The 217836-nt window shown below is 73.4% G+C and carries 217 protein-coding genes, 1 tRNA gene, 1 other RNA gene and 1 pseudogene (1 of these 220 cut by a window edge); 143 read left to right on the top strand and 77 right to left on the bottom strand.

Translation table 11 applies throughout. The features are described 5' to 3' along the window. Both ACYVID_RS01405 and msrA read right to left on the bottom strand, forming a co-directional pair. The coding region (locus ACYVID_RS01405) for a hypothetical protein (protein ID WP_460733707.1) at positions 1-464 on the bottom strand (464 nt) is incomplete at its 3' end. Positions 465-743: 279 nt separating this feature from the next. Beyond that, the gene (gene msrA / locus ACYVID_RS01400) at positions 744-1391 is read right to left on the bottom strand and encodes a peptide-methionine (S)-S-oxide reductase MsrA (RefSeq protein WP_460733705.1); all 648 of its coding nucleotides are present in this window, start codon (positions 1389-1391) and stop codon (positions 744-746) included. Positions 1392-1529: 138 nt separating this feature from the next. Between msrA and ACYVID_RS01395 the strand changes: the two genes are divergently transcribed. From ACYVID_RS01395 to ilvA, 4 genes are read left to right on the top strand one after another with little or no spacing between them, the layout of a single operon-like run. Continuing rightward, positions 1530-2450, top strand: a complete 921-nt coding sequence (locus ACYVID_RS01395) for a hypothetical protein (protein ID WP_460733703.1) — start codon at positions 1530-1532, stop codon at positions 2448-2450. A 12-nt stretch (positions 2451-2462) separates the two neighbouring features. After that, the gene (locus ACYVID_RS01390; protein ID WP_300640616.1) at positions 2463-3653 is read left to right on the top strand and encodes a cystathionine gamma-synthase; all 1191 of its coding nucleotides are present in this window, start codon (positions 2463-2465) and stop codon (positions 3651-3653) included. A 30-nt stretch (positions 3654-3683) separates the two neighbouring features. Continuing rightward, positions 3684-5078: an AI-2E family transporter gene (locus ACYVID_RS01385; RefSeq protein ID WP_460733700.1), complete on the top strand. Its 1395-nt coding sequence runs from the start codon at positions 3684-3686 to the stop codon at positions 5076-5078. After that, on the top strand, positions 5075-6277 hold the full coding sequence (ilvA, locus tag ACYVID_RS01380) for a threonine ammonia-lyase (protein ID WP_460733698.1): 1203 nt from the start codon (positions 5075-5077) through the stop codon (positions 6275-6277). Before ACYVID_RS01385 ends, ilvA begins: the two co-directional genes overlap by 4 nt. Before the next feature lie 250 nt (positions 6278-6527). Here the strand turns inward: ilvA and greA are convergent, their stop codons facing one another. Both greA and ACYVID_RS01370 read right to left on the bottom strand, forming a co-directional pair. Beyond that, the gene (gene greA / locus ACYVID_RS01375; protein WP_460733696.1) at positions 6528-7031 is read right to left on the bottom strand and encodes a transcription elongation factor GreA; all 504 of its coding nucleotides are present in this window, start codon (positions 7029-7031) and stop codon (positions 6528-6530) included. Positions 7032-7299: 268 nt separating this feature from the next. Continuing rightward, positions 7300-7701: a DUF4307 domain-containing protein gene (locus ACYVID_RS01370; protein ID WP_460733694.1), complete on the bottom strand. Its 402-nt coding sequence runs from the start codon at positions 7699-7701 to the stop codon at positions 7300-7302. Between the two features lie 142 nt (positions 7702-7843). Here ACYVID_RS01370 and mca point away from each other — a divergent pair, with 142 nt between their 5' ends. Beyond that, complete coding sequence (gene mca / locus ACYVID_RS01365; RefSeq protein WP_460734023.1) at positions 7844-8737, top strand: mycothiol conjugate amidase Mca; 894 nt, start codon at positions 7844-7846, stop codon at positions 8735-8737. Between the two features lie 2 nt (positions 8738-8739). After that, on the top strand, positions 8740-9021 hold the full coding sequence (locus tag ACYVID_RS01360) for a hypothetical protein (RefSeq protein ID WP_460733693.1): 282 nt from the start codon (positions 8740-8742) through the stop codon (positions 9019-9021). 39 nt (positions 9022-9060) lie between these two features. On the opposite strand, the gene ACYVID_RS01355 is transcribed toward ACYVID_RS01360, so the two are convergent. From ACYVID_RS01355 to ACYVID_RS01335, 5 genes are all read right to left on the bottom strand, one after another. Then, complete coding sequence (locus ACYVID_RS01355) at positions 9061-9420, bottom strand: thioredoxin family protein (RefSeq protein ID WP_460733691.1); 360 nt, start codon at positions 9418-9420, stop codon at positions 9061-9063. A 133-nt stretch (positions 9421-9553) separates the two neighbouring features. Continuing rightward, on the bottom strand, positions 9554-11056 hold the full coding sequence (locus ACYVID_RS01350) for a serine/threonine-protein kinase (protein ID WP_460733689.1): 1503 nt from the start codon (positions 11054-11056) through the stop codon (positions 9554-9556). A 106-nt stretch (positions 11057-11162) separates the two neighbouring features. Next, the gene (locus ACYVID_RS01345; RefSeq protein WP_460733687.1) at positions 11163-11555 is read right to left on the bottom strand and encodes an ATP-binding protein; all 393 of its coding nucleotides are present in this window, start codon (positions 11553-11555) and stop codon (positions 11163-11165) included. A 251-nt stretch (positions 11556-11806) separates the two neighbouring features. Next, complete coding sequence (locus ACYVID_RS01340; RefSeq protein WP_460733685.1) at positions 11807-12220, bottom strand: response regulator transcription factor; 414 nt, start codon at positions 12218-12220, stop codon at positions 11807-11809. A gap of 113 nt (positions 12221-12333) precedes the next feature. After that, positions 12334-12759 (bottom strand): response regulator transcription factor, encoded by a 426-nt coding sequence (locus ACYVID_RS01335; protein WP_460733683.1) that lies wholly within the window; start codon positions 12757-12759, stop codon positions 12334-12336. A 125-nt stretch (positions 12760-12884) separates the two neighbouring features. On the opposite strand from ACYVID_RS01335, the gene ACYVID_RS01330 reads away from it, so the two are divergent. From ACYVID_RS01330 to ACYVID_RS01315, 4 genes are all read left to right on the top strand, one after another. Next, complete coding sequence (locus tag ACYVID_RS01330; protein ID WP_460733681.1) at positions 12885-14492, top strand: cation:proton antiporter domain-containing protein; 1608 nt, start codon at positions 12885-12887, stop codon at positions 14490-14492. A gap of 209 nt (positions 14493-14701) precedes the next feature. After that, the gene (locus ACYVID_RS01325; protein WP_460733679.1) at positions 14702-16090 is read left to right on the top strand and encodes an ABC transporter substrate-binding protein; all 1389 of its coding nucleotides are present in this window, start codon (positions 14702-14704) and stop codon (positions 16088-16090) included. Between the two features lie 183 nt (positions 16091-16273). Continuing rightward, positions 16274-17251: a carbohydrate ABC transporter permease gene (locus tag ACYVID_RS01320; RefSeq protein WP_300640584.1), complete on the top strand. Its 978-nt coding sequence runs from the start codon at positions 16274-16276 to the stop codon at positions 17249-17251. Then, complete coding sequence (locus tag ACYVID_RS01315; protein ID WP_460733677.1) at positions 17248-18207, top strand: carbohydrate ABC transporter permease; 960 nt, start codon at positions 17248-17250, stop codon at positions 18205-18207. Before ACYVID_RS01320 ends, ACYVID_RS01315 begins: the two co-directional genes overlap by 4 nt. 13 nt (positions 18208-18220) lie before the next feature. Here ACYVID_RS01315 and ACYVID_RS01310 read toward each other — a convergent pair whose 3' ends face one another. After that, positions 18221-19651, bottom strand: coding sequence for a GH1 family beta-glucosidase (locus tag ACYVID_RS01310; protein ID WP_460733675.1), 1431 nt, complete (start codon positions 19649-19651; stop codon positions 18221-18223). Between the two features lie 71 nt (positions 19652-19722). On the opposite strand from ACYVID_RS01310, the gene ACYVID_RS01305 reads away from it, so the two are divergent. Both ACYVID_RS01305 and ACYVID_RS01300 read left to right on the top strand, forming a co-directional pair. Then, positions 19723-20799 carry a LacI family DNA-binding transcriptional regulator gene (locus tag ACYVID_RS01305; protein WP_460733673.1) on the top strand — a complete coding sequence of 359 codons (1077 nt, stop codon included), beginning with the start codon at positions 19723-19725 and terminating at the stop codon, positions 20797-20799. Between the two features lie 110 nt (positions 20800-20909). Then, positions 20910-21800 carry a DUF1353 domain-containing protein gene (locus tag ACYVID_RS01300; RefSeq protein WP_460733671.1) on the top strand — a complete coding sequence of 297 codons (891 nt, stop codon included), beginning with the start codon at positions 20910-20912 and terminating at the stop codon, positions 21798-21800. A 17-nt stretch (positions 21801-21817) separates the two neighbouring features. Here the strand turns inward: ACYVID_RS01300 and trhA are convergent, their stop codons facing one another. Next, complete coding sequence (trhA, locus tag ACYVID_RS01295; RefSeq protein WP_460733669.1) at positions 21818-22558, bottom strand: PAQR family membrane homeostasis protein TrhA; 741 nt, start codon at positions 22556-22558, stop codon at positions 21818-21820. A 338-nt stretch (positions 22559-22896) separates the two neighbouring features. Here trhA and ACYVID_RS01290 point away from each other — a divergent pair, with 338 nt between their 5' ends. From ACYVID_RS01290 to ACYVID_RS01280, 3 genes are all read left to right on the top strand, one after another. Further along, a complete protein-coding gene (locus tag ACYVID_RS01290; RefSeq protein WP_460733667.1) occupies positions 22897-23670 on the top strand; it encodes an isoprenyl transferase in 774 nt (257 codons plus the stop codon). Between the two features lie 376 nt (positions 23671-24046). Beyond that, the gene (locus ACYVID_RS01285; RefSeq protein ID WP_460734021.1) at positions 24047-25390 is read left to right on the top strand and encodes a PhoH family protein; all 1344 of its coding nucleotides are present in this window, start codon (positions 24047-24049) and stop codon (positions 25388-25390) included. A 182-nt stretch (positions 25391-25572) separates the two neighbouring features. Further along, positions 25573-26217: an aggregation-promoting factor C-terminal-like domain-containing protein gene (locus ACYVID_RS01280; protein ID WP_460733665.1), complete on the top strand. Its 645-nt coding sequence runs from the start codon at positions 25573-25575 to the stop codon at positions 26215-26217. A 9-nt stretch (positions 26218-26226) separates the two neighbouring features. Here ACYVID_RS01280 and ACYVID_RS01275 read toward each other — a convergent pair whose 3' ends face one another. Beyond that, positions 26227-26604 (bottom strand): hypothetical protein, encoded by a 378-nt coding sequence (locus ACYVID_RS01275; protein ID WP_460733663.1) that lies wholly within the window; start codon positions 26602-26604, stop codon positions 26227-26229. Between the two features lie 50 nt (positions 26605-26654). On the opposite strand from ACYVID_RS01275, the gene ACYVID_RS01270 reads away from it, so the two are divergent. After that, entirely contained in the window at positions 26655-27116 is a 462-nt protein-coding gene (locus tag ACYVID_RS01270; RefSeq protein ID WP_460733661.1) for an acyl-CoA thioesterase, read from the top strand. Positions 27117-27137: 21 nt separating this feature from the next. Here ACYVID_RS01270 and ACYVID_RS01265 read toward each other — a convergent pair whose 3' ends face one another. Further along, positions 27138-28538 (bottom strand): class II fumarate hydratase, encoded by a 1401-nt coding sequence (locus ACYVID_RS01265; RefSeq protein ID WP_460733659.1) that lies wholly within the window; start codon positions 28536-28538, stop codon positions 27138-27140. Between the two features lie 93 nt (positions 28539-28631). On the opposite strand from ACYVID_RS01265, the gene ACYVID_RS01260 reads away from it, so the two are divergent. The 3 genes from ACYVID_RS01260 to ACYVID_RS01250 all read left to right on the top strand — a co-directional run bounded on the left by ACYVID_RS01260 (position 28632) and on the right by ACYVID_RS01250 (position 30964). Next, positions 28632-30035, top strand: coding sequence for an O-antigen ligase family protein (locus tag ACYVID_RS01260; protein WP_460733657.1), 1404 nt, complete (start codon positions 28632-28634; stop codon positions 30033-30035). 24 nt (positions 30036-30059) lie between these two features. Beyond that, positions 30060-30620, top strand: coding sequence for a hypothetical protein (locus ACYVID_RS01255; RefSeq protein WP_460733655.1), 561 nt, complete (start codon positions 30060-30062; stop codon positions 30618-30620). Between the two features lie 83 nt (positions 30621-30703). Further along, positions 30704-30964, top strand: coding sequence for a hypothetical protein (locus ACYVID_RS01250; RefSeq protein WP_460733653.1), 261 nt, complete (start codon positions 30704-30706; stop codon positions 30962-30964). 87 nt (positions 30965-31051) lie between these two features. Here the strand turns inward: ACYVID_RS01250 and ACYVID_RS01245 are convergent, their stop codons facing one another. Beyond that, positions 31052-32740: a fumarate hydratase gene (locus tag ACYVID_RS01245; RefSeq protein ID WP_460733651.1), complete on the bottom strand. Its 1689-nt coding sequence runs from the start codon at positions 32738-32740 to the stop codon at positions 31052-31054. A gap of 180 nt (positions 32741-32920) precedes the next feature. On the opposite strand from ACYVID_RS01245, the gene ACYVID_RS01240 reads away from it, so the two are divergent. From ACYVID_RS01240 to ACYVID_RS01205, 8 genes are read left to right on the top strand one after another with little or no spacing between them, the layout of a single operon-like run. Then, complete coding sequence (locus ACYVID_RS01240; protein ID WP_460733649.1) at positions 32921-33523, top strand: thiamine phosphate synthase; 603 nt, start codon at positions 32921-32923, stop codon at positions 33521-33523. Positions 33524-33531: 8 nt separating this feature from the next. Then, entirely contained in the window at positions 33532-34533 is a 1002-nt protein-coding gene (locus ACYVID_RS01235) for an FAD-dependent oxidoreductase (protein WP_460733647.1), read from the top strand. Further along, positions 34530-34721, top strand: coding sequence for a sulfur carrier protein ThiS (thiS, locus tag ACYVID_RS01230; RefSeq protein WP_300642260.1), 192 nt, complete (start codon positions 34530-34532; stop codon positions 34719-34721). The genes ACYVID_RS01235 and thiS overlap by 4 nt, the downstream gene beginning before the upstream one ends. Continuing rightward, positions 34718-35491 (top strand): thiazole synthase, encoded by a 774-nt coding sequence (locus ACYVID_RS01225; protein ID WP_460733645.1) that lies wholly within the window; start codon positions 34718-34720, stop codon positions 35489-35491. The genes thiS and ACYVID_RS01225 overlap by 4 nt, the downstream gene beginning before the upstream one ends. Continuing rightward, complete coding sequence (locus ACYVID_RS01220) at positions 35488-36048, top strand: thiamine phosphate synthase (RefSeq protein WP_460733643.1); 561 nt, start codon at positions 35488-35490, stop codon at positions 36046-36048. Before ACYVID_RS01225 ends, ACYVID_RS01220 begins: the two co-directional genes overlap by 4 nt. Next, on the top strand, positions 36045-36878 hold the full coding sequence (gene thiD / locus ACYVID_RS01215) for a bifunctional hydroxymethylpyrimidine kinase/phosphomethylpyrimidine kinase (protein ID WP_460733641.1): 834 nt from the start codon (positions 36045-36047) through the stop codon (positions 36876-36878). The genes ACYVID_RS01220 and thiD overlap by 4 nt, the downstream gene beginning before the upstream one ends. Next, complete coding sequence (thiC, locus tag ACYVID_RS01210; protein WP_460733639.1) at positions 36875-38488, top strand: phosphomethylpyrimidine synthase ThiC; 1614 nt, start codon at positions 36875-36877, stop codon at positions 38486-38488. The genes thiD and thiC overlap by 4 nt, the downstream gene beginning before the upstream one ends. A gap of 60 nt (positions 38489-38548) precedes the next feature. Further along, positions 38549-39628, top strand: a complete 1080-nt coding sequence (locus ACYVID_RS01205; protein ID WP_460733637.1) for an ABC transporter ATP-binding protein — start codon at positions 38549-38551, stop codon at positions 39626-39628. Between the two features lie 162 nt (positions 39629-39790). Here ACYVID_RS01205 and ACYVID_RS01200 read toward each other — a convergent pair whose 3' ends face one another. From ACYVID_RS01200 to ACYVID_RS01180, 5 genes are all read right to left on the bottom strand, one after another. Then, on the bottom strand, positions 39791-41017 hold the full coding sequence (locus ACYVID_RS01200) for an ABC transporter ATP-binding protein (protein WP_460733635.1): 1227 nt from the start codon (positions 41015-41017) through the stop codon (positions 39791-39793). A 4-nt stretch (positions 41018-41021) separates the two neighbouring features. Next, on the bottom strand, positions 41022-41855 hold the full coding sequence (locus ACYVID_RS01195; RefSeq protein WP_460733633.1) for a carbohydrate ABC transporter permease: 834 nt from the start codon (positions 41853-41855) through the stop codon (positions 41022-41024). 7 nt (positions 41856-41862) lie between these two features. Beyond that, entirely contained in the window at positions 41863-42819 is a 957-nt protein-coding gene (locus ACYVID_RS01190; protein WP_460733631.1) for a carbohydrate ABC transporter permease, read from the bottom strand. Beyond that, the gene (locus tag ACYVID_RS01185) at positions 42816-44069 is read right to left on the bottom strand and encodes an extracellular solute-binding protein (protein ID WP_460733629.1); all 1254 of its coding nucleotides are present in this window, start codon (positions 44067-44069) and stop codon (positions 42816-42818) included. The genes ACYVID_RS01190 and ACYVID_RS01185 overlap by 4 nt, the downstream gene beginning before the upstream one ends. A 151-nt stretch (positions 44070-44220) precedes the next feature. After that, the gene (locus ACYVID_RS01180; RefSeq protein ID WP_460733627.1) at positions 44221-45129 is read right to left on the bottom strand and encodes an alpha/beta fold hydrolase; all 909 of its coding nucleotides are present in this window, start codon (positions 45127-45129) and stop codon (positions 44221-44223) included. A 98-nt stretch (positions 45130-45227) separates the two neighbouring features. Here ACYVID_RS01180 and ACYVID_RS01175 point away from each other — a divergent pair, with 98 nt between their 5' ends. Next, positions 45228-46064, top strand: a complete 837-nt coding sequence (locus tag ACYVID_RS01175) for an esterase/lipase family protein (RefSeq protein WP_460733625.1) — start codon at positions 45228-45230, stop codon at positions 46062-46064. Between the two features lie 182 nt (positions 46065-46246). Here the strand turns inward: ACYVID_RS01175 and glpX are convergent, their stop codons facing one another. Continuing rightward, positions 46247-47263, bottom strand: a complete 1017-nt coding sequence (glpX, locus tag ACYVID_RS01170; protein ID WP_300642295.1) for a class II fructose-bisphosphatase — start codon at positions 47261-47263, stop codon at positions 46247-46249. A gap of 116 nt (positions 47264-47379) precedes the next feature. Between glpX and ACYVID_RS01165 the strand changes: the two genes are divergently transcribed. Then, the gene (locus tag ACYVID_RS01165) at positions 47380-48060 is read left to right on the top strand and encodes a DUF4245 family protein (protein ID WP_460733622.1); all 681 of its coding nucleotides are present in this window, start codon (positions 47380-47382) and stop codon (positions 48058-48060) included. A 100-nt stretch (positions 48061-48160) separates the two neighbouring features. On the opposite strand, the gene ACYVID_RS01160 is transcribed toward ACYVID_RS01165, so the two are convergent. Then, positions 48161-48409 carry an exodeoxyribonuclease VII small subunit gene (locus ACYVID_RS01160; RefSeq protein ID WP_460733620.1) on the bottom strand — a complete coding sequence of 83 codons (249 nt, stop codon included), beginning with the start codon at positions 48407-48409 and terminating at the stop codon, positions 48161-48163. After that, positions 48393-49676 (bottom strand): exodeoxyribonuclease VII large subunit, encoded by a 1284-nt coding sequence (gene xseA / locus ACYVID_RS01155; RefSeq protein WP_460733618.1) that lies wholly within the window; start codon positions 49674-49676, stop codon positions 48393-48395. Before xseA ends, ACYVID_RS01160 begins: the two co-directional genes overlap by 17 nt. 45 nt (positions 49677-49721) lie before the next feature. On the opposite strand from xseA, the gene ACYVID_RS01150 reads away from it, so the two are divergent. Further along, positions 49722-50729, top strand: a complete 1008-nt coding sequence (locus tag ACYVID_RS01150) for a 4-hydroxy-3-methylbut-2-enyl diphosphate reductase (RefSeq protein WP_300645284.1) — start codon at positions 49722-49724, stop codon at positions 50727-50729. A gap of 51 nt (positions 50730-50780) precedes the next feature. Here ACYVID_RS01150 and ACYVID_RS01145 read toward each other — a convergent pair whose 3' ends face one another. Further along, positions 50781-52673, bottom strand: coding sequence for a cellulose biosynthesis cyclic di-GMP-binding regulatory protein BcsB (locus tag ACYVID_RS01145; RefSeq protein ID WP_460733615.1), 1893 nt, complete (start codon positions 52671-52673; stop codon positions 50781-50783). Positions 52674-52869: 196 nt separating this feature from the next. Between ACYVID_RS01145 and ACYVID_RS01140 the strand changes: the two genes are divergently transcribed. The 3 genes from ACYVID_RS01140 to ACYVID_RS01130 are packed head-to-tail and all read left to right on the top strand — an operon-like array spanning position 52870 to position 54670. Continuing rightward, positions 52870-53493 (top strand): L-threonylcarbamoyladenylate synthase, encoded by a 624-nt coding sequence (locus ACYVID_RS01140; protein ID WP_460733613.1) that lies wholly within the window; start codon positions 52870-52872, stop codon positions 53491-53493. Positions 53494-53518: 25 nt separating this feature from the next. Then, complete coding sequence (locus ACYVID_RS01135) at positions 53519-54427, top strand: hypothetical protein (RefSeq protein WP_460733611.1); 909 nt, start codon at positions 53519-53521, stop codon at positions 54425-54427. Between the two features lie 9 nt (positions 54428-54436). Further along, positions 54437-54670 (top strand): hypothetical protein, encoded by a 234-nt coding sequence (locus ACYVID_RS01130; RefSeq protein ID WP_460733609.1) that lies wholly within the window; start codon positions 54437-54439, stop codon positions 54668-54670. A gap of 6 nt (positions 54671-54676) precedes the next feature. Here ACYVID_RS01130 and ACYVID_RS01125 read toward each other — a convergent pair whose 3' ends face one another. Together ACYVID_RS01125 and ACYVID_RS01120 are read right to left on the bottom strand one after the other, a co-directional pair. Continuing rightward, complete coding sequence (locus ACYVID_RS01125) at positions 54677-55741, bottom strand: DNA recombination protein RmuC (protein WP_460733607.1); 1065 nt, start codon at positions 55739-55741, stop codon at positions 54677-54679. An 85-nt stretch (positions 55742-55826) separates the two neighbouring features. Further along, positions 55827-56609, bottom strand: coding sequence for an exodeoxyribonuclease III (locus tag ACYVID_RS01120; protein ID WP_460733605.1), 783 nt, complete (start codon positions 56607-56609; stop codon positions 55827-55829). A 107-nt stretch (positions 56610-56716) separates the two neighbouring features. Between ACYVID_RS01120 and ACYVID_RS01115 the strand changes: the two genes are divergently transcribed. Both ACYVID_RS01115 and ychF read left to right on the top strand, forming a co-directional pair. Next, entirely contained in the window at positions 56717-57544 is an 828-nt protein-coding gene (locus ACYVID_RS01115) for a M57 family metalloprotease (protein WP_460733603.1), read from the top strand. A gap of 87 nt (positions 57545-57631) precedes the next feature. Continuing rightward, on the top strand, positions 57632-58705 hold the full coding sequence (ychF, locus tag ACYVID_RS01110) for a redox-regulated ATPase YchF (protein WP_460733601.1): 1074 nt from the start codon (positions 57632-57634) through the stop codon (positions 58703-58705). Between the two features lie 56 nt (positions 58706-58761). On the opposite strand, the gene ACYVID_RS01105 is transcribed toward ychF, so the two are convergent. Together ACYVID_RS01105 and ACYVID_RS01100 are read right to left on the bottom strand one after the other, a co-directional pair. Then, entirely contained in the window at positions 58762-58995 is a 234-nt protein-coding gene (locus ACYVID_RS01105; protein ID WP_460733599.1) for a hypothetical protein, read from the bottom strand. A gap of 53 nt (positions 58996-59048) precedes the next feature. Further along, on the bottom strand, positions 59049-61586 hold the full coding sequence (locus ACYVID_RS01100) for a hybrid sensor histidine kinase/response regulator (RefSeq protein WP_460733597.1): 2538 nt from the start codon (positions 61584-61586) through the stop codon (positions 59049-59051). A gap of 177 nt (positions 61587-61763) precedes the next feature. On the opposite strand from ACYVID_RS01100, the gene ACYVID_RS01095 reads away from it, so the two are divergent. The 3 genes from ACYVID_RS01095 to ACYVID_RS01085 all read left to right on the top strand — a co-directional run bounded on the left by ACYVID_RS01095 (position 61764) and on the right by ACYVID_RS01085 (position 64064). Beyond that, a complete protein-coding gene (locus tag ACYVID_RS01095; RefSeq protein WP_460733595.1) occupies positions 61764-62024 on the top strand; it encodes a metal-sensitive transcriptional regulator in 261 nt (86 codons plus the stop codon). 95 nt (positions 62025-62119) lie between these two features. Beyond that, on the top strand, positions 62120-63142 hold the full coding sequence (locus tag ACYVID_RS01090) for an SGNH/GDSL hydrolase family protein (protein WP_460733593.1): 1023 nt from the start codon (positions 62120-62122) through the stop codon (positions 63140-63142). Between the two features lie 187 nt (positions 63143-63329). After that, positions 63330-64064, top strand: a complete 735-nt coding sequence (locus tag ACYVID_RS01085; protein WP_460733591.1) for a DUF1275 family protein — start codon at positions 63330-63332, stop codon at positions 64062-64064. 87 nt (positions 64065-64151) lie between these two features. Here the strand turns inward: ACYVID_RS01085 and ACYVID_RS01080 are convergent, their stop codons facing one another. Together ACYVID_RS01080 and ACYVID_RS01075 are read right to left on the bottom strand one after the other, a co-directional pair. Beyond that, positions 64152-65654 (bottom strand): AtzH-like domain-containing protein, encoded by a 1503-nt coding sequence (locus ACYVID_RS01080; RefSeq protein WP_460733589.1) that lies wholly within the window; start codon positions 65652-65654, stop codon positions 64152-64154. A 49-nt stretch (positions 65655-65703) separates the two neighbouring features. After that, the gene (locus ACYVID_RS01075) at positions 65704-66033 is read right to left on the bottom strand and encodes a hypothetical protein (RefSeq protein ID WP_460733587.1); all 330 of its coding nucleotides are present in this window, start codon (positions 66031-66033) and stop codon (positions 65704-65706) included. A gap of 500 nt (positions 66034-66533) precedes the next feature. Between ACYVID_RS01075 and ACYVID_RS01070 the strand changes: the two genes are divergently transcribed. Then, positions 66534-67346: an acyl-CoA thioesterase gene (locus ACYVID_RS01070; protein WP_460733585.1), complete on the top strand. Its 813-nt coding sequence runs from the start codon at positions 66534-66536 to the stop codon at positions 67344-67346. A gap of 26 nt (positions 67347-67372) precedes the next feature. Here the strand turns inward: ACYVID_RS01070 and ACYVID_RS01065 are convergent, their stop codons facing one another. Both ACYVID_RS01065 and ACYVID_RS01060 read right to left on the bottom strand, forming a co-directional pair. Then, entirely contained in the window at positions 67373-68368 is a 996-nt protein-coding gene (locus ACYVID_RS01065) for a hypothetical protein (RefSeq protein ID WP_460733583.1), read from the bottom strand. Then, on the bottom strand, positions 68365-69231 hold the full coding sequence (locus ACYVID_RS01060) for a DMT family transporter (protein WP_460733581.1): 867 nt from the start codon (positions 69229-69231) through the stop codon (positions 68365-68367). The genes ACYVID_RS01065 and ACYVID_RS01060 overlap by 4 nt, the downstream gene beginning before the upstream one ends. A gap of 342 nt (positions 69232-69573) precedes the next feature. Between ACYVID_RS01060 and ACYVID_RS01055 the strand changes: the two genes are divergently transcribed. The 6 genes from ACYVID_RS01055 to ACYVID_RS01030 all read left to right on the top strand — a co-directional run bounded on the left by ACYVID_RS01055 (position 69574) and on the right by ACYVID_RS01030 (position 75381). Then, positions 69574-70557 carry a hypothetical protein gene (locus tag ACYVID_RS01055; RefSeq protein WP_460733579.1) on the top strand — a complete coding sequence of 328 codons (984 nt, stop codon included), beginning with the start codon at positions 69574-69576 and terminating at the stop codon, positions 70555-70557. A 107-nt stretch (positions 70558-70664) separates the two neighbouring features. Continuing rightward, entirely contained in the window at positions 70665-71357 is a 693-nt protein-coding gene (locus ACYVID_RS01050; RefSeq protein ID WP_460733577.1) for a (deoxy)nucleoside triphosphate pyrophosphohydrolase, read from the top strand. After that, the gene (gene mshB, locus ACYVID_RS01045; RefSeq protein ID WP_460733575.1) at positions 71354-72268 is read left to right on the top strand and encodes an N-acetyl-1-D-myo-inositol-2-amino-2-deoxy-alpha-D-glucopyranoside deacetylase; all 915 of its coding nucleotides are present in this window, start codon (positions 71354-71356) and stop codon (positions 72266-72268) included. The genes ACYVID_RS01050 and mshB overlap by 4 nt, the downstream gene beginning before the upstream one ends. Positions 72269-72275: 7 nt before the next feature. Next, a complete protein-coding gene (locus ACYVID_RS01040; RefSeq protein WP_460733573.1) occupies positions 72276-72632 on the top strand; it encodes a hypothetical protein in 357 nt (118 codons plus the stop codon). A gap of 9 nt (positions 72633-72641) precedes the next feature. Further along, entirely contained in the window at positions 72642-74399 is a 1758-nt protein-coding gene (locus ACYVID_RS01035; RefSeq protein ID WP_460733571.1) for a VanW family protein, read from the top strand. 10 nt (positions 74400-74409) lie between these two features. Then, complete coding sequence (locus tag ACYVID_RS01030; protein ID WP_460733569.1) at positions 74410-75381, top strand: DUF389 domain-containing protein; 972 nt, start codon at positions 74410-74412, stop codon at positions 75379-75381. A gap of 64 nt (positions 75382-75445) precedes the next feature. On the opposite strand, the gene ACYVID_RS01025 is transcribed toward ACYVID_RS01030, so the two are convergent. Next, entirely contained in the window at positions 75446-76489 is a 1044-nt protein-coding gene (locus tag ACYVID_RS01025) for a GNAT family N-acetyltransferase (RefSeq protein WP_460733567.1), read from the bottom strand. An 88-nt stretch (positions 76490-76577) separates the two neighbouring features. On the opposite strand from ACYVID_RS01025, the gene fdxA reads away from it, so the two are divergent. Both fdxA and dapC read left to right on the top strand, forming a co-directional pair. Then, the gene (fdxA, locus tag ACYVID_RS01020) at positions 76578-76904 is read left to right on the top strand and encodes a ferredoxin (protein WP_300645355.1); all 327 of its coding nucleotides are present in this window, start codon (positions 76578-76580) and stop codon (positions 76902-76904) included. Positions 76905-76924: 20 nt separating this feature from the next. Beyond that, the gene (dapC, locus tag ACYVID_RS01015) at positions 76925-78052 is read left to right on the top strand and encodes a succinyldiaminopimelate transaminase (protein ID WP_460733565.1); all 1128 of its coding nucleotides are present in this window, start codon (positions 76925-76927) and stop codon (positions 78050-78052) included. An 89-nt stretch (positions 78053-78141) separates the two neighbouring features. Here the strand turns inward: dapC and ACYVID_RS01010 are convergent, their stop codons facing one another. From ACYVID_RS01010 to dapD, 3 genes are all read right to left on the bottom strand, one after another. Then, positions 78142-81084: a hypothetical protein gene (locus ACYVID_RS01010; protein ID WP_460733563.1), complete on the bottom strand. Its 2943-nt coding sequence runs from the start codon at positions 81082-81084 to the stop codon at positions 78142-78144. Positions 81085-81254: 170 nt separating this feature from the next. Then, positions 81255-82217 carry a hypothetical protein gene (locus ACYVID_RS01005; RefSeq protein WP_460733561.1) on the bottom strand — a complete coding sequence of 321 codons (963 nt, stop codon included), beginning with the start codon at positions 82215-82217 and terminating at the stop codon, positions 81255-81257. Between the two features lie 190 nt (positions 82218-82407). Then, positions 82408-83376, bottom strand: coding sequence for a 2,3,4,5-tetrahydropyridine-2,6-dicarboxylate N-succinyltransferase (gene dapD, locus ACYVID_RS01000; RefSeq protein ID WP_460733559.1), 969 nt, complete (start codon positions 83374-83376; stop codon positions 82408-82410). Positions 83377-83525: 149 nt separating this feature from the next. Between dapD and ACYVID_RS00995 the strand changes: the two genes are divergently transcribed. From ACYVID_RS00995 to ACYVID_RS00985, 3 genes are all read left to right on the top strand, one after another. Next, entirely contained in the window at positions 83526-84143 is a 618-nt protein-coding gene (locus ACYVID_RS00995; protein ID WP_460733557.1) for an AAA family ATPase, read from the top strand. A 419-nt stretch (positions 84144-84562) separates the two neighbouring features. Next, complete coding sequence (ileS, locus tag ACYVID_RS00990; protein WP_460733555.1) at positions 84563-87946, top strand: isoleucine--tRNA ligase; 3384 nt, start codon at positions 84563-84565, stop codon at positions 87944-87946. A 10-nt stretch (positions 87947-87956) separates the two neighbouring features. After that, positions 87957-88763 (top strand): hypothetical protein, encoded by an 807-nt coding sequence (locus ACYVID_RS00985; protein ID WP_460733553.1) that lies wholly within the window; start codon positions 87957-87959, stop codon positions 88761-88763. A 5-nt stretch (positions 88764-88768) separates the two neighbouring features. On the opposite strand, the gene ACYVID_RS00980 is transcribed toward ACYVID_RS00985, so the two are convergent. The 3 genes from ACYVID_RS00980 to ACYVID_RS00970 all read right to left on the bottom strand — a co-directional run bounded on the left by ACYVID_RS00980 (position 88769) and on the right by ACYVID_RS00970 (position 90412). Next, positions 88769-89200, bottom strand: coding sequence for a TA system VapC family ribonuclease toxin (locus tag ACYVID_RS00980; protein ID WP_460733551.1), 432 nt, complete (start codon positions 89198-89200; stop codon positions 88769-88771). Continuing rightward, positions 89187-89441, bottom strand: coding sequence for a type II toxin-antitoxin system VapB family antitoxin (locus ACYVID_RS00975; RefSeq protein WP_460733549.1), 255 nt, complete (start codon positions 89439-89441; stop codon positions 89187-89189). Before ACYVID_RS00975 ends, ACYVID_RS00980 begins: the two co-directional genes overlap by 14 nt. Before the next feature lie 107 nt (positions 89442-89548). Beyond that, positions 89549-90412 carry an LLM class F420-dependent oxidoreductase gene (locus ACYVID_RS00970; RefSeq protein WP_460733547.1) on the bottom strand — a complete coding sequence of 288 codons (864 nt, stop codon included), beginning with the start codon at positions 90410-90412 and terminating at the stop codon, positions 89549-89551. 109 nt (positions 90413-90521) lie between these two features. Between ACYVID_RS00970 and dapE the strand changes: the two genes are divergently transcribed. The 5 genes from dapE to ACYVID_RS00945 are packed head-to-tail and all read left to right on the top strand — an operon-like array spanning position 90522 to position 94021. Then, complete coding sequence (dapE, locus tag ACYVID_RS00965) at positions 90522-91619, top strand: succinyl-diaminopimelate desuccinylase (protein ID WP_460733545.1); 1098 nt, start codon at positions 90522-90524, stop codon at positions 91617-91619. Continuing rightward, positions 91609-92403 (top strand): LOG family protein, encoded by a 795-nt coding sequence (locus tag ACYVID_RS00960; protein ID WP_460733543.1) that lies wholly within the window; start codon positions 91609-91611, stop codon positions 92401-92403. The genes dapE and ACYVID_RS00960 overlap by 11 nt, the downstream gene beginning before the upstream one ends. Further along, the gene (locus ACYVID_RS00955; RefSeq protein WP_460733541.1) at positions 92400-92663 is read left to right on the top strand and encodes a DivIVA domain-containing protein; all 264 of its coding nucleotides are present in this window, start codon (positions 92400-92402) and stop codon (positions 92661-92663) included. The genes ACYVID_RS00960 and ACYVID_RS00955 overlap by 4 nt, the downstream gene beginning before the upstream one ends. A 15-nt stretch (positions 92664-92678) precedes the next feature. Continuing rightward, entirely contained in the window at positions 92679-93107 is a 429-nt protein-coding gene (locus ACYVID_RS00950) for a hypothetical protein (protein WP_460733539.1), read from the top strand. Next, entirely contained in the window at positions 93107-94021 is a 915-nt protein-coding gene (locus tag ACYVID_RS00945; protein ID WP_460733537.1) for a M14 family zinc carboxypeptidase, read from the top strand. The genes ACYVID_RS00950 and ACYVID_RS00945 overlap by 1 nt, the downstream gene beginning before the upstream one ends. A gap of 134 nt (positions 94022-94155) precedes the next feature. Here the strand turns inward: ACYVID_RS00945 and ACYVID_RS00940 are convergent, their stop codons facing one another. Further along, complete coding sequence (locus tag ACYVID_RS00940; RefSeq protein ID WP_460733535.1) at positions 94156-94962, bottom strand: enoyl-CoA hydratase/isomerase family protein; 807 nt, start codon at positions 94960-94962, stop codon at positions 94156-94158. 169 nt (positions 94963-95131) lie between these two features. On the opposite strand from ACYVID_RS00940, the gene ACYVID_RS00935 reads away from it, so the two are divergent. From ACYVID_RS00935 to ACYVID_RS00925, 3 genes are read left to right on the top strand one after another with little or no spacing between them, the layout of a single operon-like run. Then, positions 95132-95299: a DUF3117 domain-containing protein gene (locus ACYVID_RS00935; protein WP_166191440.1), complete on the top strand. Its 168-nt coding sequence runs from the start codon at positions 95132-95134 to the stop codon at positions 95297-95299. A 10-nt stretch (positions 95300-95309) separates the two neighbouring features. Next, positions 95310-96878: a leucyl aminopeptidase gene (locus ACYVID_RS00930; RefSeq protein WP_460733533.1), complete on the top strand. Its 1569-nt coding sequence runs from the start codon at positions 95310-95312 to the stop codon at positions 96876-96878. A gap of 4 nt (positions 96879-96882) precedes the next feature. Then, entirely contained in the window at positions 96883-97227 is a 345-nt protein-coding gene (locus ACYVID_RS00925) for a hypothetical protein (RefSeq protein ID WP_460733531.1), read from the top strand. Positions 97228-97346: 119 nt separating this feature from the next. On the opposite strand, the gene ACYVID_RS00920 is transcribed toward ACYVID_RS00925, so the two are convergent. Next, the gene (locus tag ACYVID_RS00920) at positions 97347-98033 is read right to left on the bottom strand and encodes an O-methyltransferase (RefSeq protein WP_460733529.1); all 687 of its coding nucleotides are present in this window, start codon (positions 98031-98033) and stop codon (positions 97347-97349) included. A gap of 225 nt (positions 98034-98258) precedes the next feature. On the opposite strand from ACYVID_RS00920, the gene sigE reads away from it, so the two are divergent. The 3 genes from sigE to ACYVID_RS00905 all read left to right on the top strand — a co-directional run bounded on the left by sigE (position 98259) and on the right by ACYVID_RS00905 (position 100949). Then, positions 98259-98846, top strand: a complete 588-nt coding sequence (gene sigE / locus ACYVID_RS00915) for an RNA polymerase sigma factor SigE (RefSeq protein WP_460733527.1) — start codon at positions 98259-98261, stop codon at positions 98844-98846. Continuing rightward, entirely contained in the window at positions 98843-99370 is a 528-nt protein-coding gene (locus tag ACYVID_RS00910) for an anti-sigma factor (RefSeq protein WP_460733525.1), read from the top strand. Before sigE ends, ACYVID_RS00910 begins: the two co-directional genes overlap by 4 nt. A gap of 124 nt (positions 99371-99494) precedes the next feature. Continuing rightward, complete coding sequence (locus ACYVID_RS00905; RefSeq protein WP_460733523.1) at positions 99495-100949, top strand: S1C family serine protease; 1455 nt, start codon at positions 99495-99497, stop codon at positions 100947-100949. 190 nt (positions 100950-101139) lie between these two features. Here the strand turns inward: ACYVID_RS00905 and ACYVID_RS00900 are convergent, their stop codons facing one another. Continuing rightward, on the bottom strand, positions 101140-101388 hold the full coding sequence (locus ACYVID_RS00900; RefSeq protein WP_300641218.1) for a helix-turn-helix domain-containing protein: 249 nt from the start codon (positions 101386-101388) through the stop codon (positions 101140-101142). A gap of 100 nt (positions 101389-101488) precedes the next feature. Between ACYVID_RS00900 and ACYVID_RS00895 the strand changes: the two genes are divergently transcribed. Both ACYVID_RS00895 and ACYVID_RS00890 read left to right on the top strand, forming a co-directional pair. Next, the gene (locus tag ACYVID_RS00895; protein ID WP_460733521.1) at positions 101489-102184 is read left to right on the top strand and encodes a CpaB family protein; all 696 of its coding nucleotides are present in this window, start codon (positions 101489-101491) and stop codon (positions 102182-102184) included. After that, a complete protein-coding gene (locus ACYVID_RS00890) occupies positions 102181-103527 on the top strand; it encodes an AAA family ATPase (protein ID WP_460733519.1) in 1347 nt (448 codons plus the stop codon). Before ACYVID_RS00895 ends, ACYVID_RS00890 begins: the two co-directional genes overlap by 4 nt. Here the strand turns inward: ACYVID_RS00890 and ACYVID_RS00885 are convergent. Then, positions 103490-104890 carry a hypothetical protein gene (locus ACYVID_RS00885; RefSeq protein ID WP_460733517.1) on the bottom strand — a complete coding sequence of 467 codons (1401 nt, stop codon included), beginning with the start codon at positions 104888-104890 and terminating at the stop codon, positions 103490-103492. The two genes, ACYVID_RS00890 and ACYVID_RS00885, sit on opposite strands and share 38 nt — an antisense overlap. A 2-nt stretch (positions 104891-104892) precedes the next feature. Further along, the gene (locus ACYVID_RS00880) at positions 104893-105348 is read right to left on the bottom strand and encodes a hypothetical protein (protein ID WP_460733515.1); all 456 of its coding nucleotides are present in this window, start codon (positions 105346-105348) and stop codon (positions 104893-104895) included. Between the two features lie 76 nt (positions 105349-105424). On the opposite strand from ACYVID_RS00880, the gene ACYVID_RS00875 reads away from it, so the two are divergent. From ACYVID_RS00875 to ACYVID_RS00855, 5 genes are all read left to right on the top strand, one after another. Continuing rightward, entirely contained in the window at positions 105425-106990 is a 1566-nt protein-coding gene (locus tag ACYVID_RS00875) for a WS/DGAT/MGAT family O-acyltransferase (protein ID WP_460733513.1), read from the top strand. Next, positions 106987-107313 (top strand): DUF6912 family protein, encoded by a 327-nt coding sequence (locus ACYVID_RS00870; RefSeq protein ID WP_460733511.1) that lies wholly within the window; start codon positions 106987-106989, stop codon positions 107311-107313. The genes ACYVID_RS00875 and ACYVID_RS00870 overlap by 4 nt, the downstream gene beginning before the upstream one ends. Positions 107314-107397: 84 nt before the next feature. After that, on the top strand, positions 107398-109794 hold the full coding sequence (locus ACYVID_RS00865) for a zinc ribbon domain-containing protein (RefSeq protein WP_460733509.1): 2397 nt from the start codon (positions 107398-107400) through the stop codon (positions 109792-109794). Between the two features lie 110 nt (positions 109795-109904). After that, entirely contained in the window at positions 109905-111533 is a 1629-nt protein-coding gene (pruA, locus tag ACYVID_RS00860) for an L-glutamate gamma-semialdehyde dehydrogenase (protein ID WP_460733507.1), read from the top strand. A 131-nt stretch (positions 111534-111664) separates the two neighbouring features. Further along, positions 111665-111895 carry a hypothetical protein gene (locus ACYVID_RS00855; protein ID WP_460733506.1) on the top strand — a complete coding sequence of 77 codons (231 nt, stop codon included), beginning with the start codon at positions 111665-111667 and terminating at the stop codon, positions 111893-111895. A gap of 54 nt (positions 111896-111949) precedes the next feature. On the opposite strand, the gene ACYVID_RS00850 is transcribed toward ACYVID_RS00855, so the two are convergent. The 3 genes from ACYVID_RS00850 to ACYVID_RS00840 all read right to left on the bottom strand — a co-directional run bounded on the left by ACYVID_RS00850 (position 111950) and on the right by ACYVID_RS00840 (position 113261). Further along, positions 111950-112234 carry a hypothetical protein gene (locus ACYVID_RS00850; protein WP_460733504.1) on the bottom strand — a complete coding sequence of 95 codons (285 nt, stop codon included), beginning with the start codon at positions 112232-112234 and terminating at the stop codon, positions 111950-111952. Positions 112235-112296: 62 nt separating this feature from the next. Continuing rightward, complete coding sequence (locus tag ACYVID_RS00845; protein ID WP_460733502.1) at positions 112297-112776, bottom strand: DUF2505 domain-containing protein; 480 nt, start codon at positions 112774-112776, stop codon at positions 112297-112299. After that, the gene (locus ACYVID_RS00840; protein ID WP_460733500.1) at positions 112773-113261 is read right to left on the bottom strand and encodes a DUF2505 domain-containing protein; all 489 of its coding nucleotides are present in this window, start codon (positions 113259-113261) and stop codon (positions 112773-112775) included. The genes ACYVID_RS00845 and ACYVID_RS00840 overlap by 4 nt, the downstream gene beginning before the upstream one ends. Positions 113262-113303: 42 nt before the next feature. On the opposite strand from ACYVID_RS00840, the gene ACYVID_RS00835 reads away from it, so the two are divergent. The 4 genes from ACYVID_RS00835 (at position 113304) to ACYVID_RS00820 (ending at position 123146) form a co-directional block, all read left to right on the top strand. Further along, complete coding sequence (locus ACYVID_RS00835; RefSeq protein ID WP_460733498.1) at positions 113304-114164, top strand: tryptophan 2,3-dioxygenase family protein; 861 nt, start codon at positions 113304-113306, stop codon at positions 114162-114164. 331 nt (positions 114165-114495) lie between these two features. After that, positions 114496-119370 carry an NAD-glutamate dehydrogenase gene (locus ACYVID_RS00830; protein WP_460733496.1) on the top strand — a complete coding sequence of 1625 codons (4875 nt, stop codon included), beginning with the start codon at positions 114496-114498 and terminating at the stop codon, positions 119368-119370. Positions 119371-119451: 81 nt separating this feature from the next. Then, a complete protein-coding gene (locus ACYVID_RS00825) occupies positions 119452-121263 on the top strand; it encodes an ABC transporter ATP-binding protein (protein ID WP_460733495.1) in 1812 nt (603 codons plus the stop codon). Further along, positions 121260-123146, top strand: a complete 1887-nt coding sequence (locus tag ACYVID_RS00820) for an ABC transporter ATP-binding protein (protein WP_460733494.1) — start codon at positions 121260-121262, stop codon at positions 123144-123146. The genes ACYVID_RS00825 and ACYVID_RS00820 overlap by 4 nt, the downstream gene beginning before the upstream one ends. 244 nt (positions 123147-123390) lie before the next feature. Here the strand turns inward: ACYVID_RS00820 and ACYVID_RS00815 are convergent, their stop codons facing one another. Beyond that, complete coding sequence (locus tag ACYVID_RS00815; protein ID WP_460733493.1) at positions 123391-124866, bottom strand: HNH endonuclease signature motif containing protein; 1476 nt, start codon at positions 124864-124866, stop codon at positions 123391-123393. Positions 124867-125224: 358 nt separating this feature from the next. Here ACYVID_RS00815 and ACYVID_RS00810 point away from each other — a divergent pair, with 358 nt between their 5' ends. The 8 genes and pseudogenes from ACYVID_RS00810 (at position 125225) to ACYVID_RS00775 (ending at position 134039) form a co-directional block, all read left to right on the top strand. Then, positions 125225-126616 carry an amidase gene (locus tag ACYVID_RS00810; RefSeq protein ID WP_460733492.1) on the top strand — a complete coding sequence of 464 codons (1392 nt, stop codon included), beginning with the start codon at positions 125225-125227 and terminating at the stop codon, positions 126614-126616. A gap of 32 nt (positions 126617-126648) precedes the next feature. Next, a pseudogene (locus ACYVID_RS00805) lies at positions 126649-127064 on the top strand (ATP-binding cassette domain-containing protein); the annotation flags it as partial. Positions 127065-127082: 18 nt separating this feature from the next. Next, positions 127083-127547, top strand: a complete 465-nt coding sequence (locus ACYVID_RS00800; protein ID WP_460734019.1) for an AAA family ATPase — start codon at positions 127083-127085, stop codon at positions 127545-127547. Continuing rightward, the gene (locus ACYVID_RS00795) at positions 127544-128617 is read left to right on the top strand and encodes an ABC transporter permease (RefSeq protein ID WP_460733490.1); all 1074 of its coding nucleotides are present in this window, start codon (positions 127544-127546) and stop codon (positions 128615-128617) included. Before ACYVID_RS00800 ends, ACYVID_RS00795 begins: the two co-directional genes overlap by 4 nt. A gap of 131 nt (positions 128618-128748) precedes the next feature. Continuing rightward, entirely contained in the window at positions 128749-129405 is a 657-nt protein-coding gene (idi, locus tag ACYVID_RS00790) for an isopentenyl-diphosphate Delta-isomerase (protein ID WP_460733488.1), read from the top strand. After that, positions 129402-130595 (top strand): polyprenyl synthetase family protein, encoded by a 1194-nt coding sequence (locus tag ACYVID_RS00785; RefSeq protein ID WP_460733486.1) that lies wholly within the window; start codon positions 129402-129404, stop codon positions 130593-130595. The genes idi and ACYVID_RS00785 overlap by 4 nt, the downstream gene beginning before the upstream one ends. Next, positions 130592-132121, top strand: coding sequence for a phytoene desaturase family protein (locus ACYVID_RS00780; RefSeq protein ID WP_460733484.1), 1530 nt, complete (start codon positions 130592-130594; stop codon positions 132119-132121). The genes ACYVID_RS00785 and ACYVID_RS00780 overlap by 4 nt, the downstream gene beginning before the upstream one ends. Position 132122: 1 nt before the next feature. Further along, on the top strand, positions 132123-134039 hold the full coding sequence (locus ACYVID_RS00775) for a DUF5914 domain-containing protein (protein WP_460733482.1): 1917 nt from the start codon (positions 132123-132125) through the stop codon (positions 134037-134039). Between the two features lie 143 nt (positions 134040-134182). Here the strand turns inward: ACYVID_RS00775 and ACYVID_RS00770 are convergent, their stop codons facing one another. Genes ACYVID_RS00770 through ACYVID_RS00755 form a run of 4 tightly spaced genes read right to left on the bottom strand, consistent with a single transcriptional unit; the run spans position 134183 to position 137293 of the window. After that, positions 134183-135787, bottom strand: a complete 1605-nt coding sequence (locus tag ACYVID_RS00770) for an FAD-dependent oxidoreductase (RefSeq protein ID WP_460733480.1) — start codon at positions 135785-135787, stop codon at positions 134183-134185. Then, positions 135784-136515, bottom strand: a complete 732-nt coding sequence (locus ACYVID_RS00765) for a class I SAM-dependent methyltransferase (RefSeq protein ID WP_460733478.1) — start codon at positions 136513-136515, stop codon at positions 135784-135786. The genes ACYVID_RS00770 and ACYVID_RS00765 overlap by 4 nt, the downstream gene beginning before the upstream one ends. Continuing rightward, the gene (locus ACYVID_RS00760; RefSeq protein ID WP_460733476.1) at positions 136512-136874 is read right to left on the bottom strand and encodes a lycopene cyclase domain-containing protein; all 363 of its coding nucleotides are present in this window, start codon (positions 136872-136874) and stop codon (positions 136512-136514) included. Before ACYVID_RS00760 ends, ACYVID_RS00765 begins: the two co-directional genes overlap by 4 nt. Then, positions 136874-137293 (bottom strand): lycopene cyclase domain-containing protein, encoded by a 420-nt coding sequence (locus ACYVID_RS00755; RefSeq protein ID WP_460733474.1) that lies wholly within the window; start codon positions 137291-137293, stop codon positions 136874-136876. The genes ACYVID_RS00760 and ACYVID_RS00755 overlap by 1 nt, the downstream gene beginning before the upstream one ends. 181 nt (positions 137294-137474) lie before the next feature. Here ACYVID_RS00755 and ACYVID_RS00750 point away from each other — a divergent pair, with 181 nt between their 5' ends. Then, the gene (locus ACYVID_RS00750) at positions 137475-138344 is read left to right on the top strand and encodes an SDR family NAD(P)-dependent oxidoreductase (RefSeq protein ID WP_460733472.1); all 870 of its coding nucleotides are present in this window, start codon (positions 137475-137477) and stop codon (positions 138342-138344) included. A 10-nt stretch (positions 138345-138354) separates the two neighbouring features. Here the strand turns inward: ACYVID_RS00750 and ku are convergent, their stop codons facing one another. After that, entirely contained in the window at positions 138355-139302 is a 948-nt protein-coding gene (ku, locus tag ACYVID_RS00745) for a non-homologous end joining protein Ku (RefSeq protein ID WP_460733470.1), read from the bottom strand. A 58-nt stretch (positions 139303-139360) separates the two neighbouring features. On the opposite strand from ku, the gene ligD (ACYVID_RS00740) reads away from it, so the two are divergent. The 4 genes from ligD (ACYVID_RS00740) to ACYVID_RS00725 all read left to right on the top strand — a co-directional run bounded on the left by ligD (ACYVID_RS00740) (position 139361) and on the right by ACYVID_RS00725 (position 142662). After that, positions 139361-140317, top strand: a complete 957-nt coding sequence (ligD, locus tag ACYVID_RS00740; protein WP_460733468.1) for a non-homologous end-joining DNA ligase — start codon at positions 139361-139363, stop codon at positions 140315-140317. Further along, positions 140314-141219: a non-homologous end-joining DNA ligase gene (gene ligD, locus ACYVID_RS00735; RefSeq protein WP_460733466.1), complete on the top strand. Its 906-nt coding sequence runs from the start codon at positions 140314-140316 to the stop codon at positions 141217-141219. The genes ligD (ACYVID_RS00740) and ligD (ACYVID_RS00735) overlap by 4 nt, the downstream gene beginning before the upstream one ends. Before the next feature lie 138 nt (positions 141220-141357). Beyond that, a complete protein-coding gene (locus ACYVID_RS00730; protein WP_460733464.1) occupies positions 141358-141846 on the top strand; it encodes a hypothetical protein in 489 nt (162 codons plus the stop codon). A 126-nt stretch (positions 141847-141972) separates the two neighbouring features. Next, positions 141973-142662, top strand: coding sequence for a response regulator transcription factor (locus tag ACYVID_RS00725; protein WP_460733462.1), 690 nt, complete (start codon positions 141973-141975; stop codon positions 142660-142662). Here ACYVID_RS00725 and ACYVID_RS00720 read toward each other — a convergent pair. Next, on the bottom strand, positions 142637-143272 hold the full coding sequence (locus ACYVID_RS00720; RefSeq protein WP_460733460.1) for a TetR/AcrR family transcriptional regulator: 636 nt from the start codon (positions 143270-143272) through the stop codon (positions 142637-142639). The two genes, ACYVID_RS00725 and ACYVID_RS00720, sit on opposite strands and share 26 nt — an antisense overlap. A gap of 45 nt (positions 143273-143317) precedes the next feature. On the opposite strand from ACYVID_RS00720, the gene ACYVID_RS00715 reads away from it, so the two are divergent. The 8 genes from ACYVID_RS00715 to ACYVID_RS00680 all read left to right on the top strand — a co-directional run bounded on the left by ACYVID_RS00715 (position 143318) and on the right by ACYVID_RS00680 (position 151542). After that, the gene (locus ACYVID_RS00715) at positions 143318-144259 is read left to right on the top strand and encodes an oxygenase MpaB family protein (RefSeq protein WP_460733458.1); all 942 of its coding nucleotides are present in this window, start codon (positions 143318-143320) and stop codon (positions 144257-144259) included. Between the two features lie 237 nt (positions 144260-144496). Beyond that, on the top strand, positions 144497-145537 hold the full coding sequence (locus ACYVID_RS00710; RefSeq protein WP_460733456.1) for an SDR family NAD(P)-dependent oxidoreductase: 1041 nt from the start codon (positions 144497-144499) through the stop codon (positions 145535-145537). Further along, the gene (locus ACYVID_RS00705) at positions 145534-146718 is read left to right on the top strand and encodes a zinc-dependent alcohol dehydrogenase (RefSeq protein ID WP_460733454.1); all 1185 of its coding nucleotides are present in this window, start codon (positions 145534-145536) and stop codon (positions 146716-146718) included. Before ACYVID_RS00710 ends, ACYVID_RS00705 begins: the two co-directional genes overlap by 4 nt. Then, complete coding sequence (locus ACYVID_RS00700; protein ID WP_460733452.1) at positions 146715-148343, top strand: phytoene desaturase family protein; 1629 nt, start codon at positions 146715-146717, stop codon at positions 148341-148343. The genes ACYVID_RS00705 and ACYVID_RS00700 overlap by 4 nt, the downstream gene beginning before the upstream one ends. A gap of 266 nt (positions 148344-148609) precedes the next feature. Beyond that, entirely contained in the window at positions 148610-148930 is a 321-nt protein-coding gene (locus tag ACYVID_RS00695) for a hypothetical protein (protein WP_460733450.1), read from the top strand. Then, entirely contained in the window at positions 148927-149976 is a 1050-nt protein-coding gene (locus ACYVID_RS00690; RefSeq protein WP_460733448.1) for a hypothetical protein, read from the top strand. Before ACYVID_RS00695 ends, ACYVID_RS00690 begins: the two co-directional genes overlap by 4 nt. Further along, a complete protein-coding gene (locus ACYVID_RS00685) occupies positions 149973-150497 on the top strand; it encodes a DUF4919 domain-containing protein (RefSeq protein ID WP_460733446.1) in 525 nt (174 codons plus the stop codon). The genes ACYVID_RS00690 and ACYVID_RS00685 overlap by 4 nt, the downstream gene beginning before the upstream one ends. A 154-nt stretch (positions 150498-150651) precedes the next feature. Next, positions 150652-151542, top strand: coding sequence for a WD40 repeat domain-containing protein (locus ACYVID_RS00680; protein ID WP_460733444.1), 891 nt, complete (start codon positions 150652-150654; stop codon positions 151540-151542). Positions 151543-151759: 217 nt separating this feature from the next. Here the strand turns inward: ACYVID_RS00680 and ACYVID_RS00675 are convergent, their stop codons facing one another. From ACYVID_RS00675 to ACYVID_RS00640, 8 genes are all read right to left on the bottom strand, one after another. Then, positions 151760-152176 (bottom strand): pilus assembly protein TadG-related protein, encoded by a 417-nt coding sequence (locus tag ACYVID_RS00675; RefSeq protein ID WP_460733442.1) that lies wholly within the window; start codon positions 152174-152176, stop codon positions 151760-151762. A gap of 203 nt (positions 152177-152379) precedes the next feature. Next, positions 152380-152982, bottom strand: coding sequence for a hypothetical protein (locus tag ACYVID_RS00670; protein WP_460733440.1), 603 nt, complete (start codon positions 152980-152982; stop codon positions 152380-152382). Further along, positions 152979-153377, bottom strand: coding sequence for a TadE/TadG family type IV pilus assembly protein (locus tag ACYVID_RS00665; protein WP_460733438.1), 399 nt, complete (start codon positions 153375-153377; stop codon positions 152979-152981). Before ACYVID_RS00665 ends, ACYVID_RS00670 begins: the two co-directional genes overlap by 4 nt. Next, a complete protein-coding gene (locus ACYVID_RS00660) occupies positions 153377-153586 on the bottom strand; it encodes a hypothetical protein (RefSeq protein WP_460733436.1) in 210 nt (69 codons plus the stop codon). The genes ACYVID_RS00665 and ACYVID_RS00660 overlap by 1 nt, the downstream gene beginning before the upstream one ends. Positions 153587-153636: 50 nt before the next feature. Then, on the bottom strand, positions 153637-154584 hold the full coding sequence (locus tag ACYVID_RS00655) for a type II secretion system F family protein (protein ID WP_460733434.1): 948 nt from the start codon (positions 154582-154584) through the stop codon (positions 153637-153639). Then, entirely contained in the window at positions 154581-155444 is an 864-nt protein-coding gene (locus ACYVID_RS00650; RefSeq protein ID WP_460733432.1) for a type II secretion system F family protein, read from the bottom strand. The genes ACYVID_RS00655 and ACYVID_RS00650 overlap by 4 nt, the downstream gene beginning before the upstream one ends. Beyond that, positions 155444-156769, bottom strand: coding sequence for a CpaF family protein (locus tag ACYVID_RS00645; protein WP_460733430.1), 1326 nt, complete (start codon positions 156767-156769; stop codon positions 155444-155446). The genes ACYVID_RS00650 and ACYVID_RS00645 overlap by 1 nt, the downstream gene beginning before the upstream one ends. Positions 156770-156946: 177 nt before the next feature. Continuing rightward, positions 156947-158041: an LLM class flavin-dependent oxidoreductase gene (locus ACYVID_RS00640; protein WP_460733428.1), complete on the bottom strand. Its 1095-nt coding sequence runs from the start codon at positions 158039-158041 to the stop codon at positions 156947-156949. A gap of 122 nt (positions 158042-158163) precedes the next feature. Between ACYVID_RS00640 and ACYVID_RS00635 the strand changes: the two genes are divergently transcribed. The 8 genes from ACYVID_RS00635 (at position 158164) to prfB (ending at position 165441) form a co-directional block, all read left to right on the top strand. Continuing rightward, positions 158164-159075 carry a DUF4394 domain-containing protein gene (locus tag ACYVID_RS00635; RefSeq protein WP_460733426.1) on the top strand — a complete coding sequence of 304 codons (912 nt, stop codon included), beginning with the start codon at positions 158164-158166 and terminating at the stop codon, positions 159073-159075. A 31-nt stretch (positions 159076-159106) separates the two neighbouring features. Next, a complete protein-coding gene (locus tag ACYVID_RS00630) occupies positions 159107-159613 on the top strand; it encodes a sigma-70 family RNA polymerase sigma factor (RefSeq protein WP_460733424.1) in 507 nt (168 codons plus the stop codon). Beyond that, positions 159610-160284, top strand: a complete 675-nt coding sequence (locus ACYVID_RS00625) for a zf-HC2 domain-containing protein (RefSeq protein WP_460733422.1) — start codon at positions 159610-159612, stop codon at positions 160282-160284. Before ACYVID_RS00630 ends, ACYVID_RS00625 begins: the two co-directional genes overlap by 4 nt. A gap of 229 nt (positions 160285-160513) precedes the next feature. Then, the gene (locus tag ACYVID_RS00620; protein WP_460733420.1) at positions 160514-161818 is read left to right on the top strand and encodes a cation:proton antiporter; all 1305 of its coding nucleotides are present in this window, start codon (positions 160514-160516) and stop codon (positions 161816-161818) included. Positions 161819-162023: 205 nt separating this feature from the next. Beyond that, positions 162024-163142: a hypothetical protein gene (locus tag ACYVID_RS00615; RefSeq protein ID WP_460733418.1), complete on the top strand. Its 1119-nt coding sequence runs from the start codon at positions 162024-162026 to the stop codon at positions 163140-163142. Between the two features lie 23 nt (positions 163143-163165). Beyond that, positions 163166-163756, top strand: a complete 591-nt coding sequence (locus ACYVID_RS00610) for a class F sortase (protein WP_460733416.1) — start codon at positions 163166-163168, stop codon at positions 163754-163756. Positions 163757-163844: 88 nt separating this feature from the next. Next, complete coding sequence (locus ACYVID_RS00605) at positions 163845-164285, top strand: CAP domain-containing protein (RefSeq protein WP_460733414.1); 441 nt, start codon at positions 163845-163847, stop codon at positions 164283-164285. A 34-nt stretch (positions 164286-164319) separates the two neighbouring features. Beyond that, positions 164320-165441: a peptide chain release factor 2 gene (gene prfB, locus ACYVID_RS00600; RefSeq protein ID WP_460733412.1), complete on the top strand. Its 1122-nt coding sequence runs from the start codon at positions 164320-164322 to the stop codon at positions 165439-165441. 137 nt (positions 165442-165578) lie between these two features. On the opposite strand, the gene ACYVID_RS00595 is transcribed toward prfB, so the two are convergent. Together ACYVID_RS00595 and ACYVID_RS00590 are read right to left on the bottom strand one after the other, a co-directional pair. Continuing rightward, positions 165579-167249 carry a fibronectin type III domain-containing protein gene (locus ACYVID_RS00595; RefSeq protein ID WP_460733410.1) on the bottom strand — a complete coding sequence of 557 codons (1671 nt, stop codon included), beginning with the start codon at positions 167247-167249 and terminating at the stop codon, positions 165579-165581. Positions 167250-167335: 86 nt separating this feature from the next. Beyond that, on the bottom strand, positions 167336-168010 hold the full coding sequence (locus ACYVID_RS00590; RefSeq protein ID WP_460733408.1) for a hypothetical protein: 675 nt from the start codon (positions 168008-168010) through the stop codon (positions 167336-167338). 142 nt (positions 168011-168152) lie between these two features. On the opposite strand from ACYVID_RS00590, the gene ftsE reads away from it, so the two are divergent. From ftsE to chrA, 8 genes are all read left to right on the top strand, one after another. Beyond that, positions 168153-168842, top strand: a complete 690-nt coding sequence (ftsE, locus tag ACYVID_RS00585) for a cell division ATP-binding protein FtsE (RefSeq protein ID WP_460733406.1) — start codon at positions 168153-168155, stop codon at positions 168840-168842. 54 nt (positions 168843-168896) lie between these two features. Then, positions 168897-169808, top strand: coding sequence for a permease-like cell division protein FtsX (gene ftsX, locus ACYVID_RS00580; protein WP_300643793.1), 912 nt, complete (start codon positions 168897-168899; stop codon positions 169806-169808). Positions 169809-169844: 36 nt separating this feature from the next. Next, positions 169845-171128 carry a peptidoglycan DD-metalloendopeptidase family protein gene (locus ACYVID_RS00575; protein WP_460733403.1) on the top strand — a complete coding sequence of 428 codons (1284 nt, stop codon included), beginning with the start codon at positions 169845-169847 and terminating at the stop codon, positions 171126-171128. 54 nt (positions 171129-171182) lie between these two features. Further along, the gene (smpB, locus tag ACYVID_RS00570) at positions 171183-171662 is read left to right on the top strand and encodes an SsrA-binding protein SmpB (RefSeq protein WP_460733401.1); all 480 of its coding nucleotides are present in this window, start codon (positions 171183-171185) and stop codon (positions 171660-171662) included. Beyond that, on the top strand, positions 171655-172602 hold the full coding sequence (locus tag ACYVID_RS00565; protein ID WP_460733399.1) for an amidohydrolase family protein: 948 nt from the start codon (positions 171655-171657) through the stop codon (positions 172600-172602). Before smpB ends, ACYVID_RS00565 begins: the two co-directional genes overlap by 8 nt. Before the next feature lie 20 nt (positions 172603-172622). Continuing rightward, positions 172623-172993: a transfer-messenger RNA gene (gene ssrA, locus ACYVID_RS00560) on the top strand. Between the two features lie 81 nt (positions 172994-173074). Beyond that, positions 173075-174247, top strand: coding sequence for an ArsO family NAD(P)H-dependent flavin-containing monooxygenase (locus tag ACYVID_RS00555; RefSeq protein WP_460733397.1), 1173 nt, complete (start codon positions 173075-173077; stop codon positions 174245-174247). Positions 174248-174292: 45 nt separating this feature from the next. Continuing rightward, positions 174293-175660: a chromate efflux transporter gene (chrA, locus tag ACYVID_RS00550; RefSeq protein WP_460733395.1), complete on the top strand. Its 1368-nt coding sequence runs from the start codon at positions 174293-174295 to the stop codon at positions 175658-175660. Between the two features lie 38 nt (positions 175661-175698). Here chrA and ACYVID_RS00545 read toward each other — a convergent pair whose 3' ends face one another. Continuing rightward, a complete protein-coding gene (locus ACYVID_RS00545) occupies positions 175699-176277 on the bottom strand; it encodes a dienelactone hydrolase family protein (RefSeq protein WP_460733393.1) in 579 nt (192 codons plus the stop codon). A 61-nt stretch (positions 176278-176338) separates the two neighbouring features. Here ACYVID_RS00545 and ACYVID_RS00540 point away from each other — a divergent pair, with 61 nt between their 5' ends. From ACYVID_RS00540 to ACYVID_RS00500, 9 genes are all read left to right on the top strand, one after another. Continuing rightward, complete coding sequence (locus ACYVID_RS00540) at positions 176339-177685, top strand: TrkH family potassium uptake protein (RefSeq protein WP_460733391.1); 1347 nt, start codon at positions 176339-176341, stop codon at positions 177683-177685. Continuing rightward, positions 177678-178355 carry a potassium channel family protein gene (locus ACYVID_RS00535; RefSeq protein WP_300643779.1) on the top strand — a complete coding sequence of 226 codons (678 nt, stop codon included), beginning with the start codon at positions 177678-177680 and terminating at the stop codon, positions 178353-178355. The genes ACYVID_RS00540 and ACYVID_RS00535 overlap by 8 nt, the downstream gene beginning before the upstream one ends. Positions 178356-178451: 96 nt before the next feature. Further along, complete coding sequence (locus ACYVID_RS00530; RefSeq protein WP_300643777.1) at positions 178452-179597, top strand: glycerophosphodiester phosphodiesterase; 1146 nt, start codon at positions 178452-178454, stop codon at positions 179595-179597. A gap of 89 nt (positions 179598-179686) precedes the next feature. Beyond that, positions 179687-181171: a M15 family metallopeptidase gene (locus ACYVID_RS00525; RefSeq protein WP_460733388.1), complete on the top strand. Its 1485-nt coding sequence runs from the start codon at positions 179687-179689 to the stop codon at positions 181169-181171. Between the two features lie 226 nt (positions 181172-181397). Continuing rightward, positions 181398-182231: a zinc metalloprotease gene (locus ACYVID_RS00520; protein WP_460733386.1), complete on the top strand. Its 834-nt coding sequence runs from the start codon at positions 181398-181400 to the stop codon at positions 182229-182231. A 25-nt stretch (positions 182232-182256) separates the two neighbouring features. Further along, positions 182257-182679 (top strand): HIT family protein, encoded by a 423-nt coding sequence (locus ACYVID_RS00515; protein ID WP_460733384.1) that lies wholly within the window; start codon positions 182257-182259, stop codon positions 182677-182679. A 213-nt stretch (positions 182680-182892) separates the two neighbouring features. After that, on the top strand, positions 182893-183660 hold the full coding sequence (locus tag ACYVID_RS00510) for an SDR family NAD(P)-dependent oxidoreductase (RefSeq protein WP_460733382.1): 768 nt from the start codon (positions 182893-182895) through the stop codon (positions 183658-183660). Positions 183661-183726: 66 nt separating this feature from the next. Beyond that, a complete protein-coding gene (locus ACYVID_RS00505; protein ID WP_460733380.1) occupies positions 183727-184752 on the top strand; it encodes a DUF3048 domain-containing protein in 1026 nt (341 codons plus the stop codon). Between the two features lies 1 nt (position 184753). Next, positions 184754-186784: a M64 family metallopeptidase gene (locus ACYVID_RS00500; RefSeq protein WP_460733378.1), complete on the top strand. Its 2031-nt coding sequence runs from the start codon at positions 184754-184756 to the stop codon at positions 186782-186784. Between the two features lie 67 nt (positions 186785-186851). On the opposite strand, the gene ACYVID_RS00495 is transcribed toward ACYVID_RS00500, so the two are convergent. Beyond that, on the bottom strand, positions 186852-187571 hold the full coding sequence (locus ACYVID_RS00495; protein ID WP_460733376.1) for a TetR/AcrR family transcriptional regulator: 720 nt from the start codon (positions 187569-187571) through the stop codon (positions 186852-186854). Positions 187572-187792: 221 nt separating this feature from the next. Between ACYVID_RS00495 and ACYVID_RS00490 the strand changes: the two genes are divergently transcribed. The 5 genes from ACYVID_RS00490 (at position 187793) to ACYVID_RS00470 (ending at position 191973) form a co-directional block, all read left to right on the top strand. Continuing rightward, on the top strand, positions 187793-188317 hold the full coding sequence (locus tag ACYVID_RS00490; protein ID WP_460733374.1) for a hypothetical protein: 525 nt from the start codon (positions 187793-187795) through the stop codon (positions 188315-188317). Positions 188318-188473: 156 nt separating this feature from the next. Further along, positions 188474-189067 carry a YqgE/AlgH family protein gene (locus tag ACYVID_RS00485; protein ID WP_460733372.1) on the top strand — a complete coding sequence of 198 codons (594 nt, stop codon included), beginning with the start codon at positions 188474-188476 and terminating at the stop codon, positions 189065-189067. An 85-nt stretch (positions 189068-189152) separates the two neighbouring features. Further along, positions 189153-189446 (top strand): DUF3039 domain-containing protein, encoded by a 294-nt coding sequence (locus tag ACYVID_RS00480; RefSeq protein ID WP_460733370.1) that lies wholly within the window; start codon positions 189153-189155, stop codon positions 189444-189446. Continuing rightward, a complete protein-coding gene (locus ACYVID_RS00475; protein WP_460733368.1) occupies positions 189443-191275 on the top strand; it encodes a DEAD/DEAH box helicase in 1833 nt (610 codons plus the stop codon). Before ACYVID_RS00480 ends, ACYVID_RS00475 begins: the two co-directional genes overlap by 4 nt. A gap of 35 nt (positions 191276-191310) precedes the next feature. Continuing rightward, positions 191311-191973: an IclR family transcriptional regulator gene (locus ACYVID_RS00470; RefSeq protein WP_460733366.1), complete on the top strand. Its 663-nt coding sequence runs from the start codon at positions 191311-191313 to the stop codon at positions 191971-191973. A gap of 36 nt (positions 191974-192009) precedes the next feature. Here ACYVID_RS00470 and ACYVID_RS00465 read toward each other — a convergent pair whose 3' ends face one another. After that, positions 192010-192564 carry an Lrp/AsnC family transcriptional regulator gene (locus ACYVID_RS00465; RefSeq protein WP_460733364.1) on the bottom strand — a complete coding sequence of 185 codons (555 nt, stop codon included), beginning with the start codon at positions 192562-192564 and terminating at the stop codon, positions 192010-192012. 82 nt (positions 192565-192646) lie between these two features. On the opposite strand from ACYVID_RS00465, the gene hppD reads away from it, so the two are divergent. From hppD to ACYVID_RS00450, 3 genes are all read left to right on the top strand, one after another. Further along, positions 192647-193840, top strand: a complete 1194-nt coding sequence (gene hppD, locus ACYVID_RS00460; RefSeq protein WP_460733362.1) for a 4-hydroxyphenylpyruvate dioxygenase — start codon at positions 192647-192649, stop codon at positions 193838-193840. Between the two features lie 78 nt (positions 193841-193918). Next, the gene (locus tag ACYVID_RS00455; protein ID WP_460733360.1) at positions 193919-194608 is read left to right on the top strand and encodes an RDD family protein; all 690 of its coding nucleotides are present in this window, start codon (positions 193919-193921) and stop codon (positions 194606-194608) included. A gap of 85 nt (positions 194609-194693) precedes the next feature. Further along, complete coding sequence (locus ACYVID_RS00450; protein ID WP_460733358.1) at positions 194694-195224, top strand: DUF1697 domain-containing protein; 531 nt, start codon at positions 194694-194696, stop codon at positions 195222-195224. Between the two features lie 27 nt (positions 195225-195251). Here the strand turns inward: ACYVID_RS00450 and ACYVID_RS00445 are convergent, their stop codons facing one another. From ACYVID_RS00445 to ACYVID_RS00435, 3 genes are all read right to left on the bottom strand, one after another. Beyond that, positions 195252-196502, bottom strand: a complete 1251-nt coding sequence (locus ACYVID_RS00445) for an MFS transporter (RefSeq protein ID WP_460733356.1) — start codon at positions 196500-196502, stop codon at positions 195252-195254. Continuing rightward, entirely contained in the window at positions 196499-197101 is a 603-nt protein-coding gene (locus ACYVID_RS00440; RefSeq protein ID WP_460733354.1) for an ArsR/SmtB family transcription factor, read from the bottom strand. Before ACYVID_RS00440 ends, ACYVID_RS00445 begins: the two co-directional genes overlap by 4 nt. A 96-nt stretch (positions 197102-197197) precedes the next feature. Beyond that, positions 197198-198001: an enoyl-CoA hydratase gene (locus ACYVID_RS00435; protein ID WP_460733352.1), complete on the bottom strand. Its 804-nt coding sequence runs from the start codon at positions 197999-198001 to the stop codon at positions 197198-197200. Between the two features lie 110 nt (positions 198002-198111). Here ACYVID_RS00435 and clpS point away from each other — a divergent pair, with 110 nt between their 5' ends. The 7 genes from clpS (at position 198112) to ACYVID_RS00400 (ending at position 204546) form a co-directional block, all read left to right on the top strand. Continuing rightward, positions 198112-198435 carry an ATP-dependent Clp protease adapter ClpS gene (gene clpS, locus ACYVID_RS00430; RefSeq protein WP_460733350.1) on the top strand — a complete coding sequence of 108 codons (324 nt, stop codon included), beginning with the start codon at positions 198112-198114 and terminating at the stop codon, positions 198433-198435. Positions 198436-198469: 34 nt separating this feature from the next. Further along, entirely contained in the window at positions 198470-199051 is a 582-nt protein-coding gene (locus ACYVID_RS00425; RefSeq protein WP_460733348.1) for a DUF2017 domain-containing protein, read from the top strand. Positions 199052-199132: 81 nt separating this feature from the next. After that, the gene (locus ACYVID_RS00420) at positions 199133-199576 is read left to right on the top strand and encodes a M67 family metallopeptidase (RefSeq protein ID WP_460733346.1); all 444 of its coding nucleotides are present in this window, start codon (positions 199133-199135) and stop codon (positions 199574-199576) included. A 50-nt stretch (positions 199577-199626) separates the two neighbouring features. Continuing rightward, the gene (locus ACYVID_RS00415) at positions 199627-199917 is read left to right on the top strand and encodes a MoaD/ThiS family protein (protein ID WP_460733344.1); all 291 of its coding nucleotides are present in this window, start codon (positions 199627-199629) and stop codon (positions 199915-199917) included. A 13-nt stretch (positions 199918-199930) separates the two neighbouring features. Further along, complete coding sequence (locus ACYVID_RS00410) at positions 199931-200878, top strand: PLP-dependent cysteine synthase family protein (RefSeq protein WP_460733342.1); 948 nt, start codon at positions 199931-199933, stop codon at positions 200876-200878. A 14-nt stretch (positions 200879-200892) separates the two neighbouring features. Further along, a complete protein-coding gene (locus tag ACYVID_RS00405; protein WP_460733340.1) occupies positions 200893-202005 on the top strand; it encodes a DUF3152 domain-containing protein in 1113 nt (370 codons plus the stop codon). Positions 202006-202068: 63 nt separating this feature from the next. Beyond that, a complete protein-coding gene (locus ACYVID_RS00400) occupies positions 202069-204546 on the top strand; it encodes a penicillin acylase family protein (protein WP_460733338.1) in 2478 nt (825 codons plus the stop codon). A 118-nt stretch (positions 204547-204664) separates the two neighbouring features. Here ACYVID_RS00400 and ACYVID_RS00395 read toward each other — a convergent pair whose 3' ends face one another. Together ACYVID_RS00395 and ACYVID_RS00390 are read right to left on the bottom strand one after the other, a co-directional pair. Next, complete coding sequence (locus tag ACYVID_RS00395) at positions 204665-205393, bottom strand: PAS domain-containing protein (RefSeq protein WP_460733336.1); 729 nt, start codon at positions 205391-205393, stop codon at positions 204665-204667. 91 nt (positions 205394-205484) lie between these two features. Continuing rightward, a complete protein-coding gene (locus tag ACYVID_RS00390; RefSeq protein WP_460733334.1) occupies positions 205485-206615 on the bottom strand; it encodes an alkaline phosphatase family protein in 1131 nt (376 codons plus the stop codon). Between the two features lie 43 nt (positions 206616-206658). On the opposite strand from ACYVID_RS00390, the gene murI reads away from it, so the two are divergent. Continuing rightward, a complete protein-coding gene (gene murI, locus ACYVID_RS00385) occupies positions 206659-207489 on the top strand; it encodes a glutamate racemase (protein WP_460733332.1) in 831 nt (276 codons plus the stop codon). After that, entirely contained in the window at positions 207486-208256 is a 771-nt protein-coding gene (locus ACYVID_RS00380; RefSeq protein ID WP_460733330.1) for an MBL fold metallo-hydrolase, read from the top strand. Before murI ends, ACYVID_RS00380 begins: the two co-directional genes overlap by 4 nt. A 45-nt stretch (positions 208257-208301) precedes the next feature. Here ACYVID_RS00380 and ACYVID_RS00375 read toward each other — a convergent pair whose 3' ends face one another. Then, a complete protein-coding gene (locus tag ACYVID_RS00375) occupies positions 208302-208955 on the bottom strand; it encodes a response regulator (RefSeq protein ID WP_460733328.1) in 654 nt (217 codons plus the stop codon). Further along, positions 208952-210124, bottom strand: a complete 1173-nt coding sequence (locus ACYVID_RS00370; RefSeq protein WP_460733326.1) for a sensor histidine kinase — start codon at positions 210122-210124, stop codon at positions 208952-208954. Before ACYVID_RS00370 ends, ACYVID_RS00375 begins: the two co-directional genes overlap by 4 nt. 133 nt (positions 210125-210257) lie before the next feature. Between ACYVID_RS00370 and ACYVID_RS00365 the strand changes: the two genes are divergently transcribed. The 5 genes from ACYVID_RS00365 (at position 210258) to ACYVID_RS00345 (ending at position 214039) form a co-directional block, all read left to right on the top strand. Continuing rightward, on the top strand, positions 210258-211202 hold the full coding sequence (locus ACYVID_RS00365; RefSeq protein ID WP_460733324.1) for an ABC transporter ATP-binding protein: 945 nt from the start codon (positions 210258-210260) through the stop codon (positions 211200-211202). After that, positions 211199-212011, top strand: a complete 813-nt coding sequence (locus ACYVID_RS00360) for an ABC transporter permease (protein WP_460733322.1) — start codon at positions 211199-211201, stop codon at positions 212009-212011. Before ACYVID_RS00365 ends, ACYVID_RS00360 begins: the two co-directional genes overlap by 4 nt. Before the next feature lie 87 nt (positions 212012-212098). Further along, complete coding sequence (rph, locus tag ACYVID_RS00355) at positions 212099-212815, top strand: ribonuclease PH (RefSeq protein ID WP_460733320.1); 717 nt, start codon at positions 212099-212101, stop codon at positions 212813-212815. Next, positions 212808-213461 carry an RdgB/HAM1 family non-canonical purine NTP pyrophosphatase gene (rdgB, locus tag ACYVID_RS00350; RefSeq protein WP_460733318.1) on the top strand — a complete coding sequence of 218 codons (654 nt, stop codon included), beginning with the start codon at positions 212808-212810 and terminating at the stop codon, positions 213459-213461. The genes rph and rdgB overlap by 8 nt, the downstream gene beginning before the upstream one ends. Beyond that, positions 213458-214039 carry a 1-acyl-sn-glycerol-3-phosphate acyltransferase gene (locus tag ACYVID_RS00345; RefSeq protein ID WP_460733316.1) on the top strand — a complete coding sequence of 194 codons (582 nt, stop codon included), beginning with the start codon at positions 213458-213460 and terminating at the stop codon, positions 214037-214039. Before rdgB ends, ACYVID_RS00345 begins: the two co-directional genes overlap by 4 nt. A 13-nt stretch (positions 214040-214052) precedes the next feature. Here the strand turns inward: ACYVID_RS00345 and ACYVID_RS00340 are convergent. Both ACYVID_RS00340 and ACYVID_RS00335 read right to left on the bottom strand, forming a co-directional pair. Then, positions 214053-214135: transfer RNA gene (locus ACYVID_RS00340), tRNA-Leu, on the bottom strand. Between the two features lie 93 nt (positions 214136-214228). Beyond that, entirely contained in the window at positions 214229-215203 is a 975-nt protein-coding gene (locus tag ACYVID_RS00335; protein WP_460733314.1) for a lipase family alpha/beta hydrolase, read from the bottom strand. A gap of 65 nt (positions 215204-215268) precedes the next feature. Between ACYVID_RS00335 and ACYVID_RS00330 the strand changes: the two genes are divergently transcribed. Beyond that, a complete protein-coding gene (locus tag ACYVID_RS00330; protein ID WP_460733312.1) occupies positions 215269-215817 on the top strand; it encodes a GNAT family N-acetyltransferase in 549 nt (182 codons plus the stop codon). A gap of 38 nt (positions 215818-215855) precedes the next feature. On the opposite strand, the gene ACYVID_RS00325 is transcribed toward ACYVID_RS00330, so the two are convergent. Beyond that, entirely contained in the window at positions 215856-216773 is a 918-nt protein-coding gene (locus ACYVID_RS00325; RefSeq protein ID WP_460733310.1) for a hypothetical protein, read from the bottom strand. Between the two features lie 41 nt (positions 216774-216814). Continuing rightward, the gene (bcp, locus tag ACYVID_RS00320) at positions 216815-217294 is read right to left on the bottom strand and encodes a thioredoxin-dependent thiol peroxidase (protein WP_460733308.1); all 480 of its coding nucleotides are present in this window, start codon (positions 217292-217294) and stop codon (positions 216815-216817) included. A 63-nt stretch (positions 217295-217357) separates the two neighbouring features. Here bcp and ACYVID_RS00315 point away from each other — a divergent pair, with 63 nt between their 5' ends. Both ACYVID_RS00315 and ACYVID_RS00310 read left to right on the top strand, forming a co-directional pair. Then, positions 217358-217606, top strand: a complete 249-nt coding sequence (locus ACYVID_RS00315) for a DUF3618 domain-containing protein (RefSeq protein WP_460733306.1) — start codon at positions 217358-217360, stop codon at positions 217604-217606. Between the two features lie 37 nt (positions 217607-217643). Next, a protein-coding gene (locus ACYVID_RS00310) for a GroES family chaperonin (protein ID WP_300644986.1) crosses the window boundary here: on the top strand, positions 217644-217836 show its 5' portion. Its footprint extends 107 nt past the window's final position; the window shows 193 of its 300 coding nt (coding positions 1-193); its start codon is at positions 217644-217646; the stop codon falls past the right edge of the window.

Here is a 217836-nt window from a genome sequence, read left to right as displayed (position 1 = left end):
AAGGGTGCCTCGGCTCCGGTGGCGTCGGTGAGGCGGACGCTGACGGTGATCTGTTGTTCGCCGGTGCTGACGTCGATGGTCTTGGGTGTGAAGTCGAAGTTGCTCACCACCGGCGGCGCTGAGTCGGCGGCACCGTTGGTGACGGTGAGCTTGGTGGGGTGGTCGCGGAAGGTGGAGTCGCTGTTCCCGAGGGTGTCCTCGGTGGGGTAGAGCGTGACGTCCCAGGTGCCGGGTGCGGCGGTGGTGGGGATGGTGACGGTGCGGGTGTAGGTGCCGTCGGTGGCGTTGCCGGAGGTCTGGGTCATGCGTCCGAAGCCGGCGCTCTGGGTGGTCGAGTTGCTGGAGACCACGATGAAGGGTGCCTCGGCTCCGGTGGCGTCGGTGAGGCGGACGCTGACGGTGATCTGTTGTTCGCCGGTGCTGACGTCGATGGTCTTGGGTGTGAAGTCGAAGTTGCTCACCACCGGCGGCGCGGTGTCGGCCTCGCGTGCAGATGCGATGTGAGAGGGCGCCACGACGATGGACAGGACGATAAGCGCGCACGATAGAGCGCGCGCGAAGTTGCGCTTCATTCTTCCCCCACGAGAGTTCTGCCGGACTCAGATGCCGTCAGTTGAGGAAAGGGTAGGGAAGCGGACGCTGTCGCGCTGCATCTTCGACGATCCGAGTCGTACGCCGGATGCGATCGCGCCGAGGGCTGGGCCTCTACCGCGCGGCCGTTAGCCGAGCGCGCAGCCTGCCGCTCAGGCGGGGAACGGCACCCCGGTGTTGGCGTGGCAGCGGTATCCGTAGGGGTTCTTGTGCAGGTACTGCTGGTGCATGTCCTCGGCGTAGTAGTACGGCGTCTCGGAGGCGGGCCGGATCTCGGTGGTGATCGCGCCCAGTCCGCGCCGGGCCAGCTCGGCGCCGTAGACCTCCGTCAGCTCGCGGGCGACCTGCTCCTGCTCAGGGGTCGTCCAGTAGATCGCGGAGCGGTACTGCGTGCCCACGTCGTTGCCCTGTCGCATGCCCTGCGTGGGGTCGTGCACCTCGAAGAAGCGCTTCACCAGGTCGGCGTACGACACGACGCTGGGGTCGAAGACGACGCGCACGGCCTCGGTGTGGTTGGTGCGACCCGAGCACACCTCCTCGTACGACGGGTTGGGGGTCGTGCCACCGGCGTACCCGACCGAGGTCGACCAGACGCCGGGGAGCTGCCAGTAGATCTCCTCCGCGCCCCAGAAGCAGCCGAGACCGAAGATCGCGACCTCGTGGCCGGCCGGGGCGGTGTCGGTGACGAGCGGCGTGCCCAGCACCAGGTGCTTCTCGGAGAGGTGCCACGGGCGCTCGCTGCGGCCGGGGAGGGTCTGCTCGGGCTCGATGAGGGCGGTCTGCTTGCGGCCGAAGAGCACGGTCGGGCTCCTTCTGCTTGCGGTGGTGACGGGTAGCGGGCGACGCCTGGTGTGACGCCCGTCCATGTTTGCAACAACCCCAAGCCGAGCATGTTCCCGAGCAGTAGCTGACGGTGCACGAGAGGCTCGACCATGGGGATGTCAGGACGTCGAGGCGGGTCCCCGGGTGACGCCGACCTCCCCCTCTCGCCGCTGCAGGTACGCCGTCTGCACCAGCTGGTGGCGGCGGAACTCGCCCGTGCCGGCATCCAGGTGCGCCCGGTCGGCGAGGAGCTCGTCACCGACGGCGGCGCGGTCTTCCCCCTGCGTGACCTGGCCGCGGAGTGCACCACGCAGCCGACCGACCACTGGCCGCAGCTGGTGGACCGCCACGTCCAGGACGTGCTCATGCCGGGCCCGGCCTCCCTCGACGAGCTGCCCGACCACACGCTGCTCGAGGCCGCAGCGCTGCAGCTGGTCCCCACCGACTCGCTCCCGGACGGCTGGGACCCCGAGGCGCCTGCGCTCACCGACGACCTGACCTCCGTGGTCACCCTCGACCTCGGCGACGAGGCGCTCACGCCCCGCGCCGAGGCGCTGGTCGCCCGGGCGCCGCACGTGCCGTGGCGCGACCGGGCGGAGGCCAACCTGCGCGACAAGGCGCGCGAGATGCCGTTGCAGCACGAGCGCGTCGAGCCGGTCGACGACCCCGACGCCGGCTTCGAGGTCGTCCTGGGGGAGTCGGGCCTGGTGGCCAGCACCTCGCTCGTGCTCGACGACGTGCTGGACCGGGTCGAGGAGGAGGACGCGGGGCGTGGGGTGCTGGTCGGCGTCCCCTTCCGCCACCAGCTCGTCCTGCGCGTCGTCGAGGGCCCCGGTCTCGGCCGCAGCCTCGCGGCCATGGCCGACTACGTCAGCACCACGCACGCGCTGGCTCCCGGGCCGATCAGCCCGCTCGTGCACTGGGTCCACCACGACGACTGGCTGCCCGTCACCCGCGCGGGTGACGACGGTGGGGCGGCGGAGCGCCGGCTCGCCGAGGCCCTCGACCCCGAGGTCGCCCAGGCGCTCGACATCTGAGACTCTCGGCAGGTGAGCGAGCACACCTCAGACCACAGCGACACCCCTCCCGACTGGTCCGAGGCCGGCTTCGAGACCCGCGCCATCCATGCGGGCTACGAGCCGGACCCGACGACCGGTGCCGTGATCCCCCCGATCTACGCCACCTCGACCTACAAGCAGGACGGGGTCGGCGGGCTGCGCGGCGGCTACGAGTACTCCCGGTCCGCCAACCCCACCCGCACCGCACTCGAGGGCGCGCTCGCGGCGGTCGAGGGCGGCACCCACGGACTGGCTTTCGCCAGCGGCCTGGCCGCCGAGGACACCCTGCTCCGGTCGCTCTGCGCACCGGGCCAGCACGCGGTCATCCCCGACGACGCCTACGGCGGCACCTTCCGGCTCTTCGACAAGGTCGAGAAGGTCTGGGGCCTGCAGCACAGCCCCGCCCCGGTCTCCGACGTCGACGCCGTGCGCGCGGCCATCCGCCCCGGCGAGACCCGCCTGGTGTGGGTCGAGACCCCGACCAACCCGCTGCTCACGATCGGTGACGTGGAGGCGCTCGCGGCCGTCGCCCACGACGCGGGCGCGCTGCTGGTCGTCGACAACACCTTCGCCTCGCCGTACCTCCAGCAGCCCCTCACCCTCGGCGCCGACGTCGTCGTTCACTCCACGACCAAGTACGTCGGCGGCCACTCCGACGTCGTCGGCGGCGCCCTGGTGGTGCGCGACGACGAGCTCGCGGAGCGGCTGCGCTTCCACCAGAACGCGATGGGAGCGGTCGCCGGCCCCTTCGACGCCTGGCTCACCCTGCGCGGCCTCAAGACCCTCGCGGTGCGGATGGACCGCCACTGCGACAACGCCGAGCGGGTCGTCGAGCACCTGCTCGGCCACGCCGCCGTCGAGCAGGTCATCTACCCCGGGCTCGCCGACCACCCCGGCCACGAGGTCGCGACCAAGCAGATGAAGCGGTACGGCGGCATGGTGTCCTTCCGCGTCAAGGGCGGCGAGCAGGCGGCACTGGCGCTCTGCGAGCGCACCCACGTCTTCACGCTGGGGGAGTCCCTCGGCGGCGTCGAGTCGCTCATCGAGCACCCCGGCCGGATGACCCACGCGAGCGTCGCCGGCACCGACCTGGAGGTGCCCGCTGACCTGGTCCGGCTCAGCGTCGGCATCGAGTCGGTCGACGACCTGCTCGCCGACCTCGACCGCGCGCTGGCGGGCTGACGTGCCCGGCGCCGGCGCGAGGGCGTGGCGATGAGCGAGCAGCCCGACAGGCCCCTGCCGCCGGTCGCCGAGGACCTCGCCGACGGGCTCGTCGCCGCAGTCGGGACCCACCCCGACGACGGTGAGCCCGACCCCCGCGGCGGGCGGCACGAGCGACGCCGACTGCGTCGTGATCGCCCCCAGTCCGAGGCCGAGGGTCTCGCCCAGCGGCTCTTCGCCCAGTGGTCGGCCCTGCGCGACGAGCGTGAGCGCCAGCTCGCGCCTCCGCAGGTACGCCGTGAGGAGCTCGCCCGCTCCTCGGTCCCGCCGGGGCTGGACCTTGCCGCCGCCTGGTCGTGGCGGTTCCTGGTCATCGTGGCCGCCGTCGCGGTCATCGGCTGGGTGCTGGACTTCCTCATCGTCCTGGTCGTGCCGGTGGTGATCTCGCTGCTCGTCGCGGCGCTGGTGGTCCCGATCGTCGACCGGCTCGACCGCTGGTTGCCCCGGGGCCTCGCCGCCCTGCTGACCCTCGTGGCCGGCATCGCGGTCGTGGGGGCGCTGCTGACCTTCGTGGGCCGTGAGGTCGCCGGGGGCGCCAGCGACCTGGCCGACTCCACGGTCCAGGGGCTGGAGGAGATCCGCACCTGGCTGCGCGACGGCCCGCTCGACGCCACCGACTCCCAGATCGACGGCTACATCGACCAGGTGCAGCAGGCCATCACCGACCGCTCCCAGGACGGCGAGATGCTGACCCGGCTCACCGAGCTCGGCGTGACGCTCGGCCACGTCTTCGCCGGCTTCTTCATCGTGCTCTTCGCCACCTACTTCTTCATGGCCGACGGCGCCCGCATCTGGTCCTGGGTCGTCCGGCTCTCCCCGCGCACGGCGCGCGCCCGGGTCGACTCCTCGGGTCGGGTCGCGTGGATCTCGCTGCGGCAGTTCGTCCGCGCGACCGTCGTGGTGGCGCTGGTCGACGCGGTCGGGATCGCCTTGTGGGCGGCCGTCCTCGGGCTGCCCTTCGTCGCGGCCATCGGGGTCCTGGTGTTCCTCGGTGCCTTCGTGCCCATGGTCGGTGCCACGGTCGCGGGCTCGGTCGCCGTCCTCGTGGCGCTGGTCGACCAGGGCCCGTGGACGGCACTGCTCATGCTCATCGGGGTCATCGTGGTCCAGCAGGTCGAGGGCCACGTGCTGCAGCCCTTCCTCATGGGGCGCTGGGTCTCGGTCCACCCGCTCGGGGTCATCGTCGCCATCGCCACGGGCGTGCTGGTCGCGGGCATCGTGGGCGCGCTGGTCGCGGTCCCGCTCGTCGCGGCCCTCAACGCGGTCGGCCAGCACCTGGCGGCGTACACCGATCCCGGCGACGACCCCCTCGAGGAGCTCGAGGAGGACTACGCCGAGGACGCGGGTCCACCGCCGCCCGACCCGGAGCGGGAGGTCGAGGCGTGAGCGTCACGCTCGCCGACATCGAGGCCGCCCGGGTGTTGCTGGACGGCGTCGCCGTGCGCACGCCGATGGAGGAGTCGCGCTGGCTGTCGGCGGTCGCCGGCGGCGAGGTGCGGATCAAGGCCGAGAACCTCCAGCGCACGGGCTCCTTCAAGGCCCGCGGCGCGTACGTCCGGCTCTCCCGGCTCAGCGAGGAGGAGCGGGCCCGTGGGGTGGTGGCGGCAAGCGCGGGCAACCACGCCCAGGGCGTGGCCCTGGCCGCGCAGCTCGTCGGCACCCGCGCCACGGTCTTCATGCCCGAGGGCGCCCCGATCCCGAAGGAGCGCGCCACCCGCGGGTACGGCGCCGAGGTGGTCTTCACAGGCACCTACCTCGAGGACGCGCTGGTCGCCGCGCGCGAGTTCAGCGAGCGCACGGGAGCGGTGCTGATCCACCCCTTCGACCACGAGGACATCATCGCCGGGCAGGGGACCGTCGGGCTCGAGGTGCTCGAGCAGCTCCCCGAGGCCGCCTGCATCGTCGTGCCCACCGGCGGGGGCGGGCTGCTCGCCGGGGTCGCGCTGGCCGTGAAGGCGCTGCGCCCCGACGTACGCGTCGTCGGGGTGCAGGCCAAGGACGCCGCCGCCTACCCCGGCTCGCTCGAGGCCGGTCGCCCCACGCCGCTGGAGCAGATGCGCACCATGGCCGACGGCATCGCGGTCGGGCGCCCCGGCGACCTCACCTTCGCTGCCGTGCGCGACCACGTCGACGACGTCGTGACCGTCTCCGAGGACTCCCTGGCCCGGGCGGTGCTGGCGCTGGCGGAGCGGGCCAAGCTCGTCTCCGAGCCGGCCGGCGCGGCCGCGGTGGCGGCGCTCCTCGACGACCCGTCGCGCTTCCCGACGCCGTGCGTCGCGGTGGTCTCCGGCGGCAACATCGACCCGCTGCTGCTGGGGAAGGTGATCCGGCACGGCATGGCCGCGGCGGGTCGCTACCTCAACCTCACCATCACCATCCCCGACGTCCCGGGCGGCCTGGCCCGGCTGCTCGCCGTCGTCGGCGGCTCGGGGGCCAACGTCCTCGAGGTCGCCCACGAGCGGATCTCCCCGACCCTCTCGGTCGACGAGGTCGACGTGATGCTGCAGCTGGAGACCCGCGGGGCCGAGCACTCCGGAGCGGTCCTCGCCCAGCTGCGGGCGCAGGGGTACCGCGTCCTGGAGTGACTGGTGGGGCTTGTGGGGCGGGACCGGGGTGTGAGGCTCAGCGGGGGGCCGCTGCACCTGACGGTGCGCCGCTGCACCTTCATCGGGGCGGCGTGAGGTTCAGCGGGGCGCCGATGAACCTCACGGTGGGCCGATGAACCTCACGTCGCAGGACGAACGCGACACCCCCACCACGAAGACGCCCCGACGGCGGACCGTCGGGGCGTCGTGAGGTGGTGACAGCGCGGGCGCGCCGTACGTCGGGGGCTGCTCAGCCGGTGTAGGGCTCGGCGTCGAGGATGACGACCTCGAGCGTCTTGCCGTTGGGTGCGGTGTAGGAGACCGTGTCGCCCTTCGAGGCACCGTTGATCGCGGCACCCAGCGGGGACTGGGGCGAGTAGACCGTGAGGCCCTCGGGCTCGATCTCGCGGGCACCGAGGAGGAAGGTCTCGGCCTCGTCGTCGTCGTCACCGACGAACTTGTAGGTGACCTTCATGCCGGGCTCGACGACGCCGTCGTCGGGAGGGGTCTCGCCGACCTCGGCGCGGCGGAGCATGTCCTCGAGCTGGAGGATGCGGCCCTCGATCCGGCCCTGCTCCTCGCGGGCCGCGTGGTAGCCGCCGTTCTCCTTGAGGTCGCCCTCGTCCCGGGCAGCGCTGATCCTCTCGATGACCTCCTGGCGCACGGGGCCCTTGAGGTTCTCGAGCTCGGCGACGAGCTTGTCGTACGCCGACTGGGTCAGCCAGATCTTGTCCTGCTGGGGGGACTGCGTCATGGGGTACTCCTGCCGTGGAGCCGCGGGGTGCTCCGCACCGGCGCTGCGGTGCGGCCCCACGACCCGTCTCGTTGCTTCGGGTGCGGAACTGCTGCGAATCGTCGGACCACCTCCGGCGGCCACGATGTGGCCGTACGACGGAGGTCGCTGGGCCAAGCGCGATCAGCCCTGCGGGACGGTCGGTCTGGCCACTGTAGCAACGTCCACGCCTGGCCGCAGGTGCTTGCGGCCACCCCGAGGGGTGGCGGGGCCGGCCGTGCGGCTCGGGTCAGCGCGGGCGCTGCTGGCCCTCGGCGGTGCAGCCGACCTTCTCCACGGCCGTCGCCTCGCGCTCGGTGCGGATCGGCACCGACATCCGACCGGAGCCGCCGGGGGTGAAGACCGCCTCACCGACGGTGACCTTGTCCTCGGCCAGCGCCCGCAGCACGCACTGCACGTCGCTGGCCTCGTCGCTGAGCTCGACCTGGACGTCCGCGACGACCTCGTGCTGGTCGGTCACGGTGAAGCCCACCAGCTCCGACTGCGCGGCCGGGGTCGCGTGGCTCCACGCGGCCCACGCGAGGAACAGCCCGCCCACCAGCGCCAGCGCGACCGCCGTCGCGATGCCGGCGGTGCGCCGCCACGGCCGCGGTGCGCCGTAGCGCTGCGTCATCAGGTCCTGCGAGCTCACACCTCGATGGTGCCACCCACCACCCACCGGGCCCACCTCGCGGTCCGCGGCCCCTCCTACGATGGGACCCATGTCGCAGCACGCGCACGCCGACGGGGCGCCGCCCCAGGTCGAGCACCGCCCGTACGCCGGTCTCCGCCTCATGCACGTCCACGCCCACCCCGACGACGAGTCGTCGAAGGGCGCGGCGTCGACGGCCAGGTACGTCGCCGAGGGCGCCCAGGTCCACGTCGTCACCTGCACCGGCGGCGAGCGCGGCTCGATCCTCAACCCCAAGATGGACCGCCCCGACATCCTCGAGAACATCACCGAGGTGCGTCGCCAGGAGATGGAGCGCGCCCGCGACATCCTCGGCATCACCCAGCACTGGCTGGGTTTCGTCGACTCCGGCTGGCCCGACGGCGACCCCAAGCCGCCGCTGCCGGAGGGCTGCTTCGGCCTCGTCGACCTCGAGGAGGCGACCGAGGCGCTGGTGCGGATCGTGCGGGAGGTCCGCCCGCACGTCATGACGACGTACGACGAGCGCGGGGGCTACCCCCACCCCGACCACATCCGCTGCCACGAGGTGTCGGTGGCGGCGTTCGCGGCGGCCGGCGACCCCGAGCGGTTCCCCGACGCGGGGGAGCCGTGGCAGCCGCTGAAGCTCTACTACCACCACTCCTTCAACCGCCCGCGCATGCAGGCGCTGCACGACGCGATGCTCCAGCACGGGCTGGAGTCGCCGTGGGAGGAGCGGCTGCGCGACTGGAAGCCGGAGCCGGAGTGGGACGCCCGGATCACCACGCGGGTGCGCTGCGACCGGTGGTTCGGCGTGCGCGACCAGGCACTGCTGGCGCACGCCACCCAGATCGACCCCGACGGCTTCTGGTTCGCCATCCCGCGCGAGCTGCAGGCCGAGGTGTGGCCCCACGAGGACTTCGAGCTGGTCACCAGCCACCTCCCCGACCACCCCGACGCCACTGTCGGCCAGGTCACCGAGGACGACCTCTTCGCCGGCCTCCTGGACCACCCCGACCGCACCGGTGGCAGGATCTGAGCATGCTCGTCGACGCGTTCCTCTCCGTGCTGCCCGCGCTGCTGCCGGGGAACCTCGACCCCGCCCCCGAGCCCGAGGACGTCAAGGCGGGCTGGACCGCCTTCGGGCTCTTCCTCGGTGGCGTGGCCACCGTCGCCCTGCTGGGCTGGAGCCTGGTCCGGCAGCTGCGCAAGGTCGAGGACGCCCGCCAGCGCGGGGTCTACGGCGAGCCGGAGGAGCAGGAGCAGGCTGACGCTGCTGACGCCCCCGCGGCCGACAGCACCGAGGACACCCCCCAGGCCTGAGCGCCGGCGGCTCTGCGGCGCCCGGCCCCGTGAGCGGGCTCAGCCCTGCTGGGCGACCTGCGCGCGCACCTCGTCCATGTCCAGGCCCTTGACCGCGGTGATGACCTGGTCGAGGCCGGCCGGCGGCAGCGCGCCCGGCTGGGCGAAGACCAGGATGCCGTCGCGGAAGGCCATCAGGGTCGGGATCGAGGAGATGCCGGCCGCGGCCGAGAGCTCCTGCTGCTCCTCGGTGTTGACCGAGCCGAAGGTGATGTCGGGGTGGGCCTCGCTGGCCGCCTCGTAGGTCGGCGCGAACTGCCGGCACGGGCCGCACCAGCTGGCCCAGAAGTCGACGAACAGGATGTCGTCGCTCTTCACGTGCGACTCGAAGTTCTCGGCGGTCAGGTCGATGGTGGCCATGGCCCCCACCGTACGACGCCTCCGGATAGCGGCCACCCCCGCCGGTGGCCCGGGGTCGAGGTGCAGGGACGCGCTGCTGCGCGTCACCGGGCCTCGACCCGGGCCTCGACCCGGGCCTCGACCCCTCAGCCCCTCAGCCCTTCTTGGGCCCCTTCTCCTTCGGGCCCTTGTCCTTCTTCTTCTCCTGGCCGGGCGGTCCGCCGGCAGGGCCGCGGTCCTCGCTGCTCGCGGGGCCGTCGTCCTCGACCAGCTCCTCCACCGGAGACGGTTCGGGCGCGTCGGTGGGGTCGTCCGGTTCCTGAGTGCTCGACGAGGGGCTCGCACCCGGACGGACGGGGTCGCGCGAGTCGGAGGGGTCCTCGCTCCCGCTGGTGGCACCGCCGGCCGCGATCGCGGTGACGAGGATCAGCAGCACCAGTGCGGCCAGGGCGCCGGCCAGACCCCGCTGGTGCGGCTCGAGCCCGCGACAGCGGGCCGCGAGGGCGCCGGGGACGCGGGCGAGCGCGTCGCCGGCCCGGTCCAGCGCGGGCACCGCGGGACGTACGCCGAGCGGCCCGACCTCGGGGTGGGAGGCCGCTGCGGGTCCGGCCGGGTCCGCGGCCTGGGCGGACGGTGCGGCGGCAGCGGCAGCAGGGCCAGCAGGGCCGGCAGGGTCGGGAGAGCCGGCAGATCCAGGAGCGGCTGCGGAGGCAGCGGCCGCGGTCGGGACGACGGCGGTCGTCGCGACGGGTGCGGTGAGCACCGCGGTCGGTGCCGGGTCGTCACCGGCGTCCGGGCCGGGAGCGGGACCGATGCCCGGGAGCGACCCGAGCCGAGGGAGCTCGCCACCGGCGGCGGCTCCTGCGCCGCAGACCCGCACGACCTCGGCGGTCGTCGGCCGGTCGGCCGGGTCGGCCGCGGTCATGGCGCGCAGGAGGCCGGGCCACCCGGTGGGCAGGTCGTCGGGGACGTCGGGGTCGCGGTGCAGGCGGGCCAGCGCGGCCTCGGTGGCGCTGCCCGGGAAGGCGCGGGTGCCGGTGAGGGCCTCGAGCAGGACCAGGCCGAGGGCGTAGACGTCGGCGCAACCCGTGACGTCCTCGCCCCGCACCTGCTCCGGTGCGAGGTAGGCGGCGGTGCCGATGGCCGTGCCGGTGCGGGTGTGGCGCACGGTGTCGCCGATCAGCCGCGCGATGCCGAAGTCGGCGAGCTTGACCCGGCCGTCGTCGCTGAGCAGCACGTTGCCCGGCTTCACGTCGCGGTGCACGACGCCCCGCTCGTGGGCGAAGGCCAGGCCGGCGGCCACCTCGGCCCCGATCCGAGCCACCTCGCGCGCCGGGAGCGGACCCTCGCGCAGCGCGTCGGACAGGGCCCGCCCCTCGACGAGCTCCATGACCAGGAACGGTCGGTCGTCCTCGTCGCCGATGCCCGCGTCGAGGACCATCACCAGGTTGCGGTGCGACAGCGAGGCGAGCGTGCGGGCTTCTGCCACGAACCGGGCCCGGTCGGAGGCGTCGCCGGCGACGTCGCGCAGCAGCTTGACCGCTACGGGCCGCTGCAGCGTGGTGTCGGTGGCCCGGTGGACGTCGGCGGTCCCGCCGGACCCGAGTCGGGCCTCGAGGCGGTAGCGCTCGCGCAGGACGGGGGGCACCGCGGGCACCGGGGGACTCCTCGGGGGTGGGGGACGGGGTCCGGCTCACCCTTCCCCCGGGACCCGCCCTTCACTCCCGCCCCGGGTGTGAGCAGAGCGACCCGCCACGCGACGATCAGGCGACGGCGAGCTGCATCTCGGCGACGACACAGGTGAGGTCGTCGCGCTGGTCGACCCGCCAGGACCGGCAGACCTGGTCGACGATCACGAGGCCGCGACCGCGGTCCGCGTCGAGGTCCTCCGGACGGGCTGCGGGCACGGTCGAGTCACCGTGGTCGGTGACCTCGAGGACCAGCCGGTCGTGCTCGAGGGTCCAGCAGACCTCCAGACGACCGTCGCGGTCGGGCTGACCGTGCTGGACGGCGTTGGAGACCAGCTCGCTGAGGACCAGCGTGGCGTCGTACACGACGGACTCGCCGACGCCCTCACGCTCGAGCGCGGCCCGCAGCCGGTGGCGTGCGACGCCGACGCTGACCGCCTCGTGGGCCAGGTGGTGTGTCTCGTGCATGTGGTCACCCCTCTCCGCGGACTGGTATACCCGTTCTCGACGGGCGGACACGTCGCGCAGGGGGGTGAGTGGCACTCGCCACGTCCAACGAGGGTGCGGGTCGTGACGTCCTCGAGAGCGGACCGAAGCCGACCGCCGCCGGCCCGGGGTCGAGGTCGCCGGCGGCGTGACGACCCGGCCGGGTGGAGACCGTCGCCTGGGATCGCGCGGGACGCGGGCGAGGCGCCGGGGCGCGCGACGGCGCCCTCGGGTCAGAAGCCGCCGGCCGCGCCGGGCGGGGTCATCGCGAACTGCATCGCCCGCTCGTCGAGCAGCAGGTGGATGCGCTCGACCAGCTCCTCGCGGGAGAAGGGCTTGGCCAGGAAGTCGTCGGCGCCCGCGACGTAACCGTTGCGGATGTCCTGGCGCGTGGCCAGCGCCGAGAGCATGAGCATGACCGGGCGGGCGGTGCCGGTGATGTCCTTGCACGCGCGCAGGACCTCGAGGCCGGTCATCCCCGGCATCATGTTGTCGAGCACGACCAGGTCGTAGCCGCCGCGGGTGATGGCGCGCAGGGCGGCGACGCCGTCACCGACACCCTCGACCTCGTGCCCGGCGCGCTGGACCACCAGGCGCAGGAGCAGTCGGAGGTCCTCGTCGTCCTCGGCGATCAGGATGCGTGCCATGAGCACATCATCGACCCCGGGGGTGGGTTCCTGAGCCGATTGGCCAGATCCCTCGCTCGTCGTGACGGGCCGGACGGCGCCTCCAGGGGGCGTCCCGGGGGAGCAGGTGCCTTTCAGCCGGCGGCCGCGGTGCCCCCGTGGCTGTCGTGGTGACCCGGTCGGCGGGTCAACGTGCGCTCGTCCAGCAGCATCCGGACCCGGTCCACCAGCTCCTCGGTGGCGAACGGCTTGGCCAGGAAGTCGTCCGCGCCGCGCACGTAGTAGGAGCGGATGTCGGCTCGGGTGGCCAGGGCGGAGATCACCACCATGAGCGGGCGCTCGGTACGCCGCAGCAGCGCCACCGACTCCAGGACCTCGACGCCGGTCATCCGCGGCATCATGTTGTCGAGCAGGACGACGTCGAAGGCCTCCCGCGACATCGCCTCGAGCGCCTCGACCCCGTCGCGCGCCTCGCTCACCCGGTAGCCGGCGCGGTGCAGCACCAGTCGCAGGAGGAGCCGGAGGTCGGCGTCGTCCTCGGCGATCAGGATGCGGGTCACCTGCTGCCGATCGGCGGCCGCGGGCCCGACCTGAGCAGCGGCGCACGGCGGAGCGCGGCGGCGCGCGGCGGCGCACGGTGGCGCCGTGACGTCGTACGACGGCGGCCGGGCGCCACAATGCGTGCGTGGACGACCCGACCGCCATCCTGCTCGGCGCCCTGGTCGGCGGGCTGGCGGCCGGCGCGCTGCGGCTGCCGCCCCTGCTCGGCTTCCTCGCGGCGGGCTTCGTGCTGCACGTGCTCGGGGTCGCTCCGGTCCCCGCGCTCGACACCGCCGCCGACCTGGGCGTGACCGTGCTGCTCTTCGGGGTCGGGCTCAAGCTCGACGTGCGCACCCTGGTGCGCCGCGAGGTCTGGGTGACGGCCACGGTGCACCTGGTCGCCTCCACCGTGCTGGTCGCTGGCCTGCTGGTGCTCCTGGGTGCGGTCGTGGCTGCCGTCGGGCTCGGGCTCGGGGCCGGTCCGCTGGCCGGGTCCGACGCGCATGCCCTGCTGCTGGTGGGCCTCGCGCTGTCGTTCTCGAGCACGGTCTTCGTGGTCAAGCTGCTCGAGGAGCGCAGCGCCACCCGGTCCCTGGGCGGCCGCACCGCCATCGGGGTCCTGGTCGTCCAGGACCTCGCTGCGGTGGTGTTCCTGGCCGTGGCCGATGCCGAGGGCCCCAGCCCCTGGGCGCTGTTGCTGGTGCTCCTCCTTCCCGGCGCCTGGCTGCTGCGCCGGCTGCTCGGCGCGGTGGGCCACGACGAGCTGCTGCCGCTGCTGGGCGTGGTCCTCGCTCTGGTCCCCGGCTACGCGCTCTTCGACGCGGTCGGGCTCAAGGGCGACCTCGGCGCGCTGGTGCTGGGCATGCTGCTCGCCGGTCACCGCCGCGCACCGGAGCTGAGCAAGAGCCTCTTCACGCTCAAGGACCTGCTGCTCGTGGCGTTCTTCGTCTCCATCGGCCTGCAGGGACTGCCCGGCCCCGGGGAGCTGGGCCTGGCGCTGCTCCTGGTGGCGCTGCTGCCGCTGAAGGCGCTGGGCTTCGCGGTGCTGCTGTGGGCGGCGCGGCTGCGCCGGCGCACGTCGGTGCTGACCGGGGTCGCACTGGCCAACTACTCCGAGTTCGGGCTGATCGTGGTCGCCGGGGCCCCGGCCGGGTGGCTGGGCGAAGAGTGGCTGACCGTGGTGGCGACCGCGGTGGCCGCCGGTTTCGTCCTCGGGTCGCTGCCGGGGCGCCACCCCGAGCGGCTGATGGACCTCGTGCGTCGGGTGCTGCCCGACCGGCCCCGCGAGGAGCTGCACCCCGAGGACCGGCCGCTCGACGTCGGTGACGCCCAGGCGGTGGTCCTGGGCATGGGACGCGTCGGCAGTGCGGCGTACCGGCGGCTGCGGGAGGAGTACGGCCTGCGCGTGGTCGGGCTGGAGAGCTCCCGCGAGCGGTGCGAGCGGCTGCGGGCGAAGGGGGTGGAGGTGGTCGAAGGGGATGCGACCGACCCCGAGCTGTGGCACCACCGGCCGCTGTGCCACGTGCCGATCGTGCTGCTGGCGATGCCCTTCCACGGCAACAACCTCGATGCCCTCCGACAGCTCCAGGGCAACGGCTTCACCGGCACCGTCGCGGTGGTCGCGCAGTACGACGAGGACCTGCGCTCCGCGACCCGGGCCGGGGCCTCGGTGGGCTTCCAGCTGTACGACGGGGCGGGAGCCGAGCTGGCCGACCGGGCCGTGCTCGCGGCAGGACTGGGCGGCCAATCGTAGGGCTGGGGTGGCCGCGGCCCCCCGGGGCGGTCCCCGGGGGCGGATCGGCCGGCGCAGACCGGGGCCGGAGCGTCTCGGACGGGTGTGACCTGCGTTACAGAATCGTGACCCGGAAGCGTTGACGGCACCGATGCGTAAGCGGTTGCATTCGGCGTACGCAAGGAACCGTGGGACGGCGGTGGGCCGGCCCCGAACAAGAGAGGGACCCGATGCGCTCACGCAAGATCCGCCGCGGTGCCGTGGCCGTCCTGGCGGTCGCGTCGCTCGGCCTCGCCGGCTGTGCCAGCGACGACGACGGTGACACCAACGAGCCCCAGTCCGCCGGGGGCACCTGGCCCGGCGAGGGCAACGCCGACTGCGAGGGCCTCGAGCAGCTCTCCGAGTTCGGCGACCTGACCGGCACCACGGTCAGCGTCTACACCTCGATCCTCCCGCCCGAGCAGGAGGCGCACGAGGCGTCGTACGAGCTGTTCACCACCTGCACCGGCGCCGAGGTCGACTACGAGGGCTCGGACCAGTTCGAGACCCAGCTGGTCGTGCGCCTGCAGGCCAACAACGCCCCCGACATCGCCTACATCCCGCAGCCCGGCCTCCTGCGCACCGTCGTGGAGTCCGGCCAGGTCGTCGCGGCCCCCGAGCCCACCGCCGACAACGTCGACGAGTTCTTCGGTGAGGACTGGAAGTCCTACGGCACCGTCGACGACACCTTCTACGCCGCCCCGCTGGGCGCCAGCGTGAAGTCGTTCGTGTGGTACTCCCCGACCATGTTCGAGGAGAACGGCTGGGAGATCCCCGAGACCTGGGACGACATGCTCGCCCTCTCCGACGAGATCGTCGACTCCGGCATGAAGCCGTGGTGCGTGGGCATCGAGTCCGGCGAGGCCACCGGCTGGGTCGCCACCGACTGGCTCGAGGACGCCATGCTCCGCACCGCCGGTGCCGAGGTCTACGACCAGTGGGTCAACCACGAGATCCCCTTCAACGACCCGGCCGTGGTCGAGGCCCTCGACCTCGTCGGCGGCATCATGAAGAACCCCGACTACGTCAACGCGGGCTTCGGCGACGTCAACTCCATCGCCACCACCGCCTTCCAGGACGGCGGCCTGCCGATCCTCGAGGGTGACTGCGCCCTGCACCGCCAGGCGTCCTTCTACGCCGCCCAGTGGCCGGAGGGCACCGACGTGTCCGAGGACGGCGACGTCTTCGCCTTCTACCTGCCCACCACCAACGACGAGAACGGTCGTCCCGTCCTCGGTGGCGGCGAGTTCGTGGCCGCGTTCGACAACCGTCCCGAGGTCCAGGCGTTCCAGACCTACCTCTCGACCGACGTGTGGGCCAACCAGAAGGCGATCAACACCCCGGGTGGCGGCTGGGTCAGCGCCAACACCGGCCTCGACGCCTCCAACCTGACCAGCCCGATCGACCAGCTCTCGGCCGAGACCTTCCAGGACCCCGAGGCGGTCTTCCGCTTCGACGGTTCCGACCAGATGCCCAGCGCCGTGGGTGCCGGGTCCTTCTGGCGGGAGATGACCGCCTGGGTGACCGGTGACGACAGCGAGACCGCGCTGGAGAACATCGAGAACTCCTGGCCGTCCTGACCAGGTGACGGTGGCGGTCGGCACACGCCGGCCGCCACCGTCCTCGCTCCACCCCGGCGCACTCCTCCCGTGGTGTGCTGGACCCGCACGACCCGCACGACCCGCACGACCCGCCCGACCCCCGACCTCCCGGGACCCTCCCTGAGCGGAGGGCGAGCCCGGCCCCGATGAGGGAGTGACGCGTTGACTACCCCCGAGAAGCTCGTCCAGATGGTCATCGCCGTCGCCATCTTCTACGGCGTCGTGGCCCTGATCCTGCTGGCGACCCAACGGCTGCGCTCCCGCTCCGGCGAGCGCGTGCAGGCGGCGGCCTTCCTCGGCCCCTCGCTGCTGCTCATCGGCATCGGCCTGCTCTACCCGGCCGGGGTCACGATCTACGACTCCTTCTTCGGTGGCTCGGTGTTCACCAAGGAGTTCGTCGCCTTCGACAACTACCAGCGGCTCTTCACCGACTCCAACCAGCTCGAGGTCCTGCGCAACACCCTGTTCTGGGTGGTCCTGACCCCGCTGCTCTCCACCGCCATCGGCCTGCTGTACGCCGTGCTGGTGGACCGCGCCTCCTTCGAGAAGTTCGCCAAGGCGCTGCTCTTCCTGCCGATGGCGATCTCGATGGTGGGCGCCTCGATCATCTGGAAGTTCGTCTACGACTTCCGCTCCGGCCAAGGCTCGGAGACCGTGCAGATCGGCCTGCTCAACCAGGTCCTGCAGTGGCTGGGCCTGGAGCCCTACAACTTCCTGCTCAACGGTCCGTGGAACACGCTGTTCCTCATCGTGATCCTGGTCTGGATCCAGGCCGGTTTCGCGATGACCCTGCTCTCGGCCTCCATCAAGGCCATCCCCGAGGACATCGTCGAGGCCGCCCGGCTCGACGGGGTCAGCGGCTGGAAGATGTTCCGCCACATCACGGTGCCGAGCATCCGGCCCACGCTGATCGTGGTCCTCACGACCATCACGATCGCCACGCTCAAGGTCTTCGACATCGTCCAGACCGCGACCGGCGGCAACTTCGGCACCAGCGTCCTGGCCTACGAGTTCTACCGGCAGTACTTCATCGCCGGGAACCAGGGCCTGGCCGCGGCGATCGCCGTCGTGATCTTCGTGCTGGTCATGCCGATCGTCATCTACAACGTCCGTCAGATGCGCAAGCTGGAGGCCCGATGACCACCACGACCCCGCCGGCACCTCCCGCGCAGCCGGAGCCGCCGACCTCCTCGGGCAAGCCGATCCCGGCCTCGACGGCAGCCAAGTCGGCCCTGACCAACCGCTGGGCCTCGGCCGCGGCGCTGCTCATCGCGATCCTGTGGACCATCCCTACCTTCGGCCTGCTGATCTCGTCGTTCCGCCCGGAGAACGAGGTGAAGTCCAACGGCTGGTGGAACTTCTTCAGCAGCCCCTCCTTCACCCTCGACAACTACACCCAGGTGCTGGAGGGCGGCTCCGGCGGCGGCGGGCTGATGACCAACCTCGTGAACTCGGTGGTCATCACGATCCCGTCGGTGCTGATCCCGATCAGCCTGGCGACCATGGCGGCGTACGCCTTCGCCTGGATGGACTTCAAGTTCCGCGACACCCTCTTCGTGGCGGTCTTCGCGCTGCAGATCGTGCCGATCCAGGTGACCCTGGTGCCGCTGCTCTCGCTCTACGTCGACCCGCCGTTCGACCTGCTGCCGCTCGCCGGCCGGGACGCGCCCGGTGGCGGCTTCTACACGATCTGGCTCTCGCACTCGATCTTCGCGATGCCGTTGGCGATCTTCCTGCTGCACAACTTCATGCGCGAGATCCCCGGCGAGCTGATCGAGTCCGCCCGCGTCGACGGCGCCGGGCACGTGCAGATCTTCACCCGCGTGATGCTGCCGCTCATGGCCCCGGCGATCGCCGCCTTCGGCATCTTCCAGTTCCTGTGGGTCTGGAACGACCTGCTCGTCGCACTGGTCTTCAGCTCCCCGGAAGCCGCGCCGATGACCGTGAAGCTGGTCAGCCTGGTCGGTCAGCGGGCCGAGGACTGGCAGCTGCTCGCCTCGGGCGCCTTCGTGTCCCTGATCATCCCGCTGATCGTGTTCCTGGCCCTGCAGCGCTACTTCGTGCGCGGGCTGCTCGCGGGCAGTGTCAAGGGATGAGCTAGGCCCGGGCTCACGACGCGGGGGGCGTCGTCCGCTCCCTCACGGCCTCTGCCAGCCAGTGGTAGGAGGCCTTGGGGGTGCGCGCCTGCGTGGCCGGGTCGATGTGCACGATGCCGAAGGTCTTGGTGTATCCCTCGGCCCACTCGAAGTTGTCCAGCAGGGTCCACACCACGTAGGCCCGCAGGTCGGCGCCGGCGGCGCGGGCCCGCTCGGCGGCGGCCAGGTGGTCGCGCAGGTAGTCGATCCGGTCCGTGTCCTGCACGGTCCCGTCGACGACCTGGGTGTCGGCGCAGGCCGCACCGTTCTCCATCACCAGCACCGGGAGCCCGGTGCGCTCGGCGGTGGTGCGGATCAGCTCGTCGAGGCCGGTGGCGTCGATCTCCCAGCCGATGTCGGTGATCGGCTGGCGCACGACCAGCTCGAAGGGCGCGACGCCGGGGTAGGCGCCGCCCTCGGGGTGGTCGCTGCGTCCCTCGCCGGGCAGGTCCGGGCGCACGGGGGTGTAGTAGTTCAGCCCGACCCAGTCGGCCGAGCCCTGGATGCGCGCGAGGTCGCCCTCGCGGACCAGGTCGGGGTCGGCCAGCTCGGGAGCCACGCGCAGCATGCCCTCGTCGTACGCACCGTCGACCAGGGGGCCCAGCCACACGCGGTTGCGGATCGCATCGACCCCGTCAGCGACGTCCTCGGCCTCGGGACGGGCCGGCCAGATCGGCGCGTTGTTGAGCACGATGCCGACGTCGATCCCGCGACCCGCGGCACCCGCCTGGGCGCGCAGCCGCTCGGCGGCAAGCGCGTGGCCGAGCACGAGGTGGAAGGCGGCGCGGTGCGCCCGGCCGCCCTCGCGGCGTCCCGGGGCGTGCACGCCGGCGGCGTACCCGAGGTAGGCCGCGCACCACGGCTCGTTGTGGGTGGCCCACAGGCCGACGCGGTCACCGAGCCGCGCGGCGACGACCTCGGCGTAGTCGGCGAAGGCCTCGGCGGTCGAGCGCTCGAGCCAGCCGCCCTCGTCCTCCAGCGGCTGGGGCAGGTCCCAGTGGTAGAGCGTGCCGGTGGGCTTGACCCCGCGCTCGAGCAGCGCGTCGACGAGCCGGTCGTAGTAGTCCAGGCCGCGCTGCTCGACCCGGCCACGGCCCTCGGGCACGATGCGCGGCCAAGCGACCGAGAAGCGGTACCAGTCCAGCCCGAGCCCGGCGACCAGGTCGGCGTCCTCGGTGTAGCGGTGGTAGGAGTCGCAGGCCACCGCACCGTCGGAGCCGTCGCGGATCGTGCCCTCGCGCGCGGTGAAGGTGTCCCAGATCGAGGGGCCGCGGCCGTCCTCGTGGATCGCGCCCTCCACCTGGTACGACGCCGTGGCGGTGCCCAGCTCGAGGCGGGAGCCGTCGGGCAGCCGCACCGGCAGGGCGATCGGCGGGCGGGGCGTGGCGTCGGGCGCGGTGCTCATGGGGGCAGCCTAGGCGGAATGGTTTACCGGTCGAAAGAGTGGCCGGCAGGGAGCGGGGGAGGAGGAGCCGGATGACCAGCATCCACGACCTGGCCCGCGAGACCGGGGTGTCGACGGCCACGGTCTCCCGTGCCCTGCGTGGCCTGCCACGGGTCTCGGAGCAGACCCGGGCCAAGGTGATGGAGGCCGCCGTGCGGCTGGGCTACGTGCCGTCGCCGCACGCCGTCGGCCTGGCCAGCGGCGGCCAGACCAGGACCGTGGCCATCGTCGTGCTGTTCGTGACGCGGTGGTTCTTCGCCACGGTCGTGCACGGTGCCGAGCAGGTGCTGCGCGAGCGCGGCTACGACGTGCTGCTCTACAACATCGGTGGCGACCCCGACGCCCGGCGTCGGGTCCTGCTGACCCAGCTGGTCACCAAGCGCGCCGACGCCCTGGTCGTCGTGGGCCTCGGCCCGACGCCGGAGGAGGTGCTGTGGCTCTCCCGCCACGGCATGCCCGTGGTCACGCTCGGCTCGCGGGTGCCCGAGTGGCCCTCGGTGCGGGTGGACGACGACGCCGTGGCCCGCACGGCGGTGCAGCACCTCCTCGACCTCGGGCACCGCCGGATCGCCTACGTCGGCCAGCTGAGCGACGAGGGGCTGGACCTCGCCACCCCGCGCGCGCGGCTCGAGGGCTACCGTGCGACCCTGCGCGCGGCCTGCATCGAGCCCGACCCGCTCCTGGAGCTGGAGGGGCACTTCACGCTGGAGGGCGGGCACGATGCCGGGGTCGAGATGCTGAAGCGACCGTGCCGCCCCACGGCGGTCTTCTGCGCCAGCGACGAGATGGCCTTCGGCGTCATGTACGCCGCCAAGGAGGCCGGCGTGCGGGTGCCCGAGGACCTGTCCGTGGTCGGGGTGGACGACCACGAGATGGCCCACTACGTCGGCCTCACCACCATCCGGCAGCCGGTGCTCCAGCAGGGCCGGGTCGCTGCGCGCCAGATCCTGCAGCTGCTCGAGGGTGAGGACCGCCAAGCGGGCGGCTCCCGCCAGGGCGTCGCGCCCGGCGAGGGCCCCGAGCGCCTGGCCACCCCGGTCGTCGAGCACGTCGAGCTGCCGACCGAGCTGGTCCTGCGCACCTCCACCGCCGCCCCCCGCCCCGACTGATCCCGTTCCGTCCGGGCCGAGCGGGCAGGTCTGGGCGTGCACGCTGCACGGAAGGACCTGCCCGTCCGGCCTCCCCTGGGAGCGGTCGGGGAGGTGGCAGGGTCAGGCGGGTGGAGACGGTCCGGGCCGAGCAGCTGCGCTTCTTCGACGGGGGTACGCCGGAGGAGCCGCCGCGGCGCGACGAGCCGCCCCGGATCGTGCTCGAGCGTCGGGCCCGCGGTGACGAGGAGGTCTTCGCCCTGCTGCGCCGGGTGGGGTACGCCGACCGCCACCTCGGCGAGCTGCTGGTGCCGGCCGACCCGACGCGGTTCACCACCGACCTCACGTCGGTGCCGTCGGTCCTGACCTGGCTGGTCCCGCGCAGCGGCCGGCACCTGCCCGCCGCGCTGGTCCACGACGCACTCGTCGGCGGCCCGGCCGGCCCGGGGGAGTCCGGCGCGGCGTCGTACGTCTCCGAGGGCGGAGTGGTGCTGGACCGGGTCGAGGCGGACCGGGTGTTCCGCGACGCCATGGCCGACACCGGCACCGGGGTGGTGCGGCGGTGGCTGGCCTGGAGCGCGGTCACCCTGGTGACGCTGTGGGTCGCGCCGCCGCGGCCGCGCGGGTGGTACCGCGTCGTCCCCTTCGCCACGCTGCTGCTGGTCGTCTGGCTGGGCTGGTGCGCGACGTGGGACCTGCTGGACGCCCCGGCGCCGCTCGCGCCGGGAGTGCCATGGATCGCCGAGGGCGGCTGGGCGGCCGAGCTGCTGGGCGGGGTCGCCGGCGCCGTGGTCGTCCCGCTCCTGCTCGCGCCGCTGTGGGGACGCTTCGCGCGGGCGGGGGCCGTCCTCGGGGTCGGGCTGGCGGCGCTGCTGCACGTGACCGTCGTCCTGGCGGTCCTGACTGCGGCCTACCAGGTCCTCGAGCGGCTGGTCACCCGCCACCCGACGCTGGCCGCGCGCGCGGGCGCGACGCTCGTGCTGGCCTGCGCCGTGGTCGTCGGGCTCGCGCTGGTGGGCTGAGACGCGGACGCAGGAGGTCAGCGCAGGGCGTACGTCGCCAGCGAGACGCCGACGTAGTGGCTGACGAAGGCCAGGATCGTGAAGGTGTGGAAGACCTCGTGGAAGCCGAACCACTGCGGCGAGGGGTTCGGGCGCTTGAAGCCGTAGACCACGCCGCCGAGGGTGTAGAGCGCACCACCGACCACGATGAGGGTGAAGACCGCGACGCCGGTGCCCATGCCGAGCTCGGTCGCCCCACGGTAGAAGCCCGGGATGAAGAAGACCGCGGCCCAGCCCAGGGCGATGTAGATCGGGGTGTAGAGCCAGCGCGGAGCGTCGGTCCAGAAGACCCGGAAGCCCACGCCGAGCACGGCGCCGGTCCACACGACCGAGAGCAGCACGGTGCGCTGCGTGCCTTCGAGCAGGATCAGCGCGAAGGGCGTGTAGGAGCCGGCGATGAGCAGGAAGATGTTGGAGTGGTCGAAGCGGCGCAGGAACGTCCACGTCCGCGGTGACCAGGTGCCGGTGTGGTAGATCGCCGAGACGCTGAACAGCACCAGCGCGCTGCCGCCGAAGAGGGCCGAGCCGATCTTGGTCTCCGCGGTGGGGGACAGCGCGACGAGCACGATCCCGGCCGCGAGGGTCAGCGGCGCGGTGACCAGGTGCAGCCAGCCGCGGAGCTTGGGCTTGAGCTCGCGCAGCTCCTCGCGCAGGTCCTCCCAGTGCTCGTGGATGGAGTCGACGCGTGCACGGACGGAGTCAGGCACGTGGTGGCTCATGCCCTCCACGGTACCGGGCGGTCACCCTTTCGGGCATTCGTCGCGGAGCGTGACGTGGCTCGCGCGGGCGGCCCGCGGCCACTCGGCTCCGGCGCGGCGGGGAGGGGGCCGTCGGGGGCCGTCGGGGGCCTGCGGGGAGGCTGCCATCGGGGGCCTGCGGGGCTCAGCCTCGGTCCACCGATTCTCGCCTGCTGCGCGACGCCATCCGGGCGCCCTGGCGGCGTTGTCACGCCTCGACGGGCCTGGGGGCCCGCCTTCGGCACTCCGCCTTGCCAGCGCACCCGTCTGGTGCCGCTCGCGACGGCGACAATCGGTAGATCGAGGCTTAACCTGGGTCGGTGGCGGACTGGAAGCGGGGCGTGCGGCGGGTGCTCTACCCGGCGTACGAAGCACGCCTGGTGCGCCGGCTGCCGGAGTCGGTGCCGCGCCACGTCGGGGTGATGCTCGACGGCAACCGGCGGTGGGCCAAGGCCGTGGGACGCGACACCGCGCACGGCCACCGCGCCGGGGCGGCCAACATCGAGCCGCTGCTGGGCTGGTGCGACGAGATCGGTGTCGAGGTGGTCACCCTGTGGCTGCTCTCCACCGACAACCTCAACCGGCCCGCGCACGAGCTCGAGCCGCTGCTCGGCATCATCGCCGACGCGGTGGACTCCCTCGCCGACCAGCGTCGCTGGCGCCTGCACCCCGTCGGCGCCCTCGACCTGCTGCCGGCCGAGACCGCCGAGCGGCTCAAGGCCGCCGCCGAGGCCACCCGTGACGTCGAGGGGACCCTCGTCAACGTCGCCGTCGCATACGGCGGGCGTCGCGAGATCGCCGACGCCGTCCGTTCCCTGCTGTGCGAGGCGGCGGCGGAGGGGCGCTCGATGGAGGACCTCGCCGCCCACGTCGACGTCGACCTGATCGCCGAGCACCTCTACACGAGGGGCCAGCCCGACCCCGACCTGGTCATCCGCACCAGCGGGGAGCAGCGGCTGGGCGGGTTCCTGCTGTGGCAGAGCGCGAAGTCGGAGTTCTACTTCTGCGACGCCTACTGGCCCGACTTCCGCAAGGTCGACTTCCTCCGCGCGGTCCGGGCCTACGCCCAGCGCGAGCGGCGGTTCGGGGCCTGAGTCGCTGAGTCGTGGGTAGTCCGAATCATTTCTGATGCTGAGCGTGCGCTCGGTATCAATCCTGATTCGGAGTACCCCCGCCGCGCCCCCACCCCCGCGCGTCACCCAGCGTTCACACCCCGCACACGGCGTGTCGACCGGGATCGCCCGGGCTGCGGCGTACTTTTCCAAGCACCGGTGAGTGGGGAAGCTCACCGCACCTGGAGGCCCGATCGTGAGCACTCACGACTGCACAGCACAGCAGGCGAACCCCTGCCGTGCGAGCGGAGGCGGGCACTCCCGTCGTCGGGCGTCCCGGTCCCACCGCGTGAGCTAGTGGGGCGGAGCGAGGAGTGCGCGCGCCGGCCCGTGAGGGGTAACCGTGCCGTCCAAGGCCATCGCGTCTCAGCAGTCCGCCTCCCAGGGGAAGAAGTCCCCGCCCCCGCTCGTGCGCACCTACGTGCTCGACACCAGCGTCCTCCTCTCCGACCCCGGCGCGATCCGCCGGTTCGCCGAGCACGAGGTCGTCCTGCCCGTCGTCGTCATCACCGAGCTCGAGGGCAAGCGGCACCACCCGGAGCTGGGCTACTTCGCCCGCACGGCGCTGCGCCACCTCGACGAGCTGCGCGTCCTGCACGGCCGGCTGGACGCACCCGTCCCCATCGGTGACGAGGGCGGCAGCCTGCGCGTGGAGCTCAACCACACCGACCCCGCCGCACTGCCGTCGGGGTTCCGGCTCGGTGACAACGACACGCGCATCCTGGCGGTGGCCAAGAACCTCGCCGACGAGGGCGCCGCGGTCACGCTGGTCTCCAAGGACCTGCCGCTGCGGATCAAGGCCTCCGCGGTCGGCCTGGACGCCGAGGAGTACCGCGGCGAGACCATCTCCGACTCCGACACGGGGTACTCCGGGATGGCGGAGCTGGAGGTGCAGGCCTCCGACCTCGACGAGCTGTACGACGACGGCGTGATCGACCTCGACCAGGCGCGGCAGCTCCCGTGCCACCAGGGGCTGGTGCTGCTCTCCGACCGCGGCACCGCGCTGGCCCGGCTCGGGGCCGACAAGCGGGTGCACCTGGTCCGCGGCGACCGCGAGGCCTTCGGGCTGCACGGTCGCTCCGCGGAGCAGCGGATCGCCCTCGAGCACCTGCTCGACCCGGAGGTCGGCATCGTCTCCCTCGGCGGTCGCGCCGGCACCGGCAAGTCGGCCCTCGCGCTCTGCGCCGGTCTGGAGGCGGTGATGGAGCGCCGCCAGCACAAGAAGGTCGTGGTGTTCCGCCCGCTCTACGCCGTCGGCGGGCAGGAGCTCGGCTACCTCCCCGGCTCGGAGGGGGAGAAGATGTCGCCCTGGGCGCAGGCCGTCTTCGACACCCTCGGTGCCATGACGTCGCGCGACGTCATCGAGGAGGTCCTCGACCGCGGGATGCTCGAGGTGCTCCCGCTGACCCACATCCGCGGCCGGTCGCTGCACGACTCCTTCGTCATCGTCGACGAGGCCCAGAGCCTGGAGCGCAACGTGCTGCTGACCGTGCTCTCGCGCATCGGCGCCAACTCCAAGGTGGTGCTGACCCACGACGTCGCGCAGCGCGACAACCTGCGGGTCGGGCGCCACGACGGCGTCGTCGCGGTGATCGAGAAGCTCAAGGGCCACCCGCTCTTCGCGCACGTGACGCTCACGCGCTCGGAGCGCTCGCCGATCGCAGCCCTGGTCACCGAGATGCTCGAGCACATGGTCGTCTGAGACCCCTCAGGCCTCGGCACGCGCCGGTCCCGCTCCCGCGGGGCCGGCGCGTCGTCGTACGGCGTGGGCCGGCACCGGCCTGTGGACGACGTTTTGCGTCAAACCCACCCGTCAGGCATCGTGACCCTTTCGTGACCTGAGGGTCACGTCATCCCCCGCCGTCGACCCCCTGGTTCCTGCCTGTGTCGAAGCACAAGAAGTACACGCCCAAGCACGCCGCGCCCAAGGCCTCTCGCACCGCTGCCGCGCGCACCGCGGCCCGCACGACGATGGTCGCCTCGGTGGCCGTCACCGCCACCGGTGCGGCCGTCGGCACGGGCATCGTCGTCTCGCCGGTCTCGACCGTCGCCACGCTGGCCGCCGCCGACCCGGCGTCCGAGGCCGGGGTCGTCGTCCCCGCCGCCGCGGGCCGCGAGACCCGCGAGGAGGCGGTCTCCCGCACCGCCGACCGGCGCGGTGCCGCCGACCCCGCCAAGCAGGTCGCCCTGTCCCAGGAGCCCGGCAACGCCGTCACCCGCAGCGAGGACCTCTCCGACGAGGACCCGCGCGACATCGCGCGCGCGCTGCTGCCGACCTACGGCTGGACCGAGCAGTTCTCCTGCCTGGACTCCCTGTGGGTCAGCGAGAGCGACTGGCGCGTCGACGCCGACAACCCGACCTCCTCGGCCTACGGCATCCCCCAGGCCCTGACGGAGCTCCACGACCTGCCGGCCGGCTACATGACCGACGCCGAGGTGCAGATCCGCTGGGGGCTGGACTACATCCAGGACTCCTACGGCAGCCCGTGCAGCGCCTGGTCGTTCAAGCAGGGCAACAACTGGTACTGAGCGGGCGACTCAGCCGCTGACCCGCAGCTTCCGCACGTCCCGGGACTTCGCGCACCCGTCCCTCTCGCCGACCTCGTAGTCCCCGACCACCCGGTACCGGCCGGGTTCGAGGTCCACGCGGAACCGGCGCCGCTCGGCCATCGGCTTGCTCGCGTCGAGCACCTTCTCGCCCGCGGACCGGTCGATCAACCGTAACCGCAGGGTCCCGGAGCACTGCGCGATGTCGCCGGGGACCCTCGTGCGCACCGTGATCACGCCGGTGCCGTCCTCGACCCGGGGCAGCCCGTGGAGGCTGACGTCGGTCTCGGTCGGCGGAGGGATGGCGGCCGCACCCGGTGGAGCGACGAGGCACAGCACGGCCAGCGCCCCGAGGCGCAGGGTTCTCATGCGAGCAGCCTGCCACGCGAGCGCCGCACCGTCCTGGGAACATGTCTCGCGTGAGCGAGGTCTTCGAGTGCGAGATCCAGGCGCGGCTGCGTGACGTCAACCTCGGCGGCCACGTCGACAACGTCGAGGCGATCCGCATCCTCGACGAGGCGCGCATCCTCTTCTTCCGCTACGCCGAGCTGCAGCCTCCGGCCGGGGACCGGCTCGGCCTGCTCGGCGGGCTGCCCGACGGCGTCGTCGAGCTCGTCGGGTCGCAGCGGGTGGACTACCACGCGGAGATGCGCTTCGCGGCGTACACCTCCTTCCGCGTGCGGCTCTGGGTCACCCGCGTCGGCCGCTCCTCCTTCACGGTCGCCTCGCAGCTGCGCGTCGCCGCGGACCACGCGCCGGCAATCGTCGCGGAGACCTCGTGCGTGCTGTGGGACCACCGCACCAACGCCTCGTGGGCGATGACCGAGGAGGTCCGCGCCACGCTGCAGAGGTACGCCGGGGAGCCGGTCGGCCTGCGCTGAGGCCGGCGCTCCCGGGGCCGCTCAGCGGCCGGTCATTGCGTCCACGTCGAGGGCCGCGTCGAGCTCGGCCTCGGTGAGGTCCCCGCGCTCGACGTAGCCCATGGCCAGCACCTGCTCGCGGATGGTGCGGCCCTCGGCGAGCGCGGCCTTGGCGATCTTCGCGGCCTCCTCGTAGCCGAGGTGCTTGTTGAGCGGCGTGACGACCGAGGGCGAGGACTCGGCATAGGTGCGCATGCGCTCGGCGTCGGCGGTGATGCCGTCGATGCAGCGGGTGGCCAGCACACGGGTGGAGGCGGCGAGCAGCCGCACCGACTCCAGGACGTTGCGGGCGATGACGGGCATCGCGACGTTGAGCTCGAAGGAGCCGCTGGCGCCGGCGGCGGTGACGGCCGCGTCGTTGCCGATGACCTGGAAGCAGACCATGAGGGTCGCCTCAGGCAGGACCGGGTTCACCTTGCCCGGCATGATGCTCGAGCCCGGTTGGAGGTCGGGCAGGTGGATCTCGGCCAGGCCGGTCGTCGGGCCGGAGGACATCCAGCGCAGGTCGTTGCAGACCTTGGTCAGCCCGACCGCGATCGTGCGCAGGACGCCGGACAGCTCCACGAGCGAGTCGCGGGTGCCCTGGGCCTCGAGGTGGTTGCGGGCCTCGGTGAAGGGCTGACCGGTGCGCTCGCCGAGCAGCTCGATCGCCCGGGCGGCGAACCCGTCCGGGGCGTTGATGCCGGTGCCGACCGCGGTGCCGCCCAGGGGCAGCTCGCGGACGCGGGGGAGCACGGAGTGCAGCCGCTCGCCGGCGTACCTCACCGTGGCGGCGTACGCCGAGAACTCCTGCCCCAGCGTCACCGGGGTGGCGTCCATGAGGTGCGTGCGTCCGGCCTTGACCAGGTCGGCGAACTCCTCGGCCTTGGCCTCCAGCGAGCCCGCCAGCACGTCCAGGGCAGGGAGCAGGTCGCCCGTGACCGCGAGGGTCGCCGCGACGTGGATCGCGGTGGGGAAGGTGTCGTTGCTGGACTGGCTGGCGTTGACGTGGTCGTTGGGGTGGACCTGCGTCCCCGCGCGGGCCGCGAGGGTGGCGACGACCTCGTTGGCGTTCATGTTGGAGCTGGTGCCCGAGCCCGTCTGGAAGACGTCGACCGGGAAGGCGTCGTCGTGCTCCCCCGCGGCCACGGCGCTCGCCGCCGTCACGATCGCCCCCACCTGCTCCTCGGTGAGCACCCCGAGCTCGCCGTTCGCCAGCGCCGCGGCCGCCTTGACGTGCCCCAGCGCGTGCACGAGCGCGGGCTCGATCGGGGTGCCGCTGATCGGGAAGTTCTCGACCGCGCGCTGGGTCTGGGCCCGCCACAACGCCTGCGCCGGCACCTGCACCTCTCCCATCGAGTCGTGCTCGGTGCGGAACTCCCGGTCCTCACGCTCACTGCTCATGCCGCCGACGCTAGTGCGGTCGTGGCCGGTCGCCGCACGCGCGGAGGGGTGAGGGCGGTCAAGTCGCGGTCCGCGACGTCCGAGACACCGGACGTGACCCTGCTCGACACCGGGACCGACCTGGCACCAGCGCCGCAGCCCCACGCGCCCGCGCGCCGGCACCTCCGCACCGCCCGGCGCCACCTGCCGGACGCGGTCGCGGTGGCCGGGCTCGCCTGGTGGGCGACGTACCTCACCTGGGGGACCGGTGGGCGCGAGCCGCACGTGCTCTCGGTCGGGTGCGCGCTGGCCGCCCTCGGCTGGCTGCTGGTCCGGCCGGACCGGGTGCTGCGCCGACCGGTGATGCTCCTGGGTCACGCGCTCTCGCTCGGTGCCGTCGCGGTCGTGCTCACCGCGCCCACCGGTCTCGCCGGCCGCGACGACGCGGCGGCCTGGGTGCTCACCGCCCAGACCGGGCTCCTGCTGCTGGCCTGGGCTCGCGACGACGTACGCCGCCTCGTGCTGCTCACCGCACTGCTGGGCGCCGGTGGCGCGCAGTTCGCGCAGGGCTGGCTGCCCTGGTGGGGGGCGCAGGACCCCGAGAGGCTGTTCCAGGGGACGTTCTACTGGCACAACCAGGTCGGCATCTTCCTGGCCGCCTCGGCGGTGCTGGCGCTGGCCACCCTCGCCGAGGGCGGCCGGCTCGCGCGGCTCGGCTGGGTCGTGGCGCCGCTGGCCGTCGCCGGGACGCTCTTCACCACCAGCCGGGGCTCGCAGCTGGCGCTGCTCCTCGGCGCCGTCCTGCTGCTCGCCCTCGCCGGCCGCTCGGTCGCCCCGCGGCTGCGCGTGCTGGGTGGCCTGGCCCTGGGGTGGGCGACGAGCTGGGTGCTGACGGGGCCGCCGTTCTTCGACGAGCGGGTGGCCCCGACGGCCGGCACGGCGGCGCGCTCCGAGAGCTTCGTCGACAACGGCGTCACCCGGGTCGAGGACTGGGCTGCGGCCTGGGACGTCTTCGCCCGCTGGCCGCTCACGGGTGGCGGGTTCGACGGCTTCCGGGCCGGCACCGTCGCGGCCGAGGTGGGGGAGCGGGCGGGGGCGACGGCTTACGCGCACAACGGCTACCTCCAGGCGCTCTCCGACGGCGGGCTGCTGCTGGCGCTGCCGCTGCTCGGGGTGCTCGCCACCGTGGCGTGGACGGTGGCGCGCGCGCTGCCCGCCGCCGTACGGCGCGGGGACCTCACGCAGGTCGGCGCGGCGGTGACGCTGCTGGTCCTGGGCCTGCACTCCGGCATGGACTTCGACTGGGCCTACCCGAGCCTGCTGCTCATGGTGCCGCTCGTCGCCGCGCTCGCCCTGCCGCCGGGCACCGGGGCGGTCGACCCGGCGGCCGCCGGCAGCCACCGGCGTGCTCACCGGGGGCGGTCGGTCGTGGTGCCGCTCGCGCCTGCCCTGCTCCTGGTGGCCGCCGCCGTCGCGGCCTGGGGCGGCGGGCTGTCGCACAACGCGCCGCTGGGATGAGCCGCTGCTCCGTACTCTCGGAGCGTGAACGCCTGGCTCGACGGACTCAGCACCCTGGAGGTGCTGCTCCTGGTCCTGACCGTCGTGGTCGGCGGCTCGATCGCCTCGGCGATCGTCGGGGCCCTGCTGGTGCGGATGGGGATGCACCGGCCCTGGGTCGTGCGCCGCGCGAGCCAGCTGGCCTACAAGCTGCTCGGCCTCATCAAGCGCCCGTTGACGATCGTCGTGCTCGACGAGGTGGTCGCGGTGATCCGGACCGGGCACTACACCAAGAACATCTCCGACGCGCTCGTCGAGAACCACGACGAGCTGAAGGCGCTGGCGCTCGAGAAGGTGCGGGCCGACCCCAACCTGCGCCTGGTCAGCCGGTTCCCCGGCTACGACACGCTGGTCTCGGAGGTCTCCGAGACCGTCCTGCGGGTCGTGGTCGACATGCTGGGCGACCCGCGCATGGACGAGCTGGTCTCCGACCTGCTGCGCAACAACCTCGAGCAGATCCGGGTCGCCGTGCGCGAGCGCGAGCACGAGGCCGTGGGGGACCACCCGCCGCCGGACCCGGTGCCCCCCGGCGCGCCTCGCCGCTGACGGCGTACGCCGTCCCTGCTCGTCCCCGGCGCTCGACCGGTCGGGTGAACGGACCGCGACTCCCGCGGACTACGTTCGGGGGCATGAGCGAGCGCGAGGACGACCGGCGGCACGAGCGGCAGCAGGACGGCCGGGAGCAGGCGCAGCGCGAGCCCGCGGAGCAGTCCGACGGCCGCGAGGGCCAGGCGTCCGAGGGCCAGGTCTCGGAGGTGGGCAACCTCGAGCGCGCCGACGAGCCGATCAGCGACGACCAGGCGGTCGCCGGTCAGCCCGACGGCGAGTCCGGCAGGGTCGACGAGGGCCCCACCGGCCCCAACGCCCGGTCCGGCTCGAACAGGAACTGACCCGCACCAGCACGTCCACGCCGACTCGGCGCTGGTTCGAGGCTGACTCGGCGCCGGTTCGGGGTGACCCGGCGCCGGTGCGACCGGCTACTCCGCCGAACGCACCCGGATGCCCGAGATCGGCACCGTCACCGCGCCCGAGGGGTCGGTGAAGAAGTCGTTGCCCTTGTCGTCGACGACGATGAAGGCCGGGAAGTCCTCGACCTCGATCTTCCAGACCGCCTCCATGCCGAGCTCGGGGTACTCCAGCACCTCGACCGACTTGATGCAGTCCTGGGCCAGCCGGGCGGCGGGGCCGCCGATCGAGCCGAGGTAGAACCCGCCGTGCTCGGCGCAGGACTCGGTGACGACCCTGGAGCGGTTGCCCTTGGCCAGCATCACCATCGAGCCGCCCGCCGCCTGGAAGGACTGCACGTAGGAGTCCATCCGGCCCGCCGTCGTGGGACCGAAGGAGCCCGACGCGTAGCCCTCGGGGGTCTTGGCCGGGCCGGCGTAGTAGACCGCGTGGTCCTTCATGTACTGCGGCATGTCCTCGCCCGCGTCGAGCCGCTCCTGGATCTTGGCGTGCGCGATGTCGCGCGCCACCACGAGCGGGCCGGTCAGCGAGAGCCGGGTCTTGACCGGGTGCTGCGACAGCGTGGCCAGGATGTCGGCCATCGGCTGGTTGAGGTCGATGCGCACGACGTCGTCCTCCGACGCCGACAGCGCCTCGTCGGTGGTGTCGGGGAGGTACTTCGCCGGGTCGGTCTCGAGCTGCTCGAGGAAGACACCCTCGGCGGTGATCTTGCCCAGCGCCTGCCGGTCGGCGGAGCAGGAGACGGCGATCGCGACCGGGCACGAGGCGCCGTGGCGCGGCAGCCGGACGACGCGGACGTCGTGGCAGAAGTACTTGCCGCCGAACTGGGCACCGATGCCGAAGGACTGGGTCAGCTTGAAGACCTCCTCCTCCAGCTCGAGGTCGCGGAAGCCGTGGGCGTCCATCGACCCCTCGGTCGGGAGGTTGTCCAGGTAGTGCGCCGAGGCGTACTTCGCGGTCTTCAGCGCGAACTCCGCGCTCGTCCCGCCGATGACGACGGCCAGGTGGTACGGCGGGCACGCGGCCGTCCCGAGCGAGCGGATCTTCTCGTCGAGGAACTCCAGCATCCGCTTGGGGTTGAGGATCGCCTTGGTCTCCTGGAACAGGAACGACTTGTTGGCCGACCCGCCGCCCTTGGCCATGAAGAGGAACTTGTACTCCGGACCCTTCGGGCCCTCGGCGGTGGAGTAGATCTCGATCTGGGCCGGCAGGTTCGTGCCGGTGTTCTTCTCGTCGTACGTCGTCAGCGGGGCGAGCTGGGAGTAGCGCAGGTTCAGCTTGGTGTACGCGTCGTAGACGCCCTTGCTGATCGCCTCGCCGTCCTCGGCCCCGGTCAGGACGCCCTCGGACTTCTTGCCCATGACTATCGCGGTGCCGGTGTCCTGGCACATCGGCAGCACGCCGCCGGCGGAGATGTTGACGTTCTTGAGCAGGTCGGTCGCCACGAAGCGGTCGTTCCCCGACGCCTCGGGGTCGTCGATGATCCTGCGCAGCTGCGCGAGGTGCGCGGGCCGCAGGTAGTGGGAGATGTCGTGCATCGCCTCGGCCGTCAGCCGCCGGATCGCCTCGGGGTCGACCTTGAGGAACGTGCGCCCGTCGACCTCCACGGTCGAGACGCCCTCGGTCGTGATCAGCCGGTAGGGCGTGTCGTCCTGGCCGGTGGGGAGGAGGTCGGAGTACCGGAACTCTGCGTCAGCCACGAGTGCTGAGCCTACGCCGGTGGGTCGCACGACCCCTTGACGGCCCGCACCCCGGGCGCGCTACCGTTCCGATCGTCCACCACGGGAGCTCGCGGCAGCGGGCTGAGAGGGAGCTGGGGCCGCTCCGACCGTCGAACCTGATCCGGGTAAAGCCGGCGAAGGAAGCGTCAGGAGCACCCCTTGCTGCACCGTCCCCTCCCCAGGCTGTTCGTGCTGGTCGGACCCGACCACGACCTGGCCCTGCTGCCCGGTCTCGTCCGCGCCGGCGTCGCCGGCTTCCAGGTGCGGGACAAGACCGGCAGCGACCGCGCCTGCCTCGCCCTGGTCGAGTGCGTCCTGGAGTCCGTACGCCCCCTCGGTGCGCTCGTCGTCGTCGACGACCGCCTCGACGTCGCGCTGGCGAGTGGCGCTGATGGTGTCCACCTGGGTGCCGAGGACCTCCCGGTCACCGTCGCCCGGCGCCTGGCGCCCGACCTCGTCGTCGGGGCCACGTGCCGCGATGCTGCGGCGGTCGCCCGGGCCGGCGCGGACGGCGCCGACTACGCCGGCCTGGGGCCGCTGCACGCCACGACGACCAAGAGCGGCCTGCCCGCGCCCCTCGGGCCGGCAGCGCTGCGGGCAGCCGCCGGGGGGCTGCCCCTCGTCGCGATCGGCGGCCTCGACCCCGACCGCGCCCGCGAGGCCCGGGCTCACGGCGCCCACGGCGCGGCCGTGCTGGCCGCGGTGTGGGCGGCCGCGGACCCGCTGGCCGCTGCCCGGGAGCTGGTCGCCGCGGTCGCCTGAGGGGCGTCGTGTCCACACGACTGCGGGTGCGGGTGCGCGGCGCCGGCATCGTCGGGCTCGCCGTGGCCGCGGAGCTGCTGCGTCGCGGCCACGAGGTCGAGGTCGTCGACCGGGCCCCTGGCTCGGGGGCCTCGGGCGTCGCCGCGGGGATGCTCGCGCCGGCCGCCGAGGCGACCTGGGCGGCGCCGGGCGTCCTCGAGCTGGGCCGGCGCAGCCTCGGGCTCTGGCCGCGCTTCGCAGCCCTCCTCGGGGTCGCCCTGCCGCGCGGCGGCACGCTGCTGGTCGGCCACGACCACGGCGACCTGCTCGACGTACGTCGTCAGGCGACGCTGCTCGACCGGCCCGCCGAGGCCCTGGACCCCGACGCCCTGCGCGACCTGGAGCCCGGCCTCGGCCGGGTCGCCGGCGGCCTGCTGCTGCCCGACGACCACCGGGTCGACCCGCGGGAGGTGCTGGCGGCCCTGGCCGCCCGGGTGCCGGTCGTGCCCTCACCGGGCGGCCGGGCACCCGACGTGACGGTGCTCGCCACGGGGGCCCGCCTGCCCGCGCCGTACTCGGGCCTGGTGCGGCCGGTGCGCGGAGAGGTCCTGCGCCTGTGCGTCGCCGAGCCGCCGGGGCGCACGGTGCGCGGCTGGGTGGCGGGGGAGCCGGTCTACGTGGTCCCGAGGCCCGGTGGCGAGGTGGTCGTCGGCGCCACCGTCGAGGAGCACGACGGACCACCCGTGGTGACCGCGGAGGGAGTGCGTCGGCTGCTGAGCGCCGCCACGACCCTGCTCCCCGGCCTCGACCGGGCCGAGGTCGTCGAGCTCGCCGCTCGCGACCGGCCCGGGACCGTCGACGACCTGCCGCTGGTGGGTCCCACGCTCGACCCGTCGGTCGTCCTGGCCGCCGGCCACTTCCGGCACGGGGTGCTGCTCGCGCCCCTGACCGCGCAGCTGGTCGCCGACCACCTCGAGCACGGGTCCGTGCACCCCCTCACCGATCCCCGACGTCTCCTGGAGGAGCGATGACGCAGATCCACCTCAACGGCGAGCCGGTGCGGCTGCCCGACGACGTGACCGTCCGTGACCTGGTCCCGGACCCGGAAGGGGTTGCCGTCGCCGTGGAGGGGGCCGTGGTGCCCCGTGCCGAGCACGCCGTACGTCGGCTGCGCGACGGCGACCGGGTCGAGGTCGTGACGGCGGTGCAGGGCGGGTGAGCGGTGCGACGTGGGCCCTCGCGGGCGAGCAGCTCGAGTCCCGGCTGCTGCTCGGCACCGGCGGCCTGCCCCACCTGGCGCTGCTCCCGGACCTGCTGGCCGCTGCCCGTCCCGCGGCGGTGACGGTCTCGGTGCGGCGCACGTCGTCGTCCGCGGCCGGCGGCCTGCTCCCGCTGCTGCGCGAGCACGGCGTGCGGGTGCTCCCCAACACCGCCGGCTGCCGCTCGGCCCACGAGGCGGTGCTGACCGCGGGCCTGGCGCGAGAGGCGCTCGGCACCGACTGGGTCAAGCTCGAGGTCATCGGGGACGAGGCCAGCCTGCTGCCCGACGCGGTGGAGCTCCTCACCGCGGCACGCGAGCTCGTCGGCCAGGGCTTCACCGTGCTGCCCTACACCACCGCCGACCCGGTGCTCGCGCGACGACTGGTCGACGTCGGCTGCGCGGCGGTCATGCCGCTCGGCTCGCCGATCGGGTCCGGGCTGGGGGTGCTGGACCCCCTCGCGATCGAGGCGGTGGTCGCCGCCGTCGACGTCCCGGTCGTGCTCGACGCCGGCATCGGCACTGCCAGCGACGCGGCCCTGGCGCTGGAGCTCGGCTGCACCGCGGTGCTGGCGGCCAGCGCCGTCACCCGCGCTGCGGACCCGGTGCGGATGGGCGCCGCGCTGGCAACGGCGGTCGAGGCCGGCCGGCTGGCAGCCGGGGCAGGACGCATCCCGCGTCGCGCCCATGCTCGTGCCTCCAGCCCGCTCGTCGGACGGGTGGGCACGTGACGCGGCTGCTGCTCCTCACCGATCGTGCCCAGCTGCGGCTGGGCCGCGGGCTGGTGCGTACCGTCGCGGAGTGCGTCGCCGAGGGGCTCGGGACCGTCGTGGTGCGCGAGCACGACCTGCCCGAGGCTGCCTGGTCGGCCCTGGTCGAGCGCCTGGGAACGATCCCCGGGCTCGAGGTGCTGACCTCGCGCCGGCGGCACCCGGGGGCCGCGGGCGTGCACCTGGCCGCGCACCAACCGGTGCCCGCCCCGGGGAGTCGCCACGGCCGTTCCTGCCACGGACTCGAGGACCTGCGCGTGGCCGCCGCGCAGGGGGCGCGGTGGGCGACGTTGTCGCCCTGGGCGCCGAGCCCCAGTAAGCCCGGCCACGGCCCGTCGGTGGACCCGGCCTGGTTCGCGCGGGCGCCGCTGCCGACGTACGCGCTCGGGGGGATCGACCACCGCAACGCGGCCGACGCCCTCGCCGCCGGGGCGAGCGGCGTGGCGGTCATGGGGGCGGTCATGCGCGCCGCGGACCCGGCCGCCGAGGTGGCCCGGCTGCTGCAGGTGCTGCGATGACCACCCCGCCCGTCGCGCTCTCGGTCGCCGGCACCGACTCCGGCGGTGCGGCCGGCCTGGCCGCCGACCTCACCACCTTCGCCGCTCTCGGCGTGCACGGCGCCTGCGTCGTCACCGCGGTGACGGCCCAGGACACGACCGGAGTCCGGTCGGTCCTCCGCGTGCCCCTCGCGGAGGTCGCCGCGCAGCTCGACGCGGTCCTCGACGACCTGCCGGTGGCGGCGGCCAAGACCGGGATGCTCGGCGACCCCGCGGTCGTCGAGCTGGTGGCACACCGGCTCGGGGGCGACCGCGCGCGGCCGCTGGTCGTCGACCCGGTGCTCGTCGCCACCAGCGGGGCGGTGCTCGGTGACGCGGCCGTGGCCGCCGCCTACGCACGGGTCCTGCTGCCGGTCGCCGCACTCGCCACCCCCAACCACGACGAGGCGCGCGCCCTGCTCGGCCGCGACCTGCCACCACGCGAGTCGGCCGCCGCGCTGGCCGACACGGGATGCACCGTGCTGCTGACCGGCGGCGACGGTGCCGGCGAGGGTGCCGGGGAGCCGGGCGCCGGGGTGACCGACTGGTGGGCCGAGCCCGGCCTCGCGCCGGTGCCGCTGGCCCACGTGGCGGTGGCCACCCACAACGACCACGGCACCGGGTGCACCCACAGTGCCGCCCTCGCGGCGCTGCTCGCCGGGGGCGGCTCCGCGCGCACCGCCGCCGAGCAGGCGGCCGCCCTGGTCACCGAGCGGCTGCGCGCCGGCCGCGACTGGCGGCTGGGCCGCGGCCGCGGCCCTGTCCCGCACATCGACCTGACCATCCGCCACCCACCCCAGGAGAGAGCATGACCGACACCCACCCCTCCGACCCGAAGCCCGCCGCGCTGCACCCCTCGCACGAACGGGTGCTCGTCGACCACGACGGCGTGCAGGTCCCCGTGACCCGGGTGCACCTGACCAACGGCGAGAGCTTCGACCGCTACACGACCGCCGGTCCCGAGCCCCGGCCCGACGGCACGCTGCCGCCGCTGCGCGAGCCGTGGCTGCGGTCGCGCGGGGGAAGCCTCGTCACGCAGCTGGCACTGGCGCGCGCGGGGGTGGTCAGCGAGGAGATGCGCTACGCCGCCGCCCGCGAGGGCTGCGACGTCGAGCTGGTGCGCAGCGAGGTGGCCGCCGGGCGCGCGATCATCCCTGCCAACGTGCGGCACCCCGAGCTGGAACCGATGGTCATCGGCCGTCGGTTCCTGGTGAAGATCAATGCCAACATCGGCACCAGTGCGGTCACCTCCGACACCGCCGGGGAGGTCGAGAAGCTCGCCTGGGCCGTGCGCTGGGGCGCGGACACGGTCATGGACCTCTCGACCGGGCCCGGCATCCACGCCACCCGCGAGGCGGTGCTGCGGGCGTCACCGGTCCCGATCGGGACGGTCCCGATCTACCAGGCCCTGGAGAAGGTCGGCGGTGACGCGGCCCGGCTGTCGTGGGGGGTCTACCGCGACACGGTGCTGGAGCAGTGCGAGCAGGGCGTGGACTACATGACCGTGCACGCCGGGGTGCTGCTGCGGCACGTCCCGCTGACCGTCGACCGGGTCACGGGGATCGTCTCCCGCGGGGGATCGATCATGGCGGGCTGGTGCCTGGCCCACCACGAGGAGAACTTCCTGTACACGCACTTCGACGAGCTCTGCGAGCTGCTGGCGGCCTACGACGTGTCCTTCTCCCTCGGTGACGGGCTGCGCCCCGGGTGTCTCGCCGACGCCAACGACCCGGCCCAGCTGGCCGAGCTGCGCACACTCGCGGAGCTGACCGAACGGGCCTGGGCCCACGACGTGCAGGTCATGGTGGAAGGGCCCGGCCACGTGCCGCTGGACCTCGTGGAGGAGAACGTCCGGCTCCAGCAGGAGTGGTGCCATGGCGCGCCGTTCTACACCCTCGGCCCGCTGGCCACGGACGTGGCGCCCGGCTACGACCACATCACCTCCGCCATCGGTGCCGCGACCATCGCCGCGCACGGGACGGCGATGCTCTGCTATGTCACCCCCAAGGAGCACCTCGGGCTGCCGGACCGCGACGACGTGCGCACCGGCGTGGTGACCTACAAGCTCGCCGCCCACGCCGCGGACGTCGCCAAGGGCCACCCGCGCGCCCGGGAGTGGGACGACGCGCTCTCGCGTGCGCGCTTCGAGTTCCGCTGGCACGACCAGTTCGCGCTGTCCCTGGACCCGCCGCTGGCCCAGGAGTACCACGACGAGACGCTGCCGGCCGAGGCCGCCAAGACCGCGCACTTCTGCTCGATGTGTGGGCCGAAGTTCTGCTCGATGCGGATCAGCCAGGAGGTGCGCGAGGCCTACCGGGAGCGGTCGGCGCAGTTCGTCGAGCTCGGTTCCAGCGTGTACGTCGATGCCGAGCGACCCGGCAGCGACCGGACTGTGCAAGCGCTTACGCCTGGGCTAGGGTGACCTGCGTCACTTCACGACGGATCGTCCGGCTCGTACCTGCCGGTGAATGGAGACACAGCAATGGCATCGGTGACCTTCGAGAAGGCCCAGCGCTGGTACCCCGGGGCTGACACCCCGGCCGTGCCCGGCATCGACCTGGAGATCAAGGACGGCGAGTTCATGGTGCTCGTCGGCCCGTCCGGGTGCGGCAAGTCCACGACCCTGCGCATGCTCGCGGGCCTGGAGGAGGTGAACTCGGGGACCATCCGGATCGGCGACCGGGACATCACCCACCTCCCGCCCAAGGACCGCGACATCGCCATGGTCTTCCAGAACTACGCGCTCTACCCGCACATGACCGTCGCCGAGAACATGGGCTTCGCGCTCAAGATGGCCAAGATGCCGACCGAGGAGCGCACCAAGCGCGTCGAGGAGGCCGCGCGGATGCTCGGCCTCACCGAGTACCTCGAGCGCAAGCCCAAGGCGCTCTCCGGTGGCCAGCGCCAGCGCGTCGCCATGGGCCGCGCGATCGTGCGCCAGCCGCAGGTCTTCTGCATGGACGAGCCGCTGTCGAACCTCGACGCCAAGATGCGCGTGCAGACCCGCACCGACATCGCCAAGCTGCAGCAGGACCTCGGCATCACCACCGTCTACGTGACCCACGACCAGGTCGAGGCCATGACGATGGGCGACCGGGTCGCCGTCATGAAGCTCGGTGTCCTCCAGCAGGTCGACACCCCGCTCGCGCTCTACGACAAGCCCGCGAACCTCTTCGTCGCCGGCTTCATCGGCTCCCCGCAGATGAACCTCATCGAGGCCGTCGCCAAGGACGGCAAGGCGGTCATCGGCGGCTACGAGGTGCCGGTCGACCCGGTGGCGGCGAAGAAGATGAACGGCCGCATCACCGTCGGCGTGCGCCCGGAGAACTGGCGCATCGTCGGCCCCGGCGAGGGCCTCCCGGTCACCACGACCGTCGTCGAGGAGCTCGGCGCGGACGCCTACGTCTACGGCACCTGCGACGTCGAGGGCACCCCCTCGGCCCTCATCGTGCGTACGTCGGGTCGCAGCCACGGGCGCAAGGGCGAGGTCTTCCACGTCACGACCGACCCGCAGCACGTGCACGTCTTCGACACCGAGACGGGGGAGCGACTCTCCGAGTGACGCTCACTCCGGCGCCGGTTCAACGCTGACTCGGCACCGATTCAAGGCTCACCCGGCGCCAGTTCGACGATCCGTTGAACTGGCGCCGAGTCGCGCTCGCACCAGCGCCGAGTGACGCCCGAACCAGCGCCGAGTGACGCTCGAACCAGCGCCGAGTCGGCCTCAGCCCGCGGCCGCGGGCTGCTCGGCGGCAGCCGCCATGGAGTCCCCGACGATCTGGCCAGCGTGGTCGCGGTCGACGGTGAGGTTCTCGCCGGTGGCGGGGTCGAACAGGTGCATCTTCGAGGCGTCCAGCCAGATCTCGGCCTCGTCGCCCTCGGCGATCCTCGAGGAGCCGTCGAGGGTGACGACCAGCTGGGTGCGCAGGGACTCCCCGTCGAGGTCCTCCTCGAGCTGCTTGAGCTGCTTCTCCACCTCCGGCGGGGCCTCGAAGGGGATGTAGGCGTAGGTCTCGTTGCCGAGCCACTCCACGACCTCGACGCTCGCCTTGAAGCTGGAGGCCGCCACGTCGCCGGACTCCACCAGGGAGGCGTCCTCGAAGTGCTCGGGCCGGATGCCGGCGATGAGCAGGCCGCGGTCGCGTGCCTTGGCCGCCTTCTCCTCCCCGATCTCGACCGTGCCGAAGGGCAGCTTGACGCTGGTCCCCTCCACCTCGGCGGGCAGGAAGTTCATCGGCGGGGAGCCGATGAAGCCGGCGACGAACAGGTTGCCGGGGTTCTCGTAGAGCTCGCGCGGGCTGGCCAGCTGCTGCAGGACCCCGCGCTTGAGCACCGCCACCCGGTCGCCGAGAGTCATCGCCTCGGTCTGGTCGTGGGTGACGTAGACCGTGGTGATGCCCAGCCGCTTCTGCAGTCGGGAGATCTCGGTGCGCATCTGCCCGCGCAGCTTGGCATCGAGGTTGGACAGGGGCTCGTCGAAGAGGAACGCGTCGGCGTCGCGGACGATCGCCCGCCCCATCGCCACGCGCTGGCGCTGGCCACCGGAGAGGTTGCCGGGCTTGCGGTCGAGGTGCTCGTCGAGCTCGAGGGTCTTCGAGGCCGCGCGCACCTTCTCGTCGACCTCGGAGTCCTCGGCGCCGGCCAGCCGCAGCGGGAACGCGATGTTCTCGTAAACCGACAGGTGCGGGTAGAGCGCGTAGTTCTGGAAGACCATCGCCAGGTTGCGGTCGCGCGGGGCCAGGTCATTGACCTTCCGGTCCCCGATGACCAGGTCGCCCGAGGTGATGTCCTCCAGGCCGACGATCATCCGCAGCAGCGTCGACTTCCCGCACCCTGACGGGCCGACCAGGATGACGAACTCCCCGTCGGCGATCTCGATGGAGACGTCGTTGACGGCCGGGAAGCCGTCGCCGTACTTCTTGACGATGTTCTTCAGGCTGATGGCGGCCACGGGGTCATCCCTTCACTGCGCCGGACGTCAGCCCGGCGACGATCTTGCGCTGGAACAGCAGGACGATCACGACGATGGGGATGGTCGCGATGACGGCGGCGGCGGCGAGCAGGCCGGCGGGCCGTTGGAACGGGTCGGGCCCGACGAAGAACGACAGCGCCGCGGGGATGGGGCGGGCGTTCTCGGTGGAGGTGAGCGTGATGCCGAAGACGAAGTCGTTCCAGGCGAAGAAGAACGTCAGGATCGCGGCGGTGAAGACCCCCGGCGCGGCCAGCGGCACGATCACCTTGCGGAAGGCCTGCCAGGACGTCGCCCCGTCGACCTGGGCGGCCTGCTCCATCTCCCACGGGATCTCGCGGAAGAACGCCGACAGCGTCCAGATCGCCAGCGGCAGCGTGAACGACATGTAGGGCAGGATCAGCCCCGGCCAGGTGTCGTAGAGGCCGATGGTGCGCCACAGGTCGAAGAGCGGGCTGACCAGCGAGACCACCGGGAACATCGCGATCGCCAGCGCGGTGGTGAGCACCATCTTCTTGCCCGTGAACTCCAGGCGCGCGATGGCGTACGCCGCCAGCGTGGCGATCATGACCGACAGCAGCGTCGCGATGAGGCTGATGCCGATGGAGTTGATGATCGCCCGGCGGAACTGGTCGTCCTCCCACACCGCGCGGTAGTTGTCCAGGCCGGTGAAGGAGTCCAGCGGCAGGAAGCCCGGGTCGGAGCCGTTGGAGACCGCCGACTGGCTCTTGAAGGACAGGGCGAGGATCCAGGCCACGGGGAGCAGGCACCACGCGAGCACCAGCACCACCCCGACGGCGAGACCGATCTTCTGCTTCACGGGTGCCTCACTCCCCTCGGGCCTGGGCCAGGTCGACGCGGAAGAGCTTCACGATGAGGAAGGCCACCAACAGCACCGAGAGGAACAGCAGCACTGCCAGCGCCGAGCCCATGCCGAGCTGGAACTGCTCGATGCTCTGGCGGTAGGTCAGGAACGAGATCGACTCGGTGCCCTGGGCACCGGCGGTCATGACGAAGATGTTGTCGAAGATGCGGTAGGCGTCCAGCGCCCGGAAGAGCACCGCGACCATGATCGCGGCCCGCATGTTGGGGATGACGACCTTCCACATCCGTTGCCACCACGTGGCGCCGTCGACCTTGGCGGCCTCGACCATGTCCTCGCTGACCTGGGCGAGGCCGGCCAGCAGCAGCAGCGACATGAACGGCGTGGTCTTCCAGATCTCGCTCACCATGATCGCGATCACCGCCGGGACGGTGTCCCCGAACCAGTTGAAGTCGGCGTCGATGAACGGTAGCCAGCCGTTGACGAAGCCGTTCTGGTAGGTGAAGGCGAACTGCCAGGCGAAGCCGGAGACGACGGTGATGATGCCGTACGGGATGAGGATGGAGGTCCGGATCAGCCCCCTCGCGAAGATCACGCGGTGCATGACCAGCGCGAAGGCGAAGCCGATGACCAGCTCGAAGGCCACCGTGACGACCATGTAGAGGACGGTGACCCCGATGTCGCGCCAGAAGAGCTGGTCGGTCAGCGCCGTGACGTAGTTGCTGATCCCGATGAACTCCCGCTCCTCGGGCGCGGTCAGCGAGTAGCTGTAGAAGGAGAGCCACAGCGCCCGCAGGATCGGGAACGCGGTGACCACGAGCATCACGACGACGGCGGGGGCGACCAGCCGCCGACCGAGACTGTTCTCGTGCCGCGCGCGCTCGGTCAGTTCGGGTGGGGTGCGCTTGCCCTTCGGTCCCTTCGTGGCGTCGGTCTCGGGTGTGGCGACGGTGGTGGTCACAGCAGGGCCTTCCCCTCGAGCACGGCCTGGAGGTACTCCTCGGACTCCTCCGGGGTGGACTGCGGGTCCACCTCGGCCGGCGGGTGCCAGGTGGCCTGGATGGCCCCGGACACCGTGGCGTAGAACGCGCTCTTCGGGCGCGGGCCGCCCTCGTCGACGCTGGTGCGGAAGAGCTCCAGCAGGTCGGGCGGGTAGGCATCGGCGAGCTGGGGTGCGTCGTACCCCGACTGGGTGGCCGGCATCAGCCCGTCGGTGACGGCGAGCTCGACCTGGTTCTCGACGCTGGTGATGCAGGCGGCGGCCTCGCGGGCGAAGTCGGGGTACGGCGTGAACGCACCCACCCCGATGTCGATGCCGCCGACCGGCGGCGCGGACTCCTCGCCCTCGACGGTGCGGGGGTAGCGCGCCCAGCCGAGGTCCTTGAACTGCTCCTGGGTGTAGTCGTTGGCGTCCGAGGGTTCGTAGTTCTTGTAGACGAAGGTCCAGTTCGTCATGAACTCACCGGGGGTGTCCGGGCCGTACATGTAGGCCAGCGCCGTGCCCTCGTTGGAGACCGACAGGTCGCCCTGGGCGGCCTCGGAGGAGGCCAGCTTCTCGATGATGCGCGCGGCCTCGGTGGCCGCCTCGGTGTCGAGGGTGACCTCGGCGTCCCGGCCCTCCTGGGGGTTCTCGATGACCTGGCCGCCGGCGCCCTCGATCATCGCGTTGATCCACACGACGTACGCCTCGTACTTGTTGGCCTGCACCCCGACCGTGGCGCCCTCGACCGAGGCGGCGGCCTCGATCACCTGGTCCCAGGTGACCGGCTGGCTCATGTCGAGCCCGGCCTCCTCGGCCAGCGACTTGCGGAACCACAGCACCTGGGTGTTGGCCCACAGGGGTGCCGCGTAGATGCCGTCGTCCCAGCGCACCGTCTCCGCGATCCCCTCGAGGGTGTCGTCGGTGACGGTGTCCTCGGGCAGCTCCAGCAGCCACCCGGCGTTGGCGAACTCCGGCACGAAGACCGGGTCGAGGTTCATCAGGTCGGTCTGGGAGTCCTCGGCGGCGAGGCGCCGCGCCAGCTGCACGCGTTGGTCGGTGGCGCTGGTGGGCAGCAGCCGGGTCTCGATGTCGTAGTCGTCGGTGCTGCACCGCTCGGCGATCGCCGCCAGCGTCTCCTGGCCGTCGGGGTTGAGGTACCACGTCAGCGTCGGCTTGCCCTCGGACCCGCACGCGGCGAGCGTCGAGGCCAGGGCCACCCCCAGTCCCACGGCCAGGGTCGCCCTGGCCCGTCTCCGCGGCCGTGGCCTGCTCCGAGTCGCCGGTCTCATCCCTCTGGTCTAGGCCATGGGAGCAGACCGGCGCCTCACCCCGTGCGTGCCTGGCCCGGGTCAGGCGGCTCGAGGCCGGGTCGGTCGCGGGTCAGTCGCGGGAAGCGGCGCGGTCCGCCGTACGCCGGATGCCGGCCGCGTAGGTCTCGAACAGCGCCGAGGGCAGGTCGTGGCCCATGCCGTCGACGAGCAGCAGCTCCGCGTCGGGGACGGCCGCCGCGGTGGCCCGGCCGCCGGAGACGTGCACCATCTTGTCCGCGGTGCCGTGCACGACCAGGGTCGGCACTCGCAGGCTGCGCAGCCGCGGACCGCGGTCGGGCTGGGTCAGGATGGCCATCACCTGACGCATCGTGCCGTCCTGGCTGACGCCGTGCTCGTAGGTCTCCTCGGCCCGCGCGCGCATCTCGGCCTCCGCCATCGGGTAGCCCGGGGAGCCGATCGCCGACCACAGCCGCACGCTGCGCTCGACGTACGCCGCCTTGTCGGCGCGGCTGCCCGACAGCATCGGCAGCAGCAGCGAGGGGTGCTGCCAGCCGACCGTGCGGCGGCCGGTGCTGGACATGATGCTGGTCAGCGAGCGCACCCGGCGCGGAGCCGCGAGCGCCATCGTCTGGGCGATCATCCCGCCCATCGACACCCCCGCGACGTGCGCGGAGTCGATGCCGAGGTGGTCGAGCAGGCCCAGGCCGTCGGCGGCCATGTCGTCCAGCGAGTAGGGCGCCCGGGCCGGCAGTCCGGCGAAGGCACGCACGAGCGCGCCCTGTCCGACCCGGCCGCGCAGCCGCGAGGAGCGGCCGGCGTCGCGGTTGTCGAAGCGCACCACGTGGAAGCCGTCGGCGGCGAGCATCCGGCACAGCTCCTCGTCCCACCAGGTCAGCGGCCCGCCGAGCCCCATGACGAGCAGCAACGGGTCGCCGTCGGGGTCGCCGAAGGTCTGGTAGCACAGCTCCACGCCCGTGCTGACGGGCGCGCGGAGGAGGTCGGACACCGGAAGGGCCATGCCGCTAGTAGACCGTAGGAGCCATCTTTGGAACCACGTTGGTCCGTTTCGGCGTGGTTCACCTCACAGGGGGTGGTTGGACGCCATAGCGTTGAAACATGAAGAAGAACCCGGTGGCGTCGTTCCTGCTGCCCGACGACTTCCGTCGGCCGCCGCTGGTCCGGATGCTCCACGAGGGCCGGCTGGTGGGGGAGGCCTCCCGCCACGCCGTGCGCGGCGTCACCGACCGCCGCACCCGCACGCCGTACGCCGGCAGCCACCCCGTCCGCGACGCCGACCCGGTTCTGCTGGTCCCCGGGTTCATGGCCGGCGACTACACGCTGGCGCCGCTGGCCCGGACGCTGCGCCGCCAGGGGTTCCGCACCTACCGCGCCGGCATCGTGCTGGCCAACAGGTCCTGCACCCTCGACACCGCCGAGATGCTCGAGGCCCGGCTGGAGGCGATCGTGGCCCGCCGCGAGCAGCGCGTGCAGATCGTCGGCCACAGCCTCGGCGGGATGCTCGCCCGCGGCCTGGCCGCGCGCCGCCCCGACCTGGTCAGCGGCATCATCACCCTGGGCAGCCCGGTGCTGGCCCCCGGCGCCCACCACCGCGCGCTCGGCGTGCTCGTGCTCGGCCTCGTCGGGCTCTCCAAGGTCGGCGTCGGCGGGGTCATGACCGAGACCTGCGTCGGTGGGGACTGTGCGCTGCAGTCCTTCGAGGAGGCGAAGCTCGAGCTGCCCGCGGGGATCGGCTACACCGCGATCTACTCCCGCAACGACGGCATCATCGACTGGCGCGCCTGCCTGGACCCGGCCGCCGAGCACGTCGAGGTCCGCGCCTCGCACGTCGGCATGGCCGTGGACCCCCGCGTCTCCGACCAGGTGCTCACCGCCCTCGCCGCCCACCGCGCCCAGGCCCAGACCCGGGCCGGGCTGCGGATCGCCTCCGCCTGATCCGGGCCGGCTCGGACGTCTCGGCGCTCGGGGCGGGCTGGGCCGGGTTTGTCGGCTCCCCGACAAACCCGGAAGTGCGACGACGAAGCTTTGTCGTGGGGCTTCCGGGTCTCGACCACAACCCCCGGCGGCGCGGGCTGGGTTTGTCGGCTCCCCGACAAATCGTGCCGCGGCGCGACCCCTCAGCGGTCGAAGTCGACGGCGGAGTACGCGCGGAGCTTGGACAGCTGGTGCTCGGAGCGGATGGTGCGGATCGTGCCGCTGCGCGAGCGCATGACCAGCGACTCGGTGGTCACCGAGCTGGAGGAGTAGCGCACGCCCTCGAGCAGCTCGCCGTCGGTGATGCCGGTGGCGACGAAGAAGCAGTCGTCGCCGGTGACGAGGGTGTCGGTGTCGAGGACGGCGTCGAGGTCGAGGCCCGCGTCGATGGCGCGCTGGCGCTCGGCGTCGTCGGTGGGCCAGAGCCGGCCCTGGATCACGCCACCCATGCACTTCATCGCGCAGGCGGTGATGATGCCCTCCGGGGTGCCGCCGATGCCGAGCAGCAGGTCGACGCCGGTGTCGGGGCGGGCGGCCATGATCGCGCCGGCCACGTCGCCGTCGGAGATGAACTTGATCATCGCGCCGGTCGCGCGGATCTCCTCGGCCAGCTTCTCGTGGCGCGGGCGGTCGAGCAGGACGACCTTGACGTCCTCGGGGCGCTTGCCCTTGGCCTTGGCGACGGCCTCGATGTTCTCGGCGACCGAGGCGCGGATGTCCACGACGTCGGCGGCCTCGGGGCCGGTGACGAGCTTCTCCATGTAGAAGACCGCGGACGGGTCGTACATCGATCCGCGGGGCGACACCGCCAGCACCGAGACGGCGTTGGTCATGCCCTTGGCCGTCAACGTGGTGCCGTCGATCGGGTCGACCGCGACGTCGCACTCGGGCCCGGTGCCGTCGCCGACCTCCTCGCCGTTGAAGAGCATCGGGGCGTTGTCCTTCTCGCCCTCGCCGATGACGACGGTGCCGCGCATGCCGATGGTGGAGATGAGGACCCGCATCGCGTTGACCGCGACGCCGTCGGCGCCGTTCTTGTCGCCGCGTCCGACCCAGCGGCCGGCGGCCATGGCGGCGGCCTCGGTGACGCGCACCAGCTCCAGTGCGAGGTTCCGGTCGGGGGACTGCGGGGCGACCTGGAGGCCGACGGGCTCGCTCATGGGCGCATGGTAGCGGTCGCGGGACCCGGTCCGACCCGCGCTGGAGCGCGGCCGAGACCGTTCCCGCGGCACCGGCAGGGTGGGGGCGACAACCGTTCACCTGTGAGGATGAGGGGGTGAGCCAGACGAGCCCTCCCACCGGTCAGCCCGATGGTCCCAGCGCCGGCCAGAGCGCCGGCCAGAGCGCCGGTCAGGCCGGTGGCCAGCCTGGTGGCCAGGCGATCGGCATCCCCGCGGGCCGCCCGGGGCGCTACAACCGCTCGTTCGGCGGCCTGGTCGGCGCGATGATCGTGATGGTGGTCGTGGTGGTCCTGACCTGGCTGGCGCTGGGCCTGTTCCGCGACGAGGCGGAGTTCGAGCCGCTGCCCATCGACTACGAGTCCTCCGTGCAGGCGCTGGTCGACAACGACGCGGCGCTGGCCTACCCCGAGCAGCTGCCGACGGGCTGGCGGGTCAACAACCTCGCCTACTCACCCGACGGCCCGGTGTTCACCCTCGCCCTGCTCACCGACGACAGCGACTTCGCGGGGGTATACCACGCCCCCGAGGAGGCCGAGGACCTCGAGGACGTGCTCGACCGGCTGGTCGACGAGAACGCCCGCGAGGGCGACCCGGTCGAGCTGACCGACGGCGAGGGCACCACCAGCACGTGGCAGGTGTGGACCGACGAGGGCGGCGACACGGCGTACGTGCGGGTGGAGGAGCAGCAGGGCGAGCCGGTCCTGACGATGGTCTACGGCTCGGCGCCCGCGGAGGACCTGCGCACCGTCGTGGGTTCCCTGCTCACCGCAGGCTGAGCCGTCGGGCCGGCCGGGCGCGGCCCGGCGAGGCGAAGGTCCGGCTGGTACCAGTCGGACCTTCCCGGCACCGCGGCTGACCGGGCCGACCGGGCCGGGCTCAGGACTCCTCGGCGGCCAGCACCTCGTCGAGCCGGGCCCGTGCCCCGTCGAGCCAGCGCTGGCAGACCCGGGCGAGCTCCTCGCCGCGCTCCCAGAGCGCGAGGGACTCCTCGAGCGTCGTGCCGCCCGCCTCGAGCCGGCGTACGACGTCGACGAGCTCCTCCCGGGCCTCCTCGTAGGACGTGCCCTGGTCGGACGTGCCCTGGTCGGGCGTGCCCTGGCCCGACACGTCAGCCTGCTTGCTCATCGTGCTCCTCGGAGTCGCTCGGGTCGTGCGGGTCAGTGGACAGATCGGGGTCCGGCTCGGTGCGCACTGTGGTGGCGTGGACCCGACCGCCGGCGACCCGCACGCTGACCGGGTCGCCGGGGGCGAGGCCGGTGACGGAGGTCAGCACGTGCCCGTCGGCGTCCTGGAGCACGGCGTACCCACGGCGCAGGGTCTCCAGCGGGGACAGCGCCCGGGCCCGGGCCCGCTGGTGGGCCAGGTCGTCGCTCGCGCGGTCGAGCCGGTGCCCGAGGGTGCGGCGGGCGCGGTCGCGCAGCAGCTCCAGCTCGGTGACCCGCTCGGCGACCAGCGTGCGGGGGTCGGCCAGCGCGGGTCGTGAGCGCAGCGCGTCGAGGGCGTGCTGCTCGCGCACGACCGTGCCGCGGACCAGCGTGCGCAGCCGGTCGCGCGCCCACTCGACCCCGCGCAGCTCCTCGGCGACGTCGGGCACGACCAGCTTGGCGGCGTCGGTGGGGGTGGAGGCACGGACGTCGGCGACCAGGTCGAGCAGCGGCGCGTCCTGCTCGTGGCCGATCGCGGAGACGACAGGGGTGGTCATCCGGTGCACCACCCGGACCAGACCCTCGTCGGAGAAGGGCAGCAGGTCCTCGACCGAGCCACCGCCGCGGGCGACGACGACCACGTCGACCTCCGGGTGCCGGTCGAGCCTTTCGAGGGCCTCGATCACCTCGGGGGCGCAGCGGGTGCCCTGCATGGCGGCGGCCGCGACCTCGAAGCGGACCGCCGGCCAGCGGCGGCGGGCGTTCTCCAGCACGTCGCGCTCGGCGGCGCTGCCCGGCGAGGTGACCAGGCCGACGCAGCGGGGCAGGAAGGGCAGGTCGCGCTTGCGGTCGGCGGCAAAGAGCCCCTCGGCGGCCAGCAGCTGGCGGCGCTGCTCGAGCCGCGCCAGCAGCTCGCCGAGGCCGACCATCCGGATCTCGCGGGCCTGCAGCGACAGGGTGCCGCGGTTGGCGTAGTAGGACGGCTTGGCGTGCACGACGATGCTCGCGCCCTCGACCAGCGGGGTGGCCAGCCCGTCGACGTACGACCGGGCGGCGGTGACGGTGATGGAGATGTCGGCCACCGTGTCGCGCAGGGTCAGGAAGACCGTGGCCATGCCGGGCCGCCGGCTGAGCTGGGCGACCTGGCCCTCGACCCAGACCGCGCCGAGCCGGTCGATCCACCCGCCGATGGCGTTGGCGACCGTGCGCACCGCGACGGGCGCGGCGGGGGAGGTCTCCAGGGCCATGCGGCGAGGTTAGAGGGTGGTGCCGACGCCCGTACGATGGCAGGCATGACGACCGACATGGGCATGCCGCCGGTGCTGACCCCGGACGAGGCCGACAAGGCGGTGCTGCTCGCAGCACCCCGGGGCTACTGCGCCGGTGTCGACCGAGCCGTCGTCACCGTCGAGAAGGCGCTCGACCTCTACGGCGCCCCGGTCTACGTCCGCAAGCAGATCGTGCACAACAAGCACGTCGTCTCCGACCTCGAGGCCCGCGGCGCGATCTTCGTCGAGGAGCTCGACGAGGTGCCGGAGGGCCAGACCGTCGTGTTCTCCGCCCACGGCGTCAGCCCCGCGGTGCACGACCAGGCCGCCGAGCGGCAGCTCAAGACCATCGACGCCACCTGCCCGCTGGTCACCAAGGTCCACCACGAGGCCCGCCGCTTCGCCTCCGACGACTACGACATCCTCCTGATCGGCCACGCCGGGCACGAGGAGGTCGAGGGCACCGCGGGCGAGGCGCCCGAGCACATCCAGCTGGTCGAGGGCCCCTGGGACGTCGACAAGATCGAGGTCCGCGACCCCGCCAAGGTCGCCTGGCTGTCGCAGACCACGCTCTCGGTCGACGAGACCCTGGAGACGGTCGCTGCGATCCGCGAGAAGTTCCCGCTGCTGCTCGACCCGCCCAGCGACGACATCTGCTACGCCACCCAGAACCGCCAGCTCGCGGTCAAGGAGATCGCCAAGGACGCCGACCTCGTGATCGTCGTCGGCTCCGGCAACTCCTCCAACTCCGTGCGCCTGGTCGAGGTCGCCCTCGAGGCCGGGGCCAAGGCCTCCTACCGCGTCGACGACGCCAGCGAGATCGACGAGGCCTGGCTCGACGGCGTGCGCACCGTCTCGGTCACCTCCGGCGCGAGCGTGCCCGAGGCGCTGGTCGACGGCGTGCTGGAGTTCCTCGCCGAGCGCGGCTACCCCGACGCCAAGGCCGTGCAGACCGCCGAGGAGTCGCTCATCTTCGCCCTGCCCAAGGAGCTGCGCCGCGACCTCAAGGCCGCGGCCGCCGCCCAGGGCTGAGACCCGAGGCCGCCCCCCCTCCGACGTACGCCGCCGGGCGGTCGCGCCGGGTCAGCCGGCCTTGCCCGTGCTGGGCTCCGCCATGGCACGCCGGCGGCGCTCGCGGCGCACCATGGCGACGACCTGCGTGACCAGCAGCAGCCCGAGGACCACCGCGGCGGCGACGAGGTAGGGCGCGTAGGCGTTCTCCCGCTCGGGCTCGCTCGTCGGGTCCGAGGGCGGGGCCGGGTCCGTGGTGATCGGCTCGCCGGAGCCGGGCAGGACGAGCGCGCCGCCGGTCCAGGCGGCCGCGCCGCGGTCGTTGACCCGGTCGAGCAGCCGGTCGACGAGCGGTCCGGCGTCGGCCTGGGCCTCCCGGGGCGCCCAGGCCCCGAGCAGCAGCAGGTCGCGGTCGCGGTGCCGCACGGCCTGGAGCGCGGCGAACGGCTCGTCCAGGGGCAGCGCGTCCAGCCCGCCGCCGGCCTCGAGTGCCACCGGTGCCTGCACGGCCAGGGTGTCCTGGCCGTCGGCGTCGACGAGGAGGCCGGGCCGGTCGTCGGCGAGCAGGTCGTCGGCGTCCACCAGCTCGACCGCGAGCGGCAGGCCGGCGAGGCGCTGGAGCGCGGCGACGAGCCGGGCGGCCCGCAGCGTCTCCGTGACACGCGAGCGGCCGTCGGTCGCCACTCCCACGTTCAGCCTCCCCTCGAGGGCTGCGGGGAACCGGCCGAGCCCGGCGCGCGGGGTGGCGTCCCGCTCGTCCGGGGCGACCGGGGTGACGGTACTGCGGGCACCGTCGAGCTCCACGGAGACCGGGAGGGTCGAGGCCGCCTCGGCGCAGCCGCCCGCCGGGGCCGCGGCGAGCGAGACCTCGAGGGTGCTGCCGGGGCCGACGCGGTCGGCCGGCACAGTGACGGGGAGGTCGAGCGTGCTGCCCTCGTCGGCGGCGAGGTTGCGGGACTCCAGCAGCGCACCATCGATCCGCACGTCCACCCGCGCGGTCGTGCCGTCAGCCACTGCGGTGCGGGACCCGACCAGCCGCACCTCGAGGTCGGCGCCCGGGCCGTCGAGGAGGTCGCGCGGGAGCGGCACCTCCAGGGTGGTGGTGCCCCACCCGGCCAGGGTGGCGGCGGGCGTGCCGAGCTCGTCGAGGGTCAGGGGCTCGCCGCCCGTGGAGGTCGCCGGACCGCGCGCTGCAGCTGGCTCGCGCACGGCGTCGCGCACGACCTCGACCAGCTCGGGGCCGGGTCCGCGCAGCGCGAGCGTCCACAGTCCGAAGCGCTGCTCGATCCCGCGGCTCAGGGTCTGGCCGGGCTCGAGCCGCACGACCCGCTGGCCCGCACCGACGCGGGGCAGCACGGCGTCGGCGGTCGACATCGCGACGGGCACGTCCTTGCCGTACCTCCTGCTGAGCAGCGCGACCACCTGCAGCCCGGCCTCGAGCAGGTCGTCGCGGGCCGAGCCCGGCACCACGACGTCGACCCGGTTGACGGCCGCGCCGAGGAAGGCGCGCTCGGTGCTGGGTGCACGCTCCGCGCCGCCGTGGAGCAGCCGCAGGTCGGAGAGGGTGGCCGCCACGCCCGGCGGAGCGCACCCGCCTGCCCACTGCAGGGTCACGGGGAGCCGACCGTCGCGGTCGAGGTCCGAGCGGCGCACGACGGTGCGCACCAGCTGGCGCGGCTGGGCGGGCAGGGTCTCGGCGACCCGGTCGCCGACCAGCACCTGGAGCCGTCCGGCGCCCGTGGGGGCGGGCACCCCGGGCTCGACGGCGGCCACGCGGACCGTGCCGACGAGCCGCCGCAGGACCACGCCCTCGGGCACCGGCACCAGCACCGTCCGGCGCTCGACCTGCGTGGTCGAGAGCTCTCCGGGCAGCCGCGCCTCGGCGGCGTACGCCGTTGACGGCCCGCCCGGGAAGCCTGCCGGTCCGGGCGCCAGCCCGACCCCGACGACCAGGGCCGCCGCCACGGCGACGAGGGCCGCGACGGATCGGCTGCGTCGTGGGCGGGCACCTCCGACCGGGCCCCTGCGTCCGGACCGCCGATCGTCGGACCGCGTGACAGCACCCTGCTCCACTGCTGCACCCCCCAGTGCTGGCGTCGGCCCCATGCGCGACGTCCTCGGGTGAGAGAAGTACCCGGTGCGGGCATAGGATCACACCCTTGTGGCGCGTTACCTGGATCTCCATCCCGTCGACCCCCAGCCCCGCCTCGTGGGGCAGGTGGTCGCCGCCCTGCGCGACGACGACGCCCTGATCGCCTACCCCACGGACTCCGGCTACGCGCTGGGCTGCCGGGTGGGCAACCGCGAGGGCCGCGACCGGATCCTGCGGATCCGCGGCCTCGACGACCGGCACCACTTCACCCTGGTCTGCGCCGACTTCGGCCAGCTGGGCCAGCTGGTGCACGTCGACAATGCAGCCTTCCGGGCCATCCGGTCCTGCACCCCGGGGCCCTACACGTTCATCCTCCCCGGCACGCCCGAGGTCCCGCGGCGGCTGCTGCACCCCAAGAAGAAGACCGTCGGCGTGCGCATCCCCGACCACCCGGTCGTGGCCGCGATCCTGGCCGAGCTCGGGGAGCCGCTGCTGTCGAGCTCGTTGATCCTGCCCGGCGAGACCGAGCCGCGCACGATGGGCTGGGAGGTCAAGGAGGACCTCGACCACCAGGTCGACATCGTCATCGAGGCCGGCGAGGTCCCGGCCGAGCCGACGACCGTCGTGGACTGGTCCGAGGGGGCCCCCGAGGTGCTTCGGCACGGTGCGGGGGACCCGTCTCGGTTTGAGTAGACGAGACGAGTGGGAGGAACGCCCTGTGACCTGGAACACCCGCGCCCGTACCCGCACGCTCGCCCCCGTCCTCCTGACTGCTGTCACCGCCTGCGCCGTCGCCGCCGTGCCGATGCAGGCGGCCTCGGCCTCCGACTCCTCGCCGGCCACTTCCACGGTGACGGGCGCCAGGACAGGCGCTGAACCGGCGTTGACCTCCGAGAACCAGGCCGTGGTCGACGCCTTCGAGGAGCGGCTGCGGGCGGCGACCGACGAGACCGCGGCTGCCGCGCAGGTCGGCTGGGAGACGACGCGCACCGACGACTTCAGTGGCGAGGTGCTGACCTACACCACCGCGCTGGACCCGGTGGCGAAGGTCGCGCGGGAGCAGGCACCGGCCGAGCTGGGGTCCGGGGTCACCCTGTTCGACCTCCGACGCTTCCGGGCGTTCGAGGACCTGCCTGCGCTGACCGACCAGGTCGACGTCCGACGAGTGCGCAGCGTGCTGCCGGACGAGCGGGTGTGGGTGCGGGACGAGCTCGAGCCCGACCGGTACAGCAGCGAGCACCCGAGTCGCTTCCTGCTGCTGCTCGCCGGTGACCTGGGTGCCGTCGGGGTGGCGGCGATCGCCCGGATCGCCGAGGACGAGGGGCTGCCCCTGGTCTCGAGCAGGACCCCCACGGGAGCGGGTGGTGAGGAGCTGCGGCTGGAGGCCGGCGAGTCCGGAGAGGCGGGTCTGGTGGCCGTCGCCTTCGACGCCGACGGCGCGCTGGTGTCCTACGAGGAGGAGCTCACGAGCCCGGGTGTCGACGGCGGGCGGGAGACGACGACCCTGACGCACGCCTGGGAGTACGGCGAGCAACAGCTGGCCCTGCCCGAGAAGGGCACGAGCGTGCGCCAGGAACGCGTCGTCGACCTGCTGCGTGCCCAGTCACGTGCCGACGTGGCCGACTAGGTCAGCCTGTTGGCCCTCGGCACGTCGAGCACCCCCCGGCAGCTGGTCCGGCGCGCTCGTGGCGGCGACGTCCCGACCTACACCCGGCTCACGGCGCGGGTCCTGCCGGGCCGCCTGGTCTCGCTGCGGTACCGCGACGCGGAAGCGGGGCTGACCCACACGATCCTGTTCCGGGTGGAGCGGGGCGAGGTCAGCATCGTGGACCGCACCACGGAGGCCTTCCAGCCCCTGTGGGTCGGCTGACCGTGGTCAGCCGACCTCCGGCACCGGGTCCTCGCCCGCCCGGCGCTCCTCGCCTCTACGTTCCACGGCCCGCAGGTCCACCGGCCTCGGGGCCGGCAGCTCCTCGTCGGTGACGGCGAGCTCGGTGAAGCGCCGGGCCGAGACGAGCACCCGGGAGTCCAGCGAGCCCACGGCGGCGTTGTAGGAGCCGACGGCGGCGTTGAGGCTGCGCCCGACCCGGTCGAGGTGGCCGTCGAGGGTCTGCAGCCGGCTGTGGAGCTCGCGGCCGAGGCGGTGGATCTCCTGCGCCTGGGCGGCGAGCGCCTCGTGCTGCCAGCCGTGGGCCACGGTGCGGAGCAGTGCGATGAGCGTGGTGGGGGAGGCGAGCACGACCTGCCGGGACGCGGCGTGCTCGAGTAGACCGGGGTCGGCGTCGAGCGCGGCCGACAGGAAGGACTCGGCCGGCACGAAGAGCACGACGAACTCCGGTGTGCCGTCCAGGGCCCGCCAGTAGGCCTTCGACCCGAGCTGGTCGACGTGCGTGCGCACCTGGCGGGCGTGCCGCTGCAGGTGGTGGTCGCGCTCGGCGTCGTCGCCGGCCGCGGTGGCATCGAGGTAGGCGTCCAGCGGGACCTTGGCGTCCACGACCACGTCGCGTCCACCCGCGAGGTGCACCACCAGGTCGGGGCGCAGCGCACCCCGCTCGAGCCGCACCTGCTCGGAGAAGTCGCACCGGTCCACCAGCCCGGCGAGCTCGACGGTGCGCCGCAGGTGCAGTTCGCCCCAACGTCCACGCACCTGCGGGCGGCGCAGCGCGGTCGTGAGCTGGTGGGTCTCGCGGCGCAGGCCCTCGGCGCTGCGGCGCACGTCGTCGACCTGCTGGTGCAGCTGGCCCTGCCACGAGGACCGTGCGTGCTCGAGGTCGCGCAGGTGGTCGTGGAGGCGGTCCAGGCCCTCCAGCACATCGTGCACCTCCGGGTCCACCGCGGCGGCCGGGCGCCGCAGCACCCCGAGAGCCAGCCCCAGCGCGAGGCCGAGGCCGATCCCGACGAGCAGCACCAGAAGCAGCGCGAGGGTGGTGGAGAGGCTCATGGCGCCATGGTGGCGGCGGCCACCGACAACCACGGCCGAGCCGCTCCCACGCGTGTCGCCGAGCGCGCGGGCAGCCGCAGCGGGCTCAGTCGGCCAGGTCGACGACCACCGGCGCGTGGTCCGAGGGGTTGCCGGTGCCCTGGGCCGGGTCGCGCTCGTCGCGATCGACGAAGGCGCCGGTGACCCGCGCGGCCAGGTCGGGCGAGCCCAGCACGAAGTCGATCTTGAGGCCGCGGTCGCGCTCGAAGCGCTGGCGGTAGTAGTCCCAGTAGGTGTAGCCCGGCGCGTGCTCGCGGGTGACCTCGGCCCACCCGTCGTCGAGGAAGCGCTGGAACGCCGCACGCTCGGGCGGCGTGACGTGGGTGCTGTTCCTGAACTGGCTGACGTCGAAGACGTCGTCGTCGGTCGGGCAGATGTTCCAGTCGCCGACCATCGCGGTCGGGGTGCCCAGCCAGTCGCCGGCGGCCTCGCGCAGCCGCGCCAGCCAGTCGAGCTTGTAGACGTAGTGCGGGTCGGCCGGCTTGCGGCCGTTGGGCACGTACAGGCTCCACACCCGTACGCCGCCGCAGACCGCCCCGAGCGCCCGGGCCTCCGCGGCGAGCGGCTCGCCGTAGCCCGGCATCCCGGGGAAGCCGACCGTGACGTCCTCGAGGCCGACCCGGCTCACGATCGCCACGCCGTTCCACTGGTCGTGCCCGACGGCCGCGACGTCGTACCCGCGCGACTGCAGGCCCATGAGCGGCAGCTGGTCCTCGCGGGCCTTGGTCTCCTGCAGGGCCAGGACGTCGACCTCGTGCCGGTCGAGGAAGGCCTCCACGCGGTCGATGCGGGTCCGGAGGGAGTTGACGTTCCAGGTGGCCAGGCGCACCGGCTCATCTTCCTGCATTGCAGAAAGGTGAGCCGACGCGACCCTTCCGGACCGGTGCGGCAGCGGGTTGGACTGCACGGCACACCGACCCTGGAGGGAACACCCACATGAAGCACCGCACCACCGGCGCCCTGGTCGCGGCCACCGCCGCCCTGGCCGCCACCGCCTCGATGCTCGGCTCCACGACCGCGAGCGCCGCCACCGAGGACAGCGCCCCCACCTACCAGCAGTTCAAGGCCGAGACCTTCGTCGACACCGACCGCCAGTACATCGTCAACGGCGACGAGCCGGTGATGAGCGACGGCGGACTGCGCCAGTTCTACGACGACATGGTCGGGCACAAGCACACCGGCCGGAAGATCGAGGACGGCCTCGTGGTCAACACCGTCAGCGGTCGCGACGACAAGTGGAGCCAGGCGCAGGTCGGCGATCTCACCTACTGCGTCTCCACGAAGTTCGGCGCCGACTACGCCCGCACCGTCCAAGCGATGGCCGACGGCGCTGCGCAGTGGGAGGCCGCCTCCTCGGCGATCGACTTCGTCCACGTGCCCAGCCAGGACTCCAGCTGCAGCACCCGCAACAACTCCGTGCTCTTCTCGGTCGAGCCAGTGCGCACCTCGCAGTACATCGCGCGCGCCTTCTTCCCCAGCACCCCCAAGCGCTCGCGCAACGTGCTGGTCGACGACTCGATCTGGACCTCGGGCTCGTGGACGCCGTCCAACATCATGGCCCACGAGCTCGGGCACACCCTGGGCTTCCGCCACGAGCACACGCGGCCGGAGTCGGGCACCTGCTTCGAGGACAACAACTGGCGTCCGCTGACCGCCTACGACTCGGCCTCGATCATGCACTACCCGCAGTGCAACGGGTCCTCGGACGACCTGAGCATGACCGCGACCGACCGGCAGGGCGCGGCGGCGCTGTACGGCGCGTGAGGCCCTGCTCTTGAGGGGCTGACCGAGCCGGCGTACGCCGGCCTGTGATTGGGAGGGCCACGGGCGCGAGACCTAGACTCGCCGCCCGTGGCCCTCACCATCGGCATCGTCGGACTGCCCAACGCCGGCAAGTCCACCCTCTTCAACGCCCTGACCAAGAACGACGTGCTCGCCGCGAACTACCCGTTCGCCACGATCGAGCCCAACGTCGGCGTGGTCGGCGTGCCGGACCCCCGGCTCCCGGTGCTGGCGGAGATCTTCGGCTCCGAGCGGCAGCTCCCGGCGACGGTCGAGTTCGTCGACATCGCCGGCATCGTCCGTGGCGCCTCCCAGGGCGAGGGCCTCGGCAACAAGTTCCTCGCCCACATCCGCGAGTCCGCGGCGATCTGCCAGGTGACCCGGGTCTTCCGCGACGAGGACGTCACCCACGTCGACGGCGAGGTCAACCCCGCCAACGACATCTCCACCATCCAGACCGAGCTGATCCTCGCCGACCTCGAGACCGTGGACCGGGCGGTCGTGCGGCTGGAGAAGGAGTCGCGCAAGGTCAAGGAGCTCGTGGCCAACCTGGAGGCGGCCGAGGAGGCCAAGGAGGCGCTGGAGTCGGGCACCCCGATCATCAGCACCTCGATCGACCGCTCGCTGCTGCGCGAGCTGTCGCTGCTGACGGCCAAGCCGTTCATCTACGTCTTCAACTGCGACTCCGACGAGCTGGCCGACGAGGAGCTCAAGGCCCGGATGCGCGAGATCGTCGCACCGGCCGAGGCGATCTTCCTCGACGCCAAGTTCGAGTCCGAGCTGGTCGAGCTCGACGACGAGGAGGCCGCGGAGTTCCTCGCCGAGGCCGGCGTCACCGAGCCCGGTCTCGAGGTCCTGGCCCGCGTCGGCTTCGCCACCCTCGGCCTGCAGACCTACCTGACCGCCGGCCCCAAGGAGTCGCGCGCCTGGACGATCAAGCAGGGCGCCACCGCCCCGCAGGCCGCCGGCGTCATCCACACCGACTTCGAGAAGGGCTTCATCAAGGCCGAGGTCGTCTCCTTCGACGACCTCGTCGCCGCGGGCTCGATGGCCAAGGCCAAGGAGGCCGGCAAGGTCCGCATGGAGGGCAAGGACTACGTCATGGCCGACGGCGACGTCGTGGAGTTCCGCTTCAACGTCTGAGGCGCGCCGAGCACCGTCGACCGTGCGCAGGCCTTCTCCTGCGCCGAGCCGCGGACTCAGGTGTTGTAGCGCGCATAGGTGAGCAGCGCGACCACCCCCACCACCAGCACGACGATGCCGACCACGGCCAGCAGGGCCGGGGCCAGTGGTCGCCGCTGCGCGTTGAGAGGCTGGTTCACGCTGGGGCGCCGGCGGTGCTCGTCGGGTCGCAACGGGTGCTCGGGGTCGTAGGGACGCTGGGGGTGCTCGGGGTCGTAGGGACGCTGGGGGTGCTCGGGGTCCGGGTGCATGGGACATCCGTGCCCGTTCGCAGCGGCCGGGTGCTCGCCCGAGTGGGTGGGAATCAGGGCGCCCGGGCCACCCAGCGGTCCAGGGCCGCCCCGAGGTCGGCGGGCGTGACCGGCTTGGGCACGAAGTCGTCCATGCCCGCGGCCGTGCACCGCTCGCGCTCGCCCTCGGTCACGCTGGCCGTCATCGCGAGCACCGGCACCCGCGGCCGCCCCTGGGTCAGCTCGCGCAGCCGGAGCTCGCGCGTGGCGTCATACCCGTCGAGGACGGGCATCTGGCAGTCCATCAGCACCGCGACGTACGCCGTGTGCTCGAGCGCGTCGAGGGCCTCGCGGCCGTCACCGGCCACGTCGGCGTCGTAGCCCAGCGAGGCGAGGATGCCCTCGGCGACGACCTGGTTGACGTCGTTGTCCTCGACCACCAGCACTCGGGGGCGGACGGCGCCGCTGCTGTCGGGAGCGCTGTCCGCCGGGGCGGCGGGGACCGGCGCCGCGGTCTCCGGCGCCGACGGGGCCAGCAGCGCCGAGAGCAGGCCGCGCAGCCGCGACATCGGCAGCGGCTTGGCGAGGATCTCGCGCACCCCGGCGTCCCAGGCCTCGTCCTGGTCGACCTCGGTGTCGGAGGTGAGCAGCACCAGCCGCGGCCCGGACAGGTCGGGGGTCGTGGTGATGGTCCGCGCCAGCTCCAGCCCGTCGACCTCGGGCATGCACAGGTCCAGCAGCACCACGTCGTACGCCGCCTGCGACCCGCGCATCCGGGCGACCGCCTCCGCGGCGGACCCGACGGTGTCGACGTCCATGCCCCAGGCGCCCAGCTGCCCGTCGAGCACCATGAGGTTGGTGGCGTTGTCGTCGACGACGAGCGCGCGCAGTCCCTCGAGCGGCTCCTGCGAGGCGGGCCGGACCGTCGGCGGTTGCTCGGCGGCCAGCAGCGGCAGCCGGAACCAGAAGGTGCTGCCCTCCCCGGGGGTGCTGTCGACGCCGATCGTGCCGCCCATCGCGGCGGTGAGCCGGGCGCAGATCGCCAGCCCCAGCCCGGTGCCGCCGTAGCGACGGGTCGTGGAGGAGTCGGCCTGGGTGAAGGGGTCGAAGAGCCGCTCGCGACGGTTCTCGGCCAGGCCGATGCCGGTGTCGCGGACCTGGAACCGCACGACCGGGGCCTCGGGGGTGCCGCCGTCGAGGTGGGCGCTGATCACGACCTCCCCGTGGTGGGTGAACTTCACGGCGTTGGTGGCGAGGTTGAGCAGCACCTGGCGCAGCCGGCCGGGGTCGCCGCGCAGGGCCGCCGGTACCTCGGGGGAGCAGTAGGCCAGCAGCTCCAGCCCGCGGGCCCGGGCCGGTTCGGCGACGATCGCGGCGACGTCCTCGACGACCTCGGCGAGCAGGAAGTCGATCGACTCCAGCTCCACCGCACCGGCCTCGACCTTGGAGAAGTCCAGGACGTCGTTGATGATCCCGAGCAGCGCGTCGCCCGCGGTCTGCACGCCGCGGGCGTACTCCCGCTGCCGCTCGTCGAGGTCGGTGCCGAGCAGCAGCCCGGTGAGGCCGATGACGCCGTTCATGGGGGTGCGGATCTCGTGGCTCATCGTGGCGAGGAAGGCCGACTTGGCGCGCGAGGCGGCCAGCGCCTCGTCGCGGGCCTGCGCCAGCTCCAGCGTGGTGCGGCGCTGCTCCTCCAGCAGCGACCAGGTGCGCAGCATCGCGAGCCCGACGAGCACGACCATCCCGCCGCCCGCGGCGACCGCGCTCGCGAGCTGGTCGTCGGCGACGTCGACGACGAGCATCGCGGTCGGGACCAGGAGCGGCAGGACGGCCACCAGCAGCCGCGGGGTCACCGAGGGGAGCGGGTCCGCGGCGCGGCGCGAGGAGGGGCGGGTGCGGGTCAGCACCGCCCACGCCATGGCGAGCGCTCCCAGCATCCAGCCGAGGTCGAGCGCGGCGTCGACGACGGCGGTGGACTCCACCAGGAGGAAGCCGATGTCCGAGAGCAGCCACGCGGCGACCCCCAGCCCGAGGGCAGGCCCGACGACGGACCGCGCCTCGCGCACCCACAGCACGCGCAGGATCAGGCCGAGCAGCGTGGCGTCGAGGACGGGGTAGGCCGCCCAGACCAGCCGGGTTCCCCAGCCCACCGAGGTGTCGTCGAGGATCCCCTGGACCGCCAGTTCCCAGAGCACGAGCAGGCAGACGACCACGATCGTCGCGGCGTCGACGGCCCCGTCCAGGCGCAGGTGGCCGCGGTCGGTGCGGAGCAGGGCCAGGACCAGGGCGGCGCCGAGGAGCACGTAGGAGAAGAGGTACAGGGCGTCGGCGGCCGAGACGTCCGGCTCGCCCACGGTCCAGTAGTAGCCGTACCAGACGAGGTCGGCCAGCGCCGTGGACACGATCGCACCGGTGACCAGGAGGCCGAGGGTGCGGCCCAGCCCGGTGCGGCCGCGGGTGCCCCACCAGGCCACGGCCCCGGCACCGAGCATCACGACGAGGTACCCCACGTCGTACGTCGTGCTGGGGGCGACCGCGTGCTGCACCGACAGCAGGAGGGCGAGCGCGACCAGGGCGGCGACCGCGCCGCGGGCGTTCACCCACCCCTGCATCCGGCTGCTCCTCTTCTCGCGCGTCGCGTCCGCCACCTGCCTGTGACCCCAGCGTGCCGCAAGTGCGGCGCCGCCGCCGGAGTATCCGCCTGTGGGGACCGCGTGGCGCGACGTACGGTAGGTACTACGACTCGGGGGCCACGTGCCAGGCTCCTGCTGAATTGGGAGCAAGCAAGCATGGAACTCGACCCCCAGGACATCCGCGCCATCATCCTGAGGATGAAGCGCGCGCACGGCCACCTCGCCAGCGTGATCCGCATGATGGAGGAGGGCTCGGACTGCGAGTCGGTCCTCACCCAGCTCGCCGCGGTCAACAAGGCCCTCGCGCGCAGCGGGTTCGCGATCGTGGCGACCGGCCTGCAGGACTGCATGGCCGACGGCCAGGCCGACGAGGCGGACCTGAAGAAGATGGAGAAGCTCTTCCTCTCCCTCGCCTGAGCGAGCCCGGCCGTCGCTGGTCGAGGGGCGAGTGGAGCGAGCCACGAGACCCCGCGCGGCGTGACCTTCTGCCTGGTTGTGGCGTTGGTCACGTCATGACCCGTCTGCGCCTCCTCCTCGCCAGTACCGCCACCGCGGCCCTCGCGGCCGGGCTCCTCCCGGTGGGCGCGGCCTCGTCGTCCTCCCCGGACGCGTCCGAGGACTCGGGCCTGGTCGACCGCGACGAGCGGTTGCTGCCCGGGGGCCTGGAGTACGTCGCGCTCGGCGACTCCTGGACCGCCAACGTGGTCCTGGTCAACCGCGACGGGGCTCCCGACAGCACCTACGCGCCGATCGACTGCGCGCAGTCCTACGTGAACTACCCGAAGCTGCTCGCCGAGGCGCTGAGCGTGGGGGAGTTCCGTGACGCCTCGTGCGGCTCGGCCACGACCGACGACTTCTACGAGCCGCAGACCGGGCTGCCCCTGGGCGGGACGAACCCGCCCCAGTTCGACCGGCTGACCCGCACGACCGACCTGGTGACCGTCGGCATCGGCGGCAACGACGCCGGCATCTCCAGCGCCGGGCTCGACTGCCTCAACATCGCGCCCGCCGAGACGCCGCTCTCGGACTCCGGTCAGGGCCTGCCCTTCGGCGGCTGCAAGGCCAGGTACGTCGTGGACGGCAAGGACCAGATCGCGCAGCGCATCAAGGAGTCCGAGATCAAGCTGGTGCGGGCCTTCCGCGCCATCCACCGCATCGCCCCCGGCGCGCGCATCCTGGCGGTCGACTACATCGACGTGATCCCGCGCCGCGGCTGCTACCCGACGGTGCCGGCCTCCGACGAGGACATGCGGTGGATCTCGACCAAGTTCCGTCAGCTCAACCGGATGATCAAGCGAGCGGCGAAGCGCGGCGGTGCCGAGTACGTCAACACCTTCCGCCGCACGCCGGAGGGCGTCGACCTCTGCGGTGACCCCAACGTGCGGTGGGCCGAGGTCTACGGTCCCTCCGCCAACGACGCGGCCGTCGGCGTGCCCGCCCACCCGAACGCGGCCGGCGCCCGCGGGCAGGCCGCCGCGATCCTCGACCACATCCGCGACACCGACCCCGACATCTACGGCAAGCCCCGCTCCTGACCTGCTCGAGCGGTCGGGCCTGCTACCGGTCTCGTCGACCGACGGGCACAAGTCGGCTGGCTGCCGCCTCCGCCGCGTGGTGGCGCGCCCGGTGGGCAGCCGGCGTGGACGTGTGCCCGCTCGTTGACGAGGGTGCGGGTCGCACCGCCCGGCGTACCCCCGCGAGCGGGGCTGCGACGATGGCTCGGTGACCCACCGCCTCGCCGCAGTCCCCTCCGAGCGGATGCACCTGGTGCTGATGATGGTGCTGACCTTCACCACCGGGATCATCGACGCCGTCGGCTACCTCGGCTTGGACCGGGTCTTCACGGCCAACATGACCGGCAACGTGGTCATCCTCGGCATGGGTCTGGTCGGCGCGGAGGACCTGCCGGTGCTGGGGCCGACGGTCGCGCTGGTCTGCTTCATGGGCGGTGCCGCCCTGGCCGGCCGGGTGCTGCGCCGCGCGGCCGGACCGTGGACCGGCCTGACCACCGGGTTGCTGGTGGCGGTCGGTGTGGTGTGCCTGGGGCTCTCCGTCGTGCTGTTCGTCGCGGACGCCTCGACCCCGCCGCCGCTGGCGGTCTCGCTGCCGGTCACCGCGGTGCTCGGCACGGCGATGGGGGTGCAGGCGGCGACCGCGCGGTTCGTGGCGGTGCGCGACGTGACGACCGTGGTCGTCACCTCGACGATCATCGGCCTGGCCGCCGACTCGCGGCTCGGCTCCGGCCGGGCGGTGGCCGAGGGCGGCGCGGGACGCCGGTTCCTGGCCGTCGCGCTCATCCTGGTCGGGGCCGCCGCGGGTGCCGCGCTGCTGAAGATCAGCGTCGGGATCGGGCTGCTCGTCGCCGGGGTGCTGATCCTGCTCGCCACCGGGCTCGGTGCGCTGCACGCGCGGGTCGCGGCGCGGAGCGCCCGATCGACCGGCGTCACGACCGCCTGACCGGTGCGGTCCGTCCGCAGCGGTGCGGACGATCGCGCCGGTCGGCACCCGACCCGACGCCGCCGACCGGTCGAGCCGGCGCTGACGTCAGCCCAGCGTGACGGCGAGGTCCAGCAGGGCCCGGTCGCGACCGGGGGCGGCGAGGAGCGAGACGCCGCAGGGCAGCCCGTCGCGGGTGGCGAGGGGCAGCGAGACGGCCGGTGCGCCGAGCAGCGGGGCCAGGCAGGTCAGCCGGAGGGTCGCGTCGCGGACGGCCTGCACCCCGGGGCCGGGGAACGGGGCGACCGAGGAGGCGGTCGGCAGCACGAGCACCCGGTCGCCGAGCAGCTCGCGCAGCCGCTGCCGGGCGGACTGCACGACGTCGTACGCCGCGTCCGCGTCGGCCTTCTCGACCGAGGCGGCGTGGCGGAAGCGGGTGCGCACGTCGGGGCCGAGGGTGTCGAGCCGGTCGGCGAGCCAGCCGCCGCGCACCGACCACGCCTCCCACGCCTGCCAGGTGCCGAACGCACGCACCCACGAGGCGAGCTCGCCGAGCGGCCAGCCCTCGCGGACGACCAGCCCCTGGTCGGCGACCCAGGTCTCGACGGCCGCACGCACGTCGGGCTCGGCGGCGGCGAGCAGCTCGGGCACGACGACGAGGTCGGCCCCGCCGACGGCGACGTCGGGCGGCAGCAGCACCTCGCCGACGTCGCGTGCGAGGGCGGGGGAGCGGGTCATCCAGCCGGCGGTGTCGAAGCTGGGTGCCAACGCCATGACGCCGTGCATCGGGACGGTGCCGTGGGTGGGGCGGAAGCCGGTGATCCCCTGGTACGCCGCGGGCACGCGGGTCGAGCCGGCGGTGTCCGTCCCGAGGCCGATCGTGGCGTGGCCGAGGGAGACCGCGGACGCGGGGCCGTTGGACGACCCGCCGGGGACCCGGCGCGGGGCACGCGGGTTGGGAGGCGTGCCGTAGTGGTGGTTGGTGCCGCCGAGGGACCAGGCGAACTCGTCGGTGCGGGCGATCCCGGCGATCGCCGCACCGGCCTCGACGAGGGTGTCGACGACCGTGGCGTCGGCGCGCTCGACAGGGGCTGCGGCCTCCCAGGCGGGGTTGCCCGCGCCGACCTTCTGGCCGGCCACGGCGAAGACGTCCTTGACCGCGACGGTCTCCCCCACGAGCGGTCCGGCGGGGGCGCCGGGGACGAGCGGGTCGCCCACGACCCGCCACACACGGGTGTCGAGGGCCGGTGCCGGGGTGGAGACGTGGGCGGCGGTGAGGCGCCAGCCCTCCGGCGTACGCGCCCACAGCTGGGACTGCTGGCCGCGGCCGCCGCGGGCGAGCTCGGTGACCGCGACGACGAGCGCGTGGTCGGGATCGGTCACCTGCACATGGGTCTGGACGACGCGGCGCGCGGGCTCGTGCCCGAGCGCCGGCGCGATGGCGTCGTGGCCGACCAGCAGGCCGTCGGCGTCGCCGCGCAGCGTGCTGGCGCCGGGCGCGGTCAGGCGCGCGAGCGCGTCGGTGTCGCCGGCTGCGAGCGCCTGCTCCCAGGCGCGGAACGCCTCGACGAGACCCGGCGGCACGGGCAGGGCGGGACCACCGGCAGACATGGCGCCCACCCTAGGGGCGGGCGCCACGGCCCGGGAGTCAGCCCAGGGGTCAGGCCCAGGACCAGGACGCGAGGACCTGTTCGTTGACCGCGGCGCGCTCGGCCTCGTCGTACTCCGCGTCGGCGAGGCGGATGGTCAGACGCACCGAGGTGCCGTCGACGACCGCGCCGTAGACGTCGGCGTAGTTGCCCTTCGACTCCTTGCCGGACACGTGCCACATCTCGACACCGTCGACCTCGACGACGTCCTCGGCGGTGAACTTCTCACCCAGCCGGTCGAGCACGATCTCCTGCTGCCGCTCGATCTCGGGCGCCTCGCCGGCCAGCTCTACCTCGACGAGCGATATCACCGCCCCGGACGGGCCGCTCAGGGCCGTCACCGGCTCATCCCCCTCGGAAGCGACGAGCTCGAAGCCTGACGGAGCCTGGAAGGAAGCCGACTCGGTCTCCACCTCCGGGCCTGGTTCGGTCGTCGGCGTCGGCGTCGGCGTCGGCGTCGGCGTCGTCGGAGACGGGGCGTCTGCCGGGGTCGAGGGAGTCGGTTGCCCGTCGTCGCTGGAGCACCCGACAGTCCCGAGCGCGAGCACGAGCACGAAAGCCTGTGCTGTGACAGTGGACCGGTTCCGTCCGAGAGTCTGCCGAAGGCGCATGGAGCAGTCGTACCCGACTGTTCGCGCTGATGCCTCATCCGCTCAAGGCGTGACTGCCTCGGCCGATGAGTCGACAAGGTCGGCCCGGGTGCCGCTGCCGCTGGCGGCGTCCGGACCGACCTCCACCTTCACCGCGACCTTGACGCCGCAGGAGCGGCTCGTTGCGCCGTCTCCGCTCGCTGGTCGGGTGCGAGCGCAGCGACCCGCCAGACACCAGTACCGTCCCGCCCATGACTCCTGGGACCTCCGAGTGGGACCGCCACCTGTCGCTCGAGCCCCTGGGCGAGGGCCGGTACGCCGGCGCGCTGGACGCCGGCTGGTCGGTCGGCGGCGGCATCAACGGCGGCTTCCAGCTGGCCCTGGCCGGTGCCGCGATCAGCGCGCACCTGCCAGAGAAGCCCGACCCGGTCACGGTCTCGGCCTACTACCTCTCCGCCGGCACGCCCGGCCCCGCCGAGGTGAGCGTCGACGTACGCCGTGACGGCGGCCGGCTGGCGACGGTCGCGGCCGACCTCGCGCAGGACGGCCAGACCCGGCTGACCCTGCTGTCGACGTACGCCGACCTCGACCGGTTCAAGGGCGACGTGCGCACCACGGCGGTCGAGCCGGAGCTGCCGCCGCAGGAGGAGTGCGCGGGGCCGGAGGACGTGCCGGAGTTCGTGCTGGAGATCGCGCCGATGATGCGGCGGTTCGAGATGCGGTTCCCGGTCGAGCAGACCGCGTGGGTCCGCGGGGAGACGCGCGGGGAAGGGCACTTCTCGGCGTGGTTCCGGCTGGCCGACGGTCGCGAGCCGGACCCAGTGGCGCTGCTGATGGTGCTCGACGCGTTGCCTCCGGTCACCTTCGACCTCGGGATGGTGGGCTGGGCGCCGACCCTGGAGCTGACCTGCCACGTGCGGGCCAAGCCGGCGCCGGGGTGGCTGAAGGTGCAGCACCAGACGCGGAACTTCGCCGGCGGGATGTTCGAGGAGGACTGCGAGGTCTGGGACTCCACCGGGCGCCTCGTCGCCCAGTCGCGGCAGCTGGCGCTGACGCCGAGATAAGGCGATCGCCCACCGGGACACGCCGCTCAAGGGCGACAAGCGATGGCTACGACCGCTCGGCGGCCCGGGTGCTCGGCGACCGTCCAGGACTGGCCCCTCAGGTCCCTGGTGATGTCTTCGACACCGATGGGCATCACCTCGTGCCCAGCTCGTGTCTGCCAGCCCTGGTCGCTGATGCTGCTCGCTGCTGGACCGGAGGTCGAGATCCGCGGAGTCGGTGGCGCACAAACCTCGTCCGCGAACGCCAGATAACGCAGCGAACCGCGGGTCCAAGGGCCGTGTGAGGTGGACACGACAAGCCCCTCGTTGCTCAGCGTCACGCCCTGCATGCCCTCCGGGCCAGTGCCGAGGAGCTCGATCGGTCCCGTTGCTCGACCCTCGGACACCGGCAGACGCCACAGGCGGGTCGAATTCGATCCGCGGCCGTACTCGCCGGCATACAAGTGGGTGGGTCCGGGGTTTTGAGACGGTTGCTGCGCAACCTCCTCAGCCGCCGGACCCGCCTGCTCGGCCGCCTGACCGCTTGCGTCGAGGAAGGACCAGCGGAGGGGTGGGCCGTCGTCGCGGGAGTCGGGGCGGTGGATGGCAGTTGCTTGCCAGGTCGCGGGGTCTCGACGACGGTCGTCGCTGGCGCTCCTCGCTGCTCGACCGACCGGCAGGTCGGATTCGTGGAGGGTCCAGAAGCCCTTGGCGGTCGCAGCGACGTACAGCCAGCCGTCGATCCAGGCGAGGCCGCCGGCGTGGATCTTCAGGGGCGAGCCGGCGGGGTCGAGCAGCACCACGTGGCCGTAGCGACCGGTCTCGAGGTCGACGACCGAGACCCGAGAGCCGCCGGACTTCGCGTACCAGGAGACCAGCAGCCGCTCGCCGGCCCAGGTGATGCCCTGGGGCCACCACTCGCGGGTCCACTGGTCCTCCCAGTCCCAGGACCATGCGCGCTCGGCGAAGCGACCGTGCAGGAGCGGGATCACCGGCACCCGGTGCAGCCGTCGGGTCAGCGGCACCGAGAGCAGTGCGCTCACGCCCGCCTCCGGGTCGCGATCGCCACGCCGACGGTCGAGAGCGCCAGGCCGACGAGGGCCAGCGGCGAGAGGGTCTCGTCCAGCACCAGCCACGCCGAGACCGCGGTCACGGGCGGCATCAGGAAGAACAGCGACGCGCTGGCGCCCGCGCCCCCACGGCGTACGAGCAGGCCGAGCAGCAGCAGGCCGCCCAACGAGTTGACCCCCGCCATCCACAGCACCGAGAGGCCGGCGGCGAGGGGAGCGGACACCGATGGTGCGCCCTCGAGCAGCACGGCGAGCAGGAGCAGCGGTGGTACGCAGACTGCGCACTGCAGGGTCGCCGACCACACCGCGTCGGTTCGCACGCCGATCCAGCGCTGCCCGAGGGTGCCGAGCGAGAGCGCGGCCAGCGAGACCAACCCCAGCAGAAGGCCCCACAGGCCGCCGGCGCTCGAGATGTCCGGCCCCAGCACGACGAGCACCCCGGTGACGCCGAGCCCGAACCCGAGCACCTGGCGCCGCGAGAGCCGCTCCCCGAGCAGCACCCCTGCCAGCACCGCGGTCAGCACCGGCGACAGCGCGTGCAGCAGCGCGGCGATGGTGGCTTGCAGGCCGAGCTCGAACGCGGCGTACACCGAGCCGAAGAAGACCGCGTTCATCACCAGCCCCGACGCCGAGACCCGCAGCAGGTCCTCGCGCGAGATCCGCAGCGCCCCGTGCCGGAACCGCGCCAGCGGGTAGAGCAGCACCGCGGCACCGGCGAAGCGCAACGTCACGACCCAGAACGGCGAGACGGCCTCGACCCCGATCGGCCCCGCGATGTAACCCGAGGCCCACACGAAGACGAACAACGCCGCCGGCAACGCGGGCACCCCGCTCACGGGTGCGAGGGGCGCCGGCGCCGTCCGAGAGGTCACTGGGACAGGGTGCCGCACGAGGGTTGCCTCAGGGGTGGTCGGCAGCAGAGGTCGGCCGAGGGTCTCGTGGCTCGCTGCGCTCGCACCTCGACCACCGGGGTCCCGGGAGCCCTGGATTCATGGCTCGGTGCGCTCATGTTTCGGCCGCCGGGCGGACGCGCCGGCACCGTGGAGCTGTTGGTCCATGGGCTGGACCAGGACCTCCACGACGAGTGCACGGCGAGCCCGGGGGCCGCGCGACGCCCTTGTCCACAGCCTCGCCGGGAGGCCGGTGGCCTCCACGCCGCCCACGGGTAGGTGGGTGGCGTGGACGACCAGGCCCTGCATCGACTGCTGCGTGACGAGCTCTCTGCGCAGGACGGGGTCGTGGCGCGGCGCCAGCTGCACGAGCACGGGGCAGCGCCGCACGACCTCAAGCGCTGGGTACGCCGCCGCCTGCTGACCCCCGTGCACGCGGGCGTCTTCGTCGACCACAACGGCCCGCTGACCGACCCGCAACGCAGCTGGGCGGCAGTCCTCGCGTGCGGACCCGGGGCGGCGCTGTGCCTGGTCGGCCGCCCCGGGCCGCTCGTCCACGTCGCAGTCGATGCCTCGCGCCGGGTCGTCCCGCCCAGCGACGTACGGCTGCACCGGGTGCGGGACCTGTCGTCGCTCGTGCGGTGGACCGCCAGCCCCCCGCGATTGCTGCCCGAGCACGATGTGATGCTGGGGGTCGAGCTGGCCGCGGACGAGGAGGAGGTCGTGCGGCTGCTGAGCGACGCCGTGCGGACCCGCGTCACGACGGCCGCCCGGCTTCGCGAGGCCGTACGCGCCCGCAGCCGGCTGCGGCACCGCCGGCTCGTGCTCGCGGTCCTCGACGACGTCGAGCGCGGGACCCACTCCGTCCTGGAGCACCGCTACCTCCGCGACGTCGAGCGCGCGCACGGGCTGCCGACCGGTGAATGGCAGGAGCGGCGCAGGGTGGACGGTCGCACCGAGTACTCCGATGTCGACTACGAGCCCTTCACCGTCACCGTCGAGCTCGACGGGCGCGCCGGCCACGAGGGCTGGGACGCCGAGAACAGGGACGCCCGGCGCGACCTGGACCAGGCTGCCGAGGGGTGGACGACAGTGCGGCTGCGGCACCGGCAGGTGTTCCGGGAGGCCTGTGTCACCGCCGTACGGCTAGGGCGGCTGCTGCAGGCGCGGGGCTGGGAGGGGGAGCTGCGGCCGTGCGGGCCCGGGTGCGTGATCAGCGTGGAGCTCCTGGTCCGTCCGGTGGACCAGGGACTCCACAACGAGGCCGGCTGAGGGCCGGGTGGCTCGCTCCGCTCGCACCTCGACCGGCGGGCGCCGGGTCTCGACGACGCTCGCTGGCGCTCGCTGCTCGGCCATCGCTGCCCGATAGGGTCCCACCCGTGAGGAAGGTGGTGGTGGCGGCCGCGATCGTGCGCGGCGGCAGGGTCCTGGCGGCCCGGCGTACGACGCCACCCGAGGCCGCGGGGCGCTGGGAGCTCCCGGGCGGCAAGGCCGAGCCGGGCGAGCCGCTCACGCACGCACTGGAGCGCGAGATCGCCGAGGAGCTCGGCTGCGAGGTCGAGGTCACCCGCTGGCTCGACGGCGCCGCCCCGATCGGCGAGACCCACGAGCTGCGCGCTGCCCTCGCGAGACTCACGAGGGGCGAGCCCGCGCCCACCGAGCACGACGGCACCCATGACGAGCTCCGCTGGTTGGGCGCCGACGAGATCGACAGCGTCGACTGGCTCGAGCCCGACCGCCCCTTCCTGCCCCAGGTCGCCGCGGCCCTGCGCCAGCAGACCCGCGACACCAGACGGATCATCGTCTTCGAGGCCGAGCACGCCGAGGCGATCGAGCAGCGGCTGCGCCACGACGGCTTCGACGCCGAGGTCGTGCGCGAGCGCCTGCAGGGCGAGGACGACGACGAGGACCACCCCTGGGCGGTGGTGACCGATGCGCCGAGCCTGGTGGCGGAGGTGCTCACCGACGAGTACGACGGGTGGCTGGACGAGGAGCCGGAACAACCGCCGCCAGCGCAGGGTTCACCGCTCGACCTGCCGACCGCCCCGCGCCGCTTCAAGAGGAACCCATGAGCACAGCAGCAGACCAGCGTCTCCTCCTCGTCCACGCCCACCCCGACGACGAAGTGATCGGCAACGGCGCGACGACCGCGAAGTACGTCGCCGAGGGCCGCCACGTCACGATCGTCACCTGCACCGCCGGCGAGATGGGCGAGATCCTCGTCCCCGAGCTGGCCCACCTGGCCGCCGACCGTGACGACGCGCTGGGCGAGCACCGACGTACCGAGCTCGAGGACGCCATGGCGGCCCTTGGCGTCACCGACCACCGCTGGCTCGGCGGCTTCGGCCGGTTCCGCGACTCGGGGATGAAGTGGCACGAGGCCGGGCACGCGGTCGCCGCCGACGAGACCGACGAGCGGGCCTTCGCCAACGCCGACCTCACCGTCGCCGCCGACGAGCTGGTACGCATCATCCGCGAGGTCCGCCCGCAGGTGATGGCGACCTACGACCAGTTCGGCGGCTACGGCCACCCCGACCACATCCAGGCGCACCGCGTGGCGACGTACGCCGCCCACCTCGCCGGCGTCCGCTCCTACAAGACCGAGCTGGGCGAGCCCTGGGAGATCACCAAGATCTACTGGAACGCCATGTCGGAGTCGCGCATGCGCGAGGGTCTGCGCAAGCTCCGCGAGGCCGGCGAAGACACCTTCTTCGAGGGGATGGACCCCGACGGCCCGATGCCGCACTTCGTCACCCCCGACGAGCTCCTCACCTGCGCCGTCGACGCGACGGCGTACGTCGATCGCAAGATGGCCGCGATGAAGGCCTACCCCACCCAGATCCAGCTCGACGGGCCGTTCTTCGCGCTGTCCAACAACGTCGGTGACACCGCGTGGGGCGTGGAGTTCTACCGGCTGGCGCAGGGGCCGCTCGGACCGGTCGGCGAGGACGGCCTGGAGACCGACCTCTTCGCCGGTCTCTGAGGCGCCCGTGGCGCGCCTCGGACTGCTGCTGCTCGGCCTGGTGACGGGGTTCGCCGGCGCCGTGCTGCACCAGTCCTGGGTCTGGTTGCTGGTCACGGCCGTCGCCGGGTCCGCGACCCTCGTCGCGGCACCCGCGCGCGCCCGGCTGTGGTGGGCCGGCGGCTTCGCGGTCGTCCCGCTGGTGCTGTCGTGGCCACGTCCCGAGGGCGACGCGGTCGTCTCCGGCACCGGCGGGCTGCTGCTGGCCTGCCTGGTCGCCGCGTGGCTCGGCATCTCGATCGCCTCGCTGCTGCCCGGGCTGTCGGGCGCTCCGCGATCCCGCCCTGTGGCGGAGGAATCGGCTTCTGTCGCCCCTTCTTCCTAGACTCGCGGCATGGCAAAGGACTCCGGACGCGAGACGCTGGGCGGCAAGGCGGTCCTCGTCGCCCTCGCCACCGTGCTCCTCCTGGCCGGGGGGCTGTACGCCGCTGCGGGGGCGTTCGCGAGCGACCGGGTGCCCCGGGGCACGACCGTCGCGGGGGTCGAGGTCGGCGGGAAGTCGCCGGAGCAGGCCCGCCGCACCCTCGAGCGCGAGCTGGCCGACCGCGTCGACGCCCCCATCACCGTCACGGTGGAGGGCGAGTCCGTCGAGGTCAGCCCCCAGGAGGCGGGCCTCGCGCTCGACCTGGACGGCACCGTCGAGGCCGCCGGCGCCGGCGACTCCTGGGCGCCGGACCGCCTGTGGGACTACTGGACCGGCGGCGACGAGGTCGAGCCGGTCCTTGACGTCGACGAGTCCGCCCTCGAGGCGACGATCGAGCGCCTCGACTCCGAGCTCGGCACCGAGCCGGTCGACGCGACGGCCACCTTCACCGCCAGCACCGTCCGCACCACCCCGGCCACGACCGGCCGGCTGCTGGACGAGGAGGCCGCGCGGGAAGGCCTGCTGTCGGCGTACCTCGCCGAGGAGCCGGCCGTCGAGCTGGAGCTGGTCGACGTCGAGCCCACCATCACCGACGCCGAGATGGAGGAGGCGGTCAGCGAGCTGGCCAACCCCGCGCTCTCCGGCCCGGTGACCCTGGTCTTCGGCGACAGCCCGGTGACCCTGCGCCCGCGCGACTACGCGCCGGCGCTGAGCCTGGAGGCCGACGGCGACGAGCTGGAGCTCGCCACCGACCTCGACGTGGTCAAGCGGCTGGTCGGCGACGCCACCGCCACCGGCGCCCCCGTCGACGCGACCTGGCGCCTGGTCGACGGCACGCCCCGCGTCGTCCCGGCCAAGCCGGGCGTGTCCTACGAGGACGGCGCGGTCACCGACACCTTCCTCGAGCTGCTGACCCGCCCCGAGGGCGAGCGCACCGGCGAGGTCGAGGCCGAGGTCGAGGAGCCGGACGTCACCACCAAGGAGGCGCGCTCGTGGCGCATCCGGGAGCGGGTCTCGACGTTCACGACCGAGTACCCCCACGCCGACTACCGCAACACCAACATCGGCCGCGCCGCCGAGCTGGTCAACGGCACCGTGCTGGCGCCGGGCGAGACCTTCTCGATGAACGACATCGTGGGGGAGCGGACCCGCGAGAACGGCTTCACCGAGGGCTTCGTCATCTCTGACGGCATCCTGCGCGAGGACCTCGGCGGCGGCGTCTCGCAGCTGGCGACGACGCTGTTCAACGCGATGTTCTTCGCCGGGCTCGAGGACGTCGAGCACAAGCCGCACTCCTTCTACATCGACCGCTACCCGGTCGGCCGCGAGGCCACCGTGGCGTGGGGCGTGCTCGACCTGCGGTTCAAGAACAACACCGATCACGGCGTGCTCGTGCAGTCCTTCATCAACCCGAGCACCCCCGGCACCACGGGGTCGGTGACGGTGAACATGTACTCCACCAAGACCTGGGACATCACCGCCCGGGCCAGCGAGCGCTACAACTACACCGCGCCCGACGTGCGCTACCTGCAGACGCCCGACTGCTACGCCTACACCGGGTCCTCGGGTTTCACCATCGACGTCTTCCGCGACTTCCGGCGCCCCGGGGAGTCGGAGGTCGTGCGCACCGAGAAGTTCAACACCGTCTACACCCCCAGCGACTCGGTGCGGTGCGGTCCGCCGCCGGGTCAGCAGCAGGGTGACGGCGGGGGCGACGGGGACACGTGATGATGCACGCGTGCTCGTCCACCTGCGCCTGACCGTCCCGCCCGACCTCAGCGACCGTGTCGTCGCCCTGCTCTGCGAGCACGAGGCGGTCACCAACGTCTGCGTCCACGAGGGCGTGGTCCGCGACCCCGAGGGCGACCTGGTCGAGGCCGACGTCGTCCGCGAGGAGGCCGGTCCGCTCCTGCACGACCTCGAGGAGACCGGGCTGAAGCAGCGGGGCGGCATCGTGCTCACCGAGCCCGAGCACACGCCCTTCGACCGGGCCGAGGAGCTGGTCCAGCGGGTCCCCGGCCACCCCGACGACTCGATCATCTGGGAGTCGGTCGTCGAGACCGCCGAGGCCGGCGCGGTGCCGACGATCAGCCACCACGTCTTCCTCACCCTGGCCGTCGCGCTCGCGGCGGTTGCGGTCATCACCGACTCCGCCATCCTCGTGGTCGGCTCGATGGTCGTGGGGCCGGACTTCGCCGTGGTCGCGGCGGTCAGCTGCGGGCTCGTGCTGCGTCGCGGCGGCCTAGTGCTGCGCAGCCTGCAGCTCCTGGTCGGCTCCTTCGTGCTGGCGGTCCTCGTCGTGACGCTGCTGTGCCTGCTCGGCCGGGCCACCGGCTTCCTCGACGTCGGCGAGCTGGTGCACCCCCGCCCCGACACCGGCTTCATCTGGCACCCCGACCGCTGGACCGTCGTCGTCGCCCTCATCGCCGGGGCCGTCGGCGCCCTCGCGCTGGCGATCGAGAAGACCGCCACCATGGTGGGGGTCTTCATCAGCGTCACCACGGTCCCGGCGGCCGGCAACCTCGCCGTGGCGCTGGCGTTCTGGGAGACCGGCGAGATCACCGGCTCGCTGGCCCAGCTCGGCACCAACCTGGCCGGGATGGTGGTGGCCGGGGTGCTGCTCCTGGGTTTCGCGAGAGTCGCGTGGACGCCGCTCCAGCGGGCCACCGACCGGGTCTTCGACCGCCTCGCCTACGCGCGCGAGGACTGAGGACCGGGGCGTCGACACGGTGGCGGAGTGCTTCGACCGCCGGTCGGGCCCGCCGGCAGCCGGTTCAGGCCGGGGGCTCCAGGTAGCGCACCACGTGGTGCACCCCGAGCCCCAGCCCGTCGTAGAGCGCGCGCGCCGCGACGTTGTCGGTCTCCACGTGCAGCCACGCGGTGAGGGCGCCGCGCTCGGCGCCCCAGTCGAGCAGCGTGCCCATCACCTCGCGGGCCAGCCCGCGCCGCCGCTGGTCGATCCGCACCCGCAGGTCGTGCAGGCCCAGCCAGTCGCCGTCGAGCACGGCGCGGCCCTCGGCGAGCGGCTCGCCGGACCCCGGTACGACGACGAGCACCCGCTCCTCGCCGGACTCCGGCGCGACGACCGCCCGGTCGTCGGCCCCGCCGGCCCCGTCGGCCACGTCGGCCCCGCCTGGGACCCGCAGGCCGCGCAGCGTCCGGGAGATCGACCCCAGCCGCAGCTCGGCCTCCCCGTGCGGGAGCCGGCGCCAGCCCAGGGCGAGCAGCCCCGACTCGACGTCCGACCCGGCCTCGACCTGCGCCAGCGGGTCACGGTCGCGGGCGGCGTACCACTGCTGGACGGTGGCGGCGGCGTCGGCCAGCGGCACCCCCGGTGAGCCCAGGGCGAGACAGGAGTTGACCCGCTTGTAGAGGCGGCCGACCGGGGCCGGGTCGGTGCGCAGCAGCCACTCGCCGAGCGGCTCGGTCTCCGTGCCGGGGAACATCCGCACCACGCGCAGCTCGGCCTCGCGCGCGGGGACGCGCTGGCGCACCGAGGGGCGCGGCGGCACGGGCTTGCCGGAGACGATGTCGGCGAGGGCGATCCGCACCGGGTCGCCGTCGGCGTACTTGCCGTCCGGCTCGACCACGCAGAACCCGTCGCCCCACGACACGCAGGTGCCGAGCAGGTCGGTCAGGGCGGGGCCGCCGCTGGGTCCGGTCTCGCCGCGCACGATGCGGCGCACGACGACGCGCTGCCCGACCACGTGCGGGCCGAGGCTGGCGGCCTGGGCGGCCAGGCGGTCGTGGCCGGCCCGGTCAGGCGCGTCGGCCGAGGTCCTGGGCGCCAAAGGGTGGGCTTCCTCGTCGTCCGGCACGACGGGATACTAGGCTGGTCACGCTGTAGACCGGACAGGTGTCCGGCATCGCGACCGAGCAGGCGAGAGCCGCCCCAGGAGGATTCCGGTGACCTACGTCATCTCCCAGCCGTGCGTGGACCTCAAGGACCGCGCGTGTGTGGACGAGTGCCCCGTCGACTGCATCTACGAGGGCAAGCGGATGCTCTACATCCACCCCGACGAGTGCGTCGACTGCGGTGCCTGCGAGCCGGTCTGCCCGGTGGAGGCGATCTTCTACGAGGACGACGTCCCGGAGGAGAACAAGGAGTACTACGACGCCAACGTGCACTTCTTCGACGAGATCGGCTCGCCGGGCGGTGCGGCGAAGATGGGCGAGATCGACCACGACCACCCGATGGTCGCGGCGCTGCCCCCGCAGAACCAGGACCACTGAGCACCCCTGCGAGCCCCGGGGTGGGCCTGCGGATCGACGGCCGCCGGGTCTCGGACCGGCTGCCCGACTTCCCGTGGGACTCGCTCGCCGAGCACAAGGCGCGCGCCCAGGCGCACCCTGACGGCATCGTCGACCTCTCGATCGGTACGCCGGTCGACCCGACCCCCGCGGTCGCGCAGGACGCCCTGCGTGCCCACTCGGGTTGGCCGGGCTACCCGGTCACGATCGGGCTCGAGCGCACCCGGCAGGCGGCGGTCGACTGGCTGGCGCGCCGCCACGGGGTGAGCGGCCTCGGTCTCGAGCACGTCATCCCCTCGATCGGCTCCAAGGAGCTGGTGGCCACGCTGGCCCACCACCTCGGGGTCGGCCCGGGGGACACCGTGGTGTTCCCGGAGCTGGCCTACCCGACGTACGAGGTCGGCGCGGTGCTGGCCGGCGCCACCCCCGTCGCGACCGACTCCCTGGTCCCGCTCGGCCCGACGGCACCGGCGCTGCTGTGGCTCAACAGCCCCTCCAACCCGACCGGCCGCGTGCTGCCCGTCGACCACCTGCGCAAGGTCGTCGACTGGTGCCGCGAGCGCGGCACGGTGCTGGTCTCCGACGAGTGCTACCTGGAGTGCGCGTGGGAGGCCGAGCCGGTCTCGGTGCTGCACCCGTCGGTCAACGGCGGCTCGCTGGACGGCATCCTCGCGCTGCACTCGCTGTCCAAGCGCTCCAACCTCGCGGGCTACCGCTGCGCCTTCGTCGCCGGCGACCCCGCCCTGGTCGCCGAGCTGCTCGCGGTCCGCAAGAACCTCGGGCTGATCATGCCCGGCCCCATGCAGCAGGCGATGGCCGCCGCCCTCGACGACGACGCACACGCCGACGCGCAGCACGCGGTCTACGCGGCCCGGCGCGCCTCGCTGCGGGCCGCCCTGGAGTCTGCGGGCTTCCGGGTCGACCACTCCGAGGCCTCGCTCTACCTCTGGAGCACCCGCCTGGTCGATGGCGTGGAGCAGGACTGCTGGGACACGGTGTCCTGGCTCGCCGAGCGCGGCATCCTCGTGGCTCCCGGCTCGTTCTACGGCCGCGCCGGCAACCGGCACGTCCGCGTCGCGTTCACCGCCACCGACGACCGGATCGCGGCCGCGGTCTCCCGGCTGTCCTGACGCGTGAGGCGGGGTAGTCCGAATCAGATCTGATGCTTACTGGCCAGTAAGCATCAGATCTGATTCGGACTACCCCGGCCCGCGGCCCCCTACAGCTCCGCCAACCGCTGCTTCGCGTGCGCCGACATCCGGTCCCGGAGGTCCGGGTCGACGCCGGGCAGCTGGGCGAGCAGGTCGATGAGCTGCTGCAGGCCGGCCGACTCGCCCTGGGCGTCCCCCTGGGCGACGGCGCCGGCCGCTTGGTCCAGGGGCGGGCGGAGGTCGTCGTACGCCGCCTGCGTGACGTCCCCGCGGGCCAGCGCCTGGTCGAGGTTGGCCCGGAGCGTGGCGCCGTCGGCGGTCACGAAGACCCCGCAGCCGGTCAGCGTCGAGGCGTTGCCGACGAGGTCGACCGCGTCGTGACGGTAGGCGTGGTACCCCGGCCCCAGGTCGTACGCCGACAGCGTGCCGCCCCGGGGCACGACGGCTGCCTGCCCGGGTGACCCGACGTCGCTGACGGTCGTGGACGCTTCGCCCACGCCGGCCCCGGGGTCGGTGACCTCCCAGTCGAGCGACCAGGACTCGGCGCTGGTGACCTTGACCGGGAGCCCGCACCGCTGCAGGGGCGGGGCGGCGTCCACGTCGTACACGGCGAGCCCTCCCTTGGGCTCGTCGACGGGGTGGCAGGGGTCGCCGCCCTGGTGCCGCACCTCGACGGGTCCGGAGCGTGAGGGCAGCGTGACCGTGGTGCCCGGGGGGCCGCTGACGAGCGGATCCGACCCGACCCGCACACGCACGACCAGGTCCTCGGGAGCGAAGACCCGGCCCCGGTCGTCGGTCTCCTCGGCGTCCACGCGCAGCACCGTCCCGGGCGCGACGAAGCCCCCTGCGCGGGCCCCGCTGACCACCGCCAGCGACGACTCCGGCGGCGCCGGGTCGTTGACCACGTCACCGGAGGGCTCGTCGCCGTAGTCGGGGAACGGGTCGAAGGGGCCCTTGCGCTGCCAGTCGGCGAACAGCGAGCGGAAGGCGGGCCGCAGCACGCAGCTCTCCCACAGCGGCATCGTCCCGGTGCCACCGTCGAGCGCGGCGTCGCGCGGCACCGCCTCGGACTCGGCCTCGCAGGAGCCGACCAGGGTGGGGGTGCACCAGATCGGCTGGCCGTCGCGGCGCCAGGCGTGGTCGGAGTCGATGTTGCGCAGCCAGGGCTCGCCGCCGCCCAGCGACCAGGTCATGACGTTGCGACGCACCAGCCGGTCGGGGTCCCCGCCGGTGCCCGCGGAGTAGGTAGCGACCGGCCGCCCCAGCAGGTCGGTCAGCAGGTCGTCGAGGGCCGCGCCGTCCAGCAGCACGAGCCGCGACAGGACCGCGGTGTTGGCCAGCGGCGAGAAGGTCTCGAGGTCGAGCTCGGTGCCCGGCGGGTGCTTGCCGCGCTCGTCGAGCGTGGTGTCCAGGCCGAGCAGGGCGTCCACCCGCTCGCGCGCGTCCTCGGGGAAGAGGTCACGGTCGTTGAAGACGCTCAGCGACCCGGGGAGGGTCCGGCCGTAGGTGCCGTCGAGGTAGGTGCCGGGGGAGCGCAGCGCGTCGAACCACACCTCGAGGTCGAAGCCGAGCACCTTGCTGATCGCGTCGTTGACCAGCTCGCCGAGCCACTCCTCGGCCCGGGTCACGAGCTCCTCGAGCGGCTGCGGCACGAGGAAGTCCAGCCGGTCCTCGACGAAGCGCATCACCCGCCGGAACCGGTCCCACGTCTTGAGGAACCGGTCCGGTGCCCCGAGCATCGAGCCGATCCGCGGCCCCTGCGTGGTGAGGTAGCGCTCGTCCTGGAGGAACCACAGCATCGTGTCGATCGTGGAGACCGCCTCCTCGCACACCCGCCGGGTCGCGGAGTCCTCGGGCCCGTCGTTGCGGCACAGGTCGTCCTGGGCCTCGCGACGTACGGCGGGCTCGAAGAGCCCCAGCAGGAACGACTCCCCGACCCGGCCCCAGCGCTCCAGCCCGGCCGCCACGTCCTCGGACCACTCCAGCGCGTAGCGGCGCCCGGCCTGCTCGGCCACCTTGCGGACCCGGCACCCGACGGTCGCGCACTGGGCGATCTTGCGGCGGACCTTGGCCTTGGTCCACGGCAGCTTCCCGGCGGGCGTGATGGCCGTGCGCAGCAGCGAGTCGTGCAGCCCGTAGAAGCCCCCGATGAGCGGGCCGCGCTCGGCGGTGGGCTGCCCGTTGGCGGGGGCGTCGGCGAAGGCCCTCCCACCGAAGCGCCCGCCTGGAATGCGGGGCCGCTCCACGAAGGTCTCCCAGACGAAGAGGTCCGGCGGGGCCGCGAGCCCGACCCGCGGCGTGCTGTCGTCGGACACCCCGCCCTCGACCGGCGCCCGGTCCGGGTGGGCGTCGAAGCCGCGGGTCACCTCGCCGACGTACCCCTCGACCACGATGTGCCGCAGCGCGACCGCCGCGGCCTCGGCGTCGGAGGCGACCTCCTCGAGGGCGGGGAAGACGCCCTCGGCGTACTCGTTGACGAAGGTGTGCGCCCACACGTCGCCCGCCGCGTGGGTGAGGAAGCCGTAGGCGAAGGCCAGCACCTGCTGCCGCTCGGCCGCGGAGTAGCGCGGGTCCTCCTGGGCGTCCCACGCCCGGTCGAGCACGTGGACGAGCCAGTCACCGGTCGTCGCCGTCGGCACGCCGTCGGGCCCGGGCTCCGTGCCCGGGTGCACCACGGACTGGCCCATCACCAGGTCGGGGAACGCGTCCGGACCGATCACGCCGGCGCGGTAGTGGTCCGGTGCCGCCAGCAGGGCCGCGGCGACCCGCTCGTCCAGCGGGTAGGTGCCACCCGCGACCTCGACGCTGCCGTCGGCCGCGTCGACCAGCGCGAGGTCGGCCGACCACGTGTGGGTGTAGGGCTTCCAGGCCTGGGCCGGGCTGCGGACCAGCTCGACGGCCAGCAGCGAGGCGAGCATCGCGAGCGTCGTAGCGAGCGTGGTCGTGACGACGACCGCGGCCCGGCCGCGGCCGAGCGCTCGAGGGGGTGCGAGACGGGATGCGTGGTGCATGGGGGGACCTCCCGGACAGGTCCTGCTCACGCTAGTGCTGTGCCCGGGAACGGGTCCACGAGAGCGGAGGTACTCCGCACACGATTTCACCCTCAGCTCGAGCTGAGGGTGAAATTTCGTGCGGAGTATCCCCCCGCCGACCCCCCGAGGACTCCGCCGGCGCGTCCTCCTCAGGCGAAGACGTCGACGTGGATGTGGTCGCGGTGCTCGAGGATCGCCTGGGTGGCGGGGTCGTCGTTGCGCGGGGCGTCGTAGTCGCGCCAGCCCTCGTCGGCGCGGCGGGCGGTCCAGATCCGGTCGTCGAAGATGATCGTCTGGATGTGCAGGCGCTCGGCCTGGGCGGCGAGGTACGACGCCACGGCCCAGCCCCGGACCTTGCTGGCCTCGGTGACGGGTCGGAAGAAGATGTCCACGGCGCGGCCGTCGTAGTGGGTCGAGCCCTCCATGTGTCCGCTGCTGACGCCGCCCGGCGCGAACCCGCCCAGGGACAGCTCGCCGAACACCGCGACCGCCTCCCGGCGTACGGCCTCGGCGCGCGGGGTCAGCCCGTTGCCGCCGAGCCGGGCGTCGCCGGGGTCGACGCTGTCGGAGGTCTCGCAGTGGAAGGCGCCCTTGCTGTTGCCGGTCAGCGCCGAGGCGAGCACGCGGGCGTCGTCCTCGTGGTCGGCGTAGGCGTCGGGGAACGCCGAGCGCTGCACCTCCTGCGCCGCCTCCGTGATCGGCATGTCCTCGTAGCCGTCGATCTCCACGAGCGCGTCGTAGAAGGCGTTGGTCGCGTAGACCGGGTTGCCGACCTGCGCGGGGGACCCCCAGCCCTGGGACGGCCGCTGCTGGAAGAGCCCGATCGAGTCCCGGTCGCCGCTCTCGAGGTTGCGGATGTCGGACTCCTGGTAGGCCGTCGCCAGGGCGATCGACACCGCCCGCGCCGGCAGCCCACGCCGTACGCCGATGGCCGCGACGAGCGCGGCGTTCCCGGCCTGCTCGAGGGTGAGCTCGACCTCCTGGTCGCCCACCGCGGCGAAGCAGCGGTCGCCGACGAACGAGGGCCCGACCTCGCGGAGCACGTAGTAGCCGCCGGCCACGGTCGCGACCACGACCGTGAGGGCGACGAGTGCTCCGAGGAACCTGTTCACGACCCCATCGTCCGGGAGTGGTTCAAGAGACGCGGGCCACCCACCGCCGTTGGTCGAGCAGCGAGCGCCAGCGAGCGTCGTCGAGACCGCCGCACATCTCTGTGGTCGGCGACCACAGGCAGCCCACGCGGTCTCGACGACGCCCTCGCTGGCGCTCGGGCTGCTCGACCTCCAGGCCGGGGCTAGGCGCTCAGTTCTTGTGCAGCGCCTCGTTGAGCGCGATGCCCTCGCCCTTCCACGGCACGGCCTCGACCGCGCCGGAGACCGAGTTGCGCCGGAACAGCACGTTGCTGGCACCCGAGAGCTCGGCGGCCTTGATGACGCTGCCGTCCTCGACGCCGGTGATGCCGCGGACGGTCACCTTCGTGCCGGCCGTGACGTAGCAGCCGGCCTCCACGACGCAGTCGTCGCCCAGCGAGATGCCCAGCCCGGCGTTGGCGCCCAGCAGGCAGCGCTGCCCGATGGAGATGACCGCCTTGCCGCCGCCGGACAGCGTGCCCATGATCGAGGCGCCCCCGCCCACGTCGGAGCCGTCGCCCACCACGACACCGGCGGAGATCCGGCCCTCGACCATCGAGGCGCCGAGCGTGCCGGCGTTGAAGTTCACGAAGCCCTCGTGCATCACGGTCGTCCCGGACGCGAGGTGCGCGCCGAGCCGGACCCGGTCGGCGTCGGCGACGCGGACACCGGTGGGCACGACGTAGTCGGTCATCCGCGGGAACTTGTCGATCCCGAAGACCGACACGTGCTGGCCCTGCGCGCGCAGCCGGGCGCGGGTGTCCTCGAAGCCCTCCACCGCGCACGGGCCGGCGGAGGTCCACACCACGTTGGTGAGCAGGCCGAAGACGCCCTCCATCGACTGCCCGTGCGGCGCCACCAGGCGGTGGGAGAGCAGGTGCAGGCGCAGCCACACGTCCGCGGTGCTGGCCGGCGCGGCGTCGAGGTCGATCTCGACCGTCACGACCTCGCGGCGCACCCGGCGCGCGTGGTCGCTGCCCTCGGCCTCGATGAGCTCGCGCGGGACGTCGTTGCCCTCGGGGCGGCTGCCCAGCTGCGGACGCGGGAACCACACGTCCAGGACGCTGCCCTCGGACGCAGGGTCGGTCGAGATGGTGGCGAGGCCGTGGCCCCAGGCGGATCGGGAGTTCTCGGAGGTCACGGGAGTCCACCCTAGGAGGGGCTGCGGACAGGCAGGGTGGGGACACCTCGCCCGTGGACACCGTCTCCCCGGGTGGTGCTGGTGCACGGTCTGCGCGGGGCCGTCGAAAACGGGTGTGCGCCGGCTGGTCGCTCGCCTAGGGTCCGCGCATGTCCTCGGGTGCCGACGCTGCCTCCTCCGCTGCCGCCGGTGAGCTGCTGGTCGTCATCGGCCCGCCCGCCGTCGGGAAGATGACCGTCGGCCGAGCGATCGCGGCAGCCTCCGACTTCCGGCTCTTCCACAACCACCACGTCATCGAGCCGCTCGCCGAGGTCTTCGGCTTCGACCACCCCTCCTTCGAGAAGCTCAAGGAGGCGTGGCGGCGCGAGGTGGTCGAGGAGGCAGCTGCCAGCGGCATGCGCCTCGTGGTCACGTTCGTCTGGCCGGTCGACCTGCCCGAGGACGCCGACTACGTGCGCCGGCTCGTCGCGCCGTACGCCGCACGCGGGCTGCGGGTGTCCTTCCTCGAGCTCCACGCGCGGTTCGAGACGCGGCTGGTGCGCAACGTCGGCGAGGACCGGATCGCCGCGAAGCCCTCCAAGGCCGATCTCGCGTGGTCCGACGCCCACGTGCGCGACGTGGAGGAGCGGCACCGGATGAACACCGACCCCGATCGGCCCAGCCCCGCCGACGCGGTGATCGCCGAGCACCGGCACCTGCGCCTGGACAACACCGACCTCTCCCCGGGGCAGGTCGCCGCGCGGACCCTGGAGTGGCTCGCGGGATGATCGTCCCGGGGTCGGGCCGGGGTGCGACGCGTGGGCGGGGTCGAGGCCAGCGTCGAGGTGTGGGTCGAGGCCTGAGGACGCGGACCAGCGCGTCCTGGGGCCTCGACGCGCACCTCGACCCGCACCTCGATGCGCACCTCGACCGCGGCCGCCGGCCAGCCGGGAGAACCGGTTTCCGGATCACCCCCGCGGCGCCGTACGATCTCGGGCACAGGCGTCCGAGCCGTCATCAGCGGCGAGCCTCCGGAAGAACGGTCTCGACCAGCAGCACCCGAGGCTCACTAGAACCGGACGGGTAGGCCCGTCACAGCCGCAACGAAGAGGTGCCCGCGAGGGCGCAAGCAGGGTGGTACCGCGGTCCGCGAGGGTCGTCCCTGGGTGAGGCAGACCCCAGCAGACGACGAGCCCAGGAGCCAGCGATGACCTACCCGAAGGTCTCCCACACCGACGCCACGACCGTCGCGAGCAACCCGCGCTTCCCCGAGATCGAGGAGCGGGTGCTGGCCTACTGGGCCGCGGACGGGACGTTCCAGGCCTCCATCGACCAGCGCGACCCGGGCGAGCGCGGCGAGAACGAGTTCGTCTTCTACGACGGTCCGCCGTTCGCCAACGGACTGCCGCACTACGGCCACCTGCTGACCGGCTACGTCAAGGACCTCGTCCCGCGCTACCAGACGATGCGCGGCAAGCGGGTCGAGCGCCGCTTCGGCTGGGACACCCACGGCCTGCCCGCCGAGCTGGAGGCGATGCGCCTCAACGGCATCAAGACGACCGACGAGATCGTCGAGCTGGGCATCGAGAAGTTCAACGACGCCTGTCGCGAGTCGGTCATGAAGTACACCGGCGAGTGGCGCGACTACGTCACCCGCCAGGCGCGGTGGGTCGACTTCGACCACGACTACAAGACCATGAACCCCGACTACATGGAGTCGGTCATGTGGGCCTTCAAGTCCCTGTGGGACAAGGGCCTGGTCTACGAGGGCTTCCGCGTCCTGCCCTACTGCTGGAACGACGAGACCCCGCTGTCCAACCACGAGCTGCGGATGGACGACGACGTCTACAAGAACGTGCAGGACCCGGCGGTCACCGTCGGCCTGCGGATGCACGAGACCGGCGAGGACGAGGTCCTCGACGGCGCGCACCTGCTCGTGTGGACCACCACGCCCTGGACCCTGCCCAGCCACCTCGCGGTGATGGTCGGCTCGGAGATCGAGTACGTCGTCGTGGAGGGCCCGGTCCCAGGGGCTCGAGAGGGAAGCACGGCCAAGTACGTCGTCGCGGAGGCCCGCCTGGCGGCGTACAAGCGCGAGCTCTTCCCCGACGCCGACGAGCCGACCGTGCTCGGCCGCTACACCGGCGCCCAGCTCGTCGGGCGCACCTACGACCCGCCGTTCTCCTACTTCGCCGACCACGCGAGCGAGGAGCACGGCCGGGCGTTCCGGGTCGTCGCCGCCGACGACGCGGTGACCACCACCGACGGTGTCGGCCTCGTGCACACCGCCGGCGCGTTCGGTGAGGTCGACAAGGAGGTGACCGACCGCGAGGGCATCGAGGCGGTCATGCCGGTCGGCAAGGACGGCCGGTTCACGTTCCCGGTCACCGACTACGAGGGCCTGCGGGTCTTCGAGGCCAACCTGCAGATCATCGACCACCTCAAGTCCGCGACCCGCCTCCACGCTGGTCGAGGCGCGAGCGCTCCCGATGGTGGAGGTGCGAGTGCTCCCGATGGTCGCGGAGCGAGCCACGAGACCCCTGAGACCGGCTCGGTCACGCCCGGCACGATCCTGCTGCGCCGCGAGACCTACGACCACTCCTACCCGCACTGCTGGCGCTGCCGCGAGCCCCTGATCTACAAGGGCGTCTCGTCGTGGTTCGTCGAGGTCACCGCGATCAAGGAGCGGATGCTCGAGCTCAACCAGCAGATCAACTGGGTGCCCGGGCACATCCAGGACGGCCAGTTCGGTCGCTGGCTGGAGAACGCCCGCGACTGGTCGATCACCCGCAACCGCTTCTGGGGCAGCCCGGTGCCGGTGTGGAAGTCCGACGACGAGGCCTACCCGCGCGTCGACGTCTACGGCTCCTTCGAGGAGATCGAGCGCGACTTCGGCACGTTGCCGCGCAACGCCGCCGGCGAGCCGGACCTGCACCGGCCGTACGTCGACGACCTGGTGCGCCCGAACCCCGACGACCCGACCGGTCGCTCGATGATGCGCCGGGTCCCCGACGTGCTCGACGTGTGGTTCGACTCGGGCTCCATGTCGTACGCCCAGGTGCACTACCCGTTCGAGAACGCCGAGTGGTTCAGCGGTTCGGACACCAAGGACCCGCACTTCCCGGCCGACTTCATCGTGGAGTACATCGGCCAGACCCGCGGCTGGTTCTACACGCTGCACATCCTGGCCACCGCGCTCTTCGACAAGCCGGCCTTCGAGAACTGCATCAGCCACGGCATCGTGCTCGGCTCCGACGGCAACAAGATGTCGAAGTCGCTGCGCAACTACCCCGACGTGCGCGAGGTCTTCGACCGCGACGGCGCCGATGCCATGCGCTGGTTCCTCATGGCGAGCCCGATCCTGCGCGGCGGCAACCTCATCGTCACCGAGCAGGGCATCCGCGACTCGGTGCGCCAGGTGATGATCCCGCTGTGGAACAGCTGGTACTTCTTCCAGCTGTACGCCAACGCCGCCCGTGACGGCGCCGGCGTCGACGTCACGGCCTCGACCGGCTCGAGCGACCCGCTGGACCGCTACCTGCTGGCCAAGTGCCGCGACTACGTCGAGGCGATGACCGGGGCCCTGGACTCGTACGCCGTCGCCGACGCCTGCGAGCACACGCGCGGCTTCCTCGACGTGCTGACGAACTGGTACATCCGGCGCTCCCGCGACCGGTTCTGGTCCGAGGACGAGCAGGCCTTCGCCACGCTCTACACGGTGCTGGAGACCGTCTGCCGCACGACCGCCCCGCTCCTGCCGCTGACCACCGAGGAGATCTGGCGCGGCCTGACCGGCGGGCGCTCGGTGCACCTGGCGGACTGGCCGCTGGCCTCGTCGCTCCCGGCTGATGACGCCCTCGTCGCTGCCATGGACACCGTCCGCGAGGTCTGCTCGGCCACCTCGGCGCTGCGCAAGGCGCGGTCGCTGCGCAACCGGCTGCCGCTCTCGACGCTGACCGTCGTGGTGCCCTCGCCGGCCGACCTGGAGGGCTTCGAGTCGATCGTCGCCGACGAGGTGAACGTCAAGGCGGTCCGGCTGCTCGCGGCCGACGCGCCCGAGGCGGCGGCGTACGGCGTGGAGCAGAAGCTCACCGTCAACGCCCGCGCCGCGGGGCCGCGGCTGGGCAAGGACGTGCAGCAGGCGATCAGAGGCTCGAAGTCCGGGGACTGGTCGGTGGCCGAGGACGGCACCGTGACCGCGGGCGGGCTGGCGCTGGTCGAGGGGGAGTACACCCTCGAGACCGTCGCCGGTGCAGCCGACGAGTCGACCGCGGTCGGCGTGCTGCCCGGGGGCGGGTTCGTCGTCCTCGACACGACCGTCACCGACGAGCTGGCCGCGGAGGGTCTGGCCCGCGACCTGGTGCGCGCGGTCCAGCAGGCCCGCCGCGACGCGGGGCTCGAGGTCTCCGACCGGATCGCGCTGGTGATCGGGGGCGGCGACGCGGTCCGCGCTGCGGCCACCACGCACGAGCAGCTGGTCCGCGAGGAGACCCTCGCCTCGGCGTACGAGGTGGGGGATCCGGCACCTGGCGCGGCGCTCGTCGACCTGGGCGCGGGTGAGAAGGCCACACTCAGCGTCACGAGGGCCTGAGGTGGGACCGGTGCGGCTCGGCGCGCTGGTCGGGGTCTGCCTGGTCGGGGTCTCCCCCGTGGTGCTGAGCGCATGTTCGGGCGAGCAGGAGCCGAGGATCGCCCTGCCCACACTGTCGATCGCTCCCACGGCGACAGCGGGCACCCCACCCGCCGGACCCGGGCCCGGCGGCGAGGTGGAGACCTCCGGGTCCGGCGTCCCTCGGGCGGTGCTGGAGGACGTGGTCGACCGGGTCCGGGCGGCCGGATCGGTGCGGCTGGCGGTCGGCAATCTCAACCCGCCGCCGACCCAGTTCCTGGTCCAGGACTACGCGGCCCCCGACGGCGACCTCGAGCTCAGCGTCGAAGTGGTCGAGGGGGAACCGGTGTTCACCCTGCGTCGCGTCGACGGCGAGCCGTTCCTGGCTGTCGACGACGAGGGCTTCCGGCCGGTTCCGGAACCGTCCTCGAGCGATGAGGCGCTCGCGGCCCGCACCCTGCGTACCGACCCCGCGTCGGAGCTCGAGACGCTCGTCGGGGGTGCCATCGCGATCGAGACCGCTCCCGACCTGGTCGACGAGGTCGACGATGCCGCGGCGGCGTACCGGCTCCGCGTCGTCATCCCCGACCTCCCGTCCCCGGGCCTCGACGCGTTCGCTTCGGTGCCGTGGGTGGGCCTGCCCGAGCGTCTCCCGGTCACCCTGTGGGTCGGTGCCGACGGCCTGCCGCTGCGGCTCGAGGCGAGGTACGCCGACCCCCTCAACGGCATCGAGGGCACCGGCACCGCCCGGCTCGACTACTCCGCCTGGGGTGAGCCGGTCGAGCTCGAGGCTCCCTGACCGGATCAGTCCCCGAGCGGGGTGCGCCACCTCAGCCCGGGGAAGCGGGCGAATCCGCGGTCGGTGCTGACCCACGTCGCGCCGTGCTCGATGGCCAGCGCCGCGAGGTAGGCGTCGGGGACGAGGTTCCCTCGTGCTGCAGAGCCCCGGCACAGGTCCTCGAAGATCGACCAGTGGCGCGCGCCCGGTCGCACGCGCACCGCCGACGGTGAGTCCAGGACGGCCGAGCAGAAGGCGAGCGCGGTCTCGGTCGGTGTCGGCTCGCGGTAGATCCGGTGGTGGGTGACGATCCTGACGAAGGCCGACAGCGCCAGCTCGCTCACACCGAAAGGCTCATGAGCCTGGAGCGCGTCCTCGAGCCACGCCCGGTGCTCGTCGTGCCGAGGGCTCTCCGGCCGGTGGGCGTAGATGAACGCATTGACGTCAGCCAGCAGCACGGGCGTCGCGCTCCTCGTCCAGGAGCGCGGCCAGGGCGGCCTTGTCCTCGAGGTCGACGCCGGGGAGCAGGCCCGAACCGCCGTACGTCGGCAGGTCGACCCGCTCCTGCTCCTGAGCCGGTGCGTTCAACAACAGACGCAGGGCGTCGTCGACGACGTCACCCAACGAGCGACGGGTGGTGAGGGCGACCTGCCGCGCCTGCTCGAGCAGGTGGTCGTCGATGTTGACGGTCGTGCGCATGTGGACATCGTAGTGCGGAGCAGAAGCATCATGATGCTCGAGAACGGTGGTGTCCCTGAGCGTGCGGCCGGGCGCGCGCTGACGGACACGACTGCCAGCGCGCCGGGTCAGCCGATGAGCGCTGGGGGCTGCAGCCCGAGCCGGTCCGCCATCCGGTCCAGCGAGGCGATGACCTCGTCGGGGGCCTTGTCGGGGACGCCCCAGATCAGCTCGGAGACGCCCTGCTCGGCCCACCGCATGAGGTCGTCGGGGTTCGGCTTGAACGCGATGAGGACGCGGATGTCCGGCAGGCCCTCGCGCCCGGCCTCGGCCCACGCGGCCTTGAGGTTCTCGATCTGGCCCGAGATGTCCTGCTGGGTCGGGGTGGTCATCCAGCCGTCGGCGTTCTCGGAGATCCACCTGAAGGTCTTGGGGCCGCCGCCGGCGCCGATGATGAGCGGGATGTGGTGGGAGGGCTTGGGGTAGGCCCACGACGGGCCGAACTTCACGAACTCCCCGTCGTACGACGCCTCCTCCTGCGTCCACAGCGCGCGCATCGCCTCGACGTACTCCCGCAGCACCGTGCGGCGCTTCTCCGGCGGCACGTGGTGGTCGGTGAGCTCGTCGGTGTTCCAGCCGAAGCCCGCGCCGATCTCGACCCGGCCGTCGGAGAGGTGGTCGAGGGTGGCGATGGTCTTGGCGAGGGTGATCGGGTCGGACTCGACCGGCAGGGCGACCGCGGTGGACAGCTTGATCCGCGAGGTCCGCGCGGCGACCGTGGCCAGCGAGACCCACGGGTCGAGGGTGCGCAGGTAGCGGTCGTCGGGGAGCGTCTCGTCCTTGGTACCCGGGTGGGCCGCCGTCCGCTTGACCGGGATGTGGGTGTGCTCGGGCACGTAGAAGGTGTCGAACCCGCGCTCCTCCGCGGCGACCGCGAGGTCGGCGGGCCGGATGCCGCGGTCGGAGGTGAACAGGACGAGTCCGTTGCGCATGGGACGGACACTAGAACCTGTTCCAGTTCCAGGGGAAGGGGGTGGCACCCGTGATCCGGACAGGTGTCCAGTTCACCCCCGCGTCGGCGACGGCTGGTTGACTCGCCCCATGACCTCGCTCGACCTGCCCACCGGTCCGACCCTGGACCTGACGACCGACCCGGTCACGCTCACCCGGCACCTGGTCGACATCGAGTCCGTCAGCCACGACGAGGGCCGTATCGCCGACGCGGTCGAAGCGGCCCTGCGCACCCACGCACACCTCGAGGTGACCCGGCGCGGCCACACGATCGTCGCGCGCACCGACCTGGGTCGCGGCGAGCGCGTCGTCATCGCCGGCCACCTCGACACCGTCCCGCTCAACGACAACCTCCCCAGCCGCCTGGACGAGGAGGCCGGCATCCTCCACGGGCTCGGCACCTGCGACATGAAGGGCGGGGACGCCGTCCTGCTGCACCTCGCAGCGACCGTGACCGAGCCGGTGCGCGACGTGACCTACGTGCTCTACGAGGCCGAGGAGGTCGAGGAGCGCTACAACGGGCTCAAGCACCTCGCCGAGCGCGAGCCCGAGCTGCTCGCCGCCGACTTCGCGATCCTCATGGAGCCCTCCAACGCCGGCGTCGAGGCCGGCTGCCAGGGCACCCTGCGGGTCGAGGTCCGCACCCACGGCGAGCGCGCGCACTCCGCCCGCTCCTGGAAGGGCGTCAACGCGATCCACGGCGCCGCCGACGTGCTCGCGCGGCTGCAGGCCTACGAGGCCCGGCGCCCGGTCATCGACGGCCTGGAGTACCACGAGGGCCTCAACGCCGTGCGCATCCACGGCGGCGTCGCCGGCAACGTCGTGCCCGACGAGTGCGTCGTGGAGGTCAACTTCCGCTTCGCGCCCGACCGCTCCACCGACGAGGCGGTCGCCTTCGTCACCGAGTTCTTCGCGCCGTACGACGTCACGCTGACCGACCTCGCACCGGGAGCGCTCCCGGGGCTGGACCGGCCGGCTGCCGCGGCGTTCGTCGAGGCCGTCGGCGGGCAGGTGGCACCGAAGTTCGGCTGGACCGACGTCGCCCGGTTCACCGGGCTCGGCGTGCCGGCGGTCAACTACGGCCCGGGCGACCCGCTCTTCGCCCACAAGCAGGACGAGCACGTGAAGGTCTCCGACATCGAGACCTGCGCGACGACGCTGAGGAGGTGGCTGACCGATGGACGCTGACCACGGACCTGACCACGGCACCGGGCAGCAGCCCGACCAGGGCGCGTCCGCGCGCAGCCGCTACGAGGGGCCGGTGCGGTTCCGCCGCAGCCAGGTCCCCAGCACCACGACCGACCAGCGGCTGCTGGACTCCCGCGGCCCGCACGACTGGGTCCACACCGACCCCTGGCGCGTGATGCGGATCCAGTCGGAGTTCGTCGAGGGCTTCGGCCAGCTGGCCGAGCTCGGCGCGGCGGTCGCCGTGTTCGGGTCCGCCCGCACGAAGCCCGACGAGCCGTCGTACGCCCAGGCCGAGGAGCTGGGCCGCAAGCTGGTCGAGGCCGACTTCGCGGTCGTGACCGGCGGCGGGCCGGGCGCCATGGAGGCGGCCAACCGGGGCGCGTCGCGGGCCGGCGGCGTCAGCGTCGGGCTCGGCATCGAGCTGCCCTTCGAGGACGGCCTCAACGACTGGGTCGACCTCGGCATCAACTTCCGCTACTTCTTCGTCCGCAAGACGATGTTCGTCAAGTACGCCCAGGGGTTCGTGGTGCTGCCCGGCGGACTGGGGACTCTCGACGAGCTGTTCGAGGCGCTGACCCTGGTGCAGACGCGCAAGGTCACCGAGTTCCCCATCGTGCTCGTCGGCACCGACTACTGGCGCGGCCTCGTGGACTGGATGCGCGACACGCAGCTGGCCTCCGGCAAGATCTCGGCGGCCGACCTCGACATGATGGTCCTGACCGACGACGTGGACGAGGCGGTGCGGATCATGGTCGCCGCGCGAGAGGAGGACCAGCGCCGATGATGTGGTTCTTCGCGATCCTGGTCGTGCTGCTGCTGGGTGCGATCGCCGTCGTCGCCGCGGGCAAGGGGGCCCCGCTCGCCGAGGAGTACGACGACCGCCCCGACGCCCTCGTGCCGGCCGACCGACCGCTGACCAGCGAGGACCTGCGCCGGGTCCGGTTCTCGATCGCCTTCCGCGGCTACCGCATGAGCGAGGTCGACGCCCTGCTGGCGCGGCTCGCCGAGGAGCAGGACGGTCGTGGCGCCCGACACACCGAGTGAGGCACACTCACCCGCGTGTCGGTCAGCGTCGTCGTCTACGTCCTCACGTTCCTGGGCGCCGTCGTCGTCGCCCTGACCCGCCTGCGGCTGGGTCGCTCGGAGGAGGGCGGGGCCCGGCGCGTCGACGTTGGACCGACCTGGCTGCTGGCGCACACGGTCCTCGGCTCGCTCGCGGTGCTCGTGTGGCTGGTCTTCCTCATCGGCCCCGAGGACTCCGTGCCCGGTGACCCGCTCGTCGGCATCGTCGCGCTCGGCCTGTGGTGGGCGACGGCCATCGCCGGCCTGATGATCCTCGTGCGCTGGCTGCCCTCGAAGGGCCGGCACGCCGTCGAGGTCCCGGAGGATTCCTGGTCGAGCGGCCCGGGCCTGTCGCTGCTCGCACACCTCGGGATGGTCGTCGGCGTCGCGGTCTTCACCTGGGCCTACTGGACCGCAGCGGTCTGATGCCGCGGTCCCGCGCCGGTGCTCGGAGCCGGGTCGGGCTCGCCGTCCTCGTCGCCGCGCTCGCGGCGCCCGTCCTCGCGCTGGGGTCCCAGCAGGTCTCGGTCGCGACGCAGGTCCCTGCTGCCAGCGCCGCAGCCCGCGCCGAGCGCGACGCGGTCGTGCAGACGCTGGAGATCGGCGAGTCGGTGCGCGGCCGCCCGATCCTGGCGCACCGCCTCGGGGAGCCGGCCGACAACGGCGTACCCACGATCGTGCTCATCGGGGCCATGCACGGCAACGAGCAGCGCACCCGCCCGGCGCTGTGGTCGATCCTGGAGGGCCGGCCGGTCATCGGGGCGGAGCTCTGGGTCATCCCGACCTACAACCCCGACGGCATCGCCGCCGGCACGCGTCGCAACGCCCGCGGGGTCGACCTCAACCGCAACTTCCCCTACCGCTGGGCCCCGCTGGACGGCAACTACGAGTCCGGCCCCCGCCCGGCCTCCGAGCCCGAGACCCGCGCGGTGATGCGCTTCCTCGCACGGGTGCGGCCCGACCGCATCCTGAGCTTCCACCAGCCGCTGCACGGCGTGGACACCGACACCAAGGACCGCGCCTTCGCCGAACGGGTCGCGCGGATCCTGCGGCTGCCGCGCAAGACCTTCGACTGCGGCGGTGTCTGCCACGGCACGATGACCGGCTGGTTCAACGACCGGTACGCCGGGTCCGCCCTCACCGTGGAGCTCGGACCGGCGCCCGGGGAGGCGTACCTCCGCGACGTGCTCGCCCCCCGCATCCTGCGGGCGGTCGGGGTCGAGGAGGGTGCCTACGAGTGGGGGCCGATGCCCGAGCCCACCGAGGAGCCCGAGCCGACCGAGGACCCGACGCCCACGGCTGAGCCGACGGCGACCGGCGGGCCGACGCCGGGCGGCTGAGCCCCGGGCAGGCGTTCCGGGTTCGTCGGCCACCCGACGTACCCGGACGTCCGACGACGAAGGTCCGTCGTGGAGGTCCCGGGTCTGTCGGGTAGCCGACGGACCCCGCCGCCCGCCCGCGCCCCGCCGGCGGCTCAGCGCCCGTGGAACTCCGGCTTCTGCTTGGCCACGAACGCCGCGACGGCCGCGGCGTGGTCCTCGGTCGCGCCGGTGGCGTTCATCATCTGCCGCTCGAGCTCCAAGGAGTCCGCGACGCTGTGCCCGGCGGCGTACGAGACCGAGCGCCGCATGGCGCCGTACGCGCGCGTCGGACCGGCGGCCAGGCGCCGGGCCAGCTCGCCGGCCTCGGAGGCCAGCGCCTCGGCGGGCACCACGCGCGTGGCCAGGCCCAGCTCGAGCGCCTCGGCGGCGGGCACGGTGCGCGGGAAGTACAGCAGCTCCAGCGCCTTGGCCCGGCCCACCAGGATCTGCAGGTTGATGCTGGCGCCGGTGTCGCAGGAGAGCGCGACGTTGGAGAACGCGAGGTTGAAGCCCGCGCCCTCGGCGACGATGCGCATGTCGCACGCCATGGCCAGGCTGGCGCCCGCACCGGCGGCCACGCCGTTGACCGCCGCGATGACGGGCTTGTCCATCTCCATGAGCGTGGCGACGATCGGGTTGTAGTGCTTCTCGACGGTGGTGAAGAGCTGGTCGCTGCCGCCGGTCTCCAGCAGCCCGATGTGCTCCTTGAGGTCCTGGCCGGTGCAGAAGGCGCGCCCGGTGCCGGTCAGCACGACGCAGCGCACCTCGGGGTCCTCCGCGACGGTGCGGGTCACCTCGACGAGGATCTCCTTGGTCGCGATGTCGAGGCTGTTCATGGCCTCGGGGCGGTTGAGCGTGATGGTGGCGACGCCGTCGGCGAGGTCGAGCAGGACGGGGCCGGAGGTCAGCGGGCTGGTCATGCAGGGGAGTCTGCCGCATGCCCTGCGGGCGGTGGTGTCCACCGAGGGGGACCCTGTGCTGCCGATCACCCTCCCGGTGGGGGATACTGGTCCTCCACGCGTGGTCCGGGCTCGCTCGGAGCCACGCGTCCTGTGCCGTTCGGGCAAGACGACGAGGAAGAGGTGCGCGATGGCGGCGATGAAGCCGCGGACGGGCGACGGTCCGCTGGAGGTCACCAAGGAAGGGCGCGGCATCGTCATGCGGGTCCCCCTCGAGGGCGGCGGACGTCTCGTCGTCGAGCTGAACGCCGAGGAGGCCGGCGCCCTGGGCGACGCCCTCAAGGCCGTCGTCGGCTGATCGCCGCTTGATGGAGCCCTCGGCACCCGCACTGCCCACCCAGGTCACCCCGCCGGAGATCGCGCTCAGCGACGTCGGGCCCCACGCCGTACGCGGTGTGGAGGTCGTCGCCCTGCCCGTGCTGCCTGCGGGTCCCGAGGAGGGTGACGGGCCGGTCCTCGGACCGGGCGCCGAGGAGCTCGCCGAGCAGCTCGGCGTCGACCTGCTGGCCCTGCTGGAGGCCGAGAAGGCCACCGGCAAGGTCGGGGAGGTCGTGCGGCTGCCGGTCCCGCTGGGCTCGCCGGACGACGGCGACCTGCGCTGGGTGCTACTCGTCGGTGTCGGCGACCAGGGCACCGACGCGCTTCGGCGCGCCGGGGCGACCCTGGCGCGGGCCACCAAGGGGCGCGCGTCCGTGGCGACCTCGATCGCCGCGATCACCGACGACGCCGGGCTCGAGGCCTTCGTCGTCGGGGTGGTGCTGGGCTCCTTCTCCTTCTCCTGGCGCTCCCAGGAGCGGCCGGAGACGGTGCCGGTCAGCCAGGTCGTCCTCGCCGGCTGCGGCCCGGAGCGGCAGGCTGCCCTCTCGCGAGGGCTCGCGCTCGGTGGTGCCGGCTGGCAGGCGCGGCTGCTGGCGACCGTCCCGTCCAACCTCAAGAACCCCGTCTGGCTCGCCGAGCAGGCCCGCGAGGTCGCCGACCGGGCCGGCCTGAAGTACCAGGTCTGGGACGAGCAGCAGCTGGCCGCCGGCGGCTTCGGCGGCATCCTCGGCGTCGGCCAGGGCTCGGTGAACCCGCCGCGCCTGGTCCGCCTCGACTACACGCCGAGGAGGTCCTCGCGCCGGACCCCCACGATCGTGCTGGTCGGCAAGGGCATCACCTTCGACACCGGCGGTCTGTCGATCAAGCCCGGCGAGGCGATGTCGACGATGAAGCGCGACATGACGGGCGCCGGCGTGGTGCTCGCGACGATGGCCGCGCTCGAGTCGGTCGGCTGCCCGGTCAAGGTCGTCGGCCTGCTCGCCTGCGCCGAGAACTCCGTCTCCGGCCGCGCCATGCGCCCCGGCGACGTCATCCGCCACTTCGGCGGCCGCACCACCGAGGTCACCAACACCGACGCCGAGGGCCGCCTGGTCATGGCCGACGCCCTCGCGTACGCCGTCGCCGAGCTCGGCCCGGCCGCGCTCGTCGACGTCGCGACGTTGACCGGCGCCATCAAGGTGGCGCTCGGCCAGCGCACCGGCGGCTTCTTCGCCGACGACGAGGGCCTGGCCACCGCGATCGCCGCCGCCGGCACCGCCAGCGGCGAGCCGCTGTGGCGCTTCCCGCTGGCCTCGGTCTACGAGGAGAGAATCGCCTCGAAGGTCGCCGACGCCGACAACGCCGGAGGGGGCCCGGGCGCCATCACCGCAGCGCTCTTCCTGCAGCACTTCACCGGCGACGTCCCCTGGGCCCACCTCGACATCGCCTCCGTGGGGGACTCGCCCTCGGAGAGCTTCGAGTGGAGCACCGGCCCGTCCGGCTTCGGCGCCCGCGCCCTGCTGACCTGGCTCGGGTCCGAGGACCCGCTCGCCGGCGTCGGCGCGGGCCACCAGGGGTAGCGCCGTGCACGGGCTGTCGGTGCGCTGGTCGCTCTCCGGCGTACCCGACCGGGTCGCCGACGAGCTCGCCGCCTACGTCGAGTCCACCTCGCACGCCCGGTTCACCGGCATGGACGGGCTGCGGTTCAAGGTGTGGCGGATGCGCCGTGGCGAGTGGTTCGAGGGCACCTACCTCTTCACGAGCCCAGAGGCCCGGGCCGCCTTCGAGGAGGAGTTCCTGGCCGGGGTCGCCGAGGCCCCGGGCACCCGGATCGTCGGCGCCCCGCCGGTGCTCGTCGAGGCCTGGGAGCACGTCGCCACCGCCGAGGGCTGGGACGGGTTCGCGCCGACGGCTCGTGGGGAGCGCTGAGCCGGGGGTAGTCCGAATCATTTCTGATCCTGAGCTGGCGCTCGGCATCAGAAATGATTCGGAGTACCCCCGCCGCGGCACCTTTGTGACAGGTGGGACGACCAGCCCGGCCCCGAGCCTCAGTCGCTCTCGGGCGTCCAGACCTTCTTGGCGGCGAGCAGGCCGTCGCCGACGGGCAGCAGCACGCTGAGCAGGCCGTCGTGCTCGGCGACGGTGCGGCCGAGCTCGCGGATGGCGACGGTCTCCTCGTCGCGCTGGCTGGGGTCGGCGACGCGGTCGTGCCACAGCGCGTTGTCGAAGACCACGACGCCGCCGGGGCGCAGCAGCCGCCAGGCCTCGGCGAGGTAGGCGGCGTACTCGCGCTTGTCGCCGTCGCAGAAGACCAGGTCGTAGTGGCCGTCGGTCAGCCGCGGCAGCACGTCGAGCGCGGCGCCGGCGATGGTCCGGGCCCGCTGGGTGGCGATCCCGGCCTCGGCGTACCCCTCGCGCGCCAGGCGCTGGTGCTCGGCCTCGATGTCGACGGTGGTGAGCACGCCGTCGGCGCGCATGCCCCGCAGCAGCCACAGGCCCGAGACGCCGGTGCCGGTGCCGATCTCGACGACCGCACGGGCGTCGAGCACCGATGCCAGGAAGCGCAGGGCAGCGCCGCCGCCGGGGCTGATCGGCACCACGCCGACCTCCTCGGCGCGCGCACGGGCCGCGGCCAGGACGTCGTCCTCGGCCACGAACTCCTCGCTGTAGGTCCAGCTGGTGGCGTTGATCGGGGTGGTGATGACGGCCTCCTCAGGCGGGTGGTCGGGCGTCAACCTACCGCGGGGCCGGCCCACCCGGCCGCAGGCGCGAGCGTCGTACGCCGCCGGGCGCGGGCCCCGGAAGCGGACCGCGGGCGGGGCCGCGAGGCGGGAACACCGCCGCCCCCTCGTCCGTTGGACCCACAGACAGCCCGAGGAGTACTCACAGCCTCCTCTCAGCAGCAGTCCCTACCGTGAGGAGCCAGAGTGCGGGGCAGGTACTGGTCGAGGGGGACCCAGGTGGACGACAACACCGGCGCGACGGGCCAGGACCTGTCGTGGGAGCGGATCGTCGAGCAGCACTCCGACCGCGTCTACCGCCTGGCCTACCGCCTCACCGGTGACCGCCACGACGCCGAGGACCTGACCCAGGAGGTCTTCGTGCGGGTCTTCCGCTCGCTGGACTCCTACACGCCCGGCACCTTCGAGGGCTGGCTGCACCGCATCACCACCAACCTCTTCCTCGACCAGGCGCGCCGCAAGCAGCGGATCCGCTTCGACGCCCTCTCCGACGAGCGTGCCGACCGGCTCACCAGCGCCGCACCCGCACCCGAGGTCGCCTACACCGACCAGCACTTCGACGACGACGTCGAGGCCGCGCTGGCCACCCTCCCGCCGGACTTCCGCGCCGCGGTCGTCCTGTGCGACGTCGAGGGACTGTCCTACGAGGAGATCGCCACCATCCTCGACACCAAGCTCGGCACCGTCCGCTCCCGGATCAGCCGCGGCCGCGCGATGCTGCGCCAGGCGCTGGCGCACCGCGCGCCCACCGACGGCCGCGAGCGGTACGCCGGGCCCGCGATGCCCCAGGAGGTCACCCACCCGTGATCGGTCACCTCGGCGCCCGCGCCAGCGCCCTGCTCGACGGACAGCTGCCGCCCGCGGAGGCCGAGCGGCTGTGGGCGCACGTCCACGGCTGCCACCTGTGCCGCGACCTCGTCGAGCGCGAGGGCTGGGTCAAGACCCGGCTCTCCGGGCTCGCTGCCCGTGAGGGCACCCGCGCCCCCGACCACCTCAAGGGCGCGCTCCTCGGCGCCTGCTCGATGCCTCCCGCCCGCACCCCCGCCGACGGCGCGACGCCGTACGGACCGGTGCCGGGCCTGCCGCCGGTCGTGCGGACCGGCTCGGCGGGCTCCGCCACGGCCCCTCGCCCGCGACGCACGGCGGTCCTCGCCGGCGTCGGCGGCGCCGCCGGGATGGCCGTCCTCGGCGTGCTCGCCCTGGGCACCGCGCCGGCCGACGCACCCACGGTCGACCGCCGCGCCCCGGTGGCCGACCTCGACCGGGTCACCCCGCAGCCGGGGGAGGGCAGCTCGGTCCTGCTGCCGGTCGGCCGCGGCATCCGGCCCTGACGACGTACGCCGCCGACCCGGCGCTCACCGCTGGTGGAGCCGGGTCCGGGTCCACCCTCGCGCCCGACGCCGCGGTCGCGGCACCCCACCGCGGGGTGGTTGGCCGGTCGGGGATGATGGGGCAGTGAGCGAGCAGGACCGGACCGAGCCGTCGCAGCCCCCCGAGCAGCAGCCGGAGCGGGCGCCCCAGGCGCGGGCCGAGCAGCCAGCACCGCAGCAGACCCCGCCGACGCGGGGTGGGCAGCCGACCGCCCAGCAGCCCCGGACCGAGCAGGTCCAGACTGCGCAGGCCCAGGCTGCGCAGGCCCAGGGCTCGCAGCCGCCGGCGGACTGGACGTCGCGGACCCAGCCGCTCCCCGGCGTACCCGCCCAGGCCCCGGGCCCCTGGGGCCAGCCCTACGGCCAGCAGCCCCAGCCGTACCCGCAGCAGCACTCCCAGCCCGGCGCCCACGCCGCGCGCAGCGACGTCCCGACCGCCCGCGTGGGCGGCTGGGTGTGGCCCGTGGTCGCGATGCTCGCGCTCGTCGTCGGCGTCATCGGCGGGGTCGTCGGCGCCGCCGGCTTCCGGATCCTCGACGAGGCCTCCGAGGAGCCTGGGCTGGTCAGCACCGGCCTCGACGGCGTGGAGACCCGCGAGGACGCGCCGCTCACGGCCGCGGACGGCACGATCGCCAACGTCGCCGACGCGCTGCTGCCCAGCACCGTCCAGATCATCGCCGAGTTCGGCGGTGACGAGTCGGGGGCCACCGGGTCCGGCTTCGTGCTCGACCGCCAGGGCCACGTCGTCACCAACAGCCACGTCGTCGCCGACGCCGACGAGGACGGCGGCCGCATCCAGGTCGTCGACCAGGAGGGCAACCGCTACGACGCCGAGGTCGTGGGGCGCAGCGCCGTCTACGACCTCGCGGTGCTCATCGCCCCCGAGATGGCCGGGGAGTTCGAGCCGAGCGCGCTCGGCGCCTCGACCCGGCTGCGCGTCGGCGAGACCGTCGTGGCCATCGGCTCCCCGCTGGGCCTGTCCTCCACGGTGACAGCGGGCATCGTCTCCGCGCTCGACCGCCCGGTCACCACCGGTGACCCCGAGTCGACCTCCTACATCAACGCGGTCCAGACCGATGCCGCGATCAACCCCGGCAACTCCGGTGGCCCGCTGGTCAACCTGCTGGGCGAGGTCGTGGGGGTCAACTCCGCCATCGCCACCACGGGCGGCTTCGGCCGCGATGCCGGCAACATCGGCGTCGGGTTCGCGATCCCGGTCGAGCAGGTCCGCATCACCGCCGACCAGATCCTGCGCACGGGCAAGGCCCAGTACCCCGTCATCGGCGCCCAGGTCCGCACCGGGAACGGCGACGGCGACGGGGCGGAGATCCAGGAGGTCACCGCCGGCAGCGCCGCCGAGGAGGCCGGCCTCCAGGACGGCGACGTGGTCACCGAGGTCGAGGGCGTGCGGGTCACCGACGGCATCGCGCTCATCGTCGCCATCCGCACCTACCAGCCGGGGGAGCGGGTCGACTTCACCGTCCGCCGGGACGGCCAGGAGCGGGTCGTCAGCATCGAGCTGCGCGGCCAGGTGGGCTGAAGCTCCCTGGGCCGCGGGCCGGCCTGGGTCGAGGTGTGGGTCGAGGCCTGGTGACGCGGCCCAGCGCGTCAGGGGGCCTCGACTCGGGCCTCGGCTCGGGCCTCGACCCGGGCCTCAACCCCGGGCCTCGACCCCACCCGACCGACGTCGATCCCCGGCCGGTGCCGGGCGACGAGGCGGCGGGCAGCGCTCAGTCCGCGACCGGCTGCTCCCGGTCGGCGTCCTCGTAGGGGTGCTCGTCGACGAAGGTCCGGGTCTGGGCGTACATCTGCTCGATGAACTCCTCCAGCCGGGCCGCCTCGACCCGCCACTGGCCGCGCCCGCCGATCTTGATCGCCGGCAGCTCGCCGCGCCGCACCAGGGCGTAGACCTGCGCGCTGCTGGTGTTGAGCACCTCGGCCACGTCGGCGAGGGTGAGGAAGCGGGGCGTGGCGGCCATGGCCCCATGGTGTCACCTCGGACGGGCGTCGCGGCGCAGCCCCGGTGAGCCTGTGGAGAGGCAGGTGAGGCGGGGCGGGGAACGGGGAAGGATGCGCGCCGTGGCCATCGATCTCGGGACCTCCCACAGCGCTGGGTCAGGGGCGCCGCCCCGCCCGCTGACACCGCCCGCCGCGACCCGCAGCCGCTCGCCGGGCTGGCGCGACCCCCGCCTGTGGGTGGGTGTCGTCGTGGTGGCCGGGTCGGTGCTGCTCGGTGCGCGCGTGGTCGGGGCGGCCGACGACACGGTCACCGTGTGGGCGGCCGCCGAGGAGCTCGCGCCGGGCGCCACGCTCGCCGCCGACGACCTCGTCGCGGTGCGGGTCCGGTTCGCCGACGAGGCCGACCTGGCGGCGTACCTCCCGACGGATGAGGAGCTGCCCGCCGACGCGACCCTCACCCGTGGCGTCGGGGCCGGCGAGCTGGTCCCGACCGCGGCCCTGGGCGACGCGGAGGACACCGGGCTGCTGCAGCTGCCGATCGCCGTCGAGCCCGAGCAGCTGGCCGGCGCGGTCTCCTCCGGCACCCGGGTCAACGTCTACCTCGTGGCCCGCGGCGGCTCCGACCGCGGGTACGACTCCGGGGAGCCGGTCCTCGAGGACGTCGCGGTGCTCGACGCCACCCTCGCCGACGAGGGGTACGCCGCCAGCGGGCTGCGCCGGCTGGTGCTGGCGGTCCCCGAGGAGGACGCGAGCCGCTTCTACGGGCTGCTCGGCAGCCTCAGCGACCCCCTCGTGTCGGTCGCGGCCCGCGGATGAGCGTCACCGTCGTCCTGGTCGCCGGCGGCGGGGCCGCCTGGGAGGCCCGGGCGCTGGAGGTGCTCGGGTCCCGCAGCGGCGTGGTCGTGCTCAAGCGGTGCGTGGACGTCGACGACCTGCTGGCCGCCTCGGCCTCGGGGCAGGCCGACGTCGCGGTCGTCGGTCTCGACGCGCACGGCCTCGACCAGGGCGCCGTCGACCTCGTCCGCCGCCACGGGGTCCGCCCGGTCGTGGTGGTGCCGCGCGGCACCCCGTCCGAGGCCGCACGGGCGCGGGCCGTGCGGATCGGCGTGCGGACCCTCGTCGCCGAGGAGCAGGTCGACTCCCTGGGCCAGGCGGTCACGCGGCCCGAGGAGGGACTGTCCGGCGCCACCTCGGTGCGCGAGGGGGCCGGTCACCCCGAGCAGGTGTGGGGCGACGTCCTCCACGAGGATCCCGTCGAGACCGCCGCGGTGCCCGGCGACCACGGACCCGGCCAGGTCGTGGCGGTCTGGGGCCCGGCCGGCGCGCCCGGTCGGAGCACGGTCGCCACGACGCTGGCCGCCACCCTGGCTGCCCGGCGCCGGCGCACGGTCCTGGTCGACGTCGACCCCTGGGGCGGGTCGGTCGCCCAGCAGCTCGGTGTCCTCGACGAGGTCTCCGGGCTCCTGGCCGCCGCCCGGCTGGCGTCCGGGGGAGTCCTGGCCGAGCGGTTCCCGACCGTCCTGCGCAGCCTCGGCCAGCACCTCGAGCTGCTCACCGGCCTGCCGCGCGCGGACCGGTGGCCCGAGGTGCGCGACGGGGTGGTGGAGGAGGTGCTCGGCCTGGCCCGGCAGCGTGGCCACGTCGTCGTCGACACCGGGGCGCCGCTGGAGCGCGACCCCGCGGTCGACCTCGCGGGCCGACCGGGCCGCAACGGCACCACCCTGGCGGCCCTCGCCGAGGCGGACGAGGTCGTGGTGGTCGGCACCGCCGACCCGGTCGGCCTGTCCCGCCTGGCCCGCGGGCTGGTGGAGCTCGCCGAGGAGACCGGCGGGCGCCCCGTGCACCTGGCGGTCAACCGCATGCGGGGCTCGCTGGGGTGGTCGGCCGGCGACGTGGAGCAGATGGTCCGCGGCTTCGCCGAGATCGCGTCGACGACCTTCCTGCCCGAGGACCAGGCCGCCACCGACCGGGCCCTGGTCGCCGGGCGCTCCGTGGTCGAGGTCGGGGACGGGCCGCTCGCCGAGGCGGTCGGCAGGCTGGCCGACACCGTGCTCGGCGCGGACGCAGCCGACGCGACCGCGGGCGCCCCTCGGCGGACCCGCCGGACCGGAGGGACGCAGGTCAGGCTGCGAAGAGCAGGTACAACCCGCCGGCGGTGAAGAGGACCATCGCCACGAGCATGCCGAGCTGGCCGGTCAGGTGGTGCTTGGGCGGCAGCAGCCGCACGGCCCGGTCGTGGGCGGCGACGACGCCGACCACGTGGCCGAGCACGACCGCGAGCACCTTGATGTTGGCCAGCAGGGTCGGGTGGTAGGAGAGCCAGTAGTTGACCGACCAGTCACCCGTGCCGAGGTAGTCCGCGCCCGTGGTCAGCGGGTCGCTGGCCTTGATCAGGGTGTCCTGGCCGACCTCGAACCAGTACGACAGGTAGTGGGCCACGATGTAGCCCAGGACGATCGGCACCACCGAGTGGGCGAAGGCGGCCGGCAGGGCGCGGCGCGACTCTCCCGCGTGCACCCCGGTGAGCATCGAGCCGACCGCGAGCACGATGCCCACGCCGACGCAGAAGACCACCAGCGCCAGGTTGTCCGCGACCAGGCCCAGGTCGTTCTCGGTGATGAGGGAGTTGGTCTGGACGAAGCGCACCCAGCGCGCGGAGTCCTTGAAGGAGTCGAAGGCGGTGCTGCCGAAGAGCACGGCCACGACCGCCACCAGCCCGGGGGCGGGGACGATCGTGTTGAGGTTGGCCAGCGGGGACATCACCAGCAGTCGCCCGTCGCGCACGTTCCACGGCGAGAGCTTCCCGATGAGCGTGGAGTAGGCCTCGAACGGGTCGGCCTTCTCGTAGAACTCGTTGCCGAACAGCGCGCCGCCCAGCAGCATCACCGCGACGTACGCCGCGCACCACAGGCGCACCGTCCCGAGCTCGGTGGAGTAGGGGTAGACCAGCTCCAGCCACACGAACGCGAACAGCCCGAGCGCGGCGGGCCAGTAGCCCAGCCACGTGGGGTAGCGCAGGATCCCCTCGTCGGGGTCGGAGCCGGAGATCTTCGCGAACGCCAGGTTGATCGTGCGGACCGGGCTGATCGCCTTCCACACCGGACCGAGCAGGGCCGAGGCGAAGACCAGGCCGACCCACAGCCAGACGTAGAACATCCCGAAGAACGGGTTGGTCAGCAGGTCCTCGCCGAAGACGGCCGCGAAGGCGGCGTACAGGAAGACGACCATGCCCAGGACGCGCATGGCCACGGCCCAGCCGGTCGAGAGGACCAGCGAGTCGAGCCAGGCGGGCGCCGGGCGTCCGTCCGTGGCGGCGTCGTAGCGCGGCCGGCGCCACGCGAAGGCCAGGACGGTGAAGGAGATCGTCAGCGCCGCGACCGCACCGGCGATCGCCAGCTCGGGGGAGATCGGCAGGTCCTTGGCGCCGCCGATGCCGTGCATCGGCAGCAGGCCCGGCACCAGCGCCGTGGCGTAGGAGGAGAGCCCGGACAGTGCGCTGGGCCCGGCCTGCAGCAGGGTCATGCTCAGGAGACCTGGAGCTGCACGAGGATCGCGTCGAGGTCGTGGGACTCCACCTCGACGACGCCCGGCTGGTCGACGACCATCGTCAGCTCGGTCTCGCCGACGCCGTACTCCAGCGTCAGCTCCTCGGTGGTGTGCGCGTGCAGCTCGCCGGGCTCGTCGGCGGTCACGCGGAAGACGATCTGCTGGCCGACCTCGGCCATCACGCGCTCGCCCAGCGGCGAGGCGGTGCCGTTCTCGAAGGTCATGTCGACCACGACCGCACCCTCGTAGGGGTCCTCGGTCTGCTCGCCGGCCGGCTCGCTCGGAGCCTGCGAGGGAGTGGCCTCGACGGTCGCCGAGGTCTCGGCGGCGGGCGGCTCGTCGACGGCGCTGCTGTCGTCCTCGGCGCCGCAGGCACCGAGGGCCAGCACGAGGCCGGCGACGAGGGGCAGGACACGCACGGTGGAGCGGGACATGTCTGACAGAATCTCACGCAGACCTGAGAGCGACCTGACCGGGCAGGCGCTCCATGGGCCGACGAAAGGGACACCGATGAGCGAGCGGCTGCGGCCGCGGGACCTCGCCTTCCTGGCCGAGGAGACGCCGTCGACCCCCATGCACAACGCGACGGTCGAGATCTTCGACCCGGGCGACTCCGGCTTCGACTACGACCGGCTCGTGGAGCTGATCGAGGACCGGATCTCCTTCGTCCCGCGCTACCGCCAGCGGATCCAGCGGGTGCCGGGCCGGCTGGCGAACCCGGTCTGGGTCGACGACCCGCACTTCGACCTCGGCTACCACGTACGCCGCTCCGCGCTGCCCCGCCCGGGCAGCCTCGAGCAGCTGCAGGAGCTGGTCGCCCGGATCGTCTCGCGCCCCCTCGACCGCTCCAAGCCGCTATGGGAGGTCTACTTCGTCGAGGGCCTGGCGGACGGCCGGGTCGCGATGCTGTCGAAGTCCCACCAGGCGCTCGTCGACGGGGTCGCCACCGTCGACCTCGGCCAGGTGCTGCTCGACGTCGGTAAGGAGCCCAAGAGCCTCGGGGGCGACGTCTGGGCGCCGCGGCGTCCGCCCTCGCCGGGCACGCTGGCCGTCGGCGCGCTGCGCGACTCCCTGCGCGACCCCCAGGTGGCCGCCGACACCGTCCGCACCCGGGCCACCAGCCTGCTGCGGGTCGCCGACGCCGCCGCCGAGACGACCGGTCGCGTCGTGGGAGGCCTGACCGGGCGCCGCTCGGTCCGCGAGGGGCCGCTGGTCGGCACCCACGGGCAGCAGCGCCGCGTCATCTCCGTCTTCACCGACCTCGCCGACCACCGCGCGATCCGCGACGTCCACGGCGGCACCGTCAACGACGTCATCCTCGCCACCATCACCGGTGGCCTGCGCGGCTGGCTCATGACCCGCCACGAGTCGCTCGGCGGGCTGCGCCGGGTCCGCGCGGTCGTGCCGGTCTCGGTCATCGACTCCGAGCTCGAGGCCACCTCCCTGGGCAGCCAGATCGCCGCCCACTTCGTCGACCTGCCGATCGGGGAGCCCAGCCCCGTCGTGCGGCTGCACCAGGTCTCCTACTCCTTCAAGGTGCACAAGGAGACCGGCCGCGGCGTCGCCGCCAACCGGCTCGCCGGCATCGCCGGCTTCGCGCCCGCCACCTTCCACGCGATCGGGTCGCGGGTCGCCGCGGCCGAGGTGGGTCGCGGGATGCAGCTCAGCGTCACCAACGTCCCCGGTCCCCAGTCCCCGCTCTACGCCGCGGGCGCGCGGATGGAGGCGACCTTCCCGGTCCTGCCGCTGCCGCCGCACCACCTGCTGGCGATCGGCGTGACGTCGTACGACGGGGGCGTGGCCTACGGCATCACCGCCGACCGCGACGCCGTGCCGGACGCCGACGTGCTGGGGCAGTGCCTCACCGAGGCGCTCGCCGAGCTGCTCGACACCGCCAGCGGCAGCCGGCCCCGCGTCCCACGGGGTCGCCGCAAGCCCGCCGCTCGCAAGGGTGCCGCCGCGTCGAAGACCACGTCCAAGACCCCTTCGAAGGCCACGTCCAAGACCGCCTCCAAGACCCCGGGCACCCGCTCGACCGGTGGCTCGGGTCGCGCCACCAGCGGGAGGAAGCCGTGACCGTGCGCGCCTACGTCCCCGCGACCTTCGACCTGCTGGCCCGCTTCCACGAGGACGGCGAGGTCCCGACCGCCGGCGCCGTGGAGGCCGCCGACGAGTCCGAGGAGGCGGAGTACGCCGCGCTCCTCGAGGCCGCCGAGGCCTCCCACGCCATGAGCGGGGGCGCGCGCCGGGTCGTGGTCGTCGCGCTGGTCCCGCACATCGGGGCCGTGGCCGCGATGCGTGAGGTCGCCGCGGTCCACGTCGACACCGAGGAGGGCGCCGAGCCCGACGACGACCTCGCGTGGTTCGCCACCCAGGAGATCCCGCACCTCCTGGGCTGAGCCCTCCCACCCGGTCGCCCGGGTGGGACGGGATGAGTACCCGTGCTCTACCCGGCAGGCGCCGCACTCTCGGAGGATCCACCCATGACTGCCAGCGACATCCCCTGCCCTGCGTGCGACGAGCCGGTCCCGCCCGGCGCCCCCGCCTGCCCCGCGTGCGGCATCCGGCTGGTCGGCCAGGACGCCGCGCGGCTGTGGGAGGTCAACCAGCAGATCGCGGTGCTCAGTCGCGAGGCTGAGTCGCTGCTGGCCTCGATGCGTGTGCCCGCGCCGGTGCCGCACGTGCCCGCCCACCCCGTGCCGGGGATGCCCGGCGGCGCAGCGCACCCGGGTGCGTGGCAGCCGACGGCGTACCCCGTCGCGCCGCAGGCGTACCCCGTCGCCCCGCACCGCTCCGCCGGCCAGCAGCTGCTGCTCGGTTTCGGTGCGCTGCTGCTGCTCTCGGCGGTCTCGGTCTTCGCGCTGGTGGCGTGGAGCCTCATCGGCATCGCGGGCCAGGCCTTCATCCTGACCTGCGTCACGGTCGGCGCCGCCGTGTCCTCCCGCGCGGCCTCGACGCACCGTCTGCCCGCGGCGGCGCACACGGCGGCGGTCATCGCGGTCGGGGTGTCGGCGCTGATGGCCCTCGGGGCGTGGTCGCTCGGTCTCGCCGGCGCCGACCAGCTCACCTTCACCGCGTTCGTCGCGGTCGCCGGACCGGTGCTGGCGCTGGTGTGGCTCGGCTACGACGCGCTCAGCGCGCGGGTCTGGTCGGTGACGGGGGCAACCTCGGTCTACCTGCCCTCGGCCGTGCTCGCGCTCGGTGCCGCCGGTGCCGCGGCGGTGGACGCCGCCGCCCCGGGCGACGTGCTGCGCGGCGTCGGGCTGCTCGCGGTCGCGGGTGCACTGGTCACCCTGGCCGCCGTCGTACGCCGGGTGCTGGACGCCCGCCGTGGCCGGCTCCCCAGCGTGACGGGCCTGGTGCTCGCGCTGGTGGTCGCCGCGGGCGCCGTGCTGCTGCTGCTCGCCACGACCTACGACCTCGACCGGGGCCTGGTCGACCGCTACGGGGCCGCCCTCGCCCTGCTGGTGCTCGGCGGGGTCCTGCTCACCGTGCCGGTCCGGGTCCTCACCGGGACGTCGGTGCCGGTCGGGTCCGCTCCAGCGGCGCCCGCCCCCGCCACTGCCCCCGGTCGGGTCACGGCCGCCTCCGCCTCCCGCCTGGCCGGAGCCGCCCTCGGCGTGCTGGCCGCGGGGAGCGTCCTGCTCGACGTGCCCGACCTCGGCTGGGCGGCGCTGTCGGTCGTGTCCTCGGTGGTGCTGGTCGTCCTGGCCCTGCGGTCCGCGCCGACGGTCCTGGTGTGGTCCGCCGGCCTGCTCGCGCCCGGGGCGGCCGCCGTCGTGGTGTCCACCGTGGAGGGAGGTGCGCGGACCCTGGCCGACCTCCTGCGCGGGGACGTCGTGGAGCCGTGGGTGCCCGTCGCGCTCGAGATCGCGCTCCCGGCGCTGTGGGCCGCGGCCTGTGCGGTCCACCTCGTGCGTGCGCTCTCCGCGTCCCGGCCGGTCACCGGTGCGGCCCCCGCAGAGCCGACGGCTGCTGCTGCGGGCGTCGTCCTCGGCGGCAACGTCGCCCAGCTGCTCGGCGTCGTCCACGGCACCTGGGAGTGGACCGTCCCGATCGGGCTCGCCTGGACGGTCGCGGCGCTCGTCCTGGCCCGCGCCGCGTCGGTGCGCAGCGCCCCGGACCGGCAGCCGGACCGGCAATCGGACCGGCAGCCGGACCGGCAATCGGACCGGCAGCCGGACCGGCAGCCGGCCCGGCCGCCGGTTTGGCAGCCGGTGCACGCCGCGGCGCTGCTGGCCGCGGGCTACGTCCTCGTCCCGCTGCTGCAGCTGCTCGTCGAGGGCGTCGACGGGAGGGTCCAGGCGGCCGGCTGGTGGGTCGTCGCGGCGGCCGCCGCGTGGTACGCCTCCGCCCCCGGGCGGCTCGAGGCCGGGTACGTCGCCGCGGCGCTGGTCTCCGTCGGCAACGGACTGCTGGTCCAGGAGCTGGGAGGCGGCCAGGTCGAGCTGTACACGCTCCCCGCCGCAGCAGCCTTCGCGGCCCTGGGTGTCGCGCAGCACCGGGCGGCACGGGCCGCCTACCCCGACACGCACCCGAGCACGATGCTGACCTCGGCGCCCGCCCTGACGCTGGCGGTCGTGCCCTCGCTGCTCGTCGCGGTCACCGGTGACGACGTGCTGCGGCTGCTGCTCGTCGTCCTCGCGGGGATGGCCCTGCTCGTCCTCGGTGTCGCCCGTGCCCTGCGGGCGCCGGTGCTGCTGGGTTCGCTCACGCTCGGGATCGTGGCGCTGGTGCAGGGCAGTCCCTTCCTGGCCTACGTCCCGGCCTGGGTGCTGCTCGCCTCCGCCGGGGCCGCCCTCCTGACGATCGGCGTGCTGTGGGAGTCGGCGGTCGCTCGGGGTCGGCAGCTGGGTCGCTGGGTGCACGGGCTGCACTGACGTCGGGGCGCGAGCCGCCGGCCCCGAGGCCCGAGGCTCGGGAGATGTCCCGCAGGTCCGCGCCCAGCGACTTTCGCGCCTGCGGGGCGCGCTCGCTAGGGTCGCTGGGCATGGACGCCATCAGCTTCCCCCCGGCTCCCACGAACGAGCCCAACCTGACGTACGCACCCGGCACCCCGGAGCGCGAGTCCCTGCAGAGCGAGATCGCCCGGCTCGAGGCCGAGCAGCGCGACCTCCCGGCGTACGTCGGCGGGCAGTGGCGCCCGGGCGGCGGCGAGGAGATCCAGGTCGTGCAGCCGCACGACCACGCCCACGTGCTCGGGACGACCCGCAACGCCACCACCGCCGACGCGCAGGCCGCCGTCGACGCGGCGCTCGAGGCGGCGCCGGCCTGGCGGGACATGCCCTTCGACGACCGGTGCGCGATCCTGCTCAAGGCCGCCGACCTGCTGGCCGGCCCGTGGCGGCAGCGGCTCAACGCCGCGACCGTGCTGGGCCAGTCCAAGACGGCCTTCCAGGCGGAGATCGACTCCGCGTGCGAGCTCATCGACTTCTGGCGCTTCAACGTCCACTACGCCAAGCAGATCCTCACCGACCAGCCCATCGCCAACAGCCCGGGCATCTGGAACCGCACCGACCACCGCCCGCTCGAGGGCTTCGTCTACGCGATCACCCCGTTCAACTTCACCGCCATCGCCGGCAACCTGCCCACCGCCCCGGCGCTCATGGGCAACACCGTGGTCTGGAAGCCCAGCCCGACCCAGCAGCTGGCGGCGTCGCTGACGATGGAGCTGCTCGTCGAGGCCGGCATGCCGCCGGGCGTCATCAACATGGTCCCCGGCGACGGCCTGGCGGTCTCCGAGGTGGCGCTGCCGCACCGCGACCTGGCCGGCATCCACTTCACCGGCTCGACCCCGACCTTCCAGCACCTGTGGCGCACGGTCGGGGAGAACATCACCGGCTACCGCTCCTACCCGCGGATCGTGGGGGAGACCGGCGGCAAGGACTTCATCGTCGCCCACCCCTCCGCCGACGTCGACGTCGTGCGCACCGCGATGATCCGCGGCGCCTTCGAGTTCCAGGGCCAGAAGTGCTCGGCCGCCTCCCGGGCCTACGTCCCGCGCTCGCTCTGGGCCCGGCTGAAGGACGACCTGGTCGCCGAGACCGACGCGATCTCCGTGGGCGACCCGACCGACTTCTCCCACTTCATGGGGGCCGTCATCGACGCCCGGGCGTTCGCCAAGCACCAGACGGCCATCGAGCGCGCGCACGCCACCGACGGCCTCGAGGTCGTCGCGGGCGGCACGGTCGACGACTCGGTCGGGTACTTCGTGCGGCCCACGATCGTGGTCGTCGACGACCCGGCCGACGAGATGTTCACGACCGAGTACTTCGGGCCGATCCTCGCGGTGCACGTCTACGACGACGCCGACTACGAGGCGGTGGTGCGCCAGCTGGAGTCGGTGTCGCCGTACGCCCTCACCGGCGCGGTCATCTCCCAGGACCGTGCGGCGGTCGCGTGGACCCGGGACGCGCTGCGCTTCGCCGCCGGCAACTTCTACGTCAACGACAAGCCGACTGGCGCGGTCGTGGGGCAGCAGCCCTTCGGCGGTGGTCGTGCGTCGGGCACCAACGACAAGGCCGGCGCGGCGGTCAACCTGCTGCGCTGGACCAGCCCGCGCTCGATCAAGGAGACCTTCGTCCCGCCGACGGACTACCGCTACCCCTACATGGGCTGAGCGCCTCCGCGCGACGCCAGCACGCCGACGGCCCCCGAGCAGTGCTCGGGGGCCGTCGCGCGTCGTGGGTGTGCGCGGGTTCACGGGCCCCTCGCGGCGGTCGAGGCAGGAAGGTGGGTCACCATGGACGGGTGACGTCCGTGCTGCTCTCGCTGTTCCACCTCGGTGCCCTGCACCCGGTCGAGAAGGGCCTCACCCTGCTGCTCGCCTTCGGGCCGTTCGTGGTCCTCGCGGTCGTCGTCGCCGTACGTCGTCGGCAGGACGCGGCTGCCGAGGCACCCGCGGCGTCCGAGGCCGAGGCTGCTGGTCTGCCGGCGCAGCCCCAGCAGCCGACCGAGCAGCCGCAGCCGCCGACCGACTGACCCCGGCGCAGAGGCCGAGCGGGCGGGTCTTCTGGAGCTCCTGCCCGTCCGGCATCAGCCCAGTCGGGCCCAGGCGCGGCGCAGCTCGCCCTCGACCGGGCTCCAGGCGCCGTCGACGGCGCGACCGACGACGTCACCGAGCCGCTCGGGCAGGGCACCGCCGTCGATGCCGATCGTGTGGCACAGCGTGGCCGTGAGGTCGGGGGAGGTGGCCGCGACCGCGTGGTCCAGGCAGAACCGGCGGCCGTCGACGGCGTCGTACGCCGCGTCGAGACCGAGCGCGAGCAGCGGGACGGCCATGAGGCCGGTCAGGAGGCGGACCCAGCGGTGGAGCGGCACGCCCTGCTCAACGAGCAGGGCGTGCCGGCGTCACAGCGGTCCAGACCCCCGGGCCGGGGGAGTCATCGGGACAGGTAGTCCCGGCCCACCTTGTTCTCGGCCTTGAGCGCCTTGAGCAGCAGGTCCGAGATGAGGCCCTCGATCTTGCCGCCGACCAGCGGGATGCCGACCTTGACGGTGAGGTCGACCGTCTCGGTGGTGACCCCGCCGCTCTCGACGACGACGGCGGTGCCCTTCATCTCGCCGGGTTTGCCGGGGATGGTGACCTCGATGTCGGCACGGGTGCCGGTCCAGGACTCGCGCTGCACGATGTGCGCCTCGTCGCCGACGATCTTGGTGGCGAAGGACGGCAGGCCCTGGACGGACTGGAACTGGTCGATGACCACGTCCATCCCCGACGCCGTCTGCTCGACGGTGACGGTGCGGCGCAGGACCCGCTGGTAGTCGCAGACCTCCTCGCGGAACGCCGGGTCCGCCAGCATCGCCATGACCCGGTCGGCGGGCGCGTCGTAGGTCATCTCGTGCACGAGCCGCTTGCTCATCGCTGTCCTCCCAGCCACGCGGTGCCGGTGGTCTGCTCGACCTCCAGGCCCGCCTTGATGTTGTCGGCCATGAGGGCCTCGAGCTTGCCGCCGATGACCGGCACCTTGACCTTGACGTCGAGCTCGACGACCTCGGTGGTGCCGCTGCCGCGCGCCTCGAGCCGGACGGTTCCGGTGGCGGTCGTCGGCTTGCCGGGGGCCGTGATGGAGACCGTCCCGCCGGTGCGCGAGGTCCACTGCTCCTCGATCACGGCCTTCGTGGTGTCGCCGACGATCTTCTTCGCGATCGCGGGCAGGCCGGCGGTGTCCTGGACCTGCTCGCTCACGAGCGTGAACCCCGCGCCGTCCTCGGCCGGCTTCAGGTCGATGTCGTGGGAGACCACGCCCTGCTCCTCGCAGACCTTCGCGCGGAAGGCCGGGTCGGCCAGCATCGCGAAGACCTCGTCGGGCGGGGCGTCGTAGGTCAGCTCGTGTCGGAACTTCACGGCGCACATCATGCCGGGTCGGTGTGTGACAGGTTGGCCGACATGAGCGAGAGCGGACGGACGGCTCGGGAGGATGGCCAGCAGGACGGCCGGGAGGACTTCGTCTCCTTCGGCGAGCAGGGGGCCCAGCTGACCTACGGCTCCTACCTCCAGCTGCCCACGCTGCTCGGCGCCCAGCGCTGCGAGTCCGGCGGCGGGGACGGACCGCCCGCGCACGACGAGCTGCTCTTCATCACCATCCACCAGGTCTACGAGCTGTGGTTCCAGCAGCTGCTGCACGAGGTCGGGGCCGCGCGCGACGCGATGGCCGCCGGCGTACAGGGCGGGCGGCTGTGGTGGGCCCAGCACCTGCTGCAGCGGGTCCACGTCATCGAGCGCACGCTGGTCCAGCAGGTCGACGTGCTGGAGACGATGACCCCGCAGGACTTCCTGGAGTTCCGCCAGCGGCTCGCACCCGCCAGCGGGTTCCAGTCGGTGCAGTTCCGCGAGCTGGAGTTCGTCTCCGGCGCCAAGGACGCGGGGTACGTCGAGCGCTTCCGCGGCCTCACCGCCGACGAGCAGGCCCGGCTCGCCCAGCGGCTCGCGGAGCCGACGCTGTGGGACGCCTTCCTCGCCGCCCTCGCCTCGGCCGGTCTGGCCGTCGGGTCCGACGAGCAGGTCGCCGCCTCGCTGCGCACCGTCGCCCACGACCGGGACTCCTACGCCGTCCTCTGGGCGCTCGCGGAGGCGCTGCTGCAGCACGACGAGCTCGCGGCGTCGTGGCGGGCCCGGCACGTGGTGATGGTGGAGCGGATGATCGGGGCGAAGTCCGGCACGGGTGGGAGCTCGGGCTCGGCGTACCTCCGGTCCAGGCTGCCGCTGCAGTACTACCCGCTGCTGTGGGAGCTGCGCAGCAACCTGTAGGTGGGTGGGTTGGCCTCGGTCGCCGAGCCGTCGGGATGCAGGACCTCCGTGGTCCCGGTCGCGGGGGAGGGCGCCCTCCCGTCGGGGGCGGGGCCGACGGCGCCCCTTCGTCGGAACCACCCGCCTCGTTCGTCCCTCACGAGGCGGGGGCCAGGCCCATCCACCCTCCTCCGGGGCGCCGTCGGCCCCGCCCCGGCCGTCCGGGCGCCGTGGCCGCGCTCGGGGCGTCGCGGGCCCTGCATCTCGACGGCTCGGCGCCCTCGGGTGGGTGGGCGCGCCGAGGGGGGAGGGCGGTTGGCCGGGGGGTGAGGTGGGTCCTAGGGTCGGGAGGGTGACAACGACGTCGCACGACAGTGAGCTGAAGGACCTGGTCGCGAGGGCGACGGAGCTGGCGAGGGCCGGGAGGGGGAGCGGGGGGCCGCCGCACGACGAGGTGGGGGCGCTGCTGGCTGCCTACTACCGGCACGTGGCCCCCGAGGACGTCGCGGGGCGCGCCGATGTGGACGTCTACGGCGCCCTGGCCAGCCACTACCGGCTGGCCGAGGAGCGGCCGCAGGGCACTGCGAGGGTGCGGGTGCTGACGCCGACGCTGGCCGACGAGGGCTGGTCGGCGGGCGGGCACAGCGTCGTGGAGGTCGTCACCGACGACATGCCCTTCCTCGTCGACTCCCTCACGATGGAGCTGAGCCGCCAGCTGCACGACGTGCACGTGGTGGTGCACCCGCACTTCGACGTGCGCCGGGACATCACCGGGGCGCTGCAGCACGTGGCGCCGGTCGACGACGGGGCGCTGCAGCCCAGCGACGGCACGCTGCGCGAGTCGTGGATGCACGTCGAGATCGACCGGATCGCCGACGGGGACGCCGCGGCGATCGTCGAGAACGTGCAGCGCGTCCTGGGCGACGTCCGCGAGGCCGTGGAGGACTGGCCGCGCACGCGGCAGCGGATGCTCGACATCGTCACCGAGCTGCGCTCCGCCGCGCCGGTGAGCCTCGACGCGGAGGAGGTCCGTCAGGGGGCCGAGCTGCTGGAGTGGCTGGCCGAGGACCACTTCACGTTCCTGGGCTACCGGGAGTACACGCTCGAGGAGCTCGACGGCGACGACGTGCTGCGGGCCGTGCCCGGCACGGGGCTGGGGATCCTGCGCTTCGACCAGGACCAGTCCGAGGCGTTCGCGCGGCTCCCGGAGCCGGTGAAGGCCAAGGCGCGCGAGAAGACCCTGCTGGTGCTGGCGAAGGCCAACTCCCGCGCGACCGTGCACCGCCCGGCGTACCTCGACTACATCGGGGTCAAGACGTTCGACGCGGCCGGCGAGGTGACCGGTGAGCGTCGCTTCCTGGGTCTCTTCTCGTCCTCGGCGTACGCCGAGTCGTTGCTGCGCATCCCGCTGCTGCGCGAGAAGGCGCGCGAGGTGCTGCGGCGCAGCGGCTTCGACCCGCGCTCCTACGCCGGCCGTGCCCTGATGGACACCCTCGAGGGCTACCCGCGCGACGAGCTGTTCCACACCACGATCGACGAGCTGGCGCCGATGGCCGAGACCGCGATGCACGCCCGGGAGCGGCGGGCGGTCCGCGCGATCACCCGCGCCGACACCTACGGGCGCTACGTCAGCGTGCTGGTCTACCTGCCCAGGGACCGCTACAACACCGCGGTCCGCGAGAAGTTCAGCGAGATCCTGCTGGATCGCCTCGGCGGGGAGTCGGTGGAGTTCACCGTCCGGATCAACGAGTCGACCACCGCGCGCGTGCACTTCGTGGTGCACCTGCCGCGCGAGCAGGGCGACCCCACCGTCACCGGGACGCTGCGTGCGCTGGACACCGCCGACCTCGAGCGCCGGCTGGCCGACGCCTCCCGCTCGTGGCGCGACGACTTCCTGGCCGCCGTCCTCTCGGAGTACGGCGAGCAGGCCGGCGCCATCCTCGGCCGCAGGTACGCCGAGTCCTTCCCCGAGGCCTACAAGGAGGACTTCTCCGCGCGGACCGCGGCGGTCGACCTCGGTCGGCTGGAGGGCATCGCGGGCGAGGAGGGTCTCGACCTGGCCCTGACCCAGCACCTGGACGCCGGGCGTGGCGAGGCCCGGCTCAAGGTCTTCCGCGTCGGCAGCCCGCTCTCGCTGTCCGAGGTGCTGCCGATGCTGAGCAGCCTGGGTGTGGAGGTGGTCGACGAGCGGCCCTACGAGCTCGACGGGCTGGAGCGTCCGACCTTCGTCTACGAGTTCGGGCTGCGCTACGGCACCGCCCTGCCCGAGGAGGCCCGCGGGCTGTTCGTCGAGGCGCTCCGCGCGATCTGGGACGGGCACGCGGAGACCGACGGCTTCAACCGGTTGGTCCTGGGCGTGGGCCTGTCGTGGCGGCAGGCGATGCTGCTGCGCGCCTACGCCAAGTACATGCGCCAGGGCGCCTCGCCGTTCGCCGTCGACACCATCGAGGAGGCGCTCGCCTCCAACGTCGACATCACCCGGATGCTGGTGCGCTGCTTCGAGCTGCGCTTCGACCCTGCCGTCGACGACGCGACCCGCGAGGAGCAGACCGCGGCGCTGCGCGAGCGGCTGGCCGCCGCACTGGACGACGTGGCCTCCCTCGACCACGACCGCATCCTGCGCGGCTACCTCACCCACATCGGCGCCACCCTGCGCACCAACCACTTCCAGACCGGCGCCGACGGCCGACCCAAGGACTACCTCAGCCTCAAGCTCGAGCCCTCGGCGATCCCCGACCTGCCCTCGCCGCGGCCGAAGTTCGAGATCTTCGTCTACTCCCCGCGGGTCGAGGGCGTGCACCTGCGCTTCGGCGCGGTCGCCCGCGGAGGGCTGCGCTGGAGCGACCGGCGCGACGACTTCCGCACCGAGGTGCTGGGCCTGGTCAAGGCGCAGATGGTCAAGAACACCGTCATCGTGCCGGTGGGCGCGAAGGGCGGCTTCTACGCCAAGAACCTGCCCGACCCGAGCGACCGGGAGGCGTGGCTGGCCGAGGGCGTGGCCTGCTACCGCACCTTCATCTCCGGGCTGCTCGACATCACCGACAACCTGGTCGAGGGCCGCACGGTGCCGCCGGCCGACGTCGTACGCCACGACGGGGACGACTCCTACCTCGTGGTCGCCGCGGACAAGGGCACCGCGACCTTCTCCGACATCGCCAACGGCGTGGCCAAGGACTACGGCTTCTGGCTCGGCGACGCCTTCGCCTCCGGCGGCTCCGTGGGCTACGACCACAAGGCGATGGGCATCACCGCCCGCGGCGCGTGGGTCTCGGTGCAGCGGCACTTCCGCGAGCGCGGCATCGACTGCCAGGCCGAGGACTTCACCTGCGTCGGCATCGGCGACATGTCCGGCGACGTCTTCGGCAACGGCATGCTGTGCTCCGAGCACACGCGCCTCGTGGCCGCCTTCGACCACCGCGACATCTTCCTCGACCCCGATCCCGACGCCGCGACGTCGTACGCCGAGCGCAGGCGGCTCTTCGAGCTCCCGCGCTCGTCCTGGGCCGACTACGACGCCTCGCTGATCAGCGAGGGCGGCGGCGTGTGGTCGCGCTCGCGCAAGTCGATCCCGCTCAACGATTACGTGCGCCGCGCCCTGGGCATCGACGCCGGGGTCGAGCAGATGACCCCGAACGAGCTGATGCGCGCGATCCTCTGCGCGCCGGTCGACCTGCTGTGGAACGGCGGCATCGGCACCTACGTCAAGGGCGCGGAGGAGACCCACGCCGACGTGGGGGACAAGGCCAACGACCCCATCCGGGTCGACGGCGTGCAGCTGCGCGCGGCCTGCATCGGCGAGGGCGGCAACCTCGGTTTCACCCAGGCCGGGCGGATCGAGTACGCGCGGGCCGGCGGCCGGATGGCCACCGACTTCATCGACAACTCCGCGGGCGTGGACACCTCCGACCACGAGGTCAACATCAAGATCTTGCTCGACCGGGTCGTGCACGACGGCGACCTCACCGAGAAGCAGCGCAACACGCTGCTCGCGGAGATGACCGACGAGGTGGCCTCGCTGGTGCTGCGCGACAACTACGAGCAGAACCTCGCGCTCTCCAACGCCCTGGACCACGCGCCATCGCTGCTGCACGTGCACGAGGAGCAGATGCGGCAGCTCGAGGCCGACGGCGTGCTGGACCGCGAGGTCGAGGGGCTGCCGACCTCGAAGGTCGTCAAGCAGCGCGCCGACCGCGGGGAGGGTCTCACCGCGCCCGAGCTCTCGGTGCTCATGGCGTGGACCAAGATCGAGCTCGCCGACGAGCTGATCGCCTCCGACCTGCCCGACGACCCCTACCTCGTGCAGGACCTCACGGCCTACTTCCCGACCGCGATGCGCGAGCGGTTCGCGGGCTACATCTCCGACCACCCGCTGCGCCGCGAGATCATCGTGACCCAGGTCGTCAATGACCTGGTCAACGGCGCGGGCATCACGTTCCTGACCCGCCTCGAGGGTGAGACCGGCGCGACGGCCCCCGAGCTGGTCGGCGCGAACTTCGTGGCCCGCGAGGTCTTCGGGTCGCTGCCGCTGCGCGAGGAGCTGCGCTCCTACGACAACCGGCTCGACGCCGCGGTGCAGACCCGGATGCGGCTGGAGATGCGCACGCTGGTCGAGCGCGCGAGCCGGTGGTTCGTGGCCAACCGGCGCCCGCCGATGGACAGCCAGGCGGTCGTGGACCAGTTCTCCGGGCCCGTGCAGGAGACGATGGCGCGGCTGCCCGAGCTGATGGGCGGGCGCGAGCTCGCGGCCTTCGAGGAGCGTCGCGACCGGCTCGTGGGCCAGGGCGTGCCGGAGGACCTCGCCGCGCGCGTGGCGGTGCTGCCGCCGGCGTACATGGTGCTCGGGGTGGTGGACACCGCGCTCCGCGACGGGCTGGACCCCGCCGAGGTCGCGCGGGTGCACTTCGCGCTCGGCGAGCGGCTCGGCCTGCCGGTGCTGGTGCAGCGGATCCTCGCGCTGCCGCGGCACGACCGCTGGCAGACGATGGCGCGCGCGGCGCTGCGCGACGACCTGCACGCCGTGCACCTCCAGCTCACCGGGCAGGTGCTGGCCGGCACCGACGCCTCCGCTCCCGTCGACGCGCGGATCCGGCAGTGGGAGGAGGCCGACGAGGTGCAGGTGGCGCGGGCGTCCGGGACGCTCGGTGACATCTGCTCCGACGACGCCGCCGACCTGGCGCGGCTCTCGGTCGGGCTGCGGGTGGTGCGGGGGCTGCTCGCCACCGGCTGAGGTCGGGACCAGCGCTGCGCCACGAGACCGGTTCGTTATCGGTTTCACCACCGTCGGTGGCCCGACCTAGGGTGCTTGACGATGGCAACGAACGCTTCTCGGGCGTCCGGGGGGCCGGCCCCCGACGTGGACCCGTCCGCCGAGCCGCCGGCAGGCGTGCACTCGCTCTGGCGGCTGCGCCACTACCTCCGGCCGTACGCCGGGTCGCTGCTCGTCATGCTGCTGGCCTCCCTCGGCACGGTGGCGCTGGCGATCGGCATCCCCCTGGTGATCCGCGCGATCATCGACGGTCCGGTCGCCGAGCGCGACCTCGGTGGGCTGTGGGCGCTGGCCGGGCTCGCGCTGCTCCTGGGCGTGACCGAGGCGGTGCTGGTGTGGGTGCGCCGGTGGGTGCAGTCCTCGGCGGTGCTGGGTCTCGAGACCACGATGCGCCACGACCTCTACGACCGCCTGCAGCAGCTGCCGATGGCCTTCCACGGCCGCTGGGGCTCGGGCCAGCTGCTCTCCCGCGCGACCACCGACCTCGCCGCGATCCGCCGCTTCGCCGGGTTCGGCCTGCTGTTCCTGCTCATCAACGTCGTCCAGCTGACCGCGACGACGGTCGTGCTGCTGACGATGTACTGGCCGCTCGGTGTGGTCGTGGCCGCCGCCTCCGTGCCGATCGTGTGGCTCTCGATGCGCTTCGAGAAGCGCTACGTCGTGATCTCCCGGCGGGTCCAGGACGAGCAGGGCGACCTGGCCACGCACGCCGAGGAGGGCGCCGTCGGCATCCGGGTGATCAAGTCCTTCGGGCGCAGCGAGCACGTCTCCCGCGGCTACGAGCGGGCCTCGACCACGCTGCACGCCACGAGCATGGAGAAGGTGCGGCTCTCCGCGCGCTTCTGGACCTTCCTCGAGGTCATCCCCAACGTCGCCGTCGTCATCGTGCTGGCCCTCGGGGCCTACGGCGTCGGCACCGGGGCACTGACCCCCGGCGAGCTGGTCGCCTTCATCACCCTGATGCTGAGCCTGGTCTGGCCGGTCTCGTCCCTGGGCGTCATCCTCGCGATGGCCCAGGAGGCGATGACCGCCGCCGCGCGCATCCTCGACGTCTTCGACACCGAGCCCTCGATCGTCGGTGGCACCCGGGTCGTCGAGGCCCCGCGCGGGCACCTGCGGCTGGAGTCGGTCGACTTCGCCTTCCCCGACGCCCCCGACGAGCCGGTGCTGCGCGGCGTGGACCTGGAGGTGCTGCCGGGGGAGACCGTCGCGGTGGTCGGCGCCACCGGCTCGGGCAAGACCGTCCTCACCTCGCTGGTCCCGCGGCTGTGGGACGTCACCGGCGGGCGGGTCACCCTCGACGGCGTCGACGTGCGCGAGCTGCGGCTGGAGCACCTGCGCAGCCTGGTCGCCACGGCCTTCGAGGAACCGACGCTCTTCTCGATGAGCGCGCGGGAGAACCTCACGCTCGGCCGCGCCGACGCCACCGAGGAGGAGATCGAGGAGGCCCTGCAGATCGCGCAGGCGCAGTTCGTCCACGAGCTGCCCTGGGGCCTGGAGACCCGCATCGGGGAGCAGGGCATGGCGCTGTCCGGCGGCCAGCGGCAGCGGCTGGCCCTGGCCCGGGCCGTGCTGACCCGGCCCGCGGTCCTGGTGCTCGACGACACGCTCTCGGCCCTCGACGTGCACACCGAGAAGCTCGTGGAGGAGGCGCTGCGCCGGGTGCTGGCCGACACGACCGGGATCATCGTGGCGCACCGGGCCTCGACGGTGCTGCTCGCCGACAAGGTCGCGCTGCTGCAGGGAGGCCGGATCACCCACGTGGGGCAGCACCGCGACCTGCTGGCCACCGTGCCGGCGTACCGCGAGCTGCTGGCGGCGGAGGCCGAGCGGCCCGAGGAGGTCTCGGCATGAGCGCCGCGACCGAGGCGGGTACGTCGGAGGGTGCCGCGTCGGACGGGCAGGCTCCCGGGTGGCGCGGCCAGGCCGCGGTCGACGCCGACGAAGCCGCCGAGCGGCTCACCGCCGGCCGGCTCGGCGGAGGCTCGCGCCGGTTGCTGCGCGAGCTGCTGGCGCCGTACTCCCGCACGCTGAAGCTGCTCGTGCTCGTCGTCGTCGTCGAGAACGTCGCCCGGCTCTCCATCCCCTACCTCGTCAAGGTCGGCATCGACTCCGGCATCCCGCCGATCCGCACCGACGGCGACCTGACCCCGCTCGGCACCGTGGTCGGGCTGGTGCTGCTGGCGACGGTGACCCAGGCCGTCGCGCGCTACCGGTTCCTGGTGGTGCAGGGGCAGGTCGGCCAGGACGTCCTGCACGCCCTGCGGCGCAAGGTGTTCCGGCACTTCCAGGCCCTCGACCCGCAGTTCCACGACACCTACACCTCGGGGCGCGTGATCTCGCGCCAGACCTCCGACGTCGACGCGATCTACGAGATGCTCGAGACCGGCTTCGACGGGTTGGTCAAGGCCGCCCTTACGCTCGTCGGCACGGCCGGCATCCTGCTCTTCCTCGACCTCGAGCTCGGCCTGGTCGCGCTGCTGTGCCTGCCGCTGCTGGCGCTGCTGACCAACTGGTTCCGCAAGGCCTCGGCGGCGTCGTACCGCGTGACCCGCGAGAAGGTCGCGCTGGTGATCGTGCACTTCGTGGAGTCGATGGGCGGCATCCGCGCGGTGCAGGCGTTCCGGCGCGAGGACCGCAACCAGGAGATCTTCGACGACGTCAACGACCAGTACCGCCGCGCCAACCTCGTCGCCTTCCGGCTGGTCGCCTGGTTCATGCCGGGCATCCGGCTGATCGGCAACGTCACGATCGCGGCCGTGCTGCTGTACGGCGGGTACCTCGCCTACCAGGGCGACGTCACCGTCGGCGTGCTGGCGGCGTTCCTGCTCTACCTGCGGCAGTTCTTCGAGCCGATGATGGAGATCAGCCAGTTCTACAACACCTTCCAGTCCGCCTCCGCGGCGCTGGAGAAGCTCGCCGGGGTGCTCGAGCAGGAGCCGGGCGTGCCCGAGCCGACCTCCCCGCGGCCGATCGGTCGGGCCACCGGCGAGGTGCGCTTCGACGACGTGCGGTTCTCCTACGTCGAGGGGCGGCCGGTGCTGCCCGGGCTCGACCTCACCATCCCCGCGGGGCAGACCCTGGCCCTGGTCGGGACCACGGGGGCGGGCAAGACGACCATCGCCAAGCTCGCCACCCGCTTCTACGACCCGACCGCCGGGCGGGTGCTGCTCGACGGGGTCGACCTGCGCGAGCTGGCCGGCGACGACCTGCGCGACAACGTCGTGATGGTGACCCAGGAGAACTACCTCTTCTCCGGCACCATCGCCGACAACATCCGCTTCGGCAGGCCCTCGGCCACGATGGCCGAGGTCGTCGAGGCCACCACGGCCCTCGGTGCCCACGAGTTCATCGCCGCGATGCCCGACGGCTACGACACCGTCGTCGCCAACGCCGGCGGCCGGCTCTCCGCGGGGCAGCGCCAGCTGGTCGCCTTCGCGCGGGCGTTCCTCGCCGACCCTGCGGTGCTGATCCTCGACGAGGCGACCTCGTCCCTCGACATCCCCTCCGAGCGCCTGGTGCAGCGCGCGCTGCGCACGGTCCTGGCCGGTCGGACGGCCGTGATCATCGCCCATCGACTCTCCACCGTGGAGATCGCCGACCGGGTGCTGGTGCTCGAGCACGGCCGGATCGTCGAGGACGGCACGCCGGCCGACCTCGTCGCCGCCGGTCAGGACGTCGCCGGGGGTGGCCGCTTCGCCGGGCTCCACCAGGCCTGGGTCGACTCGTTGGCCTGAGGAAGCTCTTCCGTCCGAGCGCCAGTACGGGCGTCCCCCGAGGCCGTCGTCAGGATCCGGAGAGGTGCTGTGGGCGCGCCTGGTTGCCGCCAGCTGAGTGCTCGCGGATCGCGTGGTCTCGACGACCACTCGCCAACACTCGTCTGCTCGGCGCTCAGCCATGCGGCGGTCTCGGGGGCGTGCTGGTAGCCCGGCCACCGGGTGGTGGTCGGGCTGCGAGCGTGTCTTGCTCAGGTGGTGAGGCTCAGAGTGGGGTGGTGCCGTCGGGGTGGACGAGGTAGCGGTGGCCCAGTGGGCTGGTCCAGAGCCAGTGGCCTGGTGAGAGTCCTTCGACGGCCCAGGGTCTGCCTGCTGGTGAGGGGTGGGTCTTGGCGCGATGGTCGTGCCGGCAGAGTGGTGCGAGGTTGTCGGTCGATGTCTGCCCGGGTGGTCCGCCCTGGTCGGGTGGGACGTACTCGATGGTGTGGTCGAGGTCGGCGGTCTCGGCGGGTCTGCGGCAGTGGGGGAAGGTGCAGGTGGTTCTGCTCAGCCGGACTCGGGTGGCGATGCGGTCGGGGACCTCGTAGGAGTCCACCGCCACGGTGTCGGCCAGGTCGATGACGGGTTTGACGATGACCTGGGTGCCGGGGACCCCGCACCACTCGCGGACGGCGTCGGCGGTGAGGAGTTGGCTGTGGTTCTCGACGCGGGCGAGGTGGAGGCCGAGCTTTCCGGTGGCGGGGTCGACCTGGGGTGCGCCGGTGAGGGCGGCGTCGCTCAGGTGGACGGTGAGGACCACGGTGCGGCGGGGCATCGTGCGGGTGCCGGGGCCGGTGGGCGTGTCGGTCGAGGGGTCTCGACGGCGCTCGCTGGCGCTCGCTGCTCGACCGTCCTGCGTCGCCTCATCGTCCCGGTTCGCCTCACCGTCTCTTGCGGGGAGGGGGTCTTGGCCGCGGGCGAGGTAGCCGAGAGCTTTGGCGCGGCGGACGGGGAGGGTGTCGGTGGAGCCGTCGAGGAGCAGCTGGTGGGCGATGGGGCGGATGGCTGCTTCGAGGTCTTCGGCGTCGGCGCGGTCGAGGAGTCCGTCGGCGGACACGGCGGAGGCCGCACCGACTGAGGTGGCGGGGGTGGCGAGGTCGAGGTCGAAGAACAGGTTCGACTTCTTGTCGCACTCCTCGACCTCGGTGGATTCGGGGTCGAAGCGGGCGGTGGCTTCGAGGATCAGTCGGTCCACGGTGATGGGGCCGGCGGTGTGGACAACGTGGGCGATCTGCGCGTCGACGAACGCCACGGCTTCGGCGGACAGCCCGCGCGTGGCTTGGGCGAGGCGGCGTACTCGCCACGCGGTGACCTGTCCGGCGACGAGTCGGGCCCAGACGCGGGGGAGGCGGTGCTTGGCCTCGACAGCGTCACCGACCAGCAGCCGCCCCGACTCACGGGTGCGACCCAGAGCGGTCGACAGCTCGGTGACGGCGAAGTCGGACACCTCGGGTGCGCCGGCGCCGGCGAGGTCGAGCATGGTGTCGGCACCGGGCATCCCGAACCGCGCCATCCACGCGGACTCCGCGGCGTCGTAGGCGTCCTCGTCGGGGTGGGAGTAGGTGCCGTACAGGTCCGGCATCAACGCACCCGTGGTGTGGCGGTCTGCCCACTGAGCGACCCCGATCAGCAGCTCCCGGGCTGCGTCGTCCTCGCGCTGCTTGGCGGCGCGGATCGCGTCGAGCAGGGGGCTGGTGGGCATGGTGAAAGTGTAGTCGAACACACGTTCGAGGAACAGTGTCTTCCCAGGTCAGATGCACTTTTCCGTGACATTCTCGCCGTCCGATCGAAGCCCAGCCCGAGCGAGCACCCCAGGCGGGGGCGAGAGCCGAGCAGACCGCAACCAAGAAGCCCAAGCGGCACCCAGGGCGACCACGCTCTACCCAAATTCAGGGCCTGCTGCGGCGCGAACGCGCCACGACCCGCCGAGGGCGACCGCGGGAGCAACCCGGGGGGGGTGCAGCAGGGCGCGGCGGCGTACGCGGTCTCGTCGACGGCTCGCTGGCGCTCACCTGCTCGACCGGCGGTGGGCCCAAGTCGCCGGTGGCTAGGGTCGCGCCATGACCGAGCTGCACCTGCTGGACGCCGCCGAGACCGCCCGTCGCACGAGCGCGGGGGAGGTGAGCGCGGTGGAGGTCGTGCAGGCCTCGCTGGACCGGATCGCGGCGCTGGACCCGGGGCTCAACGCGATGTCGGTGGTGCTGGGCGCCGAGGCGCTGGCCGAGGCCGAGGCCCGCGACAACGCCCTGGCGGCGGGTGAGCCGTGCGGCCCGCTCCACGGCGTACCCGTCGCCATCAAGGAGGAGGTCGACGTCGCCGGAACGGTGACGACCTTCGGCGGCGAGGGCAACAGCACGCCCGTGGCAGCGGACGCAGAGGTCGTGCGGCGGCTGCGCGCGGCGGGGGCGGTGGTCGTGGGCAAGACGACGATGCCGGAGTTCGGGGCGTTCCCCTACACCGAGGGCGCCTCGCGCGGGGTGACCCGCAACCCGTGGGACCGCACCCGCACCCCCGGCGGCTCGTCGGGTGGGACGGCCGTGGCGGTGGCGACCGGCATGGTGCCGGTCGGCCTCGGTGGCGACGGTGGCGGCTCGATCCGCATCCCCAGCGCGATGTGCGGGCTCTTCGGCCTCAAGCCGCAGCGCGGCCGGGTCTCGACCGCGCCGCACCCGCACTTGTGGTGGGCGCTCGGCACGGCCGGGCCGCTGACCCGCACGGTCCTGGACAGCGCGATCTTCTACGACGCGATCCGCGGCAACGTCGCGGGCGACCTCTACACCGCGGGCGACACCGGGTCGTTCACCGAGGCGGTCCGCACCGCCCCGGGGCGGCTGCGGATCGGCTGGTCGACCAAGCCGGTCGCCCTCGGCGTACGCACCGACCGCGCGCACGTGCGCGCCGTCGAGGACACCGCCCGGCTCCTGGCCGAGCTCGGCCACGACGTACGCCGGGTGGAGCCGCACTATCCGGACCCGACCCTGGCCTTCGTGCCGCAGTTCTTCGCCGGCATCCGGGACGAGGCGGCGGCCGTCGAGCACCCCGAGCGGCTGGAGCGTCGGACGCGGCAGACGCGCCGGCTCGGGGCGTGGGTGACCCCGAAGGTGCGCGACTGGGCGCTGCGGCAGAGCGAGGAGATCTCCCGGCAGGCCAACCGGGTCTTCGACGAGGTCGACGTCCTCCTCACCCCGACGACCGCGCACCGCCCGCCGCGCGTGGGTGTCATCGACGGCAAGGGCACGGTCGGGTCGGCGCTCGCCTCGATGCCGGCCATCGCCTACTGCGCACTGTGGAACGTCGCCGGCAACCCCGCCGCCAACGTGCCTGCCGGGCTGGCCGAGGACGGCCTGCCCCTGGGTGTGCAGCTCGTCGGGCGCCAGCACGACGAGACCACGCTGCTCAGCCTCTCCGCCCAGCTCGAGGCCGCGCGCCCCTGGTCCTTCCCGCGCCTCTGACCGACTCCGGCGTGGGCCCCTAGGGTGAGCCCGTGACTGCGATCAGGGTGAGGGACCTGACCAAGGTGTACGGAGAGGTGCGCGCCGTCGACGGTGTGGACCTCGACGTGGCCGACGGGGAGTTCGTGGGCGTGCTCGGCCCCAACGGGGCGGGCAAGACCACGCTGTTGGAGGTCGTGGAGGGCCTGCGCCGCCCCGACTCCGGGACCGTGGAGGTGCTGGGCGAGCAGGTGTGGCCGCGCAACGCGGCGGTGCTCCCGCGCATCGGGGTGCAGCTGCAGGCCTCCGCGTTCTTCGAGCGGCTCACCGCCCGCGAACAGATCCGCACGTTCGCGGCCCTGTACGACGTCAGCCCGGCGCGCGCCGACGACTGGCTCGAGCGGGTCGGGCTCGCGGAAAGGCCTCGGCGCGGGTCGAGGACCTCTCCGGCGGCCAGGCCCAGCGGCTCTCCATCGCCTGCGCGCTGGTGCACGACCCCGAGCTGGTCTTCCTCGACGAGCCGACCGCCTCCCTGGACCCGCAGGCCCGCCGCAACCTCTGGGACCTGCTGGCGGGCATCAACGAGGCCGGCCGCACCGTCGTGCTGACCACCCACTACATGGACGAGGCGGAGGTCCTCTGCGACCGGGTCGCGGTGATGGACTCCGGCCGGGTGCTGCAGGTCGGGTCGCCGGCCGAGCTGGTGCGCCACCTCGACGCCCCCGCCCGCATCATCGTGGCCCCCGGCCAGCTCGACGAGGCCGGGGCCCGCGGCATCGCCGGCACCGAGTCGGTCGAGGTGGGGCCCGACGGCACGGTGCTCACCACCCGGCACCCCGCCGACGTGGTGGCCCGGCTCGGGGAGCTCGGCGCCCTCGACGGGGTGCGGGTGCAGACCGGGACCCTCGAGGACGTCTTCCTCGCGCGCACCGGACGGAGCTACCGAGCATGAGGGCCTTCTCCGCCATCGCCGCGGCGATCGTGCGCGGCTTCGTCCGCGACCGGGCCTCGCTGTTCTTCGCGGTGGTCTTCCCCCTGATGTTCCTGGTGCTCTTCGGGGGCGTGCTCTCCGACCGCGGGCAGCCGGCCGCCGAGCTGGTCCAGGTCGGCGACGTCGCGTTGGTGGAGGCGCTCTCGCCGGAGGCCCGCGAGGCGTTCGATTCCGCCTTCGACGTACGCCGGGTCGACGACCTCGACACCGCGCTGGAGCAGGTGCGCAGCGGTGACGCCGACGTGGCGCTGCGCCAGGAGGGCGGCACCCTCGTGGCGCACTACACGCAGACCGACCAGGTGCAGGCCGCGGTCACGCAGGCCACCCTGCGCGCCCTCGTGGACGGCACCAACGTCGCCCTGCTCGCGCAGGAGGCCGGCTCGCCGGTGCCCCTCGCGCTCGAGGTGGAGCGGGTCGAGGACGAGTCGCTGACCGTCATCCAGTTCGTGACGCCCGGTCTGCTCGGCTGGGCGATCGCGACCAGCGCGGCGATCGGCGCGGCGGCGACCCTGCAGGGATGGCGGCAGACCGGCCTGATGCGCCGCCTCCAGCTGGCGCCGGTGCGCACGCGCACCATCGTGTCCGCGCGCGTCGTGGTCACCCTCGGCATCGCGCTGGTGCAGACCGCGATCTTCCTCGGGGTCGGCATGGCGTTCTTCGGGCTGTCGCTCACCGGCTCCTGGTGGATGGCCGTGCCGCTGGTCCTGGTCGGGACGCTGTGCTTCATGGCCCTCGGCCTGCTCGCCGGTGCGCTGACCACCACGGCGGAGGCGGCGGTCAACGCCGCCAACTTCATGGTGCTGCCGATGGCGTTCCTCAGCGGTTCCTTCTTCTCCCTCGACGGGGCGCCGCGGTGGTTGCAGACCATCTCGGACCTGATGCCGCTCAAGCACCTCAACGAGGGGATGCTCGACGTCATGGTCCGGGGAGAGGGCCCGGCCGCCGCCCTGCCGGTGCTGGGGATCCTCGCCGCGTTCGCGCTCGTGGTCACGCTCGTGTCGGCCAAGCTCTTCCGCTGGGACAGCGTCTAGGCCCCGATCCGCCGCTCGTCGCCGGGTGCGGCTTGACCGGCCGGGCACCCTGTTGGGTGACCTGTCCTCGGAGACGTCTGCCTACGTTCGTTGCAGACGTGCAGCCGTAGCGACCAGAGAGCGAGCCCACGATGAGCCCACTCGCGCACGGCGCGGCGGCATCGACCGACCTGGTCGACGCCCAGGGGGATACCCCGCAGGACGCCGCTCCACACCCCTCCGACCTGGTCGTGCTCCTCGACCAGGCAGGCCGCCCGACCGGCACGGCCCCCCGCACTCGGGTCCACACCCGCGAGACCCCGCTCCACCTGGCGTTCTCGCTGTACGTCGTCGACACCGACGGCCGGCTGCTGCTCACGCGCCGGGCCACCGGCAAGACCGCCTGGCCGGGGGTCTGGACCAACTCCTGCTGCGGCCACCCCCAGCCCGACGAGCCGATGCAGGCAGCCGTGCGTCGGCGTACCACCGAGGAGCTCGGTCTGGAGGTCGGCGGGCTCGACGTCGTGCTGCCCGACTTCCGCTACCGCGCCGTCGACGCCTCGGGAGTCGTGGAGAACGAGATCTGCCCGGTCCACCTCACCGTCGTCCCGGTCGGCACCGAGCCCCGGCCCGACCCCGCCGAGGTCGCCGAGCACGCCTGGCTGGACTGGTCAGACGTACGCCGCACCGCGGAGGCCTCCCCGTTCCTGCTGAGTCCCTGGATGGTCCTGCAGGTCGCCCAGCTGGGCGCGCTCGCCGGCGACGACCTGCGCTCGCTGGCCACCTCCAGCACGGGAGCCCTCCGGTGACCGCCGAGATGTTCGCCCCGCCGGCGACGCGTCGTGCGCGCGCGGCGCGGGCCGGTGCCAGGGCCGAGGAGCCGACCGCACCCACCACCCCTCACACCGCGCAGGCCGGCGCCGAGGCGCTCGCCGCGGTCGAGGAGCTGCTCCGGCTGCGCCTGGACCGCCTGGCGGGGGAGTGGCGCCGTGGGCCCGGTCCCGAGCCGCTGGTCGGTGACGCCGACCCGGTGCTCGGCGAGCAGGGCCTGCCCGGCATCCTCGCCGAGCTCGTGCTCGGCGCCGGCAAGCGTTTCCGCCCGCTCATGTGCCACTGGGGCTGGCTGGCCGCCGGCGGCACGGAGTCCGGCGCCGACCCGACGGTGCCCGTGCGCATCGGGGCGGCCCTGGAGCTGCTGCACGCCTTCGGCCTCGCCCAGGACGACGTGATGGACGGCTCGACCACGCGCCGCGGCCGTCCCGCCACCCACGTGGCCGCCAGCGACCGCCATCGCGCTGCCGGTGGTCGCGACGACGCGCTGCGCTACGGCGAGTCCGTGGCCGTGCTCGTCGGCGACCTGGCCCACATGGAGGCCGACGCGATCGTCGCCGAGCTCGCTCAGCCGGTGCGGCACCTGTGGTGGCGCACCAGCGTCGAGCTCGTGCGCGGGCAGGTCCTCGACCTGTCTGAGGCGGCGGCCGGTGGCGGCGCGAACGCCGAGGACCGGGCCTGGGCCGTGGCCCGCGCCAAGTCCGGCGGCTACACCATCCAGCGCCCGCTCGAGCTCGGCGCGGTCGCGGCCGGTGCCGGGTCCGAGGTGCTGGGCGCCCTGGGGGAGTACGGCGCGCACCTCGGCGAGGCGTTCGCCCTGCGCGACGACCTGCTCGGTGTCTGGGGCGACCCCGAGCTCACCGGCAAACCCGCCCACGACGACCTGCGCGCTGGCAAGGCCACCGTGCTGCTCGCGTGGGCGGAACAGGAGGCGACCGGCCGCGCCGCGGACGTGGTCGCCCGCATCAGGAACCAGCAGCACGAGGACGGCGACGTCGAGGAGGCAGCACAGATCATGGAGAGCGCCGGGGTCCGCGAGCGGGCCGAGGAGCAGGTACGCCGCAGCCACGCGAGCGCCCTCGCAGCACTCGAGGAGCCCTCGCTGCACCCCGCCGGGGTCGCGGGCCTGCGCCAGGTCGCCGACAGCGTGTGCTGGAGGACCCGATGAGCCGCGTGGTGGTGATCGGCGCCGGCCTCGCCGGGCTCGCGACGGCCTGCCACCTGAGCCGCTCGGGCCACGAGGTCGTCGTGGTCGAGGCCGAGCACGCCCCGGGCGGGCGCGCCGGTCGGATCGACCGCGACGGCTACACCTTCGACACCGGCCCGACCGTGCTCACCATGCGCGGGCTGCTCGACGACGTGGTCTCCGCCGCCGGTGGCGACCTCGACGCCCTGCTCCCCATGCGGATGCTCGACCCGGCGTACCGCGCGAAGTTCGCCGACGGCTCCGAGATCCTCGTGCGCCACGGCCACGAGGCGATGCGCGAGGAGATCCGCACCGTCTGCGGGCCCGCCGACGCGGCCGCCTTCGACGACTTCAGCGCGTGGCTGAAGAAGCTCTACGACGTCGAGATGCCGCACTTCATCGACGCCAACTTCGACAGCCCGCTCGACCTCGTCTCCTCGCCGGCCGCCGCCGCGAGGCTGTTGGGCCTCGGTGGCTTCGGCCGGCTCGGGCCCAACGTCCGGCGCCGCTTCGCCGACGACCGGCTGCGCCGGCTCTTCACCTTCCAGGCGATGTACGCCGGGCTGCCGCCGTCCTCGGCGCTGGCGCTCTACGCGGTCATCACCTACATGGACTGCATCGAGGGCGTCTGGTTCCCCGACGGCGGCATGTCGGCGGTCCCGCACGCCCTGGCCAAGGCGGCCACGGACGCCGGTGTCGAGCTGCGCCTGGGCCAGCGGGTCACCGAGGTGCTGCGCCGCGCCGACGGCGCCGTCGCCGGCATCGTCGTCGAGGGCGACTCCGAGGGCGGTGAGCGGCTGGCCGCCGACGCCGTCGTGTGCACGCTCGACCTGCCGGTGGCCTACCGGCGGCTGCTCCCCGACCTCGCGCCGCCGCGGGTCGTGAAGAAGGGCAAGTACTCGCCCTCGGCCGTCGTCTGGCACGTCGGCGTCCGCGGCGGGCTCCCCGAGGGGACCCGGCACCACAACATCCACTTCGCCGACGCCTGGGACTCCTCCTTCGACGCCCTGATCAAGCAGGGCCGGATGATGCCGGACCCCTCGCGCCTGGTCACGGTCCCGACGATGAGCGACCCCTCGCTCGCCCCCGACGGCTCGCACGTCCTCTACGTCCTCGAGCCCGCCCCCAACCTGGACGGCGTCGTGGACTGGAAGACCCAGCGCGGCCGCACCCGTGAGGAGCTGGAGCGCTTCTTGGAGCGCGAGGGCTACCCGACCGACATCGTCGCCGAGGAGCTCGTGGACCCCGTCGACTGGGAGGCCCAGGGGATGGAGCGCGGCACGCCGTTCGCGCTGGCCCACACCTTCGCCCAGACCGGTCCGTTCCGGCCGTCGAACGTCGAGAAGCGCGTGCCCGGCTTCTTCTTCGCGGGCTCCGGCACGACCCCCGGCGTCGGCGTCCCGATGGTGCTGGTCTCCGGCAAGCTGGCCGCCCAGCGGGTCACCGACTACCTCCCGGCAGCCCCTGCCTGGAAGCCGCGGCCGGTGCGCCGTACCGAGGTGGCCTGAGGTGTCAGCAGTCGCGACGTCCCCGGTGGAGCCGGACCTGGTCGAGGGCTACCGCCGCTGCGCGGAGCTCACGCGGCGGCACGGCACGACCTACTACTGGGGGGCGGCGATCCTGCCCAAGGAGCGCCGCCGGCACGTGCACGCGGTCTACGCGCTGTGCCGCCTCGCCGACGACATCGTCGACGCCCCGGGAGCCACCGACCCGGGGCAGGTCGCCGCGACCGAGCAGGCGCTGGCCGACTTCCAGGCCGCGTTCCTGCGCGCCGTGGAGGAGGGCACCAGCCCCGATCCGGTGCTGGCCGCCGTGGGTCGCACCGTCCGGGAGACCCGGATCGACCCGGAGTGCTTCGAGCGCTTCTTCGGGGCGATGGCCCAGGACCTCACCACCACGACGTACGACACCTGGGAGGACCTGCTCGGCTACATGGAGGGCTCGGCCGCGGTCATCGGCGAGATGATGCTGCCCGTCCTCGAGCCGAGCTCGGCCTCGGCCAAGGAGCCGGCGCGCGCGCTCGGCAACGCCTTCCAGCTGACCAACTTCCTGCGCGACGTCGCCGAGGACCTCGACCGCGGCCGGGTCTACATCCCGCAGGAGGACCTCGAGCGCTTCGGCGCCGACCCCGCCCGACGCCGGGCCGACGCCTCCTGGCGCGCGCTCATGGCGTTCGAGGTCGAGCGCAACCGCGGGCTGTACGCCGAGGCCGACCGCGGCCTGGCCCTGCTCCCGGACGCCTCGCGCCGCTGCGTCGGCACCGCCCGCCGCCTGTACGCCGGCATCCTGGACCGGATCGAGGACGCCGGCTACGACGTCTTCGGCGAGCGGGTCGTCGTCCCCACCTGGCGCAAGGCCGCCCTCGCCGGCGCGGCCCTCGGCGTCACCGCGGCCGGTGCACTGCGCACCACCCCCGCTTCCGGTGGTCGAGGTGCGAGCGGAGCGAGCCACGAGACCCCGCCGCGCATCCCCATCGCCCTGAAGCCGATGCCGCGGCGCGACCAGCTCGAGCCGTCGTGGCAGCACGCGAAGCCGGCCCGCATCCGGGCCGCCCTCGACGTGGCCCTGGCCCGCGACCCCGGTGGGTGGTACACCGTCGGGCCGTCCACCGCGCTCGGCAGCACCAGCATCACCCGATCCGTCGCCGGCCGCGAGGTCGTGCTGTGGCGCACCAGCACCGGGGTCGCCGCGGGCCCGGGCTCCTGCCCGCACCTCGGCGCGCTGCTCACCGACTGCGAGGTGTTCGGCGACACGCTGCACTGCCGCTGGCACGGCCTCGCGCTGGCCCCCGAGGGACAGCCCGGCTGGCCGGCGTACGCCGCCTACGACGACGGCGTGCTGCTCTGGGTCCGCGTGCCCACGCCCGGCGAGACGCCGTCCGGCCTGCCGCGGATCACGGCGCGCCCGCCGCTGGCGCGCTCCGTGGCGGCGGTCGTGGAGCTGCCCGGCACCTGCGAGCCGCGCGACATCATCGCCAACCGGCTCGACCCCTGGCACGGCTCGTGGTTCCACCCCTACGCCTTCAGCCACCTCGAGGTCGACGAGTCCGCGAGCGACGACGAGGTGCTGACCGTCGACGTGACGTTCCGGCTGAGCCGCCGCTGGGGCGTGCCGGTGCGGGCGGAGTTCGCCTGCCCCGACGCCCGCACGATCGTCATGACGATCACCGAGGGCGAGGGCGCGGGCAGCGTCGTGGAGACCCACGCGACCCCGATCGGCCCCGGCCCCGACGGCAGGCCGCGCACGATGATGGTCGAGGCCACCATCGCGCACTCCGACCGTCCGGGCTTCAAGGCGGCCCGCGCCGTCTCCAGCCTGCTGCAGCCGGCCATGCGTCACACCGCCCGTCGCCTCTGGGTCGACGACATGGTCTACGCCGAGCGGTCCTGGCTGCTCCGCGCCCGCGGGGAGTCCTACGGGATCTGACCCGGTGGCTGGCTGACCCGTCCCGTCTTCGGCGGTGACCCGCCCTGTCCTCTGGCGTGATCCGTCCCATCTTCGGATCGGCGCCGAACTTGCGGCGGGTGAGCGACGAAGTTGCGGCGGGTGAGCGACGAAGTTGCGGCGGGTCAGCCGCGCGTGAGGGTACGCCGCAGGGCGCCGGCGCCCGGGACGCGACCGCGCAGGGGCGGGCTCCAGGTGCCGTGGCCGGCGACGTCCCAGCGCGCGAGGAGCGTGTCCGCGGCCTGGAACCCGGTGGTGGCGGCGCGCTCCATGAGCGCGACGGGCAGCTCGCACCGGATGCCGTCGCCGGCCAGGACGACGCGCGGGTCCGGCGTACGCACCCCGGGGCGGGTGGCCCAGGGGTCGGTGCCGACCAGGGGGCAGTCCTCGCGCACGAGCAGCTCCTCGCCGAGCACCCGGGCGCCGTCGAGCCCGGGGTGCACCCGCAGCAGCTCGCGCCACAGCACCTCGCGCAGCGCGGCCTCGTCGACGGCGAGGTCCGCAGGCAGCGCGTAGGCGTGCAGCTCGACGACCGACCCGCCGTGGCGAATGGCCCAGTCGCGGGCGCCGTCCTCGAGCATCTCCAGGAAGGAGATGTTGTCGAGGGGCCCGAAGCCGCTGGTGCCGAGGAAGGGCGCGGCGTCGCGCGGGGCGGGACGGTCCAGCCACAGCCGCCACACACCGAAAGGCGGGGCGTGGCCCAGCCCGGTGAGGCGATCGCGCCAGGCCGGGTCGGAGGCGCCGAGCCAGGGTGCGCCCTCGACGAGCCGCTGCAGCGGGCGGCGGTCGGTCGCCACGACGACCGCGTCGACCTCGAGCGTGCGGTCGTCGGTCACGACCACGACGCCCTCGCCGTGCTCCTCCAGCGACCGCACGGGCGAGTCGAGCGCGACCGAGGCGCCGAGCCGCTGCAGGTGCGCGGACAGCGGCGACCAGAGCGCGGTGTCGAAGTCGTCGGCGGCGACGTCGAAGAGCAGGCCCTCGGCCGAGCCGAGGAAGTAGGTGTGGAACATCGCGACCAGCTCGCCGCCGGAGAAGTCGCGGGGGTCGGCGAAGAAGCTGCGCGCGAAGACCTCCAGCGCGAGGTGCCGGGCCCGGTCGGGGAAGCGCAGCCGGTCCAGCACGTCGGCGGCGCTGCGCCCGTCGAGGGCGGAGAAGGTGTCGGGGAAGGCGACGTCGAGCAGGCCGAGCGCCTCCGCCACGTCCACGCGGGCCAGGTCGCGCGCCGTGAACGAGGGGGAGCGGAGCACGAAGCCCATCACGCTCCACGGCGGTGTGCGTGGGATGTGGGTGAAGGAGTCGCGCATGCCCTCGGCCGCGAGCAACGGGTAGTCCTCCACGGCCCGCAGCGCGGTCAGCGACGGGTCGGCGCGGCGCAGCAGCGAGCGCAGGTTGTAGTACTGGCGGAAGAACGCGTGGAAGCCGCGGCTCATCGCCACCGACGAGCCGTCGACCTCGACCGGCCACGACGCCACGCGGCCGCCTAGGCGGGACGTGGACTCCAGCAGCTCGACCCGCACGCCGCGCTCGGCCAGGGCGGTCGCGGCCGCGAGGCCGGCGATGCCGCCGCCAACGACGGCGACGCGGTGCCGCCCGCCGTCCTCGCGCAGGCCGGCCGGGGGAGCGGGCTGGTGCTCGGCGCGCCGGTCGCGCCCCGGGCGCCAGGCGCCGCGCGGGAGCCGGCCGCCGGCGGCGTACGGCGTGGTGAGGGCGGGGAGGAAGGAGCTCATCGGGGCCTCCGGGCGCGCCACGTGTGCACCTGGCCGCGCTGCCAGCCCGTGGCGGAGCGGTGCTCGACGTCGGTGAACCCGACCGCACGCAGCCGCCCGGCCAGGCCCTGGACACCGTCGAAGTCCAGGACGCTGCGCCACAGGTAGCGGTAGATCGGGCTTCCGGGAGCGGTCACGAACCCCAGCGGGATCACGACCAGCCAGCAGGTCAGGTGCCAGGCCCAGGTGGCGATCCTGCTCTCCCGGACGCTGTAGTCGTGCACGACCAGGGCGCCGCCGTCGGTCAGCACGTCGAGCACCTCGCCGAGGAGGCGGTCGCGGGAGCTCACGTTGCGCACGAGGTACGCCGCCAGCACGCCGTCCACGGGACCCAGCTCGGCCCCGGTCAACCGCTCGGCGTCGGCCTGGCGGAAGTCGACCCGGGCCAGCGCGGTCTTGCCGCGGGCCTGGTCGAGCATCCCGGCAGACCCGTCGATCCCGACGACCTCGGCGTCCACGCCGGCCTCGTCGAGCGCGCGCACGAGCGCGGCGGTCGAGGCCCCGGACCCGCAGCCGAGGTCGACGACCCTGGGGCGCCGGCCCGGCGTGGCGGGCAGTGCCTCCACGAGCGCACGGGCGGAGGAGCGCAGCTGCGCGTGGTAGCCCGGGCTGAGCGCCACCATGAGGTCGTAGCTGCGCGCCACCCGGTCGAAGGCGGAGGGGACGGTGCCCCCGGCGAGCTCGGTCATGCGCGCTGCTCCTGTCGTGGTCCTGCCGTGCCCGGAGCGGCACCCGCGCGACGCTCCTCGCGCCGCCCGGCGTGCACCCACAGCACCATGGCGAGGGTCACCATGCCGAAACCGAAGGCGAAGTCCTCCACCGGGATGTCCCAGGGGGCGCGGACGCCGGTCGTGTCGGCCTCGTTGTAGAGCACCAGCGGGTCCGACAGCTTGGTCAGCCAGCCGTCGACGGGGACCTGGAAGCCCATGACGATGGCCATCGCCAGCCAGTAGCGCCAGGTGCGCAGGATGCCGGTGCGCAGCCACAGCAGCTCGATCGCGAGCACGACGACGACCGAGACGAGCGCGGTCAGCGTGTAGATCCCCATCAGGCCACCTTCTCCTCCGTGCTCGCCGCCGGCGCAGGGCGGGGCCCGCCGCCGTGCGGCAGGTCGCGCAGCACCCGGCCGACGGGCTCCCCGGCGCGCAGTCGCCCGAGCGCGGTCAGCACGTTGCCGACGGCCTCCAGCGTCAGCAGGCCGCAGATCGGCACCACGATGAAGAAGACCAGCTCCTCCAGCGGCATCTCGAAGGGCAGCAGGATGCCGGTCAGCTTCTCCTCAGAGTAGGACCACGAGCCCGCGGCGATCATCGCGATGTCCCAGATGCTGTAGGCCAGCACGAGCGGCGCCATCGCCACCAGCAGCCGCCGTGGCCGCCGCCAGACGCGTGCCCCGAGGAGCAGCTCCAGGGGCAGCGTGATCAGCAGGCACAGGCCCATGACGACGAGGTACTCCCCGCGTTCCATCTCCACTCCTCGTCCACCGGCCCACAGGGACCCACTCCGACACTCTGCGGACAAGCGTCCCCGAGCGGACAACACCCCTGGCTCACCCCGAGTGGGCTGGCGGTCACGCCGCCGACCGGGTGGGGGCGAGCGCCTGTGGTCGTCCCGGGGCGGCCTCCGGACCGGGTGCGAGGATGCCCCCGTGCTCGACCTGCTCCCCTCCGCCCTCCCCGCCACCGTCACCGCCACGCCGGCCCGCCTGCTGCGCCGCCTGCGTGGTGCTCCCTCGCCCGTGGCGGGTCGCACGGTCCTGGTGACGGGGGCTTCCTCGGGGATCGGCGAGCACACGGCGTACGCCGCCGCGCGGGCCGGTGCGAAGGTCCTGCTCGTCGCGCGCCGCGCCGAGGAGCTGGACCGGGTCGGGGAGCAGGTGCGGGCGCTGGGTGGGCAGGCAGCGACGTACTCCTGCGACCTGACCGACGGCGAGGCCGTCGACGCGCTGGTGGTCCGGGTGCTGGCCGAGCACGGCGCGGTCGACCACCTGGTCAACAACGCCGGTCGGTCGATCCGCCGCTCGCTGTCCGAGAGCGCCGACCGCTTCCACGACGTGGAGCGGACGATGGCGATCAACTACTTCGGCCCGGTGCGGCTCACGATGGGGCTGCTCCCCGCCATGCGCGCGCAGGGCTTCGGGCACGTCGTCAACGTCGTGTCGTGGGGCGTGCAGATCAAGGCCCCCAAGTTCTCGGCCTACCTCGCCTCCAAGTCCGCGATCGACACCTGGGGCCGGATCCTGGCCCGCGAGGCACGCTCGGACGGCGTGCACGTGACCAACATGCGCTTCGGGCTCGTGAAGACGCCGATGATCGCGCCCACCAAGGAGTACGAGAACCAGCGCGCGATGACCGCCGAGCAGGCCGGCCAGCAGGTGCTGCGGATCATGGAGGACCTGCCGCCCGCGTGGGGGCACCCCGTGGGCTACGTCGGCGAGGCCATGAACCTCCTCGCGCCCGGGCTGCTCGACGCCGTGATGCACCAGCTGCACCAGCGCATCCCGGACTCGCGCCGCTGACCGCCCGGGGCTACGACGCCTTCTTGGCCGCGGCCTTCTTGGACGCCGACTTCTTCGCGGGCGCCTTCTTGGCCGCGGTCTTCTTCGCGGGCGCCTTCTTGCTCGCGGACTTCTTGGCAGCCGACTTCTTGGCGGCCGTCTTCTTCGTGGCGGCCGGCTCCTCCGACGACTCCCCGCGGCCCTTCTTGGCCGCGTCGACCGAGCGCTGGAGCGCCGCGAGCAGGTCGACGACCTCGCCGGAGGTCTTGGTGGAGGTGGGGGTCCGCTCGACCTCGCCGCCCTCGATCTTGGCCTTGACCAGCGCCTCGACGGCCCCGGCGTAGTCGTCCTCGAACTCCGCGGGGTCGAAGTCGCCGGCGAGGGTCTCGACCAGCATCTTCGCCATCTTCACCTCGGCGTCCTTGACCTCGCCGACCTCGACGGAGAAGTCGGGCACCCGGACCTCGTCGGGCCACATCATCGTCTGGAGCACGATCACGTCGCCGGCCTCGGTCTCGCGCACCCGCAGCACCGCCACCGTGGTGCGCTGGCGCAGTGCGACGGTCACGACCGCCATCCGGTCGGCGTCCTGGAGCGCCTGGCGCAGCAGGGCGTAGGGCTTGGCGCCGCTCTTCTCCGGCTCGAGGTAGTAGCTCTTCTCGAAGAGCATCGGGTCGATCTGCTCGGTCGGCACGAACTTCTCCACCGCGATCTCGCGGGAGGAGGTCAGCGGCAGGTCGGCGAGGTCGTCGTCGGTGAGGACGACCATCTCGCCGTCCTCGGTCTCGTAGCCCTTGGCGATGTCGGAGTAGGGCACCTCCTCGCCGTCGAGGGAGCAGACCCGCTGGTACTTGATCCGCCCGCCGTCCTTGACGTGCACCTGCCGGAAGGAGACGTCGTGGGACTCCGTCGCGGCATAGAGCTTCACGGGGACGCTCACCAGCCCGAACGACACCGAGCCCTTCCAGATCGCACGCATGGTGCACAGTCTGACCGCTCCGACGGGTGGAAGTCATCGCCCCGACGCGTGGGGCAGGATGGCGAGGGTGTCCGCCCCGCGCCCGATGCTCGCCACCAAGACCGACCACGTGCCGGTCGGGGCGGAGTGGTCGCACGAGGTGAAGTGGGACGGGGTGCGGGTCCTGGCCGAGGTCCGCGACGGCCGCACGAGGCTGTGGAGCCGCAACGGCAACGACGTGACCACGGCCTGGCCCGACGTCGCGGACGACCGCGGGCGTCCGCGGGACCTGCTGGTCGACGGCGAGGTGATCGCGCTCAACGACCGCGGCCTGCCGGACTTTCGGGTCCTGCAGGAGCGGATGCACGTGCGCAGCACCCGCACGGCGGCCCGGCTCGCCGAGACGCTGCCGGCGACGTACATGGTCTTCGACCTGCTGCGCCTCGACGGCGAGGACCTCTCGGGCCTGCCCCTCGCCGAGCGGCGCGAGCGCCTCGCGGGGCTGGCCGAGGGAGGGGGCCTGGGCGGGTGGCAGGTGCCGGCGGCGTACGACGACGGGGCGATGCTGCTGGAGGCGACCCGCGCCCAGGGGCTGGAGGGCGTGGTCAGCAAGCGGCTGGACAGCCGCTACGTGCTGGACTCGCGCAGCCCGCACTGGCGCAAGTTGGCGCACCGCCACCGCAGGTCGTACGTCGTGGGCGGCTGGCGCCCCCAGGAGGGCACCAGCGACCGGCTCGCCAGCCTGCTCGTGGGCGAGCCGACCCCCGAGGGCCTGCTCTACCGCGGCCGGGTCGGCAGCGGCATCGGCGGGAAGGTCTCGCGCCAGCTGGCCGAGGCGGTCGCGTCCCTCACGCGGAGCAGCAGCCCGTTCGCCGACGAGGTGCCGCGGGTCGACGCGACGGGCACCACCTGGGTCGAGCCGGTGCTGGTGGTCGACGTCGACACCCACGGGGTCGGCTACGCGCGGCTGCGCCAGCCGTCGTACCAGGGCCTGCGGCCCGACCTGGACCCGAGCGCGCTGCAGGACCAGTCGTGAGTCCGCAGGGCGAGCGGATCCAGGTCGACGTCGAGGGCCGCACGCTCACGGTGAGCAACCTCGACAAGGTGCTCTTCCCGCGCACGGGCACGACCAAGGGGGAGGTGCTGCACTACTACGCGCAGGTCGCGCCGACGCTGCTGCCGCACCTCGCCGACCGCGCCGTGACCAGGATCCGGTGGCCGCACGGGGTCGAGGGGCAGAGCTTCTTCGAGAAGAACGTCCCGCAGGGCACGCCGTCGTGGGTGCGCACGGTCTCGGTCCCGACGACCGGCTCGCGCGGCTCCTCGCGGCACGGCGACCGGCTGGTCTTCCCGGTGGTCGACGACCTCGCGACGCTGACCTGGCTGGTCAACCTCGCCGCCCTCGAGCTGCACGTCCACCAGTGGCGGGTCGGGCGCAACGGCCGGCCCCGCAACGCCGACCGCCTCGTCATCGACCTCGACCCCGGCGAGCCCGCGGGGCTGCACGAGTGCTGCCAGGTGGCGCTCATGGTGCGCGACAAGCTCGCCGAGCGCGACCTGCCTGCGCGACCGGTGCTCAGCGGCAGCAAGGGCCTGCACCTCTACGCCACGCTGCCCACGCGGCTGCCCGGCGAGGAGTCCACAGCGCTGGCCAAGGAGGTCGCCGAGGAGCTGCAGGGCGAGCACCCGCGGCTGGTGACCGCGACGATGACCAAGGCGCGGCGCGGCGGGAAGGTCTTCCTCGACTGGTCGCAGAACGCCTCGTCCAAGACCACCATCGCGCCGTACTCCCTACGCGGGCGCGACAAGCCGATGGTCGCCGCCCCCGTCTCGTGGGCCGAGGTCGAGGCCGGCGCCGAGGCCGACGACGGGCTGGAGCAGCTGCGCATGGAGGAGGTCCTGGAGCGGGTCGCGGACCTGGGGGACCTCTTCGCCTGACTGTTCAGCGCCAGGCTGGAGGTGCTCGAGCCGGTGCATCGTCCCGGGAGGACGCGCCGGTTCGGCTGTTACCCAACCGTGGACCCGGCGTGCAGGCGACGTGAACGCCCCGAGCAGCCGACTCCCTAGCGTGGAGACATGAGGCCGCACCACGTGAGACTCCTGGTCGTCCCGACCGCGGGCGCCGCGCTGCTGGGCGGTGTCCTCTGGCTCTCGGGCATCCCGCTGAGCAACGCCGGCGGCACCGACGAGGGCGTGCGGCTGGTCTCCGAGGGCACCGAGGCGACGCTCGTCGTCACCGACCTCGCGCCGGGGCAGTCCGCCGAGCGCAGCATCTCGATCAGCAACCCCGGCTCGGAGCCCACCCGGCTGTCGATGACCGAGCACGGCGACGCCGTGGTCGCGAGCGGCGGAGCGGCCGAGGACGCCCTGCAGCTGGTCGTCGAGCGCGAGGGCGTGCGGTTGTACGCCGGGCCGATGGGCGCCATGAGCGACGTGGCTGCCGACCAGGGCTGGATCGCCGCGGGCAGCCGCGTGACCTTCACCTTCACCGTCTCGCTGCCCGACGAGGCACCGCCGCTGGCCTCCCGGGCCGAGCTGTCCTACAGCTGGGAGACCGCCTCCTGAGCGCTGGTCGCGGCCGCGTCGTGCCGGCCCGACCGCTCGGGACCAAGGGCCCGCCCGAGCGGCCACTCGGCAGGTGACCTGCGAGATCCCCTGTCCGGGTCCGGTCGGTGTCCTATTGTTCGGGCCATGGCTCAGCGGGTGCTCGTCGTCGAGGACGAGGAGGACATCGCCTTCCCCCTCGTGCGCACCCTCGAGCGCGAGGGGTACGACGTCGCCTGGGTCGACACCGGTCAGCGGGCGCTCGACGACGTGGCCGCCACCCCCACCGAGCTGGTGATCCTCGACCTCGGCCTGCCCGACATCGACGGGCTCGAGGTCTGCAAGCGCGCCCGTGAGGCCGGGTTCACCGGTGGGATCATGATCGTGACCGCCCGCGCCGGCGAGCTCGACCGCGTGGTCGGGCTCGACACCGGTGCCGACGACTACCTCTCCAAGCCGTTCGGCCTGGCCGAGCTGCAGGCGCGGGTGCGCGCCCTGCTGCGCCGGCTCAACGCCCCGGGGCGCGAGGAGACCCACGGCGACCCCGACGGCCTGCACGTCGACGTCGCCGCGCGCCGGGTCTACGCCGGGCAGACCGAGGTGGCGCTGACCGGCAAGGAGTTCGACGTCCTGTCCATCCTGGTCGCCAACCGCGACAAGGTCGTCTCCCGCGGCCGGCTGATGGCCGACGTGTGGGACGAGAACTGGTACGGCTCGACCAAGACCCTCGACGTGACCATCGGGCGGCTGCGGCAGAAGCTCGAGGGCGCCGGCGTCGGCGAGAAGGTCGTCGCCGTGCGCGGCGTCGGGTTCAGGCTGGAGTCGGTCCCGGCCTGAGCGGGCCTCCGGCGCTGCCGGGTCGCACCACCGCCAGGACCGCCTTCGCCAGCGAGCCCGCGAGGGCCTCGGGAGCGAGCGGCACGGGGGAGACCGCCTCGTCGTCGAACAGCGCCCGGCTCGTGCCGAGCGCGAAGAGCAGCCGCCACGCGGCCTCCGCGTCGGGGGTCGGGCACCCGAAGCGCCCGCGCAGCCACTGCGTCACCGTCGCAGCGAGCCGGTGCGTGAAGGCGGTGCTCGCGGCCTCCAGGTCGGGGGAGTCGACCTCCACGAGGAAGGCCCGCATCCCGCCGCGGTGGCGCACGAAGAGGTCCACCGCGGCAGTCGCCAGGAGCGCCACGGCCCGCTCGTCGTCGGGCTCGGTGTCGGCCACGGCGAAGGCCTGCGCCGTCTCGGCCTCGATCGTGCCCAGGACCCGCGACTGCGCGGCGAGCAGCAGGCCGTGCCGGTCGCCGAAGCGGTGGTAGAGCGAGCCGTTGCTCGTGCCCGCGGCGCGGGCCACGGCCGCCACGGTCACCGCGGCCGGCCCGCCCTCGTCGAGCAGCGCCAGGGTCGCGGCGAGCATCCGGTCGGCCGAGGACTCCGAGCGGGTCTGCAGCGGCGTACGCACTCCCACACCCTAGCCAGAGTGGAGCGGTTGCTCTAGTTTTGGCCCATGCGCGAGTTCCGAGTGCGGGGCAAGACGTTCGGCGGCGTGCCGCGGGACCACTGGCGGAGGGTCAACGAGGGGCTCGACCCCGAGACCGACTACCGCGAGATCTACCGCAACGCCGTGGCCCACGAGTTCCCCTGGGACATGAACCAGGCGCTCTCCTTCGCCCTGTTCCGCACCTACGCCGTGCCCGGCATCGGCGCGCTCCTCGACGCGACCGGCCAGTTCACGGGCGCGGTCCAGAAGCGGTACGACGACACCGCGCTGCTCCTCGAGGTGCCCGCCGAGAAGGGGTTCGACGACCCCGAGGCGCGCGCCGCGATCCGGCGGATCAACCAGATGCACCGCGCCTACGACATCCCCGACCACGAGATGCTCTACGTGCTCTCGACCTTCGTGGTGGTGCCCAAGCGCTGGCTCGACGCCTACGGCAAGCGGCCCTTCACCGAGACCGAGCTGCGCGCCTCGGTGAACTACTACCGCGCCCTCGGCAAGCACATGGGCATCCCCGGGATCCCCGAGACCTACGACGCCTTCGCGCAGCTCATGGACTCCTACGAGCGGGCCCACTTCGCCTACGACGAGGGCTCGCGCCGGGTCGCCGACTCCACCCTCGGGCTGATGCTGACGTGGTACCCCAAGGTCGCCGGCCCGGCCGTCGACACCTTCTCCCGCGCCCTCATGGAACCGCCGCTGCGCGAGGCCCTGGGCTACACCGCGCCCTCCCCGCGCGTCGAGAAGCTGATGCGCGGCGCCCTGCGCGCCCGCGGTCGGGTGCTGCGGGTCTTCCCCGCCCGGATGAGTGTGCAGGGCGTCGCCGACCTGCGCTGGGTCCGCTCCTACCCCGACGGGTTCGATGTCTCCGAGCTCGGGACCTTCCCGGTCCCCGGCGTCGCCGGCTGCCCCGTGCGGCACGAGACGGGGGAGACCGCCAGCACTGCCTGAGGTCCGCGCTGTTGGTCGAGCAGCGAGCGCTAGCGAGCGTCGTCGAGACCGCGTGAGCTGTCTGTGCTCGCCCACCACGCGCAGGTGCGGCGGTCTCGACGACGCCCTCGCTGGCGCTCGGGCTGCTCGACCAACAGAGGACGGACTCCGTCGCTGCACTCGCACCTCTGCCAACGGGTGGGACCCCTCCCCCCGACAGGTGGGGGTCGTCCCGGCAGCCCCGGGCACCGGGTCCCCATGCCTCCACCGACTCCCCGCCCTGCCGCCGTCCTCGTGACCGGTGCCTCCAGCGGCATCGGCCGCGCCACCGCCCTGGCCGCGGCGGAGCGCGGTGACGACCTGGTCCTGGTGGCCCGGTCGGAGAAGACCCTGCAGCAGGTCGCGACCGAGTGCCGCTTGCACGGTGCCGGGTCGGTGACCGTGCACGCCCTCGACGTCGGCGACGACGAGGCGGTCCGGGCGATGGTCGAGTCCGTCGTACGTCGGCACGGCCGGATCGACCTTGCGGTGCACGCCGCCGGCGTCGTCGCCTACGGCCGGATCGACCAGGTGCCGGCCGGGGTCTTCGACGGGGTCCTGCGCACCAACCTGCTCGGCTCGGCCAACCTCGCCCGTCACGTCGTCCCGGTGCTGCGGCGCCAGGAGCACGGGTCGCTGGTCCTGGTCGGCTCGGTCATCGGCCACATCCGGGTGCCCGGCATGGCGGCGTACGCGGTCTCCAAGCACGGCGTGCGCGCCCTGGCCGCCCACCTCCGCATCGAGAACCGCGACCTGCCCGGCGTCCGGATCGCCTACGCCGCGCCCGGGGGCGTCGACACCCCGATCTACCAGCAGGCCGCGTCGTACGCCGGGTTCGTCGGCCGGCCCCCGCCGCCGGTCTTCTCCCCGGAGCGGACCGCCCGCCAGTTGCTGCGCCGCGCCGACCGCGCCTGGCTGCCCGCCCAGCTGAACCCGGCCAACGAGCTGATCCGGTTCGGCGCCACCGCGCTGCCCTGGGTCTACGACCGGATGGTCGGGTCGCTGTTCGGCGTCATCGCCACCGACCTGACCCGGCCCACCGGCCCGACGACGGGCAACGTCCTGGAACCGCGCGCCGCGGGCAACGCCCTGCGCGGGACCGCCGGACCGACCGTGGCCGGCGTCCTGGCCAACCTGCGCCGCCGGTTCGCCGGAGCCGCACCGGCCGCCACGACCCCCGACGAGCACGTCCCGCACCCCCGCTCCGCCACCGACCCGGTGGTGGCGCGCACGAGCACGAGCGAGAGGAGCACGACATGAAGGCAGTCACCTGGCAGGGTCCCCGGAAGGTCTCGGTCGAGGAGGTGCCCGACCCCCGGATCGAGGAGCCGACCGACGCGATCATCAAGGTGACCACCACCGGCCTGTGCGGCTCGGACCTGCACCTCTACGAGCCGCTCGCGCCGTTCATGACGCCCGGCGACATCATCGGCCACGAGCCGATGGGCATCGTGGAGGAGGTCGGCAGCGCGGTCACGAACCTCAAGCCCGGCGACCGGGTCGTCGTGCCCTTCAACATCTCCTGCGGCTCGTGCTGGATGTGCGACCAGCAGCTCTACAGCCAGTGCGAGACCACGCAGAACCGCGACCAGGGCACCGGCGCCAAGCTGCTCGGCTACTCCAGCCTCTACGGCGCGGTGCCGGGCGGCCAGGCGGAGTACCTCCGCGTGCAGTTCGCCGACTTCCTGCCGGTCAAGGTGCCCGAGGGGCCCTCCGACGACCGGTTCGTCTACCTCTCCGACGTGCTGCCGACCGCCTGGCAGGGCGTGGAGTACGCCGAGCTGCCCAAGGACGGCACGCTGCTGGTGATCGGCGCCGGACCGATCGGCGACATGGCCGCGCGGATCGCGATGCACCGCGGGCACCGCGTCATCGTCGTCGACCGGGTGCCCGAGCGGCTCGCCCGTGTGGCCGCCCGCGGCGCCGAGACGATCAACCTCGACGAGGTCGACTCGGTCGGGGAGGAGGTCCGCTCGCGCACCACCGGCGGACGCGGCCCCGACTCGGTCCTGGAGGCCGTCGGCATGGAGGCGCACGGGAACCCGGTCGCCGAGACCGCCGCCAAGATGGTCGGCCTGCTGCCCGACCCGCTGGCCAAGCCGCTGATGAAGAACGCCGGCATCGAGCGCCTCGACGCCCTGCACACGGCCATCGACGCCGTACGCCGCGGCGGGACCGTCTCGGTCTCCGGGGTCTACGGCGGACAGCTGGACCCGATGCCGATGATGACGATGTTCGACAAGCAGATCCAGCTGCGCATGGGCCAGGCCAACGTGCGCAAGTGGACCGACGACATCCTCCCGCTGCTCCTCGACGACGAGGACCCGCTGGGCACCGAGGGGTTCGCGACGCACCGCATGCCCCTCGACGAGGCACCGGAGGCCTACGCGCACTTCCGGGCCAAGGAGGAGGGCATGGTCAAGGTCGTCTTCACCCCGTGAGTCCCGTGAGCCGTGCGGTCCGCGCGAGCGGAGCGTCGTACGACGCGGTCGTGGTCGGTGCGGGCCCCAACGGGCTCGTGGCCGCGACGCTGTTGGCCGACGCCGGGTGGTCGGTGCTGGTCCTGGAGGCCGCACCGACCCCCGGCGGTGCCGTGCGCAGCGACCGTGACGTGCACCCCGACTTCGTCCACGACACCTGCAGCGCGTTCTACCCCTTCAGCGCCGCCTCCCCGATCCTGCGCGGCCTGCGGCTGGAGGACCACGGGCTGGAGTGGCGGCACGCGCCTGCGGTGCTCGGCCACGCGTTCGGCGACGGTCGCTGGGGGATGCTGCACACCTCGCCCGAGGAGACCGCCCGGCTGGCCGAGGAGGCCGCCCCCGGTGACGGCGAGGCGTGGCTGGCGCTGTGCGAGGAGTGGCGCCGGGTCGGCCCCGCACTGGTCGACGGGCTGCTCTCGCCGTTCCCGCCCGTGCGGGCCGGTGTCTCGCTGCTGCGGGCCCTGCCGTCGGTGGGCGGCATCGACTTCCTGCGCACGCTGCTGGCGCCGGGCACCGAGGTGGGGCGCGACCGGCTGCGCGGGGAGGCGCTGCGCACGCTGCTGGCGGGCAACGCCGGGCACGCCGACATCCCGCTCGACGGTGCCGGCTCGGGGTTCATGGGCTACCTGCTGACCATGCTCGGCCAGCACGACGGGTTCCCGGTCCCGCGCGGGGGCGCGGGGGAGCTGGCCGCGGCCCTGGTGCGGCGGCTCGAGGCCGCCGGCGGCGAGGTGCGCTGCTCGGCCGAGGTGGAGGCGGTCGTCGTCGAGGACGGCCGGGCCGCCGGCGTACGGACCCGGGAGGGGGAGACCGTCCGCGCCCGCCGCGCGGTGGTCGCCGACGTGTCGGCGCCCGCGCTCTTCGGACGGTTGCTGGACCCGGCGGTGGTGCCGGAGCGGGTACGCCGAGGCATGGACGCCTTCACGTGGGACCCCGGCACGGTCAAGGTCGACTGGGCGCTCTCGGGGCCGGTGCCGTGGGCCTCCCCACCGCCGCACGACCCCGGCACCGTGCACGTCGCGGACTCGCGCCGGGAGATGGCGCTCTCGCACGCCCAGGTCGCCTCGGGGGTGCTGCCCGCCGACCCGTTCCTGCTGGTGGGGCAGATGACCACCGCCGACCCCGACCGCTCGCCCGCGGGCACCGAGTCGCTGTGGGCCTACACGCACGTGCCGCAGCGGCTGGTCGAGGACGCCGGGCGCGGGCAGGTCGTGGAGGGACGATGGGACCGCGACGACTGCGAGAGGTTCGCCGACCGCATCCAGGGCCGCCTCGAGCGGCTCGCCCCGGGCTTCGGCTCGCGCATCCTGGCGCGGCGGGTCCTGGGGCCGCGCGAGCTGGAGGCGCTGGACGCCAACCTCGTCGGCGGGGCGCTGGGTGGCGGCACCGCCCAGCTGCACCAGCAGCTGGTGCTGCGGCCGGTGCCGGGCATGCGGGGACGGGCCGGGACCGGCGTACCCGGCCTCTACCTCGGCTCCGCCTCGGCCCACCCCGGCGGCGGGGTGCACGGCGCCCCCGGCGCCAACGCCGCCCGGGCCGCCCTCGCGCACTCCCGGTTGCCGCGGCTCCGGCTGCCCGGACGCTGAGTGCTGCGCTGGGTCCTGTGCTGGGTGCTGGCCCCGAGATCCGTTCGCACGAGCCCATGGCCCGGCGCGTCTCGAGCCCGGCTGCAGGGATCCCGACGCTCCTGTGCTCCGGCCGCCCCTGCGCTCCAACCGCGCCGGGGCCCCGCGCGGACCGCGCCCTCCCACCGACGCGCCTCGCGGGACCTCGGGCCGGGGTCACGATTGGGGACGGCGGTGCGGGGGTAGATCCCGCAGGGGCGGCCCCGGACGCCCCCCGGGAGGACTCGATGAGCGAGATGCAGGTGTCCCCGGCCGACATGCGCTCGGCCGCAGCAGCGGCGCGCTCCGCGGCCGAGGGAGCACGGGGGAGGGGATCCTCGGGCCACCTCGCGACGGCGGCCTCCGCGATCCCCGGGGCGCAGTCGGCAGGCTTCCTCGCCGAGCTGGGCGACGGCTGGGACAGCGACGTCGAGGCCTGGACGGACAGGGTCCTGGCCTTCGCCGGCGACGTCGAGCAGGCCTCGGCCGTCGCGGAGTCGACCGACGCCGCTGTCGACGGGCTGTTCGGAGGTCTCGGCGGCCTCCTCGGTGGGACGGCGGGCCCGTGACGGTCGGCTTCGGCGACGTCCGCGCCTGGCGTGCGGCGCCCCTCGGCACCGCCGGGGACGGCGTCAAGCGCGATGCCGACGACCTCGAGGGCTGCCGCGAGCAGCTGGCCACCCAGGGGCTCCCCGGCTCCTGGGTGGGGGTGGCCCGCATCGTGGCCCAGGCGCGGCACGTCGGCATGCTGGGTGACATGGACACCCTGCTCGAGGCGCGCCGCGAGGTGCAGCGCGCGCTCTACCTCGCCGAGTCCGAGGTGACGCGGATCGAGCAGTCGGTCGCCGCGGTCGAGGAGGCCGCGGCCTCGGCTCGGTGTGCCCTCGGGGACGACGGCTCGGTCACCGACCTCATGGGCCCGCAGACCTTCCCGAACCGGTTCGAGGCCGAGGAGTTCTCGCGTGCGCGCGCCGCCACGATGCAGCGCCTGGCCGCCGACGTGCAGGCGATCCTGGTCCAGGCGGCCGTCGTCGACGCGGCGCTGGCCCGCAGCATCCCGGGCGGGTACGTCGACGACATCGACGACTACGGTCAGGAGTCGCCCGAGGTGGCCGGCCGCTGGGCCGGGCTCACCGACGCCGAGCGGCGGGCGGTGGTCGAGCAGATGGTCCGCGAGCTCGCCGAGGAGTACGGCCTGGACATGCCGGTCATCGACTGGCGCGACGAGTCCTGGGGCTCCAACGGCCAGTACGCCGACGGCGACCCGGGCACCGTCAGTCTCAACGAGGGCCTGCTCGACGACCCGCGGCTGGTCCACACCGTCGCCCACGAGCTGCGCCACGGTCGCCAGTTCGAGGCCATCGACGACGCCGACGACTTCCACTGGCCCTGGCAGGAGGACCCGTTGCAGGAGCACCTCGACGACGGCATCACCGAGGAGCAGGTCGAGGAGTGGGAGCGGAACTTCGACGACTACCGGAGCACCTCGAGCGGCGACACCTACGAGGAGTACTTCGAGCAGCCCGTCGAGGTCGATGCCCGCGACACCGGGCGCGACTACCTCGCCGGCTTGACCGCCGAGGAGATCGACCGGCTCCTGGAGGCCTCGCGATGACCGAGGGGACCGCCGGGACGACGTACGCCGACCTCGTCGACCGTCACCTCGCCGACCCCGGTCCGGGCACGCTCGGCCCCTTGCGCTCGGCGGTGCGTGCCTCGCCCACCTTCGACCCCGACCTCGACGCAGGTCGGGTCGCCCGGCTGCTCGATGCTGCGCCCGACACGGCCGCTCGGGCGCTGGCCGCGATGATGCCCGGAGCCCTGCTGAGTCCCGTGGTCCACACGGCCCTCGCCCAGGCACTCGACCGTCTGGGCCGCGCTCCGGAGGCGTCTCGGCAGCGCAGGCTGGCCCGCGCCGCCCTGCGGGGGATCGTGGCGAGTGGCGACGGCACCCGTGCCCGCCCGTGGACGGTGCTGCGGGTCAGCGACGAGTACGACGTGCTGCGCAGCCTCGGTCGCCGTCCGGCGTCCCAGGAGCTGGTCGGCCAGGCCGGGCGGGAGCTCGACCGGATCGAGTGCGTCGACGGCAGCGAGGCGTGGTTCGACGCCGGCGGACTGGTCGTCCTCGATGCGTGAGAGGCGGGGCGCGAGTCTGGTCGGAGTCAAGGTCGTGTTGGCGGCAGGGCTCGCGGCAGGGCTGGTGACCGCGTGCGCCGAGAGTCCGGACGGCTCAGCCGGACCGGGCGGGTCCGGCTCGGGGACAGGTGCCGGGGACGTCCCGTTCCAGCTGGTGCTCGACGACCAGCTCTCGGTGAGCCCCGACGGGGCCAGCGTCCTGGCCGACTGCTGGAACGGGATCTGCACCTGGAACGCAGCCACTGGCGCGGTGGAGCTGGCCCCGGACCGCAACCAGGTCGCGGTCGCGCCGGACTGGTCCCGGGTCGCCACCACCGACGGCGGCACGGTCGTGCTCGAGCCGTGGGAGTCCGAGGGCTCTGCACAGGTCCTCGAGGGTCTCGACGACGCCGAGGTCGCCGACGGGTCGCCGGTGACCGCGGTGGCCTTCAGTCCCGACGGTCGTCGGGTCGCGGCGGTGGGCCCCGGCGCCGAGGTGCTGGTCTGGTCGGTGGAGGGGGGTGAGGTGGTGGCGAGCCTGACGGCCTCGTACGCCGCCGAGGAGCTGGCCTTCAGCCCCGACGGCACCCTGCTGGCCACGGCCGGCGGCGGCCCGGTCGAGGTGCACGACCTGGACACCGGGGACTCCCGCGTGCTGGGGCGGGGCCTCTCCCCGGCGGTGGCCTGGAGCCCCGACGGCCGCTGGCTGGCCGGTGCGGGCGAGGACGGCGTGCCGGTCGTCTGGTCCGCGGCCGACGGCGCCGAGGTCGCCCGGCTCCCCGGCGTACGGCTGCACGACCTCGCATTCGCCCCCGACTCCTCGACCCTCGCCCTCACCGCGCTGGAGACCACCGTCGTCCGGTTGTGGGAGGTGGGGGAGGGCCCGACCGACGCGGGAGGCGCCGAGGTGCGCGAGCTGGCGGGCCACCTCGACGAGCCCGGAGCAGTGGCCTTCGCCCCCGACGGCACGACCCTCTACTCCGTGGCGGCCGAGGACGGTGTCGTGGCCTGGAGCCTCGACCGGGGACGGCGCGAGTCCTTCGAGCTGCCGCAGGGTCCGTCCTGACACCCGCCGTCGACTCACGTCGGTGTCGGCGGGCGGGCGGTCGGTGCGCGTCCGGCGGGCGGCAGCATGGCCGTTGGGACCGAGCTGGAGGACGTGCGTCGAGCCTGGGTCCACGCACGTCCTCCGGCGACACCGAGGGACAGCCCTCGAGGCCGGCTGGAGGGTCCTGCTCGGCAGCAGGCGCCGGACAGGACCTCCGGCTCGTGCCGGGCCGGGCTCAGTCGTCGACGGAGGTCGAGCCCTCGCCCTCCGCGCTGACCAGCGTCTCCTCGGGTCCGCCCGGGATCGCGAGCGGCAGGTCGAGCGGGGCTGTCAGTCGCACGTACACGCTGCTCGTCGCGGCATCGACCCGCACCGACCAGCGCAGCCCGGGGTACTCCTCGAACGCGCGCACCTGCCGGAGGTAGTCCGCCACCCCGGCGCGCGCCGCTGCCACGTCCACGGGCAGCTCGTCGGTCGGCACCCCCTGGGTGTAGGTGCTGCGCCCGCTGGCGCCCGCGTCGGCTCCCGACAGGGCGGCACCGTCGGCCAGGGTGCTCAGGCCCGAGCGCTGCAGGTACGCCGCGGTCGCATCGGTCACCAGCGCGATCCCGAGCGCGAGCACCACGGCGAACCCGACGATCAGCGGTGTCACCGAGCCGCGATCGGTGTGTCGACGGGCGGCTGGGTCGAGGTGCGGGTCGAGGTGCGGGTCGAGGCCCCACGACGCGCTCCTGCGCGTGCTCAGGCCTCGACCCGCACCTCGACTCCGGCCTCGACCCAGGCCTCGACCCAGGCCTCGACCCAGGCCTCGACCCAGGCCTCGACCCAGGCCTCGACCCCGGGAGCCGGCGTCGGTCACGGTGCCGCCACCTCCTGGAACCGCCCGATCGGCACGGTGTGCGTCGCGTCGAGGGCGAACGTCGGCTGCCCTGCCCCCAGCACGTCGGGCAGCAGCGGGAGGTCCACCCGGGTGCCGACCACCACGGTGATGACCGAGGTGCCGCTGTGGCAGGCGGGCGGCGTGGTGCAGCTGACCCGGACGTCCAGCGGCGCGTCCTCGAGGCCCTGGTCGGCGAGCGCCTGGCGGGCCGCCGCCTCGGCCCGGGAGCGGCCCAACGCGTCCTCGCCGGCCAGGGCGTACGCGCGGGCGGCCGAGCGGGCTGCGGCCTCGACCGAGAAGGCACCGCGCTGCACCTCGAAGACGCTCAGCACGATCCACAGCATCGGCAGCAGCAGGAGGACGCCGAGCCACACCACCTCGATGAGCGCGCTGCCCTGCTCGTCGTTGCGCCGCCCCGCGCGGACGGCCCGGAGGTGGCCTCCTGACCTCGCGACGGCCTCGCGGCCGCCCGCCGTGGTCGCGACCCAGGTGCGCGCCCGACGTTCTGCGTGTCCCGGGGATCCCTCAGCCGCCGTACGTCGGGCACGCCTGCGACCCGGGGACCAGGCGCGGATCACGGCTGGACCTCCTGCACGGCGTGCCCGTCGACCTCCAGGTCGACGCCGGGACCACCGAGCCCGAGGGCGGGCACGGAGGCACGGACGGTCACCACGACCGTCGGTGCCCCGCCGATGCTGACGACCCGCGCGTCGACGTCCTCGGCGAACCGGGCAGCGAGCGCGCCGGCGATCTGGTCGCGGGTGCGGGCGACCCCGTCGGCGGGCCCGCGGCCGACGGTGGCGGCGTACCGAGCCCCGTCGGAGGCCGCGGCGGTCAGCGTGTTGCGCACCAGCAGGACCAGCGACACCTGCAGGACGCCGAGCACGAGCGGCACCAGCACCACGAGCACCAGCACGAAGTCGACGACGGCGGCGCCGCCCTCGGACCGGGTGCGGCGTCGGGTGCCGGGCACTACTGGACCTGGTTGAGCGCCCGGCGCAGCAGGGAGGCCAGCTCGTCCTGGGCGACGGTGGTGAGGGCGGCGACGAGCCCGGCCGTCATGACGGTCACGAGCACCCAGCCCGGCACGTCACCGCGGTCGTCGCGCTGTGTGCGGGCGCCGCGCGACGGCAGGGGCAGGGCGCCGGTGAGCGTGAGCACCAGCAGCTGCAGGTGGGTCATGGGGGTTCCTTCCCGAGAGGACGTGCGTGCGGAGGTGGTCGAGGGGTGGGTCAGGGGGCGGTGAGGCTGAGCCCGACCAGGCCGGGCCAGAAGGCGAAGAGGACGGTCACCGGCAGCACGAGGAAGACGACGGGAACCATCATCAGCACCTCGCGCCGGGCGGCGGTCTCGATCAGCTCCCGGCGCCCGGCCTCGCGGACGTCGGCTGCCTGGGCGTGGAGCACGTCGGCCAGCGGCGTACCCCGCTCGACGGCGACGGCGACGCCCTGGGCGAAGCGGGCGACGACGGGTACGCCGGTGGTGGCGGCCAGCCGGTCGAAGGCGGAGCCGACCGGTTCGCCGGTGCGGATGGCGGCCAGCACGGCGGCGAGGTCACGGCTGAGCTCGCCGCGCGAACGCTGCACGACCCGGTCCAGGGCGCCGACCGGGCTCTCGCCCGCGGCCACCGAGAGCGCGAGCAGCTCGGCGATGGTGGGGAACTCCGCGACGACCCGGCGCTCGCGGGTGCGCACCTGGGAGGTGAGGTGGGTGTCGCGGGCCAGCACGCCGAAGGCGAAGGCGACCAGCGAGACGAGGGCGTGCCCGAGGACGCCGCCGTCGTCGCCCAGGGTGCGCAGCAGCCCCCAGGCCGCGGTGGTGCCGAGGCCGACGAGACCCCAGACCACCTGCTGCACCCGGAAGTCCTGGACGGTCAGGTCGAGGCCGGCGCGCTCGATCCGGCGGCGCACCGACGTCGCGCCGCCGAGGACCCGTTCCACGGTCTCGGCCAGGGTGCGGAGCACGGGTCCGTAGACGGCGACCGCGGCGCCGAGCAGCGGTGACCCGTCGGTGCGACGCCGCGGGATCGTCCGGGCGCCCACCTGCGGGAGGTCGCGGACGTAGGGCAGGACGCGGTCGGAGAGCTGGGCGCGCCCCATGACCCGCAGCCGCGCCACGACGAGCAGCAGACCCGTGCCGGCGGCGGCACCGAGCAGCGCGCCCCACCACGCGGGGGTCACGAGAGGATCCTCTGCTCGACCGGCAGCCGGCCCAAGCGCATCATCAGCCGGTAGGCGACCAGGCACAGGCCGGCGCCCACGGCGAGGACGACGACCCCGGCGCCCGAGGCGTAGCGCCGGATCACCTCGGTCTGGAAGGACATCAGCAGCAGGACCAGCCAGGGTGCGGCGACGGCCAGCCGGGCACCGTTGACCGTCCAGGCCTGTCGCGACTCCAGCTCCGAGCGGGTCCGGGCGTCGTCGCGCAGGTAGCCCGAGAGGTTGCGCAGCAGCCGACCGAGGTCGCCGCCGCCGACGTCGCGGGCGACCCGGAGGCTCTCGCAGACGCGGTCGCCGACCGGGTCGGCCAGCCGGACCTTGAGCCGGTCGAGGCAGTCGCCGAACCGTCCGCTGACCTGGTAGTCCAGCCCGAAGGCCGTGAAGGCGTCGCGCAGCGGGACCGGTCCGCGCTCGCCGAGCGCGGCGAGCGCGTCGGGCAGGGACATGCCCGCCCGGACGGCCGAGGCGAGGTTGTCCACCGCGTCGGGCCAGACCTCGGCGAGCTCGCGCTGACGGCGTACGGCGCGGCCTCGCACGACCGCCACCGGCAGGTAGGCGGCGATCAGGCCGAAGGCGACCGCGACCGTGGGGGTGCGGGAGGCGACCTGGACGACGAGCGCCGCCGAGGTGCCGCTGATCGCGCAGAGGGCGGCGAGAGCACCGGGCGTCACGCCGCCGATCCCGGCGGCGGCGAGAGTGCGCTGCCAGCGTCCCGGACCCGCAGCCTCGGCACCGTCCGGACGCGTCGCGCGTGGTACGGCGAAGGCCGACCAGACCAGGAGCAGCCCGACCCCCACGCCGAGCCCGACCAGCGCACCCATCAGCCGGCCTCCCCGAGCAGCAGCCTGAGGTCGAGGCCGACCCGCTCGAACCGCTCGGGCCGCGGCGGGCTGCCGTGCGCGCGACGCAGCTCGCCGTCACGGCGCACGAAGACCGGCTCGGACTCGATGACGCCGGCCTCCACGCGCCCGGGGACGGCCACGACCTCGTGGACCTGGCGGTGCCCGCGGTGGTCCAGTCCCAGGTGCACGACCAGGTCGACGGAGGTGGCGACGGTGGGGACGACGAACCGGTCGGAGATGTTCTCGCCGGCGAGCAGCGGCAGCAGGCACATCTTGACCAGTGCCTCGCGCGCGGAGTTGGCGTGCAGGGTGCACATGCCCGGGAGACCGGCGTTGAGCGCCAGGACCAGGTCGAGGCACTCCTCGGCGCGCACCTCGCCGACGATGATCCGCGAGGGCCGCATCCGCAGGCTCTCCTTGACCAGGTCGCGCAGCCGGATCTCGCCGGTGCCCTCGAGGCCGGACTGCCGGGTCTGCAGGGCGACGTGGTCGGGGTGGGGGAAGCGCAGCTCGTAGACCTCCTCCGCGGAGACCACGCGTTCGCCACCCGGGATCGCTGCGGCGAGGCAGTTGAGCATGGTGGTCTTGCCCGCCTGGGTGCCGCCGGTGACCAGGATGTTGAGGCCGGCGCGCACCGAGCCCTCGAGGAAGGCAGCGGCCTGGGGCGTGAGGCTGCCGAGCTCGACGAGGTCGGACAACCGGGCCGCGCGCAGCACGAACTTGCGGATGTTGACCGCCGAGAAGCCGCGCGAGATGCCCTCCAGCACCACGTGCAGCCGGTGGCCCTCGGGGAGCATCGCGTCGACGAACGGTCGGGACAGGTCGATGCGTCGGCCGCTGGACTTGAGCATCCGTTCGACGAGCTCGTCGACCTGGGCGCGGGTGAGCACGAGGTTGGTCAGCTCGTGGCGGCCGCGGCGGGCGACGAAGACCCGGGAGGGGTCGTTGATCCAGATCTCCTCGACCGCCGGGTCGTCCAGGAGCGGCTGGAGCGGGCCGAAGCCGCTGACCCGGGCGAGCAGCTCGCCGACCATTGCGCCGGGGTCGGCCAGCGGGGCGACGACGCCGGTGAGGCTGCGGTCGTCGTGGCGGCGCACGACGCCCTCGGCGAGCCGGCGCACGACGTCGGCGTCACGCTGGGGGTCCACGCCCTCCGCGCGCACCAGGGCCCGGAGCTCTTGGTCGAGGCCCTCGACCAGCGCGTCGTGGGTCGAGTCCGTGCCGCCGCCGGGGACGGCGCCGCGGCGGTCGTCGCGCGCGTCGGCGCGCCGACCGGCGTACGCCGAGGCAGGGCTCACTGCCATGGCCGCTCCGTTCCCGAGATGGATGAAGGTGCCGTCGAGGCTAGGTGCCGAACGACTACCCAGGGAGGGCCGGGATCAATCTGTGGATAACGTCGTCACGCACCAGCCAGGGACGGCTGGGACGGGAGGTGCAGACGGGACGGGAGCGGCGGCCGTCCCGCTGCGGACTCCGGGTCCTCAGCCCGCGGCCAGCAGCTCCCGCACCCGCGGGATCACCTCGGTGCCGTAGAGCCGGATCGACTCCATCCGCTGCTCGTGGGGCAGCGAGCCGACGGCGTACTTCAGCTGGAAGCGGGAGAGGCCCAGCGAGCGCACGGCCCAGGCGATCTTCTGCGCGACGGTCTCGGGGGACCCGACGAAGATCGAGCCCTCCGGCGAGGCGCCCTGGTCGAAGGTCGCACGGGAGTAGGGGCCCCAGCCGCGCTCGCGGCCGATCCGCCCGAACGCCTCGGCCTGGTGGGGGAACATCTGCTCGCGCGCCAGCTCGTCGGTGGCGGCGACGTGGCCGGGGGAGTGCATGCCGATCGGCAGCAGCGGCCGGCCGTACTCCTCCAGGGCCCGTCGGTAGAGGTCGGCGAACTGCACGAACCCGGCCGGTGAGCCACCGATGACCGCGAGCACGAGCGGGAAGCCGTACGCCGCCGCGCGGATCACCGACTGGGGCGTGCCGCCGACGGCGATCCACGCCGGCAGCCCGGCCTCGGTGCGCGGGAAGACCTCCTGCTGCTCCAGGGGCGGGCGGATGCTGCCGCGCCAGGTGAGCGGCTCCTCCTGCTGCAGGTGGGCGAAGAGGTCGAGCTTCTCGTGGAAGAGCACCTCGTAGTCCGACAGCTCGTGTCCGAAGAGCGGGAAGGACTCGGTGAACGAGCCGCGGCCCAGCTGCACCTCGGCGCGGCCGCGGCTGAGCGCGGCGAGGGTCGAGAAGCGCTGGAAGACCCGGATCGGGTCGTCGGAGGAGAGCACGGTGACACCGGTGCCGAGCCGGATCCGCTCGGTCTGCCCGGCGATCGCCGCGAGCACCACGTCGGGGGCGCTGACGGCGTAGTCCTCGCGGTGGTGCTCCCCGAGACCGAGGTAGTCCACGCCCACCTGGTCGGCCAGCACGCCCTCGGCGACGACCTCGCGCAGTGCCTCGGCCTGCGAGCGCCAGCCACCGTCGGCGGTCATGCCGGTGTCGCCGAAGGTGTCCAGGCCGAAGGTGGGTCGCTCGGGCGTGCCCAGCACGGCGGGGTCGAAGGGCGGGTCGACGGGCGTCGGAGGAGTCGTGGCCATGCCAGGTCCAACCAGACCGGGCGGTCTCGTGTTCCACGGCCAGGCGCACCCGGTCCCACAGAACTGGCCTAGACCAGTGGAGATGCTTCAACGCCGGCCGGGCCCGCGCCGTACCCCCTGTCATGACCGCTCCCTCCCGCCCCGCCACCCGTCCCTCCGCCGCCGCCACCCGCACCCGCCGCCGGTCCGGCGCCGGCCTCCGCACCGCGGGGGTCGCGACCGCCGCCGTCCTGGGCCTGTCCCTGCTCGTGCCGGGCTCGCAGGCCACCTCCGACACCTCCGCACCGACCCGGGCCTACGGCCTGACCCTGTCGGGCCTGCTGGTCTCCTTCCCCCTCGACCGCCCCGAGCGCGTCGAGCGCGTCGGCCCCGTCGACGGCCTCGTCCTCGACGCGAACCTCGTGGGCATGGACTTCCGCCCCGCCGACCGACGTCTCTACGGTGTCGGCAACGCAGGAGGCATCTACGTGGTCGACACCACCGACGGCTCGGTCTCGCTCGCGGGCCGGCTGACCGTCCTGCTCGAGGGTGACTCCTTCGGCGTGGACGTGAACCCCGCGGCCGACGCCCTGCGGATCGTCGGGGACACCGGCCAGAACCTGCGCTACTCCTTCGCCACCGGCACGACCTCCACCGACACGGACCTCGACAGCGACGGCGACCCCATGACCATCACGCGGGGCATCGCGGGCGCGGCGTACGTCAACAACGACACCGACCCCGCGACCGGGACGGCGCTCCTCGACCTCGACGCCGAGGTCTCGGCGCTGGTGCTCCAGGTGCCGGCCAACGACGGGACCATCACCGCGCTCGGGCCCCTCGGGCCGTCGCTCCAGGGCCGGGACCACGGCTTCGACATCGCCACCCGCCTGCGCGACGGCAGGGCCGTGCGCAACACCGGGTACGTCGTGTCGAAGGTCGACCGGCGCTGGCGGCTGCTGCGCGTCGACCTGCTCACGGGCCGCGCCCGCGAGGTCGGTGCCTTCCCCGGGCGCACGCGGGTCGTCGACGTGGCCGTCGTCCCGGCGCGGTGACCCGGTGGCCGGGGCGAGACAGCTGCGGATCGTGCGCGAGGACGACGTGCGGCAGGCCTACTCCGCGCACGGCGCGGAGCTGTACCGCCTCGCCCACCGCGCCCTCGGCGACGCGGGCGGCGCGGAGGACGTCGTCCAGGAGACCTTCCTGCGGGCATGGCGCTCCGGTGACCGGTTCGACCCCGCCCGCGGGAGCCTGCGCACCTGGCTGTTCGCCATCGCCCGCAACGTCGTCATCGACGCGGCCCGGGCCCGCGCCGTCCGCCCCGTGACCACCGAGCTGTCCCCGCAGACCGAGCCACCGGCAGCCGCCGTCGACGACTGGGACGCGCTGGTGCGCCGGGTGCTCGTGGAGACGGCCCTGGACCGCCTCGGCGACGAGCACCGGCAGGCGCTGCAGCTGACCTACCTCGCGGACCGGCCCTGCTCCGAGGTCGCCGCCGAGCTCGGGATCCCGGAGAGCACGCTGCGCAGCCGGGTCTTCTACGGCCTGAAGGCGCTCCGCATCGCCATGGAAGAGATGGAGGTCGCCCCATGACCGGGACCGACGAGAGCCGGCACGAGCACCAGCGGACGTCCCTGGGCGCCTACGTGCTGGGGTTGCTTCCCGCAGCGGAGGCCGCGGCCCTCGAGCAGCACCTCGCCGGTTGCGCGGATTGCCGACGCGAGGTCGAGGAGCTCTCGCCGACCGCCTCGATGCTCGCCGAGCTGAAGGCCGGTCCTGCTCCGACGGTCGAGCCCGTCCCGGTCGAGCTGGGGGAGCGGGTCTCGCGCGCCCTGGCCGACGCCGCCGCGGCGACCCGGCGACCCGCGGTGCGGGCAGCGCTGCTGGCGGCCGTCGCCGGCGCCGCGGCCGCCGCGGTGCTGGTGGTGGGACTGGCCGTGGTCGGCACCGACGACCCCGAGGTGCCGCTCGAGGCGGTCAGCGTCGCGGTGTCGCGGCCCGGTCTCGACGCGGACGCCGACCTGGTCGACCACACTTGGGGCCTGGAGGTGCGGCTCACCGCCAGCGGCTTCGCCGACGGGCGTCGCTTCCGCGTCGACGTGCTGGGCGCGGACGGTCGTCGCTACCCCGCCGGGGAGTTCGTCGGCACCGGGGACCGGCCCATGCTGTGCAACCTCAGCTCCGCGGTGCTGCGCGAGGACGCGACCGGCTTCGTGGTCCGCGACACCCGCGGCCGCGTGGTGGCGCGGTCCCGCTTCGCCTGAGCCGTCTCGTCCAGCCACAACCGGCTCCACCCCTCTGAGGTCCTCGCGGACCCGCTGCCCCACAGCCGGGCTTGAATGCGTCCGCCTGCCCCGACCCGACGGCGAGCGCCTCGAATGACGGGCGTCGATCCACCGACGTCGCCTGCTGCGTGTGCACCGGATGGATCGGGGCCGAACCGACGTGCCGGGTGAAGCGGCCGCTGACCCGACGGGAGATCCTGGACCGGTCATGGCCGCCGACCTCGTCTACCTCGTCGCCGGCCTGAGCCTCATCCTCGCCGTCGTCCTGCCGGCGGTGCTGCAGCGCGCGCCCGTCACCTCGCCCATGCTGCTCATCGGCCTGGGCATGCTGCTGGGCCTGACCCCGCTGCCCGACGGGCTGCCGCTGGACCCGCAGGACAACCGCGCCGCCATCGAGCACGTCACCGAGCTGACCGTCATCGTGGCGCTGATGGGCGTGGGGCTGGCGATCGACCGGCCGCTGTCGTTGCGGCGCCGCGCGTCATGGAGCGCCTGGTCGCCCACGTGGCGGCTGCTGGGGGTCGCGATGCCGTTGTCGATCGCGGCCGTGGCCCTGCTCGGCTGGGCCCTCGGAGCGGCCCCCGCCGTCGCGCTGCTGCTCGGTGCGGTCCTCGCCCCGACCGACCCGGTGCTCGCGTCCGACGTCCAGGTCGGTGGCCCCAGCGTCACCGAGGACGAGGAGGACGCAGAGGCCGAGACCGAGAGCGACGAGGTCCGGTTCGCACTGACCTCCGAGGCGGGACTCAACGACGGCCTGGCGTTCCCGTTCGTGTACGCCGCCGTCCTGCTGGCCGGGGGCAGCGCGGTGGACTGGGGTGCCCGCTGGGTCGCCTGGGAGCTGCTCGGCAAGGTCCTCATCGGCGTGCTGGCCGGCATCGGCGTGGGGACGGTGCTGGCCCGCGTCGCCTTCCGCTCCGACCACCCCGCGCTGCGCGTCGCCGACCGCGGTGAGCCGCTCTTCGCCCTGGCCGCGCTGCTGACGGCGTACGGCCTCGGGGAGGTCGCCCAGGGCTACGGCTTCCTGGCCGTCTTCGCGTGCGCGATGACCATCCGCGCCGCGGAGCGGCGCCACTCCTACCACCGCGACATGCACGAGGTGGTGGAGCGGCTCGAGCGGCTGCTGACCCTGTTCGTGCTGCTGGTGCTGGGCATCGCGCTGACCCGTGGCCTGCTGGGCGCGCTCGACTGGCGCGGTGTCCTCGTGGGGGTCGCGCTGGTCGCGGTGCTGCGCCCGGCGGCCGCCTGGCTCGCTCTCGCGGTCCGACCCGCTCGGGAGGAGCCGGGTCGACTGCTGCCCGGTGAGCGGGTGGCGACCGCCTTCTTCGGTGTCCGCGGCGTCGGTTCCCTCTACTACCTCGCGTACGCCGGCGGCGAGGTCGAGGCGTTCCAGGACGACTGGCTCTGGTCGAGCGTCGGGTTCACGATCGTGCTCTCGGTCGTCGTGCACGGCGCGCTCGCGGGGCCGGTGATGCGGCGGCTGGAGTGCCGTCGGGCCGGCGACCCGGCGCGCTAGACCCGGGGCCTTGGACCGCCGCCTCCGCCGCGGCCGGGGAGGGTACGGGGCGCCTCGTGATGGAGGTCACCCCCGCGGGTGAGTTCACGGTCGTGCTCCGGTGGGGACATCCCTGTCACGACGCCTTCCGCACCGCGTCGACCCACTCAGCATCTCCCACTCAGCGCCGGTGATCGCCCGGCCCGTCTGACACCTGGAGTCCCCCATGTCCCGCCGCGTACTCGCACGCCCTCTTGCCGCCGCAACCCTCGCCTCGGCGCTCGTCCTCACCCCGACCCTGGCTCTCGCCGACCCCGGCGACAACGGCCAGGGTGCCCAGAAGGGGAAGGGCACCGCCCAGGCCCCCGGCCAGCAGAAGGACAAGCCCACGAAGCCCACGAAGGGCAAGAGCGACCAGGCCGGCAAGGAGAACGCCCCGGGTCAGGTCAAGGGCGACGGCTCGGCGACCGGCAAGGGCCAGCAGGGCACCGGCCAGGGCGCCCCCGGCCAGCCGGAGCAGCAGCCGCAGGCCCCCGCCGGTGGCGAGGCCGGTCCCGACGAGGGCGACGACGACACCACCGACCCCACCGTCGACGACGGTGACACCGGCGACCAGGGCGGTGCGGACGGCGACCCCGCCGGCAACAACGGCACCGTGAAGATCGCGGCGCTCGGCGACCTCGACTCCATCCCGAACAACACCCCGCACCCCGGCTGCAGCTTCAAGGTGGAGTGGTACGGCTTCGACGAGGGCGAGGACGTCATCTCGACGGTCACCTTCGCCGCCCACGCACCGACCGCCGACGTCGTCATCGGCGGCACCAGCCCCAGCGAGGTCTTCGTGGGGGGCGACCCCGCCTCCGGCGCCGGCACCGAGACGGGCCTGGACGGCCGCCAGGTCTACGACCTCACCTTCGACGGCGAGCCCCACCCGAAGCAGGGCTACCACGTGAAGCTCACGGTCTCCACGCCGCACTCGCTGGGCAACGACACCAAGACCAAGGTCTTCTGGGTCGCCCCGTGCGAGGAGGACGCGGCCACCGGCGGGACCACCGAGGACGAGGCCGGTGTCGACGGCACCCAGGCCAGCGGTGTCGCCGGCACGCAGATCGCGGCCCCGATCGCTTCCCTGACCAAGATCCTGACCAGCCCTGCCGTGGGTGCCAACGCCCGCGGCGTGGCCTCGGACACCAGCGCCGTCCCGACCTCGGTCGACGCCGGCGCCGAGGGCGGGCTGTCGGCGCTCACCGACTCCCCGCTGCCGCTGGGCCTGCTCGTGGCGGCCCTGCTGGCCAGTGCCGCCGCGGTGGTCGTCGGTCGTCGCTCCTCCGACGCCGACGCCTGAGCGGCCAGGAGGGAGGGCGCACCGTGCGACGCGTGCTCGCGGGGCTGCTCGGCCTGGTCGCCGTGGTCCTGACCGCCTCCGCCCTGGTGGGCGGCGGCCAGGCGACGACCGCGAGCACGCAGCGCACGGTGCCGAGCCAGGCGCCCCTGCCGGAGCCGCGGCTGGTCCGGGCGGCGGAGGGCCGCCCGGGGACGCCTGTCGAGGTGCGGATCCCGCAGCTCGACGTGGTCGCGCCGGTGCTGCCGGTCGCGACCCGGGGCGAGGTCCTGGTGCCGCCCTCGGACCCCGCCGAGCTCGGGTGGTGGGCCGAGGGCGCACGGCCCGGTGACCCGGGTCGTGCGCTGGTCGCCGGGCACACGGTGAGCGCGGGCGGGGGAGCCCTCGACGACCTCGAGACGCTGGAGCGCGGCGACCGGGTCGCCGTGGGGAGCAGGGAAGGCAGCACCCGCTGGGTCGTGGAGTCGGTGGAGGTGCTCGGCAAGGGCGAGATCGCCCGGCGTGCGGAGCAGCTCTTCACCCAGGAGGGACCGGCCCGGCTGGTGCTGCTGACCTGCGAGGACTGGGACGGCTCGACGTACCTCAGCAACGTCGTGGTGGTCGCCCGGCCCGTCTGAGCGGGTCGCAGGAGTCCTCCGGGCGGGCGCTGCCGAGTGTCCGATCGGAGGATCGGCAGGAGCAGGAGACTCACCTATCCTTGGGTCCGTGCGTCTTCTCTCGGTGACCCTGTTCCTCGCGCTGGCAGCCCTGCTCGCGCCCGCTCCGGCCTCTGCCCGGACCGCTGCCGACTTCGAGGGCGCGGTGCACGCGGCGACCAACGTCGTCCGCGTGGACCACGACCTGGAGAAGCTGCGCAAGAAGGGCTGCGTGGACCGGTTCGCCAACCGGCAGGCCAAGAAGATGGCGGCCAAGGGCGAGATGTTCCACCAGGACCTCGGCCCGGTCATGGACAAGTGCGGACTGAGCCTGGTCGGCGAGAACGTCGCGTTCGGCTTCACCAAGGCCGGCACCCTGCTCAAGGCGTGGATGGACTCACCCGGCCACCGCGCCAACATCCTCGACGCGCGCTACCGCCAGCTCGGGGTCGGGGCGCGCAAGAGCGACGAGGGCACCTGGTACGTCGCGCAGGTGTTCGGCCGCAAGTAGGGCTCCGCGGCGCGGGGTCGTAGGCTGCCTGCTTGTGGCAGGCCCTGATTACGACGTCGAGATCAAGCAGCTCCAGGCAACCATGCGCACCATCGAGCAGGTGCTCGACCTGGAGGCGATGAAGGCCGAGATCGCCGACCTCGGCGAGCAGGTCGCCGCTCCCGACCTCTGGGACGACCAGGCCAACGCCACGCGCGTGACCGGCCGGCTCTCCGACCTCCAGGGCCAGGTCGAGCGGTTCGAGGCGCTCTCGGGTCGGATCGAGGACCTGGAGATCATGGTCGAGCTCGGCACCGAGGAGGGCGACGCGGACTCGCTGGCCGAGGCCGAGCGCGAGCTGGGCAAGATCAAGACCGCGGTCGAGAGCCTCGAGGTCCGGACCCTGCTCAACGGCGAGTACGACGCCCGCGAGGCGATCGTGACCATCCGCTCCGGCGCCGGGGGCGTCGACGCCGCAGACTTCGCCGAGATGCTCATGCGGATGTACACCCGCTGGGCCGAGCGCAACAAGTACCCCGTCGAGGTCTACGACGTCTCCTACGCGGAGGAGGCCGGCATCAAGTCGGCCGAGTTCGCGATCCACGCGCCCTACGCCTACGGCACCCTCTCGGTCGAGGTCGGCACCCACCGCCTCGTGCGGATCAGCCCCTTCGACAACCAGGGCCGGCGCCAGACCTCCTTCGCCGCCGTCGAGGTCGTGCCGCAGCTGGAGCAGACCGACGAGATCGAGATCGACGAGAACGAGGTCCGCGTCGACGTCTTCCGCTCCGGCGGCCCGGGCGGCCAGTCGGTCAACACCACCGACTCCGCCGTGCGCCTCACGCACATCCCCACCGGCATCGTCGTGTCCTGCCAGAACGAGAAGTCGCAGCTGCAGAACAAGGCCGCCGCGATGATCGTCCTCAAGGCCAAGCTGCTGGCGAAGAAGAAGGCCGAGGAGGCCGCGCTCAAGAAGGACCTCAAGGGCGACGTCGCCGCCAGCTGGGGCGACCAGATGCGCAACTACGTGCTGAACCCCTACCAGATCGTCAAGGACCTGCGCACCGGCTACGAGACCGGCAACCCGCAGCCGGTCTTCGACGGCGAGATCGACGCCTTCCTCGAGGCGGGCATCCGCTGGCGCCGCAGCGCCGACAAGGCCGGCGCCGAGGGCTGAGCCCGGTCCCGGCGTACGCCGGTTCGCTGGTCGGTGACGCACCAGCGAGCCGCCCAGGTCGGCCTTGCCTCCCTTGTGTGGCGTTCCGGTTCAACCTGCTCGAACCGGAACGCCACACAAGGCACGAGCCGGGCTGATCAGCGCGCCTTGACGGTGGTCGAGGTGATCGACCGGGGGCTCTCGCCCTCGGAGTTCACCGCGACCACCTGAAAGCGGTACAGCCCGCGTGCGACCTTGAAGTTGGCGGTGCGCCGGTCCGCAGGGAGCTCGTCGGAGAAGAACAGTTTGAGCTCGTTGCCGAAAGCGTCCACTCGGGCGAAGTAGACGACATACCCGGTGATGGGCGCCCCGCCGTCGGACGAGGGCGGCGACCAGCGGATGCCGGCCGTGAGGGGCCGTCCCTTCGCGCCGCGGACCGGTGAGCCGATGGCCGGGGCGCCGGGGACTGTGATCTCCGGCTCCGGCTCCGGGTCCGGCTCGCACCCGTCCACGCTGAGGGTGTACGCGCCCACGGAGCCGAAGTCGTCGTACGCCGTGCTCGGGTTGCCGGTGCCGATCCCGTCGATCCGGGCGAACAGCGGCTGACCGGCACCGCTGGCCACGAGGGAGGCGCCCATGCCACCGGCCGTGTCCAGGTCGTCGCCCTGCTGGAAGGAGGGCGGGTTGTCGGTCGCCAGCGTGGACCCGGAGGCGTCGAGGACCCGCAGCTCGATGTCCAGGTTGGGGGCGAAGGCCGCGGGGTCGGCGGTGACGGTGAACGAGCCCGTGCACGTGCCGAGGGCGAAGACGTCCACGTCAGTGCGGGACGTGATGACCGCAGAGCCGGGAGGCGTCGCGGCAGCGGTCTGAACGGTGCTGCCTGCCTCGTCGGCCCGGAACGGAGCGCCGCTGTCAGCGATCGTCGCGATGTCGTCCTCGAGGACTTGGAAGTCGTCGTCGGTGGAGTAGCTGGAGTAGGCGCCGTCGCTCCAATGTGTGACGGGCTCGAAGTCACTGAACCCCATGATGGGCGCCCAGATGCCGTGGCCCTCGTAGTAGGCCTCCCCGAAGCGGCCGTCGTGCTGCAGGTTGAACTGGTGTCCCACCTCGTGGCTGATCGTCTCCGCGATCGGCTTCGGGGTGTCGGAGGACTGGACCTGGCCGAAGATCCAGGCCGGCTGCAGCTCGCTGTGGAAGTCCGTCTCCGCGAAGGCCCCGGTGTAGGCGACCCCGGAGCATCCGCCGCCGCAGATCACCTCGAGGGCCTCGTCGTCGTCGGTGATCAGCGCTCGCGTCCCGAAGACCGAGTCGGTCCGCCCGCTCCGGGTGATGGCATCCTCACCCGGGAACTCGGTGGTCACGTTCACGTCGAACGGTGCGAAGTCCTCGGCGACGATCAACCACACCTCGCGGATGAAGGCCAGCTCGGTGGCGCTGAAGGCGGGGTCGGCGTCCAGGCTCCACGCTGCATAGGTCCGGGCCGGCAGACCTGACTCGGAGTTCCATGCGGTGCCGGCCACGCGGTGTCCGTCGAAGTCGAGGTAGATGGTGCGGTCGGAGTCGGGCTTGCTGTTCAGCGAGAGGCTGCGGCGCTGGGCCAGCGGCGCGGTGCGCGCATCGCCCCGGTCGTAGTCGGGGACGGCCGGCCCCGAGCGCGGCGGATCGATGACGAAGGTGCCGTGGTCCGTCGTCACCGACGATGAACCGTCGGACGTGGAGGCCGCGTGGTCCTGTCCTGGATCGGCCTGGGCGGCGTTTCCGGCGAGCGCCAGCGGCACGATCGCCGGGGCGAGCAGGGTCAGGGCGACGAGGGGGACACGCAGGCGCACGGTCGAAGGTAACCCGGAGGGGTGGTGCCGCCCCATGGTTCGACCGAACCTTCACCGAACGTCCAGACGGGCGTGGCTCGCCCGGGTCACTGCGTCGGGGCGGAGGTCCCGTCCAGCGCCACCAGCAGCCCGGCGCACCACGCGTCGGAGCGCCGCTCGACCTCCTCGGCCGCGACGCCCCGCCCGCCGTCGAGGGAGCAGCCCAACCACGCGTCGCCGAGCACCCCGGCGCGCACCACCCGCGTGGCGCCGCCGGCCTCGCAGGCCACCCCCACGCTGCGGGCACCGTACGACGGTGGGTCGGTCAGCCCGGTGCAGCCGGGAGCGTCCCGCAGCGACCCGGCGAGCTCGGCGGCCAGCGCCCGGCTGGCGGGGGGCACGGCCACCCAGGCGCGCGCCTCGGCGCCCCCGGCCCGCCAGGTGCAGCCGTGCTCGTGCGCGACGTCGCGGCCGGCGCCCTGGCCCCGGCCGCCCAGCCGGATCCGGTCCCCGTCGGTGTCCTCGCGGGCCGCGGGCGCCTCCGCGACGTCCAGCGCCGCCGCGACCACGGAGGCCGGCACCACCGAGCAGAAAGGTGCCCGCGCGACCGCCATGCGGCGTACGGGCAGCTCGGCGAGGGCGACCGGGCCGGTGGAGCCGGCGGTGGCGTCGGGGGAGGGACCTGCGGGCTCCGTGTCGGAGGAGCCGGTGCACCCGGCGAGCAGGAGGAGGACGAGCGCCACGACGGCGCCGGCTGCGGCGGACCGGTGGGGCAGGGGCACGGGCCGAGGCTACGTGGCCGGCGCCAGCGCGCAGGGTGGTCGTGGGGGGAGCGCGGCGGGAGCGGGTGATCCGGCGCACGCGCCGGCGGCACGCGGTCGGGGCGGGGCGACCACGCGCCGGCGGGCACGTAGTGTGCCTGGGGTGATTCGCTTCGAGAAGGTCACCAAGACCTACCCCGGCGCGGGCGCCCCTGCCCTCGACGAGGTGTCGGTGGACGTCGAGAAGGGGGAGTTCGTCTTCCTCGTCGGCCAGTCCGGGTCGGGCAAGTCCACGGCGCTGCGCCTGGTGCTGCGGGAGTACCGCCCCACCTCCGGGCGGGTCTACGTCGCCGGCAAGGAGATCAACCGGCTCGCCGGCTGGAAGGTCCCGCGGCTGCGCCGGCAGATCGGCACCGTCTTCCAGGACTTCCGGCTGCTGCCGAGCAAGACCGTCGCCGAGAACGTCGCGTTCGCGCTCCAGGTCACCGGCAAGTCACCGCGCGAGGTCAAGAAGCTGGTCCCGGAGACCCTCGAGCTCGTCGGTCTGCAGGAGCGCGCCGACCGCCTCCCCGACGAGCTGTCGGGAGGCGAGCAGCAGCGCGTGGCGATCGCCCGCGCGTACGTCGGCCGGCCGATGATCCTCATCGCCGACGAGCCCACCGGGAACCTCGACCCGCAGACCTCGGTCGGCATCATGAAGCTGCTGGACCGCATCAACAAGACCGGCACCACCGTCGTGATGGCCACCCACGACCACGGCATCGTCGACCAGATGCGCAAGCGCGTCATCGAGCTCGACCACGGTCGGGTCGTGCGCGACGAGGCCCGCGGCGTCTACGGCTTCAGCCACTGACCCGGGCGTCGAGCCCGCCCCCACTGACGAGACCCAGGAGCACCCTCCTCTCCCATGCGCTACGTCCTCAGCAACCTCGGCCAGGGGCTGCGTCGCAACTCCTCGATGCACCTCGCGGTCGTCCTGACCCTCTTCGTCTCCCTCAGCCTGGTCGGCTTCGGCGCCCTGCTGAACCGCCAGACCGACCACATCAACGACCAGCTGGGCAGCGAGCTCGAGATCACGGCGTACCTCTGCCGCAAGAACGACTCCAACCCCGACTGCCTCGGCGAGGTCACCGACGCGCAGAAGAAGGCGATCGTCAAGGTCGTCGAGGACAGCCCGGAGGTCGCGGGCTACCGCTTCGAGTCCCAGGAGACGGCCTTCGAGAAGACCAAGGAGCTCTACGGCCCCGAGGAGGCCGACCGGTTCGAGGGGCCCAACGCGATCCTGCGGCCCGAAGACCTGCCGGAGTCGATCTGGATCACGCTGGAGGACCCGCGCGAGTTCGAGGGGATCACCAGCGCGATCGTCGGGCTCGACGGCGTCGCGAGGCTGGTCGACCAGCGCGAGACGGTCGGTCAGATCACCGGCATCGTCGACTGGCTGCAGCGCGCCGCGCTCATCGTGGCGGCGGTCCTGGGGCTGGCGGCGCTGCTGCTGGTGGCCAACACGATCCGGCTGGCGGCCTTCGCGCGCCGCAAGGAGATCGGCATCATGCGGCTGGTGGGCGCCTCGACGCTCTACATCGCGCTGCCGTTCCTGCTGGAGTCCCTGGTCACCGCGCTGCTCGGCGTGGCGCTGGCCGGTGGCGCGCTGGCGCTCTTCCAGCAGCTGGTGGTGGTCGAGCAGTACTCCGGGTTCACCGTCTTCCCGCTCGTGGACTGGGCCGACCTGGGGTACGCCGTCGGGGTGGTCGCCATCGCCGGACCGCTCATCACGCTGGTCCCGACACTCCTGCTGACCCGCAAATACGTCAAAGTCTGATCCCGGGCACCTACGGTCGTCGGGACGACTTCCCCGATGCAACGAGAGCAGACCACGGTGCGCTTCTTCCCCAGCGCCTCCCGTCAGCGTCTCGCAGCGGCCGCCGTGGCCGGTGCGGTGGCGCTGGGAGCCCTGTCCGCCCCCACCCAGATCAGCCTCGCCGGCGACGACCTGAAGGACCAGCAGCGCAAGGTCCAGAAGAAGATCGACGGCGCGGCCGAGGACCTCGAGCACTCCAGTGCCCGGGCGCGCCGCGCGATGGCCGCCGCCGAGGCCGCCCGCGCCGAGCTCGACGCCGCCCAGGGTCGCCTGACCCGAGTGCGCGAGCGGCTCGACGCCGCCCGCCAGCGCGACGAGCGGATGGCCGCCAAGCTGGTCGCGGCCGAGGAGCGGCTGGAGACCGCCCGCGAGGAGCTCGAGGCCGGCCAGGAGGCTCTCGACGAGCAGCGCCGGGTCGTGCGCGACCGGGTCGCGGAGTCCTACATGCAGGGCAGCCCCGAGCTGGCCACCATCACCAGCCTGCTGCGCACCCGCTCCACCGAGGACCTCACGCGCCAGGAGGCCGCCACCGGCGCGATCCTGGGCCGCGAGACCACGATGTACGACGAGCTCGAGGCCGCCGAGGTCCTCCTGCAGGTCCGCGAGGACGAGGCGCAGGAGGCGACCCGCCTGGTCGAGCGCGACCGGCAGCGCGCCGCCCAGCAGCTCAAGACCATCCGGCGGCTGGCCGCCGAGGCGGTCAGCATGCGCGACGAGGTCCGCACCCTCGCGACCAAGCGGGCCGAGGCCCGTCGCGCGGCCTTCGCGGTGAAGATGCGTGACCAGGAGGTCCTCGCGGCGCTGCGTCGCCAGGAGGCGCGGATCCGCGACCGGATCGCCGCGGCTGCCCGCGCAGCCCGCGGCACCTCGGTGAGCGCACGGGCGTCCGGGTACCTCACGGCCCCCAGCGGTGGCTACGTCACCTCGCCCTTCGGCATGCGGACCCACCCGATCTACGGCTACCGGGGCCTGCACGACGGCACCGACTTCGGCCAGGGCTGCGGCGCCCCCCTCATCGCCGCGGGCACCGGCAAGGTGATCTCGAAGTACTACTCCTCCTCCTACGGCAACCGGCTCTTCCTCTACCTCGGCCAGGTCAACGGCCGGAGCCTGACGGTCGTCTACAACCACGCTCAGGGCTACCGCTACGACGTGGGTGACACCGTCCAGCGCGGCGCGGTCGTCGGGTCGATGGGCAACACGGGCTGGTCCACCGGCTGCCACCTGCACTTCTCGGTGCTGGTCGGCGGCGAGCCGGTCGACCCGATGAACTGGCTCTGACCCACCGCCGAACGCCACGACAACCCGATTGCGGGAGCCTGCGAGAATGGCGGGATGGCCAGGGAGCAGGGGCAGAAGATGATCGCGCAGAACAAGAAGGCGCGACACGACTACGCCATCGAGGACACCTTCGAGGCGGGCCTCGTGCTGCAGGGCACCGAGGTCAAGTCCCTGCGGCAGGGCCGCGCCAGCCTGGTCGACGGCTTCGTCGACATCGACCGCGACGAGGCGTGGCTGCACGGCGTGCACATCCCGGAGTACTCCCAGGGCACCTGGACCAACCACTCCGCCCGCCGCAAGCGCAAGCTGCTCCTGCACCGCGAGGAGATCGCCAAGATCGAGCGCAAGATCAGCGAGAAGGGCCTCACGGTCGTGCCTCTGGCGCTCTACTTCAAGGACGGCCGGGCCAAGGTCGAGATCGCGCTCGCCCGCGGCAAGAAGTCCTGGGACAAGCGCAACGCCATCGCCGAGCGCACCGCCAAGCGCGAGGTCGAGGTCGAGGTCGGCCGCCGGTTGAAGGGCATGCGTGACTGAGGACCCCTCCTGGGACGAGGAGGTCGCCCGCACCACCGCCTTCTGGCAGCGTCTCGGCCTGCCCGGGCTGCTGGACGTCCACACCCACTTCCTGCCGCCGCCGGTGCAGGCCAAGGTCTGGGCCCAGTTCGACGCCGCCGGACCGAAGCTGGGTCGTGAGTGGCCGATCCGCTACCGCGGCAGCGTCGAGGAGCGGGTGGCGCAGCTGCGCGAGCTCGGCGTACGTCGGTTCTCGACCCTGCCCTACGCCCACCGGCCGGGCATCGCGGGCTACCTCAACGACTGGGCGGCTGGGTTCAAGCGCGAGGTCCCCGAGTCGCTGTGGTCGGCGACGCTCTACCCCGAGCCCGAGGTGGCGGCGTACGTCGCGGCCGGGATCGAGGCCGGGGTCGAGATCTGGAAGGTGCACGTGCAGGTGGGGGAGTTCCACCTCGACGACCCGCTCCTCGACCCGGTCTGGGCGCTGCTCGCCGAGGCCGGGACACCCGTGGTGGTGCACGCCGGCCACGCGCCGGTCGGCAACGACTACACCGGCCCCGCGTCCTCGGCGCGCGTGCTGGAGCGCCACCCGGGGCTGGCGATGGTGGTGGCCCACATGGGTGCGCCGGACTTCACCGAGTCCCTCGACCTCGCCGACCGCTACGAGCGGGTGCGCCTGGACACCACGATGGTCTTCACCGACTTCGACCTCGGCGACGGCACGCCCACGACGTACGCCGACGCGCTGCTCGAGCGGCTGGACCGCCAGCGCGACCGGATCCTGCTCGGCACCGACTTCCCGACCATCCCCTACCCCTACGTGCACCAGCTGGAGTCGCTCGAGCGCCTCGGGCTCGGGGACGACTGGCTGCGCGCGGTCTGCTGGGACAACGCCGCCGCGCTCGTGGGCGCCGAGCCCGGGACGCCGGGGCAGGAACAACCCGGTGGACGCCGCGGTTAGAGTGGTCGTACAACTCAAGAGGGGCTGATCGGTTTCGACTTGGGACGTTAGTTCCAGGGGAAGCGGGTCGAGGAGCCAGCGTCATCTCGTAAACGATCGCTGGGAACCAATAACTGCCAACGCTAAGCGCAGTTCCTTCGCTCTCGCCGCCTGAGCGGTGATCGAAGCGTCAGACCGGGCATCCGTCTCCGTCCCGGACCCTGGCGTCATCTAGGAGACTTGCTGCTCATCTGCTGTCAGGGTGGATGACCAGGACTCAAACCTGACTGAGCCCGTCGGGGAGGTGTTCGTGCCAGCCCCGGGGCCGAGAAAAGCGACATCACGGACTGCACCCGGAGAAGACCTGGTTCGACGCTCGAGGACCGGGGTTCGATTCCCCGCAGCTCCACACCTCACGACACGCGCGTGACTCCCTGCCTCCGTGGCTCGGGGTCACGCGCGTTCGTCGTGCGCGGGCTGCTTCGATGGGGGCATGCCAGCCGGGTCCGACGTGGAGACCGACGTCGTGGTCGTGGGCGGCGGGCAGAGCGGCCTCGCCGTGGCCTACCACCTCCACCGCCTCGGGCGCGGCCGGCGCGAGGGGGAGCGGCCGGCGCCGTCGTACGTCGTGCTGGACGACCACCAGCGGCCCGGAGGTGCCTGGCAGGACGGGTGGGACAGCCTGCACCTGTTCTCGCCGGCCAGCCACAGCTCGCTGGCGGGGTGGCCGATGCCGCCGTGGACCGGCGAGGACAACCCGGACGCGGCGCACGTCGCGCGCTACCTGGCCGACTACGAGCGCCGCTACGAGCTGCCGGTGGTCCGCCCGGTGCACGTGACCCGGGTGGAGCGTGCGGCGGGGGAGGCGGGCGGCCGCCGCTTCCGGGTCCTGGCCGACGACGGCCGCGCCTGGGCTGCGGACTGGGTCGTCAGCGCGACCGGCACCTGGGCGCGACCCTTCTGGCCGCACGTCCCCGGCACGGCCGACTTCCGGGGGCGCCAGCTGCACACCGCGGACTACCGCGGCGCCTCCGACCTCGCCGGGCTGCGGGTCCTGGTCGTCGGCGGTGGCAACTCCGGCGCGCAGGTGGCGGCCGACCTGCTCCCGGTGGCCCGCTCGGTGACCTGGTCCACGAAGGTGCCCCCGCGGATGCTGCCCGACGACGTCGACGGTCGGGTCCTCTTCGAGACCGCGACCCGGGCCGTGCGCGACCGGGCAGTCGGGATCGCCCACGAGGGCGTCGGCTCGCTCGGCGACGTGGTGGCCGTCCCCTCGGTGCGCCGAGCCCGCGACGAGCTCGGCCTGGCCGCCGAGCCGATGCCGCAGCGACTGGTCGCCGACGGCGCGGTGTGGCCCGACGGCACCCACCGGTCCTTCGACGCGGTCGTGTGGTGCACGGGCTTCCGGCCGGCGCTGCGTCACCTCGCGCCCCTGGGCCTGACGACGCGCCGCGGCCGGCCCGCCACCACGGCGGTGGACCTGCCGGCCCGCGCCGGTGGCGGCACCCGTCGCTCCGCCCCGGTCGTGTCCGCCGACGACCCGCACGTGCTGCTGGTGGGGTACGGCGACTGGTGCGGTGACGCCTCGGCCACCCTGATCGGCGTCAACCGTGCGGCTCGTGACGCCGTGGAGGTCATCCTGGCGGCAAGCCCACCCGCACAGTGAGAGACCGGTCGCCTGTCGTTCATCCTGTCCCGGCAGGATGCCCCCGTGCCTGCCGCTCCCGAGGCTGAACCCCTCGTCCCGCTCCGCGAAGCCACCCGCGTCTGGTTCCTCATCTCCCTGCAGACCTTCGGGGGACCGGCCGGACAGATCGCGATGATGCAGCGCGAGCTGGTCGACGAGCGCCGCTGGATCGGCCAGCGCCGCTTCCTGCACGCCCTCTCGTTCTGCACGCTGCTCCCCGGACCCGAGGCCCAGCAGCTCTCCATCTACATCGGCTGGCTGCTCAACGGCATCAAGGGCGGCCTCATCGCCGGCACCCTCTTCGTGCTGCCCGGGCTCGTCGCGCTCCTCGCCCTCTCCGGCCTGTACGTCGGGCTGGGGGACACCACGGCGGTCGAGGCCCTCTTCGCGGGGCTGGCGCCGGCGGTGCTCGCGATCGTCGCGCAGGCGGTGTGGCGGCTCAGCGGCCGGGCGCTGGGGCACCCCGTGATGGTGGCTGTCGCGGTGGCCGCCTTCGTGGCGCTGGCGGCCTTCGCCGTACCGTTCCCCGCCGTCGTCGCGGCTGCTGCCGTGGTCGGCTGGGTCCTGGGTCGGGTCGCCCCCCAGGTGCTGCCGCACGCCAAGCACGGTGACCCCGACAGCGGACCCGAGCCGCTCATCCCCGACGACGCGCTGCACCAGGAGCCGGCGACGCGCAGCCACGCCCTGAAGGTGGTGGTGGTCGGGGTGGTGCTGTGGGCCGCCCCGGTCGTGGCCTTCGCCGTGCTGCTCGGGCGCGACAGCGTCCTCGTCGACCAGGCCCTCTTCTTCTCCGGCACGGCGCTCGTGACCTTCGGTGGCGCCTACGCGGTGCTGACCTACGTCGCCCAGCAGGCGGTGCAGGTCTACGGGTGGCTCGCCCCCGGCGAGATGGTGCGCGGCCTCGCGCTCGCCGAGTCGACGCCCGGCCCGCTCATCATGGTCGTGCAGTTCGTGGCGTTCCTCGGCGCCTACCGCGACCCCGGCGGCCTCGACCCGTGGGTCGCCGGCGTGCTGGCGTCCCTGCTGACGGTCTGGGTCACCTTCGTGCCCTGCTTCGTCTTCATCTTCCTGGGGGCGCCCTACGTCGAGCGGCTGCGCGGCAACCACGCACTGTCCTCGGCCCTCGCGGGCATCACTGCCGCGGTCGTCGGCGTCATCGCCAACCTGGCGCTCTTCTTCGCCCTGGCCACGCTCTTCGACGACCAGCGCGAGGTGGGGGCAGGTCCGGTCTCGCTGGACCTGCCGGTGCTCTCGTCCGTCGAACCGGTCGCCCTGGGGCTGCTCGCCCTGGCCTCGCTCCTGCTGTTCTGGCGCGGGTGGGGCGTGCTGCGGGTGCTCGGGGTCTGTGCCGCGGTCGGCATGGTGCTCGGGCTGCTGGGCGCGCCGGTCTGAGTGCGCTGAGCGACCCCCTCCCCGGGGCCGCCGGCCGCCTAGAGCCCGGCGAGGAGGGCCAGCACCCGCTCGTCGACCTGCGCGGCGGCCGCGGCGTCCCACGCCGCCAGCGAGCTATCGACGAACAGGTGCTGGTCGCCGGGGTAGGTGAAGACCTCCACGTCGTCGCGGGTGGCGGCGAAGGCGCGGGCCGGCTCGAGGTCCTCGAGGCCGAAGAACTCGTCGTCCTCCATCCCGTGCACCTGCACCGGCGCACCGACCGGCCACGGCCCGACGTGCTCGGGGTCGACGAAGGACTCCAGGAACACCCCCGCCACCGCGCCCGGACGCCGCGCGGCCACGTGCATCGCCGCGACCACACCCATCGACACCCCGGCGTACACCACCTGCTCGGGCAGCTCCTCGACCGCTGCCAGTGCCCGGACCCGCACCTCGTCGAAGCCGCCGATCGACTGCACGAAGCCGAAGCCCTCCTCCACCGATCCGAAGGTGCGGCTGCCGAAGAGGTCGGGGGCGTGCACGACGTGCCCGGCAGCGCGCCAGCGCTCGGCCAGTGCCTCCATGCCCGGCGTCCGCCCGGCGACGTGGTGGAACAGGACGATCGTCTGCGTGCTCATGGGCCGACCCTAGGGCGGGCCGCTGACAGTGGCGTCGCCCGAGAGGTCTACCTTCGGTCCCGTGCTGCGCGAGAGGCGACCCCGGGTGCTCCGGCACCCGGCCCAGGTGGTCGTGGCCGGCTTCGCCGGCGCAGTGCTGGTCGGCACGCTGCTGCTGATGCTGCCCGTCGCCCGGAGCGGGACCGACTGGACCGACCCGCTGACCGCGCTCTTCACCGCGACCAGCGCGGTCTGTGTGACCGGGCTCGTGGTCGTGGACACCGAGTCGTACTTCTCCACCTTCGGTGAGGTGACGATCCTGGCGCTGATCCAGGTCGGCGGCCTCGGCACCATGACGCTGGCCAGCCTGCTCGGCCTGGCCATCTCCCGCCGTCTGGGGCTGCGGGCGCGGATGACGGCCGCCGCGGAGACGAAGGCGGTCGGCCTCGGGGACGTGCGCAGCGTGGTCGTGGGCGTGGCGCGCACCAGCCTGGTCGTCGAGGCGGTGGTGGCGCTGGCGCTCGGGCTGCGGTTCTGGCTCGCCTACGACTACTCGCCGGGGCGCGCGGCGTACCTCGGCGTCTTCCACTCGGTCTCGGCGTTCAACAACGCCGGCTTCGCGCTGTGGTCCGACAGCCTCATCGGCTTCGTCACGGACCCGTGGATCTGCCTGCCCATCGCCTTCTCGGTGATCCTCGGCGGCATCGGCTTCCCGGTGATCCTCGAGGTGCGCCGCCACCTCCGCACGCCGCGCCGGTGGTCCATGCACACGAAGATGACGCTGTGGGCGACGTTGGTGCTCCTGGTCCTCGGCACCGTGGTCGTCACCGCCAACGAGTGGCGCAACCCCGCCACCCTGGGACAGCTCGACACCCCGGGTCGGGTGCTGGCCGGGTTCTTCCAGGCGGTCATGCCGCGCACCGCGGGCTTCAACTCCATCGACTACGGCGCCGTCAACGAGGGCACGCTGCTGGTCACCGTGGTGCTGATGTTCATCGGCGGTGGGTCGGCAGGCACGGCCGGCGGCATCAAGGTGACCACCTTCGTGCTGCTCTTCTTCGTCATCTGGGCCGAGGTGCGGGGCGAGCGCGACGTGCAGGCCTTCGAGCGCCGCATCGGGGACCGGGTGGTGCGGCAGGCCCTCACCGTCGCCCTGCTCTCGGTGGGGCTCGTGGTCACCGCGACCGTCGTGATGGTGGAGCTGACCGGGCTGCGGACGGCCGTGGTGCTGTTCGAGGTCGTCTCCGCCTTCGCCACGGTCGGCCTCTCGACCGGCATCACCGCCGACGTCGGTACGCCGGCGCAGCTGATGCTGGTCGCGCTGATGTTCGTGGGCCGGCTCGGCCCCATCACCCTCGTCTCCGCCCTCGCGCTGCGCGAGCGGCAGCGGCTCTACCACCACCCCGAAGGAAGGCCTCTCATTGGCTAGGAACCAGCCCCGCGCGACCCCTCGTGGGGCGGTCGCCGTCATCGGCCTCGGCCGCTTCGGCAAGTCGTTGGCGCTGGAGCTCGTCGCGGGCGGCACCGAGGTGCTCGGGATCGACAGCGACCCGCGCATCGTGCAGTCGCTCGCGGGCCGGCTCACGCACGTCGTGGAGGCCGACTCCACCGACGAGGAGGCCATGCGCCAGCTGGGCATCCAGGACCTCGAGCGGGCCGTCATCGGCGTCGGCACCGACCTCGAGGCGAGCATCCTGTCGGCGTCGGTGGCCATCAACCTGGGCGTCGCGGACATCTGGGCCAAGGCCATCAGCGCCGCCCACGCCAGGATCCTGACCCAGATCGGCGTCCACCACGTCGTACGCCCCGAGCACGACATGGGCAAGCGCGTGGCCCACCTCGTGTCGGGCCGGATGATGGACTACATCGAGCTCGACGACGGCTACGCCTTCGTCAAGAGCAAGCCGCCCAAGCAGATCCTCAACAAGCCGCTGCGCGACACCGACATCCGCTCGGCGTACGGCATCACCGTCGTCGGTATCAAGCGCGGCAGCCGCCAGTTCACCTACGCCACGCCCGACACCGTCGTGGTGCCCGGCGACGTCATCATCGTCTCGGGCGAGCGCCGCGACGTGGAGCGGTTCAGCGACCTGCCCTGAGCCGGGCCGAGCGCGCGCGAGGCGTTCACCGAGCCGTCGACCGCGCGACCCGGACGCGTCGCGGTCCTGACGTCGTACGCCGCCAGCCTCCTGCCCATGACATCTCGGGTCAGGCGCGCGACCGCGCCCATCGCCACGTCCACCGTCCTCCTGGCGCTCGTCCTCACCGGCCCGCCCGCGGCCGCCGCCGAGCAGGCCGACCGGGCCGACCGCCCCGGCGGCGCGGCCAAGCCCCTCACCCAGCTCGACACCCCGCTGGTCGTCGGCCACCGCGGCGCCTCGGGCTACCGCCCCGAGCACACCCTGGCCGCCTACCGCCTGGCCGTGGAGATGGGTGCCGAGGTCATCGAGCCCGACCTGGTCCCCACCAAGGACGGCGTCCTCGTCGCCCGCCACGAGAACGAGATCTCGGGCACCACCGACGTCGCGGACCGACCCGAGTTCGCCGACCGCCGCACCACCAAGGTCGTCGACGGCCGCCCGGTCACCGGCTGGTTCACCGAGGACTTCACCCTGGCCGAGCTGCGCACCCTGCGCGCGGTCGAGCGGCTGCCGGAGGTGCGACCGGCCAACACCGAGTACGACGGCCGCTACGGCATCCCCACCCTGGCCCAGGTGCTGCGCCTGGCCGACCGCCTCGACGTCGCGGTCGCGCCGGAGACCAAGCACCCGACGTACTTCGACTCGATCGGGCTCTCGCTCGAGGAGCCGCTCGTCGCCGAGCTGGAGGAGGCGGGGCTCACGAAGAGGAAGAGCCCGGTGCTCGTGCAGTCGTTCGAGACCGCCAACCTGCGCGAGCTCGACACGATGACCAAGGTGCCGCTGGTGCAGCTGGTCTCCGGCTCGGGCGCGCCCTACGACGCGGTCGCCGCCGGGGAGCCCACGACGTACGCCGACCTGGTGACCCCGGCAGGGCTCGCCGAGGTGGCGACGTACGCCGACTGGCTGAGCCCCGAGAAGAACGTCGTGCTCCCGCGTGACCCCGCCACCGGTGCCACCGGCGAGCCCAGCGACGTGGTGGACGACGCGCACGCGGCCGGTCTGCGCGTCGTGGTCTACACGCTGCGCGCGGAGAACCAGTTCATGGCGACGAACTTCCGCCGCGGCACCGACCCGGACGCCTTCGGCGACATGGGTGCGGAGACCGTGGCCTTCCTCGAGGCCGGGGTCGACGCGCTGTTCACCGACCACCCCGACATCGCCGTCGACGCGCGCGACGCCTGGGTCGCCGACCGGGGCTGATCCCCGGCCCCCTCCGGCCCGCTCGGACCGGCGTCGACTCGCCGGTCCGGGTGGGCCCGCCCGCCGTCCGGTCGGGGGAGGGTGGCGAGGTGCTGCTCGGGAAGCTCGTCCTCGTCGCCCTCTCGCTGTCCCTCGCCCTGGCGGCGCCGGCCGTCGGTGCGCCCGCGGACCGCGACCAGCGCGAGCACGCACCCGGCCTGCACCTCACCGCCCCACCGACGTACGCCGGTGAGCCGGCGCCGGTGACCGTCGTGCTCGCCGACGCGGCCGGCCAGCCGGTGGTCAGGGCGAGCGTCCGCGTCGAGCGGCTCGTGGGGGAGGAGTGGCGCGAGCTCGCCGTCGTGGTGACCGATGCGACCGGCAGCGCCGCGCTCGAGGCGGTGCTCGAGCGCGACCCGGGCGGCAACGTCGTGCGGGCGACCTGGGACGGGACCACGGGGGAGCCCGGCGGCAGTCCCGAGGACGGCGCCGCTCCCCAGGAGACCGGGCCACAGGAGACCGGCCCCGTGACGCTGCCCCTGCTCCGGCGCACCGCCCGCGCCGAGCTCACCGGCCCCGACGAGGTCGTCGACGAGACGAGCGTGCGCCTGGCCCTGCGCTGGCGCACCCGTGCCGGGGAGCCGGTCACGGGCGAGGTGGTCCTCGAGGAGCGCCGCGGGGACCGCTGGCGCGTGGTCGAGCGGTTGCGCACCGACGAGCAGGGTCGCGCGTCGACCCGGGTCGCCCCGCGGGAGGACACCCGCTACCGCGTGCGCATGCCGCGGCAGCCCTGGCTGGAGGGCGACACCAGCCCCGTGCACCGGTTGGACAACACACCTCCCGGCACCGTCGTACGGCTCGGGGGGCCGGTGCCGCGACGCGCCCTGCCCCGGCCGCCGCGGGCCGTCGGCGAGGGACCGGCGCCCCGGATCACCCGGATCCCCGGCGGTGTCTGGCGCTCGATGACCGGGCGCACCTGGCACGCCGGCTGCCCCGTGGGTCGCGAGGGCCTGCGGCTGCTGCGGATCAACCACTGGGGCTACGACGGGTACCGCTACCGCGGCGAGCTGGTCGCCGCCACGTCCGTGGTCGGCCAGATGTCGGCGGCGCTCTCGGAGATGTACCGCGCCGGGCTGCCGGTCCGGGCGATGTTCCGCGCCGACCGGTTCGGCTGGTCACCGCGGCTGCGCGGCGCCGACGACTACGCCTCGATGGCGGCCGGCAACACCTCGGCGTTCAACTGCCGCCAGGTCGTGGGCCGCCCCGGCATCCGCTCGCCGCACGCCTGGGGCCGCTCGCTGGACATCAACACCTGGGAGAACCCCTACCGGTCCAGCCACGGGCTGGTCCCCAACTCGTGGTGGGCCTCGCGCTCGCACCCGCGGGTGGCCTGGCGCTCCAGCAGCCACCGGGTCGTGGAGATCATGCGCCGCCACGGCCTGCGCTGGACCTACGGCACCGCCGACAGCCACCACTTCGACGCCGTGCCGCGCGGCGCGGGTCGGGGCGCCGGGCCCGGCGACCACGGCCACGGCCACACCCACGGGCCCGCGCCGGTGCTGCCGCCGGAGTGTGCGACCGAGGTGTGCGACTGAGCCCGGCCAGCGAGGTGCGTGACGGCCGTCGGTCCCCGGGGTTAGGTTGCTGCTCCGCCGGCGACCGTCGGCGTGTCTCGGAGGGAGCACCACCCATGCGCCTGCGCGCTCACCGCTCGACCCGTTCCACCCTGGCTGCCCTCGCGGCCACCGCCCTGTCCGTCACCGCGCTCACCGGCGCCGCCCCGATCGCCGTCACCGCCGCCCCGTCGCCGGGGGTCGAGGTGTGCGAGGACAGCACGGCCACACCTCAGGCGCCCGCCAGGCCGAGGGCGCCACTGCCCAGGAGCCGGCGCTCTACCCGAAGAAGGACGCGCCCATGTACGGCGTGCTCCCCGACGCCCCCTCGCTCGCCCCGGGCTCGGTCACCATCGACACGGTCTTCCACGTGCTCACCGACACCCAGCCCACCAAGGCCGAGCGCACGCGCACCGAGCAGATGATCGCGGCCCAGATGGACGTGCTCAACGACGCCTTCGCCGGCACCACCGCCACCGATGCCGCCGACACCGCCTTCCGCTTCGACCTGGTCAAGACGACCTGGACGGTCAACGCCGCGTGGGCGCAGGTCACCCCCGGCAAGACCGAGAAGGACATGAAGGCCGCCCTGCACGAGGGCGACTCCGAGACCCTCAACGTCTACTCCGCCGACATCGGGGGCGGGCTGCTGGGCTGGGCGTACTTCCCCAAGGGCTACAACAACGGCCGCGACTTCATCGACGGGGTCGTCATCCTCGACGAGTCCATGCCGGGCGGCACCGCGGCGCCCTACAACGGCGGCGACACCCTCACCCACGAGGTCGGCCACTGGATGATGCTCGAGCACACCTTCGCCAACGGTTGCACGCCGGTCGGTGACGGCGTCGAGGACACCCCGCGCGAGGCCTTCCCGCAGTTCGGCTGCCCCGAGGGCGTCGACTCCTGCGCGGCTCCCGGCCTGGACCCGGTCCACAACTTCATGGACTACACCGTCGACGACTGCATGGACATGTTCACCGAGGGCCAGGCAGCCCGCATGAGCGACGCGTGGCTGGCCTTCCGAGCGGGTGGCAACGGCTGAGCCGCGCCCGCCCCATGATGTCGGCATGACCACCCCCGGCCGCGACTGCGTCTTCTGCGCGATCGTGGCCGGGGAGGTCGCCGCCGACGTCGTGCTCGAGACCGAGCACGTGCTGGCCTTCCTCGACCAGCGCCCCGTCTTCAAGGGCCACGTCCTGCTCGTCCCGCGCGAGCACCACGCCACGCTCCCCGAGCTGCCCGCCGACCTGCGCGACCCCTTCCTCGCCGCCGCCCAGGACATCGCCACCGCCGTCGTCGTCGCGCTCGGCGCGCAGGGCTCCTTCGTCGCGATCAACAACACCGTGAGCCAGTCGGTCCCGCACCTGCACCTGCACGTCGTGCCCCGCACCAAGGGTGACGGGCTGCGCGGCTTCTTCTGGCCGCGGCAGAAGTACGCCGACGGCGAGCGGGCGGCGTACGCCGAGCGCCTCCGCGCCGCGCTCGCCTGAGCCTCGGCGCGTCCGGACCCTCGCGTGTCGCGGCCGGTCCGATCCGCGGGTGCCGACCCCCGCCGCCGTCGGCCCGTCTAGGGTGCTGGGGGCCCAGCGCGGCGCCGTCCGCGCGCAGCGCGGGCACCACCGGCCACACCAGCCGGGTCCAGCCAGTCCCCACTCAGTCCTGAGTCAGTCCAGACAGTCCCTCTGCGAAGGAGCACCACCACCATGGGTCGTTTCGACGGTCGCGTCGTCATCGTCACCGGAGCCGCGCGCGGCATCGGCTTCGGCACCGCCAACCGCTTCGCCGAGGAGGGTGCCTCGGTCGCGATCATCGACCTCGACGAGTCCGCCGCCTCCGACGCCGCCGGCCGGCTGTCGCTGGTCGACGGTGCGAAGGCGATCGGCGTGGGGTGCGACGTCAGCAACGCCGAGAGCGTGGACGCCGCGATCGCGCGCGTGGTCGAGGAGCTCGGCGGCGTGCACGTGCTGGTCAACAACGCCGGCATCACCCGCGACAACCTGCTGTTCAAGATGACCGAGGACGACTGGGACCTCGTCATGGGCGTGCACCTCAAGGGCGCGTTCCTCATGACCAAGGCCGCGCAGAAGCACTTCGTCGAGCAGCGCTACGGCAAGGTCGTCAACATCTCCTCGATCTCGGCGCTGGGCAACCGCGGCCAGGCCAACTACTCCGCCGCCAAGATGGGCATCCAGGGCTTCACCCGGACCCTCGGCATCGAACTGGGCCCCTTCGGCATCAACGTCAACGCCGTCGCCCCGGGCTTCATCGCCACCGAGATGACCGACGCCACCGCGGCGCGCCTCAAGATGGATGTCGAGGAGTTCCGGAAGATGAACGCGGACGCCAACCCGGTCAAGCGGGTGGGGTACCCCGAGGACATCGCCGCGGCGGTCACGTTCCTGTCGGCCGACGAGTCGTCGTACATCACCGGCCAGACGCTGTACGTCGACGGCGGCATCACCCTCGGCTGAGCCCGGCCCCAGCACGACCCGCAGCACCCGCAGCACCGCACGCCCCCTGGAGGTCCCCCCGTGCCCATGCGTCACCGTCCCACCCGTCTCGCCGTCTGCTCCCTGGCCCTCGCCGGCCTGCTGGGGGTGGCGGCCTGCGGGGCCGACGACCGACCGGACGCGGAGGGACCCTCCGGGGCGGCCAGCCAGGGGGTGACGGCGGGCTCCGAGGTCGCGCCGGAGACCTGGCCGCTCACGGGCCTGCCGGCCAAGGGCGGCAGCGCCGCGGCCCGGCACCCGGTGATGGTGCTGAAGATGGACAACACCTCCTCGGCGGCCCCGCAGATCGGGCTCGGCAGCGCCGACCTGGTCGTGGAGGAGCTGGTCGAGGGCGGGATGACCCGTCTGGCGGCGTTCTTCTACTCCGAGATCCCCGGCACCGTCGGGCCGGTGCGCTCCATGCGCTCCACGGACATCGGCATCGTCTCGCCCGTCGAGGGCGCGATGGTCACCAGCGGCGCCGCCCCGATCACCATCCAGCGGATCCGCCAGGCGGGCATCCCCTTCTTCGGCGAGGGTGCGAAGGGGTTCTTCCGCGACTCCTCCCGCTCGGCGCCCTACAACCTGTTCACCGACCTCGCGCAGACGGCCACCCTGGTGCAGGGTCCGCCCGAGCGCCCGGCCGACTACCTGGAGTGGGGCGAGGCGAAGGACCTCCCGAAGGGGCAGCCCGGCCGCACGCTCGAGGCCCGCTTCTCCGGCGGTCACGCGACGAGCTGGGCGTTCGAGGGCGGTCGCTACCGCAACGTCAACACCTTCGCCGCGGCCGGCGACGAGTTCCTGGCCGACTCCGTGCTCGTCGTGCGCGTGCGGGTCGGCGACGCCGGCTACCGCGACCCTGCCGGCAACCCGGTGCCCGAGTCGATCCTCGAGGGCAAGGGCCCGGCGGTCCTCCTGCACGGCGGCCGCGCGATCAACCTGACCTGGGAGAAGGCCGGGCTGGACGCCCCGCTGCAGCTGCGCGACCGCCTCGGCACCGTGCGGGTGCCGGCCGGGCGCACCTGGATCGAGCTGGTCCCCGCCGCCACCGGCTCCGTGAGCATCGGCGGCTGACGTGAGGTCCCCCCGCTCGGTCACCGGCGCCCTGGTCGGTGCGGTGGTCGCGGGGGGCCTGCAGCTGGCCGCCCTGTCGGGCACGTCGGCAGGAGCCGTCGACCCGGAGGCCGCCCGCCCCGCCCCGACCGCGGCGACCACACCCGCGCCCGCGGACCCCGCTCTCGCCCGGATCGTCTCCCTGCGCCCCACCCCCGACGGCGGCCTGCGCGTCGTCTCCGACGTGACCCTGCCCGCCGCCGACGCACCCCGTCGCGGTGTGGTCGACGGCGCCCGGGCCCGGGTGCTCCTCGGGACCGCCGACGGCAGCGTGCTGGCCCGCACCGCGGTACCGGCCACCCACGTGCGCGCCGAGCTGCCGCGGGTCGCCGGCGCGACCGCGCTGACCGGCGAGCAGGTCCTCGACCCGGCGCCGGTCCTGCGGGTCCGCGTGCCGGTCGACGCCGACCTCGCCTCCGTCCGGGCACGCGTCGCGGGGGAGGGGTACGCCGCGGCGTACCGTCCCCCCGCGCGGCGCGCGGCCGCGACCGCGCCGACCCGGGTCGAGCTGCCCGGCCACCCGCTCGGACCGTCGGCCAACCGGCTCGACGTCGTCGTCCTCGGCGACGGGTACACCGCCGCCGACGAGGCCGCGTTCACCGCCGACGCCGCGCGGGTGGCCGACGACCTCCTGGCCCGCACCCCGTTCGCCGAGCACCGCGACCTCGTCAACGTCGTCGGGGTCTTCGTGCCCTCCCAGCAGCGCGGCGCCGACCAGCCACCGCCGTCGGCGACGTGCCGTGACCACTCCACGGCACCCGGCTGCTGCCCCGAGACCGGCACCGCCAACCCGGCCGGCTTCGTGGAGACCCGCTACGACGCGACGTACTGCTCCTTCGGCATCCAGCGCCTGCTCGTCCCCGCCGACACGGGCGCGATCGTCGCGGACGCCGACGCCGGCCACCCCGGCTGGGAGCAGGTCCTGCTCGTGGTCAACGACGAGGAGTACGGCGGCTCCGGTGGTTTCGTGGCGACCACCTCGACCCACGAGGCGGGCACCGAGGTGATGGCCCACGAGCTGGGCCACTCGCTGCTGGGCCTCGACGACGAGTACGACACCTTCACCCCCGGCTACGCCCCCTGCTCCGACGTGCCCTCCTCCCAGGACGGTCCGTGCCTGGCCAATGTCACCGACGTCACCGACCGCTCGCGGCTGAAGTGGCGGCGCTGGGTCGACCCGGCGACCCCGGTGCCCACGACCGGTCCGCAGCCGCCGGACGTCGTGGGGCTCTTCGAGGGCGCGCACTACTCACCGACCCGCTGGTACCGCTCCTGCCACGACTGCCTCATGCGCACCCTCGGTCAGCCCTTCGGACCGGTCGCGGCCGAGCAGCTACCGCGGCGCCTCCTTGCTGACGACCTGGGCACGTACGGCGTCAGCCTGGTCGAGCCGGGCTCGGTGCTGCCCACGACCACCGAGGTGGTCGTGGTGGCGCCCGGCGAGTCGGTGCGGCTGGGCCTGGAGGTGCTCGGCACCGGCGCGGGCACCCGCACCACGTGGACCGTCGACGGCACGACCGTCAACGAGGACGTGCTCCCGACCGGGCCCGCGGGCCTGGAGGTCGTCGGCACCGAGGAGCCGCAGCGGGTGAGCGTCACCGTCGAGGCGCTGCCGGGGGTGCTGCACCCTGACGACATCGACCTCACGCGTGAGGTCCGCACCTGGACCGTCGCGCCGAGCGGGGACGTGCCGGCCCCGGGAGAGGCCACGGGACGGGCGACGGGTCCCGGCCGTCGCTACGTCCGGTTGCCCGCGACGGTCGACTGTGCTGCCGGCGGCCTGGCCGTGCGCCTCGTGCAGCCCCGCCGGGAGCCGCGGGTGCGCAGCGTGGTGCTCGAGGTCGACGGCCGGCAGGAACTCGAGGTCGGCCGCAGCGCGGTGCCCGGTCGCCTGCGTCTCCCGCTCGGCGGCGGTGACCACGAGGTCCGGGCGACCGTGGCCCGTCGCGGCGCCGGGCCGCTCGCCACCACCCGCTCGTACGCCGCCTGCTGACCGCGCCCGCCGCGACCCCCCCCGGGCCGAGCCGGCGGATCTTCCAGGACGACGCGCCGGTCCGGCCCTAGCTGCCCTCGACGGCGGCGGGGACCTCGACCGGGCTGGCGCCGGGGTCGGGGAGGGGGACGCCGGCGTCGGCGAGCGACTGGAACCCGGCGATGATGAAGCCGATGGCCGCCTCGACCCGGGTGGCGGCCAGGATCGGGTCCTCGGCGACGGCGACGTCCTCGCCGGCCGAGGACATCGCGCCGAAGAAGATCCGCGAGAACGTCTGGATCATCGGCTCGTCCAGCTCCCAGGTGCCCGCGGAGAGCACCGAGCGGACGATGTCGACGACGGTGGCGAAGGTCGAGCGCTCCTCCTGCTCGCGGAACCGCTCGTAGCCCAGGACCGAGGGACCCTCCTGCACCACGATCCGGCGGTAGCGGGGCTCCTGGACGACCAGGAGGAAGGCCTCGAGGCCGGCGCGCGCCTTCTCCCAGGGGTCGCGCTTGCCCTTGAGCGCCTTCTGGATGGCGCGCGAGGCGTCGGAGGACACGCGCTCGAACACCGCCTCGAAGAGCGCCTGCTTGCCGCTGAAGTGGTGGTAGAGCGCGCCCTTGGTGACCTCGGCGCCGCTGACGATGGCGTCCAGCGAGGTCGCGGCGTAGCCGTGCTCGGTGAACAGCTCCTCGGCCACGTCGACCAGGCCGCGCTTGGTCGAGGCGGAGTACTGCGCGCGCAGCGAGCCCCCGGGGACGCCCGGGACCTTGGGCACGAGCTTGGAGACCGAGGACCTCGACATACCGCCAGTCTAGTGACGGGCGTCTCAGGAACGCGGGAGCGCCCGACGTCGAGGGGCCTGGGGCGCCCGTCACAGGTGGTCAGGATCACCGCGCCGACCACCCCGAGGTGTTTGCGTGGCTCGTCGACGGCTCCGTACTCTCGGTACGTACTCACGGTATGTGAACCGTGAGCCACACCACTTCTCGAGGCACCGCATCCATCTAGGAGGGCGACACCCCCATGACCTGGACCTCGTACCGCAACCGTGGAGAGATCCTCCGCGCCGTGATCTCCGAGGCCGACGCCCGTCGCGACGGTCTCCTGCCCTGGGACGTCGAGGGCGTCCCGGACTCCTTCGGCGACGAGCTGACGCTGCTCGGCGCCCTCCAGCTGCGCTGGCACACCCGCCTCGCCGGTCGCATCGAGCGCGAGCTGATGGCGCGCCCGATGGCCTTCGAGGACGCCGTCGTCGACGCCTGGCGCGCCACGGCCGCCGAGCTCCCCGGCATCCGTGCCATCGTCGACCACCACCGCGCCCACCCGCTCGACGACGCGATGGCCCTGGCCATGGACAAGGCGGTGGCCAAGGAGCGCATCCTGCTCGCCGTCATGGCCGGCCAGGCCAGCGCGCACGACGCCAGCGCCGCTGCCGTCGGTGCGCGGCTCGAGGAGAAGGCCCGCACGGGCTGGGTCCTCGCGCCGGTCCCCGAGCCCACTGCCCCCACCAGCCTCCTGGGACGGCTCAAGGCGGCCTTCGCCGCCTGATCCACTGCCAGTCCGGTCGCCCCTCCCTCCCCTGTGCGACCGGCCCCAGGACCACCACGACCCCGGTCCGACGCCTCCCTCCCTTCTGACGTCGGCCCGGGGTCGTGCCGTGCCCGGGGTCGTGCCAGGTCCGCGCGCGTGGCGCATGATGAGGCCATGAGCAGTACGACGCCGGGCGGTCGCGGCCCCGGTCTGGCCCCGGCCCCCGGGTTGCTCCTGGTCGCGGCCCCGACGCTCCTGGACCCGAACTTCGTCGACACCGTCGTCCTGCTCCTCGAGGCCGACGCCGACGGTGCGGTGGGCGTGGTGCTCAACCGCCCGACCCCGGTGCCCGTGGAGGAGGTCCTGCCCGCCTGGGGCGAGGTCGTCGCCGAGCCGGAGGTGCTCTTCCAGGGCGGACCGGTCAGCACCGACGGGGCCCTGGCCGTCGCGCTGCTCGACGACGCCGCCGCCGTGCCCGGCACCGGGTTCCGCCGGGTCGCGGGCCGGTTCGGGCTGGTCGACCTCGACACCCCGATGGACGCCGTGGCCGGGCGGCTCGCCGCCCTGCGGATCTTCGCCGGCTACTCCGGCTGGGGCGCCGGCCAGCTGGAGGACGAGATCGCCGAGGGCGCCTGGTACGTCGTGCCCTCCGAGGGCGGCGACCTGTGCCGCGAGGACGCGACCGACCTGTGGCGCGACGTCCTGCGCCGCCAGCCCGGCGAGCTCGCCTGGCACGCCACCCGGCCCGCCGACCCCGAGCTGAACTAGTCGGCCCGGACCGGTCGGCGCCGCACCTCGCTCAGGACCCGCGTCGATCTGGCCAGGCGGCCGCGACGACGTACAGTTCCACCCCGTGAGTGGATTCGGATTCGGCACCGACGGCGACGGCGGCGGGACCGGGACGGCCCTCGACGAGCGGGTCGAGCAGGACCGTCGCACCGTCCCCACCGACGAGGGCGACCACGAGCGCTTCTCGCACTTCGTCGACAAGGACAAGCTCACCGAGGCGATGGTGATGGGCACCCCCGTGGTGGCCCTGTGCGGCAAGGTCTGGGTGCCCAGCCGCTCCCCGGAGCAGTTCCCGGTCTGCCCGGACTGCAAAGAGGTCTGGGAGTCCCTCAAGGACGACGGCGGCGCCGACGCGTGAGCGCCGCTCCGCGCCCCGACGAGGAGTCGGGCCCCTCGCTCACGCCTGCACTCACACCAGCCTTCCCGCACCGGGCCGCCTGGGGCACCGCGCCGTCCCTGCGCGCCTGGCAGCAGCAGGCGATGGAGAAGTACTTCGACCCCGCACGCGAGGGACGCGCCGCCCGTGACTTCCTGGCCGTCGCGACGCCGGGCGCCGGCAAGACGACCTTCGCGCTGTCGGTGGCCGCCGAGCTGCTGGGGCGCCGGATCGTCGACCGGATCATCGTCGTGGCGCCCACCGACCACCTCAAGACCCAGTGGGCCGAGGCCTCCGCGCGCGCCGGCATCCCCATCGACCCCAGCTTCTCGGCCGGCAAGGGCCGCACCTCCCAGGACTACGTCGGTGTCGCCGTGACGTACGCCGGCGTGGCGGTCAACCCGCTCGCCATGCGCATCCGCACCGAGCGCTTCAAGACGCTGGTGATCCTCGACGAGGTCCACCACGCCGGCGACGCGCTGTCGTGGGGCGAGGGCGTGCGCGAGGCCTTCGAGCCCGCCACCCGCCGGCTGTGCCTGACCGGCACGCCGTTCCGCTCCGACGTCAACCCGATCCCGTTCGTCACCTACGAGCCCGGCCCCGACGGCATCCCGCGCTCGGCGGCGGACTACACCTACGGCTACTCGCACGCCCTGTCCGACCACGTCGTGCGCCCGGTGCTGTTCCTGGCCTACTCCGGCGAGATGTCCTGGCGCACCCGGGCCGGCGACGAGGTGGCGGCACGGCTGGGGGAGCCGCTCACCAAGGACCTGACCAACCAGGCGCTGCGCACGGCGTTGGACCCGGCCGGCTCGTGGATCCCCTCGGTGCTGGCAGCCGCCGACAAGCGGCTCTCCGAGGTGCGCCGCCACGTCCCGGACGCCGGCGGCCTGGTGATCGCGACCGACCAGGAGTCGGCCCGCGCGTACGCCAAGACGCTGCGCCAGGTCTCCGGCGAGGCCGCGACCGTCGTGCTCTCCGACGACCCGGGCTCCTCGAAGAAGATCTCCGCCTTCTCCGAGGGCGACTCGCGGTGGATGGTCGCGGTCCGGATGGTCTCCGAGGGCGTCGACGTCCCGCGCCTGGCCGTGGGGGTGTGGGCGACCACCACCTCCACCCCGCTCTTCTTCGCCCAGGCGGTCGGCCGCTTCGTGCGGGCCCGGACCCGCGGCGAGGTCGCCTCGGTGTTCCTCCCCTCGGTCCCGACGCTGCTCGGCTTCGCCTCGGAGATGGAGGTCGAGCGCGACCACGTGCTGGGCCGCAGGGTCACCAGCGAGGACGACATCTTCGCCGCGGAGGACGAGCTGCTCGCCCGGGCCCAGGCCGGCGAGGGCGCCTCCGACGAGCTGCTCGGCAGCTTCGAGGCGATCGGCTCCGAGGCCCGCTTCGACCACGTGCTCTACGACGGTGCGCAGTTCGGCCACGAGGGCGAGGTGCACGTCGGGTCGGAGGAGGAGATGGACTTCCTCGGCATCCCGGGGCTGCTCGAGCCCGGTCAGATGCGTGACCTGCTGCGCCAGCGCCAGGCCGACCGCGCCAAGTCCCAGGGGCGGGCCCAGAAGCAGCCGGCCACGGACCCCGGCGACCCGGCGATCGAGGAGGTCGCCACGCACGAGCAGCTCGCCGTCCTGCGCCGCGAGCTCAACGGCCTCGTCGGTGCCTGGCACCACCGCACCGGCCAGCCGCACGGCGTCGTCCACGCCGCCCTGCGCAAAGAGTGCGGCGGCCCGGCCGCCGCGATCGCCAACGCCGAGCAGCTGCGCGCCCGCATCGACCGGGTCCGGGAGTGGGCCGCCCGCAAGTCCGGCTGAGTGCCGGGCAACCGCGGCTCCCTAGACTCACCGCCATGTCCTCGGAGACCTCCCAGACCCTCGACCGCGGCCTGCGCGTGCTCGAGGTGCTGGCCGGCACCTCCGGCGGCCTCACGGTCACCGAGCTCGCCCAGCGGCTCGAGGTCAACCGCACGGTCGTCTACCGGCTCGTGAGCACCCTGGAGCAGCACGGCCTCGTGCGTCGCGACGCCAAGGGCCGCCTCCACGTGGGGCTGGGGATCCTCCACCTCGCCGCCGCGGTCCAGCCGGTGCTGCGCGACCTGGCCCAGCCGGTGCTGCGCACCCTCGCGGAGTCGGTCGGGTGCACCGCGCACCTGACCGTCGTCGAGGGGTCCGAGGCGCTCGCGCTGGCCGTGGTCGAGCCGTCCTGGACCGACTTCCACGTCTCCTACCGGGTCGGCACCCGTCACCCCCTCGCCCAGGGCGCCGCCGGCAAGGCGGTCCTGCTCGGGCGGGCCGGTCGCGACGGCGGCGCCCGCCCCCCGGCGTACGTCACCACGACGGGGGAGCTGCAGACCGGTGCCCGCGGACTGGCCGCGCCCGTGCGCGGCGTCGAGGGGCTCGAGGCCTCGGTCGGCATCGTCACCCTCGGCATCCTCGACGAGCGCGTCGTCGCGCCCCAGGTCGTGGCTGCGGCCGACGAGGTCGCCGCGCTGCTGGCCGGCGAGCCGGGGTAGTCCGAATCAGATCTGATGCCTACTGGTCAGTAAGGATCAAAACTGATTCGGACTACCCCGACGCCCCCCCCCCAACGCCGCCCGGGCCAGCGGCAGCACCCGGTGCGCCACCTGCGTCTCGAGCGCGATGACGGTCGAGGACCGGGTGATGCGGGGGTGCGCGAGGACCCGGTCGATGACCCGCTGCAGGTCGGCGTTGGAGCGGGCGACCACGCGGGCCAGCAGGTCCCCGGCGCCGGTGGTGGTGTGCACCTCGATCACCTCGGGGATGGCGGCGAGGTGGGCGCCGACGACGTCGTGCCCCCGCTCGGCGGGTACGACGTCAGCGACCGACCCCGGACCGCGACCGCCCCCGGCCGGCTCGGCCGACGCCTGGCGGATCTCCAGGGTCAGGAACGCCGTCACGGGGTGACCCAGCGCCTCGGGGGAGAGCTGCGGCCCCCACGAGGTGACGACGCCCCGCGCGGTGAGCCGGTCCAGCCGCGCCTGCACCGTCCCGCGGGCGACGCCCAGCCGGCGCGACGCCTCGAGGACCCCCACGCGCGGCTCGTCGGTGAACAGCTCGATCAACCTGACGTCCAGCTCGTCCATCTCGACCCCTCCCACTGGACAACCTGACCAGTCCTGGCCCCAACTGTTGCACAGTCTGCGTGACCGCCGCCACGATCGCGCCATGACGCTGACCCGTGACGAGCTCAAGGCCGACCTCTCCCTCGAGCAGCTCAAGGAGCTGGTGGGACTGGTGGAGTACGACGCCAGCCGCGACCCCTTCCCGGTGACCGCGATGGACGCGATCGTCTTCGTGGTCGGCAACGCCACCCAGACCGCCGGGTGGTACCAGCTGGCCCTCGGCATGGAGCTCGAGGCCTACCGCGGCCCGGAGACCGGCCACCGCGGGGACAAGACCTACGTCCTGCGCTCGGGCAGCGCGCGCTTCGTCTTCACCGGCGGCGTCACCCCCGACAGCCCCGTCCTCGACCACCACCGTCGCCACGGCGACGGCGTCGTCGACCTTGCCCTCGAGGTGCCCGACGTCGACCGCTGCATCGAGCACGCCCGCGCGATGGGCGCCACGATCCTGGTCGAGCCGCACGACGTCTCCGACGAGCACGGCACCGTGCGCACGGCCGCCATCGCGACGTACGGCGAGACCCGCCACACCCTCGTCGACCGCAGCCGCTACTCCGGCCCCTACCTGCCCGGCTTCGTGGCGCGCTCCTCGACCGCCACCCGGCGCGAGGGTCAGCCGCGGCGGCTCTTCCAGGCCGTCGACCACTGCGTCGGCAACGTCGAGCTCGGCCGGATGGACGAGTGGGTCGCCTTCTACAACAAGGTCATGGGCTTCACGAACATGGCCGAGTTCATCGGCGACGACATCGCCACCGACTACTCCGCCCTCATGAGCAAGGTCGTCGCCAGCGGCAACCACCGCGTGAAGTTCCCGCTCAACGAGCCGGCCGTCGCGCGCAAGAAGTCGCAGATCGACGAGTACCTCGAGTTCTACGACGGCGCCGGCTGCCAGCACATCGCCCTGGCCACCGGCGACATCCTGCGCACCGTCGACGTGCTGCGCGACCACGGCATCGAGTTCCTCGACACCCCCGACTCCTACTACGACGACCCGGCCCTGCGCGCCCGGATCGGCGAGGTGCGGGTGCCGATCGAGGAGCTGAAGGAGCGCGGCATCCTCGTCGACCGCGACGAGGACGGCTACCTGCTCCAGATCTTCACCAAGCCGATGGGCGACCGGCCCACGGTCTTCTTCGAGTTCATCGAGCGCCACGGCTCGCTCGGCTTCGGCAAGGGCAACTTCAAGGCGCTCTTCGAGGCGATCGAGCGCGAGCAGGAGCGCCGCGGCAACCTCTGAGGCGCGTCCGCCGCGGTTCTCCACAGGCCGCGGACCGCCGAGGTGCCAACGGCCCCACGACGGGGAAGGGTGGCGCCCATGACCGCACCCCAGGGCTGGTACCCCGACCCCGCCGGCGGCGCCGGCCTGCGCTGGTACGACGGCGAGCAGTGGACCGGGTACGCCGCACCGCCCGCGTCGGGCGCACCTGCGTTCGGGGGCGCGCCCGCCGTCCCGACCGCTCCCGACGGTCGGCCGCTGGCCGGCTGGGGGTCCCGCCTCGGTGCCTACGTCATCGACTCGCTGGTCGTGGGGGCCGTGGCGACCGTGCTCGGCATCCCCTGGTGGATCCAGGTGGTGCGCGAGTACGCCGCCTTCCTCGACGAGCTGACCTCCGCGGCCGAGACGGGCCGCGCGAGCTCCGTCGACAGCCTCGACCTCTACGCCGACATCGCCGGACCGCTGGTCGTCCTCACGCTGATCACGCTGCTGGTCGGGCTGGTCTACCACGCCGCCCAGCTCCGCCGGCGGAGCTCGACCCTGGGCATGCGCGCGGTCGGCGTCGAGGTCAGCACGTGGGAGCCCCCGAGCGGCCCGCTGTCGTGGCGGGTGGTCCTGGTGCGGTGGGCCACCTTCTACGGCGTCGGCATCCTGTCGGTCGTGCCGTTCCTCGGGTGGCTGGTCAGCCTCTACGTGATCCTCGCGGGGCTGTGGCCGCTGTGGGACGAGCGGCGCCAGGGCCTGCACGACAAGGCAGCCGGCACGGTGGTCGTGCGCAGCCGCGCCTGAGCCGTCTCCTGCAGCCGGGACGTGCAGCCTCCGGGACGTGCAGCCTCCGGGACGTGGACGGCTCCGGGTGGGCAGGATGGCCCGCATGGCGACGTACGTGGCGTTCCTCCGAGCGATCAACCTCGGCGCGAAGCGGAAGTTCCCGAAGGACGCGATCGTCGCGGCCACCGAGGCCGCCGGCTTCGACGACGTCGCGACGCACATCAACACCGGCAACGTCCGGCTGGGCACCGCGATGCGCTCGCGCGCTCGGATCGAGTCGGCGCTGGAGCAGGCCTACCTCGCCGACCGGGGCTTCGAGGTTCCGACGATCGTCTACTCCCAGGCCGAGCTGCGCGAGGTGCACCAGCACGCGCAGGCCCACCGCCACGACGGCCAGCACTACGTGGCGCTGCTGCGCGACGAGCCCAGCGAGCAGGGCCTCGCGCTGCTGCGGGAGCGCGCGCAGCCGGGGGAGCGGTTCGAGGCCGGTGGTCGTGCGGTGCACCTGCTGGTGAGCACCGACGGCGTCCACGGCACCAAGATCACCAACCCCCTGCTCGAGCGCTGCCTGGGCACCACGTCCACCTGGCGCGCCCCGACCGTCGTGGCCGCGCTGGTCGAGAAGTGGTGCTGAGCCGCGGCCGGGCCTGAGCGTCGTCGCTCAGGTGGCAGGCGCCGGAGCCGGTACGCCGACGGCCGCGTCCGCGCGCTGCAGGTACCTCACCGAGGGCGAGAGCAGCGTCAGCAGGGCGACTGCCGCGAGCGACAGGCCCGCGACGAGCATGACCGGCTGCAGCCCGAAGGCCAGCGCCAGCGGGCCGGCCACCAGCTGCCCCAGGGGGATCGCGGCGAAGGAGCCGAGGGCGTCGAAGGAGAAGGCCCGGCTGAGCATGTCGTCGGGGACGTTCTCCTGCATGGCCAGCTGCCAGCCCAGCCCGAAGACCTCGATGCCGGCGCCGGCGACGAAGGCCGCGAGCACCACGAGCAGCACGGAGTCGGTGAGTCCGAGGGCGACCAGCGGGGCGGCGTACAGCACCGTGCCGAGCATGCCCCAGAAGAGCGGCCGCTCCAGGCGCAGGCGCAGCAGGGCGAGCCCGGTCACCAGCAGGCCCAGCGCCTCGGCGGAGAGGATCAGCCCCCAGCCGCGCTCGCCGATGGCGGTGTCCTTGGCCAGCACCGGGCCGAGGGTGAAGAAGCCGCCCTGGTGCACCGCGCAGATGACGGAGAAGGCCAGCACGACCACCCAGAGCCAGGTGGTGGAGCGGAAGTACCCCCAGCCCTCGCGCAGGTCGCGGACCACCGAGCCTCCGGCCGCCCGCACCGGGCGGGGCAGCCGGATCGGCGCGAGCAGCGCGGCGGCGCCGAGGTAGGCCAGGCCGTCGACCGCCAGGGCCCAGCCGGGGCCGACGCCCACGACGATGAGGCTGGAGACCGTCGGGCCGAGCACCGAGAGCCCCGAGCGGACCATCGAGACGAGCACGTTGGCCTGCTGGAGCTGCTCGCGCGGCACCAGCTGCGGCAGCACGCTCGCCAGTGCCGGGAGCGCGGCGGCCGCGGCGACGCCGTTGACCGCGGTCAGCACGACCAGGTGCCAGATCTCGGCGGTGCCGGAGACGACCAGCGCCGCGATCGCCAGCTGGGTCAACCCCGCCACGACGTTGGACGACTGGATCACCAGGGTCCGCCCGAACCGGTCGGCCAGCACGCCGCCGGCCAGCAGGAAGGCCACCATCGGGATGCTGTGCGCGGCCAGCACCACGCCCAGCGCTGTGGGGGAGTCGCTGATCTCGAGCACCGCGAAGGCCAGCGCCACCGGGGCCATGAGGCTGCCGAGCAGGTTGACGACCCGGCTGGAGAAGTAGAGGCGGAAGTTGCGCTCGCGGAGCGGGGCGAGGGCCTCGGAGGTCGTCATGCCGGGTCCTCGTGGTCGGTGGCGGGAGACGGGCCCGGGGTGTGCGGCGCCGACATCTGGAAGGCGATGGCGGTGAACGAGACGTGCACGGTGCCCTCGGTGCGCGGGGGCCGGTTGGCCTCGTGCAGCAGGGCGCTGGCGCGCTCGACCAGCGCCGCGGCCTCCTCCCAGGTCGCCGGGTCGACCCAGCCCTCGAGGTCGCTGCTGCTGCCGCGCGTCCCGGGCTCGCGGGTCAGCGTCCGGCGCTCGAGCTCGGTGCCGAGCGCCCGCACGTAGAGCGCGCGGTGCTCGGGGTCGACCGTCGGGTGCGGAGCGTCGGGCGCGAGCGGGGCCAGGTCGCGCTCGTGGGGGTAGCGGTAGCGCTTGGCGGTGCCGCCGCGGACCTTCTCCTCGCCGTCGACGACGATCTCACCGGCGTCGGCGAGCAGCCTCAGGTGGTAGCTGGCGTTCGCGTGGGTCAGGTCGAGCTCGCGCGCCACCTCGGCCGCGCTCATCGCCGTCCCGGTCAGCAACGAGAGCATCCGCAGCCGCACCGGGTGCGCCACGGCCCGCATCGCGCTGATCTGCTGCTCGCGCGCCTGCGCCGACGGATCGTTCACGATCACCCTCCAAGAGTTCTTGGGGAGTAGTGGACACCCGACAACGGCGTACTGTCAAACGGTTGTTGGGGGGTGGGCCTTCGCGACGCCGGCCGCCTACTCCCCGCGGAACACCGGCTTGCGCCGCTCGGAGAAGGCCCGCATCCCCTCGGCGACGTCGGCGGTGCGCATGAGCACCACCTGGCCGGTCCGCTCCCGCTCGAGCGCGTCCTCGAGCGGGAGGAGGGTGGCGGCGTTGACCGCCTTCTTGGTGGCGGCGAGCGCCAGCGGCGGGCCGCTGGCGAGGCGGCGCACGAGGGTCTCGACGAGCGCGGGAAACTCCTCGTCGCTGGCCAGGTGGGTCACCAACCCGGCGTCGTACGCCTCCTGGGCCGACAGCGGCTCGGCGAGCAGGGCCATCCGCATCGCGCGGGCCCGTCCGATCGCGGCGGCGACGGTGGCGGAGGTGCCGCCGTCGGGCATGAAGCCGATCCGGGCGAAGGCCAGCAGGAACGAGGCGGAGGACGCGGTGACGACGATGTCGGCGGCCAGGGCGATGCCGCAGCCCACACCCGCGGCGATGCCGTTGACCGCGGCCAGCACCGGGCGGTCGCAGGCGACGATCGCTCGGATGATCCGGTTGGTGACGTCCATCGCCCGCACGTCGAACTTCTCGTGCGCGTCCTCCCCGGAGATGTCGGCGCCGGCGTTGAAGGCCATGCCGGTGCCGGTCAGCACCACCACGCGCACGTCGTCGCGCGCCGGGACGCCCTCGAGGATGTCGGCCAGTGCGAGCGCGACCTCGCCGGAGAGCGCGTTGAAGACCTCGGGCCGGTCGAAGGTCAGCCGCAGCACGCCGTCGGCCAGGTCGACGAGCAGGCCGGGCACGGCGGCAGGAGCGGGGGAGGGGGACTCGGTCATGGCCGGACCCTAGTGCCCGCACCCGCCGCCCCACGGCGTACGACGCGGGGCGCGAGCCACCCCCCTGGTGCCCCGCCAGGAAGCCACCGGGTGGTCCGGGGTGTGGAAGCATGGGAGACGTGTCCGCGCCCAGCCCGGTCGAGGTGGAGCCCACCCTCGACCCCGACGTCCTCGACCAGGTCGTGGTCCGGCCCGCGACGCCCTGGGTGACGATCGTGTGGAACGACCCGGTCAACCTGATGTCCTACGTCACCTACGTCTTCCAGCACCACTTCGGCTACTCCAAGAAGAAGGCCGAGAAGCTCATGATGGAGGTCCACGAGGAAGGCCGCTCGGTGGTCTCGACGGGCTCGCGCGAGGAGATGGAGCGCGACGTCCAGGCCATGCACGAGTACGGCCTGTGGGCCACCATGCAGCGCGAGGACCAGCCGTGAGCCGGACCGCGGGTCAGGGCGCGGGGGTGCGCGGATGAGCGCCTTCCAGCGCCACCGCCGCAGCGGCCACGTGATCGCCACCTTCACCGGGTTCGAGGCCGACCTGCTGCGCTCGCTGGCCTCCCAGCTCGTCGAGCTGCTGCACAGCGAGGCCGCGGTGCCGGAGGACCGCGACCCGTTCGAGGCGCTGATGGACTTCACGGGCCCCACGACCGAGCCCGAGGACCCGGTGCTGGCCCGGCTCTTCCCCACCGCCTACCCCGACGACGAGGAGGCGGCCGGGGAGTTCCGCCGGTTCACCGAGGGAGCCCTGCGCGACGGCAAGGCGCGCGCGGCCGCGACCATCATCGACACCTTGGAGGAGGCGGGGCTGCCGGACGAGCTCCGCGAGGACGGGTTGACCATCGACGTGGAGATGGACGCCGACACCGCGCACGCCTGGATGCGCTCCTTCACCGACATCCGCCTGGCCCTGGCCACCCGCCTCGGCGTGGAGGACGGCGACGAGGACTACTGGTACGCCCTGCCCGAGGACGACCCCCGCGCCCAGGCGCACGACATCTACGACTGGGTGGGCTACCTGCAGGAGACCCTGGTCGGCGCGCTCAGCCGCTGACGCGTCCCGGCGCGGGCCCGGACCGTCCCGGTTCCCGGGCGGATGAGGGTCCGACCGAGAGGTCGGCCTAGGCTGGACGACGTGCTGACCATCGACCAGGCGACGTACGACGCGATCGTCGCGCACGCCAAGCGGGACCACCCCGACGAGGCCTGCGGGATCGTGGCAGGCCCGGAGGGAAGCGACCGTCCCGAGCGTCACGTGGAGATGGTCAACGCCGCCGGCAGCCCGACGTTCTACGAGTTCGACTCCACCGAGCTGCTCGCGCTCTACAAGCAGATGTGGGACCGCGACGAGGAGCCGGTGGTGATCTACCACTCGCACACCGCGACCGAGGCCTACCCCAGTCGCACCGACATCGGGCTGGCCAGTGAGCCCGGCGCCCACTACGTCCTGGTCTCCACCCGGGAGTGGGCCGAGGCGGGCGGCGGGAATAACGACGCGCCCGTTCCGTTCAGGTCCTACAGGATCGTCGACGGCGAGGTGACCGAGGAAGAGGTCACCGTCGTCCCCTCGCTCGGCTGACCACCCCGGCCCCGACGCACGATCCGCACGTCCCCCAGAAGAGGAGCACCATGTCCATCGAGGTCCGCATCCCGACCATCCTCCGCACCTACACCGGTGGTGAGAAGGCCGTGACCGGCGACGGTGGCAGCCTGGCCGCCCTGATCGAGGACCTCGAGGCCAAGCACCCCGGTCTCAAGGACCGCCTGGTGGAGGAGAAGAACGGCGCCGACGACCTGCGCCGCTTCGTCAACATCTACATCAACGACGAGGACGTCCGGTTCATGGGCGGCCTCGAGGCCCCGCTCTCCGACGGCGACCAGGTCGTCGTCCTGCCGGCCGTGGCCGGCGGCGCGGTCTGATCCTCGGGTCCACGTGCGCTACGACAACCTGCTGGCCTCGGTCGGCGGCACGCCCCTCGTGGGGCTGCCGCGGCTCTCGCCGAGCCCGGACGTGCGCCTGTGGGCCAAGCTCGAGGACCGCAACCCCACCGGCTCGGTCAAGGACCGCCCGGCGCTGCGGATGATCGAGGAGGCCGAGAAGGACGGCACCCTGCGACCCGGGTGCACCATCCTCGAGCCGACCTCGGGCAACACCGGCATCTCGCTGGCGATGGCGGCCAAGCTCAAGGGCTACCGCATCGTGTGCGTGATGCCGGAGAACACCTCCGAGGAGCGCCGCCAGCTGCTGCGCATGTGGGGCGCCGAGATCGTCTCCAGCCCGGCCGCCGGCGGCTCCAACGAGGCCGTGCGGGTCGCCAAGCGGATCTCCGAGGAGCATCCCGACTGGGTGATGCTCTACCAGTACGGCAACCCCGCCAACGCCCTCGCGCACGAGGAGGGCACCGGCCCCGAGCTGCTGGCCGACCTCCCCTCGATCACGCACTTCGTCGCCGGCCTGGGCACCACCGGCACCCTCATGGGCGTCAGCCGCTTCTTCCGCCGCGCCAAGCCCGACGTGCGCATCGTCGCCGCCGAGCCGCGCTACGGCGAGCTGGTCTACGGCCTGCGCAACCTCGACGAGGGCTTCGTCCCCGAGCTGTACGACGCCTCGCTCATCGACACCCGGTTCTCGGTCGGTCCGCGCGACGCCGTGCGGCGGGTGCGCGAGCTGCTGGAGCTCGAGGGGATCTTCGCGGGTGTGTCGACCGGGGCGATCCTGCACGCCGCGCTCGGCCAGGCGGCGAAGGCCGTCAAGGCGGGTGGATCAGCTGACATAGCCTTCATCGTGTGCGACGGCGGATGGAAGTACCTCAGCACCGGGGCGTACGAAGGCACCATCGACGAGGCCGAGGACCGGCTCGAGGGGCAGCTCTGGGCCTGACGCTCTGCGTCAGCGTGGCCGCGACTGCCCTCGCGGGGCTCGTGCTGCTGCCCGTCGCCGCCCCCGCGCGGGAGGAGCCGACCGAGGTCACGAACGTCGTGGCGCCCGTGGTCACCGGCGAGGCGACGTACGCCGAGGTGCTCAGCGCCACCGACGGCGAGTGGGCCACCGCCGAGCCGGAGGAGCCGCTGACCTTCACCTACCGCTGGCTGCGCGACGGCGAACCCGTGCGCGGGGAGCGCGAGGCGACCTACGAGCTCGACCTCGACGACCTGCGCAGCCGGCTCCAGGTGGAGGTGACCGCCACCGACGGCGACGGCGACAGCGCCGTGGCGCTCTCCGAGCCGACCGAGCCGGTCGCCCGCGCGGAGATGGTGCTGCGCGGCGAGCCGAAGGTCCGCGGCACCCAGCGCTTCACGCACACCCTCACCGCCACCCCCGGCCGCTGGCGGGCCGACCCGACGAAGGTCCGCTACCGCTGGCTGCGCGACGGCGATCCGATCGCGGGCGCCCGCGAGGCGACCTACCGCATCCAGCCCGGCGACGTCGGCCACCGCCTCCGCGTCGAGGTCACCGCCACCGCGCCCGGCCACGAGCGGGCGACCGCGAGGTCGGTGCGCACCGACCCGGTGCGGCACCGCGTCGACGTGCAGCGCAGCGTGACCTACAGCGTGGTCACCCGGGGCCGGGTCACGGCCAGCGTCCGGGAGTTCGCGCGGCTGGCCCAGGAGACCTACGACGATCCGCGCGGCTGGCGCGGAGGCGGGGTGTCCTTCCGCCGGGTGGCCAGCGGTGGCTCCTTCACCCTGGTGCTGGCCGAGGCCAGCACCGTGCCGTCGTACTCCCCGGTCTGCTCGGCGACCTGGTCGTGCCGGGTGGGGCGCTACGTCATCATCAACCAGACCCGCTGGCGGAACGCCTCGCCGGCGTGGAACGCCGGCGGGCGGTCCCTGCGCGACTACCGCCACATGGTGGTCAACCACGAGACCGGTCACTGGCTCGGCCTCGGGCACCCCTCGTGCCCGGGACCCGGCAAGCCGGCGCCGGTGATGATGCAGCAGTCCAAGGGCACCTCCGGCTGCCGGTTCAACCCGTTCCCGCTGCTGTCGGAGCAGGGCCGGGTCTGACCATGGGGTGAGACGGCTCCTCACCGGGCAGTAACCGCCGTCACACCGACGCGTTGTGCCTGCGTGCGTCCCTCGCGTCCCCTCACCGCGTCCCTGCTCACCTTCGCCGTCGTGGGCTCCCTGCTCCTGCCGGGTGCCGGTTCGTCCACGGCCGCGCCCCCGGTGCTCCCGGCGGCCGCTGCGGCCGCCGCCCCGCGCGCCGGGGCCGACGAGCTCCCGCAGGGCGGTCGGTCGCAGGACCGCTACGCCGCCGACATCACCTGGACCGAGCACGGCATCCCGCACATCACCGCCGACGACTTCGGCGACCTCGGCTACGGCAGCGGGTACGCCGCTGCGGAGATGTCGGTCTGCACCCTGCTCGACACCCTGCTGACCGGGCGCGGCGAGCGGTCGCGCTGGCTCGGCCCGGACGCGGTCTACGACGACCAGGTGACGCTGCGCGCCACCAACCTGCAGGTCGACACGGTGGTCACCGACCTGCGCGACCGCAAGGTCGTCGAGCAGCTCCTGGCCGACCCCGTGCGCGGACCCGGCCGCGAGGCGCGGCAGATGGTGCAGGGCTACGTCGCCGGCATCAACCGCTGGGTCCGCGAGAACGAGATCACCGACCCCGCCTGCCGCGACGCCCGCTACATCGACGACGACGCGACCCCCCTCGACGTCTGGTACGGCGTCTATATGGCCAACCTGCTGGCCTCGACCGGCGTCTTCGTGGCCGGCATCGCCGACGCGGCGCCGCCGAGCCCCACCGACCCGGGCCTGCCCGAGCTGCCGGTCCGGGCCGCCGACGTCGACCGCGAGGCGCTGCTCGCCGGTCTGGGCCGCGACCCCGAGCGCCCGTTCGGCTCCAACGCCACCGCGGTCGGCGCGGAGGCCACCAGCACCCGCAGCGGGATGATCCTCGGCAACCCGCACTTCCCGTGGCGCGGTCGCTACCACTTCACCCAGCAGCACCTGACCATCCCGGGGGCGTACGACGTCGCCGGTGCCTCGCTGGTCGGCTCGCCCGTGGTCAACATCGGCTTCAACGACCGCGTCGCCTGGTCGCACACCGTGTCCACGGCCTACCGGTTCACCCCGTACGAGTACCTCACGCCGGTGGCGCTCAGCCCCACGACGTACCTCACCGACGCTGGGCCGGCCGAGCTGGAGCGCCGCGAGGTCGAGGTCGTCGTGCGCCGTGAGGACGGCACTCTCGAGACGGTGACCGAGGACGTCTACCGCACGCCCGAGGGCTATGTCATCGACGCCCCCGACCTGCTGATGCCCTGGGGCGTGGGGAGCTTCTGGGCGATCCGCGACGCCAACGGCGAGCACCTGCGCACCATCGACACCTTCCTGGAGATGGGCAAGGCCCGCGACGTCGAGGACCTCCTGCGCCGCCAGGACCGCGCCGGCGGCATGCCGTGGGTCAACACCACCGCCGCCGACCGCAACGGCAACGTGCTCTACGCCGACCACTCGGTGGTCCCGCACGTCACCGACGAGATGGCCGCGACCTGCATGACCGTCGTCGGCCGGGTCCTCGACCAGGTCGCGGGGCTCCCCGGCCTCGACGGCACCCGCGCCGGCAGCTCGTGCGCGTGGGGCACCGACGAGGACGCCGCCCGCCCGGGCATCTTCGGCCCGGCCAACCTCCCCGACGTGGTCAACCGCAGCTGGGTCCACAACGCCAACGACTCCTACTGGACCCCGTCCTACGACGACCGGCTCGAGGGCTTCGACGGGATCATTGGCTGCGAGCAGTGCGCCCGCACGATGCGCACCCGGGTGGTCGCGGCGTACGTCGCGGACCGGCTCGCCTCGGGGAAGAAGGAGACGCCGCGCAGCCTGGCGGGCCACCAGCACGAGAACCGCGTCATGGCCGCCGAGGTCATGCGTGCCGACGGCGCGCTGGACGCGGTGTGCGAGGCGACCGGCGAGACCGAGGCCTGCGCTGCGCTGGCCGCCTGGGACGGCCGCTCGGACCGCACCTCGCGGGGCGTGCACCTCTTCGAGGCCTTCGTCGCCAACCTGCCCTCGGCCCTGCCGGTCGTCGGGGTGGACCCCGTGTGGACGACGCCGTTCGACCCGGCCGACCCCTTCGGCACACCCCGTGGTCTCAACGTCGACAACCCGCAGGTCGTCCAGGCCATGCAGGCCGCCATCGATCAGGTCCGCGAGGCCGGTGTCGCCTTCGACGCCCGCTGGGGCGACCTGCAGGTGGCCGGCGACCGCGGCGCCCCGCCGATCGGGCTGGGCGGCGGTGCGGCCGACAGCGTCGGCAACGCCAACGCCCTGGCCTCCTACCGGCCGGAGGAGAACGACGAGCGCTACAAGCCGATCACCTACGGCTCCTCGCACATCCAGGCGATCGCGTTCCGCCGCAACGGCCCGCCGATCGCACGCACGATCCTGACCTACAGCCAGTCCGAGGACCCGACCTCACGGTTCTCCTCCGACCAGACGCGGCTGTTCGGTGCGGAGGAGTGGGTGCGCTTCGCCTGGACCGACCGCCAGATCCGCCGCGACCGGATCGCCGTGACCCGTCTCCGCTGACCCGCTTCCGCCGAGCCGGCGCATCCTTCCGGGAGGACGTCCCGGCTCGGCGGGGCGGAGCGGTCGGACCGGCGCATGTGTCCGGAAGGACGCGCCGGCTCGGCCACACCGGGCAGGGTCAGGCGTCGGGAGAGCCGCCGATGCGGGCAGCCGCCTCGCGCTGGAGGTCGGGCTCGCCGCCGGCGAGCACCAGGTCGTCGAGGATCCGTGACGCGTGGGCGAGGGTCTCCTCCACGTAGGCCTTGGCCCGGCGCAGGTCGCCGAGCTCGGCGGCGTACAACGCGGCCGTGAGGCCTTGGACGACGTTGTCGTTGAGCTCCCCGGCCTGGCGGCGGGCCTGCTCGGCGCCGGCGAGGCGCACCGCGACCTGCTCGTGGCGCTGCTCGGCGCGCACCCGCTCGGTGATGTCGATGCAGGTGCCGCGGAAGCGGACCGGGTTGCCGTGCTCGTCGGTGACGACCTGCCCGTTGGAGGCGAGGTGGCGGACCTCGCCGTCGGGACGCACGATCCGCTCGACCATCTCGTAGGGCTCACCGGTGGCGTACGCGTGCTGGTGGACCGCCCGGACCTTGTCCCTGTCCTCGGGGTGCACGTGCTGCATGAAGACCTCGTACGACGCCTGGATGGCCCCCGGCTCGTAGCCGTAGATGCGGAACAGCTGGTCGGACCAGGTGTTGGTGTCGGTCTCGATGTGCCAGTCGTAGTCACCCATGACGGCCAGCCGCTGGGCGTTGTCCACGCGGGCGCGCAGGTCCGCGAGCTCGGAGGTGACCTGCGCGAGCCGCTGCTCCAGCTCGCCGGCGTCCGCCTGCGGTGCCTGCTGCGTGGTTCCCTCGCCGGTTTTCATGGGTCCCACTGTGCTCCTCGCCCTGCCGGGCCGCAGCCGATCAAGGGCCGGGAACGGTAAAGACTGGGTCACGACCGACCCGGGGACGCGGTCACGCGGGAGGCGGCTCCAGGCCCAGCTCCTGTGCCGTGCCGATGGTGGAGCCGGGGACCGGCCCGAGGCCGAGCAGGTCGAGGGCGAGGTTGGCGACGTCGGCGTTGCGCACGGGCTGTCGCTCCGCGGCGTACCCGGGCCTCCGCCTGCCCGGGTCGCGGTAGTCCTCGTTCAGCTCGTAGAGGTCGGTGCCGGTCGCGACACCGTCGCCCCAGGCCACGAAGGGGATCCGATAGTCCTCGGGGCGCGCGGGGTCGGTGTGGCCGAGGCCCGAGCCGCCGTGGTCGGCGGTGAGCACGAGGGTCAGGTGCTCGCGCAGGACCGGGCGGCTGGCGACGGTGTCGAGCACCTCGCCCAGCCACCCGTCCACGGCGCGTACGGCGTCGGCGTACTCCTGCGACCCCCAGCCGTGCGCGTGCCCCGCGACGTCGGGCGCTGCGAGGTGCAGGAAGGTCACGGTCCGCGCCTCGCGGCGCAGGTCGCGCCGCGCCAGCGCGACCAGTCGCGCGCCGTCCACGCGCAGGGTGTAGCGGTCCAGCCCCTCGGGCCAGGAGCGCTGGAAGAGCGAGAACTTCGACTTGCCCGTGAACAGGGCGGTGCTGCCGCCGGCGGCGTGCACGCGGCTGAACAGCGACCCCACGGGCTCGCCTGCCGCCTCCTGGACCGTGGTGCCGGGCTCGTCGGTGTTCCAGGTGACGCCGTGCCCGCCGAGCCCGGCGTCGATCCGTCGGCCCGTGAGCATGCTCGTGTGGTTGGGCAGGGTCTCGGTCTGCTCGACCACGGTGCGGGCCTCCAACGTGCTCGCGCCCTCCTCGCGCAGCCGCGTGAGGACGGGCAGGTCCTCGGGCCCGAGCTCGCGCAGCACCGAGGAGCGCAGGCCGTCGACGCTCACGACCAGCACCCGGCGCTCGGTGTCGAGCTGCTCGACCGCACGCGCTGCTCCTGCGTCGGCGCTCGGAGCGGAGGCGGTCGCGGAGGCGGTGGCGGCACCGGAGGCGGACTCGGTCGCGGCGGCCCGGCCGGGCGGAGCGCCGGCGCTGCACGCCGCCGGGACGACCAGCACCAGGGCGGGGACCGTGAGGAGGGCGGCGCGCGCCCGGGAGCGCACGCGGCGCGTGGCACGCAGCACGTCCGGACCGTACCTCCGCCTGCCGGGTCTAGGGTGGTGTTCCGTGACGCCCCCGCAGACGAAGGACGCCCCGCTCGGCATCTTCGACTCCGGCTTCGGAGGCCTGACCGTCGCCCGATCGGTGATCGACCAGCTGCCCCACGAGTCGGTCGTCTACGTCGGCGACACGGCTCGCCAGCCCTACGGCCCCAAGCCGATCGGGGAGGTGCGCGAGTACGCCCTGGAGTGCCTGGACCACCTGGTCGAGGAGGGCGTGAAGGCGCTGGTCATCGCGTGCAACTCCGCCTCCGCCGCGATGCTGCGCGATGCGCGCGAGCGCTACGACGTGCCGGTGGTCGAGGTGATCTTCCCGGCGACCCGCCGAGCCGTGCAGGCCACCCGCAACGGTCGGATCGGGGTGATCTGCACGCGCGCGACCGCGGAGTCGATGGCCTACGACGACGCCTTCGCCGCGGCTCCGCACCTGGCGCTGCATACCCAGGTGTGCCCGCGGTTCGTGGAGTTCGTCGAGGCCGGGGTGACCGGTGGTCCCGAGCTGCTCGAGGTCGCCCACGAGTACCTCGACCCGCTGGTCGAGGCCGGGGTGGACACCCTCGTGCTCGGCTGCACGCACTACCCGCTGCTGACCGGTGTCATCTCCTACGTGATGGGCGACTCGGTCACGCTGGTGTCCTCCGCCGAGGAGTGCGCCAAGGACGTCTACAGGATGCTCACGTCGACCGGTCTCATGCGGGAGTCCGGCGAGGCGTCGTACCGCTTCCTCACGACCGGGGCGCCGGGGGAGTTCGAGGCCATCGGGCGGCGCTTCCTGGGCCCGGAGATGGTCGCGGCCGGGCAGTTCGCCGGCGGACTGGTGGCGGGAGGTCGGCCATGAGCATGCGGCTCACCGTCGTCGGCTGCAGTGGCTCCTACCCCGGGCCGGAGTCGCCCGCCTCCTGCTACCTCGTGCAGGCCCAGCACGAGGGGCGCACGTGGAGCATCCTGCTCGACCTCGGCAACGGGGCGCTCGGTGCGCTGCACCGCTACGTCGACCCGCTGGCCGTCGACGCGGTCTTCCTCTCCCACCTGCACGCCGACCACTGCATCGACATGACCAGCTACTACGTGCTGCGCAAGTACCACCCCGACGGCGAGCAGGCGCCGCTGCCGGTCTGGGGCCCGCGCCGCACGTCCCGGCGCCTGGCCCGCGCCTACGACCTGCCCAAGAAGCCGGGGATGCGGGAGGAGTTCGTGTTCCACCGCCACCGCCCCGACGCGCCGCCGGTCCAACTCGGTCCGTTCAGCGTGCAGCCGGTCGCGGTCGAGCACCCCGTGGAGGCGTACGGCTTCCGGATCGCCGTCGGTGACCGGGTGCTGGCCTACAGCGGCGACACCGGCCCCTGCGCGGGGCTGGACCGGATCGCCGAGGGGGCCGACCTCCTCCTGGTCGAGGCCTCCTTCCTGGGCTCCGCCGACAACCCGCCCTCGCTCCACCTCACCGGGGCCGAGGCGGCCGAGGCCGCCGCCCGGGGTGGGGCCGCCCGGGTCCTGCTCACCCACGTCCCGCCCTGGCACGACCCCGAGGTCGTCCTTGCCGAGGCACGCACGGCGTACGACGGCCCGATGGAGCTCGCCGTGGCCGGCTCTGTCCACGAGGTCTGACCTCGGTCGGACCGGGCGGTCGGCCGGCGACCAGGCTCCCGGACCCTAGACGAGCCCGGCGTCGTGGACGCAGATGGCGACCTGCACACGGTTGGTCGCGCCGAGCTTCTCGAAGACCCGCGACACGTGCGCCTTCACCGTGGGGATCGACAGGTGCAGCGAGCGGGCGACCTCTGCGTTGGACAGCCCGCGCCCGACCGCCAGCGCGACCTCCTGCTCGCGATCGGTGAGCTCGGCCAGCCTGGCCCGCGCCGCCGCCTGCCGGTCGTCCGGGTCCTGACGGCGGAGCCGGTCGATGAGGGTGCGGGTGGCCGCGGCCGAGAGCATCGGGTCGCCGGCGGCGACGGCGCGGACCGCAGCCACGATCTCCGCGGGTGGGGTGTCCTTGAGCAGGAACCCGTCGGCCCCGGCCGCGAGGGCGCCCAACACGTGCTCGTCGGCGTCGAAGGTCGTGAGCACCACGACCCGGGGCGGGTCGGGGCGCGCGTGCAGCTCGCGGGTCGCCTCCAGCCCGTTGAGCACCGGCATCCGCACGTCCATCAGCACGACGTCGGGCTGCAGCGAGAGCGCCATCTCCACGCCCTGGCGTCCGTCCGCCGCCTCGCCGACGACGTCCAGGTCGGCGGCGCCCCCGAGCATGAGGGTCAGGGCCGAGCGGACCAGTGGGTCGTCGTCGACGACCAGCACGCGGGTGGTCACGACGCCCACGGCAGCCAGCCGCGCACCACGAAGGACCCGTCGGTCCGCTCGTGCTCGAGACGCCCGCCGCCGAGCTCGGTGCGCTCGGTGAGCCCGACCAGGCCCAGGCCCGCGCCGGGCGTGGGTGCGGAGCCGAAGCCGACGGGGTTGCGCAGCTCCACGCTCAGTCCCTCCTCGGGCGAGCCGGACAGGCTGACGGTGAGCAGCGCCCCCGGCGCGTGCCGCCCGGCGTTGGTGAGTCCCTCCTGCACGATCCGGTAGACCGTGCGTCCGACGAGGTCCGGCGGGGTGCGGTCGGGGCCCAGTGCGTCGACCAGCTCGACCCGCTGCCCGGCCGCCCGGGCCCCCTCGACCAGGTCCGCCACGTCGGCGTACGTCGGCTGAGGCGCGTCGAGCACCGCCCCGTCGGCGTCGCGCAGCACCCCGAGGACGGCGCGGAGCTCGCGCAGCGCCTCGTGCGCCTGCTGCTGGATGACGGCGGTGCCAGCGCGCATCTGGTCCAGGTCGAGGTCGGAGCGGTAGCCCAGGGCCCCGGCCTGCATGGAGATCTGGGAGATCCGGTGGCCCAGGACGTCGTGCATCTCGCGGGCGATGCGTGCCCGCTCGTTGGTGCGCGACTGGGTGACGCGCAGCTCCTGCTCGGCCTCGGCCCGCTCGGCGCGCTGGCGCAGCGTCCACACCAGCTCGCGGCGCGAGCCCAGGAACAGCCCCCACCCGATCATGGCGACGATCGCCACGATGTTCGCGACCAGCAGGACCCACAGCGAGTCCTCGGTGGTGGGGAGGGTGAGCCAGGTCCAGAGCTGGGCCGTGGCGAGGTTGAGCAGCCCCAGCGGCACCACCTCCCGCCACCGGCGTCGGGTGGCGAGCGAGACCAGCGCCAGGACCGCGGGACCGGCGGCGAGGCCGGACCCGGCGGCGACGAGGGCTACCACCACGGCGACCGCCACCGGCGCCCGACGCCGCAGGTGGACCACGACGTAGGCGACCAGGCCCAGCGCCACGTCGGCGAGGGTCCACCACGGGGAGACCGACCACTGCCAGGACGCCACGGGCACCCAGACGACCGCTGACAGCCCCACCATGACGACCAGGCGCCACAGGTGGCCCGCGCGGGTCACGTGCGGGTGCACGTCCTCGCACACGGGGTGCGGGTCGGTGGCGGTCACGGGGCTAGACGATAGGCGGCCCGGGGCGTGCGAGGCAGTGTCCCGGGGTCGCGCGCGACCCCCTACCAAGGTCGGGGTCGGACCCGCCGCGCGTCCGATGCGCGCCCGCGCGCGATCCGGCAGGCTGGGCGCCATGATCACAGTCGAAGGACTCACCAAGACCTACGGTGCGTACACCGCGGTCGACGACGTCAGCTTCGTCGCCCAGCCAGGCAGGGTCACAGGTTTCCTCGGACCCAACGGTGCAGGGAAGACCACCACCATGCGGATCATGGTCGGGCTCACCCCGGCCTCCCGCGGCCGGGTGACCATCGGGGGCCACCCCTACCGCGAGATCCCGAACCCGGGGCGCCACGTCGGCGTCCTGCTCGACGCCTCGGCCCAGCACGCGGGCCGCACCGGTCGCGAGATCCTCGCGCTGGGCGCCCGCACGATGGGCCTGCCCTCCTCGCGCGTCGACGAGATGCTCGCGCTGGTCTCGCTGACCGACGACGAGGCCAAGCGCCGGCTCAAGAACTACTCGCTCGGCATGAAGCAGCGCCTCGGCATCGCCCACGCCCTGCTGGGGGACCCGTCGGTGCTGATCCTGGACGAGCCGGCCAACGGCCTGGACCCGGCGGGCATCCGGTGGATGCGCACCCTGCTGAAGGGGTACGCCGACCGCGGCGGCACCGTGCTGCTCTCCAGCCACCTGCTGCACGAGGTGGAGATGATCGCCGACGAGATGATCCTCATCGGCCGCGGCCGGATCGTGGCCCAGGGTGACAAGAAGACGCTGCTCTCCGGTGACGGGGCCAACGCCAGCTCGCTGGTCACCGCCCTCGACAACGACGCGCTCGCTCGCGCGCTCACCGCCGCCGGCCACACCGTCGAGAAGGCCGGCGAGGGCCTGCGGGTGGGCACCGACACCACCACCGTGGGCCGCACCGCACTGCAGGCCGGTGTGGTCCTCACCGACCTCCGCTCCGGCTCCGCCGGCCTGGAGGACCTCTTCCTCTCCCTCACCGCCGACACCCAGCGCGAGGGCCACGCCGGCCCCGCGACCGTCCCTGCGACCCAGCCGGGAGGCACCGCATGAGCACCCCCACCCCCTCCGCCCCGTCCACGGGCTACGCGCCGGTGCGTCCCCTCGACGTCACCGGCACCGCACCGATCCCCTTCGCGCGCCTGGTCTCCGTCGAGCTGCGCAAGATGTGGGACACCCGCGCCGGGCTGTGGCTGCTGGGCTCGATCCTGGTGGTCACCGCCGCCTTCATGCTCATCTTCTTCTTCGTCGCCGACCCCGCCGACCGGCTCTTCGAGAACTTCATCGGTATCTCCGCCAGTCCCCAGGGGTTTCTGCTGCCGGTGCTCGGCATCCTGCTGGTGACCCAGGAGTGGGGCCAGCGCACGGCGATGGTGACCTTCGCCCTGGAGCCCTCTCGCGGCAAGGTCATCAGCGCCAAGGTCGTGGCGGCGCTGGTCTTCGGCGCCGCTGCGTTCGTGGCCGCGATCGCGATCGCGGCTCTCTTCACCGCCATCGGCGGCGCTGCCGACGGCTTCGGCGACCTCACCGTCTGGGTCTTCGGGCTGTTCTTCCTGCTGCAGCTGCTGACCATCATCCAGGGCCTGGCCTACGGCCTGCTGCTGCTCAACAGCCCAGCCGCGATCGTCACGTTCTTCGTGGCGCCGATCGCCTCGACGATCGTCTTCAACCTCGTCCCCGGTCTGCGCGACGCCGCGCCCTGGTTGGACCTCGGCACCGCCCAGCAGCCGCTCTTCGAGCTCGGGGGCGGGGAGTCCCTCACCGGTGAGCAGTGGGCCCAGCTCGGCACCACGACGCTGGTGTGGATCCTCATCCCGTTCGCGCTGGGTCTCGTCCGCGTCCTGCGGGCCGAGCTGAAGTAGCCGACGCCCGTCCCACGACGACGTACGACGCCGGCGGCCGCGCACCCGCGGTCGCCGGCGTCGTCGTCGGTGGATAGCCTCGCGAGCATGACTGCTGCACCGCGCGAGGACGGCCGCGCCGACGACGAGCTCCGCCCCATCACCATCACCCGGAACTGGCTCGACCACGCCGCCGGGTCGGTGCTGGTGGAGTTCGGGAAGACCAAGGTCCTGTGCGTCGCCTCCGCCTCCGAGGGCGTGCCGCGCTGGCGCAAGGGCTCGGGCCTGGGCTGGGTGACCGCGGAGTACGCCATGCTCCCCGGCTCCACCCACACCCGCTCGGACCGCGAGTCGGTCAAGGGTCGCATCGGCGGCCGCACCCACGAGATCAGCCGGCTCATCGGCCGCTCGCTGCGCGCCGTCATCGACTACGAGGCGATGGGGGAGAACACCATCCAGCTCGACTGCGACGTGCTGCAGGCCGACGGCGGCACCCGCACCGCCGCCATCACCGGCGCCTACGTCGCCCTCGCCGACGCCTGCGCTTCGCTGGGCCGCACCGAGACCCTCACCGGGTCGGTGGCCGCGGTCTCGGTCGGCATCATCGACGGCGTCCCGCGCCTGGACCTGCCCTACGTCGAGGACGTCCGCGCCGAGACCGACATGAACGTCGTCATGACCGGCACCGGCTCCTTCGTCGAGGTGCAGGGCACCGCCGAGGGCGCGGCGTTCTCGCGTGCCGAGCTCGACGCGCTGCTCGGCCTGGCCGAGAAGGGCTGTGCAGACCTGACCCGGCTCCAGCAGGAGGCCCTGGCTCGTGGCTGACCCGATCCGGGTCTTCCTGGCCTCGCGCAACGCCAAGAAGCTCGCGGAGATGCAGCGCATCCTCGCCGAGCACGCCTCCGGGCTCGAGGTCGTCGGGCTCGACGACGTACCGGCGTACGACGAGCCGGTCGAGGACGCCCCCGACTTCGTCGGCAACGCGCTGCTCAAGGCGCGCGCCGGCTGGCGGGCCACCGGCCTGCCGTCCGTGGCCGACGACTCGGGGCTCTGCGTCGACGCGCTCAACGGGATGCCGGGCGTGCTGTCGGCGCGCTGGTCGGGCCGATCCGCCGGGTCGAAGGAGGGGCAGGACGACCGCAACAACCGGCTGCTGCTCGAGCAGCTCGAGGACGTGCCCGACGAGCGCCGGACGGCGTACTTCACCTGTGCCGTGGCGCTGGTGCACGGCGACACGGACGAGGAGGAGCTCGTCGTGACCGGCGAGATGCCGGGCTCGGTGATCCGCGAGGTGCGCGGCGACGGCGGGTTCGGCTACGACGTGCTGTTCGTCGCCGACGAGCGACCGGGCCTCACCACCGCGGAGCTCTCGCGCGAGGACAAGGACGCGATCTCCCACCGGGGCCGGGCCCTGCGCGAGCTCGGCCCGCTCCTGGCGGCGCGGCTCGGCGCAGCGGGGGAGCGGGCGTGAGGCCCGCTGCCCGGCTGCGCTGGCTGCTCGCCCAGCTCCTGCTGCGGCTCTCCCGCTGGCGCACCACCGGTGAGGTCCCGCGCAAGGGGATCCTGGTCGGCTCCCCGCACACCTCCAACTGGGACTGGGTCCTCACGATGCTGCTGGCGTGGGACTCCGGCGTCACGATCCGGCTCCTGGTCAAGCAGGAGTTCTTCAAGGGTCCGGTCGGCTGGCTGCTGCTGCGCACCGGCGCCGTGCCGTTGGACCGGGCCGACCCCGGCGCCACCATCCGCCGGCTCATCGAGGACTCGGTCACCGACGACACCTTCCTGCTCGGCATCGCCGCCGAGGGCACGCGCAGCAAGGTCGAGTACTGGAAGTCCGGCTTCTACCGGATCTCCCAGCAGACCGGTCTCCCCATCACCCTGGCCTTCGTCGACGGCCCGTCGCGGACCGTCGGCTGGGGGCCGACGTTCCCGCTGACCGGCGACGTCCGTGCGGACATGGACCGGGTGCGCGCCTTCTACGCCGACAAGACCGCCATCCGCCCCGCGCTCCAGTCGGTCCCGCGGCTGCGCGAGGAGGACCAGGACTGAGGCCCTGCGAGGGTGCCGAAGGCGGGACTTGAACCCGCACGCCCAGTGGGCACATGAACCTAAATCATGCGTGTCTGCCTGTTCCACCACTCCGGCTCGCGGAGGGAGTCTAGGCAGCGCCCGCGGGCCGTCGGTCGCTCGCCCTAGAGTCGCCCCATGGACGAGCGGCGGCCGTGCGGCCGGTCGGGATCAGCCGGGCGTGCCGACGTACGGCAGGACCGGGCGGCACTCCACGGGTCGCGCGCGCCGGGGCGCGAGCGCGTTGAGCATCAGCTGGGCGGTGGTCGGCGAGGCCACGACCTGGAAGTGCTCGGAGAGGTCGACTGGGCAGATGTCCTGCAGCACGTGGTTGCGCATGCCCTCCTCGATGCCGGAGGTGTACGGCGTCACCAGCTGGTCGTACTCCGTGACGATGTTGGTGTAGTCCACGCCCGGGACGGCCGGCCCACCGCCGCGGCGCATCTTCCGCCAGAAGTCCGAGCCGGCCAGCAGCTGCGGGCCGGAGGCGAAGAACGGCGCGAAGACCGCGTCGACCACGGGTCCCAGCCCGAAGGCGCGGGCGGTGGTGCTCAGGGTGTCGAGCCCGGCGGGGTTGGTGCCGCTCCACAGCGGCGCGATGGCGACGTAGCGCCGGATGAACTGCCCGCCACCGAGGAACTTGGCGTAGTAGTTGGGGACCACCGTTCCCTCGGAGTGGCCGACGATGTCCACCTCCTCCGCGCCGGTGGCCGAGCGGACCCGGGCGACGAACCGCCTCAGCTCGCGGGCGCTGCGCTGGATGCGGGTCAGCCCGCCGAACTGGTCGAGGCCGGTGGGCTGGGAGGGCGAGACGCCGTAGGTGAGCGCGAAGACGCAGTAGCCGTTGTTCTTCAGCAGCGGCGACATGGTCTGCCAGTTGGTGTTGCGGTTGCCGAGCAGGCCGTGCACCAGCACGACCGGGCGCGGGTTGCGCCGCGTCGGGCGGCAGTCCCAGTCGTTGGCGCCCGGCGGGGAGGCGTCCAGCTGTGTCCCCGCGAGGATCGCGGACGTGAGGAAGGTGTACGGCACGGGCAGCTCCTCCTCGGCGGAGGCGGGCGCGGCCGCTGCCGGCAGGAGGCCGGCGGTCAGCAGCAGGGCCACCAGGGCGAGGCCGACGCGACGAGGAACGACTGGGACGCTGGTCACACCGCATGGTCGCAGACCCGGCCGACCGTGCGGCCGGTCGTCCGCCTCCGGCAGCAGGCCCGGCGATGAGCGCCGACGGCGTGGTGCCGGCGCCGCCCGTGCGTGTGCCCGGTGACGGGGTGCTGCTGCGAGAGGTGCGCGAGGACGACCACGCACGGGTGCTGGAGGCCTTCGGCGACGGGCGGACGGCGTTGTGGAACCCCGGCCCCACCACCCTGGCCGGGGTCGAGGAGTGGGCGCGGGGCCGCAACGACTGGGACGGCACGCACGCGTCCTGGCTCGTGGCCGACCCCCACACCGACGACGTGCTCGGGGCGGTGTCGCTGTTCAAGATCGACCTGGACCAGGGCGACGCCGAGGTCGGCTACTGGGTGGCGCCCTGGGGCCGGGGTCGCGGCGTCGCGGCGAGCGCGGTGCGGTCGGCGGCGGCGTACGGCTTCGGGGCGCTGGTGCTGCGGCGGCTGCACCTCTTCCACGCCGTCGAGAACCCGGCGTCGTGCGGGGTCGCGCGCAGGGCGGGCTTCCTGCTGGAGGGGACGCTGCGCGAGTCCTACCGGTACGCCGACGGCCGGTTCCACGACGAGCACCTGCACGCCCGGCTGGCGACCGACTGATCGGGGCCGGGGTGTGCCGCGGACGCGGACGCTGCGGCTCAGATCCCGCAGTGGGGCGCGAAGAAGGCCCGCAGGTCCCCGCGCACCTCGTCGGAGATCGGCAGGTGGAAGGACGCGTCCTGCGGCAGCCCGGGTGCGAGGAGGTGGACGGGGAACAGCGTGCCCACCTTGTCCTCGGCCAGGGCGTGCGCGTCGCACCGGCTCGGGGTGATCTCCAGGACCTCCTCGTAGGTCGCGCCGGCCTCCAGCCGCAGCGGCTCGACGTCGGGGAAGAGGCCCGGGGTGCCGGCCACCGTGAACAGCACGGTGCTCTCGAACCCCGCGAAGGCGACGTCCGGGCGCTCGCCGGTCGCGCGGATGCCCACCGGCAGCAGGAAGCGCGAGGCACGACCGGTCCCGACCACCTCGTGCCGGCCGAGCTCCAGCCGCGCTGCCTCGACGAAGGTCTGCTCGGCGCAGTCGCGGTCCATCAGCTGGCCCACTGAGCCGTAGAGGTCGGTGGCGGTCGACGTGGAGCGCACCCAGGGGCCCTCGCCGAGCCGGTAGGTGAGGGTGACCTCGGCGTCGGAGCCCTCGCCGCAGCGGGTGGGCGGCAGCTCGAGCTCGAGCTGCAGCTGGTGCTCGAAGGTCTCCTCGCCGGTCCAGGTCACCGGGTCGAAGCGCTCGGAGGCGACCTCGGCGCGGGCCACGGTGACCGTGCCCTCGGCGTCGTCGAGGACCTGCACGGTGATGGTGCGGCCGAGGCGGAGGATGCGGTTCTGGTCGAGGTGGAGGACCAGACGTCCCGGGTGCGCCACGTCCTCGGGTGCGCCGGTGGAACCGGACGCGGCGGGTCGCGCGTCGGGCTCCGCGCCTCCGCACCCGGCCGCGAGGAGTGCCAGGGCGGGCACCGCCAGCACGGCAGCCGCCCACCGGCGTACCGGTGGGCGAGGGTGCCGGGGCAGCGTGCGGCGCACCCGACCCACGCTAGCCCCCGCCCGACCCTGGCGGGGTCCGCTCAGGCGTCGAGCCCGAGGTCCTTGCGCAGCTTGGCGACGTGGCCGGTGGCCTTGACGTTGTACTGCGCGACCTCGATCGCCCCCTCCTCGTCGACGACGAAGGTGGAACGGAAGACGCCCTGGACGACCTTGCCGTACATCTTCTTCTCGCCGAACGCCCCGTAGGCCGTCATGACCTCGCGGTCGGGGTCGGAGAGCAGCCGGATGCCCAGCGACTCCTTCTCGCGGAACTTCCCGAGCTTCTCCGGCTTGTCCGGGGAGATGCCGAGCACCTCGTAGCCGGCGGCCTGCAGCGACTCGAGCGAGTCGGTGAAGTCGCAGGCCTGCTTGGTGCAGCCGGGGGTCATCGCCGCGGGGTAGAAGTAGACGATCACCTTCCGGCCGCGCAGCGAGGACAGGCTCACGTCGGCGCCGGTGTCATCCGTGAGGGTGAAGTCGGGGGCGGTGTCGCCAGGGCTCAGGCGGGGGGTCTCGCTCATGCGCGTGACCTTAGCCAAGGACACCACCCGGGCAGGGGCGTCGGGGTTGGTAGGTTGCTGCGCGTGAGTCCGGACCCCAGCGCCCTCGAGCGCGAGATCGAGGAGACCCGCGAGCGCCTCGCGGGCACCATCGACCAGCTCCTGCACCGCGCCAGCCCCAAGACGATCGTCGGACGGGAGATCTGGACGATCAAGGCGCACTACGTCGACGTGCAGACCGGTCAGCCGCGCACCGACAACATCCTCAAGACCGTGGGTGCGGTCGCCGGGGTGGTCGTGGCGTTCGTGCTGGTCCGCAAGATCACGAACTAGGCGGGTCGGCACCGTGGGTGACGGCACCCCGATCAAGATGCTGCACGACCGCGTGCTCGTCGAGGTCGACAAGGAGGCGGGGGAGCGTCGTTCCTCCGGCGGCATCGTCATCCCCGCGACCGCCGCCATGGGCGCCCGGCGCCTGGCCTGGGCCAGGGTCGTCGCGGTCGGCCCGCACGCCCGAGCCGTGCAGGCCGGCGACCGGGTCCTCTTCGAGCCCGACGACAAGT

Source organism: Nocardioides ginkgobilobae, assembly GCF_054781275.1.
This window is presented reverse-complemented; position numbering and strand designations above follow the sequence as displayed.

Excerpts from the sequence above, each read along its gene's own strand:
- ACYVID_RS01395 (WP_460733703.1), top strand. The coding sequence starts at position 1,530 with ATGTCAGGACGTCGAGGCGGGTCCCCGGGTGACGCCGACCTCCCCCTC.
- ACYVID_RS01385 (WP_460733700.1), top strand. The coding sequence starts at position 3,684 with ATGAGCGAGCAGCCCGACAGGCCCCTGCCGCCGGTCGCCGAGGACCTC.
- greA (WP_460733696.1), bottom strand. The coding sequence starts at position 7,031 with ATGACGCAGTCCCCCCAGCAGGACAAGATCTGGCTGACCCAGTCGGCG.
- mca (WP_460734023.1), top strand. The coding sequence starts at position 7,844 with ATGCACGTCCACGCCCACCCCGACGACGAGTCGTCGAAGGGCGCGGCG.
- ACYVID_RS01360 (WP_460733693.1), top strand. The coding sequence starts at position 8,740 with ATGCTCGTCGACGCGTTCCTCTCCGTGCTGCCCGCGCTGCTGCCGGGG.
- ACYVID_RS01355 (WP_460733691.1), bottom strand. The coding sequence starts at position 9,420 with ATGGCCACCATCGACCTGACCGCCGAGAACTTCGAGTCGCACGTGAAG.
- ACYVID_RS01345 (WP_460733687.1), bottom strand. The coding sequence starts at position 11,555 with ATGCACGAGACACACCACCTGGCCCACGAGGCGGTCAGCGTCGGCGTC.
- ACYVID_RS01340 (WP_460733685.1), bottom strand. The coding sequence starts at position 12,220 with ATGGCACGCATCCTGATCGCCGAGGACGACGAGGACCTCCGACTGCTC.
- ACYVID_RS01325 (WP_460733679.1), top strand. The coding sequence starts at position 14,702 with ATGCGCTCACGCAAGATCCGCCGCGGTGCCGTGGCCGTCCTGGCGGTC.
- ACYVID_RS01315 (WP_460733677.1), top strand. The coding sequence starts at position 17,248 with ATGACCACCACGACCCCGCCGGCACCTCCCGCGCAGCCGGAGCCGCCG.
- ACYVID_RS01310 (WP_460733675.1), bottom strand. The coding sequence starts at position 19,651 with ATGAGCACCGCGCCCGACGCCACGCCCCGCCCGCCGATCGCCCTGCCG.
- ACYVID_RS01305 (WP_460733673.1), top strand. The coding sequence starts at position 19,723 with ATGACCAGCATCCACGACCTGGCCCGCGAGACCGGGGTGTCGACGGCC.
- trhA (WP_460733669.1), bottom strand. The coding sequence starts at position 22,558 with ATGAGCCACCACGTGCCTGACTCCGTCCGTGCACGCGTCGACTCCATC.
- ACYVID_RS01275 (WP_460733663.1), bottom strand. The coding sequence starts at position 26,604 with ATGAGAACCCTGCGCCTCGGGGCGCTGGCCGTGCTGTGCCTCGTCGCT.
- ACYVID_RS01265 (WP_460733659.1), bottom strand. The coding sequence starts at position 28,538 with ATGAGCAGTGAGCGTGAGGACCGGGAGTTCCGCACCGAGCACGACTCG.
- ACYVID_RS01250 (WP_460733653.1), top strand. The coding sequence starts at position 30,704 with ATGAGCGAGCGCGAGGACGACCGGCGGCACGAGCGGCAGCAGGACGGC.
- thiS (WP_300642260.1), top strand. The coding sequence starts at position 34,530 with ATGACGCAGATCCACCTCAACGGCGAGCCGGTGCGGCTGCCCGACGAC.
- thiD (WP_460733641.1), top strand. The coding sequence starts at position 36,045 with ATGACCACCCCGCCCGTCGCGCTCTCGGTCGCCGGCACCGACTCCGGC.
- thiC (WP_460733639.1), top strand. The coding sequence starts at position 36,875 with ATGACCGACACCCACCCCTCCGACCCGAAGCCCGCCGCGCTGCACCCC.
- ACYVID_RS01205 (WP_460733637.1), top strand. The coding sequence starts at position 38,549 with ATGGCATCGGTGACCTTCGAGAAGGCCCAGCGCTGGTACCCCGGGGCT.
- ACYVID_RS01180 (WP_460733627.1), bottom strand. The coding sequence starts at position 45,129 with ATGGCCCTTCCGGTGTCCGACCTCCTCCGCGCGCCCGTCAGCACGGGC.
- ACYVID_RS01175 (WP_460733625.1), top strand. The coding sequence starts at position 45,228 with ATGAAGAAGAACCCGGTGGCGTCGTTCCTGCTGCCCGACGACTTCCGT.
- glpX (WP_300642295.1), bottom strand. The coding sequence starts at position 47,263 with ATGAGCGAGCCCGTCGGCCTCCAGGTCGCCCCGCAGTCCCCCGACCGG.
- ACYVID_RS01160 (WP_460733620.1), bottom strand. The coding sequence starts at position 48,409 with ATGAGCAAGCAGGCTGACGTGTCGGGCCAGGGCACGCCCGACCAGGGC.
- xseA (WP_460733618.1), bottom strand. The coding sequence starts at position 49,676 with ATGGCCCTGGAGACCTCCCCCGCCGCGCCCGTCGCGGTGCGCACGGTC.
- ACYVID_RS01150 (WP_300645284.1), top strand. The coding sequence starts at position 49,722 with ATGACGACCGACATGGGCATGCCGCCGGTGCTGACCCCGGACGAGGCC.
- ACYVID_RS01125 (WP_460733607.1), bottom strand. The coding sequence starts at position 55,741 with ATGAGCCTCTCCACCACCCTCGCGCTGCTTCTGGTGCTGCTCGTCGGG.
- ACYVID_RS01115 (WP_460733603.1), top strand. The coding sequence starts at position 56,717 with ATGAAGCACCGCACCACCGGCGCCCTGGTCGCGGCCACCGCCGCCCTG.
- ACYVID_RS01105 (WP_460733599.1), bottom strand. The coding sequence starts at position 58,995 with ATGCACCCGGACCCCGAGCACCCCCAGCGTCCCTACGACCCCGAGCAC.
- ACYVID_RS01100 (WP_460733597.1), bottom strand. The coding sequence starts at position 61,586 with ATGCAGGGGTGGGTGAACGCCCGCGGCGCGGTCGCCGCCCTGGTCGCG.
- ACYVID_RS01095 (WP_460733595.1), top strand. The coding sequence starts at position 61,764 with ATGGAACTCGACCCCCAGGACATCCGCGCCATCATCCTGAGGATGAAG.
- ACYVID_RS01090 (WP_460733593.1), top strand. The coding sequence starts at position 62,120 with ATGACCCGTCTGCGCCTCCTCCTCGCCAGTACCGCCACCGCGGCCCTC.
- ACYVID_RS01080 (WP_460733589.1), bottom strand. The coding sequence starts at position 65,654 with ATGTCTGCCGGTGGTCCCGCCCTGCCCGTGCCGCCGGGTCTCGTCGAG.
- ACYVID_RS01070 (WP_460733585.1), top strand. The coding sequence starts at position 66,534 with ATGACTCCTGGGACCTCCGAGTGGGACCGCCACCTGTCGCTCGAGCCC.
- mshB (WP_460733575.1), top strand. The coding sequence starts at position 71,354 with ATGAGCACAGCAGCAGACCAGCGTCTCCTCCTCGTCCACGCCCACCCC.
- ACYVID_RS01035 (WP_460733571.1), top strand. The coding sequence starts at position 72,642 with ATGGCAAAGGACTCCGGACGCGAGACGCTGGGCGGCAAGGCGGTCCTC.
- ACYVID_RS01010 (WP_460733563.1), bottom strand. The coding sequence starts at position 81,084 with ATGCACCACGCATCCCGTCTCGCACCCCCTCGAGCGCTCGGCCGCGGC.
- ACYVID_RS00995 (WP_460733557.1), top strand. The coding sequence starts at position 83,526 with ATGTCCTCGGGTGCCGACGCTGCCTCCTCCGCTGCCGCCGGTGAGCTG.
- ileS (WP_460733555.1), top strand. The coding sequence starts at position 84,563 with ATGACCTACCCGAAGGTCTCCCACACCGACGCCACGACCGTCGCGAGC.
- ACYVID_RS00975 (WP_460733549.1), bottom strand. The coding sequence starts at position 89,441 with ATGCGCACGACCGTCAACATCGACGACCACCTGCTCGAGCAGGCGCGG.
- ACYVID_RS00970 (WP_460733547.1), bottom strand. The coding sequence starts at position 90,412 with ATGCGCAACGGACTCGTCCTGTTCACCTCCGACCGCGGCATCCGGCCC.
- dapE (WP_460733545.1), top strand. The coding sequence starts at position 90,522 with ATGACCTCGCTCGACCTGCCCACCGGTCCGACCCTGGACCTGACGACC.
- ACYVID_RS00960 (WP_460733543.1), top strand. The coding sequence starts at position 91,609 with ATGGACGCTGACCACGGACCTGACCACGGCACCGGGCAGCAGCCCGAC.
- ACYVID_RS00955 (WP_460733541.1), top strand. The coding sequence starts at position 92,400 with ATGATGTGGTTCTTCGCGATCCTGGTCGTGCTGCTGCTGGGTGCGATC.
- ACYVID_RS00945 (WP_460733537.1), top strand. The coding sequence starts at position 93,107 with ATGCCGCGGTCCCGCGCCGGTGCTCGGAGCCGGGTCGGGCTCGCCGTC.
- ACYVID_RS00940 (WP_460733535.1), bottom strand. The coding sequence starts at position 94,962 with ATGACCAGCCCGCTGACCTCCGGCCCCGTCCTGCTCGACCTCGCCGAC.
- ACYVID_RS00935 (WP_166191440.1), top strand. The coding sequence starts at position 95,132 with ATGGCGGCGATGAAGCCGCGGACGGGCGACGGTCCGCTGGAGGTCACC.
- ACYVID_RS00930 (WP_460733533.1), top strand. The coding sequence starts at position 95,310 with ATGGAGCCCTCGGCACCCGCACTGCCCACCCAGGTCACCCCGCCGGAG.
- ACYVID_RS00900 (WP_300641218.1), bottom strand. The coding sequence starts at position 101,388 with ATGGCCGCCACGCCCCGCTTCCTCACCCTCGCCGACGTGGCCGAGGTG.
- ACYVID_RS00890 (WP_460733519.1), top strand. The coding sequence starts at position 102,181 with ATGAGCGTCACCGTCGTCCTGGTCGCCGGCGGCGGGGCCGCCTGGGAG.
- ACYVID_RS00885 (WP_460733517.1), bottom strand. The coding sequence starts at position 104,890 with ATGACCCTGCTGCAGGCCGGGCCCAGCGCACTGTCCGGGCTCTCCTCC.
- ACYVID_RS00880 (WP_460733515.1), bottom strand. The coding sequence starts at position 105,348 with ATGTCCCGCTCCACCGTGCGTGTCCTGCCCCTCGTCGCCGGCCTCGTG.
- ACYVID_RS00875 (WP_460733513.1), top strand. The coding sequence starts at position 105,425 with ATGAGCGAGCGGCTGCGGCCGCGGGACCTCGCCTTCCTGGCCGAGGAG.
- ACYVID_RS00865 (WP_460733509.1), top strand. The coding sequence starts at position 107,398 with ATGACTGCCAGCGACATCCCCTGCCCTGCGTGCGACGAGCCGGTCCCG.
- pruA (WP_460733507.1), top strand. The coding sequence starts at position 109,905 with ATGGACGCCATCAGCTTCCCCCCGGCTCCCACGAACGAGCCCAACCTG.
- ACYVID_RS00845 (WP_460733502.1), bottom strand. The coding sequence starts at position 112,776 with ATGAGCAAGCGGCTCGTGCACGAGATGACCTACGACGCGCCCGCCGAC.
- ACYVID_RS00835 (WP_460733498.1), top strand. The coding sequence starts at position 113,304 with ATGAGCGAGAGCGGACGGACGGCTCGGGAGGATGGCCAGCAGGACGGC.
- ACYVID_RS00825 (WP_460733495.1), top strand. The coding sequence starts at position 119,452 with ATGGCAACGAACGCTTCTCGGGCGTCCGGGGGGCCGGCCCCCGACGTG.
- ACYVID_RS00820 (WP_460733494.1), top strand. The coding sequence starts at position 121,260 with ATGAGCGCCGCGACCGAGGCGGGTACGTCGGAGGGTGCCGCGTCGGAC.
- ACYVID_RS00815 (WP_460733493.1), bottom strand. The coding sequence starts at position 124,866 with ATGCCCACCAGCCCCCTGCTCGACGCGATCCGCGCCGCCAAGCAGCGC.
- ACYVID_RS00810 (WP_460733492.1), top strand. The coding sequence starts at position 125,225 with ATGACCGAGCTGCACCTGCTGGACGCCGCCGAGACCGCCCGTCGCACG.
- ACYVID_RS00795 (WP_460733490.1), top strand. The coding sequence starts at position 127,544 with ATGAGGGCCTTCTCCGCCATCGCCGCGGCGATCGTGCGCGGCTTCGTC.
- idi (WP_460733488.1), top strand. The coding sequence starts at position 128,749 with ATGAGCCCACTCGCGCACGGCGCGGCGGCATCGACCGACCTGGTCGAC.
- ACYVID_RS00780 (WP_460733484.1), top strand. The coding sequence starts at position 130,592 with ATGAGCCGCGTGGTGGTGATCGGCGCCGGCCTCGCCGGGCTCGCGACG.
- ACYVID_RS00770 (WP_460733480.1), bottom strand. The coding sequence starts at position 135,787 with ATGAGCTCCTTCCTCCCCGCCCTCACCACGCCGTACGCCGCCGGCGGC.
- ACYVID_RS00765 (WP_460733478.1), bottom strand. The coding sequence starts at position 136,515 with ATGACCGAGCTCGCCGGGGGCACCGTCCCCTCCGCCTTCGACCGGGTG.
- ACYVID_RS00760 (WP_460733476.1), bottom strand. The coding sequence starts at position 136,874 with ATGGGGATCTACACGCTGACCGCGCTCGTCTCGGTCGTCGTCGTGCTC.
- ACYVID_RS00755 (WP_460733474.1), bottom strand. The coding sequence starts at position 137,293 with ATGGAACGCGGGGAGTACCTCGTCGTCATGGGCCTGTGCCTGCTGATC.
- ku (WP_460733470.1), bottom strand. The coding sequence starts at position 139,302 with ATGCGTGCGATCTGGAAGGGCTCGGTGTCGTTCGGGCTGGTGAGCGTC.
- ligD (WP_460733468.1), top strand. The coding sequence starts at position 139,361 with ATGGCGAGGGTGTCCGCCCCGCGCCCGATGCTCGCCACCAAGACCGAC.
- ACYVID_RS00730 (WP_460733464.1), top strand. The coding sequence starts at position 141,358 with ATGAGGCCGCACCACGTGAGACTCCTGGTCGTCCCGACCGCGGGCGCC.
- ACYVID_RS00725 (WP_460733462.1), top strand. The coding sequence starts at position 141,973 with ATGGCTCAGCGGGTGCTCGTCGTCGAGGACGAGGAGGACATCGCCTTC.
- ACYVID_RS00715 (WP_460733458.1), top strand. The coding sequence starts at position 143,318 with ATGCGCGAGTTCCGAGTGCGGGGCAAGACGTTCGGCGGCGTGCCGCGG.
- ACYVID_RS00710 (WP_460733456.1), top strand. The coding sequence starts at position 144,497 with ATGCCTCCACCGACTCCCCGCCCTGCCGCCGTCCTCGTGACCGGTGCC.
- ACYVID_RS00705 (WP_460733454.1), top strand. The coding sequence starts at position 145,534 with ATGAAGGCAGTCACCTGGCAGGGTCCCCGGAAGGTCTCGGTCGAGGAG.
- ACYVID_RS00695 (WP_460733450.1), top strand. The coding sequence starts at position 148,610 with ATGAGCGAGATGCAGGTGTCCCCGGCCGACATGCGCTCGGCCGCAGCA.
- ACYVID_RS00685 (WP_460733446.1), top strand. The coding sequence starts at position 149,973 with ATGACCGAGGGGACCGCCGGGACGACGTACGCCGACCTCGTCGACCGT.
- ACYVID_RS00660 (WP_460733436.1), bottom strand. The coding sequence starts at position 153,586 with ATGACCCACCTGCAGCTGCTGGTGCTCACGCTCACCGGCGCCCTGCCC.
- ACYVID_RS00650 (WP_460733432.1), bottom strand. The coding sequence starts at position 155,444 with ATGGGTGCGCTGGTCGGGCTCGGCGTGGGGGTCGGGCTGCTCCTGGTC.
- ACYVID_RS00645 (WP_460733430.1), bottom strand. The coding sequence starts at position 156,769 with ATGGCAGTGAGCCCTGCCTCGGCGTACGCCGGTCGGCGCGCCGACGCG.
- ACYVID_RS00640 (WP_460733428.1), bottom strand. The coding sequence starts at position 158,041 with ATGGCCACGACTCCTCCGACGCCCGTCGACCCGCCCTTCGACCCCGCC.
- ACYVID_RS00635 (WP_460733426.1), top strand. The coding sequence starts at position 158,164 with ATGACCGCTCCCTCCCGCCCCGCCACCCGTCCCTCCGCCGCCGCCACC.
- ACYVID_RS00625 (WP_460733422.1), top strand. The coding sequence starts at position 159,610 with ATGACCGGGACCGACGAGAGCCGGCACGAGCACCAGCGGACGTCCCTG.
- ACYVID_RS00620 (WP_460733420.1), top strand. The coding sequence starts at position 160,514 with ATGGCCGCCGACCTCGTCTACCTCGTCGCCGGCCTGAGCCTCATCCTC.
- ACYVID_RS00615 (WP_460733418.1), top strand. The coding sequence starts at position 162,024 with ATGTCCCGCCGCGTACTCGCACGCCCTCTTGCCGCCGCAACCCTCGCC.
- ftsX (WP_300643793.1), top strand. The coding sequence starts at position 168,897 with ATGCGCTACGTCCTCAGCAACCTCGGCCAGGGGCTGCGTCGCAACTCC.
- ACYVID_RS00575 (WP_460733403.1), top strand. The coding sequence starts at position 169,845 with ATGCAACGAGAGCAGACCACGGTGCGCTTCTTCCCCAGCGCCTCCCGT.
- smpB (WP_460733401.1), top strand. The coding sequence starts at position 171,183 with ATGGCCAGGGAGCAGGGGCAGAAGATGATCGCGCAGAACAAGAAGGCG.
- ACYVID_RS00555 (WP_460733397.1), top strand. The coding sequence starts at position 173,075 with ATGCCAGCCGGGTCCGACGTGGAGACCGACGTCGTGGTCGTGGGCGGC.
- ACYVID_RS00545 (WP_460733393.1), bottom strand. The coding sequence starts at position 176,277 with ATGAGCACGCAGACGATCGTCCTGTTCCACCACGTCGCCGGGCGGACG.
- ACYVID_RS00530 (WP_300643777.1), top strand. The coding sequence starts at position 178,452 with ATGACATCTCGGGTCAGGCGCGCGACCGCGCCCATCGCCACGTCCACC.
- ACYVID_RS00515 (WP_460733384.1), top strand. The coding sequence starts at position 182,257 with ATGACCACCCCCGGCCGCGACTGCGTCTTCTGCGCGATCGTGGCCGGG.
- ACYVID_RS00510 (WP_460733382.1), top strand. The coding sequence starts at position 182,893 with ATGGGTCGTTTCGACGGTCGCGTCGTCATCGTCACCGGAGCCGCGCGC.
- ACYVID_RS00505 (WP_460733380.1), top strand. The coding sequence starts at position 183,727 with ATGCGTCACCGTCCCACCCGTCTCGCCGTCTGCTCCCTGGCCCTCGCC.
- ACYVID_RS00495 (WP_460733376.1), bottom strand. The coding sequence starts at position 187,571 with ATGTCGAGGTCCTCGGTCTCCAAGCTCGTGCCCAAGGTCCCGGGCGTC.
- ACYVID_RS00490 (WP_460733374.1), top strand. The coding sequence starts at position 187,793 with ATGACCTGGACCTCGTACCGCAACCGTGGAGAGATCCTCCGCGCCGTG.
- ACYVID_RS00485 (WP_460733372.1), top strand. The coding sequence starts at position 188,474 with ATGAGCAGTACGACGCCGGGCGGTCGCGGCCCCGGTCTGGCCCCGGCC.
- ACYVID_RS00470 (WP_460733366.1), top strand. The coding sequence starts at position 191,311 with ATGTCCTCGGAGACCTCCCAGACCCTCGACCGCGGCCTGCGCGTGCTC.
- ACYVID_RS00465 (WP_460733364.1), bottom strand. The coding sequence starts at position 192,564 with ATGGACGAGCTGGACGTCAGGTTGATCGAGCTGTTCACCGACGAGCCG.
- hppD (WP_460733362.1), top strand. The coding sequence starts at position 192,647 with ATGACGCTGACCCGTGACGAGCTCAAGGCCGACCTCTCCCTCGAGCAG.
- ACYVID_RS00455 (WP_460733360.1), top strand. The coding sequence starts at position 193,919 with ATGACCGCACCCCAGGGCTGGTACCCCGACCCCGCCGGCGGCGCCGGC.
- ACYVID_RS00450 (WP_460733358.1), top strand. The coding sequence starts at position 194,694 with ATGGCGACGTACGTGGCGTTCCTCCGAGCGATCAACCTCGGCGCGAAG.
- ACYVID_RS00445 (WP_460733356.1), bottom strand. The coding sequence starts at position 196,502 with ATGACGACCTCCGAGGCCCTCGCCCCGCTCCGCGAGCGCAACTTCCGC.
- ACYVID_RS00435 (WP_460733352.1), bottom strand. The coding sequence starts at position 198,001 with ATGACCGAGTCCCCCTCCCCCGCTCCTGCCGCCGTGCCCGGCCTGCTC.
- clpS (WP_460733350.1), top strand. The coding sequence starts at position 198,112 with ATGGGAGACGTGTCCGCGCCCAGCCCGGTCGAGGTGGAGCCCACCCTC.
- ACYVID_RS00425 (WP_460733348.1), top strand. The coding sequence starts at position 198,470 with ATGAGCGCCTTCCAGCGCCACCGCCGCAGCGGCCACGTGATCGCCACC.
- ACYVID_RS00415 (WP_460733344.1), top strand. The coding sequence starts at position 199,627 with ATGTCCATCGAGGTCCGCATCCCGACCATCCTCCGCACCTACACCGGT.
- ACYVID_RS00395 (WP_460733336.1), bottom strand. The coding sequence starts at position 205,393 with ATGAAAACCGGCGAGGGAACCACGCAGCAGGCACCGCAGGCGGACGCC.
- ACYVID_RS00380 (WP_460733330.1), top strand. The coding sequence starts at position 207,486 with ATGAGCATGCGGCTCACCGTCGTCGGCTGCAGTGGCTCCTACCCCGGG.
- ACYVID_RS00365 (WP_460733324.1), top strand. The coding sequence starts at position 210,258 with ATGATCACAGTCGAAGGACTCACCAAGACCTACGGTGCGTACACCGCG.
- ACYVID_RS00360 (WP_460733322.1), top strand. The coding sequence starts at position 211,199 with ATGAGCACCCCCACCCCCTCCGCCCCGTCCACGGGCTACGCGCCGGTG.
- rph (WP_460733320.1), top strand. The coding sequence starts at position 212,099 with ATGACTGCTGCACCGCGCGAGGACGGCCGCGCCGACGACGAGCTCCGC.
- ACYVID_RS00330 (WP_460733312.1), top strand. The coding sequence starts at position 215,269 with ATGAGCGCCGACGGCGTGGTGCCGGCGCCGCCCGTGCGTGTGCCCGGT.
- bcp (WP_460733308.1), bottom strand. The coding sequence starts at position 217,294 with ATGAGCGAGACCCCCCGCCTGAGCCCTGGCGACACCGCCCCCGACTTC.